Source organism: Tenggerimyces flavus, from assembly GCF_016907715.1.
Taxonomy (GTDB): domain Bacteria; phylum Actinomycetota; class Actinomycetes; order Propionibacteriales; family Actinopolymorphaceae; genus Tenggerimyces; species Tenggerimyces flavus.
This window is the reverse complement of the sequence record NZ_JAFBCM010000001.1, coordinates 899,701-1,128,095: the sequence shown is the minus strand read 5'-3', so window position 1 is coordinate 1,128,095 and position 228,395 is coordinate 899,701. Positions and strand designations below refer to the sequence as shown.

Genomic DNA, 228,395 nt, shown 5'->3' with positions numbered 1-228,395 from the left:
GTCGAACGTTCGGTCGGACTGGCCCCAGTAGTGAAGGCCAGCTAGACCAGCTAGACCAGCGAGGCCGTCCGCCAGACGATCAGCCCGATGGCGAGTAAGCCGACGCCGACGAAGCCGAGGATCTGGTAAAGGTCCCGCCGCTCGCGGGGTGCGTACGCCAACGCGGCGCCGAGCAAGAGCCCGCCGATGAAGCCACCCAGGTGCCCCTGCCAGGACAGGAACCGGGCGAACAGGACGTTGATCACCACGTTGATCGCCAGCGTCCCCAGGAACCAGCTCATGTCGGCCTTCATCTTGCGCGACAGCATCACGGTCGCGCCGAACAGACCGAACAGGGCGCCCGAGGCGCCGACCACGCCGACCCGCGGATCGGTGAACGCGTACGCCACCGCCGAGCCGGTCAGGCCCGCCACCAGGTACAGCGCGGTGAACCGGGCCCGGCCGAGCAGCCGCTCGAGCGGCGGACCGAGGATCCACAGCGTGAACATGTTCACCGCGAGGTGCCAGATCTGTACGTGCACGAACACCGAGGTGATCAGCCGCCAGACCTCGCCTCCTGCAACGCCGCCAGCGGCGCCGATCTGGTCGGCGAAGCCGATCCGGCCCACCAGCTGCATCCACTGGATCAGCGCCGGGCTCAGCATGCCCAGCACGAAGATCACGATGTTGATGCCGAGGATGACCTTCGTCACCACGCCGTCGTTGCCGCGGATGACGCCGCCGAAGCGGGTACGGGCGGCCGGCTGGTCGCGCTGGCCCTCCCGTACGCACTCCACGCACTGGAAGCCGACCGAGGCCTGCCGCTGGCAGTCCGGACAGATGTAACGATCACACCGCTGGCAGCGGATGTAGCTCTCGCGGTCCGGATGCCGGTAGCAGGTGGGTACGGCCTCGTCCGCGGGCACGCCAGCAGGATCGACGTTCGCGCCCTCGTCCGGGCGCCGTGACTCGTCGGTCATCGGTCCCCGTACCCCTCCCGGTGCGGCCTGGTCTTGCTAAGACTCTTTGCGCTCGATGTCGACCGACGTGACGATCACGGGCTCCTTGGGCCGGTCCATCTGGCCGGTCGAAACCTGGCTGATCTCGTCGACGACCTTCTGCCCGGCGGGGTCGACGACCTCGCCGAAGATCGAGTGCTTGTTGTTCAGGTGCGGCTGTGGGCCGACCGTGATGAAGAACTGCGAGCCGTTCGTGTTCGGCCCGGCGTTCGCCATCGCGAACAGGTACGGCCGGTCGAACCGCAGCTCGGGGTGGAACTCGTCCTCGAACCGGTACCCCGGACCGCCCGTGCCCGTACCGAGCGGGCAGCCACCCTGGATCATGAACCCAGAGATCACGCGGTGGAACGTCAAGCCGTCGTAGAACCGGCGGTTGGTCTTCTCCCCGGACTCCGGGTCGATCCACTCGCGCTTGCCCTCGGCCAGCTCGACGAAGTTGCGTACCGTCTTCGGCGCGTGGTTCGAGAACAGCTTCACCACAATGTCGCCGTGCGACGTACGGAACGTCGCGTAGGTTTCCTCGCTCACCAGGCTCCCTTCTCTCCGCCCGTGACTTGTCCACCCGTGAGTAAACACTGAAGACGCGATCCTTTCACGCGAACGAGCGGGGCGCCGCCGGGGTGCCCCGGCGGCGCCCCGGAGCCCGCTTCGGGCACGTCCGATCACGCTCGGTAGATGCGGTGAGATTCCCGTCAGGGCATGATCGGGCGCGAACGGGGAAGGCGAGAGGAAGAACCTGAACGGTTGCGCGTACCGTTTCTTCTCATCGGTGCGCAGCCGGTTCGAAGGACAGTGCACGAGGAGGCGCGTGAGATATGGGACGCCGAAGTAGGCGATCGGGTCTGGCGACGGTGGCGGAGAAGGTCCGGCCCTACGCGGAGTCCGCGCAGGAGAAGGCCACCCCCATCGTCGAAGAGGCATGGGATCGGTTGGAGCCAGCGGTGGAGAAGGCGTGGGAACGGCTCGAGCCAGCCGTCGACAAGGCCAAGGACAGGCTCGGACCCGCGGTCGACAAGGCCAGGGACCGGATCGGGCCCGCGGTCGAGGACGCCATGGACCGGCTCGTTCCGGCCGTGGAAGAGGCACTGGAACGCCTCGAGCCCGCGATCGATCGGGCTCGCGACCGGCTGCACGACGCGGTCGAGACGAGCGAGCCGTACCGCGAGGAAGCGATGCGCCGCGGCACGGCCGCGATCGCCGCGCTGAAGGGCGAGCTGGAGCAGGCACCGGCGAAGCCGCGCGGGCGCTGGCTCAAGCGACTGCTGGTCTTCGGTGCGCTGGCCGCCGGCGCGGTGGCCGCCTACCGGGCGCTGCGCAGCAGCCAGGACTCGCAGTGGCAGCCGATGCCCGCGACGACGCCGCCGCGGCCGGCCTACACGCCGCCGCCCAGCGCGACCGCGGTGACGGAGAGCAAGCCGGCCGACAAGGTCGAGGACAAGCCGGACGACTCCCAGCTCGTGATCGACGACGAGGCCGGCGCCTCGCCGGACGAGGCGGCCGCTGACAGTACGGACAAGCCACACAAGCCCACCACTCCGGACGCTCCGGCGGCCGAGGAGAAGGTGAGCGACGCCGACAAGCCGGCCGCGGCGAAGAAGACGTCGGCCGCCAAGTCGGCGAACAGCCGGCCGCGGACCACGCGTACGCGGACCGCGACCGACGACGGGACCTGAGCGCTCTTTCCCGCCTCAGCTGAAGCCAGCAGGGGCGGGGATCGGCCCTGAGAGCAGCGGGTCGTGCGTGTCCCGCTGCCATTGCTCCAAGCGCTGGCTGAGATCGTTCTCGATCTCAGCCAGTTCTGGCTTTCCGGCCACGTTCGTCCGCTCCACCGGGTCGTCGGCCAGGTCGTACAGCTCGACGTCCGGGCGCGGTGTGAGGTGCTCGTCGCCCATACCCGCGCGGGTCTGGCTCGCCTCGATGTCCAGCGGCAGCACAAGCCGGGGGCCGGGAACGTAGTTCCGGATGTACTTCCAGCGTCCCGTCCGCACGGCGCGCATCGGGTCGTACGCGTCGTGGAACGTCTTCTCCGCGAACACGTTCACCCGCGGGATCGCGAGGTCGGAGCCGCGCAGCCACTCCAGGTGGCTCAGCCCTGACACCTCGGCCGGGATCGAGGCGCCCGCGAGCGAGAGCAGCGTCGGCACGACGTCGACGTGCGCGGCGAGTCGGGAGGTCGCCGTTCCGCGCCGGTACGCCGCGCCGTCGGGCGGGCGCACGATCAGCGAGATCCGGATGCCCGGGTCGTACAGCGTCGACTTGCCGCCGGGGAACGCCATCCCATGGTCGGTCGTGAAGATCACCCAGGTGTTCTCGAGCAGGCGCTGCGTGCGCAACGTCTCCAGCAGCCGCCCGACCGCGGCGTCCGCGATCCGGATCGACCCCTGGAACCCGGCCAGGTCCGCCCGGGTCGACGCGTTGTCCGGCAGGAACGCCGGCACGGTCACGCCCGCCGGATCGTCCGGCGGGTAGATCTCCGGCGGGTACGGCCGGTGCACCTCGAAGAAGCCGACCACGGCGAGGAACGGCTCCTGCCGCCGCTCGGGCGCCGACAGCCACGCGGACGCCTCGTCCACCACGGTGTCCGCGCGCTGCCAGCCGGTCGTGGGGTCGCGCGCGTCGTAGACCTCGTCGTAGCCGAGCCGGGCGGGATCCGCCGACTCGTGCTGCATACCGAAGTTCGCGCTGCGATAGCCGGCCGTACGCAGCAGCATCGGCAGCGTCTGGACGTCGGGCGCGTACTCCCAGCCGTGGTGCTGCAGCCCGTTGATGCCGACGTCGTGCGGATAGCGGCCGGTCATCAGCGCGCTCCGCGCGGGCGTACACAACGGCGTCGCGCAGAACGCGCTGTCGAACCGCACCCCTTCGCCGGCGAGCCGGTCGACCTCCGGGCTGCTGACGCCGTCTGCGCCGTACGTGCCCAGGTGGGTGCCGAGATCGTGCCAGTGGACCATGACAACGTTCGGGCTGCTCATTCGTTCGACCTTAACGCGCGAGCCGGCCGATGAGCGCGGCCGCCGTCGTGATGCCCACCGCCGCGGCGACGGTCAGCACGACGAAGTCGAGCACGAGGTTGGACGGCGTGCCGATCAGCAGCCCGCGCAGCGCGTCGACCTCGTACGACAACGGGTTGATGTGGGCGAGCCAGCGGATCCAGCTCGGCATCAGCTCGGTCGGGTAGAGCGCGTTCGAGGCGAAGAACAACGGCATCGTGATTGCCTGCCCGATGCCCATCACGCGGTCGCGGCTGAGAACGAGGCCGGCGATCGTGAGCGAGAGGCAGGAGAAGAACGCGGCGCCGAGCACGAGCGCGAGCAGGGCGGCGAGGATCTTCAGCGGGTTGTACGTGAGCGCGACGCCGAGGATCACGGCGAGGATCATCACGACGACGGCCTGGACGGCCGCCCGTACGCCGGCCGCGAACGCCTTGCCGGCAACGAGAGCGACGCGCGGCGTCGGGGTGACGAGCAGCTTGGCGAGCACGCCGGCGTCGCGTTCCCAGATCACCTGGATGCCGTAGAAGATCGCGATGAACAGCGCCGACTGGGCGAGGATGCCGGGCGCGAGGAAGTCCATGTACGGGACGCCGCCCGTGGGGATCGCGCGGATCTGGCTGAACGTCGTACCGAAGATGATCAGCCAGAGCGCTGGCTGGACCATGCGGGTGATCATCTCGGTGCGGTCGTGGCGGAGTTTCTGCAACTCCAGCAGGCAGAGCGTGGCGACGCGGCTGGGGAAACGCCAGCCCGCCGAGGCCGTCCGCTCAGCCGAGTCGACGGGCGGTGCGACGGGTGCTGCGGACATCGCGGAGGCCACCTCCTTCGTCGGCGAACGAGTCGCCCGAGTGGTGTCGGAAGACGTCCTCGAGGGTGGCGTCCTCGCCGAGCTCGTCCTTGAGCGCCTGTGGGGCGCCGATCGCGCGGAGCTTGCCGAGGTGCATGAGCGCGATGCGGTCGCACATCTGGTCGGCCTCGTCCATGTAGTGCGTGGTGAGGAGAACGGTCATGCCGGTGTTGTCCTTGAGCTCGCTGACGCGTTCCCACACGTTGGATCTGGCGACGGGGTCGAGGCCGATGGTGGGCTCGTCGAGGACGAGCAGCCTTGGCCGGTTGATGAGCGCCTGGGCCATCTCGAGTCGGCGGATCATGCCGCCGGAGTAGGTGGAGGCGAGCCGGTCGGCGGCGTCTTCGATGCCCATGGCTTCGAGGGCGTTGTCGACTTGCTCCTTGCGGTCCTTGCGGGGAACGTCGAAGAGCCGGGCGAACAGCATCACGTTCTCGCGGCCGGTGAGCGCGGCGTCGGCGGAGAGCTGTTGGGGGACGTACCCGATCGCGCGTCGGACGGCCATCTTCTGCTTCTTGACGTCGAGGCCGAAGACCCGGACGTCGCCTTCCTGGATCGGCAGCAGCGTGGTGAGGCCGCGGATCGTCGTGGTCTTGCCGGCGCCGTTCGGGCCGAGCAGGCCGAAGACCTCGCCGGTGAAGACCTCGAGGTCGAGGTCGATGACGGCCTTGTGTTCCTTGAAGCTGTGCGAAAGGTGGCTGATCTCGACCGCTTTGGCGCGGCCGTTGGGTGGTGTCTCGTTCATGTGGTCTCCTCGTCGAGGAGCTTGGCGGTGAGCTGGTCGAGCGCGGGGATCGCGTTCTTGATGGCTTGCTGTTGGTGGGTGGGGAGCTGGCTGAGGGCTTGCGCGACGGTGTGGGCGCGTTTGTCCCGCCAGCTGCTGATGTGGTCGTGGGCCTCGTCGGTGAGCTGCAGCCTGGCGACGCGGCGGTCGTCCGGGTCGACGTCGCGGACGACGAGGCCGGCCTGGTTGAGCTGCTTGACCAGCGTGCTGACCGTGTTGGCGGCGACGCGGAGATCGGCGGCGGCTTGGGCGACGGAGATGCCGGGCTGCCGTCTGATCAGCCTCACGAGCTCCGCCTGGGCACCGGTGAGCGTGCCGAACGGCGACCCGGGGCCGGTCCCACGTCGGACGCCGCGCCGGAACGCGCCCAGCCCCTGCAGCAGCTGCTCCGCCAGCGCGAGCGTGTCCTCAGCCAGTTCCTCGGTGGTCACGCCTCTGATATTACCTCTGCCGCAGAGGTATCTGTCTAGGCGTCGGTGGCGCTTGGTTCCCAGCCGATGGTTTGCGCCCAGGCGTCTGCGCGCCGGATGAGGTCCCAGCTGAACGGGTTCTTTGCGTCGGTGTACGCGGCCCTGTCCTCGGCGTGCTCGATCGCGAGGCGCCGCTTGAGCTCGGCGTACGCGTCGGCTTCGTGCTGGTGTGCGCGGAGGTAGTCGCGGAACAGCAGAGCGAACTGCTCGGAGAAGCTGCCAGCGCGTCTCACGTGCACGTGCGTACGTGGGGTGCCGGGCGGCTCGCGGAAGTAGCGCTTCGTCCGCTCTCCGTTGTCGGCGCGATAGACGTACCCGAGCCCTTCGAGCGGCACGCGGAACGGGTCGACCGGCTCCAGCGCGGCGACGGAGATCTGGATGTCCACGATGGGCTTCGCCGCCAACCCGGGCACCGACGTCGACCCGATGTGGTCGATCCGCAGCGCCACCCCACCGAGCGCGCCCCGGAACGCCAACCCCAGCTCAGCGAACCGCACCGCCCAAGCTGGCGAGTACGGCGCGATCTCGATCCTCACAGGTCGAGGGGTGGGGGATCGAGGGTCTGCAGGACTCGCTCGCAGAGGTAGATCCGCCCGTAGCTGGCGCCCGTGACTTCCCTGAGAATGCCCAGCGACTCCAGCCGCTTCATGGCCGCCTTCGCCGGCGGATAGGTGACGGAGTACCCATGCTCCGCGGCACGCACCCGGACCTCACTCTGTGGCGATCTTGCTATGAATCTCGTTGTTGAATTCATAGGAAACCCCGAGTTCCTATGAATCTCAGCCGAAGATTCATGGCTTCCGCGAGATCCAGCTCCTCAGTCACAGGTCGATCGGCTCGGCGATCCCGAGGCGCCGGTGGTCGGCGCCGCCGAGGTCGCTGATCCAGCGGTCGGCGCTTTGGAGGCCGATCTCGCTCAGCATCGCGTCGTGGATCGGGTACGTGCGACGCGGGCGGATGGCGCGGACCCAGTCGACGGTTTCGCCGAGCTTGAGCCACGGTGCGCACGCGGGGACGAGGAGGTGGTGGACCTCGGCCTCGGGCACGGTGAAGCTGTCGCCCGGGTGGAAGACCGTCGTGCCGTCCTCCGGCGCTGTCACGAGGTAGCCGATGTTCTGCGGCGGCGGGACGTCGGCGTGGATGACGGCGTGCCGCTCGCCGAATGTACGGACCGCGAACTCGAAGGCCGAGAACGGGGAGCCCGGGCGGACGGCGGTCAGCGCTGGGCCGAGGTCCGACAGCTGGGCGGCCAGCTCGGTCGGCGCCCACACGCGGAGCGAAGGGTCGGCAGCCACGGCGGCGCGCAGGCGGTCGACGTCGACGTGGTCGAAGTGCTCATGTGTGATCAGCACCCCGTTCGCGCCATCCAGCGCGGCCGGCTCCGACCAGGCGCCGGGGTCGATCACCAGCACGCTGCTGGCCGCCTCGAGCCGCACACACGCGTGCGTGTACTTGATCAGCCGCATGAGAAGCCCTCCCTAGGAACGAGCGTCGAGCACGAGCCGCACGGCGAGCCCGCCGAAGATCGCCGCGGAGACCCGCTCCAGCCAGCGCTTGAACGAACGCCGCCGCAGGATCTGCTCCGACAGCGTCCCGGCGAGGAACCCCACTGTCGCGTCGACGCAGATGCCGATCCCGATGAACGTCGCGCCCAGCAGCAGGAACTGCGCCGTCACCGGCAGCATCCCCGCCCCCGGAGACAGGAACTGCGGGAAGAACGCGAGGAAGAAGATAATCACCTTCGGGTTCGCGAGGTTCGTGAGCGTTGCCATCAAGAAGACCTTGCGCAGCCGCATCGTCGGCGCGACCGCCACAGCGTCCGGCAGCGCCGACGCCTTCCGGCTCGCCAGCCAGGTCGACACCGCCAGGTACAGCAGGAATACCGCGCCGAAGATGCGGATGATGTCGAGCGCCATCGGCGCCGCCTGGATCAGCGCGCCGAGGCCGAACGCCGCCGCCACGGTGTGGATCGCGAGTCCGGTCGACATGCCGAACGCCGAGACGAGCCCCGCTCGCCGGCCACCCGCGAGCGCGTTCGCGACGATGTTCAGCATGTCCGGGCCGGGGACGACGCTGATCACGAAACAGGCGACGGCGAACGCCGCCAACAGGGTCAGGTCCATCAGCCAGGCCTCTTCCAGTCCGGGTGGGCCCAGCTGTCCTTGACCGCGAACGGCTTCGCCGTCTTCGAAGGATCGCGCTCAATGAGGTCGTCGCCGAGCACCTCGTCGATCCGTTCCAACACCGCCGGCTCCAGCTTCACTCCCGACGCGCCCGCGTTGTCCTTGATCTGCTCGGGACGAGAGGCGCCGATGATCGCGGCCGAGACGCCCGGGTTCTGCAGCACCCACGCGACGGCGAGCTGCGCCATCGTCAGCCCGGCGTCCGCGGCCACCGAGGCGAGCTGCGCGACACGTCCGGTGATCTCGTCCGAACGGACCCGGCCGATGAAGTTCGTTCCCCGGCCACCGGCGGCCGCCCGCGACCCCTCAGGCGGCGGCGATCCGGGCTGGTACTTCCCGGACAGCACGCCCTGCGCGAGCGGAGAGAACACGACCTGCCCGATGCCCTCGCGTTCACACAGCGGCAGCACCTCGGCCTCGATCACGCGCCACAGCAGGTTGTACTGCGGCTGGTTCGAGACGATCCGGCTGCGCAGCCCAAGGTCGCCCGCGATCCGGAGCGCGTCGGCGATCTGCGAGGCGGTCCATTCCGACACCCCGAGGTACAGCACCTTGCCCTGCCGGACGAGGTCGTCGAACGCGATCAGCGTCTCCTCCAGCGGCGCGTTCCCGTCGAACCGGTGCGCCTGGTAGAGGTCGACGTACTCGGTGTCGAGCCGCTTCAACGAGGCGTGGCACGCCTCCATCACGTGCTTGCGGGACAGGCCGCGGTTGTTCAGGCCGTCGCCCATCGCGCCGTGCACCTTCGTACAGATCTCGACCGATTCCCGCCGGACGCCGCGCAGCGAGCGGCCGAGCACCGTCTCGGCCTGGCCCTGCGCGTACACGTCCGCGGTGTCGAACGTGGTGATGCCGACGTCGAGCGCCGCGTGCACGCACGCCTCCGCCGCGTCCTGGTCGATTTGCTCTCCGTGGGTGAGCCAGTTCCCGTAGGCGATTTCGCTGACGTAGAGACCGCTGCTGCCGAGGTGGCGAAAGTCCATGTGCGTAAGCCTATGCTCGATGGCGATGAGCATCGACGTCCTCGCGTTGGCGCCGGACGCGCAGGTCGCGGCCAGTGCGCGCCCGCTCGCCGTGCCGAGCGCCTGGCGGTCGTACGGCGTCGACGACGACTTCCTCTGGGGACTGTTCGGGCTCGGCCAGAACCCGTACCAGGTACGCGTCGCGCTCGACGATCGCGCGGCGACCTGCTCCTGCCCGTCCCGCAAGGTCCCCTGCAAGCACGCGATCGCGCTGCAGCTCATGCACGCCGCCTCGCTCGTCCCGCCCGATCCCCGGCCCGAGTGGGTCAAGGACTGGCGCGGCGCCGGCAGGCAGCGCGAGCTCGACGACTCCCCGGAGGCGGTCGAACGCCGTGCGCAGCAGCGGGCGCGGACTGCCGAGGCGCGCGAGGACACCGTCCAGTCGGGCATCGCGGCGCTGCGCGAGTGGCTGGACGACCTCGTCCGCGCCGGCATAGCCGGGCTGCCAAGCCAGGGCCGCGAGTGGTGCGCGCCGGCGATCGTGCGGATGATCGACGCGCAGGCGCCCGGGCTGTCCGGCATGGTGATCGACCTCGCGTGGGTGGTCGCGTCCGGGCGGCCGACCTGGACCGAGGAGGCCGCCGAACGGATCGGCGCGCTCCACCTGCTGATCGAGCTCGCGTCGCACGCGTCGCGGACGGGCTCGGCGACCGCGCTGGAGGACGTGGTCCGGTCGCGGGTCGGGTTCCGGACGCGGCAAGGCGACGTCCGCGAGAACCCGCCGTGGGAGGACGACTGGGTCGTGCTTCTGCAGAACGCGATCGACGACGAGGACGGCCAGGTCAACACCGTGCAGCAGTGGGCCTGGGCGCGCGAGCGGCGGGAGTGGGTGATCGCGGTCGCGTACGCGGTGAACGCGCCGGCGACTCCGCTTCTGCCGCTGGGCGTGGAACTGCGCGGCACGATGCACCCCTACCCGGCGGGCTCGCCGCGCCGGGTGCTACCCGGCCTCGTCGACGTCACCGGCCCGCCGGCGCCGATCCCGTTGCCGTCGACGTGGGCCGAGGCGTTGGCCGGGCTCGAGCCGCTGCTGTCCAGCGACCCGTGGCAGCGGCAGTTTCCGCTGGGTTGCGAGGGCGTCCGGCCCGCGGCCGCCGGCGCATCGTGGGTGCTGCTCGACGAAGCGGGACACGGGTTGCCGGTACGCGACGACGACGGTCTCGACCGCGCGCTGGCGGTCAGCGGCGGCAAGCCGTTCGGCGCCATCTGCCTGTGGGACGGGAACGTGCTGCGGCTCGGCGTTGCGACGCCGTTCGACGGAACGCCGGAGCTGGTCGGATGAACGCGTCGCGTCAAGAGTGGGTTGACACCGTGCAGCAGCTCGTACTCGGCTCCGACCGCGCTGGGGTCGAATCGCATGCCCTGCTGGACAAACTGGCCGCCATGGGCGTCGCAAGACGGGGTGCGCAGCTGGCGCCGCGGTCGGATGCCACACCGATCGAGCCCGGACCCGCCCCGGGCGCTGTGGTGTCGGCTGACCTGGCCCGGCTACTGGACGAGATGCTGGCGACCGAGGACGCGGGGCTGCTGTACGAGTGGTGCACGGTCGTCCGCACCGCCGGGCTGGTGGCCGCGCCCCGGCACCTGCCGGACCTGCTGTCGGTGGGGAACGCGCGGCCGGCGTTCCGCGACGTGCTCGGCGCGGTCGTCGGCGAGCGTGGCGTGTGGCTGGCAAAGGTACGGCCGGTGTGGTCGTGGGCGGCGGTGCAGGCGGAGCTCGCGCTGATCCCGGACCGGGACCGGCTCGCCGAACAGTTCGCGGAGGAACGACGTTCGGCGGACCGCAAGGCGCTGTTGACGGCGCTGGAGCCGGTGACCAAGGAGGACGAGTCGTTTCTCGAGGACGCGTTGGACGACCGCGCGGTCGAGGTGCGCGGGGAGGCGTTCCGGCTGTTGCGGCAGCTGTCGGGGACGGCGTTGGAACGGCGGACAAGGCTCCGGCTGCGCGAGGGCCTGACCGTCATGGACGGCGCGCTCGAGGTGCTGCCGGGCGGCCCGTACGCGCGGCGCGAGACACCGAACGACGAGGCGCGCGACCTTGGCGGCCAACGTACGGCGGTCGGCAGCATCGCCACCCGCCTGCGCGGCGCCGCATCCTGCCTCGCGCCCGAGGCCTGGGCCAAGCTGCTGGACCGGTCCGACGACGAGGTGGTCCAGCTGGTGGGAGCCAGCCGCTGGTCGGTGCCGTTGGCGTCGGGCATGCTGCTCGGCCTCCCCAAGTCCGCCGAACCGGCCCGCTGGGCGACAGAGCTGGTCGGCGTCCTGCTCGACAGCGACGTCCTCGCCGCCCTGCGCTCCCTGCCGGCCGCCGCCGGCGCCCACGTTCTCGCTGCGCTCGCCGCCAACCCCGACCGCGGCGCGCTCGAGTCCGCCGCCGAGCTCGTCACCGGCCCGTGGTCCGAGGACACGACACTCGCCGTTCTCCGCCGCCTCTACGAGAGCCCCGACGCCCGCTGGCGGGCCAACCGGCCGCCGGACGTGCTGATCCGGCGCGGCTCGGTGGACCTGCTGACCCAGTACTGGCCGCACCTCGCCGAGCGCTGGCCCGAGCACGGCCGCCACGAGTACGTCCTCAACCTCCGCCGCACCCTCTACGGGTCGGTGGCCGTCACGCAGAATGGGGCCTATGAGTAGCGACACCGCCGGAGTGATGCGGCCGCCGGCCGAGGTGGAGCACGCGAAGGAGCTGGCCGCCCTCGCCGAGAACGACGTGCTGCCGCGGCCGCCGAACTGGCGCCTCTCGCCGCAGGCGGTTGTCCGTTATGTCCTCGGCGACACCCTCGACGACGGCACCGTGATCACGCCGAAGTACATCGGCGACCGGCGCATCGTCGAGGTCGCGGTCGGCACGCTCGCGACCGACCGCGCGCTGCTGCTCGTCGGCGTACCCGGCACCGCGAAGTCCTGGCTGTCCGAGCACATCGCGGCGGCCGTCAGCGGCGACTCGACGCTCGTCGTCCAGGGCACGGCGGGGACGTCGGAGGACTCGATCCGGTACGGCTGGAACTACGCGCGGCTGATCGCCGAGGGGCCAAGCGAGGCGGCGATGGTGGCCTCGCCGATCATGCGCGCGATGCAGACCGGCGCCGTGGCCCGCATCGAGGAGCTGACCCGGATGCCGGCCGAGGTGCAGGACTCGTTGATCACCGTGCTGTCGGAGAAGGCACTTCCCGTACCCGAGCTCAACCTGCAGATCCGCGCGATCCCCGGCTTCACGATCATCGGGACGGCGAACGACCGCGACCGCGGCGTCAACCAGATGTCGTCCGCACTGGCGCGCCGGTTCAACACCGTCGTGCTGCCGCCGCCCGCGACCGAGGACGCCGAGGTGGAGATCGTCGCTTCGCGGTCGGCGCAGATCGGTCAAGCGCTGCAGCTGCCCGCGGAACCGCCGGCGCTGGACGAGGTGCGGCGGGTCGTCCGCGTGTTCCGCGAGCTGCGGAACGGGACGACGTCGGACGGCCGTACGCAGCTGAAGAAGCCGAGCGGCTCGCTGTCCACGGCCGAGGCGATCTCGGTGATCACCTCCGGGATGGCGCTCGCGGCGCACTTCGGCGACGGTCAGCTCGGCGCGGACGAGGTGGCGGCCGGGCTGCTCGGCGCGATCGTCAAGGACCGGGTGTCGGACACGGCGGCGTGGCAGGAGTACCTCGAGACCGTGGTGAAGGAACGTTCGGAGTGGCGGGACCTCTACCGCGCCTGCCAGGAGCTCGACGTGGCTGGGTTCACGGTCGGCGGGGTCTGAGGTTCTCTCGTGGCGCGCAGCACTGCTCTGCCGGAGCGGGTCACGGTGCTGGGGATCCGGCACCACGGGCCGGGTTCGGCGCGGATGGTGCGTGCGGCGCTGGAGGCGGTCCGGCCGGAGCTGGTGCTGATCGAGGGGCCGCCGGACGCGGATCCGTTGGTGCCGCACGTTCCCGACCTCACGCCGCCGGTCGCGCTGTTGCTGCACGACGACGCGGATCCGTCGAAGTCGGCGTTCTGGCCGTTCGCGGGGTTCTCGCCGGAGTGGCAGGCGTTGTCGTGGGCCGCTGCCGCGGGGGTGCCGGCGCGGTTCGCGGACATGGCGGCGTCGGCGTTCATCGACCCGGTCGACCGGATCCTCCGGCCGCGACGGAAGCGGGTGCACCTCGACCCGCTGGGTCTGCTGGCCGAGGCGGCCGGGTTCGACGATCCGGAACGGTGGTGGGAGGACGTCGTCGAGCACTCCGCGGTCGCCGACCCGCTGACGCTCGCCGCGGCAGTCGGCGAGGCGATGGGGGCGCTGCGGGAGGAGTACGCGGACGAGATCGACGAGGAGACGCTGGTCCGTGAGGCCGCGATGCGGCAGCTCCTGCGGAAGGGTCTGAAGGAGTTCTCCGGCCCGATCGTCTTCGTCTGTGGGGCATGGCACGCGCCCGCCTTGGCGACGTTGCCGCCGGCGACGCATGACGCCGCTTTGCTGCGTGGGTTGAAGAAACGCAAGGTCTCCGGGTCCTGGGTGCCGTGGAGCTACGGGCGGCTGGCGGCGACGTCGGGGTACGGCGCGGGCGTCGACTCGCCGGGTTGGTACTCGCACCTGTTCTCGCGTGCGGGCCACGGTGACGTGGTGCCGCGATGGTTCGCGCGGACCTGCCAGGTGCTGCGGTCCGAAGGCTTGCCGGCCTCGACGGCGAGCGCGGTGGAGGCCGTACGGCTGGCCGACGCGTTGGCCGCGTTGCGCGGGCGGCCGTCGCCGGGTTTGTCGGAGGTGTCGGACGCGACGCTGGCGGTGTTGTGCGGCGGCGACTCCGTACCGCTGCGGCTCGTGCGCGACCGGCTGGTGATCGGCGAGCAGCTGGGCGCGGTGGGCGACGACGTTCCCCGGTCACCGCTGGCGCGGGACCTCGAACGGCTGCAGAAGCGGCTCCGGTTGCCGGTGTCGCCGGAGGAGAAGCTCGTCGCGCTGGATCTGCGGAAGGACGTGGGGCGGGAGCGGTCCCGGTTGTTCCGGCGGCTGTTGGTGCTGGACGTGGCGTGGGGCGAGCTCGAACCCGCGCGTGGGTTGGGGACGTTCGCCGAACGGTGGGTGCTGCGCTGGGACCCGTCGCTGGCAGTTGCCGTCGCGGCGGCGGCTCGGCACGGGACGACGGTCTCGGCGGCTGCCGAACGCGTGTTGCTGTCTCGTACGGTCGACGCCGAACGGGTCTCCGAGGCCGCCTCGCTGCTCGCTTCGGCGGTGGGATGTGAGCTGCCGGACGTGGTGACGTCCGCGCGCGAGGCGCTGGACCGGTGTGCGGCCGCGGCGACGGACGCGTTGGATCTGCTGGGTGCGTTGCCGGAGCTGTCGGACACGGCTCGGTACGGGTCGGTGCGCGGGACGGATCCGGAGCTGTTGCGGACGGCGCTGCATGGGCTGTTGTCGCGGGGTGCGGTGGGGTTGCCGTTGGCGTGCCGGGGGATCGACGACCGCACGGCGGAGCAGGCGGTGCGGGCGATCGACGGCGCACAGCAGGCGGTGCGGCGGATGGCGGACGACTCTCATGCCGAGCTGTGGGAGGCGTCCTTGGTGAAGCTGGTCGAGACCGACGACGCGCACGGGTTGCCGGCCGGGCGTTCAACACGACTGCTGTGGGAGTCTTCTGCCTTGTCTGCCGATGCGGTGGCGGTGCGGCTGCATCGGGCGGTGACTGCCTCGTCGGGGTCGACGGCTTTCGTGGCGGGCTTCTTGCGCGGGTCGGCGACGATGCTGGGAGCGGATCCGCGGCTGCTTGCGTTGGTCGACTCGTGGCTGGCGGGGTTGTCGGACTCGTCGTTCGAGGACGCTTTGCCCTTGCTGCGTAGGGCTGTTTCGGAGTTCAGCACTGCCGAGCGGCGGACGTTGGCGTCGCGGGTGTCGGGCGAGGCGGGGCCGGTGGTGGCTGCTGGGGACGAGTGGGATCCGACGCGGGCTGCGCGGTTGGTGTCGTACGTCGAGGGCTTGCTGGCGGAGGCTGCGCGATGAGCGACGACGAGCGCCGGCGGCGGTGGCGGATGTTGCTGGGGCCTTCGGCTGACGAGTTGAGCCAACTGGAGAAGGACGATCAGCGTCGGGACGAGGCACTGACCGTTCTGTACGGGCCGGGTGCGGACGGCTCGGAGGACGGCGAGTCGAGCGGGCGCCGTGGTGAGCGTCAAGGTGGGCTTGGCAGTAGCTCGCCGGCTCTGCATCGATGGTTGGGTGACATCCGCACGTACTTTCCTTCGTCCGTCGTGCAGGTGATGCAGCGCGACGCCGTTGAGCGGCTGGGGCTGACGAAGCTGTTGTTCGAGCCGGAGCTGTTGGCTCTGGCGCAGCCGGACATCCAGCTGGCGACGACGTTGATCTCGTTGTCGTCGGCGATTCCGGAACGTACGCGGGGGACGGCGCGTGCGGTGGTGCGGAAGGTGGTCGAGGATGTCCAGCGGCGGTTGACGGACCAGCTGTTGGCGTCGGTGAACGGGGCGTTGGACCGTTCCCGCCGTACGTCGCGGCCGTTGCTGGCGGACGTGGACTGGTCGACGACGATCCGCGCGAACCTGCGGCACTACCAGCCGTCGGAGAAGACCGTCGTGGTGGAGAAGCTGCTCGGGCACCATCGGCGCAGCCGTGCGTCGGCGTTGCGGGACGTGATCTTGCTGGTGGACCAGTCGGGCTCGATGGGCGAGTCGATGGTGTACTCGGCGATCTTCGGCGCGACGCTGGCCTCGTTGCGGTCGGTGGACACGCGGCTGGTGGTCTTCGACACCGAGGTGGCGGATCTGACAGAGTTGTTGACGGATCCGGTGGACCTGTTGTTCTCGACGCAGCTGGGTGGCGGGACGGACATCAACCGGGCGGTGTCGTACGCGCAGTCGCTGGTGCGCCGCCCGGCGGACACTGTGCTGGTGCTGATCTCGGATCTCTATGAGGGCGGCTCGGCTTCCGAGCTCGTGCGCCGCGTGCGGGACCTGGTCGCGTCGGGCGTGACGGTCGTCGTGCTGCTGGCGCTGTCGGACTCGGGGACGCCTTCGTACGACCACGAGCTCGCCGCCGCCCTGTCTGGGTTGGGAGCTCCGGCGTTCGCCTGCACGCCGGACCTCTTCCCGGAGCTGCTGGCCGTGGCCATCCGCCGCGAAGACGTGACCGCCTGGGCCGAACAAACCGGCCGCGCCGTCGGCCACTAGCCTTTCCTGATCTACCTATGTAGGTTAGGGCCATGGAGAGGCTCGAACGGATCGGCAAGGCCACCGTCGACGTCCTTGGTGTGCTCCTGGAGGCCAAGGATCCGCAGTGGGGGCTGGCGATCATCAAGGCCACGGGCCGGCCCTCGGGCAGTGTGTATCCGATGCTCGAGCGGCTGGAACGGGCTGGTTGGGTCACGTCCTCGTGGGAGGACGAGGGCACCCGCCGTGGCCCGCGACGGCGGCTTTATGCGCTGACCAAGGACGGCGCGGCCGAGGCGAGGAAGGTCCGCGCCGCCAAGGCCGCCTCTGCGGGCCACGCCGGTCGCCTTACCCGGCCAGTGGCCCCTTTACCTGGCGTCCACCCCACGTAGAGCGGCCGTTGATCATGTTTACATGATCATTGGCCCCCAGGGCCGGGGGCGGACCGGGCGAAACCACCGCTGGACGAAAGATCGAGGCTAGAGGTTGTGCTCGAGCGCGTATCTCGTTGCCTCGGAGCGGTTCCGTACGTTGATCTTCGCGAACGCGTTGTTGATGTGCGTCTTCACCGTCGTCTCACCGATATACAACTCTCCAGCGATCTCCGCGTTGCTCAATCCCCGCGCGAGCAGTGACAGGACCTCGACCTCGCGACCGGTGAGGCCGTCTGGATTCTCCTTGCGTACAACGGATTTCTGGCGCGATGTCAGCGCTGACACCAGGCGTTCGGACACCGTACGGTCGAACGTCGACTGACCCGCCGCGGCGGCGTGGAGGGCGGCGGCGATCTCGACGCGGCCGGCGTCCTTGGTCAGGTAGCCGCGGGCGCCGGCCTGGAGCGCTCCGGCGATGGAGTCGTCGTCGGCGTACGTCGTCAGCACCAACACCGCCACGGACGGGTGGTCCCGCGACAGCCGCCGCGTCGCCTCCACGCCGTCCAGCACCGGCATCCGCAGGTCCATCAGCACCACATCCGGCCGGGCCGAGGCCACCACCGCGAGAGCCTCGGAACCGTCTCCCGCCGAGCCCACGACCGAGATGTCGTCCAGCAACCCGAGCAACGCCACCAGCCCGTCGCGGACGATCTGCTGGTCGTCGACGACCACCACCCGTACGGTCACTCCGGCACCTCCGCCACGACTTCCCAACCCTCGCCCGACCGCCCAGCGGTCAACGTGCCGCCGGCTAAAGCGATGCGTTCGCGCATGCCGGTCAGGCCAAACCCACCCGACGGCTCGGCGACCACGGGACGCGAGGCCGCCTCGTTCCGCACAGCCAGTCGCACAGCCGACGGGGTGTACGTGAGCACCACGGACACCGGAGCGCCCGGCGCATGTCGCGAAGCGTTCGTCAGCGCCTCCCGCGCCGTCCGCAGCAAAGACACCGTCGCCGCGGACGACAACGCCCGGGACGCGCCGTCGGTACGCAGCCGCGCCTCCAGGTCGTGGTCCTCGATCAGCTCGGCGAGAGCCGCCTCCAACGACGGAACGTCCTGCCTCAAAGCGTTCACCGCGTCCCGAGCCTCGACCAAACCGGACGCCGCGAGCCGCCGCGCCCGACGTACGCGCTCCGAGGCCCCGGCAACGTCGCCCTTGTCCAGCTGCGCCTCCGCGACCTCGAGCTGTACCCCGAGCGCACCGAGCGAATGCGCCAGCACGTCGTGGATCTCGCGGGCGATCCGCGTCCGTTCGTCCAACGCCGCCGCGCGGGCGTGCTCCTGCTGCGCGAGCTGGGTCTGCCGGAGCAGTTCCTCGGTCTGCTGCGCCTGGACGCGGCCCTGCCGGCGGATCAGGCCGAGCATCAGCACGAGCGCCGCGGCGCCGAGGTTGCTGGCGAACCAACCGACGGGCTGGTCGTTCGTCCATCCGCTCGCGGTGAACGCGAGCGCGTCCAGCACGCCGATGCTGACGATCGCGACGACCGAGATCGACGAGCTCGAGGCACAGATGACCAGCGTGACCATCGCGACGATGGTGGTCTCGTTGCTCTGCGGCACGGCCGACAGCACGCAGGCGAGCAACGAGCAGCCGGCGAGCAGGGCGATCGCGAGCCGCGGCCGGCGGCGTTCGAGCACGATGAACGAGATCCACAGCGCCATGCAGAGCCCGTACCCGGTCCAGACGAACACCGCGATGTCGGGAGTCGGCCGCGCGGACGCCAGCGTGTAGACGAACAGGCAGGTGCCGAGCAGGTTGACGATCCACCAACCCACCCGTACCCGCTCGCCGCTGGGCGGCGGGACCAGCCGCCGCACCAGCTCGCCGACGTTCACCGTTCTCCTCTGCGTCTCAGGCGCGCGCCCGCTGCAGCGTGCTGGTGCTGACCCGGGAGGCCGTGACCAGCGACTGCGCGAGCAGGTTGGCGCCCAACGAAACCATGATCGACCCACCACCCGACGTGATCGTCGCCCCCATGGTGTGTCCCAGCATCGCGAGCGCGAACCTCGCGGCGACGTACCCGACAAGGACGAGCAGGCCGATCACCGGCATCCGGTACCAGACCTCGGTGCCGCGGGTCTGCAGCTCGACGGTCCGTCCCATCAACAGGCCAACGACCAGGCTCACGGCCAGTCCGGCGACGAGGAACCCGATGTCGGCGACCGTGAGGTGGTAGCCGCCGCCGAGCTTGTCCTTCATCTGCAGCAGACCGATGCCGATGAGGACGAGCGGCATCACCCAGACCTCGCGACCGGACTTGTTGAACTGCTGCCAGCTCATCCGCCGCGCGACCATGTAGATGACGACGGCGACGACGAGGGCTGCGTTGACGAGCGTGCTCAAAGTCATGACCACGACGCTAGGAATCGGCGACGATTTCGAGGACCACCGTCGGGTGGAGATCCGGGTGGAGGCTCAGGTGGAGCTGGCCGCGTCGTCCACCCCGACGACCGCGACCATCGCGTACCGCTCGTCGCGGATCGGGGCTCCCCAGAGGCCCTTGTTGGTGAGCGGCCGCGTCTGGGTGATCGTGGCGATGCCGTTCAGCAGGCGCTTCGTCCGCTGGGCGGTGAGGCCGCCGCCGGTCCACCAGCGGCCCTCGATGAGGACGAGCCGGCCGCCCGGCTTGAGCAGGTCTCGCCATCGTTCCAGCGCCGCGCGCGGGTCGGGCAGCGCCCAGAGCACGTGCCGGGCGAGGACGACGTCGAACGTGCCTGCCTCGAGCGGCGGCTTCGACGCGTCGGCGTGCTGGAACGGGACGTTCAGCCCGGCGGCTTTGGCCTTGCGTACGGCGAAGTCGATCATGTTCGGCGCCTGGTCGACGCCGACGACGTCGTAGCCCTCCTCGGCGAGCAGCACGGAGAGCGTGCCGGTCCCGCAGCCGAGATCGGCGAGCTTCGCGGGTGGCGTGGGAAGGAGCTCGGCGAGAAGGTCGCGCCAGGCCTGCCGGACGTCGGGGTCGCGCAGGCCGTGGTCGGCCTCGTCGTCGTACGTCGCGGCTTGTGCGTTCCAGAAGGCTCGGTGGTCGGAAATCACAGCGCACATCATGCGCCATCACCGGCATAGTGTCGCCGGTGAACGACGATTTGCTCGCGCGGCAGGAAGCTTTGCAGGCCGAAGGCGCCGAGGTCCTGGCCGAGTTGGAGGCGGCGTGGGCGTCGTTCGACCTGGGTTCGTTGCTGCCGACGGGGAGCTACGTGTCGGGGCTGATGTCGTGGCGCGACCTGGACGTGATGGTGTGCGCCGGCGCGTCGTTCACGCCGTCGGACGTCGTGGCGCTGCTGGCGAAGATCGTGCTGATCCCGGGCGTGGTGGGCTTCACGTACGCGGATGAGCGCGGCCCCCGCGCCCCGACGCCGGCGGTGCGGGACGAGCGCTACCACGTGCCGATCTCGCTGCGGCGCGGCGACGCGACGTGGACGATCGACCTGACGATCTGGCTGCACGACGTCCACCGCAACGTGACCGAGTGGCACGAGGCGCTGCGCGACCGCATCACACCCGCGCAGCGGCTGGCCGTGCTGCGCATCAAGGACGAGTGGCACCGGCTGCCGACGTACCCGTACGAGGTCGGCGGCCAGCAGATCTACCAGGCCGTCTTGGACGACGGCGTCGAGACCGGCGACGAGTTCGCCGCCTGGCTGACCGAACGAGGTTTCCCGAGCCGCTAGCGCATCAGCAGTCGGACCAGGTCGGCGATGACGTCGTCCGGCGTAAGCGGCTCGAGCATGTCGGGCAGCGTGAGGTGTTCGACGACGAGGCCGCTGATCGCGAGGTAGAGGAGCAGCACGGTCGTACGGTCGCCCGGCATCCCTGAGGCGGCGTGGCGGGCGACGTCCTGGGCGTGGTTGGCCCGGATCGTCGCGGACAGCAGCTCGCGCAGCTCCGGCTGCCGGGTCGCCTCCAGGCGCAGCTCGAGCAGCGCCTGGTAGCCCGTACGGTCGGCGACGATCCGCCCGAACAGCGCCTGCAGCTGGGCGGTCGCGACCTCCCTCGTCGGCGGCCCGGCCGCACCAGCGAGCTCCTCCTCCGGCGACGGCCCCATCCGGACGTGGATGCGCTGCGCCACCTGGCGGAACAGGTCCGTGCGGTTGGCGAAGTAGTTGGACGCCGTTCCAGCGGGTACGCCCGCCTCGGTGTCGACCGCGCGGAACGTCAGCCCGCGCGCCCCGTCCCTGGCGAGCACCTCGATCGCGCCGTCCACGAGGGCCGCACGCCGTTCGTCGTTCCGCCGAACCATCAGTCACTCCCTGGACATCCGCTGACCACTGTGTTTAGAGTACTACAACCACAGTGATTTGGGAGGGACCCATGCGAAAGCTCGTCTACCTGATCGCCTCGACCATCGACGGCTTCATCGCCGAGGCCGACCGCAGCGACCCGACCGGCAAGGTCTTCCTGCTCGAGGGCGACCACGGCCCGGTGCTCACCGCGGAGTATCCCGAGATGGTGCCGGGACACTGGCGCGAGGCAGCCGGCCTCGAAGGCGTCGAGAACAAGCACTTCGACACCGTGCTCGAGGGTCGCGTCTCGTACACGATGGCGCTCGCGGAAGGCGTCGAGAACGCGTACCCGCATATGCGGCATCTGGTGTTCTCGACCACGCTCGAGGAGGTGCCCGACAAGGCGATCGAGCTGGTCTCCACCGACCCGCTCGCCAAGGTACGGGAGCTCAAGAGCGAATCAGGCAAGGACATCTGGCTCTGCGGCGGCGGCGCTCTGGCAGCGTCGCTGCGCGAGGAGATCGACGAGATCCACCTCAAGCTCAACCCGGTGTCGATCGGTACGGGCGCGCCGATCTTCGACGGGCCGTTCCAGATCAACCGGTGGACCGTCGAGTCGACCCGGGCGTTCGACAGCGGAGTCGTGCTGATTCGCTATGTACGCGCGTAAGCTCGACCATCGTGCCGTTTCCCGATGAGCTCGTCCACGACGTGAAGGTGCACGACTACGACCCGACCTGGCCGGCCGAGTTCGCCAAGCTGGCAGCCGAGCTCCAGGCCACGCTCGGCCCGCTCGCTTTGGCGATCGAGCACATCGGCTCGACGTCGGTTCCCGGCCTCGCGGCGAAGGACTGCATCGACATCACCGTGCTGGTCGCCAGCGTCGACGAGCCGCTGCTCACCGAACGGCTCACCGCCGCCGGTTACCGGCTGCGGCCGGAGTCGTGGAACCGCGCCGAGGAGGCGAACGGCGTCGCGTACCCCAAGCTGGTGTTCGCGCCGCCCGTCGGCGCGCGGAGCCACAACGTGCACGTCCGGGAACGCAGTCCCGCCGCCAGGACAGCGCTGCTCTTCCGCGACTTCCTGCGTGCTGACGATGTAGCGCGCGACGGGTGGGGCGGGTTCAAGCAGCGGTTGGCGCAGAGCGTTCCGGACCTGTACGACTACGGGCAGATCAAGGCGCCGGCGTGGACGGTGTTGATGGGGGCAGCCGAACGATGGGCCGCCGAGACGAACTGGGAGGCATTCCGATGATCACGCGTGGCCGGACCGAGCATCTCGCCTGGGTGCGTACACGGGACGACGTGGACACCGTGTTCCTGCACGGGTTCAGCGACAACGCCGACGTGTGGCTGCCCTGGTTCGACCAGTTCCCGTCGCGCGGGTCGCTCGCGATCGACTCGCGCGGCCACGGCCAGTCCGGTCTGCCCGAGGACGAGGGCGGAGCGTCGGCGAACGCGGCCGATGTCGCGTTGGTCCTGGGTGCACAGGAGATTCCGGCTGCTGGCGTGGTGCTGATCGGTCACTCGATGGGCGCGGTCACGGCCGCCGCGACCGCCGGGCAGTTTCCGGAGCTCGTTCGCGCTGTGGTGCTGGAGGATCCGCCGTTCCCGACCCCGCCGGTGCCCGACGCGACCCAGCGCTCGGTGCCCGAATGGTTCCTCGCCGAACGCGCCCGGTCGTTGGAGGAACGGATCGAGAACGCTCGCGCCAGAAACCCGGCCTGGTCCGACGACGAGATCGAGCCGCAGGCCCGGTCGACCGGCGAGCTCGACCAGCGGATGTTCGAGCTGCCGGTGGAGGCACCGGTCGCGATGAGCGAACGGCTGACCCGCGTCACCTGCCCCGTCCTGGTGATCCACGGGGACGTCGCGCGCGGCTCGACGACCTCGCCTGAGCAGGCGGAGGCGTTGCGGAACGCCGCCGCCGGCGAGCTGACCATCGCCCACGTTCCGGACGCCGGGCACAACATTCGCCGCGACCAGCGCTCGGCGTACCTGGCCGTGGTGAACGCCTTCCTCGACGGTCTCTAGGCGTTGGCGAAGTCGACGACGAACGTCGGGTACTCCGGCTGCGGGCAGGGCTCGCCGCGGTAGCCGAGGCGCTTGTAGAACGGGGCGGACGTCGTGGCGCCTGCCTGCCACTCGAGGTAGCGGCCACGCTCGGCGGTCCACGCCTTCGCCGCGTCGAGCAGCGCCGTTCCGATGCCGCGGCGACGCTCGTCGGGCAGCACGTACAGATCGTGCATGCGGATGATCCGGTGCAGGCTGCCGATCCGCAGGTGCGGCCCGTAGTCCTGCAAGGACACGTAGCCGATCAGCCGCGACCCGTCGGACGCGACCAGCACGCCCCAGCGCGGATCGGCCAACAGCTCGACGTACCGCGGCCGCGCGACCTCCGCCGTGTCGTCCGAGCCCATGTCCTTGAGCATCGGCCAGAACTCCGCCCAGTCCTCCACCGTGGCGGAACGGACGTCGGTCATGACTGGCCGAACACGACGAGAGCCCAAGCCAGCAAGCCGAACGCGACCGTCGAGAGCACGACGCGGACGTTGTTCGAGCTCACCCAGCGCGCCTCGTTGAAGGCCTTGCGGGCGGCGGCGTTGTCGATCTGGTTCGGATCACCGGCGGCCTTCAGCGCGTCGTTCATCGGCACGTTGATGGCGATCGTCATCACGAACACGACCAGGTACAGAACGAACGCCACGACGACCCAGACGAACGCGGGCTGCCCGAGGAGCAGCAGGCCGGCGACCAGCGGGAAGGCGAGGGCGCCGACGAAGTTCGTCAGCAGGAACCAGGGGTTCATGATGCCGCGGTCGAGCGCCTGGAACGCACCGACGAACGTACGGTCGTCGGCCTTCGCGAGACCCGGCATGACCGCGTGCCAGTACAGGCCGAACACGCCCGCCACCAGACCCATCGACAGCGTCGCCGCCAGCAGGAACACGGCCCGCAAGACATCCATCGTGTTCTCCCTCACCCCAACGTCCGTGCCGACGCTGAATCCTAGCTACGGATGGGCGTTCTTCGTGCGAGTCCGCCGGCGGTGAACAAGCCCTGCACGATCTCCAAGGCGAACTCCCGATCGGCATCGTTCGGGTCGAGCGCCTGTTCTGACCAGCTGACCAGGTCGTCCAGCGCACGTACGCCGTGGTGGTAGGCGACTCGTCGCTCGTCGACATCGACCGGGCCGTAGCCCGCGAAGAACCACGCGCGTTCCTCCTCAGTGCTCGGGCCGAAGAACGAGACGCCGCTCAGCGCGAACATCAGGTCGCGCTCGCGGGGCGAGAACATCGCGTCGTCCCAGTCGATCAGCCAGGCCTGGTCGCCCGTCAACAGCACGTTGCCTCGGTGCGGATCGGCATGACACAGCACGAAGGGAACGGTTTCGGCAGCGAGCTCGCGGCCGAGGGCGTTGGTCTGGTCGACGATGACGCGGATGCGTTCGGCCTCGGTGCGCCATACGTCCGCGAGCCGTTGGACAAGGTGGTCGCCGACGAACTGTTCGGGGAGCTCGAGGGCGGCTCGGGTCCAGCGTCCGTGGTCGTACGTCTCCCGCGGCAGGTCCACTTCGACGCTGGCGGCGTGGACGGCGGCGAGCACCGCGCCGTACGAGTGCCACCGAGCCTCGGTCATCTCGGCGCCGAACGAGTGCTCGTCGGAGATCCACGGCACGACGGACAGCCTGCGGCCGTCGCGTTCAGTCGACAGTTCGCCTGACCCAGCCCGTACCGGGGCGGTGATGCCCCGCACGCCGGCGGAGGCCAACAGAGCGGGGACGAGCAGCCCGGCGGCCGAACCGCCGCCGCTCCACTTGACCGCGTACGCCCGCCCGTCCGCTGCCGTGCCTCGCCACACCGCCGCGGCCACGTCGGCGCCGTGCTCGATGCGTTCGAGCTTCTCCAGCTCGATCCCGAAGTCTTCCTGGACCCACGCGACGATGCTCGGCATTCGACGCAGCCTAGGAACTATCGGCCGACAGTGCCGCTGGTTTTCTCCCGCCGCAGCCCGAGAACGCCGATCGCCGCGACGACGATGAGGAGGAGCGCGCTGGTGAGGGCCGCGGTGGTCAGGCCGGTGGTGAGGCTCGATCGCACGACCAGGCTGGCGATCGTGCCGAGGATCGCGATGCCCAGGGAGGAGCCGAGGGACGTGCTGGTCTCGGCGATCCCGGACGCGGCGCCGGCCTGGGCGGGCGGCGCGGTGCTCAACACCAGCGAGGTGGCGATGGTCGTCGCGAGCCCGGAGCCCAGCGTCAACACGTTGTAGCCGGCGAGGAACGTGGCCAGCCCGGTCGTCGGCCGCAGCGAAGCGAGGACGGTCAGTCCGGCGGCCATCGTCACCAGGCCAACGCCAAGGAGCGGGGCGGCATGGACGCGGCCGGCCAGGTGGGATGCGAGGAACGCGCCGGCGAACACACCGACGAACGTCGGCACCGCCCAGAGCGCCGACTCCAGCGGGCTCAGCCCGTGCACGGACTGCAGGAATGGGAACGCGAGCGCACCAAGGCCCGACATCACCAACGAGACCGCGGTACTCGTCCCGATCGCCACCGAGAAGCCACGCGACCGGAACAGCCCCAGGTCGATCAACGGATGCGCGATCTGCCGCTGCCGCCGAAGGAACGCAGTGCCCGCGACGACGCCCACCAAGGCGGTCAGCAGCACGACGCCGCCCACTCCTGCCCGCGCGAGCTCCTTCATCGAGTACACCAGGCTGAGGATCGCCACCATCGACAAGCCAGCCCCGACGAGATCGAACGAGGACCGCTCCGGGCTCTTCGACTCCACGATCAACAGCGGCCCGACCACCAGCAACAGCACCATCACCGGCACGTTGATGAGGAACACCGAGCCCCACCAGAAGTACTCGAGCAACGCCCCGCCGAGGATCGGCCCCGCGATCGCCCCGCCCGCGAACGCGACGTTCCACGCGGCGACCGCCACGCTCCGATCGCGCGCGTCGGCGAACATCCCGCGGATCAACGAGAGGGTCGAAGGCGCCAGCGTCGCACCGCCGACCGCCATCAGCGCCCGAGCCGCGATCAGCAGCTCCGGGCTGGACGCGTACGCGAGCACAACCGACGACAGCCCGAACAACGCGGCCCCGATCAGCAGCACCTTCCGCCGCCCGATCCGGTCGCCGAGACTGCCCATCGCGATCAGCAGCCCCGCCATCACGAACCCGTAGACGTCCAATGCCCACAGCCACTCGGTCGGCGACGGCCGGAGCGCCGACGTGATCGCCGGGCCGGCGACGAACAGCACCGAGATGTCCATCGAGCTCAGCAGGGCGGCGAGCAGGAGAACGGCGAGGCCGGCCCAGGTGCGAGGAGTCGCGCGCATGTCGTCGATCGTACGTACGTACAAATCCACGCGTCAATATGTACGTACGTTCAAAACCCGCTAGCCTGCTGCCCATGAGTCAACGCGAGGACCTGCTAGCGGCGGCGAAGAAGCTGCTGGTCGACAAGGGGTACCACCGCACGACCGCCCGCGACATCGCGACCGCGTCCGGGTCGCATCTGGCGTCGATCGGCTACCACTACGGGTCGAAGGACGCGCTGATGACCGCCGCGGCGCTCGAGGCGCAGAACGAGTGGGGCGACGCGATCGACACCGCGATGGCCGCGGACGGAGCGGATGCCGCCGACCGGCTCAGCATCGCCGTCGACCGCCTGACCGCGTCGATGGCCGCCCAGCGTGAGGTGCTGGTCGCGAGCATTCAGACCTACGCCCAGGCCGCGTACGACGACGACATCCGCTCCACGCTCAGTGCCGCGACCGCCGGGGCACGGCGCAACCTCGCCGCCGGCATCCTCGGCACCGAGCCGGAGAACGTCGACGACGACACCACGAGGAGCCTCGGTTCGGTGGTGCACGCCCTGATCGCGGGCCTGTCGCTGCAGGCGTTCCTCGACCCGGCGACGCTCCCCACCGGCGCTCAGGTCGCGGCGGCGATGCGGGCGATCACGAAGGAGGAATAGGCGACCGCACAAGCATCCCGTCGGCGGACCGCACCGAGGTGGCCTTGCCGGCCTCGAACGTGTAGCGGAACGACTCGCCGTACGCGCCGTAGCCAGAGCCGCCCGTCACACGCAACGTGTCACCGTCGGGTTCGAGCGACGCGGCCTCGGCGGTGGGGTCCTCCTGGTCGGGGCTGAGCCAGTACAGCTGCCCGCCGAGCAACGCGATGTCGCCGATGCCGAAGATGTTCCCGAACCGGCCGGCGAAGCGGCCCAGGTCGGCAGACCCGCGTGACCGCGACGCGGCGAGGTCGAGCAGTTTGAACGGCTGCTGGACGTACCGCACCGGGTTGCCGTCCACCGCGTTGACCAGCACCGAGACGACCAGCTTCCGCTCGGGATCGACGAGCGTCCGGCTGGTGTGCCCGGGGTAGAGGCCGCCGTGCCCGAGCAGCTCGTGCTCGCCGATGCGGAGGACGTGCAGGCCCAGCGCGTACCGCTGGTCGTCGCCCCTGCCGGTCGCCCACAGCGGGTGGCCGAGCTGCCGCTTGGATGCCTCGGTGAGCAGCCGCTCGTCGCCGGGCAGGAGTGCGGCGAAGAACGTGGCGAGGTCGCGGGCGGTGCTGGAGACGCCGGTCGCGGCGGCGAGGGCGTCCGTTCCGACGTTGTCGAGCGGGACGCGGTCGCCGAACGCGAGCGCGGAGTACCCGGTGGCGTACTCGGCGCGGCGGGCTGTGTCGAGCTCGGCGGTCAGGTCGTTCAGGCCGAGCTTGCCGGCGATCTCGGTGCGGACGTGCTCGCCGAACGGGTTGCCGGTCGCCTCGAGGACGAGGCCGAGCAGCCCGTAGCCGATGTTGGAGTACTTGAACCGGACGTTGTCCTCGATCACGTTCGAGCTCGCGTCGGCGAGCCAGCCGAGCAGCAGGTCGCGGGAGGGGAACGGCGTCTCGAGCTGCCAGTAGTCGGCTTCGGGCCCGTTCCTGGTGAGGCCGCTGCCGTGCGAGAGCAGGTCGCGGAGGGTCAGCCGCCCGGCCGCGGTGCCGTCGAGCTCCTTCACGTGCGCGCCGGCCTGGTCGTCGAGGCGGAGGACGCCGCGTTCGACGAGCTGGAGAACGGCGACCGCGGTCACGGACTTGGAGTGCGAGGCGACGCGGAACAGATGCCGCTCGGTGAGCGGAGTGCCGTTCTCCACGTTCGCCTGGCCGAAGGCCGCCTCGTAGGCGATCCCGCCGTCGGCGTACACGGCGACCTGGACGCCGGGCTCGCGGAAGTACCGCTGCCCGAACGAGAGGAGGGTGTCGTAGTACGAGAGAACTTCGGCGAGCGTCTCAGCATCGGGCGCGGTCACCCGCTCGACGTTACTAGGCCGTACCTGGCAAATAGCGCCGGCGCGTGTCGTGGTCGCCTTACCCGGCCAGTGACCGCTCTACCTGGCGTCCACCCCACGTAAAGCGGCCAATGACCATGTAAACAGGCTCTTCTTAGCCAAGGGTGGTGGTGGGGCTGGTAGCAGACCTGTCGGCGTGTCTCCTCGTGAGGGGGGTCCTGTGCCGGTCAGTCTCGGTTGGTTGCGAATCAGCCGGGGCTGGAAGGAGCACAGGACCCGTGGATGACGTTACTGGGTGGACGGCCGCGTTGGGCCTTGAGGGGTTCGAGGTGACTCGGGCGGTGGAACTGCTCGGGGAGTGGAACCTGCTGATTCAGACCACGGCCGGGTCGCAGGCGTGTCGGGAGGCGTGTCGGGGGTGTGGGGCGGTCGCGTCGCCGCATGGTCGGCGGCCGGTGGTGGTGCGGGATCTGCCGATTGCGGGTAAGCCGGTGCTGCTGGTGTGGCATAAGCGGTTGTGGCGATGCCGCGAACCTCGTTGCCTGCAAGGAAGAACGACCACGGCGACGGCCACGGCCACGACGACGACGACGACCACGGCGACGGCGGTGACGTGGTCTGAGACGAGTGAGCTGATTCGGCCGCGGCGGTGTATGACCGAGCGGGCGGTGGCCGAGGCGGTGCGCCGGGTCGGTCAGGACCAGTCCGCGGTGGCGACGGTGGCCGCGGAGTTCGGTGTGTCGTGGGGCACGGTCAACACCGCCGTCGTGGCCGCCGCGAAGGCGCTGCGCCGGCCACCGGAGGCGCGTGCGGTGACCGCGGTCGGCGTCGATGAGCACGTGTTCGGGGCCCGTGGGCCGGTGCAGTGGATGCGGTTCTGCACCACCATCGTCGACGTCGGCCGCGGGAAGCTGCTCGATGTGCTGCCGGGCCGCACCGGCCGGATCGTGTCCGACTGGTTCGCCCACCGGGACCCGGCCTGGCGGGCCGGTATCCAGGCCGCGGTGTGTGATCCGCTGCGCTCCTACCGGTCCGGGCTACGGACCGGGCTGCCGCAGGCCAGCGTGGTGCTCGACGCCTTCCACCTGGTCAAACTCGGCACCGACACGACCGAACTGGTCCGCCGCCGGGTCCAGTTCGACCAACTCGGCCGCCGCGGCCGCAAGGGCGACCCCCTGCACGACACACTGCGGCTGCTGCGCAGCAAACCCGAGGCCTTCACCCCCGACGGACACCGCGCCACCCGACTGCGCACCGTCCTACTCGACCACGACCCCACCGGCCAGGTCGGCGCCACCTGGGAGATCGCCCACCGCCTCCGCCACCTCTACCAACGCGTCGACACCACGGCGAGGCAGCGTTTCCCCAACAAAACAAGGGTCACCGCACGCCTTGACCGGCTCATCGCCGACGCCCGCTACTACGCCCACCACGACGACATCCCCGAACTAGCGACCCTGGCGAACACCCTCACCGAGTGGCGCGACCCCATCCTCGCCCGAGCCGACCACCCCTACGCCAGCAACGGCCCCACCGAAGGCACCAACACCATCATCAAGAAGATCAAACGCATCGGCTTCGGCTTCCGCAGCTTCACCAACTACCGCGCCCGCATCCTCCTCGCCTGCGCCGACATAGACTGGCCACCCAAACCCGCAGCCACCCACATCAGACACCGCACACCACGCTTGGCTGCGTAGAGCCTGTAAACATGATCATTGGCTCCAAGGCGGGGCGGGGCCGGACCGGCGAACCCACCGCCGGACGAAAGACCGAGGCTAGGCCAAGGCTAGGCCGTGCCGACCGCTCAGTAGACGTCGGGGAGGTCGGCGCCGCACTCGGGGCAGGTGTCCGGCCGCGGCTCGGTGTCGGTGAGCCGGCCGCAGGCGGGGCAGACGTTCGGGAGGAAGCAGACCGGGCTGCCGCCCTCGTCGTCCTCGCTCATGGCTTCGACCGTACATCGATCAGGTTTCGAGAAGCGCCCGTGCTGGCGCGCTCCCTAACATCGAGATCGTTGGAAACCGAAGTCCTGCTGAAGGAGCCCGAGATGCCCGAGACCAACTTCACCGCCGAGGAACGAGCCGCCATGAAGGGACGCGCCAAGGAGCTGAGGACGGCCTCGAAGCGTGGCGCGGCCAGCAAGGCCGACGGAGAGTCGGACCTGCTCGCGGCGATCGACGAGATGCCGCCCGCGGACCGCGCGATGGCCGAGCGCATCCACGCACTCGTCCAGCAGAACGCGCCGGACCTCGTGCCGCGGACCTGGTACGGGCAGCCCGCGTGGGCCACCCAGGCGGGCAAGGTCGTCTGCTTCTTCCAGGCCACGGCGAAGTTCAAGACCAGGTACGCGACGTTCGGCTTCAACGAGCCGGCGAACCTCGACGACGGCACGATGTGGGCGACCTCGTTCGCGCTGCTGGACCTCTCGGCCGCCGACGAGAAGAAGCTCGGCGCGCTCATCAAGAAGGCCGCTGGCTAGCTGTCCGCCACATGGCGACGACGGTCAGGACGACGAGAGCCGCGGCCAGCCACAGGACGCCGCTGACGGCGATCGCGCCGACGACGGAGCTGGCGAGCAGCGCGCCGAGGGCGATGGCGAGGTTGAACATCGAGGTGTTCAGCCCGGTCGCCGCCTCGGTCGCGTTCGGTGCGGCCTTGAGGATCCAGGTCTGCACGCTCACGGGCAGGCCGCCGAACGCCATTCCCCACAGGACAAGAAGAATCGTGCCGTTCATCGGGCTCCCACCGACGACCGGGAAGAGCGCGAGAACGGCGGCGAGCAGGACGCTGACCGCGATGATCGTGCCGCGGGTGTTGCGGGCCGCGGCGGCACCGGCGAGGAAGTTGCCCGCGATGCCGGCGAGGCCGTACGCCAACAGCAGCGGGCCGATCGCCTTCGGGCCGACGCCGGAGATGTCCTGCAGGATCGGGCTGACGAACGTGAACGCCCCGTACGCGCCGCTGACCAGCAGGAACGTCGCGAGGACGCCGACCCTTACGGCCGGCACGCGGAGCTGATCGGCGAGCGTCCGCAGCCGGACGGGCTCGGTGGCCGGGAGCTTCGGCAGCAGGATCGCCAGCGCCACGAGGAGGACGAGCGCGAGGCCGGCGAGCGAGGCGAACGCGACGCGCCAGTGGGTGAGGCTGCCGAGCAGGGTGCCGGCGGGGACGCCGAGGACGTTCGCCGCCATCGCGCCGAAGAAGACCATCGAGAGTGCTCTTGGCACGGCGTGGCCGGGAACGAGGCGGACGCCGATACCGGCCGCGAGCGACCAGAAGCCGCCGATGCTGATGCCGACAAGGAAGCGCGCGCCGATCAGGACCGTGTAGTCGGGGGTGATCGCGACGACGACGTTCGCCAACGCCGCAAGGAGAATCAGGCCGAGCAGGACGAGCCTGCGGTCGACGCGCTTGATCGCGACGGGCAGGACCGCGGCGGTGACGGCGGCGACGAGGCCGGAGACCGTGACCATGAAGCCGACCTGTCCGTCGGTCACGTGCAGGCCGGCGCCGATGGCGGTGAGCAGGCCCATCGGCAGGTTCTCGACGGTGACGACGAGGAACGTGCCGAGCGTGACGGCGGTGACGGCGAGCCAGCTCTTGAGCGGGACGCGTTCGGTGTGCTGGGCGGGTGCTGCGGTGGCGGTCATCTCGGGTGCCCCTCGAGGTCTTGGTAGGATTTTGTTTAGCGCTAAGCAAATGTAGCTTAGTGCTAAGCGACTTGCCAAGAGGGGACGTGTCTGCGTTGGCGGATCATTTGGACTTCGTGCTCGATCAGTGGGCGCGGGAACGCCCTGACCTGGACGTTTCGGCGATGGGCGTGATCGGGCGGCTGTCCCGGCTGTCGCGGCTGGTGGGGACGGAGCTGGAGAAGGCGTTCAGCGCGCACGGGCTCGACCGGGGCGCGTTCGACATGCTCGCGACCCTGCGGCGGAGCGGTCCGCCGTTCGCGCTGACGCCGGCCGGCCTGATGCGGGCGTCGATGGTGACGTCGGGCGCGATCACCCAGCGGCTGGACCGCCTGGAGGCTCGGGGTTGGGTGACGCGTACGCCGAGCGACTCCGACGGCCGCGGCGTGGTAGTCGCGCTGACCGACGAGGGCCTTGCCCTGATCAACGCGGCGCTACCCGACCACGTGGCGAACGAGGAGCGGATCCTCGCCTCGTTGTCCACTGAGCAGCGTGCCCAGCTGGCGGAGACTCTGCGCCAGCTACTGGTGGCGCTAGGGGACTCGCCGGCCTGAGAGGAACAAGACAGCGGGTGTCCGGTTCGGCTGTTAGCGTCGCGGCGATGAGGATCGTCCCCGCCAACGAGGCCTCCGCCGACGATGTGCAGCTGGTCTTCGCCGGTGGCGATGCCGCGCGGTGTCAGTGCCAGTGGTTCAGGTCGACGCCGGCCGAGCATCGAGAGAGATCGCCCGCCCAGCGCGCCGACCTACTCCAGGGGCAAAGCCACTTCGGCGATCCCAAGGCAGCGGGAACGACAGGCCTCGTCGCCTACCTCGACGACGAGCCGGTCGGCTGGTGCGCGGTCGCGCCGCGCTCGACGTACGTCCGCCTGCTCAAGAGCCGGCTGGTCTGGGCCGACCGCCAGGAAGATCCCGACGACGAGGACGTCTGGACGGTCAGCTGCTTCGTCACCCGCCGCGGCTACCGGCGGCGTGGAGTGTCGTACGCCCTGGCGCGGGCGGCCGTCGAGTTCGCCAGGGAGCTCTGACTCAGCGCAGGCGGAGGCGGTGGGTGCTGCCTCCGGACGTTCCGGCGAAGAGGTACCTCCCGTCGCGATCCACCGCCAGGCTGGTGACGTTGGGGTTGTCCAAGCCGGCGGCGATCGACTTCCAGCTCGTCCCGCCGTTCGTACTCCGCAACACCCCGCGGCCGGAGTGCAGCAGGCCCATCGAGTCGTAGAACGCGCCCAGGCCGGCGTACACCCGCGACGGCACCTTCGGATCCACCACCAGGTCGGTCACCCACATGTCCAGCCCCGGCTGGATCGCCTCGCGCAGCGTCCGTCCACCATCGCGACTGACGTACAGCCCGCGACCCCCCACGACGAGTTGGTCGCCGTCGCGCGGGTTCACCGAGAGCGCCGTCACCGGTACCGAGGACAGCTGCCGGAACGAGAGCCCGCCGTCGTCCGACCGGTACAGCCCGGTCTCGTCGCCCGCCCAGAGCCGCTTCGGGTTCGTCGGGTGCCCAGCCAGCGCCCTGAAGGCATGCCCGTGGTCGACCTTCCGCCACGTCGCGCCGCCGTCCTTGCTCTCCACCAGCCCGAACCCGACGATGCTCCAGTACCCGACATAGATGTGCCGCGGATCGGCCGGATGCACGAGCAGCGACGTCGGCACCTCGGTCGGTCGCGTCAGCTCCTGCCAGGTCGCACCGCCATCCAGGCTTCGAGAAACGGCGAACGAAGGCCCGCCCGCCAGCACCTTGAAGACCACGTTCGGATCCGTCCGCGACACCCCCAGGAACCTGGCCTGCCGTCCGAGCGTCCCCTCCCCGCCCGACGACTCCCACTCCAGCCCCGACGCGGGAACAGGCGTCCGGAACGTGTCGCGGAACGTCCCCGCCACCAGCTTCGACCCGCTGACAGCCAGGTCGTACACGTTCGCCGCGGGCACACCTCGGCGCGCGTACGTCCCCGGCGCCGTCACCTCGAAGACGCCAGTCCCGGACGACGACACGTAGGCGGTGCCGTCAGCACGCCGGGTGAAGTCGTACTCCACCCCGTTCCGGTTCGGGTCGCCCCACGACGTCCAGCTCTTGCCGCGATCAGCGCCGACCCACAGGTGCGAACCGCCTTGCAGGGCGTAGATCTCGTCACCCACCAGCTCGACGTCCTGGAAGCTGATGCCGGTCTTCTGCAACACCTGTTGGAACGTCGCGCCACCATCGGTCGACGTGTACAGCCAGGGACTCGGGTAGCTCGCGACCACGATCGTCTGAGCATCACCCGCGACCCGCGCGACCCAGCCGAGCGGCGGCGGCTGGAACAGCTGCTTCGGCCCGTCCGGCGCGGTCGCCGCGTTGCGGATCACCTGCAGGCCTCGGTTCGTGCCGAGGTACAGGTCGGCGCCGATCCAGTGCAGGTCGTACAGGAGCGTCCAGTTCTTCGGCAGCTGGTTCCACGTCGTGCCCTGGTCGGTCGTCACGCGCACGCCAGCGGCGTCGGCGACCGCGAGCGCAGCACCGCCAGCGTCGAGCGCGATCGCGTCGATCTGCGCGTCGGGGCCGGGCAACGTCCGCCAGGTCGTACCGCCGTCGGGTGTCAACAGCACCTTGCCCTGGTACGTGAGATCGGCGGGTCGACCGTTCACCGCGACGTACAGCGCGTCGCCGTGTGCGGGGTCCGGCTCGACGCCGACGGTCGTCCCGCCGGCGACGGGCATCGTGCGAATCTCCCGCCAGGTACGCAGATCATCGGTGACGAACGTGCTCGTCGACCCAGTCGGCAGGACGGCCAGCCGGTTGCCGTTCGCGCCGAGCGCGAGGAAGCCCGCCTCCGCGTTGGGTCCGACGGGCTGCCAGCCGGAGTCGCCCGGCAGTGGCGTCTCCGCGACCTCGACCGCGTTCTCGCCGGTGATCGTCACCGACGAGGTCCGGCCGACGGTACGCAGCTCGCACACGCCGTCCGATCCCACCGGCACGTTCACCCGCCACGTGCGCGTGCCCGCGGGCTGGAGCACCGGCCGCTGCACCGGGCGCCCCGGGCACTCCACGGCAAGAGAAGGCGCGGCGGTCAGGTCCACCGGGCTGCGGACGAACACGTTCGTCGAAGCGCCCGCGGGTACGGCGTCGGGCGACGCGCTGACCTGCAGGTGCCGAACGGCAAGCAGGTAAGGGATCCGCAGATCCGTCGAACCGTCCCGGCCGACATCGACCAGAACCCAACCGCTGACCTCCCCGTCAGCGGAAGGCGTCGACAGGGACACCCGCAGCTGGGCTGACAGGCTGTCGCCGCGCGGGATCCTCGACTTGCCCGCCTCGACGGAGACCGAAGCGTCGAGGCCGCCCGATCGTTCGACCGACAGCTTCACAGGAACGTCCGCCCCGCTGACATTCGTCAACGACAGGTCGGAAGTACGCGTGATCCGCGCCTTCGACAGGTCCGCGAGCCCGAACGACACGGTCCGTACGTTGGCGACCACCCGAGCCGTCGCGGCCGCGAGCACATCGAGCCGGCCAGCACCCGCGAGCAGCGGATCCAGCGCGAGCCGATGCGCCGTACCTGCGAGCGCCGAGTCGACCTGCGCGACCGACCAGGTCGGATGCAGCTGGCGTACAAGGGCCGCCGCACCCGCGACGTGCGGCGCGGACATGCTCGTCCCACTTGCGCGACCGTAGGAGCCGTTCGGCAACGTGGACAGGATCTCCACGCCGGGAGCGACCAGCTCGGGCTTCGCGGCGAACCGCGGCGTCGGACCGCGCGAGCTGAAGTCCGCCAGCTCGTCGGTCGCGTCGACCGCCGTCAACTCCACCTTGACACTGCCGCCCGCGAGCTGGTGCGTCAGCGTCGCCGCGCTCGCACCGGGAAGCTGCATCGCGACGATCGAGTCGAGCCGACCGTCGTCGCGACCAGTCGTGAACGCGTGCTCCTGTGCCGCGGTCGCCTGCGGCACGCCCCACGAGTCCGGGATGAAGAAGAACATCGCCACCGCGCCCCGTTCCTGCGCGTACGTCGCCAGCTCGAGCTCCTGCGCGAACGGCACGTACGCATGGCACAGCAGCGCCTTGCCGGCAACCTCCTTGCCCGCGTAGTCCTCCGGCCGGCACTCGCCGATGTCCACGACCTCGGCGCGCACGGGAGCAGCCGAGGGGTTGGCCGAGTACGGACGCCGCACGCCGCGCAGGTCCTGCCGCGACGGCGAGACCATCGCCACCTCAGGCACCGTGATGCCGCTCGCGCTCGCCCCCACTGTGAGCACGCCGTCGGCGGAGGCGGGCGAGCTGACCGTCCCCGCGCCGGGGCCGGCGTTGCCGGACGACGCGACCACGACCACGCCCGCGGCGACCGCGCGGTTGGCGGCGACGGACATCGGGTCGGTGCCGTCGCCGGGACCGGACAGGCTGAGGTTCACCACGTCCGCGCGGTGCGGGTTGTCCGGTGCGACCGCCAGGTCGAGCGCGGCGATGATGTCGACGAGCTCCCCGTTGCCGTACTGGTCCATCGCCTTGTAGGCCACCAGGGTGGCGCCGGGCGCGACGCCGCGGACCTTGCCGTTCGCGGCGACGATCCCGGCCACGTGTGTGCCGTGCCCGTTGTCGTCCATCGGGTCCGGGTCGTCGTTGACGAAGTCGTACCCGCCGACCACGCGACCACCGAAGTCGGGATGCCGGTGGTCGATGCCGCTGTCGATGATCGCCACTGTCATGCCGGTGCCGTCTGCCTGCTTGCCGGCAGGGTCGGGGCGCTTCCACACGTCCGGCGCGCGCACGAGCGGGACGCTGTCGTCGAGGGTCAGCGCGTACGTCGTGTTCTCGTGCACCGCCTTCACACCAGAGACACCGCGTAGCGTGGCGAGCTCGGCACGCGGAACGGAGGCGACGAGACCGTTGTACGCGGCCGTGAGCCTCCGCGTGACATCGAGCTCGACACCAGCGGCGGAGGCGTCGGCGACCACCGCGTTCTGCTCGGCGCGGACGGCGTTCGTCGACGCCCGGGCAAGGGTCGGCGCGCCGTCGAGCTCGACGAGTACGCGGACCGTGTCCAGGTCGCTGGAATGGGCGGACGGCGTGAGGAGCACCGTGGCGGCGACCAGTACGGTCGCGAGAGCGGGGATGCGCACGCACTCAAGGTAGGCTCGCTTCGACCTCGATGGGTGGCGCAGATATGACAGTGACGCAAACTAGCCACACCCTCGCCGTGCTGGGGATCGGCGACCTGGCCGAGCAGGTGTACGGCGGGCTGCTCGACCGACCCGGCCAGTCCGCCGCCGAAGTGACCCGTGGCTCCGGGGCCAGCCAGGCCGCCGTCAAGGAGGCGCTGCGCGAGCTCGAGGACCGCGGCCTGGTGACCCGGTCCGCGAGCCGGCCGGTGCGGTACTTCGCGACGGCGCCGGAGCTCGCGCTCGGCATCCTGCTGCGGCAGCGCGCGGACGAGCTCGACCGCGTCCGGGCGGCGACGGCCGCGTACCAGGCGCGCTTCGCGCACGCGACCGGCTCGACCGACCCGCTCGACCTGGTGGAGGTGGTCGTCGGGCAGGACGCGGTCCTGCAACGGGTCACGCAGCTGCAGCGGGCCGCGCAGGACGAGATCCTGGTGCTCGACACGCCTCCGTACGCGGCCTCCCATCAGGTGACGGCCGCGGAGGTCGAGCACCTGGAACGCGGCGTACGGGCGCGGGTGATCTACGACCGCAGCGCGCTCGAGGTGCCCGGCCAGCTGGCCACGATCGGCCGGCTGCGCGAGCTGGGCGAGGAGGCGCGTGTCCGGGACGGGCTGCCGACGAAGCTGATGATCGCCGACCGCCGGCATGCGATCGTTCCGCTCGGCTTCACCCGGCCCGGCATCGACGGGATCGTGCTCGTGAACGCCTCGCCACTGCTCGACGCGCTGTGCGCGCTGTTCGAGTCGCTGTGGCAGGCGGCCACGCCGATGGCCGGGAGCGTGGACGCTCCGGACGACAGTGACCTGCTCACGCTGCTCGCGGCGGGGCTGAAGGACGACGCGCTGGCAAGGCAGCTGGGCGTCTCGCGGCGCACGGTCCAGCGCCGGATCCAACGGCTGATGCGTACGGTCGGCGCCGACAGCCGCGCGCAGGTCGTCCTCCAGGCCGCGCGCACCGGCCTGCTCCCGCTGTCGACGAGCGGGTAGCGGATGGCCTCGACGTTCCATCGCGACAGGTTCACCTGGGTCGCGTACGTGCTGCTCGCCTACTTCGCCTACCTGCAAGGAGCTCCCGGGCTCGTCCTCGCCTACCTGCGGGACGAGCTGGAGATCAGCTACGCGGTGGCGGGATTGCACCTTTCGGCGTTCTCGGCCTTCGCCATCGTCGCGGGCCTGCTCTCCGCCTGGCTCGAAAGTGTCCTCGGCCGGGTCCGGTTGCTCTGGTTCGCGGCCGTCCTGATGGGCGCGGGAGCCGTCGGGTTGACGGCCGGATCCGTCGCCGCGGTGACGATCGGGTCGGTCGGCGTGATGGGTTTCGGCGGTGGGCTGCTGCTCGCCACGGTCCAGGCCGGCCTCGCCGACCACCATGGCGCGCTGCGGGCGGTCGCCCTGGCCGAGGCGAACGTGGCCGCCAGCAGCTCCTATCTCGTCCTCATCGCGGTGCTGTCGGCGACGGCGGCGCTCACCATGAGCTGGCGCGTGGCCGTGCTGGCGGTGCTCGCGGTCCCCGCGCTGATGTGGTGGCGCAACCGTGGATTGACGGTCGAAGCGACGCACGCGCGGGTGGTACGCGGCCGGCTGCCGGGCGTGTTCTGGATCGCGGCGACGATGCTCTTCTGTGTGGTCGGGGCCGAGTGGTGCATCACAGCCTGGGGAGCGTCGTTCGTCGAGGCGGCCGTCGAGCTACCTGCCGACGTGGCGATCGCGGTGATGGCCGGCTACTTCGGTGGGGTCCTCGTCGGACGGATGGCGGGGAGCAGGTTGGCACACCGGCACGACCCGACCCGGTTGCTGGCGTACGCGCTCGTCGTCGCCGCGGTGGGGTTCGCGATCCTCTGGCCTTCGACGCAGCTCGTCCAGGCGCTGATCGGCCTTGTCCTGGTGGGGATCGGCATCGGAAACCTGTTCCCGATGGGCATGTCGTTGACCGTCGCGCTCGTGCCAGAGCGGGCCGTGCTCGCGAGCGGACGGGCCGTGTCCGCGGGCTCGTTCGCCGTTCTGATCGCGCCGCTCACGGTCGGAACGCTCGCGGACGCGACCTCGCTGAAGGCCGCGCTCGGCGTGATGCCGGCGTTCCTCGTCCTGGCCGCCGGGTGCCTCGTGCTGGTCCATCGAGCCAGGACGCGCACTGCGGCTTAGGATGCCGTCATGTTGCAGGTCACACCGAATGGCCCGTGGGGCAAGGACGTTCACCCCAATATGCCGCTGTCCCGGGACGAGCTGCTGACCGAGCTTCGGGCGTGCTTCGCGGCGGGTGCGGAGGGTGTGCACCTGCACGTACGCGACGCCGCCGGGGTGGAGACGCTGCTCCCCGCTGTGGTCAACGAGACCTGCCGCGACGTGCGGGCGGTCGCTGCCGAGGCCGGCGTCGCGATCGAGATCGGGCTGACAACCGGCGCGTGGATCGTCCCGGACGTCGCCGAACGCATCGCGATGATCCGTGAGTGGGAGGGCGTCGACTGCGCCACCGTCAACCTGTCCGAGGCGGGCTTCGAGCAGGTCATGGCGGCGATGCTCGAGGTCGGTGTCGGCATCGACGTCGGCCTGTGGGCGCCGGTCGAGCTGGACCGGCTGCTGGCGTCCGGGGTGTTGCCGAGCGCGCAACGGGTGAGCATCGAGCTCGACCCGGGGGAGCCGTACTTCCTGCAGGGCTCGCCCCTCGATGTCGCGAGCCAGCTCAACGACGCGCTCGACGCCGCCGGCTCCACCTGTCCTCGGTTGACGCACGGCATGAACGACTGGACCTGGCCGCTGGTCGAGGACGCGTTCCGGCGCGGCCACGACACCCGCGTCGGCTTCGAGGACTCCGTCCTGCTTCCCGATGGCAGCCGGGCCGACAACAACGCCCAGCTCGTGGAGGCAGCGGTCGCCCTGGCGACCCGGCTACGTTGAGGGGCATGTTCGAGCCCGTCACCCAGCACGGCATCAAGATCGCCGGCGAGAACCCGATGATCGTTCTGTATCGCCCCGGCAGCGACGACATGGTCGTGCTGGTGAGCATCTGGACCGCGCAGTGGTCGCCCGTCGGTACGGGGCGCGCGCTGCTGATCTGGGCCGATCCCGACGAGACCGGCCTCGGCTCCGAGGCGCCGATCGGGATCTACACCGACAACCCGGAGCTCGCCCAGTACGTCTGGGAGAACTTCTACCGCGACTACGACACGATCCGTGGCCGCGGCATCGAGACCGACCCGCCCGCCGCGGCCCGGTTCGTCGAGGTGTCCGGCGGCGACGCGTTCCACCGGATCACCTGCGTCGCCGCGGACACCACGATCGAGCTCGAGTGGCGGGACCTCCTCGACACCCGCCTGGTGACGACCCGGCTCACCGGCTTCGAGACCTCGGTCGTCGCGCGCCCGGCCGCCGCGGCCGAGGTCCGGGTGAACGGAGTCGCGGCGCGCGGCGAGGTCCACCAGCCGGAGGGCTGGTTCGGCAGCACCGCGATGCTGGCGTTCGCCGAGACCTGGCGCGAGATCTAGCTTCGAGGGGTCAGGCGCTTCGGCGGAGGTAGAGCACGGCGGGGGCGCCGGTGAACGGGGCGGTGAAGTCCACCGGGCCGGCTGCCGTGACCTCGATCGGGTCGGCAGTGTCAGCAGTGCGCTTGTCGACGTCGAACCACTCGACGGCGTACGTGCCCGGCTCGAGCGTGACCGTGAACGCCGCGCCGTCGCCAGTGGGCTCGAGCGTGAGGACCTCCTGCCCGGCGTTCGCGAGCGCGTACCGCGTCGAGGAGACGTCGAGGCTCGGCTCCAGGTCGATCAGCCCGACGCGCTCGGCGTACTTTCGGGTGTCGCCCATCGCGAACCTGGCCGGCTCGTAGAACCCGAACGGCGGCACGCCCTGCTCCGGACCGGCGTTGGGGTCGGGCTCGAACCCGCCGATCAGCCCGTAGTCCATGAGGATCGGGTGGTTGCCGCGGAGGAACGTCTTCCACGCCCACAGCGCGTCGCCGCCCTGGGTGTAGTGGTCGGTGTCGCTGACAACGATCTTCCGGCCTTTGTTGATGGGCGGGTCGACGAGCCAGTGGGACGGCTCGGAGCCGGGGGACATGGGGTGGCCGCCGTTCGCGAACCGCTCGTCGTCGAAGCCGGGCGCGATCCAGTCGGCCTCGCTGTTCAGGAGCGGTTCGTTCACGCGGGTCTGGTTGGCGACCGGGAACTGCATGGACATCCCGATCGGATGCGTGTCGTACCCCTGCGCCGCTTCGTGCGCCTTGACAGTGTCGATGACCCAGTACTGCCACTGGGTGGAGTCGCCGTAGACCGGCGCCTTGGCCATGCCGAGGAACGCGGCGAACTCCTCGGTGAGCTGGCCGTCGCCCGTCGACTCGTTCGCGACCTCCCACAGCACGTTCGGCAGGTCGTGGAGCGTGTCGACGACCTTCTTGATGAAGGCCTCCTCGAACTCGCGGATCTGGTCGCTCAGCGGCAGGACCTGCAGGTCGTCGATCGAGGCCGCGGCCACGCCGTTGACATTGTTCATGGCATGGAACGGATGGCCCTCGATGTGGTCGGGCGGCGGGCTCAGGTGCAGCGCCCAGCCGTCGAACAGCAGGACGCCGACGTAGATGCCCGCGTTGCCGGCCGCCTCGACACGGGTCCGCAGCCGGGTGAAGAACGCGTCGTCGAACTGGGTCAGGTCGAACTTCGGCTTGCCGTCCTTGGCCGAGCCGTCGCCCGTACGCGCCCAGGGCTGGGGCGACATGTCGAGGTGGTAGTTGCCGCCGGCGGCCTGGGACCGGAACTGCTCCCAGCGCCAGAGCCGGATGAAGTTGTGGCCGCGTTCGGTGAGGAACCTCAGGTATGCGTCGAAGTCGGAGCGCTCGGGCTCGTCGGGCGCCTCGGCGCCGGGGCCCATGCCGTCCTGGAAGTTGTTCCAGATGTGCGAGCCGGTGAGGTAGACGGCGCTTCCCGTGTCGTCGCTCTGGTGGGTGAAGTAGCGCGGGTTCTTGGTGGAGACGGTGAGCGGTCTGGTGGCGTTGGCAGACATTTCGTGGGACTCCTTGGTTGCTCGTCGGGGATGCTCCCAGCGTTCGCGAATCGCGCGAGCGGAACATCGGCCAGGTGGCCAACTCCCGCGGCTGGCACACTGAGCGCTCGATGAACCTGCCGGTCCAGCTCACCTCGTTCATCGGCCGGGCCTCGGATCTGGCCGCGGTCGACAAGCTCCTGGCGACCGCGCGCCTGGTGACGCTGACCGGGCCTGGCGGCGCGGGGAAGACCCGGCTGGCGCTCGAGGCCGCTTCCGCGCACACCGCTCTGTTTGCCGACGATGTGTGGTTTGTCGACCTTTCGCTACTGGCTCCGGACGATTCGGTCGCCGAGGCCGTGGGTGGCGCGGTCGGCGTCCCCGTTCAGCCTCTGGGTTCGCTGGTCGCCGGGCTCACTGGACGGCGCGTACTGCTCTGCCTCGACAACGCCGAGCATCTGATCGATGCCGTCGCTTCGCTCGCCGCTGAGCTGTTGCGCTCTTGTCCGGACCTCACGTTGCTCGTCACCAGCCGGGAGCCACTGCGCGTTCCGGGGGAGGTCGTCTGGCGGGTGCCGCCGCTGGAGGACGACGACGCCGTACAGCTGTTCGTCGATCGCGCGATGCACGTCCAGCCGTCGTTCGTTCTCGATCCGGACTCCGAGGCGGCTGTGCGGAAGATCGTCGTTCACCTCGATGGAATCCCGCTCGCGTTGGAGCTGGCCGCGGCGTGGCTGGGGAGCCTGACGCCGCAGCAGATCCTTTCCGGTCTGGATGATCGGTTCCGGCTGCTCGTGCGAGGTCCGCGCGGGGCCCAGCGGCGGCAGCAGACGCTCGCCGGGTCGATCGGGTGGAGTCACGCGCTGCTGGACGAGGGCGATCGGGTTCTGTTCCGGCGGCTGGCTGTGTTCGCGGGGTCGTTCGGGCTGGACGCGGTGGCCGAGCTGTCGCTGCCCGCGATCGGCCGGCTGGTCGACAAGTCGCTGGTGATGACCGAACGACACGGCGACGCCATCCGGTACCGGCTGCTCGAGACGATCCGTGCGTACGCCGCCGCCCGGCTGCTGGAGTCGGGGGAGGACGCGGCCGTACGCGACGCCCACGTGGCCTGGTGCGTGCGCTTCGCCGAGTCTGCGGAGGCCGTTCTCGAACAGGACCTCGACGCCTGGCAGGCGTTGATCCTGCCTGAGCACGCGAACCTGCGCGCGGCCCTCGAGTGGGGCCTCGCGGCGGCGGATCCCACGGACGGTCGCCGGCTCGCGGCGGCGCTGCCGTGGATGTGGCACCTGGACCGGCTCGGTCGCGAGGGCATCGGGTACCTGCGCCGGGCCGTTTCACGTGCGCCTGCTGACCATTCGCTCACGCAGGCTCGGCTGCTGACGGGGATCGCGTTGGTCGCGGACACGGCGGCGCCGCTGGACCTGGAGTACGACGCCGCCACGCGGGCGCTGGAGCTCGCCACCGAGCTCGGCGACGAGGGCTTGCGTGCTCTGTGCCTGACGCTTGCCGCGGTGGGCCGGTTCTACACCGACTTCGACGCGGCTTGGTCCCTGTGCGAGGTCGCCTCTGAGGCGGCCAAGGCTTCCGGCAACTCGTTCGTCCTCGGTGCTTCGCCTGCTCTGCAAGCGATCGTGCTCCACCTGCGGGACCGGCACGTCGAGGCGGCTTCGGTCACGGAGGCTGCACTGCCGATCCTGCTGCGCCGGCACCGCGGGGTGGCGTCGACCTTGTTGTCTTATCGGGCCCTGGGCAGTTTGTATGCGGGTTCCGTTGGTGATGCCCGCGACCTGGCGTTGTCGGCCCTTCGGCTCGCGGAGCCGCTCGGTGACTACCTGCGGATCGGCGGGGCGCGGTCGACGCTGGCGATGATCCAGGGCTTGACGGGAGATGTGGAGGGCGCGCTGGCGACGGTGGATCCGGACCTTCGGCTGGTCGACGAGTCCGGCGCGTCTCCCTGGGTACCTGGTCTCGCGCGCACGATGGGCGTACTCAGCCTGCTCGGCGGCGACCCGTTGGCGGCGGTGGGGTGGTTCTCGCGGGAGGCGGGCTCGACCGACGGCGGATCGCCGACCTGGCTGGCCGCCCACGCGCTACCGGGGCTGGCTGCCGCGCTGCTTGCTCTGGACCGGTTGGACGAGGCTGCGGCGACGGTCTCGCGCGCGTTGGAGCTCGCCGACCACTTCGACCTGCCGTTCGTCCGGGCGGCGGCGCTCGACGTCCGAGGCGCGCTAGTTGCTCGCTCTCCGGATCAGCTCGGCGTTGCTCTCGACCTGCATCACGCGGCGCTGGCCGAACGCGTCGACCACGGCCTCCGCGCGTTCCTGCCGGTCAGCCTGGAGGCGATCGCGTCGGTCGCGAGCGTTCTCCGACCGGCGCCTGACGACGTCCGTACGCTCGCGGCGGCCTCCGCCGCCTCGATGCTGCCGCGCCCGGCGTTTGCCCAGACAGCGTTCGACCAGACTTGCGCCCGGTTGCGCGCTGCCCTGGGCGACGAGGCGTACGAGGAGGCCTGGTCGGACGGCTCGACGATGTCGTTGGACGAAGCAGTCGCCCTCTGCCGCCGCACCCGCGGCACCCGGGGCCGCCCCACCAGCGGCTGGGCCAGCCTGACCCCGACCGAGCTCGACGTCGCCCGCCTGGTCGCTGAGGGCCTCAACAACCCAGCGATCGCGGCCCGATTGTTCATGAGCCGCGGCACCGTCAAGGCCCACCTGGCCCACATCTTCGCCAAGCTCGAGATCACCAACCGCACCGAACTCGCCACCCTCGCCACCCGCCGCCCCACCTAGAGGGCATGGTCGACCTGCTCACCCGAACCGGTACCTATTCAGGTCCGAGCAGCTCGACTTGGAGGAGCTCGCACAGCCACGCTTGATGCTGTGGCGGTGTCCAGCCGAGCTCGACGGTGAGAAGGTGATGCAGCTCAGGGCTGGCCAGGGCGCAGGCGCGTGCACTGGCTTGGGCCACGGTGAGCCCGGGACGCAGGGCGTCGCCGACGTACCTCTCGACCGACATGGTGATGTCAGCGAGGCGCTCCCGTAACAGTCGTTCACGCAGTTGCAGCGCGAAGGGTTCGCCGTCCGCGGCGCCTCGGATCAGGGCGTGGATCGGGCTGGTGTGGGCGAGGATCTGACAGACCAGCTCTGCCCAGGCGCGCAACCGTTCGCGTGCACTGCTGAGGCGATCGATCTCTGCCCATCGACTCGATCGATCGTGATCTGGGTCGTGGAGCGGTGCCAGGTAGGCGACGATCGTGGCGTCGATGACACCTTCCAGGAGTCCTCGTTTGCCCCCCAAGGTGGAGTAGATCGTTTCGGCCACGACGCCGGCTTCGGCCGCGACCGCGTTGACCGTCGTGCCGGCATAGCCGTTCGTCACGAACAGCCGGGTCGCGGCGTCCAGGATCCGCCGGCGGGTGAGCTGGGCCTGCTCGGTGCGGACGGTGGAGCGGTACTTGCGGGCGGTGGGGTTGACGGGACGTGCCATGTCGCTACAGTAGCACTCAGGTCAATTAAGTCTTGGTGGTACCAATTGAGGGGGGCGGCGTGATGAACGGCAATGCGGTAGTGCACCGGTTGGACGTCGGCGGGGAGAGGGTGGAGTTCGTCGAACGAGGTAAGGGCGAGCCGCTGCTGCTCGTCCATGCGGGGGTGTTCGATGCGTGGTTCGCTCCGCTGGCTGGCGACGCCACGGTCAGGGACTTCCGCGTGCTGGAGACGCGTCGGGTCGGGTACGACACGACAGCGCCACCGCCGGGTCAGCACCTGACGATCGCCGACCATGCGCGGCACTGCGCAGCCGTCCTCGACAGCCTGCAGATCCGGCGAGCCCACGTTCTCGGGCACTCCTCGGGATCGTTGATCTGCCTCCAGCTCGCGGCCGACCGCCCTGAGCTGGTGCAGAGCCTCGTGCTCGTCGAGCCGGCCATCGCGCCCGCCCTCGCGCCGCCTACTGAGGCTGCCGGCATCGGCGAGTCCTACCGAGCGATGGCGGCTCTGGCCCGGGAGAGTACCGATCTACGGCCTCTGTTCGACTCGTTCATGCGTCAGGTGTGTGCCGAGGATTATCGTGACGTGCTGCTCGCCGCCCTCGGTCCGGAGGGCCTCCAGCGCGCGGAGCGCGACTGCGGCTTCTTCTTCCGCGACGAGGTCCCCGCCGTTCAGCACTGGACGTTCGACCAAGCCGTCGGGTCGAGGGTCACCCAACCCGTGCTCTTCGTGCAGGGCGGCGACAGCCCACCCATGGTCCATGCGATCAGCGCCCACCTCGCCGCGATGCTGGCCGCCGACACCGAGACGACCACAGTCCCCGGCACCGATCACCTACTGCCACTCCGGGATCCCGCGACACTCGGCCGCCTTGCGGCCACCTTCATCAGCCGCCACCAGATCACCACCTCGGTCTGAAGACGGAGCAGGCGTACCAAGCGGCCAGGTGCCCGGGGACGCCGGCGGTGACGTTGATCGACTGATTACGTGACATCTGTTGCACGCAAGTAGGTCGAGGATGGTGGAGACGAGGGGACTCGAACCCCTAACCCCAGCCTTGCAAATGTGTGCCTGGTGCGCCGCGTAGTACGGCGTGCTCACTCGGATGCAGGTCCGTCGCCGTCGTCCTCGCAACTGCCAGCCCGTAGACAGTAGTGGAGGAGGTCAAGGGTCGAAGATCACGAAGTGACGCCGCAAGGCGCCCTTGACGCGTGAAGTGGACACCGAAGACTGGCGTGCGAGGAGGACGGCACCAGCAGGGGTCCGGGACGGCTAGCAGCACGCCTCGAATGCAAGGAGGCGGTCCTCGCCGCTCTGCCAGATCCTGGCGATATAGGTGAGGCCTTCGGCGTCGGGCTCCGGGCCGTGGGACGCCTCGCGTGACTCCAAGTGCTGACGGATCGACGTCCAGCATGCCTCGCAATGTTCTGGCGGAACCCAGATCATTGGCCGGCCGAAGCCCTGCACAACAATGCGTTTGCCTGTGCGCAAGACGTGCTCGATATCCCGCGCTGTCGCCCAGGCGGCCCTGGTGCAGGTCCAGACACGGCCCTGGTCGTCCCACAATCGGTCACCGTGCACACGGTTCCGTGATAAAGGCTTGGCCATTGTGCCAGGATGCCGCGCCTCTAGATTGGTGCGTCCCGACGCGGCCGATGAGGGGCCAAGCGCCCGCAAGACCGAGTCGTCGTCGCCGACTCCCTGAACGCTTCACATCGATCTTGCGGCCCTGGCCGAGCCGCGTGCGACCAAGTGAGATCTGGCACGGACTTGGCATGAGCGCCGATTTCCGCCTCGGAACGAGAGTGGCCCAGGCCGCCGGACAGCCGGTTGACCCGGGGCCTTAGTCGTGTGTGGAGACGAGGGGACTCGAACCCCTAACCCCTGCCTTGCAAAGGCAGTGCTCTGCCAGTTGAGCTACGCCCCCGGGAGGCGGCGCGGGGAGGTGGTGGGCGCCGCGGAGGTGGTGGTGGGGGTTAGTGGGAGGAGGGGGTGATGGGGTCTGTTGCCTCTGCCCACAGGTTTTCTTCGGCGCGGCCGGCCTGGAGTCGCTTGTACACGAACCAGCCCCCGGCGATGACGACCGCTGCGAGGATGACCTTCTTCATCACCTGACTCCTCACGCCAGAGAAATTGTGGGCCTAGGTGGACTTGAACCACCGACTTCTTCCTTATCAGGGAAGCACTCTAACCGAACTGAGCTATAGGCCCCTTGCTGCACCGAGCAGGCAGCGTACCGCAAGCCTACCGGGCGCAGAAAATGGGTTCTGAGCCGGCCTAGTCCTCCTCGGCCAACGTGACCTCGACGCCGCCGAGGAGGCTGGCGGAGAGGTTGTAGAGGAAGGCGCCCAGTGTGGCCAGGGCTGTGATCAAGACCACGTCCACGACGCACACCAGGGACGTGATTCCCAGCACCCGCTCGAGGCCGATGAAGTCCTTGAGGTTGAACGGCTCCGCGTTCGGGCTCGCCAGGACGCCATCGACGGTGCGGCTGATCGAGTCGTACACACCCGCCGCGTCGAGGACGTTCCAGATCACAAAGACCGCGACCATCGTCATGATGCCGAACGCGATTGACAGCAGGAACGCCGTCTTCATCACCGACCACGGGTCGAGCCGGACCGCACGCAGGCGGGCGCGGCGGACACGGCTGCGGGGCAGCTGCGGGCCGGGGGCGGCCGCCGGCGTAGGCGAGGCGGGTGGCTGGAACGTGGGGCGGTCGGTACGGACCTCGCCCAGTCCCGCATCCGGCCCCATCGGGGGCCGGGGGAACTGCCCCGTGTCCCCGGGCCGCAAGCCGCCCGGCTGGGGCGGAGTGGGCGCGGGGCGGACCTGGTCGGGTCGCCCGCGATCCATCCGCGGCTCGGGACGATTGGGATCGGGACGGTGCGAATCGGGGCGAAGCGGGTCGGGGCGCCCTTGACCCGGGCGGACCTGCTGGGCGGAACGCCCGTTCGGACCTGTCGCGGTCGGGATGACCTGCGCAATCGTGTCGTCATCCCTGCCGTTCAGCGTCACGTGCTGTCCTCCTGGCTGTCGGCCCCGGCGCCGTTTTCGGGGGCCTCGGTCTGGTCAACCGGCTGCTCACCGGCCGTCCCATCGGCGGACTCTGACTGCTCGTCCTCCGAGTCCTCTACGGCATCGTCCTCTGTGTTGCGCGCTATCGCAACGACGGCGTCGCCCTCCCGGACTCCCGCGAAGATGACTCCCATGGTGTCACGGCCCTTGGCCGCAACGTCCGCCACGGGCGAACGAGTGACCTGGCCACTCGCCTTCACGCACAGGACCTGATCACTGTCGGTGACCACGATCGCCCCCACCAGTGACCCCCGAGCGGACGTGATGCGCATCGCTCGGATGCCCAATCCGCCGCGTCCCTGGATCCGGTACTCGGTGATCGGCGTCCGCTTCGCGTACCCACCGTCGGTGACCGTGAACACGTACTGTCCAGCCTCCTCACCCGAACGGATGACGGCCATCGCCAGCAGCTCGTCGTCCGCGCGGAACCGCATGCCGGTCACCCCGGACGTCACCCGACCCATCGGCCGGAGCTGGTCGTCGGTCGCCGCGAAGCGCACGGCCTGCGCCTTCTTCGACACCAGCAGCAGCTCGTCGTCCGGACCGACCAGCTCGGCGCCGATCAGCTCGTCGTCCTCGTCCCGGAAGTTCAGCGCGATCACGCCGGCCTGCCGCGGAGAGTCGTAAGCGGTGAGGGCGGTCTTCTTGACCAGGCCCTTCTTGGTCGCGAGGGCCAGGTACTGCGCCTGCTCGTAGTTCTCGATCGCGAGCACCTGGGCGATCTTCTCGTCCGGCTGGAACGAGAGCAGCCCGGCGACGTGTCCGCCCTTGGCGTCGCGCGCGGACTCGGGGAGCTCGTACGCCTTCGCCCGGTAGACCCGGCCCCGGTTGGTGAAGAACAGGAGCCATTGGTGGTTACTTGTCGCGAACAGGTGCGCGACGACGTCGTCACCCTTGAGTGCCGCGCCCCGGACGCCCTTGCCGCCCCGCCGCTGCGAGCGGTAGAGGTCGGATCGGGTCCGCTTGGCATAGCCGTCGAGCGTGATCGTGACGACGACATCGTCGTTGGGGATCAGGTCAGCGGCGGTGAGGTCGCCGTCGGCCGGGATGATCTGGGTACGACGGTCGTCGCCGTACTTCTCGACGATCGCGGTGAGCTCCTCCGACACGATCGAACGCTGCCGTGCCGGGGAAGCGAGGATGTCCTGCAGGTCGGCGATGACGACCTCGAGCTCCTGGAGGTGCTCGACGATCTTCTGACGTTCGAGGGCGGCCAGGCGGCGTAGCTGCATGTCGAGGATCGCCATCGCCTGAACGTCGTCGATGGCGAGGAGCTCCATCAGACCATCCCGCGCGACGTCGGTCGTCTGGCTGCGTCGGATCAGCGCGATGACCTCGTCCAGAGCATCAAGTGCCTTGACCAAGCCACGGTAGATGTGGGCCTGCTCTTCGGCCTTGCGGAGCCGGAACCTCGTCCGCCGCTGGATCACCTCGATCTGGTGGTCGACCCAGTGCGAGACGAACAGGTCGAGCGACAACGTCCGGGGCACCCCGTCGACGAGCGCCAGCATGTTGGCGCCAAAGTTGTCCTGCAGCTGGGTGTGCTTGTAGAGGTTGTTGAGCACGACCTTGGCGATCGCGTCTCGCTTGAGCACAACCACCAGACGTTGACCTGTCCGCGACGACGAGTCGTCCTTGACGTCGGCGATACCGGTGACCTTGCCGGTGTCCGCCAGCTCGGCGATGCGGAAGGCAAGGTTGTCGGGGTTGACCTGGTAGGGCAGCTCGGTGACAACGAGACAGGTACGGCCCTTGCTGTCCTCCTCGACGTTCACGACAGCGCGCATCGTGATCGATCCACGCCCGGTGCGGTACGCGTCCTCGATGCCGCGCCGACCCACGATCAACGCATTGGTCGGAAAGTCCGGACCCTGAATCCGCTCCATCAACGCTTCGAGGAGCTCCTCGCGCGTCGCCTCGGGATTCTCCAACGCCCACAGGGCTCCGGCCGCCACCTCGCGCAAGTTGTGCGGCGGGATGTTCGTCGCCATGCCCACCGCGATGCCGGCAGAACCATTGACGAGGAGGTTCGGGAACCGAGCCGGCAGGACCTTCGGTTCCATCGTCTTGCCGTCGTAGTTGGGACGGAAGTCGACGGTGTCCTCATCGATGTCGCGGACCATCTCCATGGCCAGCGGTGCCATCCGGCACTCGGTGTACCGCATCGCCGCGGCCGGATCGTTGCCCGGTGAACCGAAGTTTCCCTGCCCCTGGACGAGCGGGTAGCGCATCGTCCACGACTGAGCGAGCCTTACCAACGTGTCGTAGATCGCGCTGTCGCCATGGGGGTGGTACTGACCCATGACGTCACCGACGATGCGTGAGCACTTGTTGAAGCCGCGATCCGGCCGGTAGCCGCCGTCGTACATCGCGTACAACACGCGTGTGTGGACCGGCTTCAGGCCGTCCCGAACGTCCGGCAGCGCGCGTCCGACGATCACGCTCATCGCGTAGTCGAGGTAGCTGCGCTGCATCTCGGTCTGCAGGTCGCGGGGCTCGATCCGCTGCGGCGGCATCTCGGTGGTGTCAGTCACTGGCTATTTTCCTTCAGGGCATACGACGGAAACTGGCAAGCCGTGCGGCGGTCTAGATGTCGAGGAACCGGACGTCCTTCGCGTTGCGCTGGATGAACGAACGGCGCTGCTCGACGTCCTCACCCATCAGGACCGTGAAGATCTCGTCGGCCTGTGCGGCGTCGTCGATGGTCACCTGCAGCAGGATCCTGTTGTCCGGATCCATCGTCGTGCTCCACAGGTCCTTGGCGTCCATCTCACCCAGTCCCTTGTAGCGCTGGATGGGATTGTTGTTCTCCTTCGGCAGCTTCTTGCCGTCATCTCGACCGGCCGCCAGGAGGGCGTCGCGTTCGCGGTCGGTGTAGGCCAACTCGTGCGGCGCGTTGGTCCACCGGATCCGGTAGAGCGGCGGTTGAGCCAGGTAGACGTGCCCGGCTTCGATCAGGGGCTTCATGAACCGGAAGAGAAGCGTCAGTAGCAAGGTCGTGATGTGCTGGCCGTCGACGTCGGCGTCGGCCATCAGCACGATCTTGTGGTAGCGCAGCTTCTCCAGATCGAAGTCCTCGGAGATGCCGGTGCCGAGCGCGGCGATGATCGCCTGCACCTCGTTGTTCTGCAGGACGCGGTCGATGCGCGCCTTCTCGACGTTCAGGATCTTGCCGCGAATCGGCAGGATGGCCTGGATCCTCGGATCGCGCCCGCCCTTGGCCGATCCGCCCGCCGAGTCACCCTCGACGACGAAGACCTCACACTCCGAGGGAACTGTCGATTGGCAGTCGGCCAACTTGCCCGGCAGGCCACCACCGCCGAGAATTCCCTTGCGGCGCGTAAGGTCGCGAGCCCTTCGGGCAGCGAGCCTGGCCGTCGCCGCGGCGATGCCCTTGCGGACCACGTCCTTACCCTCGCCGGGATTCTTCTCGAACCATTCCTGCAGCCGCTCGTAGACGACCTTCTGGACGAACCGCTTCGCCTCGGTGTTGCCGAGCTTGGTTTTGGTCTGGCCCTCGAACTGCGGCTCCTCGAGCTTCACCGACACGATCGCGGTCAGCCCCTCGCGGACGTCGTCACCCGACAGCCGGTCCTCGGGCTTCTTGATCATGCCGCTGTCCTCGCCGAACCTGTTGACGACGTTGGTCAAGGCCGATCGGAAGCCCTCTTCGTGGGCGCCGCCCTCACGGGTGTTGATCGTGTTGGCGAACGTGTGCACCGACTCGGTATAGGACAGGTTCCACTGCATCGCGACATCGAGCGCCAGGTGCGCGTTGTTGTCCTCAGCCTCGAACGAGATCACGCTGCGGTGCGCGGCGTCCTTGCTCGTGTTGAGGTGGTTGACGTAATCGATCAGCCCACCGTCGTAGCGGTACGTGACTTCGCGCGGCTGGCCGTCGGGCGTCAGCTCGACGCGCTCGTCGCGGATCGAGATCGTCAGGCCCTTGTTGAGGAACGCCATCTCGCGGAACCGCGTGGTCAGCGTCTCGTACGAGTACGTGGTGGTCTCGAAGATGTCCTCGCTGGCCCAGAACGTGATCGTCGTGCCAGTCCGCTCGGACGCCTCGTGCTGCTCGAGCGGAGCGCGCGGTACGCCGAGGTCGTACACCTGCGTCCAGCGGTAGCCGGCGTTCCACACCTCGACCTCGAGCCGGCTCGAGAGCGCGTTGACGACCGAGCTGCCGACGCCGTGCAGACCGCCGGAGACCTTGTAGCCGCCGCCGCCGAACTTGCCGCCCGCGTGCAGCTGGGTCAGGACGAGCTGGACGGCGGACACGCCCTCGGCGGGGTGGATGCCGGTGGGGATACCGCGGCCGTTGTCGACGACGCGGACGCCGTGGTCGGCGAGCAGCGTGACCTCGATCCGGTCGCAGTGGCCGGCGAGCGCCTCGTCCACCGCGTTGTCCACGATCTCGGTGACCAGCTGGTGGAGGCCGCGCTCACCGGTGGAGCCGATGTACATGCCCGGGCGTTTCCGGACCGCGTCCAGACCCTCGAGAACGGTGATCGCGGAGGCGTCGTACTCGAACTCCGCCACGGACTCCGCCACGGACTCGTCCACCGACTCTTCGGTGGGCACGTCCGCTGGCTCTTCCGTAGGCTGGGGATGTCCGTTCTGCTGCGCGTCCGGCTGGTCCGGCTGCTGGTCATCGGCAGTCGTCACGTGGGATTGACCTCCTGCTTCCACGAGGACACATCTGGACACACGTAGATCGCTCCGTGGGTGGTGTCTGGCGCCCGACGGAACGTGGCGCCCCACACGCGGAGCGACCCTTGTAGCGGTCTCCAGTGTACCTGGTCCGGCGGCTCAATCCCCCTCCGGGAGGGCCCCTGTGGGCAATCTGAGCGTCGCAGCAGCCGCGGATGTACCCCCCTTCATACGCCGGACCCGTTCAGGCGACGAGCGGGCCGTCTAGCCGTTCGCGGTCGCCCGCCCGGCGATGGCGGAGATCCCGGCGATATCCGACAGACGCGGCCGGGGGTTTGAACGGCGCGAAACTCGTGGGTAAGGGCCATCGCAACGAAGACGGTGGAAAGAGGGATGAGATGGGCCCGACCCGGAGAACATCACCCAAGACCGAACGACCGGGCACGCCCGGTCAACGTGTGGCCGAGGCGGTGACCGGCGTGTCGGCGTCGCCTGCGGGACGGCGGGCGCGGGTCGACTGGGTGGTGTTCGGGGTCGCGGCGGGCATCACGCTCGTGTTCGTGGTGTGGGGCATGATCTCCACCAAGTCGCTCGGCTCGATCTCCTCGACCGCGCTGGAGTGGGTCAAGCACAACGTCGGGTGGGCGTTCGTGCTCGCGGCGTCGGGCTTCGTCATCTACACCCTGTGGCTCGCGTTCGGTCGGTTCGGCCGCATCCCCCTGGGCCGCGACGACGAGCAGCCGGAGTTCCGCACGATCTCGTGGGTGGCGATGATGTTCAGCGCCGGCATGGGGATCGGGCTGATGTTCTTCGGCGTCGCCGAGCCGCTCAGTCACTTCACCGAACCACCGCCGGGAACGTCCGCGGCGGGTACGCCGGCGGCGGTGGACACCGCGATGGCAACGACGTTGTTCCACTGGACACTGCATCCATGGGCGATCTACGCGGTCGTCGGGTTGGCGCTCGCGTACGGAACGTTCCGCAAGGGCCGCAAGCAGCTGTTCAGCTCCGCGTTCGCTCCACTGTTGGGCGAGAAGCGGGCGAACGGCCCAGCAGGCAAGGTGATCGACATCCTCGCGATCTTCGCGACGCTGTTCGGCTCGGCCACGTCGCTCGGCCTCGGCGCGTTGCAGATCGGACGTGGCATGCACGAGGTCGGCTGGGTCGGCCAGTTCGGTAGCGGGCTGCTCGTCGCCGTGATCGCGGTGCTCACGTGCGCGTTCGTCGCCTCCGCGGTGTCCGGCATCGCGAAGGGCATCCAGTGGCTGTCGAACATCAACATGGTGCTCGCCGTCACCCTCGCGGTGTTCGTGTTCGTCGTCGGTCCGACGATCTTTCTGCTCAACCTCCTGCCGTCCGCGGTCGGCGACTACTTCCGGGACCTCGCCGCGATGGCCGCGCGCACCGAGGCGACCGGCGGCGACGCGATGGCGGAGTGGATGGCGGGCTGGACGGTCTTCTACTGGGCCTGGTGGATCTCGTGGACGCCGTTCGTCGGCCTGTTCATCGCGCGGATCAGCCGCGGCCGGACGATCCGGCAGTTCGTGGTCGGCGTGCTGCTCGTGCCGAGCCTGGTTTCCCTGCTGTGGTTCGTGATCTTCGGTGGTACGGCGATCGACCTGCAGCGCGGAGGCACGGACCTGGCGGGAGCGAGTACGCAGGAGGGCCAGCTGTTTGGACTGCTGGAGAACTTCCCGCTCGGCGCGGTGATGAGCGTGCTCGTGATGGTGCTCGTCGCGATCTTCTTCGTCTCCGGCGCGGACGCGGCGTCGATCGTGATGGGCACGTTGTCGCAGCGCGGGTCGATGATGCCGAGCAAGTGGGTGATCATCTTCTGGGGTGTGCTGACCGGAGCGGTCGCGGCGATCATGCTGCTGGTCGGTCACGGCGGAAACGAGGCGTTGACCGGGTTACAGAACTTCACGATCCTCGCGGGCTTCCCGTTCATGCTCGTGATGATCGGGTTGTGCGTCTCGCTGGCGCGCGATCTCAGCCAGGACCCGCTGATGCGGCGCGAGGAGAAGTGCACGGAGGTCGTCGAGGAGGCGGTCATGGCCGGCGAACGTGACTATGACGGCGACTTCAAGCTCGAGGTCAAGTCGACCAACGGCAACGGCGGCAAGCCGTCTGAGCCGACTCAACCGTAGCCCGCAAGAGCGTCGGCGGCGTCGTTGCTATCTCGGCTCCGCTTTGCATCGGCGACGCCCCATCCCAGAGCCCAAGCCGGGCCGGATACGTGGGCGTCGCCGGTGCCATCCGCCGAGATGGCGACGACTAGGGCCGCCGACCGGTGCGGGCTCATCCATACGTGTCGCGGGGGCCTCGTCCGTCGCGGACGGAACGGGGCCCCTTGCGCCAGCTCGGGCCGGTGGGTCCGACCACGATCACCCGGCGAACGGTGTCGTCGCCAAGCTCCTGGTTCAGCCGCTGCACGAGCGTCGGCGCGAGCAGCCGGACCTGGGTCGCCCAGGCGGTCGAGTCGGCGCGCACGGTGAGCTCGGCGTCGGCGTACCGCTCGGCCTTGCAGTGCGCCGCGACCTCCGGCCCGACGATGTGGTCCCAGCGCGCGATCGCGCCGGCGACGGCGACGTTCGTGGACCAGCCGTGCTCGGCGACCAGGCGGTCCATCGTCGCGTCGAGTACCTGCGGGTCGCGGTCGTCCGGGCTGGGGCCGGACACGATCGGCTCGTCGCCGTACCTGCGTCGCCCACCTGCCGAGGTCGACGGGCGCGGTCGGTTGCGGCGCGGCCTTCCCTTGCCCAGCGTGCCAAACGTCGCCACGACGGCACGCGCCAGCTCCAGGCCGGACGGGTTCCACTCCGGGTCGGCGGGCTTCTCCACCGGCTGCTCGAGCTCGTCGTCAGACACCGCGCACCTCCCCTTCGCTCACGTCGAACCGCGCACCGGCCAGCTGCTCGGGAACGTCGGCCGGCACGGCCGCGGTCACGAGCACCTGCTCGGCGCCCGAGACCAAGGTTGCCAGTCGGCTCCGACGTTGGGTGTCCAACTCCGCGAACACGTCGTCCAGAACGAGCACCGGCTCGCCGCCGTCCGCGCCGAGCAGGTCATACGCGGCGAGCCTCAACGCGAGCGCGTACGACCACGACTCGCCGTGGCTCGCGTACCCCTTCGCCGGGAACGGGCCGAGGTTCAGTACGAGGTCGTCACGGTGCGGGCCGATGAGGGAGACGCCGCGCTGCAGCTCGTCGGCGCGGCGTTCGACCACGGCGGCGAGGATCGCCTCGGCCAACACCGCGGGCGTCGGATCGTCGATCGGCAGCGCGGACTTGTAGTCGACCCGCGCTTCCTCCTGCCCGGGCGAGACGTTCGCGTACGCCTTCGCGACCAACGGCCGCAGCTCGGCGAGCGTCCGCAGCCGCGCCGAGAGCAGCTCCGACCCGATCCGTGCGAGGTGGGAGTCCCAGGTGTCGAGCGTACGAAGCGCACCCTCGCTCGACGAGCCGCCGCGGCGTGCGGGACCGGCGGTCTTCAGCAACGTGTTGCGCTGCCGCAGTACCCGGTCGTAGTCCGACCGGACGCCGGCGAGCCGCGGCGCGCGCTGGGTGATGAGGTCGTCGATGAACCGCCGCCGCGTGTCGGGATCGCCCTTGACCAGCGCGAGGTCCTCCGGCGCGAACAGCACTGTGCGCAGGATCCCGAGCACCTCGCGCGGCCGCGAGACCGGCGAACGGTTCAGTCGAGCTCGATTCGCCTTACCTGGCGTGATTTCCAGCTCGATCAGTGCGTGCCGGTTGTCACGTACGACATCGCCGCGTATGACCGCGCGCTCCGCGCCGAGGCGGACGAGCGGCGCGTCGGTCGCGACGCGATGCGAGCCGAGTGAGGCGAGGTAGCCGATCGCCTCGACCAGGTTGGTCTTTCCCTGGCCGTTCGGTCCGACGAACGCGGTGACCCCGGCCTCGAGCGGCAGCTCGACGGAGGGGTAGTTGCGGAAGTCGGCCAGCGACAGGTGCGCGACGTACACGCTGTTACGGGGCTTCGGTGTCGGGCCGCGCTTTGCTCGACTCCGGCTGCACGGCATGGCCGCCGAACTGGTTGCGCATCGCGGCGATCGCCTTCATCGCGGGCGAATCGTCTTGCCTGGAAGCGAATCTGGCGAACAGAGCGGCCGCGATCGCCGGCATCGGTACGGCGTTGTCGATCGCCGCCTCGACCGTCCACCGGCCCTCGCCGGAGTCGTCGGCGTAGCCCTTGATCGCCTCGAGGTGCTCGCCGTCCTGCTCCAGCGCGTTGACCAGGAGGTCGAGCAGCCAGGAACGGATGACCGTTCCCTCGCGCCACGAACGGAACACGTCGGTGACGTTGTCGACGATGTCGGTCGCCTCGAGCAGCTCGTAGCCCTCGGCGTAGGACTGCATGATCCCGTACTCGATGCCGTTGTGGACCATCTTCGCGAAGTGGCCGGCGCCGACCTTGCCGGCGTGCACGAAGCCGAACTCGCCCTCGGGCTTGAGCGCGTCGAACGCGGGCTGCACCTTCGCGACGTGCTCGGCGTCGCCGCCGCACATCAGCGCGTAGCCGTTCTCCTTGCCCCAGACGCCACCGGAGACGCCGCAGTCGACGAAGCCGATGCCCTTGTGCTGGAGCCATTCCGCGTGGTTCTGGTCGTCAGTCCAGCGCGAGTTGCCGCCGTCGACGATCACGTCGTCCTCCTGCAGCAGCTCGGCGAGCTCGCCGATCACCATGCGGGTGATGTCGCCGGCCGGCACCATGACCCAGACGACACGCGGCGCGGGGAGCTGGTCGACGAGCTCCTTGAGGCTGGCGACGTCGGTCACCTCGGCGTTGCGGTCGTACCCGACAACGGTGTGGCCCTTCTCGCGCAGCCGTTCGCGCATGTTGCCACCCATCTTGCCGAGGCCGACAAGACCGATCTCCATCCCCGACACCTTCCTGCGCGCGGACTGCTGAACGGCCCCAGCCTAGGGTGTGCCGCTGGAATCCCAAGCGGTCAGGATGCGCAGGGCCGCTTCGGACGGCGAGCCGGGCTCGGCTGTGTACGTCACCAGCAGCTGGTCGGGGTCGTCGCTCAGCCGCAGCGTCTCGTAGTCGACCGTGAGCTCGCCGACGAGAGGGTGGCGCAGGTGGTACGTCCCGTGCGACTTGTCCCGGACCGTACGACTGGCCCACAGCTGCCGGAACGCGTCGCTCTTCATCGACAGCTCGCCGATCAGCTCGGCCAGCTGTGGATCGTCGGGGTGCCGGCCGGCGTCCATGCGGAGGAAGCCGACGACGTCGCGGGACTTGCGCTTGAAGTCCGGGTACAGGCTGGCGACCGACTCGTCGAGGAAGAACAACCGCGCCATGTTCCGTTCCTTCGGCGGCAGCGCACCGAAGTCGGTGACCAGCGCGGCCATCGAGCGGTTCCAGGTGAGCACGTCGCAGCGCCGACCGAGGACGAACGAGGGCGCGTCGATCGCGTTCACCATCCGGCGGAACGAGTCGCGGACCCGCTGCGGACGAGCCGCCGGACGGCGACTGCGAACGGGGCGGGCGAGATCGTGCAGGTGGCGGAGCTCGTTGTCGTCGAGCCGCAGCGCCTGCGCGATCGCGTCGAGGATGGCGTCGGACGCGTTCAGCGCGCGGCCCTGCTCGAGCCGTACGTAGTAGTCCGCGCTGACGCCGGCGAGCTGGGCCAGCTCCTCGCGCCTGAGTCCCGGCACGCGACGGCGTCCCGCGTGCCGGATCCCGAGTTCGTCCGGTCGCAACAGCGCTCGCCGCGAACGGAGGAACTCGCCGAGCTCGGTGTGCTGGTTCACGATTCCCATTCTGCTGCGCACCGCCACCGCGAGCCTGGTCCCAGCAGACCTAGGAAGGCCCGAACGCTGGTTGGCCGCCGTTCGCGCTTCGACGATGACCTCGTGAAACGACAACGAATCCTTCGCCTGTTCGCCACCCTGCTGCTCGCCTGCGCGCTGGTGAGCACCTTCCCCGCGGCGGGTGCCTCAGCGACCCCCGCGCCGCGGGTCATCCACGCCTCGGCTCCCTCGCTGCACCCGGAGGGCGTGGCCTGGGACCCGACCCGGCACGCGTTCCTGGTCAGCTCCGTACGCCACGGCACGGTCTCGATCGTCGGCCTCGACGGGAAGGTGCGCCCGTTCCTCGCGCATCCCGCGATGCCGTCGACGTTCGGGCTCCACGTCGACGTACGCCGGCACCGGGTGCTGGTCACGTACGGCGACATCGGGTTGAGCGCTCGCTCCACGCCCGACACCATCGGCCACGTCTCCGGGCTCGCCGTGTTCGACCTCCACACCGGTCGGCTCGAACGACTCGTCGACCTCGCTACGACGCCCGGACGGCACGCGGCGAACGACCTCACCGTCGACCGGGCCGGAAACGCCTTTGTCAGCGACGTTTTCGCGCCCGAGCTCTACAAGGTCACAGCCGCCGGCCATGCCAGGGTGCTGGTCCGGGACGACCGGTTCGCCTCGACGGGCTTCGGCATGAACGGCATCGTCTGGCACCCGCGCGGCTACCTGCTGTCCGTGCGGTACGACAGCGGCACGCTGTTCCGGATCGACCTGCGCAACGCCCGCGTGAGCGAGGTCCGGCTGAACGAGCCGCTGGTCGGCGGCGACGGGATGCTGCTGCGCACCGACGGAACGCTCGACGTGGTGACGAACACGCTCGGCGGCTCGGGGATCGACGCCGTCCGCCGGGTTCGGGCCGTACCGGGCTGGTCCGCGGCTCGGGTTGCCGCGACGAACCCGATGCCGGAGCCGCAGACGACGATGACCGACAGCCCGTTCGGCTTGTTCAGCCTGGCCGGCCGGCTCGACGTTCTGCAGGCCGGTCAGACGACGGACACGTTCGTGCTGCGTCAGCCCTGGAGGCGGACCGGCATCAGCAGGTAGCGGTAGTCGAGGTTGGCCTCGGCGTCGATCGCGGGCGCACCGGTCAGGACGGCGGGGCGGTTGGCCTGGGTGAACGCCAGCTGCGCGACCGGGGTGTCGATCACGCCGAGGCCGTCGAGCAGGTACTGGGGGTTGAAGCCGATCGTCAGGCCTTCGCCCTCGATCTGCGCCTGCAACGACTCCGAGGCCTGCGCCTCGTCGCTGCTGCCCGCCTCGAGCCGGGCTTCGGAATCGCCGAGCGTGAGCCGGATCGGCGTGTTGCGTTCGGCGACGAGCGCGACGCGCTTGAGCGTCTCGACGAACGGCGCCGTCTCGATGCGCGCGATCGTCTGCTGCTCGGGCGGGAACAGCGTGCGGTATTTGGGGAACTCGCCGTCGAGCAGGCGGGTCGTCGTACGTCGCATGCCGCCGCCGGTCTGGCCGGCGAAGCCCACGAGGCCCTCGCCGCCGCCGGAGCCCGGGGTGGCGAGCGCGATCGTGACCTCCGAACCGGAGGTGAACGACTTCGCGGTGTCGGCGAGCACGCGGGCCGGGACGAGCGCGGTGGCGGAGACGTCCGGGCGCTCGGGCGACCAGCTGAGCTCGCGGACCGCGAGGCGGTAGCGGTCGGTGGCGGCGAGCGTGACCGAGGAGCCTTCGATCTCGATCCGTACGCCGGTGAGCACAGGAAGCATGTCGTCGCGGCCGGCGGCGATCGCGACCTGGGCGACCGCGGCGGCGAGAACGTCGCCCTTGACCGTGCCGGACGCCGTCGGCATCTCGGGCAGGTCGGGGTACTCGTCGACCGGAAGGGTCTGGATCGTGAAGCGCGCACTGCGGCAGGTGACGACGACCTTGCCGCCGTCGGCCTCGATGTCGACCGGCTGGGCCGGGAGGCTGCGGCTGATGTCGGCGAGCAGCCGGCCGGAGACGAGCACGCTGCCCTCGACCGCGATCTCGGCGGGGAGGCTGACGCGGGCCGAGGTCTCGTAGTCGAACCCGGACAGCACGAGCTCGCCGTCCTTCGCGTTCAGCAGCAGCCCGGCGAGCACAGGCACGGACGGTCGGGTGGGGAGGCTTCGCGCCACCCACGCCACGGCGTCGGCGAGGACGTCACGGTCGAGACGGAACTTCACCGCTCATCGCCTCCTCCAGGGTTTCTCCGCACGATCCGTGCGTTGCCACGAGTGAGCTGCCTCATCGAGGCCAGGGGCATGCCGCGTGGACACACGGCTCGACGGAGGCATGACGCTACACCGGCCAGGACGCGAAGGGACTGCTGGGGGTCGAAGCGGATGACAAGTTCTTGTCGTTCGACGCGAAGGTGTGACGACCAGAGCACGGGCGGTAGCCACAGGTTGTCCCCAGGGTCGGGGCGTGTGGACTTTCGTGAGCTTGTCATTCGGATAGATAGGTTGGAAGTCGTCTTCACTGCGGTGGATGGTGTGGACAACTTCGTGTCGTCGCAGGTCAGTGCGGATTTGGGGCCTGAAATGCCTGTGGGCGACGGTGTGAACGAATGACAAGAACTCGGGTCGACCAGGGGACAGTCGTTCGTCGTCCACGGAGGTTCCACAGTTCTTCCCACGCTCGACGGGAGAGATCCACAGGGTTGTCCCCAGCTGTGAGGGAGATGCCCCATCAGCGGAGAAAACAGTTAAATTCGGACATAACCGACGGCTTCGACGCTCGTTGACTACTGCCCACCACGCGCCTGCTGCTTGATCCGGTTGGTCAGCTCGGTCACCTGGTTGTAGACGCTGCGACGCTCGGCCATCAGCTGCCGGATCTTCCGGTCGGCGTGCATGACGGTCGTGTGGTCGCGGCCGCCGAACTGCTGGCCGATCTTTGGCAGCGACAGGTCGGTGAGCTCGCGGCACAGGTACATCGCGATCTGCCGAGCGGTCACCAGGACCCGGCTCCGGCTCGACCCGCACAGGTCGTCGAGTGACAGCCCGAAGTACGCCGAGGTCTGCGCCATGATCTGCGCCGCGGTGATCTCGGGCTCGCCGCCGGTGGGGATCAGGTCCTTGAGCACGATCTCGGCGAGCGCCAGGTCGACGGCCTGCCGGTTGAGACTGGCGAACGCGGTGACGCGGATCAGCGCACCTTCGAGCTCGCGGATGTTCGTCTGGATCTTGCTCGCGATGAACTCGAGTACCTCGGGCGGCGCGGACAGCCGTTCCTGCACGGCCTTCTTGCGCAGGATCGCGATCCGGGTCTCGAGGTCGGGCGGCTGGATGTCGGTGATCAGGCCCCACTCGAACCGGTTGCGGAGCCGGTCCTCCAGCGTCTCCAGGCGCTTCGGCGGCCGGTCGGAGGAGATCACGATCTGCTTGTTCGCGTTGTGGAGCGCGTTGAACGTGTGGAAGAACTCTTCCTGCGTACGTTCCTTGTTCTCCAAGAACTGGATGTCGTCCACCAGCAGCACGTCGACGTCGCGGTAGCGGCGCTGGAACGTCGCCGCCTTGTCGTCGCGGATCGAGTTGATGAAGTCGTTGGTGAACTCCTCCGACGACACGTACCGGATCCGCGCGTTCGCGTAGAGGTTGCGCACGTAGTGGCCGATCGCGTGCAGCAGGTGGGTCTTGCCGAGGCCGGACTCGCCGTAGATCAGCAGCGGGTTGTACGCCTTGCCGGGTGCCTCGGAGACCGCGACCGCCGCGGCGTGCGCGAACCGGTTGGACGAGCCGATCACGAACGTGTCGAACGTGTACTTGGGGTTGAGCCGCGGCGGCTCGCTCTCGCGGCGGCGCTCGGCGGCGGAGAGCGGCGCGAACGCCTCGTCCGGCGGACCTGGGTGCGCGAGGCCGGACCGGTGCGACTCGTCCAGGTCGAGAACGGGGGCCACCTGGTCGGCGCGGGGCAGGTCGCCGAGCGGCGGCTCGGTGTGCTGGGCCTCACCGTTCGCGGTCATCGGCCCGTTCGACGACGACGCCGGCGGCGCGGCCGGGGGCTCGTCGTTCAGCGTGAGGGAGGCGTCCACCGTCACCGCGAGCCGGATCGACTGACCGAGCACGTTCGACAGCGCGTCCTCCAGCCGGGGCCGGAGCTTGGTCTCGAGCTGGGTACGGGTGAAGTCGTCGCGCACCGCGATGATCGCGGTGTTGCCGTGCAGCGTGACGGGACGGCTCTGGTCGAGCCAGACGCGCTGGGTCTGTGGCAGTTCCTGGTCGAGCGTGTCCAGGACGTTTGCCCAGGTCGCCCCCAGGTCATTGGCGTCCGCGACCACGACTGACTCCCGTCTGCGACCGGGGAGAGGGGTTCGAGCTCCTCGGTCGCGTGTTGCTTGTTGCGTTTGAGTAACCGGTCCGTCCGTCTCCGCGACGGCTTCCACAGATGCTTCCACAGGCTGTGTACAGCGCCTGTGGAAGGCCGGGGGAAGACGCGCCGGCCGGACCGCGAGGCGATCCGGCCGGTCGGCCAAGCACATCGGGCCTGAGGCGGCACGGGTTGGGGTTCGGCCACGCCCAGTGGAAGGTGGACGGTAACAAGCCCGCGAGGGGCGTATCAACCGGTTGTCCACAGGTCATCGTGGAAAGCGGCGTGTCGTCGGCGTGTCTTACTCGACAGCTACACTTTGGATTGGCAAAGATATCGCGTTTGCGCCCCGGTCTCCGGCCCGTGGGCACGGTCAGCTACGGTCGGTTTGACCCAAGCGTCACCGGGCCCGTACCGTGGATCGGTCACGGTGCCGGTCTCTCGGCGATCGCCGTATGCTCACGCCAAGACTTCTGGCCGCCTCGCGGCGTGCCAGAGGACGGGCGCGGGTCGACGGTGGCGTCGAGGAATCCGGCCAACGCGACATTGCTCACCACCGATCGGGAGAGAACTCCTCATGAAGCGCACGTTCCAGCCGAACAACCGCAAGCGGCACAAGACCCACGGCTTCCGGCTGCGGATGCGCACGCGCGCGGGCCGGGCCATTCTCGCCGCGCGTCGGCGCAAGGGGCGCGCCCGTCTCGCCGCCTGACGCGGCGGCCAGGCTCCTTCAGGTCTCTTGATGCCGTGGTCCCGGCTCGCTTCCGGATGCGTCGGTCCGACGACTTCGCGACCGCGGTACGCCGTGGCCGCCGGGCCGGTCGTCCTACCCTCGTCGGCCACCTCGGCCGAACGTCGGAGGACGCTTCGGCGTTGGTCGGGTTCGTCGTGAACCGGGCGGTCGGCAACGCGGTGGTTCGGAACGCGGTCCGCCGCCGGCTACGTCATCTGCTTCGCGATCGGCTGTCGGCTCTCGAGCCTGGCAGCCGATTCGTCGTTCGTGCGTTGCCTGCCGCGGCGACCGCGACAACCGATCAGCTGGCTCGGGATCTTGACGCGGTACTCCACACGTTGGAAGGCCGGGGGCGCGATCGCGCCTCGGATCCGTCGCGTGTGACCTCGAAGGCCCGGTGCCAACCGTGAAGACCGTGCTCGTCCTGCTGCTCAAGGGCTACCGGACGTTCATCAGCCCGCTCTATGGGCAGGTCTGCCGGTACTACCCCTCCTGTTCGGCGTACGCGCTGGAGGCGGTCCAACGACACGGTGCGCTTCGCGGCAGCTGGCTCGCGCTTCGCCGCCTCGGTCGCTGCCATCCTTGGACTCCCGGTGGCTACGACCCCGTCCCTCCCGTCCGCTCTCATTCGCACGGTCCGCATACTGTGACGGCCGGCGTTTCTCACACCGACCGAGGTGCTTGACCCGTGATGGACACGTTCGACACGATCCTGTCCCCGCTCTACTTCGTGGTGTCGTGGATCATCCGGATCTTCCACACGGTGATCGCGCCGTTGTTCGGGACCGATTCGGGGTGGACCTGGGCGCTGTCGATCGTCGGTCTGGTGATCGTGATCCGGATCGTCCTGATCCCGCTGTTCGTGCGGCAGATCCGTGCCAGCCGCAGCATGATGACGATCCAGCCCAAGGTCAAAGAGCTGCAGAAGAAGTACGGCCACGACCGGGAGCGCATGGGCAAAGAGCTCATGAACCTCTACAAGGAGAGCGGCACCAACCCGTTCTCCTCCTGTCTGCCGATCCTGCTGCAGTCGCCGATCTTCATCGCGCTGTTCCGCGTTCTCGACGGTGCCTCGAACGGCATCGTCCGCGGTGACGGCCTGAACCAGCAGCTGGTCGACTCGCTCCGCGAGGCCACGATCTTCGGCGCCAAGATCTCGGACAAGTTCATCGGTGCCGACAACTGGCACGTGCAGGTCGTGACCGTCGTCCTGATCCTGTGCATGACCGCGACCACGTTCACCACCCAGCGCCAGCTGATGCGCAAGAACATGCCGCCGGAGGCGCTCACCGGTCAGTACGCCCAGCAGCAGAAGCTGCTGCTCTACGTGCTCCCGGTCGTCTTCGCCGTGGGTGGCATCAACTTCCCGGTCGGTGTGCTGATCTACTGGTTCACCACCAACCTGTGGACGATGGGCCAGCAGTTCTGGGTGATCCGACGCAACCCGGTCCCCGGCTCGGCGGCGTACACCGAGTGGGAGAAGCGGAAGAAGGACCGGGCAGGCAAGGGCGGCCTGCTGGGCGGACTCATCGGTGGTTCCAAGGCTGAGGCGAACGGTGCCGTCAACGGCAGCGTCGACGGCGCCGCGACCGAGGCCGTTCCGGCGCCCACCACGAAGCGGGTTCAGCCACAGCGCGTGCCGAGGAGCAAGCGCAAAGGACGTTGACCGGGTGCGGAAACCCGGGAGCCGGTGACGCCGGCTCACCGCGGAGCATCCGTGACATTTCAATCTGAAGGGGAGTTATTCGTGACCGAGGACCAGTCGAGCGTGGAAACGGTCGAGGACGAGGTCGAGCAGGTCGAGGCCGTCGACGAAGTCGACGCGGACGAGAGTGACGTCGCCGAGGGCGAGACCGAAGAGGTCGAGGACGACGACGCTGAGGATGAGGACGGCGAGTCCAAGCCGTCGGTCGCCCGTCTCGAGAACGAGGGTGACATCGCCGCGGACTACCTCGAGGAACTGCTCGACATCGCCGACCTGGATGGCGATATCGACCTGGACGTGGAGAGCGACCGCGCACTGGTCGCGGTCGTCGGCGGCGGGCTCGACCACCTGGTCGGCGCCGACGGCGAGGTGCTCGAAGCGCTGCAGGAGCTGACCCGGCTGGCCGTGTACCGGGAGACCGGGGAACGCAGCCGACTCATGCTCGACATCGCCGGCCACCGGGCCCAGCGCCGGAGCGACCTGATCACGCTCACCGAGAAGATCGTCGAAGAAGTGCGTTCGACCGGACAGGCCGTGAAGCTCGAGCCGATGTCTCCGTTCGAACGGAAGGTCGTCCACGACACCGTCGCGGCCAAGGGGCTGACGTCGGAGTCGGAGGGCGAAGAGCCCGAGCGCCGGGTCGTCGTTCAGCCGGCCTGACCCCGGTGTCTACTGGCCCGGGGCCCGATCGCTCAGCGAGTGACTCCGTTGAGTCGGTCGGGCCCGGCAAAGCAGCCTCACGATCGACCCCGCGCGAATTTTCACGTGAAACATCCCCGCCGCCGCCCCCGCCGGTAGCCGCTTCGGTCTTCGCCGAGCGGCTACCGATGGTGGAGCGCTTCGCTGTGCTGCTTGCCGGCCCGGGCGTCGAACGCGGCCTGATCGGACCTCGCGAGGTCGATCGGCTGTGGGACCGGCATCTCCTCAACTGTGGATTGTTGGCCGAGGCGATCGGCCCGGATCGGCTAGTCTGCGATCTCGGTTCGGGTGCTGGACTGCCCGGAATCGTGCTGGCCGCGATGCGGCCCGATCTGCGAGTGACCTTGTTGGAGCCGCTGCTGCGGCGGACCGAGTTCCTCGCCGAAGCCCTGGACGAGCTTGGATTGTCCAATGCTCGGGTAGTCCGTTCCCGAGCGGAGGATCATGAGGGTCGGTACGACACCGTGACCGCACGGGCGGTCGCGCCGTTGGACCGGTTGGCGGCTTGGGCGCTTCCGCTGTGTCGACCAGGGGGCGAAGTCCTGGCGATCAAGGGCGAACGAGCGGCCGCTGAGCTGGAGGCTGTGACGGGCCAGTTGCCGACGCTCGGTGCCTCCGAGGGGGAGATCCGTCAGTACGGCGTCGAGCTGGTGACGCCAGTGTTAACGGTAGTGCGGCTCGTCGCCGCTGAACGAGCGATGCGGCAAGCTGGAGCAGGTGCCTCATCCGTGCGTCGCCGCGGTCGCCGCGGGGAAGCGAGGTAGGGCAGTGAGGGGAGGACACGTGGTTCCCGGACTGGGCTGGCCCGAGGCTGTGGGAGATGTGGAGATGGCGTCGACCGAGAGTGCCGTTCCCACCGTTCAAGGTGGTGCCGCTCATCCCGACGCGCCCGCGCCCGGACGCCACCGTCGCGAGACCGGGCTCGGTTGGCCGGGCTCGAGGACCGCTGGTCCGGCCGATCCGGACGGTCCGCCTCCCGGTGTTTCACGTGAAACATCCGCCGACGTGCATGTCGGCGAAGCCGCTCCGTCGGAGTCGGGGACAGACTGGAGGGATCCGTCCACGACCGCTGGCGTGACCGAGGAACGTCCCACGCCTCGTCATCTCGGCGTACCGGGGGAGCAGAAGCCGTGGTCGGAGCCACCGACCCCGGTAGCCACAACGCCAGTCATTGAGGAGACCCCTGAGGTGACCTCCGCCTCCACGAACTCCAGCGGGACCGACGTGATGCCGCCGCCGGTCGATGCCGACGAGCTCGACCGCTCGCAGCTCGCGTCGGAGATCCGCGTCCCCTCGTTCGGTCCGCCGCTGCCGAAGCCGGACCGGACCCGCGTCCTCGTTGTCGCGAACCAGAAGGGCGGCGTGGGCAAGACCACCACGTCGGTGAACCTGGCCGCCGCCCTCGCCGCGTGCGGTGCGCGGGTGCTCGTGATCGACCTCGACCCGCAGGGCAACGCCTCGACTGCCCTGGGCGTCGAGCACCACCGCGGCATTCCGAGCATCTACGAGTCCGTGGTGGACGGCGAGCCGCTCGCCGAGTTCGTGCACCCCGTACCGGGCTTCCCCACGCTGTTCGCCGTTCCCGCGACCATCGACCTTGCTGGTGCTGAGCTCGAGCTCGCCAGCGTGGTCGCTCGGGAGTCGCGGTTGAAGGGCGTGCTCAACACCTACCTCGCCGAGACGACGGAGGCCGGTCAGCGCTTCGACTACGTGCTGATCGACTGCCCGCCCTCGCTCGGCCTGCTGACGATCAACGCGCTCGTCGCCGGCGAAGAGGTGCTCGTGCCGATCCAGTGCGAGTACTACGCGCTGGAAGGTGTGGGTGCGCTCATCCAGACCGTGGACCTGGTCCGGAGCCAGCTGAACCCTGGCCTCGACACCACCACCGTCCTGCTCACGATGTTCGACGCCCGCACCCGGCTCTCCGCGCAGGTGGCGGAGAACGCACGTGAGTTCCTCGGCGACAAGGTGCTGAAGACCGCGATCCCGCGCTCGGTGCGGATCTCGGAGGCGCCGAGCTTCGGGCAGACGGTGATGACGTGGGACCCGACCTCGTCCGGTGCGCTCTCGTACCTCGAGGCGGCTCGCGAGCTGGCGACACAGCCGCCGCGATCGCGCTCCGCGAGCGCTCTAAGCTCGTCGCAGTAGAACGTGAAGGAGTACAGGTGACCGTTCGTCGTGGGCTTGGCCGTGGTCTCGGCGCCCTCATCCCGCCGGCCGTGGAGAAGGCCGCCAGCGTCGACGCGGGGGTCGACGCTCAGCCCGCCACCATCGACGGGGCGTACTTCGCCGAAGTGCCCGTCGACTCGATCACCCCGAACGCCCGACAGCCACGCCAGACCTTCGACGAAGACGCGATGGGCGAGCTCGTCCACTCGCTGAAGGAAGTCGGGCTGCTGCAGCCGATCGTCGTTCGCAAGCTGGACGACGAACGGTACGAGCTGGTCATGGGCGAGCGCCGCTGGCGTGCCTCCCAGCTGGCCGGCCTCACGGTCATCCCGGCGATCGTGCGGGAGACGACTGACGACGCGATGCTCCGCGACGCGCTGCTGGAGAACCTGCACCGCGCTCAGCTGAACCCGCTCGAAGAGGCGGCCGCGTACGGGCAGTTGCTCGACGACTTCGGCTGCACCCACGACGAGCTCGCGCAGCGGATCGGTCGCTCGCGTCCGCAGATCACGAACACGCTCCGGCTGATGAAGCTGCCGGCGACCGTGCAGCGCCGCGTCGCCGCCGGCGTGCTGTCGGCGGGACATGCCCGCGCGTTGCTCGGGTTGACCGACCCGGACGAGCAGGAGCGGCTGGCACACCGGATCGTCGCCGAGGGCCTGTCGGTGCGGACGGTCGAGGAGATCGTGACGCTCGGCATGGGCGGCGGACCGCAGCGGAAGGCGAAGCCACCCAAGGGACCGAAGCCGGTGGCGCCGAAGCTCGCCGACCTGGAGGGCCGGCTGGCCGACCGGTTCGAGACGCGGGTGAAGGTCGACCTCGGCAAGTCCAAGGGCAAGATCACCGTCGAGTTCGCATCGCTCGACGACCTCGAGCGCATCGTGACGCTGATGGATCCGAAGACCTCTCGGTCGATCGCTTCCTAGTACTCAATCAAGAACGAAGGGCCCGTCCGGTTGGACGGGCCCTTCGTTGTTTCACGTGAAACATTGCTGGTGCGAACGTGCTGGTTTCACGTGAAACAACGGCCACCGAGTGCCCAATGTTTCACGTGAAACGTCAGGTGCGGTTGGCCGCCAACTGGAGCAGGTCGCGGCAGATGACGCCGAGGTCGAGGCCGGCCGACTCCACCGCGAGGGGCACCAGCGAGGTCTCGGTCATGCCGGGCGCGACGTTCACCTCGAGGAACCAGACCGCACCGTTCGCGTCCACGATCAGGTCGGAGCGGGACAGGTCGCGCAGCCCGAGGGCGCGGTGCGCGGCGAGCGCGATCTCCGCACACTGGGTCGCCACCGCGTCGTCCAACCGGGCCGGCGTGACGAACTCCGTCGCACCCGCGTTGTAGCGAGCCGCGTAGTCGTACACGCCGCCGTCCGGCACGATCTCCACCGCCGGGAGTGCGCGCGGCCCGTCCCCGGTGTCGACCACCGTGACCGTCACCTCGGTGCCGGCGACGAACCGTTCGAGCAGAGCGACCTCGCCGTACGCGAAGCAGCCCACCATCGCGGCCGGTAGCTCCTCCGGCTCGCGCACCACCGTGCACCCGAGAGCAGACCCACCGCGGGTCGGCTTCACGACCAACGGCAACCCGAGCCGGTCGAGGATCCGCTCCAACACGGCCTGGGCGCCGAGCTCGCGGAACGTCTCGTGGGGGAGCGCCACCGAGTCCGGCGTACGGATGCCCGCCGCCAACACCGTCGTCTTCGCGACCGGCTTGTCGAACGCGACCCGGCACGCCGCCGGACCAGAACCGACGTACGGCACCCCCAGCAGATCGAGCACCTCGCGTACGGCGCCGTCCTCACCGATCGACCCGTGCAGCAACGGGAACACCGCGGACGGGGGATCGTTCCGCAGCGACGGGATCAGCGCCGCGTCGACGTCGCGCTCGTCGACCTCGAGGCCGACCGAACGCAGCGCGTCGCTCACCCGTCGCCCGGACCGCAGCGACACCTCCCGCTCGTGCGAGAGGCCGCCGGCGAGAACGAGGACACGACCGAGGTCACTCATGGACTTCCCTTTCACTGACTCGCTAGCCCTATGGTCGCAGTCCGGCTTGCCCAGTTTCACTTCGCCGCCGCCTGAATGTTCGCCGGTGAATCGGCTCCGCTGCTTCGACAAGCCGGACTGCTCCGTGAACCGACGCGACTAGGTCAGGCCGGGACCGGGCGACTCGACGCCTCGGCCCGGACCGAGATGCATCGGCCCGAACGTCTCGCGTAGCTCCAGCTCCTGCTCCACCACCGCGGCGAGCCGTCGTACACCTTCCCGGATGCGCTCCGGTGGCGGGAAACAGTACGACAGCCGCAGACACTGGCTTCCGTACCCATCGGCATAGAACGCAGTCCCCGGCACGTACGCCACTCTCTCCGTGATCGCCCGCGGCGACATGGCCTTGGCGTCCAGACCTTCAGGCAGCGTTGCCCAGACGAAGAAGCCGCCCCCGGGCTTCGTCCACGTCATGCTCGCCGGCATGAAGTCGTCGAGCGCGTCCAGCATCGCGTCGCGCCGCTCCCGGTACATCTCGCGGAACGACTTGATCTGCCCGCGCCAGTCATGGCGTTCCAGGTACGACGACACCACGTGCTGGCTGAACGTCGGCGGACACAGCGTCGCCGACTCCTGGGCGAGCACGAGCTTGTCGCGGATCGCGTGCGGGGCGAGCGCCCAGCCGACCCGGAAGCCCGGGGCGAACGTCTTCGAGAACGAGCCGAGGTAGACCACCCGCGCCGGGTCGTCGGCGCGGAGCGCCCTGTTCGGTTCCCCGTCGAACCCGAGCAGACCGTACGGGTCGTCCTCGACCACCAGCACGTCGTGCTTGCGGCAGATCTCGAGGATCGCGTGCCGCCGCTCCTGCGGGAGCGAGACGCCGGTCGGGTTCTGGAAGTTGGGGATCGTGTAGAGGAACTTGACCCGCCGGCCGCTCGCGATGACCGACGCGATCGCCGTGTCGAGGTGGTCGGGGATGAGGCCGTCGTCGTCCATCGCGACGTGCACGACGTCGCACTGGTACGCGGCGAACACACCGAGCGCGCCGACGTAGCTCGGGGCTTCGGCGATCACCACGTCGCCGGGATCGCAGAAGATCCGCGTCACCAGGTCGAGCGCCTGCTGGCTGCCGACGGTGACGACGACGTCGTCCGCGTTCGCCTCGATCCCCACCGGCCGCATCACCTCGAGGATCTGCTCACGCAGCGGGGGATAGCCCTGGGCGACCGCGTAGTTCATCGCGGCCACGCCGCGGTCCAGGACGAGGTCGTTCAGCAGCGAGCCCACGACGTCGAGGGGGAGGCCGGAGATGTTCGGCGATCCGCCGGCGAGCGAGACGACCTCGGGCCGGTTCGCGACGGAGAACAGGGCGCGGATCTCGGAGGCCACCATCCCGCGAGCTCGTGCGGCGTACCGTGCGACGTCGGCGTCGAACCGAGTCTCGCGCGGGACGGGACGCTGCTCCGGGGTGCTCTCCATGATCGGGCACACTGCCTCTCTCGTCACAGGGGTGTGCCTACTACGATGCCCTATGAGACGCCTCGCGCGGGAGTCAGCGGCAGGGTGAGGTGTCGGAAGGGTCGGTCATGCGCTACATCCGGTTGGTCGTGCTGGGAGTTCTCGCCGGCCTGCTTCTCGGTTTCCTGGCTGGCTTGTTGCGGCGTCAGGCCGCCTCGATCCCGCATTCGGTCCGAGCCGATCCGCGCGCGTACGCGGGCGGTTACGTCGCGCCGAGGCCGTCGGAGGACCACACCGTCGCCCACCAACAGCGGGTGACTGGGACGGAATGAGTACGACCCGGCGGCTCGCGAACATCACCCTCGACAATCTCGACGATCTGCCGAAGCGGTGTAGGTCATGTGTGTTCTGGGAGCTCGACCCGGTCGCCGGTGAACGCGCCGAGGACGCCGGCGATCCCGGGCTCGAGAAGGAGGCGTGGGTCTCCGCGGCCCTACTCGAGTGGGGGTCGGTCGGGAAGGTCTGCTACGTCGACCAGTCTCCGGCGGGCTTCGTTCTGTACGCGCCGCCGATGTACGTTCCGCGCTCGGTCGCGTTCCCGACCTCGCCCGTGAGTAGTGACGCGGCGCTGCTGATGACCGCGCACATCGTGCCCGACTTCGCCGGCAGCGGGCTCGGCCGGATGCTCGTGCAGAGCGTCGCGAAGGACCTGGTGAAGCGGAACATCAAGGCGCTGGAGGCGTTCGGCGACGCTCGCTGGGACCGGCCGTCCTGCATGGTGCCGGCGGACTACTTCCTGGCCGTCGGCTTCAAGACCGTACGCCCGCACCACCGCTTCCCGCGGCTCCGCCTCGAGCTTCGCAATGCGATCTCGTGGAAGGAAGATGTCGAAGCGGCGTTGGAGAAACTGCTCGGCTCGATGACGCCTGAGGGTGCGTTCCGTCCGGTCTGACCTGGATCGAACTGGTGTGCGCTTCTAGCGGATGAGCTCGCCGAGCTTCAGCACGCCGGTCGGGGCGTCCATGTCCGGCGGCAGGTAGACGCGTTGGATCGCGACCACGATCGCCTCGGCCACCACGTCGCGGAAGCCGGGGTCGGCGATCCGTAGCGCGTCACCGTGGTTGGACACGTAGCCGAGCTCGACCCGGACGGCGGGCATCCGCGTGTACCGGAGCAGTTCCCACGTCTTCGGGTGCGTGCGGCAGTCGACCAGGTCCGTTCGTGCCACGATCTCGCGCTGCACCAGGCCGGCGAACCGTTCGCCGAGCGACGAGGAGCGCAGCGGGTCGGCCGCGGTGCCGTAGTAGTACGTGGCCACGCCGCTCGCGATCTCGTTCGGGTGCTCGTCCACGTGCAGCGAGACGACCACGTCGGCGTCGGTCTCGTTGGCGAAGCGCGCGCGGCTCACGTCGTCCGGGCAGGAGTCGCGGCCGCGGGTGAGGAACACGCGTACGCCGGTCGCCGCCAGCCGGCCCTCGATCCGCGAGGCGAGGTCGAACGCGACGTCCGCTTCGCACAGCCCGTTCGAGCAGCAGCCGCGGTCGGCGTCGCCGTGACCGGGGTCGATCACCACGATCTTGCCGGGCAGCCGCGGCCCTGCCTCGTGGACGCGCTCGGCGTCGCGCAGCGAGTCCGCGCGCCCACCCGTCACCTTCGGTGAGAGCCGGGTCAGCGACTTGAACGTCGCCGGACCACACGAGCCGTCCGCGGGGACGCCCACACTGCGCTGGAACTCGCGTACGGCCCGCTCCGTGCCCGGACCGTAGACGCCGTCCACGCGCCGGAGGTTGAAGCCCAGCTCGAGCAGCCGCCGCTGCAGCGCCAGCACGTCGTCGCCGGCGAGCAGGTGGCCCGCCTGGTACGACAGCAGCCGGTCGCCGAGCCGCCAGCGCGCCTCGTCGAGCGTGAGGTACGTCATGCGGTCGACGAGGCCGTTCGCGGTGAGCCCACGCTGCTGCTGGAAGTGCCGGACGGCCTGGTCAGTCGCCTCGTCGAACAGCGCGTCGGCGGGATCGTCGGGCAGTTCGGGTGCGAGGAGCACGCCGAGCTGAACGAGCTTCGCGCGGATCTCGGCCACAGCTGGTCCACGGTCGCCGAGACCGTACTGGTGCTCGTTCATGAGCTCCCTCGAAGGGTGGGGGCGGCGGTCTGAGCCATCGTAACCGCGCGCCCTAGGCTGATCGCCATGCGTCTACATCACGAGGTCGCCGGCTCAGGTCCCGATGTCGTTCTGCTGCATTCGTCGGTGGTGGATCTGCGCCAGTGGGATCCTCAGTGGGAGGCGCTCACCGAGCAGTTTCGCGTTGTGCGGTTGGACTTTCGGGGCCATGGGCAGTCGCCGATCGACCTGGAGGCGTACACCAACGCGGATGACGTGGTCGACGTGATGGAACAGGTCGGCATGGAGAACGCCCGGATCGTCGGCAGCTCGTTCGGTGGCCGTGTAGCGCTCGAGCTCGCGACGATGTTCCCTTCCAGAGTTGAACGTCTTGTCCTACTTTGCCCCGGTCCGGCGCAGCTGTTGCCGGTCAGCGAGGCGCTGCAGAAGTTCGACGACGAAGAGACCGCGTTCCTCGACGCCGACCAACTCGACCAGGCCGTGGCCCTGAACGTCGAGACCTGGTTGGGCCCCGACGCTTCCGCGGAGGTCCGGGAACGTGTCGCCGCGATGCAGCGGCACAACTTCGACGTCCAATTCGCGGCACCGGAAGAAGCCGGGCCGCAACCGGTGAAGATCGACCTCGCCGCCATCACCGCGCCGTCGTACGTTCTTGGTGGGGCTCACGACGTCGACCACTTCGTGAACGTGGCCAACCATCTGATCGAGACTTTGCCCAACGCACACGGGGAAATCCTCGACTGGGCCGGTCACCTGCCGAACCTGGAACGCCCACAGGAGGTCACCGAGCTTCTCCTGCGTGAGCTGGCATGACGAAGGGGCCCTGACGCTTGCCAGGGCCCCTATGCATGGCCGGTGTAGGGCGTTCACCGCGCTTCCCGACCGGCGGATGCTGCGGCCGGTGATCCCTATTTAGGCAGTGGCGAGCGAGGCGAGCTCGGCCTTGATCGCTGCCTTCGGGCGTGCGCCGACGAGGGACTTCACGACTTCACCGTTGTGGTACACGTTGAGGGTCGGGATGCCGGTCACGCGGTACTGCAGCGGTGTCTGCGGGTTCTCGTCCACGTTCAGCTTCAGGAACTCGATCTTGCCTTCGTACTCCTTGGCAAGCTCCTCGAGTACCGGCTGCACCTGGCGGCAGGGCCCGCACCACTCTGCCCAGAAGTCGACGACGACCGGGTTCGCGTTCTTCAGAACTGCGGTTTCGAACTCGGCATCGGTCACGGGCTGGATAGTGCCCACGGCGGTTCTCCTTTCTGCGGACCTGCTATTCAGGCATTCACATGTTCAGCTTGATCGAGGGCGGCGAGGTAGCGCTCGGCGTCGAGTGCTGCCGCGCAGCCCGTTCCGGCGGCCGTGACGGCCTGCCGGAACGTCTTGTCCACCAGATCGCCCGCCGCGAAGACGCCGGGCAGGTTCGTTCTGGTGTTGGGGTGATCGACGAGTACGTAGCCCTCGTCGTCGAGGTCGACCTGCCCCCGGACCAGCTCGCTGCGCGGGTCGTGACCGATCGCCTCGAAGAACCCGGTCACCGGCAGCGTCGACTTCTCGGCGGTCTTGACGTTCGCCAGCTTCAGTCCGCTGACCTTGCCGTCGCCGACGACCTCGTCGACCTCGGTGTCCCAGGTGAACCGGATCTTGTCGTTGGCGAACGCACGGTCCTGCATGATCTTCGACGCCCGCAGCTCGTCGCGCCGGTGCACCACGTTCACCGACTTCGCGAACCGGGTCAGGAACGTCGCCTCCTCCAGCGCCGAGTCACCGCCGCCGACGACCGCGATGTCCTGCTCGCGGAAGAAGAACCCGTCACACGTCGCACACCACGAGACTCCGTGGCCGGAGAGTTCTTCCTCGCCCGGGATGCCGAGCTTGCGGTAGCGCGACCCCATCGCCAAGATCACGGCGCGGGCCTTGTGCTCGGTACCGGCCGAGTCGGTGACGACCTTGATGTCGCCGGTCAGGTCGACCGAGACGATGTCGTCTGCGACGAGCTCGGCCTCGAACCGTTCGGCCTGCTTGCGGAACGAGTCCATCAACTCCGGACCCATGATGCCGTCGGCGAAGCCGGGGTAGTTCTCCACTTCGGTGGTGTTCATCAACGCACCACCGGACTCCACCGAACCCTCGAAGACCAGCGGGCGCAGGCGGGCACGCGCCGCGTACAACGCGGCCGTGTAGCCGGCCGGGCCGGACCCGATCACGATCAGTTCGCGGACGTCAGCAGACACCTAGACTCCTCAAGAGACTCCATACCCCGAATTCGGGGCGCACTGGAGTAACCGATCCTAGGTTGTCAACATTCCATCCGCCGGGCACGGCCCCGGCGGGCGTGTCAATGAGGCAGATCAGCCTGCGTCGCGACGGTGCCTTCGCCCGGGCAGCCAGTGATCACGTACGCGCGAACGAGGTCGCCGGACGGGTTGCTGATCGCGAGGTACGCCCCAGCCCCGTTGTACGAGATCGAGCGGAAGTCCCGCAGCTCGCCGTCCACAGCAGCGGCGACGCACTTGCCGGGGTTAGCCATGCCCTGCACGCTGTCGGGAGCGGGCTTGGGCTTGGTCGGAGTGAGCAGCTTGGTCGCCTCGGCGGCGAGGTTGGCCGCGGTGAACTCCGGGGCTTCGCCGCGGGCGAGGTACAGCGTCTTGGCCGGCGCAGCGACCGATGGCGACGACGTGTGGTCCTTGATCGCCGCGATCGGACCCCGGTTGTTGATCGAGTTCGCGACAACGCCGCCAGCGACGGCGAGGACGGCCACGCTGGCGGCGGCGATGAGGATTTGGGCGCCTCGGCGGGAGAGCTTGCGCTCCCTGGCCTGACCGAGGGACACCACCCCCGTGTCGTCCGCTCGGGAGGCCGACTCGACCGCGATGACCGCGGTCAGCCGTTCGGCGATGTCAGCCGGCATCGGAGGCGGCGGCGCCGAGCGAAGAACGTCTCGGACCCGAACGAGCCCGTCCGCGACCTCGGCGCACTCCGCGCAGGAGGCCAGGTGCGTCTCGGCGGCTACCCGGTCCGGCTCGCTGAGCAGACCCTCGAGGAGGTCCGAAACGACGTCGGTGGAAAGGTGCGAACCCACCGTCATCGCGTGTCACCTCCGGTCTGCACATCATCTGACGGGCGGCCGGGACGTCCCCCAGCCGGAGCCACCGACTGGTTGGACGGTGGTCCCTGCCCGGTCGACGACAGGCCTTGGACGCCGTCCTCGCCGGGATGGTTCCCATGACCTTGGGCGGCTTGTTGCTGGGCGTGTCGACCGCTCTGGGCATGCAGATGCCGCAGCAACGGCAGCAGCTTGGCCCGGCCGCGGGCACACCGGCTCTTGATCGTTCCCGGCGCGCAGTCGAGCAGCTGCGCCGCCTCTTCGACCGAGTACCCCTCCATGTCGACGAGTACGATCGCGGCCCGCTGGTCGGCGTTCAGCGCCTCCAGCGCGCGCATGATGTCCAGCCGGAGCTCGCGCGTCTCGGCCGGGTCCTCGAGCTGGATCGAGGCGAGCTCGAGCGCCCGGTCGTCCTCGGGCAGCGGGTCGGCCTGGCGTACGGCACGCCGCCGCACCCGGTCCAGGCAGGCGTTCACCACGACCCGGTGCAACCAGGTCGTGACCGCCGACTCGCCCCGGAACTGGGCCGCGTTGCGGAACGCCGAGATCAGCGCGTCCTGCAGCGCGTCCGCCGCCTCTTCGGGGTCGGACAGCGTACGCAGCGCGACCGCCCAGAGCCGGTCGCGGTGCCGCCGGAAGATCTCGGCGAACGCGTCCGGATCACCGGCGACGTGGCGGGCGATGAGCTCCTTGTCGGTGGGTGCGTCGGCAAGGAGACCGGTCGAAGGAGAGCTCGTCGTCATCGGCGTACGACGACCTCCGAAACCCCTCCGCGGAGGTTGTCCCCGTCGGGTGGCAGGACCGTCATCCAGATCAGCACGAACCGGGACCGAACGGGCTCCGCCGGCTCGATCGTCACCTTGCCGCCGGCGCCGCTCTCGGTGCCGAACGGGGCGCTCCAGCCGGAGAGCTCCGTCGGAGCCGCGGTCGCGTCCTCGGGGGCCGCCCGCAGCTCCAGCGTCGTGCCCTGGCCGAGCAGGCTGAGGTCGACCGAGCCGATGTCCTGCGCGCTGCCGAGGTCGATCCACATCCCCACGCCGGGCTTGGTGATGTCGAGCCGGGAGTCGCGGTACTCCTTGGTGAACCACGCGGTGTCGGTCTTGTTGTCGTACGCGTCCGGGACCTTGTCGGGGTTCTCGTCGCCGCTGCCCTTGGGCTGCGGGTCGAAGCTGCCGCCGCCCGCGATGGCGATCTTCGTACCCGCGCCCGGTGCCGATGCGGTCGCCGACGGGGTCGTGCTCGGGTCGTTGCCGTTGTCCCCGTTGCCGTTGCCTTCGTTCCCGGTCTCGAACGCGTTGCGCGCGAGCTGGTACGCGAACAGCACGACCGCGATGAGGAACACGGCGGCGACGAGGATGATCGCGATCCGCGTCCAACGCGGACCGGGACGGCGGTACGGCTGGGCTGGCGGCCGCTGCGGCGGGGCGTACCCGGGTGGCAGTCCGCCTCGGCCGGCTCCGTTCTGCCGCGGGTCGGCCTGCGTACGGTCCGCGCGAGCGACCTCGTTCGCCGCGCCGGCACTCGCGAGAGCGTTGTCGCGCCGGCCGTTGAACAGCGCCTGGGTCGAGTCGTCCGCGCCCATGGGCAGGCCGGCGACGGTCGCGTCGTCGACGCCGGCGTCGCGGGCTCCAGCCCCCGCGGGCGGGAGCACTCCGTCCGGCGGCGTGACGCCCACGGCGTCGGTCAGCGCGGCGGCAATCTCCTGCGGCGAGGTCAGCGGGGCGCCGTGCCGGGGGCGGTCGGTGAGGATGCGTTCGGTGATCTCGTCCAGCAGCTTGGGTACGCCGGCGCGGCACTGGCGCGGCGACATCAGCGACCCGTCCGCCGCGCGTGGTCCCGCGCCGAGGCCCGAACGGGGGCCACTCGGCCACCGGGCGGTGAGCGCGGCGTAGAGGAGCCGGCCGAGGCCGAGCGCGTCCTTGCGCGCCTTGTCGGTGTCCGGGCCGCCCTGGGACTCGGTCAGCGCGGCCTGCGTCGAGAGCCCGACGATCTTGATCGCGCCGGTGTCGGTGATCACCAGCGAGTCGGGGTCGAGGCGTCCGTGCGAGAGGCCCTGCTCATGCGCGTTCGCCAGCGCTTCGGCGGCCTCGCGGATCAGCAGACCGGCGTGCCGCGGCGGCAGCGGACCCTCGGCGAGCAGCGTCGCGAGGTTGCGTCCGTGCACCCATTCGCGCACGACGTACGCCACCCCGTCGTCCTGCGTCGCGTCGAGAACGCGGATGAACCGGACATCGGTCACCGTGGCAGCTCGCCGCGCGGCCTCGAGCAGCGGCGCGGTACGAGGGTCGTCGATCGCCAGCACATGGACGACCACGGATCGCGACAGCACCTCGTCGACGGCTCGCCACATGCGGGCAACGCCGTTGCTGCCCGGTGTTTCGGCGAGTAGTTCGACGACCCTGTAGCGACCGGCGAGCATGGCGCCCGGATCGACGTCGGTGGGCTGCACGACCCTCCTGCCCTGATGGGATGTACCGCGTGCGTACCCCATGTTAGGGCTTGACACACGGTCGCCGGGTCGTCACTTCCACGTCGTCCCCCGGTGCGTGAGAACAACGGCGTCGAGCACTCGCTGCAGGTCGAGCTCCGTCGGCTCGTGTGGGCTGGTTTCGAGGAGCGCCGCCATCGTGCGGAGCAACCGCCGGCGGAGCTCGGTCGGATCGCTCCCAGCAGCCTCGCCGAGGGACTGAGTCTCGGCGAGAAAGCGGGCCGACCGGCCGAACCGGCGGACCGCGGCAGGCACCTCTTCTACCGGTGCGTCCACCGCGCGCAGCGTGACGTCGAGGCGCAGCCCGAGCGCGCTCGCCCACGCCTGTAGTGCGGCGACGGTCGGATTGCCGCGGCCGTTCTCGAGGTTCGCGACGTACGGGACGGACAGGCCTGCTTCGGCGGCGACCGACGCGACAGTCCGTCCCGCCGCCGTCCGGCGGGCGCGCAGTTGACGGCCGAGCTCAGCGGTGTCCATCATGGAGTACCTATTCTCACAGAACAGCGATCCCTCGGAAGTCTTCCCAGAAGATAACACGTTCGAGGGGTCGCCTGATGTGGGACGTGCTGCGCGTGCGCGGCTTCCGGTTGCTCTGGGGCGCGGGACTGGCCTCCGAGATCGGCAGCTGGATGATGATCGTTGCCGTACCGGCGCTGGTGTACGACCTCACCGGCTCCACGACCGCCACTGCCGTCGCGGTGCTCGCCGAGACGGTGCCTGTGCTCGTTCTCGGACCGTTCGCCGGCGTTCTGGCCGACCGATGGGACCACCGGACCACGATGGTCGTCGTCGACCTGGTCCGCGCCGCCGCTGTGCTCGCGATCCTGTGCGTCCGCGACGCCTCGACGGTCTGGGTGGTCTTCGTCGCCATGACCGCGGAGTCGACGGCGGGGCTCTTGTTCGCACCGGCGCAGGCGGCCCTCGTTCCCAGGCTGGTCGGGCGCGGTCCGCGGCTCGACTCGGCGAACGCGGTCTCGTCGGTCACAGGTGGCGTCATCCGGCTCGTCGGCGGTCCGCTCGGTGGCGCGGCCTATGCGCTGTGGGGGATCGAGGCGGTCGTCCTCGCCGACGCGGCGAGCTACGTGGTGTCCGCGATGCTGCTCGTCTTCCTCCCTCGGTCGCGAGCCGTACGAGGTCGAGCCACCGTCCGCCTCCTGATCGACGAGCTCGTCGACGGCCTGCGCGCGGTGGTCCGGAGTCGGTTGCTGCGCGGGCTTGCGATCACCTCCGTCGTGTTCTTCGCGGCGAACGGAGCGGCCACCACCGTCCTCGCGCCGCTCGTCGCCGAACGCCTGGACGGTGGCGCCGGGACGTTGGGGCTGCTGATGGCGGCGCTCGGTATCGGCTACCTGCTCGGCGGCATGCTGTCCGCGAAGGTGTCTGCGGTCGGGTCGCTGACGATCGCGACCTGCGGGTTTCTCCTTCTGGCATTGGCATCCCACCCGATCATCGGCGCGGTGGCCTGCGCCGTGATCGGAGTAGGCGGATCGATCCTGCTCGTCGTGCTGAGGACGGCGACACAGCGCAGGGCTCCGGAAGGGTTCGTCGGCAGGGCGAGCGCGTCCCTCGCCACCGTCCAGACCGCAGCGACGGTGGCAGGTGCGGCGCTCGCGACGACGGCCAGCCTGACCGGCTTGCTGATCGCCGTCGTGCTCGGCGTCGCCCTCTCCACCGTGGTCGCAGCCGTCGCCGTGCCTCGCTAGCGGCGAAGCTTGCCTCGCACCATCCCGAGGATCTCCTGGACCTCGGCCACGCGCAGGAACTTGGCCACGACGAGATAGACCACGAGCATCACCGTTCCGCCGGTCGCGACGGCGGCGAGCGACGACCAGGCGGACGTGCCCAGCAGCGTGGTCGTGAGGCGGGCGACGCCGTACGCGACCATGCCGGCGAGGGCCGCCGCCGCGAACGTCCGGGCGTACGTCACCGCGAGCTTCCGACCCTCGATTCCGCCGAGGCGCCGCCGGATGACCTGCAGGCTGACCGAGTAGCCAATCCAGTAGCCGATCGCGTTGCCTGCCGCGGCACCAACAGTCACCCACTCCGGCGGCAGCACGATCGCCGCGACGACCGCCAGCGACGAGCTCGTCCCGATGATCACCACCTGCAGGAAGAGTGGCGTCTTGGTGTCCTCGTACGCGTAGAACCCGCGCAGCACCATGTGGTGGCTGGAGAACGCGACCAACCCGACCGCCATCGCGGTCAGCACGGTGCCGACGTACACCGCGCTCGGCCGGTTGATGTCGGCGTGGAAGTACATCGCGATCGTGATGTCGCGACCGAGCACGAACAACGCCACGGCCGCAGGTAGCACGGCGACCGCGACCAGCCGAAGCCCGTGCGACAGGCTCGCGGCTACCTCGCGCGGCTTCTCGTCGGCTGCGGCGTGGCTCATCCGCGGTAAGAGCGCGGCGACGATCGAGACCGTGACGACCGCGTGCGGGAGCTGTTGGAGCAGGAACGCGTTCAGGTACGGCGTGAGCCCGTACCCGACGTTGTCGCCCAGCTTCGCGGCCGCCTCGGCGCCGGCGCCCGTGGCGACGCGGGTGACGACGAGCGCCCAGACCTGGTTGACGAGAACGAGCGCGATCGTCCAGATCGCGAGCTTGCCCGACTTGCCCAGACCGGCGCCGCGGAAGTCGAAGCGCGGCCGCAGCCGGAAGCCGACCTTGTGCAGAACGGGGATCAGACACACCGCCTGGATCGCGATGCCGAGCGTGGAGCTGATGCCGAGCAGTGCGGTCTCCGAGCCGGTGATCATCGACGCCGACGACTGCTCGGTCACGTTCAGGTCGCTGACCCCGATGAACGTGAGCAGGACCCCGATCGACACGATGTTGTTGAGGATCGGCGCCCACATCATCGGGCCGAAGTTCCCACGGGCGTTGAGGATCTGGCCGAAGATCGTGTAGAGCCCGTAGAAGAACAGCTGCGGCAGGCAGTACCTCGCGAACGCGACCGCGAGCTCGAAGAACTCCTTGTTCGGACCGCTGAGCAGCTGATGTCCGGCGAACGCGCGGATCACCCACGGGGCCGCGAGCACCGCCAGAACGGACCCGACCGCGAGGATCATCGCGGCGAGCGTCAGCAGCCGTTGGCCGAACGCCTCGCCGTTGTCGTCGTCGTTCTTCATCGCGCGGACGAGCTGCGGTACGAACACCGCGTTCAACGCGCCGCCGGCGATCAGCACGTACAGCGTCGTCGGCACCATGTTCGCGAGGTTGAACGCGTCCGCGAACAGCACGGTGCCGATCGCCCACGCGAGCACCAGGTTGCGGGCGAAGCCGGTGATCCGCGAGACGATCGTGCCCACGGCCATCACCGCGCTGGCGCGCAGCAGCCCCGGCTCGTTCGGTTCGCTGCCTGGCTGACGGGCGTCCACGTCGGCCTGATCGCTCATAGGTGACTGTGCTCTCGTGGTCGTTCGGGCGTGGGCTCGGCCTCGCGGCGCCTCGTCGCACCCCGGATCCGGCGCACGATCTTGACGGCAGCGGCGATCATCAGCAAGCCCACGCCGAAGCCGATGACCAGCCAGCCGACCCGGCCGTAGTCCGTCACCCGGAGCGTGAGCGTCGCGGAGTCGCCGAACTTGATGCCCTGCTTCGTTCGCAGTCCGACCGTGAGCGACGCGATGCCACCGCGGGTGGCCTCGGCGTTCACCGTCACCGTGGCCTTGCGGCCGGGGTCGATGCGGACCGGCTCGATCGGCGCGACCTCGATCAACCCGCTGACGCTGGGCCGGACGTCGAGGCCGACGAGGACCGGGGAGTTGGACGTGTTCGCGATCGTGACCGGGAAGCGGCCGGTCCGGCTGGACAGCGTGACGAGCCGCGGGGGTACGACCACGACGTCGTCCAGCTGGTTGTCGAGCTGAGCGTCCATCGCTCGGAGGAGGTCGCTGGCGCCTTCGGGGTCGCGGCGCCATGCGGTCGAGGCGCCGCGCAGGAACGCCTGGTAGAGGCCGGCGCGCTGCTCCTCGGGAGCCACCAGCAGGTCGAGGAACGTGAACGAGTCCGTGGAGTACGTCCGCAGGTCGTCGACGACGTTGCTGTCGAGCTCCGCGCGCTGCGCCGTCTTCGGGTAGGTGAGCGTGTCGGTGTCGCCGTACGCCACGGGCGGGCTGTTCAGCAGGCTGCCGGCCGAGACCTGCTGCAGCCAGGGGGTCGTCTGGACCACCTCGAGCAGGTCGTCGGCGAACTTGTCCGGCTCGAAGTCGCGGGGGAGGGCGGCGACCAGGCGGCGCGGCGAGGCGTCGGCCGGGGTGCCCGCACCGCCGCTGTCCAGCGCGAGCATCGCGGTCTCGGCGAGCAACCGCTGGCGACGCAGCAGGCCGGGCTCCTCGCCCTTCGGTCCGCCTGCGAGCAGGCTCTGGTCGGTCACCAACGCGGTAACGGGCCCGTCGGGCGTCTCCAGCGAGACGACCGGCGCGGTGCCGTCGGCGGGCAGCTCGGGCAGCGAGCTCTGGGACAGGACCAGCCGCTTGCCGCCTGCCGCGGAGATCGCGTCGAGCTGTTTGGCGTTCACGTACCCGGTGCCGGGCCAGGCGATCGGCCCGCTCGCGTCGTACCTCTTCTGGATCCGGGTCGAGGCGTTGAACGCCTCGGTGAGCTGCGGGGTGAGCCCGGCGCGGAAGAGCGCGCTCAGATCCGGATCGGCGTACGGGAGCAGCATCGTGTCGTGGCTGGCGAACGTCTGCTTCGCCTCGGCGAGGAACGCCTGCGCGTCGGCCGTACTGCCCGCGTCCGGCTCGGTGCCGTCGACCTTCCGGTACGGGCGGGAGATCAGCTCCGCCTCGGTGAGCAGCTCGGGATCGACGAGGAAGCTCAGGTTGTTGCTGGCGCCGAACTCGAGCAGCTTGCGTAGCCGTCCGTCCGGCGCGAACTGCCGCGCCGCGCTGTCGTCGAGCAGCTGGTTGCCGCCGACCTGACCGGGGACGCCGGTCAGTGGCAGCGTGAACGCGACCTCCACCGGCTTCGCCTTCGCGGCCGCGGGGACGTACGGCAGGTACGTGCGCATGCTCCAGACGTGCTTCTCGCCGGTGTCCTGCGCGTAGCCGCTGATGTCGACGCCGATCGAGTAGACGCCCGCCTTGTCCAGGTGCAGCTGGCGGACCGGCACGTTCAGGCGGAACTCGGTGTTCGTCCCCGGCGCGAGCGACGAGACGATCTTGTGCACGTACGTCCAGGGCACGTCCAGCCGGTTGCCCTTGCGGTCGCCGGGCTTCTCCTGGCTGGCCGCGGCGACCTCGCCCCGGTCCGCGAGCGGCTCGTCGGTGTACCAGAGGTAGGCGTTCACCGAGGACAACGTGACGTCGCCGGTGTTGTAGACCCGGCCGGTGGCCTGGACGACGCCGTCCGGGTTCGTGACCGCCGACGTCATCGAGCTGAGCACGATCCGGAGGTTCGGAGTCGTCAGCGCCTGCGCCTGGGGAGCGGTCGACACCGCGGTGGCGCCCAGCAGCGTGAGCTGGAGGGCAACGACCAGCGCGGCGAAGATCGCACGGCGGGGCACGCACCTAGGTTAGAGCTGTCACCTGAAAGCCGGGCGGAGGTCCTCGGAACGTACGCTGTCCTCCCGTGTCTGATGTGCTTTCCGAGGCCCAACGCCGGGCGGTCCTGGACTTCGTCCGGATCGCCGGTGTGGTCGATGACCTCGCCCAGCGGTTCAAGTCCGCCGGCCATGAGCTCGCCCTGGTGGGTGGGCCCGTTCGCGATGCCCTGCTGGGCCGGCTCGGCAAGGACCTGGACTTCACCACCAGCGCGCGGCCGGAGCAGATCGAGCAGCTGCTCGCCGGCTGGGCGGACGCGGTGTGGGACATCGGACGCGCGTTCGGCACGATCGGCGCGCGCAAGGGCGACTGGGTCGTGGAGATCACCACGTACCGGGCGGACTCGTACGACCCGGACAGCCGCAAGCCCGCCGTCGCGTACGGCGACTCGCTCGAGGGCGATCTGCTGCGCCGCGACTTCGCGGTGAACGCGATGGCGCTGGTGCTGCCGGAGAAGAAGGTCGTGGATCCGTTCAGCGGTCTCGCCGACCTCACCGCGAAGGTGCTGCGGACGCCGGGGCTGCCGGCGGACTCGTTCTCCGACGACCCGCTGCGGATGATGCGCGCGGCGCGCTTCGCGTCCCAGCTCGGCTTCACAGTCGCGCCCGAGGTCGTCGCCGCGATGACCGACATGGCCGACCGGATCAAGATCGTCTCCGCCGAACGGGTCAAGGACGAGATCGTCAAGCTGGTCTGCGGCGCCCACCCGCGCGCCGGCCTGGAGCTGCTCGTCGACACCGGGCTCGCCGACCGGGTGTTGCCCGAGCTCCCCGCGCTGCGGCTGGAGGTCGACGAGCACCACCGGCACAAGGACGTCTACGAGCACAGCCTGATCGTGCTCGAGCAGGCGATCTCGATGGAGTCCCGGATCGGCGACGGGTCGCCGGACTTCGTGACGCGGTTCGCTTCGTTGATGCACGACGTCGGCAAGCCGGCGACGCGGCGGTTCGAGGGCGACGGGCGGGTGACGTTCCACCACCACGAGGTGGTCGGCGCGAAGCTGACCGCCAAGCGGATGAAGGCGCTGCGGTTCTCCGCCGAGGAGATCGACCAGGTGGCGCGGCTTGTCGAGCTGCACCTGCGCTTCCACGGCTACGGCACCGGGGAGTGGACCGACTCGGCCGTACGCCGCTACGTCCGCGACGCCGGGCCGCTGCTGGAGCGGCTGCACGTGCTGACCCGCGCGGACTGCACGACGCGCAACAAGCGCAAGGCAGCGGCGTTGCGGCGTACGTACGACCACCTCGAGGAACGCATCGAGCGGCTGTCCGAGGAGGAGGAGCTCGCCGCGATCCGGCCCGACCTGGACGGCAACCAGATCATGGAGATCCTCGGGATCAAGCCAGGCCGCGTGGTTGGACGGGCCTGGAACCACCTGCTGGAGTTCCGCCTCGACCAGGGCCCACAGGAACTGGAGGCCGCTCGGGCGGAGCTGCTGCGATGGTGGAGGGAACAACCCGAGTCAGCCGCCGGTACATGAGCGCGGTGGCGACGTACCAGACACCGCAGAGGATCAGCACGAGGTAGGACTTGCCGCTCGCCGGCAGCACCAGCGCGGCGAGCGTGGCCGAGCCGACCAGCACGACGTTGAACAGCACGTCGTAGAGGGAGAAGACCCGGCCGCGGTAGACGTCGTCGATGTTCTCCTGCACGAGCGTGTCGACGCAGATCTTGATGCCCTGCGCGCTGATGCCGAGCAGGAACGCGGCGATGCAGATGCCCACGGGCGTGAAGAACGCGGCGGGGCCGAACTGCGCGACCGCAGCGAGGACGAGCAGCGCGATGATCCATTGCTGCTTGCCGACTCTGCGGACGGCGATCGGGGTGAGGAACGCGGCTGTACCGAAGCCCGCGCCCGAGATCAGCACGACCGTCGCCATGCCGGCGAGTCCGGCCTCGATGTCGCCGTGGGAGAACGTGTTCCGGTACAGCAGGATCGTCGCCATCGTGGAGATGCCGTAGCTCAGCCGGTGCGCGCCGATCGCCGCGAGCCCGTACGCGGCGGGCTTGCGGGCCAGCACGTGCTTCGTCCCGTCGACCAGACCGGCGACGATGTGTCTCACTGCCTCCCGTACCTGCTGGCGGGCCTGCTCGAGGTCGGGCCCGAGGAGCCTGCGCGGCATCCGCAGCGCCAGGGCGGCGGCGCCGACGTACGTCACGGAGGCGATCGCGACCACGACCCAGTCGGAGCCGGTGGCCGTGGTGATGCCGGTGCCGGCGGCGAGGCCGAGCAGGTACGCAAGCGTGCCGCAGGTCGGCGAGACGGCGTTCGCCATCACCAGCTTGTCCTTGGGCACGACGTGCGGGAGCGCGGCCGACAGGGCGGCGAGCACGAACCGGTTGATGGAGAACGCGGCGAGCACGAGCCCGAAGAACAGCGGCCCATCGCCGCCCTGGGCGATGGCCAGCGCGACGAGCGCGACCAGGGCGAAGCGGGCCAGGTTGGTGTAGACGAGCAGCTGCCGGCGTGACCAGCGGTCGATGAGGACGCCGCAGAACGGACCGATCACCGAGAACGGCAGCAGCAGGATCGCGAAGCTCAGCGCGATGGCCAGCGCGTTCGGCTGCCGTTCGGGCGAGAACAGGACGTACGACGCGAGCGCGACCTGGAAGATGCCGTCCGCGAACTGGGAGACGAGGCGCACCGAGAACAGCCGCCGGAAGTACCGGAAGCTGAGGAGCGTGCGGACGTCCCTGGCGAACTGCATGTCTCGCAGGCTAGCCACGCGAGGTGAATCCGCCAGTGCCCCGACCACAGCGTGAACACGACGCGGCACGCTCCGTCCGCCATTGGCCTAGAGGACTGTGCCTAGGGCGAAAGTGGCTGGAGCGCCGGAGTGGCGTCCCGGCATGGCTGACGAGCAGGCTGCCGGGGGTACTCCTGGACGGCCCTCCAGTGGCTCCCAATCGACTCCCCGGTGACGGCAAATGATCATGTTTACATGATCATTTGCCGCTCTACGTGGCGTACACCCCGCGTAGAGCACCCACTCGCCAGGTAAAGCGGCATCGGTGCTCATCCGCCAGCACCGCCGACGTACGCAAGACGTCCTAGACGACCGCCGCCAGGTAACGCTTCCCGAGGGTCCGCAGGTGCTCCACCAACTCCGGCGGCTCCGTCACTGTGAAGTCCAACCCGAGCATCCCGATATAGACCGCGATGATCTCCAGGCTGTCCGCTCCCGTCACCAGCACACAGGTCGCCTCGTCCACCGCCTCGACCACGCCCACAGCCGCGTGGATTCTCGACAGGACCTCCTCCGCTGGAGCCGCGACGGTGATCCTCGCGTGTGCCTTCCAGCCGGAGATCGCCACGTCGCGCATCGCGAACTCCAGGTAGTCGCCGCCCGGCACCTCCTTCGGCTCGAAGCGGCGGCCGGTGGCCATGCGCAACGTCATCCAGTCGACCCGGTAGGTGTTCCAGGTGCCCGTCTCCGTGCCGCGCGCCACGAGGTACCAGTACCGCTGCCAGCTCACCAGCCGGTACGGCTCCACGAGTACCGGCCAGTCGCCGACCGGGGCGGACGCGTCGTTGCGCTGCTGCGTGACCGGCTCGCCCTCGGGTACGGCGTAGTCGAAGCGGAGCAGCTCGTGGTCGCGTACGCACGCGGCGATCGCCGTCAGCACGGCCGAGTCCACGATCGGGTCCGGAACGTTGCTCCCGGTGTTCGCAGGACCCTCCGTCATCGCGTCGTGCACCGCGGTCACCTGCCGCCGGAGCCGATGTGGCAGCACCTGTTCGAGCTTGGCCAGCGCCCGCGTACTGCTCTCCTCGATCCCGTGCACGCCCCTCCCGGCGCGCAGGCCGATCGCGACGGCGACCGCCTCCTCGTCGTCGAGCAGCAGCGGCGGCAGCTTTGCGCCGGCGCCGAGCTGGTAGTAACCAGTCGGCCCACGAACCGCCTCGACCGGGTAGCCGAGCTCACGCAGACGTTCGATGTCGTTGCGGATCGTGCGCGCGCTGACGCTCAACCGTTCCGCCAGCTCGGACCCTGTCCACGAGGGCCGAGACTGCAACAGGGCAAGCAAAGCGAGCAGTCGAGAAGAAGTTTCGAGCACGCGGAAAATCGTAGGGGTTAATAGGAACCGAGTCTTCCTATACGGCTTTTAGCGTTCCTGTCATGACGAACACGACGAACGCCAGCGACCTCCGCCCCTTCCGCGTCGAGATCTCCAAGGCCGACCTGGTCGACCTGAACGAGCGCCTCGCGCGGACCCGGCTCCCGCAGCCCGCCCCGACCGACGACTGGGCCTACGGAACGCCGAACAGCTACCTCGCGGAGACCGTCGAGTACTGGCGGAACTCCTTCGACTGGGCGGCGCAGGAAGCACGGATCAACGAGTTCCCGCACTTCCTCACCGAGATCGACGAGCAGACGATCCACTTCATCCACGTGCCGTCGAAGGAGGCGAATGCGACGCCGTTGCTGCTGCTGCACACCTACCCCGGCTCGTTCGTGGACTACCTGGACATGATCGGCCCGCTGACCGACCCGGTCGCGCACGGCGGCAAGGCGGAGGACGCGTTCTCGGTCGTGGTCCCGTCGATGCCCGGCTTCGGCTACAGCATGCCGCTCACCGGACGTGGCTGGACGATGAAGCGCGTGGCGGAGACGTACGACAAGCTGATGCGCAAGCTCGGGTACGAGTCGTACGGCGCGCACGGAAGCGACGGCGGCGCGATGGTCTCCCGCGAACTCGGCCTGCTGGAGCCGGAGGGCTTCCTCGGCCTGCACGTCCTGCACCTGTTCTCCTTCCCCTCCGGTGACCCGGCGGAGTTCGAGAAGCTCGAGCCCAAGGACTACGCGGCGCTGGAGCACATGAAGTGGTTCCAGTCCGTCGGCGGCTACAACCAGATGAACGGAACCCGCCCGCAGACCGTCGCCGCGGGCATCGCGGACTCGCCGGTCGGGCAGCTGGCGTACAGCGAGCTGTTCAACAACTTCGGCGACGGCACCAGCCTGGTGTCGCGGGACCAGATCCTCACCCAGGTCTCGCTCTACTGGTTCACGAACACCCAGGCGACGGCGGGCCGCTACCACTTCGAGGAGGGCAAGGCGGCCGCCGAGCGCGAGCCCGAGGTGAACAAGTCGCGGACCGGCGTCGCGGTCTTCCAGGACGACTTCAAGACCGTCCGGGTGTTCGCGGAGCGGGACAACTCCAACATCGTGCACTGGTCGGAGTTCCCCGACGGCGGCCACTTCGCCGCGATGGAGCGCCCCGACGTCCTGTCCGAGGACCTGCGGACGTTCTTCCGCTCCTGAACGTTTCGAATCAGGGCGTCCCTCTATCGATCTCTTCGATAGAGGGACGCCCTCATTCACATCCCCGCTAGCGCTCGACCTCGCCGCGGATGAACTTCTCCACCAGCTCGCGCGCCTCGTCGTCGGAGTACTGCTCCGGCGGGCTCTTCATGAAGGAGCTCGCCGCCGACGTGATCGGCCCGCCGATGCCGCGGTCCTTCGCGATCTTCGCGGCACGGATCGCGTCGATGATGATGCCGGCCGAGTTGGGCGAGTCCCAGACCTCGAGCTTGTACTCGAGCGAGAGCGGCACGTCGCCGAACGCGCGGCCTTCGAGCCGTACGTACGCCCACTTGCGGTCGTCCAGCCAGGCCACGTAGTCGCTCGGACCGACGTGGACGTTCCGCTTCTCCAGCTCGCGCGGGATCTGCGACGTCACCGACTGGGTCTTGGAGATCTTCTTCGACTCGAGCCGATCGCGCTCGAGCATGTTCATGAAGTCCATGTTGCCGCCGAAGTTCAACTGGTACGTACGTTCGACGACCACGCCGCGGTCCTCGAAGAGCTTCGACAGCACGCGGTGCGTGATCGTCGCACCGACCTGGCTCTTGATGTCGTCGCCGATGATCGGCACGCCGGCAGCCTCGAACTTCGCCGCCCACTGGGGATCCGTGGCGATGAACACCGGCAGCGCGTTGACGAACGCGACCCCGGCGTCGATCGCGGCTTGCGCGTAGAACTTGTCCGCGTCCTCCGACCCCACCGGCAGGTACGAGACCAGCACGTCCGCGCCGGTCTCGCGCAGCACCGACACGATGTCGACCGGCTGGTCGTCGGACTCGGTGATCGTCTCGCGGTAGTACTTGCCCAGCCCGTCCAGCGTCGGCCCACGCTGCACCGTGATGCCCAACGGCGGAACGTCGCAGATCTTGATCGTGTTGTTCTCACTCGCCCGCGTCGCGTCGGCGAGGTCGACGCCGACCTTCTTCGCGTCGACGTCGAACGCGGCGACGATCTCCACGTCGCGGACGTGATAGTCGCCGAACCGCACGTGCATCAGGCCCGGCACCTTCTGTGCCGGATCCGCATCTCGGTAGTAGTGGATTCCCTGGATCAACGACGTCGCACAGTTGCCGACGCCGACGATCGCAACCCGGATCGAACCCATGGGTTCTCCTTCATCTCTCGGCCGGGAACGGGCCGCACCAGTAGTACGCGGCCATGCGTCTTCCCCTGCGTTACTGAGCTGTTTTGTTCTTCTCGGTCCGGATCAGACCGTCTAGCCAGTTGACTTCGCGTTCGACGGACTCCAGGCCGTGGCGCTGGAGTTCGAGGCCGTACGCGTCCAACCGTTCCTGGGTGCGCTGCAGCTGGGCGCGCACCCGTTCGAGGCGATCCTCCAGTCGTCGTTTGCGGCCCTCCAGGACGCGGAGGCGGACCGTCTCGTCCGTCCGTGCGAAGAACGCGAAGTGCACGCCGAACCGTTCGTCGTCCAGCGCGGACGGACCGGCGTCGGCGAGTAGCTCGGCGAAGTGCGCGGTGCCGGCCTCGGTGAGCCGGTAGACGATCTTCGCCCGCCGGCTCAGCGTCGGCGTCGGTGGTTCCTCCTCGTCGAGGAACCCCTGCCGGGAGAGCGTCTTCAGGCACGGATAGAGCGAGCCGTACGAGAGCGAGTGACCCCAGCCGAGCACCTTGTCCAGGCGCTTGCGCAGCTCGTAGCCGTGCATCGGCTGCTCGTTCAGCAGCCCGAGGACGGCAAGCTCAAGCACCCCGGTCCGGCGCGGCATCGGTACCTCCGCTCGATGTATCGAGCCGATACATCGACTCGATAGAGCGACGGTACGCCGGCAAGAGCGTTGGCACAATGGCCGCTCGTGTCCCCTTCTGCCGCAACGATCGAGCGCCTGCTCGGCGTCCCCGTCGTGTCCGTCGAGCGGGTCGCGCCGTGGGAGGTCGCGCGGGCGACGCTGGCGGACGGCCGTACGGTGATCGTGAAGTGGGGCCGCGCCGAGGGCGTCGACCGGGCGGAGCCCGAACGGTTCCTCGCCGAACGGTCCGCGCTGGAGTTCGTTGCCGATCTCGGCCTCACGCCGAAGCTCCTCGCCGCCGGTGACGGCCTGCTCGTGATGGAGGACCTCGGTCCGCGGCCGTCGTTGCGCGAGCTGCTCCTGGACGGCGACGACACCGCGCTCGTCGACTTCGCCCGGACGCTGGGCCGCCTGCACGCGGCGACCGTCGGGCGCGCGGAGGAGTACTACGCCGGCCTCGGTGCCTGGGCGGATCCGAGCGCCGACCGCGGGGCGTTCCTCGCTCTGTGGCAGGACGGTGTCGACCACCTCGCGGACTTCGGAGTGCCGATGTCCACAGCTGCCGCGCACGAGCTGGCCGCCGTCATCGAGGAGATCCTCGAGCCGGGACCGTTCCTCGCGCTGTCCAACGGCGACGTCGGCCTGAACAACTACCTCGTCCTCGGTCCTGGCGACGGGCGGCTGATCGACTTCGAAGCGGCCGGCTTTCGGAGCGTGCTGGCGGAGATGACCGACATCTTCACGCCGGGACCGATGTGGGTCACCCTCGACGATCCGGCGCCGCTCGAGGCGGCCTATCGCGCCGAGTTCGACGTGGTGGACGACCGCACGTTCGGACGCGCGGTCGCCGGTGGCGTGTTCGTCTGGGCGGCTCGCCGGTTCGCGACGCTGCCCAAGATCGACGCCCGGCCCGCGGGGGAGTTGAGCCGGCCGCATCGGATCGCGACGCTCGAGGCGGCCGCGGCGACGGCCGAGCGGTTCGGCTGCCTGCCGGCACTGACCGGCTGGACGCTGGCCGGTGCGGCGATGCTCCGGAAGCGGTGGCCTGATGCCGACATCGACCTCGCCGCTCTGCCGCCCTACACGACCCGCACGTAGTACGGTCCGGGAAATGCGGATCCTGTTCGTCGGCAACAGCTTCACCGCGCGCAACAACTTGCCCGCTCTGCTGGCCCGCCTCGCCAAGGAACGCGGCATCGCGATCGAGCACAAGCTCGTCCAGGCGGGCGGCGCGTCCCTCCGCCAGCACCTCAACTCCGGTGCCGTCGCGGCCGCGCTCGAGGCCGACGCGTACGACGTCGTCGTACTCCAGGAACAGAGCACGCTGCCGGGCAAGAACGCCAAGCGCATGCACGAGAACGTCCGCGAAATGCACGACCTCATCACGGCGGCCGGCGCGAAGACCGCCTTGTACATGACCTGGGCGTGGCTGAACCGGCCCGACGGCCAGGCCGCGATCACCACCGCGTACGCGAGCATCGCCGCCGAGCTCGGCGCGACGCTCGTTCCCGTCGGCATGGTCTGGGAACGGTTCCTCCGCGAGCACGACCAGCCCGTCCTGCACGATGACGACGGCAGCCACCCCGCCCTCGCCGGCACGTACCTCGCCGCCTGCGTGTTCCTCATCGCGCTCCTGCAGGAGGACCCGGTCGGCCTCGAGGCGAAGCCCAAGGCGCTGTCGAACGAGGACGCCGCCCTGATCCGCTGCGAGACCTGGCGCCTCTGCGAAGACCTGGCGGCGGGACGGTAGAACGCATGGAAGGCGCCGAACGGGCTGGCGTTCTCGCTGTCTGGGCCGCGATGCCGGTGACGAGCTACGACACCGCCACGGTGCTCGCCACGGCGCTGGCGCGATCGTGGTCGGCACCGCGATCAGATCGTCAAGGAGCTGGCAACCAGAGCCCAGACAGACGAGGTGTTCGCCACCCACGTTCCCGGACCGGACCCGGACAGCGAGCTGGATGTCCTCCTCCGATCCCTCGTCAGAGCCGCGCAAGATGTCTGATATCCGTCTCGCCGGTGCCGGACGTTCACCGCGCTCTCCGTCTCGCGTGGGCTGAGCATGGAGTCTTTTCTGGAGAGCACGTACGATTTTGAGCCATGTGGTCCCAGCGGTCGGTCGTCGACTACAGCCTCCAACGGCGCGCGACCCTGCGCGCCCTGCGGGGCGGGCAGGCGACGGTCATGGAGGACGTCTGTGACGCCGACCCCTACCTGCTGCGGGCCGCGAAGTTCCACGGCGAGCCCACCGACCTGGACTGTCCGGTGTGCCGCCGTGAGCGGCTGACCCACGTGACGTACGTGTTCGGCGACGAGCTCGGTCAGTACTCCGGCAGGATCCGCACCATGCCGGAGCTGGAAGCGATGGCCAGGCAACACGGTGAGTTCTCGGTCTATGTTGTCGAGGTCTGCCAGGGGTGCTCCTGGAACTACCTCACGACGTCGTATGTTCTGGGCGACGGTGTGCCAAGGCGACCCCCGCGTCGGCAGCGCACCGCCGAGGACGAATACTGAGCAGACCCGGTCGTACGCACGTCACCGGTGCATTTCGGGCACTGGGGCGGGCTGCGGCTGTCACCGCTGTCTCCTAGCCACCGGGGAACCACGTGACGCGGACCGACTACTTCGACACCGACCAGTACGCGCCCGATCCTGACGACGGGCGTGGTGGTCGGCGTGGCGGAAATCGCAAGCGCAAGCGCAAGGGCCTGAGCGTCAAGAAGGTCCTCATCGGGATCGGGTTCACGATCGTGCTCGGCCTGGTCGGCGCCGCCGCTGCGTTCGCGATCGGGTACGCGATCACGCCGGTCCCCGACGCGAACAAGCTGGTCACGTCCAACACGTCGATCCTCTACTGGGGCGACGGCCAGAAGGTGCTCGGCACGTTCTCCGCCCAGAACCGCATCACGGTCCCGCTCGACCAGGTCCCGAAGCACGTGCAGGACGCGGTGCTCGCCGCGGAGAACCGCACGTTCTGGACCGACAAGGGCATCTCGCCCACCGGCATCGTCCGCGCCATGTGGGCCTACGCCCGCGGCCAGGAGATCCAGGGCGGCTCGACGATCACCCAGCAGTACGTGAAGAACTACTACCTCACCCAGGACCGCACCCTGGAACGCAAGGTGCGCGAGCTGTTCATCACGCTCAAGGTGCAGCGCAGCCTGTCCAAGCAGCAGATCCTGCAGGACTACCTCAACACGATCTACTTCGGCCGCGGCGCGTACGGCATCCAGGTCGCGTCCCGCGCGTACTTCGGCAAGGACGTCCAGAAGCTCACCCCGCAGGAGGGCGCGATCATCGCGTCGGTGATCCGGGCGCCCGCGCTGTACGACCCGTCGATCGACAGCGCGAACAAGACCCGGCTCGAGGGCCGGTTCCGGTATGTCCTGCGCGGCATGGCCACGATGGGCGACATCCCCGCCGCGACGGCCGAGAAGGTCGGCATGCCGCCGATCAAGACCTCCGCCCGCGACGAGCAGTACGACGGACCCGAGGGCTACCTGCTGGTCGCGGCTCGCAAGGAGCTGCTCTCGCTGGGCTTCACCGAGCGTGAGATCGAGGCGGGTGGCCTGCGGGTACGTACGACGTTCGACCCCAAGGCCCAGGCGGCCATGGTCAGCGCGTTCAGTAAGGAGTTCCCGGACGACGCCGCGCGCGTGCACGCCGGCGGCGCGTCGGTACGTCCGCACACCGGCGAGGTCGTCGCGATGTTCGGCGGCACGAACTATCTGCGCCGGCAGTTCAACGACGCCACCCAGGCGAAGATCCCGCCGGGCTCGTCGTTCAAGCCGTTCGCCCTCGCGGCCGCCCTGGAGAAGGGCGTCTCGCTGAAGAGCCGGTTCGCGGGCAACAGCCCGTTCGAGGCCGAGGGCGTGAAGGTCAACAACGAGGGCGACGAGGACTACGGCCGCTCGGTCGACCTGCTCAGGGCGACCGAGGACTCGATCAACACCGCGTACGTCGACCTGACCGTCAACGAGCTCGGCGCGGACAAGGTGGTCGACGCGGCGATCCGCGCGGGCGTACCGAAGGAGAGCCCGGGCCTGGAGGACAACCCGCAGGTGGCGCTCGGGTCCGCCTCGGTCAACACCGTCGACATGGCGAACTCGTACGCGACGTTCGCCGCCGGCGGCGAACGAGCCAAGGCCCACCTCATCGCGAAGGTCACGACGCGGACCGGCGAGGTCGCGTACGAGGCGCCGACCGAGGTCAAGCGCGAGTTCAAGGAGGACGTCGTACGCGACGTGACGTACGCGCTCTCCCAGGTCGTCGAGAAGGGGTCGGGCAAGCGGGCGCAGGACCTCGACCGGCCGGCCGCCGGGAAGACGGGAACGCACGAGGGCCTCACCGCCTGGTTCGTCGGCTTCACTCCGCAGCTCTCGACCGCTGTCGGTTTCTACCGGGAGGGCGACGGCGGCCTGGAGTCGCTCGACGGCGTGGGCGGCCTGGAGCAGTTCACGGGCGGCCGGTATCCGGCGCAGATCTGGACCACGTACATGAAGTCGGCGCTGGAGGGCCAGCCGATCCAGGAGTTCGACGAGCCGGCGTGGCTCGGCAAGTCCGTCAACCCCAAGCCGAAGCCCACGCGTACGGGACGGCCGGACGACAGCACGCCGAACCCGACACCGTCCCGCGAGCCGACGAAGGAACCCACCAAGGAGCCGACGCGGGAACCCGACCCGGACCCGTCGCCGTCGGACCCGCCGCCGACCAAGGAACCCGACCCCGATCCCGACCCGTCGGACCCGCCGCCGACCCAGGATCCGGACCCCGGTCCCGGCCCGTCCCGCCCGCCGCCCACGAAGGCGCCGAGCCCGCCGCCGGGCGATGACGGCAACCCGTCACCAGATGACGGCGCGCCGTAACGTTGCCGAGGGCCGTACGGCAGCATTGGTCCCTCGATCCGGGGGAGCAGGCTGATGGCTTGGGGGCGTGTGAGTGGGTAGTGAAGGGCGAACCGTGCTCAGCAAGCTGGGCACGGTCCTGAACACGAGCCAGTCGCGTGAGGACCCGATCGCCCGGATGGCGACGTCCTGGCTGGGCGGTCCGATCGGGGTGCACGCGCGGATCGGTGTCTCCCGCTGGTCGCCGATCGTGGTGATGTTCCTGGTCACCACCGCGATGTTCGTGATCGGCCTGGTGCAGAAGGCGCCCTGCCACGACGAGGGCTGGTCGCGTCAGTCGCAGGTGTCGTTCACCCATCTTTGCTACAGCGACATGGCGCACCTGTACCGCGAGCGCGGCTTCTCGCAGGGCAACATCGCCTACCTCGACCGCGGCAACTATCCGGTCCTCGAGTACCCGGTGCTCACCGGCGCGATCATGCAGCTCGGCGCGACCCTCACGCACTGGCTCGGGAGCGGTGACGCCGTACGCGACGGCGTGCTGTTCTTCGACGTGAACGTGGTCGTCATGTTCCTGCTCGGGCTGCTCACCGTGTGGGCGGTGAGCAAGGTGGTGCCGGACCGGCCGTACGACGGACTGTTCGTCGCCGCGGCGCCCGTCCTCGCGCTGTCCGCCACGATCAACTGGGACCTGGTCGCGATCGGGCTGACCGCGTTGGCGTTGCTCGCCTGGTCGCGCCGACATCCGATGCTCGCCGGCTGTCTGCTCGGGCTCGGCGTGGCGGCGAACTTCTTTCCCCTGCTGCTGTTCGGGCCGTTGTTGGTGCTCGCGGTGCGGTCCGGCCAGGTACGGATCTGGCTCGGTACCTTGCTGGCGGGGCTCGCGACCTGGTTGATCGTCAACCTGCCGATCATGCTGCTCGCCACCCAGAGCTGGCTGCACTACTGGTCGTTCACCCTGTCGCGCGGCGCCGACTACGGCTCGCTCTGGTACGTGTTCGCGCTGTCCGGCAACCGGATCTCGCACCTCAACGTGATCTCGTGGGTCCTGTTCGGCCTTGCCTGCTTGGGCATTGGCATCCTCGCGCTCCGGGCGCAGCGCCGGCCGCGGCTGGCGCAGCTCGCGTTCCTCACCGTCGTCGCGTTCCTGATCTTCGGCAAGGTGCTGGCGCCGCAGTACGCGTTGTGGCTGCTGCCTCTCCTCGCGCTCGCCAGGCCCCGCTGGCGCGACTGGCTGATCTGGCAGTCCGCTGAGGTCTTCTACTGGGCGGCGATCTGGCTGCACATCGGGCAGCAACTCGCGCCGGCCGCGCCGAACGCGCCGGATCGCCTGTACTGGCTCGCGGTTCTCGCCCGGCTCGGCGCCCTGGTGTACTTGGCCGTGATGGTGATCCGCGACATCCTGCACCCGGTCCACGACCCGCTCCGGCGTGACGGCGTCAGCGACGACCCCGGCGGCGGATCGTTCGACCACGCGCCGGACAAGGCCTGGGTGCGCCGGCTGAATCGGGCGCGGCAGGCCCGCGTACGAGAGGGCGCCGTCGCATGACGACCCGCCGGGTGGACGATCCCGCCGAGGACACGGTCGAGGCCGCGCCGCTGCCGCTCCTCGACCGGATCATCGTCGCCACCCGGCTCCGTCCCCTCGACGTCGAGGTGCTCGGCTGGTGGGTGCTGACTCGGCTCGGCGTGTTCGTGATCTCGGTGAGCGCGCCTTGGCTGTTCGCCGGCGACACCGCGCCGGCCGCCTGGCTGGACCGATGGCGGCAGTGGGACGTGCTGCACTTCGAGAGCATCGCGACCAAGGGCTACTTCGGTGGGGCGTCGCAGTTGGAGGCGTTTTTTCCTGGCCTGCCGATGGTCCTCGGCGCCGGGCACGCGATCGGGCTGCCGACGATGCTCGTCGGTCTGTTGGTGTCGTTGGTCGCCGGCGGAGTCGCGGCCGTGGCGCTGGCCCGGTTGGCCGAGTCGGAGTTCGGCGCCGGTGCGGGGCGGATGGCGGCGCTCGCGTGGATGATCGCGCCGCCGGCGATCTTCCTCGCCGCGCCGTACACGGAGGCTCTGTTCCTCGGCTTCGCGATCCCGGCCTGGTTGTGCGCGCGCCAGGGGCGCTGGCTCCCAGCCGCGTTGCTCGCGGCGGGCGCGTCGACCGTCCGGGTGTCGGGGATCTTCCTGATCATCGCGTTGGGCGTGGAGTTCCTCACGTCCGGCCGGCGTCGATCGTGGCTGCAGGGGTTGTGGCTGGCGCTCCCGACGATCCCCGTGCTGGCGTACATGGTCTATCTGAAGTCGGCGACGGGCGACTGGCTGGCCTGGTACCACGCGCAGTCGAAGGGTTGGTACCGCGGCTTCACCAATCCGATCGACTCGTTCGTCAACACCTGGAACGTCGCGATCGGCAAGACCCAGTTCGAGGTGCCGGGGTCGGTGCAGGCGAACTTCGAGTGGATGTACCGGGCCGAGCTCGTCGCGGTGCTGGTCGGCGTCGTGTTGACGATCGCGTTGCTGGCGTGGAAGCGGTGGGGCGAGGCGACCTGGGTCGGCATCCAGGTGGCGGCGTTCGCGACCTCGTACTGGTTCTTCTCCGTGCCGCGCGCGTTGCTGATCTGGTTCCCGTTGTGGATGTTGCTGGCCGCGATCTCGACCCGGCGGAAGTGGGTCTGGCGCGCGTACCTGGTGATCTCGTTGCCGTTATGCGGGTTGTGGGCGGCGGCGTACCTGACCGGAAAGTGGGCCGGGTAACCGCGCGGGTATCGTGACTGCCGCCGAGAGCTGTGAGGGAGCGGGATGTCGGACCAGGTGGCGAACGTGTACGAGGTGACGATCGACGAGACCGTCACCCGGGGCGGCCGCGACTACCAGCGAGTGCTCGCTCGTACGCCTTGGTTCGAGGGACCGACCGATCTCGCCTCGGTCTTCCGGCAGGCTTTGGGGTCGCGGTTGGAGTCAGGAGCCGGGACGGCGTTCGTCACCGAGAAGGTGGCGATCGTGGCGGCGGGTGCGACCGTCGACGCGTCGACGGTGAAGGTCGGCCGGATCGCGAAGGTCGCGGCGAAGTTCGTTCGCCCGCTGGGCGACGACGTCTCCCAGAACGTGCCAACCCGCTGGCAGTTCGTCGCGAACCGGATCGGCATGCCCCGCTTCCTGTTCGCCTGCGTGGCCGCTGGCGTGACGCGTCCGTTCGGCGTGCGCGGAACGTTCTACAAGATCGCCGGCCCCGAGGCACGCGACCTGGACGGGATGCACGGCCGCTACGCCCAGACCCTGCTGCCACGGTTGGCGGAGACGCAGGCCTTGGAGCTCGTGACCGAGCTGGAGTCCCAGCTCGGCACGCCGGTCGCGATCGTGGACGTCAACGACCGCAGCGGCAGCATCCGTGCCGTCTCCCGCGGCGGGTTGCCCGCCGCCGAGCTCCTGTCGGTGCTGTCGGACAACCCGATGGGCCAGCGCTACCAGAGCACCCCCGTGGGCTGGATCCGCCCGCTGTCGTGACGCCGGGCTGGCCGATCCTGCCGCGGCCGGCTCGGCGGTAGAGGTCGAGCCGCTCACGACCGTCGAGGGGTACCGGGCCTGGGCGCCGACGTACGACGCGCCGGGCAACCAGATGATCGACGTGGAACAGCCGGTGGTGCAGGAGATTCTCGGTGCGCTGCCGGCACGCGTCCTTCCTCGCCTCGGCCGGGCATCGGCTATGCATCAGGTGGCTGGGGTCGACTCGTCGCCGGAGATGCTCGAGGCAGTGCGGTCGCGGTCGCCGGCGCGTTTGCTCTTCCCTGACGAGCGATTCGACTCGGTCGTCTGCGCGTTGACCTTGGCGCAGGCGGTATTTCTGGAGTGCACCTGACCTCGTATGACCTGGCGGCACTCCCGCGGGATTCGCAGGTCCGGCGATGCGAGGGTCCTTGCGCGCCCGCTGTGCGAGCCGCTGCCGTGGCCGCGCGGGTTGCCGTATGGCGAGACGGTGAGCAGGGCGATCGCGGGGACGCCGGTTGTGGTGGTGTGGGAGTTCGAGCTGCTCTAGCCTCGATCTTTCATCTGGCGGTGGGTTCGCCCGGTCCGCGCTGGGCCCAACGATCATGTTTACATGATCATTGGCCGCTTTACGTGGGGTGGACGCCAGGTAAGGGGGCAGCTGGCCGGGTAAGGCGACCACGACGCTTCACCTACGGAGTGCCATCCCGCTCGGATCGCTTGAGACGTCGCACGCCCAGTCTCCCCAGCAGGACAGGCACTTCTGTCCTTCACAGGCCAGTTTCGCCCACCAACATCTGAGATCCCGAGGCTAGGCCGTGTCTGTCAAAGATCGCCTGGCGCGCGACACCCCACATCCCGCCTGGCCGCGGTGCACCTCGTCACCCATATAACCAATATGAATTCCTCCTGCACCACGCCCAGCCGGGCGCGGGGCGCCGCGCGCCATCGCGCTACGCGCGATGACCGGCGCTATTTGCCAGACACGACCTAACTGAACACGATCCGGTCGAATGTGGTCAGCGTCATGCCGACGTTCACGTCGAGCTCGTCTCCCACGGCCGGCACGGCGATGTTGCTGGGGACGAAGATCATGCTGACCTGCTGATGAGGCGGCTCGGCGAACCAGCGTCGGCGGCCGGCGATCGTGTATGGCGACAGGGCGCGGCCGGCGGCTTCGAGGCCGCTGGCGGCGAGGACCTTCGCGCGGGTGCGCAGGTCGGCGACGTGGCTGGGGGCTTCGAGCGCGATGCCGTTCGCCGTGCCGCCGGCCACGACGACGATCGATCCGTCGCCGGGCACGCGGCGCTGGCGGTAGCCGAAGCGATCGCCGCGCTTGACCGGGTGCACGTCGAGGACGTGGGCCTGCGCGCGGTACAGCTGGTCCTTCTTCAGCCACAGCGCGGTGCCGATGCGCGGCCGGATCGTCAGCTCGGGGTGCTTGGCAGACAGCGAGGCGAGCTCGGCGCTCGTCACATGCGAGACGAACAGCCGTTCCAACGGCAGTCCGGCGGCGCGCAGAAGCCCGATCCACCGCTCGACCTCCGCGCCGTGCGCACCCGCGGTGGTCAACGGCAGGTGCAACGCCCAACCGAGCGAATCCACACCATCGAGCAGCGGAGCGATCTGGTCGAGCTCCGCGGCGGGAATCCCGTGCCGGCGCATCGACGTGAGCAGCTCGATGATCACCCGCGGCTTCGGCCCAGTGGGCTCGGCGAGCGCCTCGAGGTCCGCCAAACGGCTGGCGGTGTGGATCACCGGATGCTTGTCCGCGATCTCGACGAACGGCCGCCACGGCGAGAGCACGAGGATCTCGCCGTCGAAGACCTCGGCCGCCGCGGGCACCTCCTCGTACGTGCCGACCGCGATCAGGTCCGCACCCAACGCCTGCGCCTCGGCCGCGAGCCGCGCGTTGCCGAACCCGTACCCGTTCCCCTTACACACAGGCACGATCCCCGGGAACGACGCGACGACCGAACGCTGATGCGCGCGCCACCTGTCGCCGTCGACGTACAACGTGAGCGGCACGGTCAGCCTCCCCGGCGGCGCATGTACAGGTCGAACGCGCCGTACAGCAGCTTCGAGATCGGCAGGTCCCACTCGCCGACGTACTCGATCGCCTCGCCGCCGGTGCCGAGCTTGAACTGGATCAGCCCCACGTGCGGGTCGGAATCGTCAAGCGTGTCGGTGATTCCGCGCAGGTCGTAGACGTCCGCGCCGTGCTCGAGCGCGTCGCTGATCATCCGCCACTGGATCGCGTTGGAGCCGCGGACGTCGCGCTTGGCGGTCGAGGAGGCGCCGTAGGAGTACCAGACGTGCCCGTTGACCTTCACCCACGTCGTCGCGGCGACCAGATCGCCTTCGTGGTAAGCGAGATAGAGGTGGATGCGGTCCGGATCCTCGGCGAGCAGCGAACGGAGCATCAGCTGGAAGTACGCGAGCGGGCGCGGCGTGAAGTGGTCGCGGCGCGCGGTCTCGACGTACAGCGCGTGGAACGCCGGCAGATCCTCGGGCGTGCCCTGGCGGACCTCGACACCAGACTTCGCGGCCTTCTTGATGTTGCGCCGCCAGAGCTGGTTCATGCCGGCGAGAATGTCGGCCTCGTCGCGATTCTTCAACGGGAGCTGGAAGACGTACCGCGGCTGGCCCGCCGCGAACCCGCCGGCTCGTTCCGCCGGCGCGCGCCAGCCGAGCGTACGCAGCTGCTCGACGACCTCCTGGCCGGTCTTGCCCTCCTCGGTCGGAGGGACGTCGCCGAGCCGCGTCGTGTCGCCGGTCGCCAGCGCCGCCTTGATCACCGGCGTCGACCAGCGCCGCGTGACGACAGGCGGGCCCATCCGGATGCCGAACGCGCCCTGCTTCGTGGCGTGCTCGGCGAGCGGGGTCAGCCAGCGGCCGAGATCAGGGTCGGACCAGTCGATCGCAGGGCCTTCCGGGAGGTACGCGAGCGAGCGGCGCATCTTGGGCAGCCGCCGGTACAGCACCAGCCCCGCACCGAGCAGTTCGTCAGCGTTCGCCTCGTCGAACCACCCCACCGACTCCGCGCGCCACTCCCGCTTGACCTCACCCCACGCAGGCGTCTGGAGGAAGCTGGCGGGCGAAGTCGCGAGAAACGCGAGATGCTCGTCGGCGGTAATCGTTCTGACCCGGAGTGCCACGCCCGCGAGGCTACCCGCACACGTGGATCAAGGCAGATCGGGTCTAGCCCCGGGAGGGACCATGGAGCCGGCGAAAGCCCGCACGGCGGGCTTCGAGAAGCGTGCCGCGACGTACGACCGGGATGCGTGGCATGTCCGCTATGCCGAGCGACTCGTCGAGGTCGCCGGCCTCGAGCCGGGGATGCGCGTACTCGACGCTGCCACCGGCACCGGGCACGCTGCCTTCGCGGCGGCTCGCGTCGTCGGGGACGCCGGGCGGATCGTCGGCGTCGACCTCTCTCCCGCGATGCTCACCCGAGCTCGAGCGGCGGGCGTGCCGAACGTCGAGTTCGTCGAGTCCGATACCAGCTCGCTCCCGGCGCTCGCCGACGGGTCGTTCGACCGCGTCCTGTGCTCGGCGGGGCTGCTCTATCTCCCCGTCGACACCGCCCTGCGCGAGTGGCACCGACTCCTGGCGCCGGCCGGAGTCGTCGCGTTCTCCACGATGCGGAGGGGTCACCCGTTCGCCGCTCGGCTGTTCCGAGACCTCGGACGTACGTACGGACTCGCGCTCCCTGATCCCGCCGAGCGACTGGGCACGGTCGAGCGCTGCGCCGACGCGCTGAGCGAGGCGGGCTTCGAGCCGCTCGAGCCCGTCGTCGAGACCGTCCGCTTCGATGCCTACGACCTCACCAGGGCCTGGGACGTGCACGTCGACGGCCCCCACCGGGACGCCATGGCGAGCCTCACCGACGCTCAGCGCACCACGTTCCAGCGCGACTACGGCAACGCGCTTGCCGACCACCTGGCCGGCAACGAAGCAGAGGTCCTCGACGCCGGTGTCATCTACGCACGCGGCACGCGTTAGAGCTGCTCCCGCAGCCAGGCCACGTCGGCGGTCTGGCCGGCGTTCTCGGCCGGCGTCTCCACGATCACCGGTGCGCCAGCCGCGCGGATCACCGCGATCAGGTCGGCGGGGTCGATCTCGCCCTTGCCGAGGTTCTGATGCCGGTCGCGCCCGGAGTCGAACGGGTCCATCGAGTCGTTCGCGTGCACCAGATCGATCCGCCCGGTGATCGCCTTCACCCGATCGACGACCGAGGCCAGCTCCTCGCCACCGGCGTGGAAGTGGCAGGTGTCCAGGCAGAACCCGATCGAGTCCCCACCCGAAGCCGCACCGATCGCGTCCCACAACCGCGCGATCCGATCCAGATGCCGCGCCATCGCGTGGTCGCCGCCCGCGGTGTTCTCGATCAGCACCAGCAGCTTCTGGTCGAGCTGGTCCACGGCCTTGCGCCAGTTGTCGAAACCCGTGTCGAGCTCGTCGTCGCCACCCACGTGCCCACCGTGCACGATCAAGGCGCGAGCGCCGATCGAAGCGGCACCGTTGACGTGCTGCTGCAACAGCTTGCGGGACGGGATGCGGATCTTGTTGTTCGTCGTCGCCACGTTGATGAGGTACGGCGCGTGCACGTACAGCCCTACCCCCGCCGCCGACGCGTCGGCCTTGAGCCCGTCCGCCCCACCCGCGTAGGCGAACTTCGGCCCCTTGTACCCCTGCGGATCGCCAAGGAAGAACTGCACGATGTCAGCGGATCGCTCCCGCGCCGCGGCGAGCGGATCTTCCTGGTCGACGTGTGCACCGAGGAGAAGGCTGGTCATGCCGGCGACTCTACGTCCCCGCACCGACAAGCAGTCACACACCCGGAGTAGCAATATGTGGGCCTTCGTGCACGAATTGTGATCTTTCCCCGGCGTTGCACGACAGCGAATCGGGACACACCGGGCAGAATCTGCATGGTGACCGCCAGAGAGCAGCTGCACCATCTCGTCGACCGGCTCGACGACGACCAAGCGGTGCGCGCCCTTGCCTTGCTAGAGCCGTTGGCCGAACTCGAGCTCGTTGTCGCCGGAGCCCGACGTTCCACTACTTCCCTGTACGACAGTCATTCCAGTCACGAGTTACTCAGCCACGAGTCGATGCTGGCTCACGAGGGCACCGACACGCTCCAGGTCACGCGCTGCAGCGGCCGTCATCGCCGCTGGTAACCGCAGCCCCAAACCGCTCCATCCACAAGGCGCCCACGGAGATCCGTGGGCGCCTGGTAATCTTGCGGCTGGCTTGGTCGAGCACTGGTGGTGTGAGCATCGTGTCGCCAAGCCTGAGTAACACAGAGCATCACTGAGCACGAATCCATCCGTACGCCCTCCTGTCACGCCGCAACGGCGTGGCCGCCGAGTCCATAGGAGGTGGACTTAACCCATGCGTCGGTACGAAGTCATGGTGATCCTCGACGCCGAGCTCGAGGAGCGCACCGTCGCCCCATCCCTGGACCAGTACCTCACTGTCGTCCGTCAGGGTGGCGGCGCGGTCGAGAAGGTCGATGTCTGGGGCCGTCGTCGGCTCGCTTACGACATCGCCAAGAAGTCCGAGGGGATCTACGCCATCGTCGACCTGACGTGCGAGCCCTCGGTCGTCCAGGAGCTGGACCGTCAGCTCAACCTGAACGAGTCGGTGCTGCGGACGAAGGTCATCCGCCCCGACGTCCGCTAGTACGACCGGAGCCCGTTCATGGCAGGCGACACAGTCATCACCCTCGTCGGCAACCTCGTCGACGACCCCGAGCTGCGCTTCACCCCTTCGGGGGCGGCCGTCGCGAACTTCCGGCTCGCGTCGACTCCGCGCACGTACGACCGTCAGTCCGGTGAGTGGAAGGACGGCGACACGCTGTTCCTCACTTGCAACGTCTGGCGCCAGGCGGCGGAGAACGTCGCCGAGTCGCTGCAGCGCGGCATGCGGGTGGTCGTTCAGGGCCGCCTCAAGCAGCGCTCGTACGAGACCCGCGAGGGCGAGAAGCGCACCGTGTTCGAAGTCGAGGTCGACGAGGTCGGCCCGAGCCTGCGCAGTGCGACCGCGAAGGTCACCAAGACCCAGCGTTCGCAGGGCGGGTACGGCGGCGGCGGGGACGACCCGTGGCAGACGCCCGCACCCCGGCAGCAGCAGTCCGCTCCGCAAGGCGGCGGGCAGCAGGACCCGTGGGGACAGCAGGCGCCCGCGCAGGACGAGCCCCCGTTCTAGCGTCGCGGTTCGGCTCGGCTAAGCAGCGAAGCCCGATCCACGCGACACGTGCGCGGCGCGGCGTAGCGAAACTTGCGAGCCGAGGCCGCGACCGTTCAATACAGCCACAGTAAGAAGTGACCATTCCCGCGCGAGCGGGGCTCTGAAAGGAGCACCACGATGGCCAAGCCACCGATTCGCAAGCCCAAGAAGAAGGTCTGCGTGTTCTGCAAGGAGAAGATCTCCTATGTGGACTACAAGGACACGACCCTGCTGCGGAAGTTCATCTCCGACCGCGGCAAGATCCGTGCCCGGCGCGTGACCGGTAACTGCACTCAGCACCAGCGGGACGTCGCCGTCGCGATCAAGAACGCGCGCGAGGTGGCCCTGCTGCCCTACACGAGCACCGCTCGCTAAGGGGGAGGACGAACATGAAGCTCATCCTCACCCAGGAAGTCGGCGGTCTCGGCGGACCGGGCGAAGTGGTCGAGGTCAAGGACGGCTACGGCCGTAACTACCTCGTGCCGCGTGGCTTCGCGATCCGTTGGACCAAGGGCGGCGAGAAGCAGGTCGCCTCGATCCGCAAGGCCCGCGACGTTCGGGAGATCCGTGACCTCGGCTACGCCAAGGAGGTCAAGGGTCAGCTCGAGTCGCTGAAGGTCAAGCTGCCGGCGCGTTCCGGCGAGTCCGGCCGGCTGTTCGGCTCGATCACCGTCACCGACATCGTCGACGCGGTGAAGAAGTCCGGCGGCCCGGACATCGACAAGCGGCGCATCGAGGTCGGTAACCCGATCAAGACGCTCGGCTCCCACCAGGTGTCGATCCGGCTCCACCCGGAGCTGTCGGCGACGCTGTCCGTCGAGGTCGTCTCAGCCTAAGTACGGTACGCAGAAGGGCTCGCTGGCTTACGCCGGCGGGCCCTTTCGCTTGTACAGCAGCACGAAACCGGCGAGCAGCGCGCCGATCAGCACGAAGCCGAGCACGGGCACGAGCACGGACGTCGCCGCCGGCGCGCGCGGCGCGAGCCCGACCACGACGAACGCGAGGACCGCGGTCGCCCCGATCATCGCGGCGGCGCGGAGCAGCCACCGCCCGAACACCGGCCACGGCACCACCGCGTCGTACGGCACCTGCGCGGCCAGCGCACAGGCGACGTGGTGCAGGTAGAGCGTTCCGGCGAGCAACGTCAACCCGCCGAACGTCACCGGCCGCGACAGCCCGACCGTGTACACGAACCAGCCGAGCACCGCGGCCAGCTCGAGGATCAGCACGTACCGCGACGCCGGGAACACCACGGCAGCCGCGGCGGCCACCGCCATCGCGGCCCAGCCGAGCCCAGACGACAGCTCGTCGAACACCCCGACCCACAACGCGCCCAGGCCGGCGACCAGCACGACGAGCCGGACGACCAGCGAGCTCGGCGTCACCCGCAACCACTGCGTGACCGAGGTCGTCAGCGCGTCCCAGTACCGCGCCACCTGCCGACCCACCAACGTGCTCATCGGGTAGCCGCCACTCGCGAGACGTCCCGCAGCACGTGGTCGAGACTCCCGGCGCCGGCCCACGTCACGGTCGGTACGCCGTGCTCGAGCAGCTGCCCGATCGTGTTCTGCCGTTCCATCCGCCACAGCCGGTACGCCGCGTCCGACCACCGCCCCGACATCGCCGGCCGCGCGTCCTCCGGCAGCGTGTCCACCGCGACGATCGACCGCCCGCCGCGCACCTGACGCGCCAACATGTCCACGCTCCGCGCATCCAGCAACGGCGTGAGCACGACGAGCAGCGCCGACGGCGGGATCCGGAACCGCCCGAACCCGCCCTCTGCCGGACCGTACGAACGCTCGCCCGACGTCGTCGCGAGCAACCACTCGAGCGTCGCCAGGTAGTGCCGGCGACCACTGCCCGGCCGCATCGCCCGGCCGCGGCCGCCGTACTCGATCACCATCAGCCGGTCGCCGCTGCCGAGATAGTGCTCGGCGATCCCGGCCGCCGCGCGCACCGTCGTGTCGAGCACACTCGCCGAGCCGTCGATGCCACCGGACGTGCCCGCCTCGTGCAGCACGTCCACCACCAACACCAGCTCGGCGTCCCGGTCCGAGAGCGTGTGGACGACGTGCAACTCCCTTGTGCGCAAGGACGTTCGCCAGTCGATGCGGCGCAACCGGTCGCCGGAGGAGAACCGGCGGATGCCGGCGAGCTCGCCGCCGTCGCCGTACCGGCGCGAACGGTGGCCGCCCACCAGCCCGGCCGCCTTCGGCATCGCGTCGTCGGCCTCGAACGGCGTAGTCCGCGGGAACACGTCCAACGACAGCGACTGCGACAGCATCGAGTCGCTCGCGACCAGGCCGTCGATGCCGATCGCGCGCACCTCGAACGGCCCGAACTGATGCCAGCCCCACCGTTCTGCCTTGCCCACCAGGACGAGCGTCGCCTCCTCCTCGGCGCCGACGCCGATGCCGACGGTCCGGTCGTGGTCGGTGAGCCCCAGCCACTCCGAGCCGGCGGGCTTGGCCAGCGCGAGGTCGTACGGCGCCGGGTCCTCGTTCGTCACCGTGACCTCGACCGTCACGTCCGCACCCTCGACCAGCCGCTCGCCGGTCCTCGCCACCCGGACGGTGAACGGACTCGACGGCCGCCGCAGCAGCGCCCAGGCCGTGCCGAGCACGAACGGCGCCGCGAGCACGGCGAAGTCAGCGCGCCCGCCCAGCACCGCGAGCCCGAGCAGCAGCGCGGCCACGACCACCGCGCGCCGAAGCGCGCGCGTCGGATGCCACATCAGGGCGTCTGGTAGCTCGGCAGCGCGCCGCTCGCCGGGACCGGCACGGGAGCGATCGCCTCGCGGACGACGTCGCCCGGCTCGACCCGTTGCAGCCACACCTCCGGCCGCAACGTGATCCGGTGCGCGAGCGCGGGAACGGCGACGTCCTTCACGTCCTCGGGTACGACGAAGTCGCGCCCGGCGAGCGCCGCCTTCGCCCGTGCCAGCAGCATCAGCGCCAATGAGCCGCGCGGCGAGGCGCCGACGAGAACGCGGCCCTCGTTGCGGGTCGCCGCGACGAGCTGAACGATGTAGCGGCCGATCGACTCCTCGACCACGACGTCCTCCAGCGCCTGCTGCATCGCGAGCAGGGTCGGCGCGTCCACGACTGCCGGGATCTCGGCCTCCTCCCGCTTGCGCGCCATCCGCCGGCGGAGAACGTCCAGCTCCTCGTCGGCCTCGGGGTAGCCGAACGAGACGCGGAGCAGGAAGCGGTCGAGCTGCGCCTCGGGAAGCGGGTAGGTCCCCTCGTACTCGATCGGGTTGGCGGTCGCGAGCACGTGGAAGGGCGCGGTGAGCTCGTACGTCGTGCCCTCGACCGAGACCTGTTTCTCCTGCATGGCTTCGAGAAGCGCGGCCTGGGTCTTCGGCGGCGTGCGGTTGATCTCGTCGGCGAGCAGCAGGTTGGTGAAGACGGGGCCGCGGCGGAACGTGAAGTCGTGGCTGCGCTGGTCGTACAGCAGGCTGCCGGTGACGTCGGCGGGCAGCAGGTCGGGCGTGAACTGGATCCGCCGGAACTCCACGCCGAGGGCCTGGGCGAACGTCCGCGCGGTGAGCGTCTTGCCGAGACCGGGCAGGTCCTCCAGCAGGATGTGCCCGCCGGCGAGGATGCCGGCGAGGACGAGCTCGAGCGAGTCGCGCTTTCCGACGATGACCTCGCCGACTGCGTTGAGGACGCGTTCGGCCAGCTGGCCCACCTCGGTTGTTGTCAACGCGGGGTTGCCCACAGCTTCTCCATCTCGTCGAGGACATTGTCGATCTCGGCTCTGGTGAGGGTGCGTTCGCGTTCCCAGAGATCGGCGAGAACGGGACCGATCACGGCGCGCGCTCGCTCGGGGTCCTTCGTACGGTCGATCCGGTGCGCGAGCCGGAGCCGTTCGTCCATCAGGCGGACGAGCTCGGGCCGTACGGTCTTGGCGAACAGCGCGGGCTCCTCGCGGGCGCCGTCGAGGAGGTACTCCCAGCGCCGCGCGCCGGCGAACGGGCGGTCCGGCAGCAGCCCGAGGATCGGCGGGTCGGAGTCCTCGCGGATCAACAGCGCTTGCTTCATGGGCGATCGCAGCCCCAGCAGGACCGCGCGACTGCCGACCACGGCCAAGACCAACGCGAGCAGCAGGACGAACGGGATCTTGACGCGGAACAACGCCGACGTCAGCACCCACAGCCCACCCGCGATGGCGACCGCGACCAACCCGGTCTTGAGCAGCTGCGACCTCACGAGACTCCCGCCAGCTCCGACCGTACCTGCCGCAGCGTGGCCAGCGCTTCGGCGCGCATGTCCTCCGACACCTCGGCCGGCGCGTACCTCGCTCGTCGATACAGCGCGGCGAGCCGTTCGAGGACCGCGCCGCTCACGTCGACGGCCACCAGCATGTGGGCGACCAGCTCGGCCGGGGTGTCGCCGGGCGCCCGCGCGGCGCCGGCCTTGGCGGCGAGCCGTTCCAGCCGTACCCAGCACGCGATCACCGCGCGCCGCGGATCGCCCTCGTCGGAGTCGAGCTCGTCGATGCCCTCCTGGATCGCGGAGTCGACCTCGTCGGGCTGGACCTCCCTCGCGGGTGCCGCCTTCACGGTGACGGGCGTGTGGCGTACGACGATCCGGCCGCGCTGGGCCTGGAGCAGGCGGCGTAGCAGGCGGACCAGGAACCAGATGACGAGTGCGGCGATGACGGCCGCGAGGACGATGACCGCGACGAGCAGGATCGTGCCGAGCGTCGAGCCGCCCTGGCCGCGTCCGCCGAGCCCGGGCCCGCTCGGGCCGAACGTCGGCGCCGGCGGGGGAGAGGGCGGCAGGAACGAGCCCTTCGGCAGGGGCAGACGGGTGACCTGGCCGCTGGTCAGCGCCGCGACCACGATGATGGCCGCCAGCAGTGCAACGACCCCGGCGATCATCCCGGCCCTGCGCACCATCTGGCCATCGTAGGGCCGCCACACAAGTGTCGGCGGCGCCGTTGCTTTCTCGGCCCCCGGTGCAGCGACGGCGCGCCTACCCCGAACCGCTACCTGGCGCGCCGCACGCGCCGTCGGTGCCACCCGCCGAGAAGGCGACGGCTTCTGCCGCCGACCGGTGCGGCCAATGGACACAGCCCTACTATCGGCTTGTGGCATTCCGTGGCTGGCCAGCCGAGGCGCTTGAGTTCTACGAGGGTCTCGAGGCCGACAACACCAAGGCGTACTGGACCGCGAACAAGCCGGTGTACGACGAGCAGGTGCACGCTCCGATGGTGGAGCTGCTCGCCGACCTGGAGAAGGAGTTCGGCGCGGGGAAGATCTTCCGCCCGTACCGCGACGTGCGGTTCAGCAAGGACAAGACGCCGTACAAGACGAACATCGGCGCGACCGTCGAGCACGGCGGCTACATCCAGCTGTCCGCCTCCGGCCTCGGCGCGGGCAGCGGCATGTACCGGATGGCGCCGGACCAGCTGACCCGCTTCCGTGAGGCGGTGGACGAGGAGATCAAGGGCACGGAGCTGGAACGCCTCATCGCCACCGCGGCGCGAGCGAAGATCGACATCACCGGGTACGACAAGCTGAAGTCGGCGCCGAAGGGCTACTCCAGAGACCACCCGCGCATCGAGCTGCTGCGCTGGAAGGGCCTCATCGCCTGGAAGGAGTGGCCGGTCGCCGCCTGGCTCGGCACCGCGGCGGCGAAGAAGCGGCTGGTCGAGTTCTTCCACGCGACCGACCCGCTGAACGCCTGGCTCGCCAACCACGTCGGCGACTCCGAGCTGCCGGACTACTGAGCGGGCTTGCCGAACCAGCGCTCGAGGTGGTCGGTCAGGTCCTGCTGGTCGTCGCCGATCCAGGCGACGTGGCCGTCGGGGCGGAGCAGGACGCACGCAGCGTCCAGTGCCGCGGTGGGATCGGCGAGGTAGTCGACCCGGTCTGCCCAGCCGCCTACAGCCAGGCGTTCGGTGCGATCCAGCAGCAGGCCGCGGCCTCGATGCAACTGGTCGTAGAGGTGGCCCTGTTTCAGGTCGAGGTCGGGTAGGCGGCGGCCGAGCAGGTCGGGGCCCGCGCCGAAGTCGTACCGGATGCCGATCGCGGTGATCTTCTCGATCAGTAGGCGGTTCACCTCGTCGAAGTCCATCAGTTCGGTGAGCAGCCTGCGTACGGCCTGCGGGCCAGGCTCGGGGGACAGCAGCTCCAGCTGGGCGCGGGTGTTGTCGAGCACGTCCGCGGCGACCGGATGACGTTCGGCCTGGTAGGTGTCCAGCAGCGTTTCGGGCGCCCAGCCGCGGATCTCGGCGGCAAGTTTCCAGCCAAGGTTGAAGGCGTCCTGTACGCCCAGGTTGAGGCCCTGCCCGCCGATGGGCGGATGGATGTGTGCCGCATCGCCGGCCAGCAGTACCCGCCCGACCCGATAGCGCTCGGCCAGCCGGGTGGCATCGCCGAAGCGGGACAACCAGCGCGGGGAGTGCACGCCGAAGTCGGTTCCGGCGATGGCGCGCAGCTGTCGTTGGAAGTCCTCGAGGGTTGGCGGCTCCGTGCGATCGCTGACCCCCGCGGCGGGGACGACGACGCGATAGACCCCTTCGCCGAAGTGCATGAAGCTGAAAGTCTTGGCGGTCTCCTGGATTTCGGCCACCTTGGCGGCGACCTCCTCCTGCGGCACACCCACTTGCAGCTCGCCCATCAGCGTGTCGTTCCGCGAGGGTTCGCCGGGGAAGCCGACGCCGAGAAGTTTGCGCACCGTACTGCGCGCGCCGTCACAGCCGACGAGATAACGCGTCCGCAGCCGTTCGCCGTTGGCCAGCTCGACGGTCACACCCTCGTCGTCCTGCTCGAAGCCGGCCACCGCGGCATCGCGCCGGATCTGCGCACCCTGCGCGATCGCATGGTCCTCCAGCAACTGAACGATGACCGGCTGCTGCATGCCCAGCAGATAGGCGTGCGCGGTGTCCAGGCCCTCGGGTGCGGGCTTGCTGATGGCGGCGAAGAATCCGGCGGCCGGACGCTGTCTTCCCTGTGCGCGAAGACGATCCAGCAGTCCGCGCATGGCCATCAGCTCGAGACTGCGAATGTGCAGACCGACGATGCGGACGAACGACGCGGGCTCGGTTTCCTTGTCCAGAACGAGAACCCGCACGTCGTGCAGCCGGAGCTCGGTGGCCAGCATCGCGCCAGTCGGCCCACAGCCGGCAATGATGACGTCGAACCTGAACGGCTCGGCGTTGCGTTGCGAAGAGTCCATGGGTGTTGTGTTGCCTTTCGGGAGTGCCTGGGTGGAGTGGCACTCCCGGCGACACCTACGTCAGTCGCCCAACCATGACGGGAAGAGGGAGCACCCACATCGCTACTGCGTTCATGGGTTTCACCTCCTTGGGCGTCGTCACGGTCGGCTGCAAGCTACAAGCCGGTCGATGATCCCGTCCAATCCTTTCCGGGCTCAGCAGGCCTTGACCCAGGAGCACTCGACGTCGGCCGGACCGGTCGAACGCTTCAGCGCCGGCACGCGCACCGAGGGCGGGGCGGTGCGGGAGAAGTTCGCCAGCCGGATCGCGATCTGGTCCTCGATCCCCTTCGCCGGCAGGCTCGCGTCGAAGTAGTTGAGGATGATCGAGAACGTCAGGCGCTCGCCGTCCTTGCTGGTCACGTACCCGCCGAGCGCCGTCACGCGGGTCAGCGAGCCGGTCTTGGCATGCACGTTCCCCGCGGCCTCCGTGTTGCACATCCGGGACCGCAGCGTGCCGCCCTCGAAGCGCGGGTTCTTGCACGCGATCGGCATCGACGCGTACCAGGTGTCGAACCAGGGCTGGGACTCCGCGCCGCGCAGCAGGTTCGTCACCTGCACCGGCGTGAGGAAGTCCTGCCGCGACAGACCCGAGCCGTCGACGATCCGGATCGTGCCCATGTTCACGCCCAGGCCCTCCAGCGCGGTGGTCATCGCCGCGAGACCGGCGTCCCACGAGCCCTCGCCGGAGACCTTGCGGCCCATCTCCTTCACCAGTACCTCGGCGTGCCCGTTGTTGGAGAGCTTCATGAACGGGACCAACAGCTCCCCAACCGTCATCGACTCGTGCCGCGCCAGCTCGCCGGCACCCGCGGGCGTCGCGGCGTACGTCGTGCCGCCCAGCACCTTCACGCCGTGCCGGGTGAGCGCGCGCCGGAACACGTCCGCCGCGTACCCCGTCGGCTCCCACACCGTCGCCCACTCCTGGTCGACCGATGCTCCGAGCGCGATCGAGCCCGTCACCTCGATGACGTTCGTGCCGTGCTGCCGCTCGACCGACATGCTGGTCGAGCCGCTCGCCTTCGTCGTCGCCTTGTTGACGAGCTTCACGTAGCTCGTCTCCGGAACGACCTTGAGCTGAGCCGGCGCGCCGACCGTGGCGCCGGGCCGCGTCTCGACGATCACGGTGCCCGCGTCGTAGTCGGTGTTCGGCGAGACGGTCAGCGCCGAGATCTGCATGTTGTAGTAGTACGGCTCGTCGTCCCAGCCCCAGGAGTTGCCGAGCCGGACCGCGTCGTACCAGGTGTCGTCGGCGACGAGATTGCCGCGGACCAGCTTGACGCCGGAAGCGGCGACCTTCGCGGCGAGGTCGTCGTAGTCCTTCGCGAGCAGCGTCGGGTCGCCCTGGCCGCGCAGATAGAGGTCGCCACGCAGCACCGAACCGCGGACCGACGCGGTCGAGAGCACGCTCGTCGGGAAGCGGTGGTCCGCGCCGAGCACCTCGAGTGCCGCGGTGGAGCTGAAGAGCTTGGCGTTCGAGGCGGGCAGCAGCCGTTCGGACGCTTCCTTCTCGTAGAGCACGCCGCCGTCCGCGCCGCGTACCAGCACCGACGCGTGCGCCTCGGGGACGCCGGGCTGGGACAGGATCGTGTTGAGGTCCTGCACCAGCGTGTCGACCGGGGTCGCCGCCTTCGGTGCGTCGAGCAGCTGCGGCAACGCGACGGACCCGCTCAGCAGGACGGCTGAGCTTCCGGCGACCAGAAGCTGGCGGAACGTACGACGCATGATGGTGCTCCCCTCGACGAAGGCTGCGGAGAATGCTGCCACCGATGGACGGGAAATGGCAGGTTTCCTTCGTCCTCAGTTGGTGAGCTGTGAGGCTCGGCCGAACGTAACCGGGCCAAGACACTACGCTTCGTGATCATCGCCACATCGGGAACGGAAACCGGTCAAAGGTGCGTCACTATGACGCCTGCGGCCACGACCGGCCGCGCGCCTTAGGAGGGAAAGGGCACCTATGACCATCACGGGGACGCGTAAGCGTGTGTTCGCCGGCCTGGCGGCCGCCGCGACCGCAGGCGCTGTCATGTTCGCTCCGATCGCGAGTGCCGCGACCACCACCGGCACGGCTGTGCCGGCGAACCAGTGGACGAACGGCCCGGCCGCGATCGCCATGGCCGACTCGCCCGCGGCGTACAACACCTGGCTGAAGCCCGGTCAGCTGCTCAAGTCCGGCAACTACGTCCGTTCGGCGAACGGCTACTACCGACTGCTCATGCAGCCCGACGGCAACCTCGTCGAGTACGTGAAGTCGGGCAAGAAGTGGGTCGCCAAGTGGTCGACGCAGACCCACGGCCAGAACGGCGCGTACGCGGCGATGCAGAAGGACGGCAACTTCGTCGTCTACAAGGGCAAGAAGGCCGTCTGGAGCACGCGCATCCAGAACTACAAGATCAAGGGCCTGGCCCTCCAGAACGACAGCAACCTCGTCACGTACTCGACGACGAACAAGCCGCTCTGGCACCGTTGGATCACGATCTCCACGCCGAACACGAGCGCCAAGATCTACAAGGGCTACTCGGTCGTCTCGGCCAACCGCGTGTTCAAGCTGATCATGCAGAGCGACGGCAACCTCGTTCTGTACAAGGGCAAGAAGGCCCTGTGGGGCAGCAAGTCGCGGGTCAAGGACTCGTACGCGGTGATGCAGGCCGACGGGAACTTCGTGGTCTACCGGAAGACGACCGCCACCTGGCACTCCAAGACCGGCGGCAACCGGGGCGCGTTCCTGTCCGTCCAGAACGACGGCAACGTCGTGATCTACAAGGGCAAGACGCCGATCTGGTCGACCGGTACGCGCGGCTGACCTCTTCTTCGACGATGCGGCGCCCCGCTCTGGGGCGCCGCTTCTGTCTTTTGGGTCAAGGCCGGCTGAGGGCTCCGGTCACCAGCCAGGTGCTGCTTCTGGCGCGGAGGCTGAGGGTGGTGAGGCGGGCGAGCTGGTACACGGCGTACGCCCACCAGAGCGCGACCAGGCCGGCGTCGGTGGCCCAGACGAGGGCGGCGAACGGGATGAACGCGATCACGTTCAGCACGCCGGTCCACGCGAGGTAGCGCCCATCGCCGGCGCCGATGAGCACGCCGTCGAGCACGAACACGACGCCGGCGACCGGCTGGAGGGCTGCGACGACGAGGATCGCCGCGCTGATGAGCGTGCGGACGTTCGGGTCCTCGGTGAACAGCGGGACGTAGAGCGGTCTCGCCACCGCGAGGAGGATGCCGGTGAGCACGCCGGCGGCGATGCCCCACTCGATCATGCGCCTGGTGGCCGCCCTCGTTCCCTCGACGTCGCCGGCGCCGAGGTACCGCCCGACGATGGCCTGCCCGGCGATCGCGACGGCATCGAGGGCGAGCGCGAGGGCGTTCCAGATCGTGAAGACGACCTGATGCGCGGCCAGCGGCGCGTCCCCGAACGACGTCGCCACGACGGTGGCGAGGAGGATGCCGACCCTGAGCGCGGCGGTGCGGACGATCAGCGGGACGCCCGCGCCGGCGGCGGACTTGATGCCGGCCCAGTCCGGTCTGACGTGCGCGCCATGCTTCTTGGCGCCCCTCAGCACGACGACGATCAGCGCCGCGGCGCCCGCGTACTGGGCGATGACCGTCCCCCACGCGCTCCCGGCGATGCCCCAGTGCAGGCCGTAGACGAGCGCGAGGTTGAGCACGATGTTCGCGAGGTAGGAGCCGACCGCGACGACGAGCGGAGTCTTCGTGTCCTGCAGGCCGCGGAGCACGCCCGTCCCAGCAAAGACCGCCAGCATCGCCGGCGTCCCCAGCGCAGCGATGCGCAGATAGATCGTCGCCTGCTCAGCTACGGCGTCGGAGGGGTTGAAGAGCTGCACCAGCGGCTCAGCGAAGATCGCCCCGGCTGCCGCGAGCGCTATGCCGACGCCCAGTGCGAGCCAGATCCCGTCGATCCCGTACTGGATCGCCTTCTTCGTGTCACCCGCGCCCAGCTGCCGCGCCACCGCCGCCGTGGTGGCGTACGCGAGGAAGATGCAAAGACTGACCCCCGTCTGCAATACCGTCCCCGCCAACCCGAGCCCCGCGAGCTGCGGCGTGCCCAGGTGGCCGACGACCGCGGAGTCGGTGAGCAGGAACATCGGCTCGGCCACCAACGCGAAGAACGCGGGTACGGCGAGCCGCCAAATCTCCTTGTCATGCGGATCCCGCAACCGCCGTGTCAGGGTCACTAGCCCATTGTGCCCCTTAACCCTCAGCGCGGCCCATCAGTTCCGAACTCGGCCAACCATGCCCGAGCAGCGCTGGCGAGAGGATCGCCGAAGGTCGTGGGGGCCCGCCATTTGCTTGATCCGACTGACAAACGTCAGGCAAAAGTGCGCTCTGCTGCGGCTCGTCCCTCCGCGATGGCGGCAAGCGTCTCGTCAACGCTGGAGGCGATGTGGACTCCTGCGCGGCGGGTGAGGGATTTGGCCCAGGCGGCTGAGCGCAGGACGAGGGTCGTCAGGATCAGCGGGCGGCTTTGGTCCAAGGCGTGGCGGGCCAACGTTCGGGTGCTGCTGGACTCGCCCGCCTCGGCGATCACGCAGGCGTCGGCGTAGCCGCACAGTACGGCGTTGCGGGTTACGAAGTTGTGTTCGCGCGGCGGGGTGTCTGGCCAGAACTGCGAGAGCAACAGTCCGCGGCGGGCGATTTCGGATTGGAGGTCGCGGTTGCTCGGCGGGTAGCAGCGGCCCACGCCGGTGCCCAGCACGGCGACTGTACGGCCGCCCGAGGCCAGGGCTGCGGCGTGCGCTGCGGTGTCGATGCCCGCCGCCAGGCCGGACACCACTGTCACGCCCAGGCCCACCAACGCCGTCGCAAGATCGGCGGCGAAGGACAGGCCCAACGAAGACGCATGTCGCGCACCCACGACGGCCACCGCGTGGTCGTCGGGCCGGACGATCCCGCGCGTGAACAGCACCGGCGGCAGCGACGGGACGTCGCGCAGCCGGTCCGGGTAGCTGTCGTCGAGCACCGTGTGCACCCCGAGACCCGCACACCGCCACGCTGCGAGGTCGCGGGCCGCCGCGGAGAGGTCGCCCGCAGAGTACGGGCGCGCCCGCTGCGACGCGATCAGCGCGACACGCTCCCCGTCGAAGCCGGAGGCGCCGACCCCCAAGCCCACACCCCGGCTCAGAACGGCCCGGGAGTACCGAGACCGACCGTGGCTCGCGTGAACGGGGATTGTGCGCACTTCGTTCCTCCGAGCTACCCCTGCGCCATGTCGACGAACCGCTGGTAGTGACCTTGGAACGCGACGGTGATGTTGGCGGTGGGGCCGTTACGGTGTTTGGCGACGATGAAGTCGGCCTCGCCAGGCCGGGTGGACTCCCGTTCGTACGCGTCTTCACGGTGCAGCAGGATCACCATGTCGGCGTCCTGCTCGATCGATCCGGACTCACGCAGGTCGGACAGCATCGGGCGCTTGTCCGTACGTTGCTCCGGACCACGGTTGAGCTGCGAGAGCGCCACGATCGGCACCTCGAGCTCCTTGGCCAACAGCTTCAGGTTTCGGGAGAACTCGGCGACCTCGACCTGCCTGCTCTCGACCCGTTTTCCGGAGGTCATCAACTGCAGGTAGTCGAGAATGATGAGCCGCAGCTCGTTGCGCTGCCGAAGCCGCCGTGCCTTCGCCCGGATCTCCATCAGCGTCATGTTCGGCGAGTCGTCGATGTACAGCGGCGCGCTCGACACCTCACCCATCCGGCGCGCGAGCCGGGCCCAGTCGTCGTCGCTCATCGTGCCCTGCCGCATGTGCCCGAGCGGCACCCGCGCCTCGGCCGACAGCAGGCGCATCGTGATCTCGGTGCGGTTCATCTCCAGCGAGAAGATCACCGAGGCGAGACCGTTCGCGATCGACGCCGCGCGGGCAAAGTTCAGCGCCAGGATCGACTTGCCGACACCGGGACGGGCGGCGACGATGATCAGCTGCCCGGGGTGCAGGCCGTTGGTCAGCCCGTCGAGGTCGGTGAACCCGGTCGGTACGCCGACCATCTGTCCGCCGCGCGAACCGATCGCCTCGATCTCGTCCAACGTCGGCTCGAGGATCGCCGACAGCGGCGCGTAGTCCTCGGTGCCGCGCTTGTCGGCGACCTGGTACACCTCGGCCTGCGCGCGGTCGACGATGTCCTCGACCTCGCCGTCGCCGGCATAGCCGAGCTGGGTGATCTTGGTGCCGGCGTCGACCAGCCGGCGCAGGATCCCCTTCTCCCGCACGATCGCCGCGTAGTAGCCGGCGTTGGCGGCCGATGGCACCGAGGCGATCAGCGTGTGAACGTACGGCGCACCGCCCACGCGGTTGAGCTCGCCCTTGCGCTGCAACTCGGCCGCGACCGTGACGGCGTCGGCCGGCTCGCCGCGGCCGTAGAGGTCGAGCACGACGTCGTACACGGTCTCGTGCGCCGGCCGGTAGAAGTCCGGTCCGCGCAGCACCTCGACGACGTCGGCGATCGCGTCCTTCGACAGCAACATGCTGCCGAGGACACACTGCTCCGCGGCGAGGTCTTGCGGAGGCAGCCGGTCGGGTGGGCCCTCGACCGGGTGCAACCCCGGAAACTCGGCAACGCTCACCGCTTGCGGACCCCCTGCCCTACCTCTGGCGACTGCTTGACCCGTGACGAACGCATGTTCGATTTTCTACCGTACGGGACCGACAAGTCGATTCCGTACGGCTGCGCGCGGACCTGCCTAGCTCGCCCCCGGGTAGCGCTGACCGTACGCGGCCGGGAGGGCTGGGAGAAGCTCGCCATGCACAGGGCCTGTGGGCGAGTTGTCGATCACTGGGGACAACCGTGCGCAACGGTGTGCACAGCCTGGGGACCGGCCTGTGGATGAACGCCAGATTCTGTGGTGATCACGCCTCTTTCCTGCGGTTTCAGCGTCCACGGCCTGTGGACGAAAAGTCTTGGACGGTGAATCTTGGTAGCTTCCCCGCACCGACGACTGAAGGGGAGGCAGATGGGTACGTACGTTCAGCTCGGCCCGGTGCGAACGTGGTACGACGAGCACGGCTCGGGCGAGCCGCTGGTGCTGCTGCACGGCGGCATGGTGGACGCGCGCTGGTTCGAACCGAACCTCGGCCCGCTGGCCGAGCGCTTCCACGTCTACACCCCGGATCTTCGCGGGCACGGCCACACGCCGGACCCCGAGGGCCCATACACGTTCCAGGCGATGACCGACGACGCGATCGCGTTCCTCGAGACGGTGATCGGCCGGCCAGCGCACCTGCTCGGGCACAGCGTGGGCGCGTTCGTGCTCATGCAGGTCGCGATGCAGCGGCCCGATCTGGTCGATCGGCTGGTCCTGATCAGCGGCGGGTTCAGCAAGGACGGCGACGCGGTGCAGGGCGGGGACGACGACTGGGACATCGACGCGATGCAACAGTTCCTCGGCCCGGCGTACGCCGAGGTCTCACCCGACGGCGCGGACCACTTCCGCGTGCTCGCGGCGAAGATCGGCGACCTGAGCAAGCGCGAGCCGTACCTCGAGGCCTCCGAGCTCGGCGCGATCCAGGCGCGGACGCTGGTGATGTTCGCCGACGACGACCTGTCGACGCTGAAGCACGTGGCCGACATGTACGACGCGATCCCGAACGCCGAGCTGGCGATCGTTCCTGGCACGTCGCACTTCCTGACCCAGGAGAAGCCGGAGCTCGTGAACAGGATCGTGCTCGACTTCCTCACCCAGGACCCCGTCCCCACCGTCGCCCCGATCCGGCGCGCGCCGGCTCAGCAGAGTTAGAGGAGTAACCATGGGTATCGACTTCAAGCTGGAACTGGTCGCTGTGCCGGTCTCGGACGTGGACCGAGCGAAGGCGTTCTACGTCGAGCAGGCGGGGTTCAACCTCGATCACGACCACAAGGTCAGCGACGAGGTGCGGTTCGTGCAGCTGACGCCGCAGGGATCGGGGTGCTCGATCGCGATCGGCCTCGGGGTGACCGAGGCCGCGCCCGGGTCCGTGCAGGGGCTGCAGCTCGTCGTGAACGACATCGAGACGGCGCACAAGGAGCTGACCGAACGAGGCTGCCCGGTCACCGACGTCCAGGACTTCCCGTGGGGACGGTTCGTGTTCTTCGCCGACCCCGATGGCAACAAGTGGGCGGTGCAGCAGATCGTCTACCCGGGTTAGCACAGGCAGAAATCTCCAAGCTGCGCGCGCGGCGCCGGCCGTACGGTCTCGGGCATGAGTAGTCCCGAGGTGACCGTGGTCGGCGCCGGCGTGATGGGCCTGACCACCGCGATCCGGCTCCAGGAGGCCGGCGCTTCCGTGCGCATCCTGACCGCGGAGCTGACCGCTTCGACCACGTCCGCGGCGGCGACCGGCATGTGCGGGCCGGTGTTCGCCGGCCCGAACGCTGAGTGGGAGCTGGCGACCGTCGCCGAGCTGCGGCGGCTCGAGCCGTCCCATGGCTGGGTACGGATGGAGACGGGCCTCGGCGCGGCGACCTCTTCGATCGGCGGGGCGCCACCGTTCGCGGACGAGTCGATGTACGTCCGCGAGGCGACGGCGTCGGAGGTGCCACCCGGCTATGCGAGCGGAACGTGGATGCGCGTGCCGCTGGTCGACCTGCCGCCCTATCTCGACTACCTCGTCGGTCGTTTCGTCAACGGTGGCGGCACGATCGAGCAGCGCGTGGTCGAGTCGCTGGCCGGGTTGGACGCCGAACTCGTCGCGAACTGCACCGGCGTCGGAGCCCGCCGGCTGGCCGGCGACGAGAGCGTGCGGCCGGTCAAGGGTCAGCACGTCGTGGTGGAGAACCCCGGCCTGGAAGGCTTCTTCCTCGGCGTGACGTTCGGTCCGGAGAACGCCAGCTGGCACCCGTACGGCAACCACGTCCTGCTCGGGGGAGTGCGCGTCGAGGACGACTGGGACCCGGCGCCGTCACCGGAGATTGCCCGCGGAATCCTGCAGCGCTGCATCGAGGTCGAGCCCCGGCTCGCGAACGCCAAGGTCCTCGCCCACCGAGCCGGCCTCCGCCCCAGCCGCCCGACAGTACGCCTGGAGGCCGAGATCCAGGGGAGCACCAAGATCGTCCACAACTACGGCCACGACGGCACCGGCGTCCTCCAATCCTGGGGCTGCGCCGCCCAAGCCACCGAGCTACTGCTCAGCTAGCGCACCCAAGGACAGCAGCAACTCTTCGGAGAAGTGCGGGCCGACGAGTTGGAGGGATGCCGGGAGGTGGCTGTCCGATCTCGGGATGGGGAGGGCGAGGGCGGGGTGGCCGGTGAAGTTGAGGGCCACGGTGAGGTACGTGAGGCCGGCTCTCTCCGCGACCTTCGGGGGCTCCACGGCCAGCGTGGGCAGGGCGAGCACGGTGTGGGTGGCGAGAAGGTCGTCCAACACCCGGCGGGCTTGCAGCTGCAGGCGGCGGATCTCGGTGACGCGCGACGCGGGGATGGTGGCGCCGTATTCGATGCTGGCTACGTGGCGGTCTTCGAGCAGGTCTGGTTGCTGAAGGAACGACGACATGGCGAAGTAGCCCTCCCAGGCCATCAGCGTGTCGGCCGCCGAGTTCCAGTCCGACCACGACGGCAGCTCCACGTCGGTGGTCGTGAAGCCAGCCGCCGACAACGCCCGATCCACCGCGGCGTCGATGCCAGGTTCCACGCCGGGGAGGCGGAGGCGGGCGGCTGTCAAGGGGGCGTTGACAGGCGCGACGACGAAGCCCGGCTCCATCAGAGACATGCCCAGCGCCACGTCGGCGACAGTCCTCCCCATCGGACCCACGGTGTCCAGCGTGCGGGAGAACTCGAAGACGCCCTGGGTGGGAACGCGACCCGCCGTCGTCTTCAGGCCCACCACGCCGCAGCACGCGGCCGGGACGCGGACCGAGCCGCCCGTGTCTGTTCCGTACGCCACGTCCGCCTCGCCCAACGCGACAACCACCGCCGAGCCGCTCGACGAGCCGCCCGGCAGCCGCGACGAGTCGAGCGGGTTCGCGGGCGTTCCGGCCCAGTGGTTCACCCCGTCCGCGTGGCGGCAGAGCTCGACCAGCTGGGTCTTGCCCACGATGCGGGCGCCAGCCGCGCGGGCCGTGGCCACCACCGGCGCGTCGGCAAGAGCGGGAGGGGCAGAGGCCAGAGCACGCGAGCCCACCACCGTCGGCACGCCGGCCACGTCGATGCAGTCCTTCACCGCCAGCCGCGGCCCCGTCCCAGCGGAGACAGGCAACCGCACGGCCCACACAGAGTCCATTCCGAAGATCCTGCCAGGCCCGTCCAACCCACCGTTTAGGGTGACCGGCAGGCCAGTGAGCAACGGAGGGGACATGACCGAGGGCTACCTTCGCTACCCGACGATCCACGGCGACACCGTCGTGTTCGTCAGCGAGGACGACCTCTGGACCGTCGACGCGCACGGCGGCCGCGCCTGGCGGCTCACGGCCGGCGTCGCCGAGGCCACGCACCCGCGCCTCTCGACAGACGGGACAAGCGTCGCGTTCGTCGGCCGCGAGGAAGGCCCCAGCGAGGTCTACGTCCTCCCGTGCGACGGCGGCACCGCCAGCAGACTCACCTACGAGGGCACCGGAGTGACCGTACGAGGCTGGCGCGACGACAAGATCGTCTACACGACCGCAGGCGGCCGCCCGTTCCGCAACGAGGACTGGCTGTACGAGGTCTCCAGCCAAGGCGGCGTCCCGCACCGACTCCCGCTCGGTCCAGCCACCGCGATCTCCGAAGGCCCCAACGGAGCCGTCGTCCTCGGCCGCCACACCAGCGACCCCGCCCGCTGGAAGCGCTACCGCGGCGGCACCGCCGGCAGCCTCTGGGTCGACCCGGACGGCGAAGGTACGTTCCAACCGCTCGTCGACCTCGTGGGCAACCTCGCCAACCCGTGCTGGGTCGGCGACCGCATCTACTTCCTCTCCGACCACGAGGGCGTCGGCAACGTCTACTCCTGCACCCCGCAAGGCGAGGACGTCCAACGCCACACCGACCACGACGACTACTACGCCCGCAACCTCAGCACCGACGGCTACCGCCTCGTCTACCACTGCGCCGCCGACCTCTACCTGCTCGAGCCGTCGAGCGACGCCCACAGAATCGACGTCCAGACAGGCTCGTCCAGAACGCAACGCAACCGCCGCTTCGTCGACCCCGCGACCTACCTCGACGGCGTCGCGCTCGGCCCGGACGGCAGCGACCTCGCGCTCACCACGCGCGGCAAGGCGTTCTCCCTCGCCCACTGGGAGGGCCCGGTCCGCCAGCACGGCGAGCCCGAGGGCGTCCGCTACCGCCACCTCAGCTGGCTGAACGACCACGAGCGCCTGATCGCCGCCGGCAGCGACGAGGGCGAGAACGAACGCCTCGTCATCCTCACCGCCGACGGTACGAAGCCGCCACGCTGGCTGGACGAGCTCGACGTCGGCCGCGTCGTCGAGCTCGAGGTCGCGCCACACTCCGACCAGGTCGCGATCGTCACTCACCGCGGCGAGCTGATGCTCACCAACCTCGCCGACGACCAGCCAAGCACCAGGAGCCTCGACCGCAGCGAAGCCGGTGCCATCGCCGGCGTGACGTGGTCGCCGGACGGTCGCTGGCTCGCGTACGCCAAGCCGCTCACCCGCCAAACCACAACCATCACCCTGTGCAAGGTCGAAACCGGCGAGACAAGCCAGGTCAGCAAACCCGTCCTCACCGACTGGGCGCCCGCGTTCGACCCCGACGGCAAGTACCTCTACTTCCTCGGCCAGCGCGACTTCAACCCCGTCCACGACGCGCTGCAGTTCGACCTCGGCTTCCCGCTCGGCACCCGCCCATACCTCGTGACGCTGCGCAAGGACCTCCCGAGCCCGTTCGTCCCCGAGCCGCGCCCGCTGGTGAGCGAAGCCGCTGCCACGCAGAAGAAGGCGGAGGAGGAGAAGAAGGCCGAGCAGGAGGCGGAGAGCGACCAGCCGGACCCGGTCGAGATCGACCTGGACGGCATCGAACGCCGCGTGCTCGCGTTCCCCGTACCCGAGGGCCGCTACCACCAGATCGCCGGCGTCGCGGGCAAGGTGCTGTTCTCCAGCAGTCCCGTGCAGGGCGACCACTCCGACGGGCACAAGCCGCGCGGCATGATCGAGTGCTTCGACTACGAGTCACAGAAGAAGGAGCTCATCGTCGACGGCGTGAGCGGGTTCGCGCTCGACCGGAGCGCCCAGACGCTGCTCTACAGGTCGGGCGAGCGCCTGCGCGTGCTCAAGGCGGGGGAGAAGCCGTCCGACGACGGCGACAGCGGCGACGAGCCCGGCCGCGCCAGCGGGTGGATCGACCTCGACCGCGTGAAGGTGTCCGTACGTCCGGGCGCGGAATGGCGGCAGATGTTCCGCGAGGCTTGGCGACTGCAGCGCGAGAACTTCTGGTCCGAGGACATGTCCGGCATCGCGTGGGACGAGGTCTACAAGCGCTACCTGCCGCTGGTCGACCGGGTCGCGACGCGCTCGGAGCTGTCGGACCTGTTCTGGGAGCTGCAGGGCGAGCTCGGGACGTCGCACGCGTACGAGGGCGGCGGCGAGTACCGGCCCGGCCCGCACTACCAGCAGGGTTTCCTCGGCGTGGACTGGGAGTTCGACGAGGAGAACGGCCAGTTCTGGGTCGGCCGGATCGTCGGTGGCGACGCCTGGGACCGCGAGGCGACCTCGCCGCTCAACCGGCCAGGCGTCGACGTTGCGGTTGGCGACGTGGTGCTCGCGATCAACGGGCAGCCGATCGGCCGGCGCGGCGACGTGCTCGTCCTGCCCGGTGAGCCGCTGGTCAACCAGGCCGACCAGGAGGTGCAGCTGACCGTCGTACGCGAGGACGGCGAGCCGCGTACGGTCAGCGTCCGGGCGATCGACAGCGAACGTGCCGGCCGCTACCGCGACTGGGTCGAGGCCAACCGCGCGTACGTGCACGAGGCGACCGGCGGGCGAATGGGGTACGTCCACATCCCCGACATGAGCGACCACGGGTACGCGGAGTTCCACCGCGCTTTCCTCGCCGAGTACGACCGCGAGGGTCTGGTCATCGACGTCCGCTACAACGGCGGCGGGTACGTTTCTCAACTCCTGTTGGAGAAACTCAGCCGCCGGCGGATCGGCTACGACTACGCGCGCTGGGAGCCACCGACCCCGTACCCCGACGAGTCACCCCGCGGACCCCTGGTGGCGTTGACGAACGAGCTCGCCGGCTCCGACGGCGACATGTTCTGCCACGCGTTCAAGCTGCTGAAGCTCGGCCCCCTCCTCGGCAAGCGCACCTGGGGCGGCGTGATCGGCATCTCCCCGCGGCACGCGCTCGCGGACGGAACGGTGACGACGCAACCGGAGTACTCGTTCGCGTTCGACGACGTCGGCTGGCAGGTCGAGAACCACGGCACCGACCCCGACGTCGAGGTCGACAACGCGCCGCAGGACTACGCGCTGGGCGTGGATACGCAACTGGACAAGGCGATCGAGGTCGCGCGCGAACTCCTGGCGACCCACCCGATCCACACCCCAACCCCCGGCGTCCGCCCCAACCTCACCCGCCAGCCACTTCCACCGCGCTCCTAACCGGGTCGGATCTCGTTGCTGGGTGGCGATTCCGGACCCGATCCGGCCAGGCTCCGAGCGGTGACGGTGAACGTGTACGGCTCGCCTGCGGTGAGGCCGGGCACGACGGCTGAGCGCTCGTCGGCCTCGACAACGACCGGGTCGAGGGCGCTGCCGTCGTGGTACGGCGTCACCACGTAGGCGATGACCGGAGCACCGCCGTTGAACGCCGGCGGCTGCCATGACACGGTCGCAGAGCCCACTCCGGCTTCGGCGGTGACCGAGCGCGGCGCCTGCGGGACAGACGGCACGGCGTACACCTCGAACTCGGACAGGCCGTTGTTCGGCCCCGTCCCGCCCTTCACCTGGAACCGCACCGAGTCGAACGTCTTCATCGGGAACGTCACCGTCTTCGCCTCGCCCGCCGGCGGGATGTCGCTGACCTCGAGCGAGCTGCCGTCGGAGAACGTCAACGTCCCGCCGTTCACGTCGTCGATGCCCGCCCGGTCGTACAGCACGATCCGATCGGTCCGCACGAGTGACGGCCACGACAGCGAGATCCATGGGTTCTGCTCGCCCTTCGACGCCCAGTCGCCCGCGTCGGGCTGGCCCACGATGCCGTCGAAGACCTTCTCCGCGACGTAGCCCGACGTGTACTCCGACGACGCCGAAGCCGTCACGCCCGGCCAGCGCGAGGCGTTCCCCCGCAGCAGCGCGGGATCGAGCGCGATCCGGACGAGCTTCCGCCAGACCACCCGGCCACTGTCGGCAGCCGTCGCGGTCACCAGCACGTCGCCGTCGCGGTGGTTGACGGTCAGCACGCCGCGGACGTCGATCGTCGCCTTGTCGGTGGGCGATCCGTCCGGCGCGCGCACCGACCAGAACACCTCCTTCAGCGTCGTGTCAGCAGGTACGAACGAGGCGTTGAAGTCCACCACGTCGTACGGCGTGGCGATCTGCTCCGGTCCCTCGACGACGACCGACCGAGCGAGCACCGGCGACTTGCCGGCCGACCGAGACTCCGAAGGCGGCAGCCGGTCGACACCCCAACGCTTGTTGGGCTTTGGCCCGAGCCAGAGCTCCAAGGTCCCACCGTCGGCGAGCTGGTCATGACGGAACCAAGCGTCCCGCAGTAGCCGGCCGTCCAGCTTCGCCCGCTGGATGTACGGACGCGAAGCCGAGTTGCCATGCGTGACGATCCGGAACTGCTTCCCCTTGTAGTACGAAGGATTCAGCTTGATCGTGACCTCGTCGAAGATCGGCGACGTGATGTCGTACACCGGCCGCGAAAGCCCACCACCGGTCACCTCGAACAACCCGATCGCCATCAGCGCGGACAGCGCGCCCATCTGCCCCTGGTCCTCGTCGTGGTGCCCGTAGCCGTCGTCGGGAGCGATCGAGCCGAACGTCTTCTCCCGCACCTGCCGCACCCAGTACTGCGACAGCCAGGGATAGCCGACGTAGTTGAACAGATGCGCCACCTCCAGCCCCGGCTGGTTGCCGTAGCTGACGAAACCCTGCCCGTACGGGCCGATGAACCGCACCGGCTCCGCGCTGACGAACGCGTAGTTGAGCTTGTCGGCGTACGCGGTCTCCCCGCCCAGCAGGTTCGCCAAGCCCATCACGTCGTGCGTGGTGAACCAGGTCGCCTGCCACGAGTTCGCCTCGACGAAGTCCCGCGGCGACAGAGGGTCGAACGGTGTCTGCCAGCTGCCGTCGGCGTTCCGCGGCCGGATGAAGCCGGTAGACTCGTCGTACAGCGTGCGCCAGTTGCGCGAACGATCCAGCAAATAGGAGTACGCGTTCGTGTCATCCCAGGCCTCGAGCTCGTTCAGCCCCACGTTGGCTCCCGAGCCGCCGGTCACGGTGAAGCGCACCGACGAGACCTTCCGCGGCGCGAACTTCACGACCTTGTCCGAGCCGTCAGCGGGGATGCCGGAGACCGCGACCGGACTGCCGTCGGAGAACGTCAGCGTTCCGCCGTTGGCGTTGCTGGCAGGGTCCGCGCGATCGCTGAGTACGACCTGCCGCAACGTCCGCGGCTGGGGCCAACGCAGCTCGACCCACGGGTTCCGCTCGCCCTTTGACCGCCACTCGACGTCCGTCGGCGCGCGCAGCGGCCGCCCATCGATGGCGCGCTCGGCGCCGTGCGCCGCATCCTGAGCCGACGACGCCACAACGGTCGCGTACTGCGAAGCGTTGATGCCGACCTTGCCCAGCTGCTTCGCCAGTTGCGAGAGCGCCCAGTCCTGGTGCGCGTACTCCAGTGTCTGGCCCGTCCCCTGCCCGTTGAACCCGGTCGGGACGTACCCCTTGTCGAGGTACTGCCGGATGCCGCCGGTACCGAAGTTCGTGTAGTCGAACCAAGCCTTGTCGAACAACCCGCCGACCGACTGGGCGTCGAGCATCGCCTTGTACGCAAGGTCGATGTCGTAGTCGCGGATGCCCTTGTTCCACGCGCCGGTGATGAACGAGGCAACCGGGTTGCCGGTCATCACGAGGGTGTCGTCGCCCGCTGCCGGCCCGCGGGGCAACAGTCCGCCGTCGCGGAACATCTGCAGCTGGGAACGGACGAAGCCGCTGTAGATCTCCGGATAGGCGAGACCGAGGATCGAGTTCACGTTCCACTGAGTCAGCCAGAGCGCGTCGTAGTTGTACATCGCGAACTCCGGCTTCCCGCGCTTGTCGAGCGGAAGCTGCTTGACCTGGTTGTGGTCCCAGGTGTCGTCGAGGTACTTGCCGTCCGCGTCACTCGCCATCCCGCGCCCGCAGAGCACGTGGAACAGGTCGGTGTAGAACTTCGTGCGCTGCTGCTGCGTGCCGCCCTTCACATCGATCCGCCCGAGCAGGGAGTTCCACCGCGCTCGTGACGCAGCCTCGACGGCGTCGAAGTTCCAACCAGGCAGCTCGAGCTGCCGGTTGCGCAGCGCGCCAGAGGCGCCGGTGAACGAGAGCGCCACCTTCATCTGCAGCTGCTCGCCAGCCTTGACGTTGTCGTACTTCACGTACACGCCGCTGTTCGGCCCGGACACCTTGTCGACGGGCGCGCCACCGTTCACCAGCGCACCGTTCGCCCAGCCGCGCAGCGAGTCGAACGGCCGGTCGAACGTGATGTTGAAGTGCACCTGGGTCTTCCCGCCGCGCTGGACGACGAACCCGGCCAGCTCACGGGAGCTCACCTTGGTCACGGTCGCGTTCTCCATGACGGCCTCGCCCAGCGGACCACCGAGGTTGACCAGGATCTCGCTCGGACCCGCCTTCGCGTACGTGTAGCGGTGCAGGCCGACCCGATCCGTGGCCGCCAGCTCGGCAGTGATGCCGTACCGGTCGAGCACCAGCCGGTGGTAGCCCGGCCGCGCGACCTCGCTCGCGTCATGGCGAACGGGTGACTCCCAGCCCGCGTCGCCTTCGAGCTTGGGCACGCTCGCGCCGGAGGTCGGCATCACCTGCACGCCGGAGATCGTCCACTCGTGCAGGTGGCTGAAGCCCTTCACGACCTTGGCGCTCTTGCCGTAGCCCACCGACCAGGCGCCGTCCGTTCGGGCGTCGGGCCGCAGCTTCACCAGCCCGAACGGGTTCGTGGCCGACTGGAAGAAGAAGAACCTCCCGAGGTCGGCCTCGACCCACGGGTTCACCTGGCTGACGTAGTCGGGCGGAGCGGACGTCGCCGGTGCGGCGACGAGGAGCCCGGCCACGACAGAGCCGGCGATCACGGACCACAGCTTGGACGGTCGCATTGCTGGACCTCCCCCGGTTCCGGCGGTGTCCACAAGGCTAGGGAGGGCCGGCTGGCTGAGCGGTCAGGGCGCCGGTCGCGGTCAGGACCGTCCGGGATCGGACGCCGCCTCGGTGAGCGCGTCCAGCACCGCGCCGATTGTTGGGCGGCGGGTGGTGCTGGCGCGCCAGACGGCGAAGACTCGGCGGGTCAGCGGGGGCGACGTAGGGACGATGCGTACGTCGGCGGGCACCGGCTCGCGGCCGAGGCGGGGGATGATCGCGACGCCCACGCCGGCGGCGACGAGGGCGAGCTGGGTCGAGTGCTCGGACGCGGTGTGGATCACGTCCGGACGTACGCCCTCCGAACGCAGCGAGTCCTCGATCCACGAGTTGCAGATCTGACCGCTCGTCCACATCACCCAGTCCGAACCCGCCAGGTCCGCGAGCCCGATCGACTCCTTGTCGGCCAGCGGATGCGACGACGGCAGCGCGGCGTCCAGCACGTCGGAGAGCAGGTCCCGCGTCGCGAGCCCGTCCGGTAGGTCGAGCGGCGCCTCGGCCCAGTCCTGCACGACCGCGACGTCCACCTCGCCGCGCAGCAGCAGCGGCAGCGCGTCGGTCGGCTCCAGCTCGGTCAGCCGTACGGTCAGCCGCGAGTACGTCGTGCGCAACGACCGCAGCGCCGACGGCAACAGCCCGCGCGCGGCCGTCGCGAAGGCGGCGACCGTCACCCGCCCGACCACCGCGCCTGCCCGTTCGGCGAGGTCGGCCTCGACTCGCTCGACCTCCGCCAGCAGCGAGGCGGCGTGCGCGGCGAGCACCACGCCCGCCTCGGTGAGCCGTACGCCCCGCCCCTGCCGCTCGACCAGCGGCTGCCCGACCTCGCGCTCCAGCCGGTCGATCTGCTGCGACACCGCGGACGTCGTGACGTGCAGCCACTCCGCCGCGCCGCGCACCGAGCCGGTCGAGGAGACAGCGTGCAGTACGCGAAGCCGTTCGAGGTTGAGCACGTAGCAATGCTAAGCAGAACCAGGGAGAAAGTCTCGCTTGTCTAAACGATCGACCGCCGCCAGGCTCGACCGCATGAACCTCGGCGACCTCACCGTCCACCGGCTCGGCTTCGGCGCACTCCGCCTCAAGCTGTCCGACCGCGAGACCTCGAAGCAGATCCTCCGTCGCGCCGTCGAGCTCGGGGTCACCTTCGTCGACACCGCGGACTCGTACCATCTCGGCCAGAACGAGGAACTGATCGCCGAAGCCCTGCACCCGTACGCGAAAGACCTGGTCATCGGCACCAAGGCCGGTCAGGCGCACCCCGGCGACGACTGGATCCCGCTCGGCCGTCCCGAGTACCTCCGGCAACAGGCCGAGCTCAGCCTCCGGCGGCTCAGGCTCGAGCGCATCGACCTGTTCCAGCTGCACCGCGTCGACCCGAAGGTCCCGTTCGAGGAACAGCTCGGCGCGCTCAAGCGGCTGCAGGACGAGGGCAAGGTCCGCCACGTCGGCCTGTCCGAGGTAGGCATCGACGAGATCGAGGCGGCGAACGCGATCACGCCGATCGTCAGCGTGCAGAACCTCTACAACCTCAGCCAGCGCCGGTCGGAGACCGTTCTCGACTACTGCGAGGCGAAGGGCATCGCGTTCCTGCCCTGGCTCCCGGTGCAGCCGAGCGCCCGCACGCCCGACGACGCGCTCGAGCAGGTCGCGAAGAAGCACGGCGTCTCGACCACCCGTGTCGCGCTCGCCTGGCTGCTGGCCCGGTCGCCGGTCATGCTGCCGATCCCGGGTACGTCGAAGCGCGAGCACCTCGAGGACAACCTCGCCGCCGTCGACCTGGAGCTGACCGACGAGGACCGCAAGCTACTCGGCGGAGTGACCGTCCACTCCTAGCGCTCGAGCAGCCAGCTGCGCCAGGTGAACGGGCTCGCGCAGTCCCGCCTGGCGCACCTGCGTACGGCAGCTGAAGCCGTCCGCCAACACCGCGACCGACTCCTCCGCGCCGCGCACGGCCGGCAGCAGCACCCGCTCCGCGCACGCCATCGACACGTCGTAGTGCCCCTGCTCGAAGCCGAAGTTGCCGGCCAGCCCACAGCAACCCGAGTCCAGCACCTCGGCCTCGACGCCGAGCTTCGCCAGCACGTCGCGATCGGCATTGAAGCCGAGCTCCGCGTGCTGGTGGCAGTGCACCTGGACCATCGCCTTCTGCCCGGAACGTTTCACGTGGAACTTTGCGGGATGCGCAGCGAGCACCTCGGCGAGCGTCTTCGTCTGCTCCTTCAGCCGCACGGCATCGGCGTCGCCGGGCAGCAGGTCGGTCAGCTCGCCGCGGAACAACGCCGTACAGCTCGGCTCCAGCCCGACCACCGGCACGCCCGCGGTGAGCCATGGCCGCAGCGTGCGGAGCGTACGACGGAGAACGCGTTTCGCCTTGCCCAGTTGGCCCGTCGACACCCACGTCAGCCCGCAGCAGACCGGACCGCGCGGCACGTCCACCCGGTAACCGAGGGACGTCAGCACCGCGTACGCGTCCTCGCCGAGCGCGGGGTCGAAGTAGTTCGTGAACGTGTCCGGCCACAGCAGCACCCGCGGCGCGTCGGGCGGCAGGTCCGGAGCGGGGCGGCCGCGCAGCCGGCGCACGAGCGAGCCGACGGCGAACCGCGGGATGGCCCGTTCCGCCGCGATCCCGCCGAGCCGTTTCGCCAGCCACGCCACCGGCCGCGCCGAGGTCAGCGCGTTCACCACCCGAGCGAACGGCGACCCGAGCCGCAGCCAGGTCGGCAGCCAGCCCATCGAGTAGTGCGACGCCGGCCGCACCCGACCTTCGTAGTGCTTGCTGAGGAACTCCGCCTTGTACGTCGCCATGTCCACGTTCACCGGGCAGTCGGTCTTGCAGCCCTTGCAGGACAGGCAGAGGTCGAGCGCGTCCCGTACCTCGGTCGAACGCCAGCCGTCCTCCACCAGCTGCCCGCTCGCCATCTCGAACAGCAGCCGAGCCCGGCCGCGCGTCGAGTGCTGCTCCTCGCGGGTCGCCCGGTACGACGGGCACATCACCCCGCCGTCGGACGCGACGCACTTGCCCACGCCGACGCAGCGCCGGGTCGCGCCGAAGAAGCCGTCCCGGTCGTGGGAGAACGCGAACGTCGTGTCCCCGTTGATCTTCGGCGTCCCGAGGAACACCCGCACGTCGTCGTCGAGCTTGGCGGGCTCCACGATCCGATGCGGGTTCATCAGCCCGCGCGGATCCCAGATCGCCTTGAACTCGCCGAAGGCCGCCAGCAGCTCCGGCGGGTACATCCGCGCGAGCAGCTCCGCCCGCGCCTGACCGTCGCCGTGCTCGCCCGAGAGCGACCCGCCGTGCGCGACCACGAGGTCCGCCGCGTCCTCCATGAACCGCCGGAACCCCTTGATCCCAGGCGCCGTGAGCAGGTCGAAGTCGATGCGAACGTGGATGCAGCCGTCGCCGAAGTGGCCGTAGTAGAGGCCCTGCCGTTTGTGCTCGCGCAGCAGGCCGTCGAAGCCGCGCAGGTACGAGCCGAGCCGCTCGGGCGGGACGGCCGCGTCCTCCCAACCCGGCCACGCCTCGCTGCCGTCGGGCAGCCGCGTCGCCGTACCCGCGCCCTCCTCGCGGACGCGCCAGATCGCCCGCATGACCGCGGGATCGGTGACGATCGCGTGCGTCGAGTCGACCGCCCGCGCGATCTCGCGCGCCTGGGCCTCTGCCTCGGCGAGCGTGTCGCCGCCGGTCTCGACGTACAGCCACGCGCCGCCCTGCGGGAGCCCGTCCAGCGCCGGGTTGGCCGGCGAACGACGCCGCGCGATCGCGACGATCGCCGCGTCGACACTCTCGATCGTGAGCGGCTTCAGGTCGAGGATAGGCAGCACGTGGTCGGCAGCGACGAACGCGTCCGGGAAGCCGAGGACGGCGAGCGCTCGCGCCTTCGGAGCATCGACGAGCGTGACCTCGGCCTCGAGGATCGTGACGCAGGTGCCCTCGGTGCCGACGATCGCCTTGGCCAGGTGGAAGCCGTTCTCGGGCAGCAGCTGGTCGAGGTTGTAGCCGGACACGCGGCGCGTGAGCTGGGGGAACGCGTCGCGGACCAGCGCGCCGTAGCGGTCGCCGAGCGCTCGCAGCTTGCGTACGACCTCGTGGTCAGGGGTCGAGGGTCCGAGCGTGAGGCGGGTGCCGTCGGCCAGCAGGACATCGAGCGACTCGACGTTGTCGACCGTCTTGCCCCACGCGACCGAATGCGAGCCGCAGGCGTTGTTGCCGATCATCCCGCCGAGCGTGCAGCGGCTGTGCGTGGACGGGTCAGGTCCGAACGTGAGCCCGTGCGGAGCTGCTGCCTTGCGCAGATCGTCGAGCACCGTACCCGGCTGCACCCGAGCGGTGCGCTTGCCGGGGTCGATGCTCAGGACTCGGTTGAGGTGGCGGGAGAAGTCGAGCACGACGGCCTCGTTGATCGCCTGCCCGCCGATGCTCGTACCAGCGCCGCGTGGCAACAGCGGCACGCCGAGCCGGTCGCACACATCGACCGCCGCGAGGACGTCGTCGACCTCACGCGGCTGCACGACGGCGAGGGGTACGTGGCGGTAGTTGGAGGCGTCGACCGCGAAGACCGCGCGAGTGGTGGTGTCGAAGCGCACCTGACCCTGGACGACTCGTTCGAGCTCCACCTGCAACGACACGCCTGTCACTATGCCAGGGTCGCTGTCATGACTGATGAGGTGCACGACAGCCCGATCCTGGACCCCACCGGATGACGTTGCTGCTGAACCGCACCGATCTGCTCGGCCTCCTCACGGTCGAAGCCGGGCTGGAGGCGATCCGCGCGGGCTTCGCCGCCGAGCCGACCGCGGTCGTGGCGCAGCGGGTGCGGACGGAATTGCCTGGGCCGGGGACCGCGACGGCGCTCATTCCCGGGCTCGTCGACGGCATCCCGGCGTACACGGTCAAGGCGAACGCGAAGTTCCCCGCTGCGCATCCGGCCCTACGCGGGGTCGTCTGCCTGCACGACCTCGGGACCGGCGAGCTGCTCGCCGTCCTCGACTCCGCCACCATCACGGCCTGGCGCACGGGTCTCGCAGCCGCCCTCGGCACGCACCTGCTCGCGCGACCAGACGCGGAGACGGTCGGCGTGATCGGCGCCGGCGCGCAGGCCGACCTGGTCGTACGTGGCCTCCGGCAGCTCCGCGAGTTCGACCTGATCGCGTACGACACCGACGCCGAACGAGCCCGCGCGTTCCACCAAGCGACCGTCGTCGACTCGTCGCGCGACCTCGCGGCACAAGCGGACGTCGTCGTGCTCGCCACCTGGTCCCGCGCGCCAATCCTCACCGCGCAAGACGTACGCGACAGCATGCACCTCACCAGCCTCGGCGCCGACGAGCCCGGCAAGGTCGAGCTCGCCGGCGACGTGTTCGCGACCAGCCGGGTGATCGTCGACGACGTGCAGCTCGCCGCGAACGTCGGCACGACGAACGCCGCTGCCACGCTGGCCGATGTCGTCAACGGACACGCCGAAGGCCGGCGCGACACCACCGAACGCACCGTCTACGCGCCCGTCGGGCTGCCCTGGCAGGACCTCGCGATGTCCTGGATCGCCTACCAGGCAGCCCAAACGACCGACACAGGCACGCGCTACGACTGGCTCGCCTGACCCGAGAGCACCAGCATCTCGTCCGCTCCACGCTGGAACTCGTACGGCACTCGCCGGATCTCCGAAGCCACGCCCTCGGCCTCCAGCGCGGAGAGCAGCGGCGCGAGGAACGGGATCGGTGCCGCGTCCGCCTGGTGCACCAAGGGGAACACCCGCACCTCGCGCGCCACCCGGGCCAGCTCGCGCAACGAGGAGAGGTGCCACGACTCGGGGAACTGGTTCGCCCAGGTGAACAGCAGATGCGAGCACAACGCCAGCTCGAATCGCCCGTCGGCGAACGGCAGCACGGGCAGCGAGCCCGCGACGTACCGCTCCGGATGCGACGCCAGGTCCTCGACGAACACCTCGGCGGCCTCCGCCCGCAGCTCGTCGCGGCGCGACCGGGAGCCGTACCACCCCCACACGAAGGCGTCCGCGTTGTCCGCGACCATCTGCGTGCCACCCGTGTTGCTCTTCCGCACGTGCGAGCCGAGCTCGGCCGGTGCCATCGCGTACGCGGGATCCAGCGCGACGGCGTCGACCCCGTGCGAAGCGGCGACCGCGGTGAAACCCGAGCCGCCGGCCGAACAGTCCAGGATCGAAGCGGGCAAGGGAGTTGGCAGGTCGAAGAACGCGGAGTACTCGGTGAACGACCGGGACGTGACCAGCATCGTGCTCATCGATCCACCGCCGCGAGCGAGCACTGGGTGAGCAGGTTCGCGATCAGCCGGTGTCCCGTTCCGCCGGACGCCGTGAGGATCGACTCGGGATGGAACTGCACGCCCCACTGCCGCCGCACCGGGTCCTCGATCGCCATCGCGACCTGGTCGAGCACCGCGGTGACCTCGTACCCCTTCACTTCGGCCGGCCTCGCGTGCAGCGAGTGGTAGCGCCCGGCCGTGAACTCCTCGCCGAGCCCGTCGAGCAGCGAGCCGCCCAGCACGCGGATGCGGCCCGGCTTCCCGTGCGCTGGCGTCTCCAGCTGCGACAGCGACGTACCGCGCGCCTCCAGCATCGCCTGCATGCCGAGGCAGACGCCGAACGTCGGCAGCCCCCGCTCGTCCAGCAACGCCATCAACCCCGCGCAGTCGAAGTCCGACGGCTGCCCCGGCCCGGGCGACAGCACGACGAGATCCGGCGACGACGACCGCAACGCCTCCAACGCCCGTCCATGTCGAAGCGTACGGACGCGCGCGCCCTGCTGCCGGAAGTAATCCCCAAGGGTGTGGACGAACGAGTCCTCCAGGTCGACGACCAGCACGTCCATGCCGGCGCCCGGCTGCTCCCGCAGCAGAGCGTGCGCCGAGACGGGAGCCGGCGGCGTCAGAGCGCCCAACAGCGCGCTCGCCTTCAGCTCGGTCTCCGCCTCCTCTGCCTCCGGATCGGAGTCGAACAGCAGCGTGGACCCGACGTGGATCGTCGCCACGCCGCCTTCGATGTGCGCGGTACGCAACGTGAGCCCGGTGTTCATCGAGCCGTCGAACCCGACGAACCCCACCGCGCCGCCGTACCAGCGCCGCGGCAGCGCCTCGTGCTCCTCGATGAACTGCATCGCCCACAGCTTCGGCGCGCCGGTCACCGTCACCGCCCACATGTGCGTGAGGAACGCGTCGAACGCGTCCAGCCCGGGCCGCAGCCGACCCTCGAGGTGGTCGACCGTGTGGATCAGCCTGCTGTACAGCTCGATCTGGCGACGGGCGAGGATGCGCACCGACCCCGGGACACAGACCCGCGCCTTGTCGTTGCGGTCGACGTCGGTGCACATGGTGAGCTCCGACTCGTCCTTCGTGGAGTTCAGCAATGTACGGATCTGCTCGGCGTCCTCCAGCGCGTCGGTGCCGCGCTTGATCGTGCCGGAGATCGGACAGGTCTCGATCCGCTGCGGTACGCCGGGCACGGACGGCGCGACGCGGACGTACATCTCCGGCGAGGCGCCGACGAGGAACTCGCCCGCGCCGAGGTTGAACAGGAACTCGTACGGCGCGGGGTTCTGCGTGCGCAGCCGTTCGTAGAACGCGGCCGGCCGGTCACACGTGCCGTACAGCTTGTGCCCGGGCACGACCTCGAACAGGTCACCGCGGCGGAAGTACTCCTTCGCGTCGCGGACCACCTGCGCGTACGTGCCGCGCGGCTGCCGCTCGGGAACAGCGCGTCGAGGCGCTGGCGGGCTGGGCTCGGTGCCGCGCGGCAGCCCGACGGTCGAGCGGTCGCCGACGGTGAAGTCGTACGTGTAGCGCATGCACGTCTCGCGGCGCCGGTCCCACACCAGCAGTTCGTCGGGCAGGTGCAGCACGAGGTCGCGATGCTCCGCGTCCCGCGCGTGCCTGAGCCGGACCGGGTCGAACTGGAACGCGAGGTCGTACCCGAACGCGCCGTACAACCCCAGGTGCTCATCCGACGGGCTCGCGAACGCGTCGACCACGGCCCGCAGCGCGGAGAAGACCGTCGGCTGCCGGCTCCGGTCCTCCTCCTCGAAGGCCTCGGTCCCTGGCGGGATGTAGAGCGTGAACGTCTTCTCGCACTCGGAGACGACCTCGCCGACCGGCCGCAGCACCTCGGCGAGCGCGGGCAGGAGCACCCGCCCGCGCGCGCTGTGGGTTCGCACCTCGACCGACCGGCCGCGCGCGACCAGCTCGAGCGGCGGGTCGACGTACCCGACGTGCCATCTGGTGTAGCGGCCCGGATACTCCACGCCGGAGCTGAGGATGGCGCCGCGGCGTTCGTCGAGCTCGACCGCGAGCTCGGCCAGCGTCGCGCCGTCCGCGGGGGTCGCGTGCCGGTGGACGGTGATGCCGCCGGCGGTCTCGTACTGGTGATCCATCTCGGAAAGGCCTCCTGTGAACAGGCCCTTGCCGGATGGGCACACACGAAAACGACCGCCGGCAAGGGCGGTCGCTGTCGTACGCGAAGGGGTTGGCACCCGCCCTAGAGGCGGCGCCACCACTGCTGCTGCATTCGCGTACCCATAGCGCCGCACTCTACTGGCTGTTGTCGTGAGACACCACGGTGATCTTGCGCGGCATGACGAACAGCAGCACGACAACGCCGAGGAGGGCGGCGACGGTGAGGCCGAGGTAGACGTTGTGGGTCGCCGCCTCGATCGCGGTCCGCAGGTACGTCATCGCCGGGCCGTTCGCGCCGTCGAGCACCTCCGAGATCCCGTTCAGGTCCTTCGGCAGCTCGCCACGCAGCCCGGCCGGCGCGTCGGCCAACGCGCGGACCAGCGTGGCGTTCGCGATCGCCCCGAACACCGCGGCGCCGATGCTCTGGCCGAGGAACCGGTTGAACATGATCGAGCTGGTCGCCACGCCGCGTTCGTTCCACTCCACGTGCGACTGGATGCCGACGAGCGTCGGCACCGACAGCAGGCCGCAGCCCGCGCCGAGCACGAGCGTGGACGCGACGACCGGCCACACCGACGGCGTGGCCGGCTGGAGGAGGAAGATCGCGATCGCCACCAGGCACAGGGCGACGCCGATCAGGCTGGTGTCGCGGAAGCCGATCCGCAGGTAGAGCTTGTTCGCCTGCGACGCCGCGATCGGCCAGGTCATGCTCATCGTCGCGAGCACGAGGCCGGCGACGATCGCGGAGAGTCCGAGGACGCCCTGGCCGTACGTCGGGAGGTACGCGCTCGGCCCGATCACCAGCAACCCGAGGCAGGCCATCGTGAGATTGCCGCCGAGCAACGTACGGCGCGACCACACCCAACCCGGGACGATCGGTTCGGCGGCACGACGTTCGACGATCACCGTCGCCGCGGCGGCGAGCGCGAAGCAGCCGAAGACTATGAAGCTCGGTGCGGACAGCCATGGCCACGCCGTTCCGCCTTGCAGCAAAGCGAAAACGAAGAGCCCGGCGGTCGTCATCACCAGCGCGGCGCCGAGATAGTCGACGCGATGTCGGGTGCGTTCCGGCACCTTCTCGTGCAGGTAGCGAACGATCAGCGCGAGCGCCGCGGCACCGACCGGCAGGTTGACGAGGAACACCCACCGCCAGCTCGCGTAGTCGGCGAACGCGCCGCCCATCGTCGGGCCGACGACCGCCGAGATGCCCCAGACGGACGCCATCCGCCCCTGCACCTTGCCGCGTTCGCTCAGGTTGTAGAGGTCCGCGACGATCGTCGTGACGACCGCCCCGATCGAGCCGGCGCCGATGCCCTGGATGCCGCGGAAGGCGATCAGCGCGACCATGTCCCAGGAGAGCGCGGACAGGCCGGAGCCGAGCAAGAAGATCAGCACGCCGACGATCAGCACCCGCTTGCGGCCGTACGTGTCGGCGAGCTTGCCGTAGATCGGGATCGTGACAGTCTGGGCGAGCAGGTAGACCGAGAACAGCCAGGAGAAGTACGCCAGCCCACCGAGGTCGCCGACCACCTGCGGGAGGGCGGTCGCGACGATCGTCGTGTCCATCGCCGCGAGCGCCATCGTCAGCATCAGCGCCGTGACGACCCGGCCCCTGCGGGTAGGGCTGGGCCCCGTCGTCTGCCGCGCCGAACCGTCCGTCACCTCGCCGACTTTAGTTCGCTGGGGGAACTTCTCCCTCCTGGCGTCAGTACTCGGCCTTGAACGACTCGCCCAGCCGTTCGCCCGTGCCGTAGTAGTGGCGGAAGACGTACAGCAGCGGCTCCCAGCGTGCGGTGTCCACGTGGTTCGTGCCGGGGATCGTCACGTCCTCGTGCGCGTGCACCCGACGTACCAGGGTCTCGACGATGGCGAACCCGCCCTCCTTGCCCGGTGTGATCGACGCGACCTCGGCCTCCAGCTGCAGCGGGCACTCGGCGATGCGCGGCGGGCGGACCACCTCCGAGGCGAGCGGGGTGAGGCCGGCGGCGCCGAACTTGTCCGGCTCGAACGTGTACCGCGCCTGCTTGTCCTCCGGAACGGGGTCGCGGCCGGTGAACGGCGCGATCCGTTCCACCTGCGTCCACAGTGCGGCCGAGGGGAGGTTGAGCACGCACTCGCCGAGGCGGGACAGGTTCGCGACGCACTGGCCGTCGTCGCCGAGCCCGAGGACGACGGTCGAGCCGAGCGCCCAGGCGGACGACATCGGCGAGATGTTGGCGGTGCCGTCCGGGTTCGTCGTCGTCACCAGAACGACCGGCGTACCAAAGTAGAGGATCGAAGGCGTGATCACCCGCGTCGCAGTCATGGTCTCGAAGCTAGGAGCGAGTCGCTTCGGTCCTGGCCGAAGCGTTCCGGACGTACGGTGAGCGGCATGATCGCCGACTCCGACCTCGCGGGTCTCGCGACCCTGCTCGCGGACGAGAGCCGGGCGCGGATGTGCATGCGTCTGATGGACGGGCGGGCCTGGACGTCCGGCGAGCTCGCCCGGGCCGCGGACATCGCGCCGTCGACGGCGAGCGAGCACCTCGGCCGGCTCGTCCAAGGTGGGCTGGCGGTGGTCGTTCCGCAGGGTCGGCACCGCTACTACCGGCTCGCCGGGCCCGAGGTCGCGTTCGCGCTCGAGGCGCTGCTGACGATCGCGCCTCCTCGGCCGGTACGGAACCTCCGCGAGGCCTCGCGCGGCCGAGCGACGGCGGCGGCTCGTACGTGCTACGACCACCTCGCCGGCCAGGCGGGCGTCGCGTTGACGTCCGCGTTCCACGTGCTCGGCTACCTCGACGAGGAGGCGCTGACGCCAGTCGGCGCGCGCGCGTTCACCGAGTTCGGCGTCGATGTCGAGGCGCTCCGGCAGCGGCGGCGGGTGCTGGTCCGGCACTGCGTCGACTGGACCGAACGTCGCCCGCACCTCGCCGGCGCCCTCGGTGCGGCGATCACGGCGGAGCTGTTCGACCGCGGCTGGCTGGTGCGCATCGGGACCGGCAGGGCCGTCCAGGTCACACCGCCGGGGCGGCAGGGCCTGTGGACAACCTTCGGGTGGGAGGCCCAAGTCGCCTAGGATCGGCCAAATGCGACTTATGCGCTTGGGGATCGCCGTTCTCGCACTGACCGCGTTCATCGCACCCGCCGTGCCCGCGCAGGCCGACGTGCCGCGACTGACTCCCGCTCAGACGGAGGCCAAGGTCACCGACCCGGTGCCGCTGGTCGAGCTGCGGACGGCCGACAACGGGTGGTTCTGGACGCTGTCGAGCTCCGAAGCTGCCGCCGCGGACAGCAAGTACGGCATGACGCCAGTGCGGAGCAAGCTCGGCTACCTGCGCCGGCAGCCGTTCACCGGCTCGCAGCCGCTGTTCCGGATGCGCCTGAAGGCGCGCTCGGCGTACCTGCTCACGCCGTCGACCAGCGAACGCGACGCGCTCGTCGCCAGCGGCAAGTACCTCAACGAGGGCGTGATCGGCCATCTCTGGGCGACCCAGGCGACCGGCACGGCAGCGCTGTGGCGGATGTCGAACGGCGTCGAATGGAGGGTCGTCCCCGAGGGCCAGCGCGCCGACTTCGCCGCGCGCGGCTACCGCACCGACGGGCGGCTGGGCTTCGCGCCGACAACGTACAACCGCGCCGGCGCGATCTACTTCGCGAACTGGGACGCCAAGGGCAACCAGTCGCTGCTGGACAACGCCGAGCGCGTGTACGGCCGCCGCGACTGGTGGGCGGGCCTGCGCGACTTCGCCGGCGTCGGCGTGGAGAAGCGCCCCTGGCACTGGGCGAACGAGGACTGGTCGGATCTCGAGCCGTCGATCGGCTACTACGACGACAGCCAGACCGCGACGTTGGAGAAGCAGATCAAGCAGGCCGCCGGCGCGGGCCTCGATCACTTCGCGTTCTACTGGTACTGGAACCCCGCGAACGGCGGCAACGAGAATTACGTTGAGGGCCTGAAGTCCTTCCTGCGCGCGGCGAACCGCGCTTCCATGGACTTCACGATCATGCCCTGCATCCACCCGTGGAAGGACGGCCCGGTCGGGCTGCAGCTGCCCGCGGAGCAGATCGACCGCGCGGCGCAGGTCATCGTCGACAGCTACCTCAGCCAGCCGAACTTCCTGCGTGCGAACGACGGACGCAAGGTGCTGACCGTGTGCGACACGCGTGGCATCGGCGCGGGCACGGCTCAGGGCAGCGACGTGCCGTCCGTTCGCCGGTTCAACGATGCGATCCGGGCGAAGGCGCGGGCGAAGTTCGGCGAGGAGATCCTCATCACCCACAACGCCGACCTCGGGATCGAGACGGCGGCGGCGGGGTTCGAGGGCCGGCAGTGTCAGGGGCAGTGGAGCCCGAGCCGTTCGTACCAGACGTACGTCGACAACCAGCGTGCGTTCTTCGCCTCCCGGCCGGGGGTGCTGATGCGGTGCATCACGTCGAACTTCGACGAGCGGCCGCGGATCGGGATCCAGATCCCGGACCCGAACCCGCCGACGCAGGCGAACCTGGAGAAGTCGTTCCGCTGGTACCCGGACCACACCATCGACCGGTTCCGCGCGCTGATCGCGAACGTCCAGGCGGACATGGACGCCTCGACGCGACCCGCGCTGGTGGACAACTTCGTGCTGGTCTACGCCTGGAACGAGTGGCACGAGGGTGGCTACGTCGAGCCGAACAAGCGCGACGGGTGCCTGTACCTGAACGCGGTCCGTTCGGGCTTCCAGCTCACCAACGGCGCGGGCTGCGTGGGCAACCCGAGCTAGCGACTGAGCCAGACCGCCAGCTCGGCAGCCGTGGGGATGGCGGAGCGGCCGTCGACGGCGCGGCAGGACAGGGCCGCGGCGGCGTTGGCGAAGCGCATCCCGTCAGCGAGCGAGTCGCCGCGGGAGATCGCGACGAGCAGGGCGCCGTGGAAGACGTCGCCCGCGCCGAGCGTGCTGCGTACGTCGACCGCGATGCCCGGCGCGACCACGAGCTCGCCGGGCGTCGCGGAGCCGTACGAGCCGTGCTCGCCGTCGGTCGCCACCACGCAGCGGGCGCCGTCGGCCAGCGCCAGCTCGACGAGCTCGCCGGGCGCCGTCGCCGCGGGGTAGCGCAGCCGCAGCGCCGCGAGCGTCGGCACGTACAGGTCCACCTGGTCCAGCACGAGATCCGGGATCGGGTTGCCCGCGTCGACCGAGATCCGCGCCGGCCCACCCAGGAACGGCACCACCGCCGGCCAGCCGTGGTGGTCGACGTGCACCCAGTCCGCGCCCGCGACGAGACCCGGCGGGATCGCGAACGGCACGAGCGGCCGTGTCGCAATCGCCCGCGAACCCGTCGTCTGGTCCACCAGGATCACGCTCGACCCGCCCTGACCAGCGGGAACGCGCAGCACGCCCGACACGTCGACGCCCTCGGCGTATAGCCCGGCGAGGATCCGTTCGCCCTCCTCGTCGTCGGCCACCGGCCCCACGAACGCCGCCGAAGCGCCGAGCCGCGCGGCCGCGACCGAGGCCGTCGCCGCGATCCCACCGCCGGCATGAACGACGGACAACGCCTCCAGCCGCTCGTCCGGCCCCGGCAACCGCGGCACGACCGCGATCGCGTCCATCGTCGCGAGCCCCAGGAAGACGAGCCGCGTCACGGCACAGCCGTCCACGGCCGGGCGTCCGCGGCGACCACGGTCGACAGCGACCGCAGGTACGGAACGGACTCCGCGGCCAGCGTCGCCCGTCGGTCGGCCGACGACAACGCGTTCGTCCACAACGCCCGCCCCGCGAGCATGCCCGACGCCCCACCGCGGCAGCACGCCTCCACAGCGGCGGCGAAGTCGGCGCGCTCCACGTGCGACGACAACACGACCCACGGACACCCGACCGCCGCCGACACAGCCGACGCGGCGTCGGTGATCCGCGCGGCCGGACCACGCCCGAAGTACGGCACCTCCGCCTTGTAGAGCGAAGGACCGAGAGCGCCCAACGCACGTGCGCACGAGACGAGCTCCGCCTCGCGGGTGGGAGAGGTGATCGGCCGGACCACGCCCTCCACGATGCTCACCAGCCCGGCTTCCCGGCACGCCTCGACGAAACGGGCCGCGTCCGCCACGCGCTCCGCCGTCCGGCCGTCGTCCCGCCACACCACGAGGAGCTTCGCCGCCGCGACGCCTGCCCGAGCGAAGCCAGACAGGTCGAGCGTGTCGTCGAACCGCGCGTCGGCGACGACTTCGGACTCGGTGCCCACCAGTGTGTCCGCGGCAACGATCAGCCCAGCCTTTCCATCGCCCGCGAGGATACGGCCTCCGTACGCCGGATCGACGAGGAATCCCGACGCCTCGGGCGCGAGAACGGCCGCGACGTCGGCCTTGAACGCGACCAACTCGTCGTCGCCGGCGCCGCCGAGCATCGCGCGGAGCGACTCGCGCTGATCCATCGCGACCATGAGGAACGTGCCGTCAGGTCGCGCGATCCGGGCGAGGTCACCAGCGGTCGAGATGGAGCACCTCGTCGACGGGTTGGCGCGGCGCGGGCTTGAACGTGGTGCCGAGCGTGTACGCGGTCGGGATCAGCGCCGCCGTACGGATGTCCGCCGGCAGCCCGAGGATCGCGTTGACCTCGTCCTCGTACGTGAGGTGCAGCGTCGTCCACGCCGTTCCGAGATCTCGCGCCCGAGCGGCGAGGCAGTAGCTCCACGCTGCCGGCAGGACCGAACCCCACGTTCCGGCCTGGTTGGACGCTGACAGCCGCTTGACCTGCAGACACGGGACCACGAGCACCGGAACGCGACCCATGACCTCGCCGAGGTACGCGACGCTCGAGCCGACACGGGTCTGGACCGGTGCGCGGGACGGATCGTCGGCGTACAGCCTGCCCGCCGCGCCGGGCGACGCGAGGTAGCCGCGGACCGCGCGCCCGTACACCTCGCCGAGCGCGGCCCGCTGGTCCGCGTCCGTCACGACCACGAAGTGCCAGGTCTGGCGGTTGCTGCCGGACGGCGCCTGCAGCGCGATCTCGATGCACTCGCGGACCAGCTCGAGCGGCACCGGTCGGTCGAGGTCCAGGCGTCGCCGGACCGCGCGGGTGGTGGTCAGAAGCTCGTCGGGAGACAGCACAACCGCACTTTAGGCCCAGCCGACCGCCGGCACACCCCTGCTCGATCGAGGCGCGGCAACCGCCCTGGGGCGAGGCAAGTCCATGTCCGTTTTCCGAACATCAGCGTCCGTCGAGGCTCTCTGGCTGGCAGCATGGGCTGCATACCGTCGAAGCGACGACATTCGCACCGACGTTGGAGGATCACATGGTCGACGAGGCGGCACTCGCGTCGTACCGAGACAACGGCTACCTGCTGGTGAAGGGACTCATCGGCAAGGACGAGGCGGCCACGTACCGGCAGGAGAGCCACGACCTGATCGGCCGGCTCAACCGCGACTGGGACCCGACCTGGGGGAGCGCGAAGGAGCTCACCATGGGTGCGGCGACCGAGCTCAAGCACTGCCACGACGTGCAGTTCTACTCCGCGGCGTTCGCGCGGCTGATCACCGATCCGCGCTTCACCGACGTGGCCGCGGCGATCATGGGAACGCCGAACGTGCAGCTGCACCACACGAAGATGTTCGTGAAACCGCCGGAGAAGGGCTCGCCGTTCCCGATGCACCAGGACCACCCCTTCTTCCCGCACACGAAGGACTCGGTGGGCGCGGCGATCTTCCACTTCGACGACGCGCCGGTCGAGAAGGGCTGCGTACGCGTCGTGCCCGGCTCGCACAAGAACGGCGCCCTGCAGCACGAGACCGAGGGCAGCTACCACCTGCCGTTCTCCGAATGGCCGTTGGAGAACTCGGTGCCGTGTGAGGCCGAGGCCGGCGACGTGCTGTTCTTCAGCTACCACACGGTGCACGGCTCGGGCACGAACACGACGGACGAGGCGCGGACCACGCTGCTGGTCCAGTACCGCGACCCCGAGGACGAGCCGATCGGCGACTCGCACTCGCAGTCGCTCGGCCAGGGCATGATGCTGCGCGGCATCGACCCGAGTTCGAGGGCGCTGGGCGATCGGTGACGCTTTCGTACGACGGCCGGCCGTTCGTCGACCTGTCCGCGGCGCGGATCGGGGTCGACGTGGCCGGCCATCGTGCGGAGTTCCTGAACTGGGGCTTCTTCGAGCCACAGCCGTGGCGGAACTTCTGGCACGCGCACTCGTTCTTCGAGATCTGCTACGCCTACACGGGTCGCGGGGTCTATCGAGTCGGTGACGTGTCGCATCCGGTACGAGCGGGCGACCTGTTCGTCGCGCGGCCGGGCGACGTGCACGAGATCGTCGCGGACGACGCCGATCCGCTCGGCATCCACTTCTGGTCGTACACGTTGGTGTTGCAGCCGCCGCGCCGCCGGGCCGCGCAGCCGTTGTCGGTACGCGACACCGCCGCGGACGAGCTGCTGCACGCGTTCGCCTCGTCCGGGTCGGCGGCGGTGACCGACGCCACCGGCTCGGTGCCGGCGCTGCTCGAGCTGCTCACCCGCGAGGCTGCCTCGCCGCTCCCCGCGTTCGAGGAGGCGGTCCGCTCGCTGTCGTCGACGCTGGTCATCGACACCGCCCGGGCCATCGTCGGCGCGACGCCGCTCCCACCGGCCGTGGATCCCGGCGGGCGCGACGAGCAGGTCGCGCGGACGATGGCGCAGTACCTCGAGGACAACTACGACCGGCCGGTCCACGTCCGGGACGTCGTCGCGCAGGTGCACCTGTCCGAACGGCATGCCAACCGGCTCTTCCGGTCGGTGCTGGGCACGACCATCCACGCCTACCTCGCGAGCTACCGGCTCGAGGTCGCGGCCCAGCTGCTGGTCGAGCCCGGCGAGGTGGCGATCAAGGAGGTCGCGCACAGCTGCGGCTACCCCGACGTTCGCCACTTCACCACCGCCTTCCGCCGGCGCTTCGGCCTCGCCCCGGCGGCCTTCCGGGCCCGCAACGGCACGACGTTCGTCTGAGATCTAGGGCGCCGTCCACTTCTGGTTGGCGCCGCCACCGCAGGTCCAGATCTGCAGTGGCGTGCTGTCGGCGGAGTTGTTGCCGGTGACGTCGAGGCACTTGTTCGAAGCGGGGTTGACGATGTCCCGCGCTCCGGTGATCGTCCACCGTTGCGCGCCCGAGCCGTTGCAGGTGTAGAGCTGCACCCTCGTTCCGTCCGCCGTACCCGCCGCGGCGACGTCGAGACACTTGCCCAGCGCGCGGATCGTGCCGTCGGAGCCGACCGTCCACTGCTGCGCGTTCGTCCCGTTGCAGGTGTAGAGCTGCACGGCCGTCCCGTCGGCCGAGCTCGCGGCGGCAACGTCGACGCACTTGTTCGCGAGGCCGGTGATCTGGCCCGTCCGGCCACCGGGGCTGCTCGTGTACGCGTACGCGCGCACCCAGTCGACCTGCAGCGTCTGCGGGAACACCGTGCTGCCGTCCGGCGAGCCCGGCCAGTTTCCGCCGACCGCGAGGTTCATCATCATGAAGAACGGGTGGTCGAACGGCCACGGGTCGCCGCCGACGTCCGCGCGGACGTGCCGCGAGTACTGGATGCCGTCGACGTACCAGGTGAACACGCCCGGCTCCCAGTCCACCGTGAACGTGTGGAAGTCGTCGGGGAACTGCTGCCCGCCCGGCAACGTGTACGTGCCGGTCAGCGGGTTGCCGCCGGAGTGGTTCGGGCTGTGCGTCGAGCCGTGCACGCGGGTCGGCTCGCGGCCGATGTTCTCCATGATGTCGATCTCGCCGCTGGCCGGCCAGCCGACGTCGCCGATGTTGTTGCCGAGCATCCAGAACGCGGGCCACATTCCCTGTCCACGTGGGAGTTTCATGCGCGCCTCGAAGCGTCCGTACGTCTGGGTGAACGTCGCCGACGTCGTGAGCTTGCCGGACGTGTACTCGCAGGTCCCGTACCAGCAGCCGAAGTTGGCCGGGTTGTTCCGGCGCGCGGTGATCACCAGCTGGCCGGCGCCGTTCTGGGCGACGTTGTCGGTGCGGTTCGTGTAGTACTGCAGCTCGTTGTTGCCCCAGCCGCTGCCGCCGATGTCGTGGCGCCACTTGCTCCCGTCTGGCGCGGCGCCGGCGGGACCGTTGAACTCGTCGGAGAACGTGAGCTGCCCGATGGCGGCCGCCGCGGGCTGGCTGGGCGCCGCGATCAGCGACACGGTCGCCACGGAGACCGTTGCGGCGAGCAGCAAGCGGAAGATCCTCATGGACACACCTCTATCCGTTGAACGATGGGTGCACCTTCGGTGAGGCGAACGCTATGAAGAGTTACGTCTAGCTGTCAATATAAGGCGTAATAGAAGCCGCATCCCCTTTGCAGAAAGGGAGAATCGACGTGCTTGACTTCAAGAAACGAACGATCCCGCTCGTTCTCGTCGCCCTGGTCGCGGTCGCCCTGCCCGGCACCGCGGACGCGGCCGGCGAGCAGGTGAACAGCTGGCTGACCACCACCTCCGACGCCGGAGGGCGCGTCGTCACACGAGGTCTGCAGCAGCAGGCGCCGGTCAACTTCGCGGCCAGCAGCCCGGGTGGCAGCCAGACGATCACGGTGAACGAGAACGTGACGTTCCAACCGTTCGAAGGCGGCGGGGCATCGTTCACCGACTCGACGGCGTGGCTGCTGCGCGGCAGCGGCATCGTCAGCGAGGCGACGCGGGACGACGTCACGCGGAAGCTGTTCGACCCGGTGAACGGCATCGGCCTCGCGTTCACACGCAACCCGATGGGCGCGTCGGACCTCGCGCGGTTCAACTACTCCTTTGACGACACGTGCTGCGACCTGAACGACTTCACGCTCGCCCCGGACAACGACGTGCTCGCGTTGACCAAGCAGGCCAAGCAGCTGAACCCGGCGCTGAAGGTGAAGGGAGCGCCGTGGAGCGCGCCCGGGTGGATGAAGGACAACGGCACGATGATCAACCAGGGTTGGCTGAAGTGGGAGTACGCGCCGATGTACGCGCAGTACTTCGTGAAGTACGTCCAGGGCTACGCGGCGCAGGGCGTCAAGATCGACTACGTGTCGGTGCAGAACGAGCCGACCTGCTGCGGCCCGGGCACGAACTACCCGTCGATGAACTGGAACGGCAGCGGGCTGCTGGAGTTCACGAAGAACAACCTGTTCCCCGCGTTCCGGGCGGCCGGCATCACCACGAAGGTGATGGTGCTCGACTACAACTGGGGCAACTACAACGACCTCGGCTCGGTGCCGTTGGCCGACGCCGCGTTGCGGAACGACCCGCTGTTCGGCGGGATCGCGTGGCACGGGTACGGCGGTGACGTGACGCTGCAGACCACGATCCACAACCAGTACCCGGCGATCAGCCACTACATGACCGAGCACTCCGGCGGGACGTGGATCGCCAACCAGCAGACCGAGGACATGCTCAACCTGGTCGACTACACGCGGAACTGGGACCGCAGCTGGGTCAAGTGGAGCCTCGCGGTCGACCAGAACCACAACCCGCACAACGGCGGCTGCGGCATCTGCACCGGGCTGATCACCGTTCAGAACGGCGGCGCGCGGCACGGACAGGTGGATCTCACCGTCGAGTACTACACGATGGGGCACCTGACGAAGTTCGTGAAGCCGGGCGCGCTCCGCATCGATTCGACGTCGAACAGCTCAGTGCCCAACGTGGCTTGGAAGAACCCAGATGGCTCGAAGGCACTGATCGCGTACAACAACACCGGCGGCACGCAGTCGGTGAAGGTCAACTGGGGCGGGCAGTCGTTCACGTACAGCCTGCCGACGAAGACCTCGGTGACGTGGACCTGGTCGGGTACGCAGAGCGGTGGCGGCGGACGTACGGGGCCGGTGACCGGGCTGGCGGGCAAATGCGTCGACGTGGCGGGCGCGAATCCCGCCGACGGGACCGCGGTGCAGCTGTACACGTGCAACGGCAGCGGCGCGCAGCAGTGGACGGTCGGCACCGACGGCACGATCCGCGCGCTGGGCAAGTGCCTGGACGTCGCGGCCGGGTCGACGGCGAACGGGGCGCGGGTGCAGCTCTACACCTGCAACGGCTCGGGCGCTCAGCAGTGGAACGTCACGGCGGGCCGGGACATCGTCAACCCGGCAGCGAACAAGTGCCTGGACGTGACCGGCAACACCTCCGCCGACGGCACTCCGTTGCAGCTCTGGTCCTGCACGGGTGCCGCCAACCAGAAGTGGACGGCGCCCTGAGGGCTTAGCTCTGGCGGTCAGCGCGGGACGCCGCCGTCGGCGAGGAGTTGGGCGACCGGAAGGGTGGCCGCTCCCAGGGCGACGGCGTCCGCGCCCAGCTCGCAGAGCTCGATGGTGGTGTGCTCGAACGGTCCTCGGAGCGCGTGCGAGCCCGTCGCCGTACGGATCTCCGGCAGGTAGCGCTCCCCGAGCGCGAGGCCGGCCCAGCCGCCGAGCACGATCCGTTCCGGGTTGAGCAGGTTGACGAAGGTGGCGAGGCCGGCGCCGAGGATGTCGAGGGTCTCCTCGAGCACCTTCGCCGCCGTACGCGACGACCCGGCCGAGGCGATCAGCGTGGCGAGCATCGGCTCCTCGCGCCCGCCGCCGACGGGCCGGCCCCTGTTCGCCTGCCGGTAGCGGTCCAAGATCGACTCGGCGCCGACGTACGCCTCCAGGCAACCCAGCGCGCCACACCGGCAGCGCCGGCCGCCGTGCACGATCGTCGTGTGCCCCCACTCGCCGGCGCTGCTGGTGGAGCCGCGGTAGACCGAGCCACTCGTGACGACCGCCGCGCCGACGCCGGAGCCGATCAGCGCGACGACGACGTCGCGGGCGCCTCGCCCGGCGCCGAACCACATCTCCGCCTGGCCGAGTGCCTTCGCGCCGTTGTCCACGCGTACGGGAATGGACGTGCCGGCGCGCAGCATTTCGCCCAGTGGAACGGAGTTCCAGCCCAAGCTCTGCGCGTCGACGACGCCTTCCTGCGGGTGCTGGACGACGCCGGAGACCGCAACTCCCATGCCCAGAACGCGATTCGGGTCGGCGTCGGCCTCCTTGATCACCTCGGAAAGGCCAGACAAGGTGTGGTTGACAACGGTCGCGGGCTTGGGCGACGCGGAGCGAAAAGCGTGATCCGCTTTGGCGATCTCGCGCATCGACAAATCGAATAGCTCAACCTGAACGCGCGTCTCGCCGATGTCCACGCCTACGACGTACGCGTAGGAGGGCGACACGCGCAACAACGTGCGGGGGCGGCCACCATCGGACTCGACCAAACCGGCGTCCTCGACCAGGCCGTCCGCGACGAGCTCGGCGACCATGTTGCTCACGCTGGCCTGGCTCAAAGCTGTTACCTCGGTGAGCTCCTGGCGTGACAACGGGCCTTCGCGGTAAAGCTTCGTCAGCACGACGGCGCGGTTCGCACGGCGCATGTCGCGCACCGTGGTTCGCCTGGCATCCACCGAAATCTCCGTCATATCTCGCGAGCTAGGTGTCGATTATGGGGCAGAGGTGTGTCAACACCGCCTATCCTTTCGTTCGACGTCTGAAGTGTTCCGGCAGGTGGCACATGGAGGAGGTCGAATGCGAAATGTCGGTGGTAACCGGTTGCTGGCTTACGGTGTGATGGCTCGACGGTCCGTTCTTGGCGTGCAAGAATCCGGTTCCGCACTTGGGTGACGGGTGTGGGGGGATCCGGTCAGAGGAGGTGTGGTGGCTCGCGCGATTCGGCGTACGACCAAGCAGACCCCAGGCCGGTCGACCCTGTCCGACGTTGCCGCCCGGGCGGGCGTGTCGCGTTCCACCGCTTCCCGCGCGCTGACCGGAAACGGCTATGCGGCGACCGATGTCAAGGAACGCGTGCTGGCCGCGGCGGAGGAGCTTGGCTACGTTCCGGACGCCAACGCGCGAAGCCTGAAAGCACGGCGTACACCGACGGTCGGGCTGCTCGTTTCGGACCTGCGCAACCCGTTCTACGCCGAAGTCGCCGCCGGGGCTGGCAATGTGCTTCGCGAACAGGGCTACACGATCGTGCTGGTCGACGACGCGGGTAGCGACCTGGAGGAGATGGCGGCGGCCCGTACGTTCCTCGCGATGCGCGTGGCGGGGGTCTTGCTGACGCCGGTGTCGGCGGCGGCGACCCAGTTCGTCATGCGGCAGGGCGTTCCGGTGATCGAGATCGACCGCCAGTTCTGTCGCGGCGAGTGCGACGCGGTGTTGATCGACAACGTCGCCGCGGCCCGCGACGTGACCCGGCGGCTGGCGTCGCTGGGACACCGGCGGATCACGTTGATCGTGGACGAGGCCACCTGGACGACGGGTGCCGGTCGGGTCAAGGGTTATCGACAAGCCTTGGCCGAAGCCGGACGCCCCGTAGGCGACGACGCCGTCGTGCAGTGCGGCTTCGACCGCGACGAGATCGCCGAGACGACGCGCAAGCTCCTTACCGGCAGCCGCCGCCCCACCGCGGTCTTCGCGGCGAACAACATGATCGCCGAAGTCGTCTGGCGCCAGGCGCACGATCTGGGGCTGAAGATCCCCGACGACCTGTCCTTCGCGGCCTTCGACGACGCGCCGTGGATGAGCATGGTCCAGCCGGGGATCACGACCGTGGCGCAGCCGGCGTACGAGCTGGGAGCCCGCTCCGCCCGGCTGCTGCTGTCGCGGATCGAGAAGACCGCCCGGCCCCGTACCGCGCTGCTGGAGACCACGCTCGTCGAACGCGGTTCGACGAGCCGCCGAGGCCGCACCCGCAAGAGCTAGCCGGCTACCGACCGGCGGCTGTGCCGCCAGCCTCGCAGCGTGCCGAGCCGGGTTGGGTCGGGGGCGCCCTGGTCCCATAGGTCTGGACGAGGGTGCCCCCGACCCAAGCTCAGGCAGCGTGGTGGCGGCGGATGTTTGCGCTGGTCAGAGCTCCTCGACCGAGGTCGCCACGTAGGCCGGCTGGGACACCGCCCCCTTGCCGCAGCTCACGGCTCGCGGGGGTTCGAGCACCCGCTGCTCGACCGACACCAGCCACCGCCGCGAGCCCACGGACACCTCGAGCGCCCCGTCCGGACCGGCAGACACCACCACGGCGTCCGCGTCCCGTTCGCCCAGCAGCTCCCGCACCGCCAGCTCCGCCACCTGGCCCGGCCCCGACCAGGTCGACCGCCCGCGGCAGCGGTCCAGCAGCATCGTGCCCTTGGCGGTGGCCGCAAGCACCGACTCCGCGAACGCCACGTCCAGCCGCCCGTACACGTACCCCGTCGGCAACGACACCGCCGTCGGCGCCAACCGATGCCCGCCCGTATGGGTCGACTCCCACACCGCGTCCGGATGCAGCGCGGACAGTTCCAGCGCCAACGGACGCCCGCGCACCGCGCAGCACACGTCGCGCCGGCCGTTCGTGCACACCAGCAGCACCGGCGACGAGTCGAGCACGCCAAACCGCGGCGCCACCCCCGCGGCCAGCTCGGCGAAATCCAGGGCGAGCAGGTCCGCAGGCGACGAGATCACCGCCCGCTCGCACCACGTCAGCCCCGGCCGCGTGTGCGCGATCAGGACCGTCCGCGGCGCGCCAGGAGCGTGGCGATCCGCATGCGGCCCCGGCCGCCGGATCAGCTGGATCCGCACCCCGCCCTTGGACGACCGCGCAGCCAGCGCCGAACCCACGTCAGCGTCGAAGTGGCTCTCCACCAGCGCTTCTCGCCCGTACGGCCCCGACTGCTCGATGCACAGATACGTCACCGCTGCCGCGGCGGTCCCGGCGAGCGGCTCACCCAACGCGGCCGAGAGCTCCGAGCACGCGGTCACCGATGTCATCCCCACCATCCTGCCATCAGCCTGTGTGGGAACGTTGCCAGTTGCCGCTCGAGAGACCGACGAACACGAGCAGCAACGCCATCAGCGCGGCGTTCGCGAGCAGCGGGACGGCCGGCGAGATGCCGTAGAGCGGAGTCGCGAGGAGCGGCCCGAGGATCGAGCCCGCGCCGTTCGCCGAGGTGAGGAAGCCGGCCAGCCTGCCCTGCTGGTCCGAGGCGACCGCGAACGTCGGCGCGGCGGTGTAGCCGGGGATCGCGAGGCCGTGCCCCAGCCCGAACAAACCGGTCGCCAAAACGACGACGGCCAGATTCGGCGCGACGGCGATCCCGACGAACGCGACCAGCGAGATCGGTACGCCAACGCGCACGAGCCGCATCGGCGGCCAAGCAAGCCAGCGGACGACGAACGCCTGCACCACCAGCGAGACCAAGCCGTACGCGACGAGGGCCAGTCCGGCACCGGAGGCACCGGCCTCGGCGGACAGGTGGAAGCGGTCCTGCACCAGGAAGCCCAGCAGCAGCGGCACCGGCGCCAGGACTGTGAACAACACGACGCCGAGCGCGAGGTACGGCCACACCTGCACCGCCCGCAACGCACCCCGCTCGCCCGCGGAAGCGACACCGTGGCCGTCGCCCAGCCACCGCCAGACCACCACAGCGACCACCGCGACCGGAAGAGCCGGAACGTACAACGCCCACAGCAGGCTCTGCGAAGCGAGGAAGCTGCCGAGCGCCGGCCCGAGGACCGTGCCCAGCCCGAGCGCGGCGCCGAACATGCCCAGCGCGCGGACCCGTTCGGCGCCCGCGGCGGTGTTCTGGGAGAGGTACGAGATCACCGCGACCGACGTCGCCGCGGCCGCCACGCCCTGGCCGAGCGCGCGGCAGGCTAGCAACAGCGGGAACGTCGCGGCGGACCGTCCGTCAGCGAGCGCCACCTGCGCGAGACCAGCGAAAGCGAGCTGGCAGACCGCGATGCCGACCATCGACAGCGTTGCCACCCGCCGAGCGCCAAAGCGAGTGACGACCCGTCCCCACAGCGGGCTGACGACCATCAGGGCCGCCGACGAGACCGTGACGAACAAGCCCGCCTGGAACTCGGTCAGCAGGAGCGTACGAGTCAGCGACGGAAGGACAGGAGCGAGAACGAGCTGTGCGCTGAACACAGTGGCCGTGGCGACGTACGCCACGGCCAGGGACCGGCCCCGCACCCCGGAACGGTGTCAGCCCACCGAAAGGGCGTCAATCGATATCGGCGGCGGACCCTCCGGTCGCGAGCCGCATCAGGTCCGAGTCGAGGTCGATCGACAACTCCGTACCGCCCGCGCTGCCGAACTCGTGCTGGTAGCTGCCCCACCCCTCCGCCCGTACCTGCGCGGCGAACCCGCTCACCATCAGCACCACGAGCTCCAGCGCCGCCCGCCGCACCCGGCCGTCCAAGGACGGGTCGCGCCAGTCCTCCGGCGCCGCGAACAACGACGTCGCCACCGGCATCGTCCGCAGGTACGCGAACAGCGTCCGCAGCTGGTCGTCGACGACCAGCGCGTGCCGCGCCGTCCCCGCCGTCGCGGCGAGGATGACCGGCTTCGCGATCAGCAGGTCGTTGTCGAGGATCTGGAAGAACGACGTGAACAATCCGCTCGCCCCCGCCGCGTACACCGGCGTGCTCGCGATCAGCCCATCGGCAGCTCCAAGCGCCGTGATCGCCGCGCGAAGCTTCGGGCCGACCAGCTGGGAGAGCATCGCGGTCGTGATCTCGGTGGCCAGCTCGCGCAGGTCGATCACGGACGTCGCGACCTCACGCCCGCGCGAGCCCGCCAGCTCCGCGACCCGCGAAGCGGCCCGGTCGGCCAGCATCCGCGTCGACGACGGGTCGCTCGTCCCCGCCGTGACGACGACAAGGCGTAGTGCATCGCTCATGGGCGAAGTGTCCCCTCTGATCCAGCAAGCTTCCAGGTGAGTACGGCGAGCTGGGCCAGCTCGTCCTGGCTCAGCGCGGACGTCACCGCGCGCGTCACCGAGCGCGCGTGCTGGCCACCGATCCGACGCTGCGTCTCCAACCCCAGCGAGGTCAGCGACAGGCTCACGCCCCGCTTGTCGGCAGGGGAAGGAACGCGCAGCACCAGCCCCCGCTCCACCAGCCGGTCCACCAGGCGCGACAGAGCCGGCTGGCTGAGTAGAACGTGCCGATGCAGCTCACCGATCCGCACCGGCCCAGAGCACTTCGACAGCGTGTAGAGCACGTCGTACTCCCGCATCGACACGTCGCCCCAAATCTCCTCGGCCGCGAACCCCTTCATCAGCCGGGCGTGCGCCGAGAGCAGCCCCTCCCAGGCGTGGTTCGCGAGCCGGTCACGGCCGGACATCAGGGCCTCGGGTACGTGGCCTGAACGGCGGGGTCGGTGTCCTGGTACGGCGACGCGCCGGTCACGTTGTCGCCGCGGTTGGCGTTCGGGCGCGGCTGCCGGGGAGCGGCGTCGCCGTACTTCGCGCGCACCAGGCTCGCGTGCGTCGGAGCGTCCGGCACGTCCGGGTCGCGCCGAGCCGACAGCTCCTTGCGCAGCGTCGGCAGGACCTCCTCGCCCAGCAGGTCGAGCTGGTCGAGCACGGTCTTCACCGGCAGGCCGGCGTGGTCGACGAGGAACAGCTGCCGCTGGTAGTCGCCGAAGTGCTCACGGAACGTCAGGGTCTTGTCGATGACCTCCTGCGGGCTGCCGACCGTCAGCGGCGTGCCCTCCACGAAGTCCTCGAGCGAGGGCCCGTTCCCGTACACCGGCGCCTCGTTGAAGTACGGCCGGAACTCCTTGATCGCGTCCTGGGAGTTGCGCGCGAGGTAGATGTGCCCGCCGAGGCCGACGATCGCCTGCTTCTCGGTGCCGTGGCCGTAGTGCGCGTAGCGCTGCCGGTAGAAGTTCACCAACCGCATGAAGTGCTCCTTCGGCCAGAAGATGTGGTTGGCGAAGAAGCCATCGCCGTAGTACGCGGCCTGCTCGGCGATCTCGGGCGTCCGGATCGAGCCGTGCCAGACGAACGGCGGGACGTCGTCGAGCGGGCGCGGCACCGAGGTGAAGCCCTGCAGTGCCGTACGGAACGTGCCCTCCCAGTCGATCACGTCCTCACGCCATAGCCGGTGCAGCAGGTTGTAGTTCTCCAGCGCCAGCGGCAGGCCCTGCCGGATGTCCTGGCCGAACCAGGGATAGACCGGCGCGGTGTTGCCGCGGCCCATCATCAGGTCGACGCGGCCCTTGGACAGGTGCTGGAGCATCGCGTACTCCTCCGCGATGCGCACCGGGTCGTTCGTCGTGATCAACGTCGTCGCCGTCGAGACGATCAGGCGCTCGGTGGTCGCCGCGATGTGCGCCAGCAAGGTGGTGGGGGAGGACGAGAAGAACGGCGGGTTGTGGTGCTCGCCGATCGCGAACACGTCCAGCCCGACCTCCTCGGCCTTCTGGGCGATCCGTACGACCGCGTCGATGCGCTCCGCCTCGCTCGGCGTCTGTCCCGACACGGGGTCTCGCGTGATGTCACTGACCGAGAACACCCCGAACTGCATGACCTGTCTCCTTCGTCCCTCATGGTCTATGCGTTTGCATATATTGATCCTAACTCGGCCTCCGAGCCGGCTATTCCCGCCTTGACCCTGCCCCGGCGGGGGATTACCGTCACCGAGTGTCTGGGATCGATTCCACATCCATCGCGTGTGAGGTGACCTGGGTGCACAAACGCGTGCTGGCATTGGACATCGGTGGTACGAAGCTCGCGGCGGGAGTGGTGGCCGAAGACGGTCGTGTGTGCTCGTTCCTGCAACGCCGTTCGCTTGCCGAACGCGGGCCGGACGACATGCTCGACAGACTGTTCGCGCTCGGACACGAAGCGCTCGCGGCGGCCGGTTCCGGCGGACTCCACGCGGTCGGCATCGGCTGCGGCGGACCGCTCGACACCGAACGAGGCCTCGTCCAGGGCCCGCCCAACCTGCCCGGCTGGGACGAGATCGCGGTCGCCGAGCGGGCCGAGCAGGCGTACGGCGTGCCGGCTCGGCTGGAGAACGACGGCGTCGCCGCGGCGATCGGCGAGTACCGGCACGGCGCGGGCCGCGGCGCGCGGTCGATGGTCTACCTGACGGTCTCGACCGGTGTCGGCGGCGGCGCGATCCTCGACGGCCGGCTGATGCGCGGACGCAGCGGCAACGGCGGCGAGATCGGACATATGGTCGTCGTCCACGACGGCAGGCCCTGTCCGTGCGGGTCGCGCGGCTGCATCGAGGCCTACTGCTCGGGGACGTCGATCGCCGCGCGAGCGCGCGAGCTGCTCGACGACGGCGCGGACTCCGCGCTCGCCCGGGTCGCGACCCTCACCGCCGCGGACGTCTCGCGCGCCGCCGCCGACGGAGACCCGATGGCCGCCGCGTTGTGGGACGACACGACCGAGATCCTCGGCACCGGAGTCGCGAGCCTGAGCAACCTGTTCGAGGCGGACGTGCTCGTCCTCGGCGGCGGCGTGACGCGGTCGGACGACCAGCTGCTGCTGCCGGTCCGCGAGCGCGTCGACGAGCTCGCGTTCGAGTTCGCCGGGGAACGGTGCAGGGTGGTGCTGTCCGAGCTCGGCGAGCAGGTGGGCGTGATCGGTGCCGCGGCGGCGGCGTTCGACACCTTCGGAAGATAGCTCCCAACACTTCGCGCGCTCGTCCGTCTTCCTTGATGCGACCCTGGGGTTCGAGGAGGACAAAGGGCATGAACGACCAACCGACAGTGATCGAGAACGTCGCGTTCCTCGATCTCTCCCAAGCGACGCCGGAGAACCTGGCGCGCCTGGAGGAGATCCGGGGCGTCGCCACCCTCGTGGTTCCGGCCGACGGGGGTGAGCTGCTCACCCGCGTCCGGCTGGTCGACGTCGCCCACGTGATCCCGGTGCCACGCGACGCGCATGTCCGCTTCCACACCGGCATGTTCACGCTGTCCGGCGAGGCGTTGGCCGACCCGGGTGGCGACAACGAGGTCCTTGTGGTCATCGGCGGCCTGGTCGTCACGACGCCGGTCGAACGTGTGGGCTATCGCGAGGTCGTCGTCATCGGCGCCGTGCTCGCCCCGCGCGGCAGCGAGACGGCCCTCGGCATCGGTCTGACCAGGGTCACCGGCGCGGTGAACTACTACACCTACGTCCAGGGGCAACGGTTCCAGCCGCTGAGCGGCGAGATCCGGATCAGCGGCGAGACCCTCGCGAACCATGGCGGCAATGCGGGCGACGTGCTCATGCTCGCCGGCGACGTCATCATCACCAGCCTGGCGCCGAGGGTCGGTTTCCAGGAGGTCTTCTGGGGCGGCAGACTCCTCGCCCCACGGTCGAGCGAGGGCGTGCTGGCGCCGCGGCTGGTCGGTGGCGGCGAGCTCATCTGGTACGGCGGCGAGCCACGGTTCTTCAAGGGTCAGGAGACGTTCGGGCGCGGGTTCTTCGACGCGCTGGACGGTCCGGTCGCGCTCGCGCTGGTCGGCGACTTCCGGATCGAGAGCGACGTACCCGCCGAACTGCTGCGCGCGAAGGTCTCCGAGGTCACGTTGGTCGGCAACCTGAGCGCGCGCAAGGAGCTCGTCTCCGCGCTCCAGGTGCTGACGACCGAGAAGTACGGCAACCTCGTCGTGTCCGACGGCCATGGTGATGCCTGATCCCGACGCCGCGGAGCGCGCGTTCACCGAGATCTTCGACGCGCACCGGCCGGGCGTCTACGGGTACCTGCTCGGGCGGGTGAGCGATCCCGACACCGCGCGCGACCTGCTCCAGGAGACGTTCCTGCGGGTGTGGCGGCGGCTCGACGAGGTCCGTGCGATCGCCCCGGAACGCCAACGGGCATGGATCTTCGCGGTCGCTCGCAACCTCGTCACCGACACGTACCGAGCCCGGGCGACGCGCGAGGCGATGGGGGAGGCACTGCAGGACGTCGTCCGTACGACGATCCCGGAGACCGACCAGCCGGACGCACGGGCGGCGACCGCCGAGCTGGTCTCCGAGGTCGGCGCGGCCGTACGCAACCTGCCCGAAGACCTGCGGGTGATCCTCGCCATGCACGCGGTCAGCGAGCTCACCAGCGCCCAGATCGGCGCCGCGCTGGAGCTGCCGGCCGGAACGGTCCGCTACAAGCTCAACCAGGCCCGCCGGGCACTCGCCCGCGACCTGGGACTGTCCGAACCAAGCCTCGAGGAGGCACGACGATGACCGAACCGAGCAGCCTCGACACCGTGCTGGCCGGCTGGGCGACGTCCGTTCGACTCGCCGCCGACGACGTCGAGAGCATGCGCCGTTCGATCGTGGCGCGACACGACCAGCCGTCCGGCCTCCCGCCTCAGTGGTGGCGCACGCAGGGCATGCAGCTGGCGAACGTCTTCGTCCAGGCGCACCGTCAACCTGTCCTTGCGGCGGCGGGATGGGCCGCATGACGAATCTCGCACCGGTGTCCGCCGACAGCGAGGTGGCCGCCGGGAACGCCATCGTCGCCGACGACCTGCGCCGTACGTTCCGCAAGCGCAAGGGCTGGTTCCGCTCGGGCGAGGTCGTGGAGGCCGTCCGCGGCATCAGCTTCGCCGTTCCGCGCGGCACGATCTTCGGCATCCTCGGCCCGAACGGCGCCGGCAAGACCACGACGATCAAGATGCTCTCCACGCTGCTCATCCCCACGGCCGGGACCGCCACGATCGACGGCTTCGACGTCGTCACCGACGAGTCCGCCGTACGCCGCCGGCTCGGGGTTCTGTTCGGCGGCGACAAGGGGCTCTACAACCAGCTGTCTGGTAAGGAGAATCTCCGCTACTTCGGTCGGCTCTACGGCCTGACCAAGGAGAGGATCGAACGCCGGTCCATCGAGCTGCTGGAACGGATGGACCTCACCACCCGCGCCGACGAACGCGTCGAGAGCTACTCGCGCGGCATGAAGCAGCGCCTGCACATCGCGAAGACGTTGCTGCACGAGCCGCAGGTCGCGATCCTCGACGAGCCGACGATCGGCCTGGACCCGAAGGCGGCGATCGAGGTCCGCCAGCTGATCGCGAGCCTCGTCCCCGAGCACACCGTTCTGCTCACCACGCACGACATGAACGAAGCGGACGTGCTCTGCCACGACCTCGCGATCGTCGACCGCGGCCTGATCGTCGCGCGTGGCACGCCGGCGGAGCTCAAGGCCGCCGCGGACGTGGCCTCGCTGGAGGAGGTCTTCCTCGCCGCGACCGGCCGGGAGTACGAAGAGGAGCAGCCGTGACCGGCACGCTCCGCGCGGACTGGCTGCTGATGTTCGCGACCGCGCGGGTGCTGCTGCTCCGGTTCGCGTCGAACCCGGTGATGATGCTCCGGATGCCGCTGTTCGGCGTCTTGCTGCTGCTCGGGTTCGTGCTGGCGTACCAGGTGTCGGGGCAGACCGCCGTTCCGGGCGAGGACGTGATCGGCTTCCTCGTGGTCGGCGTCATCGCGACGATGGCGTGGAACGCGACGGTCTGGGGCGCCGGCAACGCGCTGCAGTCGGAGATCTATGAGGGCACGCTGCCCGCCGTCGTCGCCGCGCCGACGCGGATCGGGCCGGTCATCCTCGGGTACGGGCTCGGCTGCATCTGCTACGACGTCTCCGGTCTGCTGCTGACGGTGCTGTTCGGGACCGTGCTGGGTGGGCGCTTCGACATCGCCGACCCGCTCGCCGCTCTGGTCTGCCTCCTCGCGCTGTACGTCGGCACGTTGTGCATCGGCCTGGGCTTCAGCGGGCTGTTCATCCTGTCCCGGCACTCGAACGCGCTGTCCAACTTCCTGCAGGGCCCGATCTATCTGCTGGCGGGCTTCTTCGTTCCGCGTTCGGTCCTGCCGGACTGGGTGCAGCCGCTGACCGACGTGATCCCGATTTCCCACGCGGTGGAGGCGTTGCGCGCCACGACGCTCTCTGGTGCGTCGTTGGCCGAGGTGAGTGGCGCCCTGCTCGCGACCGTGGCGAGCAGCGCGGTCTTCCTCGCGATCGGCGTCTGGTCGCTGCGCCGGATGGACAGCGCGCTCCGCCGTCGCGCGACCCTCGATCTGCTGTAGGAGTTGACTGATGTCGGCTGTGGTTCGGATCGTGTTCTCGACCGCGTTCGTGGTCGGACGGACGAAGATCCTCTTCGCCGGGCCGTTCTTCTACGCGTTGGTGTGGATGATGTACCCGGTCTTCAACCTGCTGCTGATCGGGCTCATCTACCGGGACAACGAGCAGCTGCGTGACTACGCGATCATCGGCGGCGCATGCATGGCGCTGCTGTTCGCGATGCTCTACAACGCGGGCGAGGTCCTCGACGGCGAGCGCAGGCGCGGCTCGCTCGGCAACCTGTTCCTGGCGCCGTGCTCGCGCTACGCGTGGCTCGGCGGATTCCAGCTGTTCGCGATCGTCGAGGCCCTCGCCACCGCGGCGATCACTATTGCGGTGGGCGCGATGGCGTTTGGCCTTACGGTGAAGGTGAATCTTCCCGCACTGTTGGTGACGTTCGCGCTGTTCGGCGCCTGCATGTGGGGCTTCAGCATGGTCGTCGGCGCGATCGGTGTGGCGATCCGGGATGCCAACCAAATCTCGAACCTGCTGTTCGGGCCGATCATGTTGCTGGCCGGGACGATGTACCCGATCGCGTTGATGCCGGACTGGATCCGCATCCCCGCGCGGTTCTTCCCGTTCGCGTACGGTGTCCAAGCCCTGGTCGATGCGTCCACGAAGGGCGCGAGCATCACCTCATTGTGGCGGGAGCTGATTCCCCTTGCGGGGTTCGCGATTCTCCTTCCCGTCCTCGGGATGCTCGCGTTCAACCGGGTCGAACGGCTTACCCGCCAGACGGGTTCGCTCGAGCTCACCTAGACGCGCTCGTACGCCTTCAGGGTCGCCAGCACACCGAGCGTCTGAATCGGCCGCCACTCCAGGTGCGTGCCCGGAGCCCACTGCTTCATCGTGACCGGCCAGCCGCCGTCCTCGCCCTGCTCGGCCTCCAGGTGGTCGAGCGCCTCGGCCAGCTCCGTGTCGGAGAACCACGCGCGGGCCAGGCTCGTCGGGCGCGGCGCGTAGTCATGGGCGTAGAAGACCTCGCCCGGCGCATACCCTTCGACCTCGTACTTCGAGGGATCGCTGTGGTCGAGCACGACCAGGTTGCCGTCCCGCACGATCCGGCCCAGCCGTTCGGCCGCACGCGCGGCGCGGTCGCGGTCGGGGACCTGGTCGAGGAACAGCATCGCGAAGATCGCCTCGTACGGATGGGTCTTCTCGATCGACTCGATCGCCGTCCAGAGGTAGTCGGTCGACTTCGCCATCCACGGACGCTCGACCCCACTGCGATACAGCGTGGCCATCATCAGCGCGGTCAGCAGCACCGAGCCGCCGCCGTCCGGATCGGGCACGATCCACGGGGCGTTCGGGAATCCCTCGTACCCCGGCACCAGCACCGGAGTGCTCCCGTCGGGCAGCACGACGGAGCCGAAGTAGTCGACCGCGGCCTGCGCCCGATCGGAGTCGATCGCCTTGACCTCTTCGAAGATCGAGACCGCCGAGATCGTCGCGTTCGGCTGGCTGTTCGGGCCGCGGTTGTCGGGCTCGAGCGCGTACGCGTAGCCGCCGTCGGGGTTCTCGTACGCCGACAGGGCGGTGAGCACCGCATCGGCCGAGCCATGGTGGAAGAGGTGTTCGTACCGTCGTTGCTCCAGGACGCGAGCCGTCAGCCAGATGAAGTCGCCGGCTCGGGTGAGCAGGTCGTTTGTCGGTTTCATATCGATGACGTTAAGCCCTTGTGGACAACTGGTTCTTGAACAGAACGGACGCCTATGCTGAAGTTCTCCAGCTGGGGGTGGTCGAGATGTACGGCCTGCTGTTGTTGCTCGCTCTGGTGGTCGTGGTGGTGGGGCTCAACCTGCTCGGCTCCGCGCCCGGGTGGCAGGAGCGCATCGGGACCACCGCGCGCTGGTTGGCGGTCGTGTCGTTCGGCGTGGCGACCGTGACCGCGCTCGCGATGCCACTGGCCATCGGCGGGCTGCCTGGTCCGGGGACGGTCGGCTGGCTCGCGGTGCCGGTGCTCGCTACGGGTGTCGCGCTGTTCGCGCCGTTTCACCAGCAGGCGAAGGTGATCGCGCTCTGGGCGGCGGCGTTCGTCGTGTGCGCGTTCGTGATGGTGGCCGGGCTCAGCATCGGCCTGTTCTTCGGCCCCGCCGCACTGCTCGCGGTCGGCGCGGCCGTCACAGCCAGCCAAGCCCGGTCCCGTACCCGCGTCGCCTAGCCTCGATCTTTCGTCCAGCAGTCGGTTCGCCCGGCCCGGCCCGGCCCCGCCCTGGGGCCAATGATCATGTTTACATGATCATTGGCCGCTTTACGTGGGGTGGGCGCCAGGTAGAGGGGCCATTGGCCGGGTAAGGCGAACCACGACGCCTCACCCAACGGAGTGCCATCCGCTCGGATCACTCGAGAGGTCGCCATCCCAAGTTCCCCAGCAGGACAGGCACTTCCGGCCTTCACAGGCCAAAGTCGCCCACCAACACCCGAAATCCCGAGGCTAGGCCTTCGCGATCCGGTCCAACGCGTCGGCCAGCTCGACGGGCTTGGAGAACATCGGCCAGTGCCCGGTCGGCACGTACTCGAACGTCCACTGCTTGCCCGCCATGCCGGCGAAGAAGCCCTGCTCCATGTACTCCTTGACCTGGTCGACCGTGAAGACGCACGACACCAACGTGTGCGGCAGCTTGTCCACCGCTGCCTGGTTCTCCGCGACCAGCGACGCCGTGATCGCGTCCGCCGGCTCGGGCACCGCGCGCGCCGCCATCCGCGCGCGCTCGGCGTCGCCGAGCCCCGCGATGAACATCTCGCCCGGCCCGCCGAGCCGCTCCCACGACGGCAGCGGGCAGAACCCGCCGTTCGCCTCGATGTCGGCGCGGACGTTCTCCTCCTCGGCCGGGTCGGACATGTCGAGCTGCGCGACGCCGTCCGGGAACGGGCCGCTCTCCACGTAGACCATCCGCGCGATCCGCTCGTACGCACGATCGGCCGCGCCGGTCGCCGGCACGCCTCCGCCGCTGTGCGCGACGAGCACGACGTCGCGCAGGTCCTGGTACTCGAGCACGTTCACGAGGTCCTGCACGTGGGTCTGCAGTGTGACGTCCGGCGAGGCCAGGTGCGCGCGGTCGCCGAGTCCGGTCAGCGTGACGGGATGGACGTCGTGGCCCTGCTCCCGCAGCCGCTTCGCGACGTCTTCCCATGCCCAACCGCCGAGCCAGAAGCCTGGTACGAGGACGAACGTTGCCATGCTCTTGATCCCTTCCCCTGGTGAACCGATGCCTCCAGGCTAGAGTCTTATGCGGACAGTTCCGGCCCGGATTTGTGGAGGAATTTCGATGCCACATCCGACCACCCGCACGCTCGCCCTGCTCGAGCTGCTGCAGGCGCGGCCGGGCCTGACCGGCGCGGAGATCGCGCGCCGGCTGGAGATCGACGAGCGGACCGTGCGCCGGTACGCGAGCCGGCTGGTCGACCTCGGCATCCCGGTCGTCGCCACGCGCGGCCGGTACGGCGGCTATCGGCTGCTGCCCGGATTCCGCTTGCCGCCGCTGATGCTGGACGACGACGAGGCGACCGCGGTCGTGCTCGGGTTGGTCGCCGGCCGGTCGCTGGGGCTCGCGACCACCACGACCGGCGTCGCTGCGGAGAGCGCGCTGGCGAAGCTCCAACGGGTGTTGCCCGCCGCGTTGCGGGAACGGGTCGCCGCGGTCGAGTCCTCGCTCGGCCTCACGCTGCCGCCGCGCGGCGGCCGGGCGCCGGAGACCGCGATCGTGCTGTCGTTGGCGGCGGCCGCGCATCAGCGGCGGCGGGTGCGGATCCGGTACGCGTCGTACCGCGGCGAGGCGTCCGAGCGCGACCTCGACCCGTACGGCCTGGTCGTGCACGGCGGCCGCTGGTACGTGACCGGGCAGGACCAGCTGCGCGGCGAGGTGCGGACGTTCCGGCTCGACCGGATCACCGGCGCCTCGCTGACCGACGAGCGGTTCTCGCCGCCGGACGACTTCGACCCGGTCCGTACGGTGACCGAGTCCCTGGCCCGGGTGCCGTACGCCCACGAGGTCTCGGTGGTGTTCACCGAGGTGACGCTGGCCGAGGTCCGCCGCCGGATCCCGCCGTCCGTCGGCGACCTGTCCGAGGTCGAGGGCGGCGGTGTGCTGTTGCGTACGCGGGCCCAACAGCTCGACGGGATGGCGAACATGCTCGCCGGCCTCGGCTGGCCGTTCGCCATCCAGAGGCCGGACGAGCTCCGCACCGCGGTCCGCGACCTCGCGCGGCGGCTGACCGCCAACGCCGACGCGACCTAGTTCAGCGCGTTCAACGGGACCGCGACGATCCGCAGCTGGTGCCACTGCATCTGGGCGGCGGTGTTGGAACTGGTGGCCTGGTCCTGGCACCCGACGGCGACGAGGCCGCTGCCGGTGGCCCAGCCAATCATCGACATCGTGCCGCCGCCTCGCGGCGAGCCGCCGAGGTAGTCGTTGTCACCCCAGACGCGACTCACGTCGAGGTCGGTCGTGCCGAACCTCAGCACGCACGACGCCGACAGCACCTCGTTGGCCGGGTCGTACTTCGTGGAGTACGCGTTCACCTTGGCGTGGATCAGCCAGGTGTCGGTCGGCAGGCTGAGCGTCCCGCCGACGGTCCCGAGGCCGGAGGAGAGGTCGCCGGGGCCGGCGTCAGCGCGGGCTCGTACCCGCGGGCCGACGTTGAGCGTCGCCTCGTTGATGTCGGCGCCGGTCAGGGAGTTCGTCGCGACCTCGGAGCTGCCGACACCGTTCGCCGCGATGTCCGCCGCACCCAGCGAGTTGTCCAGGACGTCGACGCCGCTGAGGCTGTTGTTCAGGACGTCCGCGCTCTTCAGCGTGTTGTCGGCGACCTCGGCGCTGTCGATCGCGTTCGGATCCAGGTCCGGGTACTTCACCTGCTTGTCGATGATGTCCGCCGACCCGACGGTGTTCGCCTGCAGGAGTCTCCCGCCCAGGCGACGCCGCTGGGAACGTGCTCGACCTGGTTCCCTCACGATCGGCGCGGCACCGCCGCCTGTCGTCCGTACCTGCTACGGAGCTGCGTGGTTGCATTGCGGTGTAACCATGTAATCGTGCTCGACGCGTACTCAGAGATCGTGACCCGCGTCGCTGACGAACTGATCCCTCGGGTCGCCAGCCTCCGGGTGGCTCGCCGTGGTGGCGAGAGTGGCGGATCGGCGGTCGTCTTCACCGAGGACGGCTACCTGCTCACCAACGGCCACGTCGTGGGTTCCGCGGGCGGCGGGGTCGCCGACTTCGCGGACGGTACGGAGGCCCCGTTCGACGTGGTCGGTCGCGACCCGCTGTCCGACCTCGCCGTCCTGCGCGTACGAAGGGACGTACCCGCGCCGGCCAGGCTCGGCGACGCGGACCTGCTGCGCGTCGGCCAGCTCGTCGTCGCGGTCGGCAACCCGCTCGGCCTCGCCGGCTCGGTGACCGCCGGGGTGGTCAGCGCGCTCGGCCGGTCGATGCCGGCCCGCGACGGGCGTACGGTCCGCATGATCGAGGACGTCATCCAGACCGACGCCGCGCTCAACCCGGGCAACTCCGGCGGTGCGCTCGCCACCTCCACCGGCGAAGTCGTCGGCATCAACACCGCGGTCGCCGGCGTCGGTGTCGGGCTCGCGGTCCCGCTGAACGGGACCACGCGGCGGATCATCGGCGAGCTGCTGCACGACGGGCGCGTGCGCCGCGCGTTCCTCGGCCTGGTCAGTACGCCGGCGCCAGTGCCGAGCGGTCTCGCCGAACGCGTCGGTCACCGCCGTGCGCTCCGCGTGGTCGAGGTCGTCAGCGGCAGCCCGGCCGAACAAGCCGGCCTGCACCCCGGCGACCTGCTGCTCGCCGCCGCCGGCCAGCCGATGCGCGGCGCGCAGGACCTGCAGAAGCTCATGTTCGCCGACGCGATCGGCCGTCCCGTCGAGCTGACCGTCCTCCGCAACGGCGCGATGGTCGACGTGATCGCCGTCCCCGCAGAGCTCTCACCGACGTCTGGGTAGACGCTCTACGCTGTCCCTCCGTGACCAATGACCTGGTGCGGGCGGGGATCCTGAACAAGGAGCGCCTCGTCCTCTTCTCCGACGCGGTCGTCGCGATCGCGATCACTCTGCTGGCCCTCGAGCTGCCCGTTCCGGAAGGTGCGACGAACGCGGAAGTGCTGCGTGCGTTCGGCGAGCACTGGCACGAGTACCTCGCGTTCCTGATCAGCTTCGCGGTGATCGCGACGCACTGGAACGTCCACCACCGCCTGTTCGCGCACGTGACCGCGCTCGGCGGGCGGCTCGGGCTGTGGAACCTGCTGTGGCTGTTCTCGATCATCGTCACCCCGTTCGCGACGCGGGTGCTGACGGCGGACGAGGCGTTCACGGTGCCGTTCGTCTTCTACGCCCTGGTGCAGGTCCTCGCCGGCTGCTGCCTGCTGCTGATGCAGCGCGAGATCCGACGCCACGGGTTGCGCCCCAAGGGACCGGACCTCGCGGCCGCGCAGGACGGGTACGCGCGGTCGCTCGCGTTCGTGGGCTGCTTCGTCCTCTCGATCCCCGTCGCGTTCCTGACCAGATGGGCCTATATCTGCTGGGCCCTGATGCCAGTCGTCTCGATCGTGGTCCGCCTAGTGCGTCGCCGGCGAGCCTCCGTCTAGCGCCCCTGTGTGACGGCAAATGATCATGTTTACATGATCATTTGCCGCTCTACGTGGGATACACCCCGCGTAGAGCACCCACTCGCCAGGTAAAGCGGCATCGGTGCCCCTCCGCCAGCACCCCCGACCTACGCAACAGGTCCTAGACCGCGGAGGACGACCGCGACGACGTCCTCGAGGGGCGGCGTTCGCGGTGGTCGGGCTTCGAGCAGGCCGGACAGCACGGTGTCGTGGCAGAGGCCGACGAGCATGGCGACCGCTGCCTCGATCGGCGCCTCGGGCGCGAGCCGGCCGCGTTCGCGTTCGGCCGCCAGGTAGTCGCGGAGGCTTGCCCGCCAGGCCTTCTGGTCGTGCAGCTCGGCGAACCTGGCCAGCACAGCCGGTTGTCCGACGAGTCCGGTGAACGCCGGCAGGATCGCGCGGTGCAGGGTGAGGCCGTACGCGAGGTGGGTGCGCAGGTTGAACTCGACCGTGCGGGAGCCGGGCTCGGGCAGGGTGCCGAGCCGCGCCTGCGTCGTCCGGACGTGCGCGTCGAGCGCCGCGGCGAGGAGCTCCTCCTTGTCCGCGAAGTGGTTGTACAGCACGCCGTCGGCGACGCCGGCCTCGCGCGCGATCGTGCGCACGCTCAGGCCGGCCGTCCCGCGCGTGGCGAGGAGTCGCTCCGCCGTCGCGACCAGATGCTCCCGCAGGCTCCGCCCCTCCGCGACGGCCGCCGCCCGTCGCGGCGACATCACGGCGCCGTCGCGGTGACGAGCCAGGCGGCGCCGCGGAGAACGACGGCGTCCGGTCGTGCGAACGGCTCGAGCGCCTTCGTCAACGCGGCGCTCGCGGCCTCGGCCTGCTCGGGCCTGACCCGGCCGAGGTTGAACTTCACCGGTCCCCAGCCGAGCATGAACTCCGCGGCGTCGGGCACGTCCTGGCCCCAGAGCTGGTCGGTCTCGACGCGTTCGCAGCCGAAGTCGACGAAGCCCGCGTCGGTGAGCACGGCCCTCGTCCGTTCCGGATCCGCGAACGACGTCGGCCCGGTGCCGTCGGCGCCGGTGGGCTGCTGCGGGAGGTACGGGCTGAGCGCGCCGAAGACCGTACCGAGGTCGGTGCCGGCGAACGGTGGCAGGCAGGCGAACGCCAGCTGCCCGCCGCTGCGCAACGCCCTGCGCACGTTGGCGAAAGCCGCGACGGGGTCGGCGAAGAACATCACGCCGAACCGGCTGAGCGCGGCGTCGAACGAGGCGTCCTCGAACGCGTGGACCTGGGCGTCGGCCTGGACGAAGTCCACGTTCGCGACGCCCTCCTCCTCCGCCCGCTCCCGGGCGCGAGTGAGCATCGGCTCGGACAGGTCGATCCCCGTCGCCCGACCAGTGCTGGCCCGCCGCGCGGCGTCCCTGGTCAGCTGGCCGTTCCCACAGCCGAGATCGAGCACGCGATCCGCGGTGCCGATGCCGGCGGCGTCGAGCAGCCGAGCGTTGTACCCGCCGTTGACCAGGTCGTACCGGTCGTAGTGGGCTGCCCAGTGCTCGCCCTCGTATCCGTTCCAGGCCTCTGCCTGCTCGGTGTTGACGATCGACCCCATCTGCGGCCTCCACGTTATGAACACTCGTTCACGAACAGGCGTTCATCATCACCCGAGAGGCCGGAACCGTCAACTACGAGGCCTGCTGGGACTCCGCGAGGACACCTGCGACCTTGGTCGCGATCGAGGGGTCGGCGAGGTCGGCGGCGCTGAGCACGTCGATGCCCAACGAGGCCGCCTCGCGGATCGCCAGCGGCGACACGGTCAGCAGACCGCCGGCGGCGCGAACGTCGTAGCCCCAGGCACGGACCCGTTCCACGCCGGCGTGCGCCCCGAGGGCGTCACCGGACGCGAAGATCACGCCGTCCAGCAGCAACCGGATCACCGGCGAGGCCAGCAGGCCCGCGGTCTCCTGCTGCAGGATCCCGTCCGCGATCTCCACCAGCACCACGTCTGCACCGCGCCGTGCGAGGCCGTCGACCAGGGCGGACGCGACGCGCTCGAGCTCGGGAATCGGGACCTGGTACGTCGTCGCGTACCCCGCGTCGGTGAAGTCGCAGACCCACTCCACGCCCGCGTCGGTGTACGACCACAGGTCCGGACCGGCGCCCGTCCCGGTGACCTTCGCCGCGCCCACCCGCAGTCCGGCGCGGGTGAGGCCGCGACCCAGCGCCGCGAGCGCGGTGGTCTTCCCGGAGTTCATCGACGTGCCGACCACCGCGATCGTGTGCCGCGGCCGGGTCATCGCCTCGATCTCGTCCGTCGGGAACGTCGCGAACCGGCGCAGGTCCAGCCGCTGCCCGTTCGCCGCGAGCAGCCCGAGCGGACGCAGCTTGGTCGGCACGTTCACCTTCGACGACTTCGCCACGCACTTGCCCGCGATGCCGCCGGCCGCGAGCAGGTCGCACGGGCCGAGGTCAGCCGGCACGACGCCCTCGAACTGGTCCGGCGCGTAGCGGGCGCCGTACGCGACCACGACCTCGTCGCCGACGTACAGCGTCGACCGGCGGCCGTCGGTGCGTTCGATCGACTTGTGCTGACCGAGGTCCGTCACCTCGGCCAGCACCAGATCCCCGGCATGGGGGCGCACGCCCTCGATCAACGACCAGGCGACCTGCTCCGGATGGCGCAGCGGATCGACGTTCCTGGTCGTGAAGGCGCCCTTCGCGCGACGCAGCCGAGCTGCGTCCAGCGAGGTGATGTGGCGGTCGACGACGACCACCGGAGGTGTGGCTGTCGCGTCAGACACGATGGCCTCCTGGGCGTGGGGATGGTGCGCAGGGCCCGACCCACACGCGGCACAGGCGTGTGCGTCGGAGGACGTCTGGTGTGGTGGTGCGAGGGGGTGGTCGTGCGAACTTTCGACTTTCTCAAGCAGATGCTGCTCCTCCATTTTGGGTACGGCAACCCCGGGCCCGACACCGGGTTGGCCGTTGGCGACTTGGCGGCCCGAGGGGCGCGGTGAATCTTCAACCAGGATTGGCGATTCGCTCGATCGAGGTCATGGAGAAGTCTTCGGGTCTTGTCACTATCACAAACTGTGTCTATCGTACACAGTGTCCGGTGGACGCAGTTTCCAAACACCGGAACGGTAACGAGGAGGCGAACAAATGGGTATCCGACGTGTCCACCGCTGGCTGGTCCCGCTGATCGGGATCGCCACGCTGTGGGGAGGGGTGGCGGTTCCTGCGGGAGCCGCCGTCGAGAAGGCGGAACGGACGGTGTCTCCGGTACGCGAGTGCGCGGAGCTGGTGCGCGCGTACGACCTGCCCGGCGCGCGTACGAAGGTCGAGCAGGCGGCGGTCGTACCGGCCGGCGCGCAAGGCCCCGAGCACTGCGACGTGCAGGGCGCGATCGAGCCGGCGATCAAGTTCCGGCTGAAGCTGCCGACGCAGACGTACTCCGGCCGTTACCTGCAGGTGGGCTGCGGCGCGTACTGCGGCGTGATCCCCGATCTCACGTTCCCCGACTGCGGCAAGCAGGCGCCGGGCGACGTGGCGGTCGCGGGGACGGACAACGGCCACGTGGGGACCGGCGAGCTGCCGTTCCTCGACACCGAGTGGGCGAAGGACAACCAGCAGGCCCGCGACGACTTCTTCTACCGCGCGCCGCACGTGCTCTCGCGCGCGTCGAAGGCGATCATCAAGACGTTCTACGGCCAGGGGCCGCGGGTGTCGTACTTCGACGGCTGCTCGATGGGCGGCCGCGAGGCGCTGCTGCTCGCGCAGCGCTACCCGTACGACTTCGACGGCATCATCTCCTCGGCGTCGGCGCACTACATGGGTCCGGGGCTCGGCTCGTACCTCGCCTGGCTCGCGCAGGCGAACCTGCGGCCGGACGGGACCGCGGTGCTCAGCGCCGTGAAGCTCCGCGTGGTCAACGCGGCCGCGATCGCGGCGTGCGACACGATCGACGGGCTCGAGGACGGCATCCTCGCCGACCCGCGTGCGTGCACGTGGGATCCGGTCGCGCTGCGCTGCCCGTCCGGCGCCGACCGCCCCGACTGCCTGACGGCGGCGCAGGTGACCGCGATGCGCAAGCTGTACACGCGTCCCGCCGACGCGCACGGCCGAGTGCTCTACCCGGCCTCGCTCCCGCGCGGCGGCGAGCTGGCGCTCATCGGGTACGGGACGCCGGACCCGGACAACGGCATCGACGTCCCGTTCATCATCCCGGACGCCAACGCGTACCTGGAGAACCTCGGCTACCCGATCGGCAAGCCGCACTCGTCGGTCTTCGACTACGAGTTCACCGCGCGCGACTTCCACCGGCTCACACCGGAAGGACGGAAGGGCAACGCGGCGAGCCTCGACCTGTCGAAGTTCAAGCGCGCCGGCGGCAAGCTGCTGCTCTGGAGCGGCTGGTCGGACATGGCGGTGCCCGCGGAGGCGACCGTCGACTACTACAGCCGGCTCGCTTCGCGGAACGGCGGCCTGGCGAAGACCCAGGAGTGGGCGCGGCTGTTCCTGATCCCGAGCGGACACCACTGCCTGATCGGCGGCGACCCGCAGGGGCTGAACGTGTTCCAGCCGTTCGACGAGCTCGTGTCGTGGGTGGAGCGCGGGAAGGCGCCGGAGCGGATCGTCGCGGCGGGCACGGACAATCCCTGGAACCCCGGCGGTCCGGTGGTGCGGACGCGGCCGGTGTTCCCGTACCCGCTGGTCGCGAAGTACGACGGGTCGGGCTCGATCGACGACGAGCGCAACTTCGTTGCGGGTAAGCCGATCGTGAACCCCAAGTACGACCAGATCGACTGGCTCGGGGAGTACTTGTCGTACGTTCCGGGACCCGTGGCACGCTGAGTCTTCGGTCTCGATCGAATCAGTAGGTCCTGCCCGTTCGCCTTCCTAGCCTGGCTGGATGAGCGAACGGACAAGTAGGCGGATGGTGTTGGCGGCGACCCTGGGGGTCGCCGCCGCGCCTTGGGGAGTGGTGGGGATGACGGCTTCGGAAGCCGCGGCCGACGCCGGGCTGGAACTTCCGGCGGCGACGGAGGCGGTGACGCCGTTCACGGTGCGGTATCCGGACAGCGCGCTGACCGACCTGCGCCGCCGGCTGGCGGCCACGCGGTGGCCGGAGCGGGAGACGGTACCCGACCAGACCCAGGGCGCGCCGTTGGAGCGCGTACGCAAGCTGGTGACGCACTGGGCCGGCAAGCACGACTGGCGCAGGGTCGAGAAGCGGCTGAACGGTTTCGGAAACTTCCGGACGAAGCTCGACGGTCTCGGGATCCACTTCCTGCACGTACGGTCCAAGCACAAGGACGCGCTGCCGTTGCTGTTGACGCACGGGTGGCCTGGCTCGGTGCTGGAGTTCGCGGACGTGATCGGCCCGCTGACCGATCCGCCGGCGTACGGCGGGAGTGCGAGCGACGCGTTCCATGTCGTCGTTCCGTCCTTGCCTGGTTACGGATTCTCCGACAAACCGACGGAGAACGGCTGGGCGCCGGGCCGTACGGCACGTGCCTGGACAACGCTGATGGCGCGGCTCGGCTACTCCCGGTGGGTCGCGCAGGGCGGTGACTGGGGCGGCGTGATCACGTCGGAACTGGGCAAGCTCGCGCCGGCCGGTCTGGCGGGCATCCACCTGAACTTCTGGGCCGAGTTCTCACCGCCCGACCTGCCCGACCCGACGCCGGAGGAGCAGGAGGCGCTCCGGAAGTTGCAGGAGTTCTCCGGTGATGGTTTCGGCTACTTCTCGCAACAGTCGACCCGGCCACAGACGCTGGGGTACGGGCTGCACGACTCCCCGGTCGGCCAGGCGGCGTGGATCTACGAGAAGTTCGCGGCCTGGTCCGACAGCGCCGGGGCGCCGGAGAACGTGCTGGGCCTGGACAAGATGCTCGACGACATCACCCTCTACTGGCTCACCGGCACGGCGACCTCGTCGGCCCGGTTCTACTGGCAGGCGACCCACCACGACACGGTCTCGCCGAACCCCTACAGCGTCCCGGTGGGCTTCACCACGTTCCCCGCCGAGATCGTCCCCCTGCCGCGGCGCTGGGCCGAGGCGACGTACGGCAACCAGCTGATCTCGTACACGCGCGCCGCCCGCGGCGGCCACTTCGCGGCCTTCGAGCAACCCGCGATCTTCACCACCGAACTCCGCACCTGGTCCCGCCTGCTCCGCTGACCGCCGTTTGACACGATCGAACATACGTTCGATCATTGGACCGTGGCGAGTTCGGTCGCGCGTCGGTTGACCGTGGTGCCGGCGGAGCGTCGGGACCAGGTCGTCGATGGGCTGCGCGCGGAGCTGGCGCAGAGTCGGCTGGCGCCGACGTTGCCGACGCGGGAGGCGTTCTCGGGGCTGCTCGACGGTGGGCTGCGGAAGGGCTGCAGCTACGTCGTCCAGGGCTCCAACGCGCTCACGTACGCCCTGCTCGCCGAGGCCTCCGCCGCCGGGTCGTGGACCGGGATGGTCGGCGTCCAGGACGCCGGGATCGAGGCGGCCGCACGTCTCGGGGTCGAGCTCGACAGGCTGGTGCTCGTCCCCGAGCCGGGTCCGCGCTGGCTCACCGTCGTCGGCACGCTCGTCGACGTCCTCGACCTCGTCGTCGTTCGCCCACCCACGCCGGCGTACGACGCCGAGACGCGCAGGCTCGCGGCCAGGCTGCGCGAACGCGGCGGAGTCCTGCTCGTGCACGGCGACTGGCCCGGCGCCGAGCAGCGGCTCGCTGTGACCGAGAGCCGCTGGTACGGCCTCGGCGACGGCCACGGTCACCTGTCCGCCCGCGAGGTCACGGTCACCGCCGACGGTCGCGGACCTCAACGGACGGCGAAGCTCTGGCTCCCCGGCGGCGACGGCGGCGTCCACCTCGCCGAAGCCGCGCCGGAGACCACCGACCTCACCCAATGGCGCCAGGTCAAGGCCGGCTGATGGACCCCGTCCGCTGCATCACCGTCTGGTGCCCCGACTGGCCCGTCGTCGCCGCGGCCCAGGAAGCCGGCTGCGCGAAGGACACGCCCGTCGCCGTCATCGTCAAGGGTCGCGTCTACGCCTGCAACGCCCCCGCCCGCGCCGACGGCGTCCGCCGCGACCTTCGGGTCAGAGAAGCCCAAGCCAGGTGCCCCGAGCTCGCCGTGCTCCCGTACGACCCGGCCGTCGACGCCCGCGCGTTCGAGCCCATCGTCGCCGCCGTCGAGGCGATCGCGCCCGGCGTCGAGGTCATCCGGCCCGGCATGTGCGCGGTACGAGCCCGCGGCCCTGCGCGCTACTTCGGCGGCGAGGAGGAGTTCGCCGAACGTCTCCGCGCCCACCTCGTCGAGCAGGCGAACGCGCACACCGTCATCGGTATCGCCGACGGCCCGTTCGCCGCCGAACAAGCCGCCCGCCAAGCCGAACGCCACAAGAACCACGTGCACGTCTTCCCACCAGGAGAGTCCGCCGAGCATCTCGCCGGCCTGAACATCAACCTGCTCGACCGCCCCGACCTCGTCGATCTCCTGCGCAGGCTCGGCATCCGCACCCTCGGCGCGTTCGCCGAGCTCCCCGCCGGCCGCGTACTCGAGCGCTTCGGCATCGACGGCGCCCTCGCCCACCGGCTCGCGGCAGGCCACGACGACCGCCCGTTCGCCTCGCGAAGGCCGCCGCCCGAGCTCGCCACCAGCGTCGAGTTCGAGCCCCCGCTCGACCGCGTCGACCAGGTCGCGTTCGCGATCAAGTCCGCCGCCGAACGCCTCGTCGACGCCCTCGCCGACCGCGACCTCGTCTGCACCTGCCTCCGCGTCGACGTCACCACCGAGCGCGGCGCCGACGCCGCCCAGGTCAAGTCGAGGCAGTGGCGGCATCCGCGCTGGTTCTCCGCGAACGACGTCGTCGACCGGGTCCGCTGGCAGCTGCAGGGGCTCTGGGGTTCGACCCAAGAGGAGGACAGCGAGGAAGCGACGTTCGGCGTGCTCAGGGTCCAGCTGTTCCCGGAGGACGCCGCCCCGACCGGCGCGTACCAGGACGGTCTGTGGGGCGACCAGGCCCCGGACGAACGGGTCCACCGCGCGCTCACCCGGGTGCAGAGCATGCTCGGCCACGAGGCCGTTCTCACCGCGATCCTCTCCGGCGGGCGCTCGCCGGCCGACCGCGTCACGTTCGTCCCATGGGGCGACGAACCCACCCCGGCACGCGTGCCCGACCAGCCCTGGCCCGGCCAGCTGCCCGACCCGCCGCCCAGCACCGTGCTCACCGCACCCACCCCGGTCGAGGTCCTCGGCGCCGACCAGCAACGCGTCGAGCTCACCGACCGCGGCCTGCTCACCGCCGACCCCGCCCGCTTCGACCAGCGCGAGATCTCCCACTGGGCTGGGCCGTGGCTGGTCGAGGAGCGTTGGTGGGACGCGGCGGCCGCTCGCCGGTACGCGCGCTTCCAGGTCGTCTGCGCCGACGGCGCCGGCTACGCGCTGCTGTACGAGCGCGGCCGCTGGTGGCTGGAGGCTTCCTATGACTGAGGTGGCCTGAAGGATGGGCTGGGACAACCCGCCGATCCCATGGTCGGAGCTCGAGCGCAAGCTCTCCGGCCGCCGGCCGACCAAGCGTCCGCTGGACGGCGACGGCGGCGACAGCCCGGCGTGGTCGCTGGTGCGGCCGCCGTACGACCCACCGCCCGACGAGCGACCCCAGCCGCCGGACCAGCCGACCGTCGAGTACGCCGAGCTGCACTGCCACTCGAACTTCAGCTTCCTCGACGGCGCGAGCCACCCCGAGGAGCTGGTCGAGGAGGCGTACCGGCTCGGCCTGTCCGCCCTCGCGCTCACCGACCACGACGGCTTCTACGGCGTCGTGCGGATGGCCGAGGCGGCGGAGAAGTACGACCTCGACACGATCTTCGGTGCCGAGCTGTCGCTGGAGCTGACCAAGCCGCAGAACGGGTTCGCCGACCCCGAGGGCAGCCACCTGCTCGTCCTGGCGCGCGGCGAGAACGGCTACCACGCGCTCGCCGGCGCCCTCACCGAGGCGCAGCTCGTCGGCGCGGAAAAGGGCAAGCCCAGTTACCACCTGGACGACCTGGTCGGCCGCGCGAACGACGACTGGCTCGTTCTTACGGGCTGCCGCAAGGGCACGGTCCGGCAGGCGCTCGAGGCCGAGGGGCGCGCCGGCGCGGCGCGCGAGCTCGACCTGCTGGTCGCCCAGTTCGGCCGCGACAACGTCGCCGTCGAGCTCACCGACCACGGCTATCCGCTCGACAGCGGGCGCAACGACGCCCTCGCGGCACTGGCCGAGGAACGTGTGCTGCCGATCGTGGCGACCGGCAACGTGCACTACGCCGCACCACCGCGCAGGCAGCTCGCCACCGCCCTCGCCGCCGTACGCGCGCGCCGCAGCCTCGACGAGCTGGACGGCTGGCTCCCCGCCGCCGGCACCGCCCACCTACGCTCCGGCGCCGAGATGGCCGCGCTCTTCCACCGCCACCCGGGCGCGGTCAACCGTACGATCGAGTTCGCCAAACAGCTCGCGTTTCCACTCAAACGAGCCAAGCCCAAGCTGCCACTGCAGAAGCTGCCCGACGGCCAGACCCCGATGGGCGAGCTGCGCAGGCTCGTTCTGGAAGGCGCGCACACCCGCTACGGCACCCGCGAGGACAAGCCGAACCACTACGCACGCCTGGACAAAGAGCTCGACGTCATCGAGAAGCTCGACTTCCCCGGCTACTTCCTCATCGTCAAGGACATCGTCGACTACGCCACGGAGCGCGGAATCCTCTGCCAGGGCAGGGGATCGGCCGCCAACTCCGCGGTCTGCTTCGTGCTCGGCATCACCGCGGTCGACGCGATCTACTACAACCTCCCGTTCGAACGCTTCCTCTCCAGCACACGCGAGGAGGAGCCCGACATCGACGTCGACTTCGACTCCGACCGGCGCGAAGAGGTCATCCAGCACGTCTACAACAAGTACGGCCGGCGCAACGCTGCCCAGGTCGCGAACGTGATCAGCTATCGCCCCAAGATGGCGGTCCGCGACATGGCGAAGGCGCTCGGGCACAGTCCTGGTCAGCAGGACGCGTGGTCCAAGCAGGTCGAGTCCTGGGGAAAGGTCGAATCCCAAGCGGACAACGACATTCCGCCGTCCGTCTCCGACCTCGCCGGCGAGCTGTTGACGTTCCCGCGGCATCTCGGCATCCACTCCGGTGGCATGGTGCTCACCGACCGGCCGGTGGGCGAGGTCTGTCCGATCGAGCCCGGTCGGATGAAGGATCGCACCGTTCTCCAATGGGACAAGGACGACTGTGCCTGGATGGGCCTTGTCAAGTTCGACTTGCTCGGGCTCGGGATGCTGGCCGCGTTGCAGTACACGATGGACGGAATCAAGCAGCACCTCGGCGAGGAGTGGAAGCTGCACTCGATCCCGAGGGAGGAGGCCGGCGTCTACGACATGCTCTGCCGCGCCGACTCCGTTGGTGTCTTCCAGGTCGAGAGCCGCGCGCAGATCTCCACCCTTCCGCGCTTGCAGCCAAGGCGATTCTACGATCTGGTCATCGAGATCGCGCTGATCCGCCCCGGGCCGATCCAGGGCGGCGCCGTGCACCCGTTCATCCGCCGCAAGCTCGGCATCGAGCGGCCCGACCCGCCGCATCTGTCGTTGACGTCGGCGCTCGAACGCACGCTAGGCGTGCCGCTGTTCCAAGAGCAACTGATGCAGATCGCGATGACGGTCGGCAACTGCACCGGCGACGACGCCGACCTGCTGCGGCGGGCGATGGGGTCCAAGCGCGGGCTGGAGAAGATCTCGTCGCTGAAGGAGAAACTGTTCGCTGGCATGGCGTCGAACGGGATCGTCGGCGACACCGCGCAGATGATCTACGAGAAGATCGAGGCGTTCGCGGACTTCGGTTTCGCCGAGAGCCACTCGATCAGCTTCGCGTTGCTCGTGTACTCCAGCTCGTGGTTCAAGCTGCACTACCCCGCGATGTTCCTCGCTGCCTTGCTCCGCGCGCAGCCGATGGGGTTCTACTCGCCGCAGAGCCTGGTGTCCGACGCGCGGCGGCACGGGGTGGAGGTGCGGCGGCCGGACCTGCACGTGTCGAACGTGCACGCCGACCTGGAGCTGGTGCGGCCGCTCCACGAGCACGAGTCGGTGACGACGGGGCGGTCGGAGTGCCTGTTCGACGACTCCGAGCACATCTCGGAGCCGAAGCCGTTCGTCCGGGACGCGCCGTTCGACTACGACGCGCATCGGCGGGACACGAGGTTCGCCGTCCGGCTCGGGCTGGCGGAGGTCCGTTCGATCGGCAAGGAGCTGGCCGAGCGGATCGTCGCCTCGCGTCTTGCCGAGGGCCCGTACGCCGACCAGGCCGACCTCGTCCGCCGCATCGGCCTCACCGCGGTGCAGATGGAGGCACTCGCGACAGCCGGCGCGTTCGACTGCTTCGAGCTGTCGCGCCGCGAAGCCCTCTGGATCGCCGGCTCGGCCGCGCAGGAACGCGCCGACCAGCTGGGTGCCTCGCTGCAGCCCGTCCAGCTGCCGCTGCTTCCCGAGCTCAGGCCCGCCGAGGCCGTGATGGCCGACCTGTGGGCGACGGGCATCTCACCCGACGACTACCCCACCCGCCACGTCCGCGCGGCCCTCGACGCCCGTGGCGTGCTCCCGGCCGCCCGACTGGCCACCACCGAGAACAACCGCAAGATCCTCGTCGCCGGCGTCGTCACCCACCGCCAGCGGCCCGCGACCGCCGGCGGGGTGACGTTCATGAACCTCGAGGACGAGACCGGGATGATCAACATCGTGGTCCCGTACGGAACCTGGAACCACTTCCGCCGCATCGCCCGCGACTCCGCCGCCCTCCTCATCCGCGGCCGCCTCGAAAGAGCCGAAGGCGTGACGAACGTGATCGCGGAGAAGTTCGAACAACTCCACCTCAACATCCGCACCATGTCCCGCGACTTCCACTGAGCGCTCAATTCCGAGGGGTTTCACGGATACGCCGGGACGCAAGCGGCGGGCACTCTTGAGGGGCCCTGAAGGAGGGCTGACAACTCCTAGGGAGGCGCTCACCCGCCGACCGACGGAGAGCAGGACGGGATCCGGCGTGCCCCCGGATCCCGTTTTGTTTGCCCTAGGATCCCTCTCATGCGCACGTTCCTCGGGTGGTGGGCCGCCGACTAAGGCGGTCCCTCCCGATACCCATGGCCGCCTCCCCGAGGCGGCCATCGGCATCTCCTCGGCGTGAGTCGTCCCCACGACCAAGAGGAGTCACAAATGCGAACGACCTGGGCCGACCTCCTCAGCACCCTGCTCAGCCGCAATGACCTCACGCCAGACCAGGCGAGCTGGGCGATGAACGAGATCGTCAACGGCGGCGCCACGCAAGCGCACATCGCCGGCTTCCTCGTAGCACTAAGAGCCAAGGGCGAGACCGCGAACGAGCTCCAAGCGATGTCCCAAGCCCTGCTCGACCAAGCCCCGCCCATCCACCTGGAAGGGCCAGTCATAGACCTCGCCGGCACCGGCGGCGACCGGACCGGAACGGTCAACCTCTCCACGCTCGCCGCCATCGTCGTCGCCGCCACCGGGGTCAAGGTCGTCAAGCACGGCGGCCGCGGCGCCACCTCCAAGGTTGGCTCGGCCGATCTGCTCGAAAGCCTCGGCCTCCAGATCGACCAAGGCCCAGCCGAGGTCGCCACGCAAGCGAACGAGATCGGCATCGCGTTCGCGTTCGCCCCGCGCTTTCACCCCGGCCTGAGACACGCCGCCCCGGTCAGGCGCGAGCTCGGCGTCCCGACCGCGATCAACCTGCTCGCTCCGCTCAGCAACCCAGCGAGGCCAACGAACCAGCTCGTCGGCGTCGCCGACCCCAGCAAGGCCCCGTTGATCGCCGAGGTCCTCGCCCACCGCAACGTCGACGCCCTGATCGCCAGCGGCGACGACGGACTCGACGAGCTCACCACCACGACCACAACCAGCATCTGGGAGGTCCGCGGCGGCGACGTACGCCAAACAACGCTCCACCCAGCAGATCTCGGCATCACCCCACCAAGCACCGAAGCACTGCAAGGCGGCACCGCCGAGCAGAACGCCGAAGCCGCCCAACGGCTGCTCGACGGCGAGCAAACTCCCGTCCGCGACGCCGTCCTCCTGAACGCGGCCGCCGCCCTCAGCACGTTCGACCAGACCGACGAACCACTGGCCGACAGGCTCCAACGACACCTCCACAAGGGCGCCGAAGCCATCGACAACGGAGCCGCAAAAGCCCTGATCACGGCGTGGCGTGTAACGAATCGGCGGGTTCAGGCAACTAGTAGGCAGGGGACAGTCGTCTAATCCCGTGATGAGCACCATTCCGGGGGAGGGTTCATGATCGCAACGGTAGCCACGGTGACATCGGTGACCGCGGAGGTTCGCGCCGACATCGACGCCGCCACGCTCGAGTTGAGCCCCTCCGACCAAGCCATCCTCGCCGTGGGCAACGGTGGCGGACTGGACGCCGCGCGGGCGCTGGGTTACTCACCGACCGAGTACGCCCAGCGCCTGCACGCCGCCCGCCGACGGCTGCGCCACGCCGTCGTCCGGCGCCGGCGCAAGCTCGCCTGGCGGGTGCCCGCAGCCGCCTGACCCGTGTAGATCGCATGGGTAAGTCGTGACACCGCGCGGGTACGGCCTGCGCGCGCACCGCCCCAGCCTGGGTGCATGGACACCACGACGCACACCGAAAAGCCGCGCAGCCTGATCAGAGCGATCGGAAGGCGCTGGCCCACCCTCGTCGCGCTGCCGGTCGGCGTGGACTCGTTCTTCGGCGAGATCACGCCCGACACGGTCAGCACCCTCGCCGACGCGATGCTGCTGCTTCCGATGATCTACGTGGTCGTCGAGGCACTGAAGCGCCGTTGGCTCACCTGGCCGATCCTGCTCGCGGCGCTGCCGGCGTTCGCCGGGCTGAAGCTGCAGAACGTCGTCGACCCCTCGATCGTCATCCTCGCGGTCACGCTGGCCGCAGCGATCTGGGGAAGCGCCCACGGCAGGCATCGCGAGGCCGACTTCCGGCTGCAGCTCGGCGGGATGGTGTTGTTCGGCGCGCTCGCGGTCGGCGGCCAGCTGGTCGACCCCGATCTCGCCCGCTACCTGGTCGCGCTCGGCTGGGTCGGCCACGGCGTCTGGGACATCGTCCACCTGATCCGAGACAAGGTGGTCGCGCGCTCGTTCGCCGAATGGTGCGCGGTCGTCGACTTCGCGATCGGCGGCAGCCTGATCCTCGTGCCCCTGTGGACCTAGGCCGTGTCTGCCAAAGATCGCCTGGCGCGCGACACCCCACATCCCGCCTGGCCGCGGTGCACCTCGTCACCCATATAACCAATATGAATTCCTCCTGCACCACGCCCAGCCGGGCGCGGGGCGCCGCGCGGTCATCGCGCTACGCGCGATGACCGGCGCTATTCGCCAGACACGACCTAGACCACGCCGGCGGCCTCGTCGGCTGCGAGCTCGGCGCGCTCCTCCTGGGCGGCCTCGACCTCGTCGAAGTCGTCCTCGGCCCGTCCGCGCCGCCAGTAGCCACAGAAGTAGATGTCGTACCGCGGGTACTGCCGGTCGTTCACGCAGTGCCGCCGCAACGCCTTGACCAGCCCGGCCTCGCCGCCCATCCAGACGTACGGCGAGCCCTCCGGCAACTCGGCGGCGCGGACGACGTCCACCAGCTCGACGCCCGCGCTCCGGTGCACCCAGGTCAGCGACACGTCGCCCGAAGTCGCGAGCGGGAGCTCGTCAGTGGGCGAGTCCACCTCGACGAACACCTTCGCCACCGTCCCAGCCGGCAGCTCCTCGAGGATCGCGCCGATCGCGGGCAGCGCGGTCGCGTCGCCGGCGATCAGCTGCCAGGTCGTGTTGGGCGTCGGCTCGTAGTCGGCGTACGGCCCCCAGATCAGCACCGCGTCGCCCAGCGCGGCCTGGTTGGCCCAGCGCGAGGCCGGGCCGAGGTCGCCGTGCAGCACGAAGTCGACGTCGACCTCGTTCCGCTCCGGGTAGTGCTTGCGGATCGTGTACGTCCGCATCGCGGGGCGCTTGTCCGCCGGCAGCTGGCGATAGACGGTGTACCAGTCGTCGCCGTACGTCGGCAGCTTCGGCTCGACCTCGCCCGGCGGCGGCAGGAAGACCTTGATCCGCTGGTCCGGCCCATCGCCGACGAACTCCGATAGCTCGGACCCGCCAAGCGTCACCCGGACGATGTTCGGGGTGACGCGGGTGACGGCGGTGACGTGGGTACGGAAGAACAGCAGCGCGTTCTCGGGGCGCGTACGGACCGGACGCGTCGGGGTCTTCGCCATGTAAGCAAGGCTAACCTAACTGGAGCCCGCGCTCACGAGAGCTGGTCGAAAGTGGCCGCGCACGTGACCGTTCCCGGCGCCACCTCGGTGAAGCCCGCGTCCCGGACGACGGCCGCCCGTACCTTCCGGTCGCCGAGCCGCTTCCATGCCTCCGCGTTCGACACCAGCCGCAACGCGAACCCGCCCGACGCCCACGCCCACACCAGGTCGCGGTCGAGCTCGATCAGCCCGAGCTGGGCCGCGTGCCCGACCTGCGCGCACGCCTTGCCGGTCGTCATCGCCAACCCCGGCGCGACCGCGATCGTCAGCACCGGACCTTCGGCGTCGACCGGCTCGACCGACAGCGCCAGCTCCGGATCCGCCTCGAGGTCGAGCCCCGCCACCTGCAGCTTCGACACCACGACCGGCGGCGCCGCGACCCGGTGGGGGAGCAGCGCCCGGACCTCCGCGGTGCCGACCGCGCAGGTCACGCCGGCCAGGTCCTGCACCTCCGGCCAGCGCACGCCCCGCGCCCGGCGTGTGACCTTGCGGATGAACCCGTCCGCCCAGCGCTGGATCGCCGGGTACCACGGGCCTTCCGGCTCAGCGCCCGGCGAGGACAGCATCGCGACGACCGAACGTGCCGCCGCGTACATCGCGTGCTGATGATCGGGCGGCGACGCCTTTTCCGCGCGTACGACCAGCGGCAACGACCACGGCTCGCCTACGTCGCGGTCCGCGCGCTCGACCCATTCGGCTGCCCGCCAGTGCGAGCGCCAGTGGTCGATCGCGGCGAGGCTGGCTTCTGTCACACGTTCAATCATTCCGGACTGCGATCATGTCGCGGCCGGCTCGCTCAGTTTCGACTCGGTGTGGCGGTCGTTGACCGCCCGACATTGGCCGCTTCTTCGACGAGCCGGCCGCGAATAAGGTTGCGACCCATGGAACAGATGCCGACCGACTGGGAGCGCGCGCTCGCCGTCGTCGCCCACCCTGACGACCTCGAGTACGGCGCCGCCGGCGCGATCGCCGCCTGGACCGCGGCCGGCAAGCACGTCGTGTACGTGCTCGCCACCCGCGGCGAAGCCGGCATCGACGGCATCCCGCCCGACGAGTGCGCGCCGCTGCGGGAAGCCGAGCAGCGCGCGAGCGCCGCGATCGTCGGCGTGGACGTGGTCGACTTCCTCGACCACCACGACGGCGTGATCGAGGAGGGCCTGCCGCTCCGTCGCGATCTGGTCGACGCGATCCGGCGCCACCGGCCGGAGCTCATCGTGACGCTCAACCACCGCGAGACGTGGGGGAACGGGGCCTGGAACACGCCCGACCACCGCGTGCTCGGCCGTGCGCTGCTGGACGCGACGACCTCCGCGGGCAACCGGTGGCTCTTCCCCGGCGACGACGAGCCGTGGGACGGCGTGCGCTGGACGGCGATCGCCGGCTCGCCCACTCCTACGCACGAGATCGACATCGCCGACACGTTCGAGGCTGCCGTCCACTCGTTGGCCGCCCACGCCGCGTACATCCGCGGGCTGAACGCGAGCGAGGACGTCGACCCGGTGGCCTACGCGCGCGAGTTCCTGACCCGCGTGTGCGTGGCGGAGGAAGGCGCGCGGCCGAAGATCAGCTTCGAGCTCTTGGCGCGCTGACGATCTCGCGCGCGGCGGCGCCTGCGCGGGCGCCGTACCCGCCGCCGAAGATCGTCGCGTGGACGAGCAGCGGGTGCAGCTGGTAGATCGGCAGCCGGTCGCGCCAGCCGTCCGCGAGCGGGAACGCGTCGTCGTACGCACTGACGATCCGGTCCAGCTGCGGTGCGCCGAACAGCGTCAACATCGCCAGGTCCTGTTCGCGGTGCCCGCCGTACGCGGCCGGATCCACCAAGCGGGGTTGGCCATCGGTCGCCCAGACGATGTTGCCCGACCACAGGTCGCCGTGCAGCCGCGCCGGTTTCTCAGGCGGGCCGGCCAGCTCGGCGAGCTGGTCCATCACCTGGACGATCGCCTTCGCGTCGCCGCCCTCGAGCGCGCCGCGGTTGAATGCCGAACGCAGGAACGGCTCGATTCGCCGCGCGGCGAAGAACTCCGGCCAGGTCTCCGCGGGCTCGTTCGGCAGCGCCAACGTTCCGGTGAACCCGTCCGCCGAGGCGCCGAACCCGTCCGCGCCGCTGCGATGCGTGGCTGCCAGCGCCCGGCCGAACCGTTCGGCGGCGTCCCGGCTCGGCTTCGCGGTCTCGATCCACTCCAGCACGAGGCACTCGGCGTCGTGCGCCAGGACCTTGGGCGTACGGACGGCGCCCTCGCCCGCCTCGGCCAGCCACTCCAGGCCGCGCGCCTCGGTGGCGAAGAAGCCCTCGGGTGCGCCGGCCTTGGATTTCACGAAGACGCTGCGGCCGCCGGTCAGCCGAACGCGGGTGGCGAGACAGATGTCTCCGCCGGCCAGCGGACTGGTCGAATGAACCTGCGTGCCGAGCAGCGCGGCCACATGGGCGGCGATGCCGGCGAGGCGTGCCATCGGGCGATCCTGCTCCTGTCGCGCTGGGGCGTCAAACCTTCAGCGCGGCGACCAGCTTGGCCGTGGCCGCTTCGATGAGGTCCAACGCCCGGTCGAACCCGCCGTCGTAGTACGGGTCTGGCACCTCCGGCTCGTCCGTCAGATACGACCCGAACAGCCGGATCCGCTCGTCGCCGGGCGCCTTCCGGCGCAGGGCGGCGAGGTTCGAACGGTCCATCGCGAGGATCAGATCGGCCTGCGCGAGGTGGTCGTCGTCGAACTGCCGGGCGCGGTGCGCTGTGCCGTCGTACCCGCGCTCCTTCAACGCCTGCCGCGCCCGGGGATCCATGAGCTCGCCGATGTGCCACGACCCGATGCCGGTGCTCTCCACCTCGACGTCGTCCCGACCGGCAGTAAGCAGCCGATGGCGGAGGACGACCTCCGCCATCGGCGACCTGCAGATGTTGCCCAAGCAGACGAGCTGGATACGCACCAGCAAGCACCCTCTCGCTCTCGTGAGGTGGCTGCCCCACCAGCCGCGGTTGGGTCGGGGGCACCCTCGTCCGAACCTATGGGACCAGGGTGCCCCTCACCCAAACAGCCGCCGCCGCCGTCGCCGCCGCCGCCGCCGTCGCCGCCGCCGTCGCCGCCGCCGTCGCCGTCGTCGCCGCCGGGAGTTGGGTCGGGGGCACCCCGGTCCGAACCTATGGGACCAGGGTGCCCCCGACCCAAAGCGGTCCGAGCTACGGCCGCAGCGCGCGGTTGGCGAGGCGGTTGACCAGGAAGTCCGACTCCGGGCTGGCGAGCTGGGTGCTCAGCGACAGCACCATCGACCGCCGACCGTCGGCCGTGATCCCGGACCGCGTCTTGAAGCCGAGCGTGTCACCGCCGTGGCCCCAGTAGCCGCCGCCGGACTCGAGCGGGACCCACATCAGGCCCAGCCCGTACCCCGCGCCCGGCCACACGTCCCAGAACTCCTCCGCCGGACGGGTCTTCTTCATCTCCGCCAGCTGAGCGGGCTTCAGCAGGCGGCCGCCGAGCAGGCCGTGCCAGAACTTCTCCACATCAGCCGCCGTCGTGAGGTGCGCGCCGGCCGCGTTCGCCCACGAGTGCGAGTAGACGGTGACGTCGACGAGCTTCCCGTTCTCCTCGTACTGCTGGTAGCCCCGCGCGTGCGTGCCCGGCAGGTACGGGTAGTCGCCCGGCGCGAACGTGTCACGCATGCCGAGCTTGTTGAGGATCCGGTTCTGCACCTCGGCGTCCCACGGGTTGCCGGTGACCTTCTCGATGATCATCCCGGCGAGGACGTAGCCGGTGTTGTTGTACGACCACCTGGTGCCCGGCGCGAAGTCCGGCCGGTGCTTCAGCGCGATCGCGATCAGGTCCTCGGAGTCGTAATGGTCGAACCGGTGCGCGTAGTAGTCCTGCTCGGAGTCGAGCGGCAGCTCGCTCGTGTAGCTGTGGATTCCACTGGTGTGCTGCAGGAGCTGCCGGACGGTGACCTTGCTGCCGTCGTTGCCGTTCCCCTTCACCACGCCCGGCAACCAGCGTTCGACGGTGTCCTCCAGGCCGACCTTGCCCTCGGCGACGAGCTGCAGCATGACGGTCGCGACCATCGGCTTCGTCACGCTGCCCAACCGGAAGTAGCCATCGGTGTCAACGCCACCACTTTCGCCAACGAGCGTGCGCTTTCCGGTGTCAACCCGACCTTGCACGCCGGTCACACCGAGGTCGTGGATCGCGTCGAGGTCGTTCTGGAACGCCGACCGCCCGTACTTCGGCGCCGGCGCCTCGCACAGCGCCCGGTCGATCGCCTTCAGCGTGAGCCGGTCCTGCTCCAGGTCGTCGAACCAGGTCGAGGCATACACGCCCGCGCTGCGCCCGTCGGACGTCGCGCCGACGCGGCTGCTGAAGCCGGGCAGGTCGCCGCCGTGGCCCCAGTACCCGCCGCCGCAGGTGAGCGGGTTCCAGGACAGGCCGAGCCCGTACCGGTAGCCGCCGACCGGCAGGAGGTCCTCGAACGCGTCGGCCTTGACGGTCTTCGTCATCTCCGTCCATTGCTGGGGCTTCAGCAGCTTGCCGCCGGCGAGCGCGGTGTAGAACGTGGTCAGGTCCTTCGTCGTCGAGACGAGGTCGCCCGCGCCCTTGCCGCCCGAGGAGTTGAACGCGGTGGTGTCGACCAGCGGGCCGTTCTCCGCGAACCTCGTGTAGCCGGTCGCGTGCGGCTTGGGTAGGTACGGGTTGTCGCGCGGCGCGAACGTGTCCTTCAGCCTGAGCGGCTCGAGGATCCGCCGGTCGAGCTCGGCGTACCAATCCCGGCCGGTGACCTTCTGCACGATCATCGTCGCGAGCGCGTAGTTCGTGTTGCTGTACTCCCACTTCGTGCCCGGCTCGAAGCTCGGCTCGTGCTTCATCGCCACCTCGACCACGTCGGCGAGGTCCCAGTGCTTGAAGCGGTCCCGTTGCCAGGTCGCGGCGTCGTGCGGGACGACGTCGCCGGCGTAGTCGGGGATGCCGGAGGTGTGCTGCAGGAGCTGGCGCACGGTGACCTTGCGGCCGTCGTTGCCGTTCCCCTTCACTACGCCGGGGAGCCAGCGTTCGACGGTGTCGTCCAGGCTGAGCCTGCCTTCGCCGACGAGCTGCAGGAGGATCGTCGCGGTGAACGTCTTGGTGTGGCTGGCGGCGCGGAAGTTGCCGTTCTCCGGCATCGCCTTGTGGGAGTCGACGTTCGCGACCCCCGCGGTCGCGACGATTGTGGAGTTGGGGCCGGAACGCACCTCGCCCTGCACACCGGTGACGCCCGCGGCGACGACCTTGCGCAAGTCGCCGGCGAGGTCGGTCTTGCCGTACGAGGACGTGGTCGCCGCTGCCGCCTGCGCGGTGGCCTTGGGCGCGTCGCACAGGGCAATGTCGAGCACCCTGAGCAGCTTGCGGTGCTGGTCGAGGGTGTTCAACGTGGTGGACGTGTAGAGCGTGGCGCGGCGGCCGTCCGGCGTGACTGCGGTGCGGCTGGTGAAGCCGGCGCCGTCGCCGCCGTGACCCCAGTACCCGCCGCCGCAGGTGAGCGGGTTCCAGGACAGGCCGAGCCCGTACCGGTAGCCGCCGACCGGCAGCAGTTCCTCGAACGCGTCGGCCTTGACCGTCTTCGTCATCTCCGCCCACTGCGCGGGCTTCAGCAGCTTGCTGCCCGCCAGCGCGGTGAAGAACGTGGTGAGGTCCTCGGTCGTCGTGATCAGGTCGCCGACGCCCTTGATGACCGAGAGGTTGAACGCGGACACGTCGACCAGCGGCTGGCCGTCCGCGAACCGCTCGTACGAGTGCGCCGAGGGCTTCGGAAGGTACGGGTAGTCGCGCGCGGGGAAGGTGTTCGCGAGGCCGAGGGGAGTGAGGATGCGGTCCTGCACCTCGGTGTACCAGTCGTTCCGGGTGACCTTCTCGACGACCATCGTGGCGAGGATGTAGTTCGTGTTGCTGTACTTCCACCGCTTGCCGTCGGGGTAGAAGTTCGGCGGCCGCTTCATCGCGGCAGCGGCGATGTCCGCCAGCTCGAAGTGGTCGAACCGATGCGCGAGGTAGTCCTTCTCCGACCGCAGCGCCAGGACGTCGTCGGAGAAGTCGGCAAGCCCGCTCGTCTGGCGCAGCAGATCGCGAACGGTGACGCGGCTGCCGTCGTTGCCGTTGCCCTGGACGACGCCGGGGAGCCAGCGTTCGACGGTGTCGTCGAGGCTCAACTTCCCCTCGCCGACCAGTTGCAGCACGATCGTCGCGGTGAACGTCTTGGTGTTGCTCGCCGCGCGGAAGTAGCCGTTCGCCGGCATCTTCTTCCTGGTCTCGCGGTCGGCCACGCCGGCGGTGGCGACGATGCGGCGATTGCCGACGCGTACCTCGCCCTGGGCGCCGATGGCACCGTCCCTGACGACGGACTCCAGGCCGCGGGCTAGCTGAGTTTGTCCTTGTGGAGTTGACTGTTCGGCGTGGGCGGTGGCGACCGTCGTACTCGCGATCGCGAGTGTCGCGAGGATCGCCGCGGCCGTACGCAAGCGGTGGCGTTTCATGTCTTCGACGCTAGGAGCGGAGGGGGTAGCGGAGACATCCTGCTGCCGGGCCGGTCTTGGTAGTGCCAGATACACCTTGGTTGGTACAGAGTGTGTTCCTGTGCTGATCAAACTCCCCGTGCTGCAGGGCATCGTGGCCGGCAAGGTCTCGCTCGCGTTCCGGCGCTGGGACCGGCCGCGCGTGGTGGTGGGTACTCGGTTGCGGACCCAGGTCGGTGTGCTCGAGGTGCTCGACGTACGCAAGGTCAAGCTCGAGGCTGTGTCGGACCGGGCGATCAAGCAGGCGGGGTTCGCCAGTCGCGAGGCGTTCCTGAAGCAGCAGGCGATCCACCCGGACCGGCCGCTGTGGAAGGTGAAGCTGCGCTACGCCGGCGACGATCCCCGGGCGGCGCTGCGGGAGAACTCCGAGCTGTCGGAGGACGAGGTGGGCGCGATCCTGGAACGGCTGGCGCGCATCGACAAGGCCAGCAGTAGAGGCCCGTGGACCGCCACGTACTTGCGACTCATTGCGTCGCAACCCGGTGTGCGGGCCCCGGACCTCGCTGCTGGCCTGGGGTTGGAGACCCTGGTCTTCAAGCGCGATGTGCGGAAGTTGAAGGAGCTGGGTCTTACCGAGAGCTTGCCGGTGGGGTACCGGATCTCGCCTCGAGGATCAGTGATCCTTACTCGGCTGTAGTGCCCTCGTTGGTCTCAGGGTCTTCCTCGCCGAGGATCCGGTAGATCTTCGAACGGGCTTCGCTGAGGGTCTGGACGATCCGCTTGAGCTGGTCCTCGTTCGCCGCGTGGGCTGCCTGCCCGGCGGCCGCGAGGAGGCCCATGGTGACGCGGAGCTGGTGGTACGGCGAGTTCGCCAGGTCGGCGAACTCCTCCCACGGCGCCGCGTTCGGCTCGTCGCCACCGATCGTCTCGCGACCGGAGTCGGTGAGCGAGTAGAGCTTCTTGCCGCTCTCCTCGTTCGCGGTGACCAGGCCCTCGTCCTCGAGGAGCTGGAGCGTGGGGTAGATCGACCCGGCACTCGGCTTCCAGACGCCGTTGCTGCGCTCTTGCAGCTCGCGGATCATCTCGTAGCCGTGCATCGGCCGGTCGGCGAGCAGGTGGAGGATCGCCGCCTTGATGTCCCCGCGCCTGGCCCGTGGGCCTCGGCCGGGGAAGTCGAACGGAGGCCCCCAACCACCGCGGCCGCCGCCCCAGGGTCCACGACCCCAACCGGGCCCGAACCCACCGCGATGGCCGTGGCCACCACCCCTGTGACCTCGTGGCCCCGGTGCGCCGGTGCCCGCGAAGGCACCGAACGCGGCGGCCAGATCGTTGAGAGGAGGGAATCTGCGTGTCATGATGTCTCCCGATATATCGAGTAGTGTTGTTGACGTTGAGGTAACGATATATCGGCAACGTGTCGTTAGGCAAGAGTGGCGATTGAAGTTTCGTGGCTCGCCCTGGGTCTGATGGCGCCGAAGAGGGCGTTGACCTGCAGAGACGTGGCTGGCGCGGTGGGGAAGATTCTCTGGACGAGTTAGGGCTCGGCCCGCACGAACCGACTATCGCTCACCACATCGCGACTGCCTCGAGCCACTCGGCTCCCTCACTCGAAGCCCCGGCCACCTGCCCGTGATCATGAACGTGATCATGAAAGCAGACCCGGCGTATATGACTGGTTCGGCTTCATGATCACTGCGGCGTTGAGGAGTGGACGGCGGGTGGGCCGGCCTTTGGGACCGGGGTGCCCCTCACCCAGCCGGACCTCGCCTCACCGGGACCGCGGGCCACCTCGCCACCTGGCCACCCCCGGCACCTGGCCACCCCCGGCACCTGGCCACCCCCGGCACCTGGCACTCCGGCACCTGGCACTCCGGCACCTGGCACTCCGGCACCTGGCACTCCGGCACCCGCCGCCCGCCGCCCGCCGCCCGCCGCCCGCCGCCCGCCGCCCGCCGCCCGCCGCCCGCCGCCCGCCGCCTGACACCCCGCTGCTGGCACCTGGCAACCGCCGCCTGGCACCCATCACTTGGCGCTGGCACTCGCCACTGGCGCCCCCGCCATCCCGCCACTGGCGCCCCGCCACCTGCCACCCGTCACACCAGCACCGTGGGCCACCTCGCCACCCGCCACGCTTTGAATGAAGGCACCTTCATTCGAAGCCGCCTCGGCGCTCTGCTGCCGTGTTGGTCGCGTCCCTGCCCGCCGGCGCTCGGCTGATCGTCCCGCATCGCGACTTTGCACACCAAGGGGGCATTCCCCGCCCCTTCGAGCGCTCCCGGAACGCCCTCTTCATGGGCAAAGTGACCTTCAACCAGGTCAGTCGTGACGGGCGCTCCGCTGGGTTTGGTGCTCTCGGGTCTGTGGCGGCGGTCGATGGTGGTGGCCGGTCCGGGGCGCGTCAAGGGCGTCGCGGCGGCTTCGCAGAGGGGCGACGTCGCTTCGCGACCGCGTAGCGGCCTTTGACTCGTCCCGGCCCGGCCACCAGTTTCAAACGCGCCGCCCCCGGCCCCCGGAACAGGTGTCCCGGGGGAGGTTCCTTCTTGCTGGGGTCTGCAGCCGTGCTGAGGTCGCTTGTGGGGGCTTCCCCGGTCTCTTGTGGTGTCGATGAAGCCGGGCGGGCAGGTGTCCCCACCCCACACTTTCGGCGCCCCTCCCGTCGCCAGAGGTCCGGAATCACCCGTGCGGCCTGATGCGGACACGTGGCACGCGGTGCCGCGTCCCGAGATGTGGTTGCCTCGGGAAATCGGTTGTCCTCACGGAATAAGCTTGTCTGGGCTCACTTGTTGCACCACAGGTGAGCCGTACTACTGGCCTGGAAAGGCCTTTCCAGCTCGATCAGGTGAGGAGTTGCCCGCCCGAAGATGCCTTCAGATAGCAGCGCGCCGCCCACAGACATGCCCGCCCCCGCCAAGTCACCAAGACTCCGCCCACAGTTGAACGGCCTCGACTCACTGTGGCGGCTGAAGTCGTACCTCCGGCCGTACGTCGGCCGCCTGGTCTTCATGTTCTCCGCAGCTCTCATCGGCACCGGCGCCAGCCTGGCGATCCCGCTGGTGACCAAGGAGATCATCGACGGCCCGATCGCCAACCGCGACAGCCAAGGACTTCTCCTCCTCGGCGGAGTCGCCGCGCTCCTCGGCTTCCTCGAGGCGTTCCTGATCTTCGTCCGCAGGTGGATCCAGTCTCGCGCGGTCCTCGGCCTGGAGACCGCGATCCGGGACGACCTGTACGCCCACCTGCAGCGACTCCCGATGGGCTTCCACGGCGGCTGGCAGAGCGGCCAGCTCCTCTCCCGCGCGACCACCGACCTGTCCGTGATCAGAAGGTTCCTCGGGTTCGGGATCCTGTTCCTGGTCACGAACATCATCCAGCTGGTCACCGTCACGATCCTGCTGCTCAACATGTACTGGCCGCTCGGCGTCCTCGTCGCCGCGATGGCCGTGCCGGTCGTGTTCCTCTCCCTCCGGTTCGAGAAGAAGTACATCCGCATCTCCCGCAAGGTCCAGGACGAGCAGGGCGACCTGGCGACGCTGATCGAGGAGGGTGCCACCGGCATTCGCGTGATCAAGGCGTTCGGGCGTCGGCATCACATGTTCGACACGTTCGACGACGGCGCGCGCAACCTGTACGGCACGTCGATGGAGAAGGTACGGCTGAGCTCGAGGTTCTGGACGTTCCTCGGCTTCATCCCGAACGTAGCCCTCGCGCTCGTCCTGCTGACCGGCGCGCTCGCGGTCGGGACGCAGGCCCTCTCGCTCGGCACGCTCGTCGCGTTCACCACCCTGATGCTCCAGCTGGTCTGGCCGATCGCCTCGCTCGGGCACATCCTCGCGATGGGCCAGGAGTCGATGACCGCGGCCGACCGGGTCCAGGAGGTGCTCGACACCGAGCCCTCGATCCAGGGTGGGACCGAGACCATCGACAACCCGCGTGGGAATCTGCGGTTCGAGGGCGTGGGCTTCCACTTCCCCGACAGCGATGTCGACGTTCTGCACGACGTCTGGCTCGAGGTCAAGCCAGGCGAGACCGTCGCGGTCGTAGGCGCGACGGGGATGGGCAAGACCACGTTGACGGCGCTCGTTCCTCGGCTGTACGACGTGACCGCCGGCCGCGTGACGATCGACGGGCACGACGTACGCGACCTCACGCTGCCCGCGCTGAGGTCGGTCGTGGCGACCGCATTCGAGGAGCCGACGCTGTTCTCCATGAGCGTGCGGGAGAACCTCACGCTCGGGCGGCAGGACGCCACCGATGAGGACATCCGGGAAGCACTGCAGGTCGCGCAGGCGATGTTCGTCTACGACCTGCCGTGGAAGCTGGACACGCGGATCGGCGAGCAGGGCATGTCGCTGTCCGGCGGTCAACGGCAGCGGCTCGCACTGGCCCGCGCGGTCCTGACCGAGCCGAAGATCCTGGTCCTCGACGACACGCTCTCGGCGCTCGACGTCGAGACCGAGGCGCTCGTCGAGGAGGCGCTCCGCCGGGTGCTCGAGCAGGCGACCGGCATCGTGGTCGCGCACCGCGCGTCGACCGTTCTGCTCGCCGACAAGGTGGCGCTCCTGCAACGCGGAACGATCACCCACGTCGGCACCCACCAGGAGCTCTTGGCGAAGGTGCCCGCCTACCGCGAGCTCCTCGCCCAGGATGCCGACGATCTCGATGCCGAGGGGGTGCTCTCATGACCGCGCAAGTCGACACCACTCCCCAGGACGGCGAGAAGGAGCCAGAGCCACAGAGCTGGCGCGGAGTCTCCGCCGAGAACCAGGACGACCTGACCGAGCAGACCTCACTGCTGCTGCGGGAACGGTCGCGCAAGCTGCTCGGCGACCTGATCCGCCCCCACAAGAAGGCGATCGCGCTGCTCATCGCGGTCGTCGTTATGGAGAACGCCGCACGGCTGGCGATCCCGTACCTGATCAAGGTCGGCATCGACCGCGGCATCCCGCCGATCGCGGCGGGCGAGGGCATCCGGGTCCTACTCACGGTCGTCGGCGTCGTGCTGTTCGCGACGATCGCGCAGGCGATCACGCGGCAGATCTTCCTGCAGATGTCCGGGCGGATCGGCCAGGACATCCTCCTGGAGCTGCGACGGCGGGTGTTCAACCACTTCCAGAAGCTGTCGCTGTCGTTCCACGAGAAGTACACGTCCGGACGGGTGATCTCGCGGCTGACCTCCGACATCGACGCGATCTACGAGCTACTCCAGTCCGGGTTCGACGGGCTGGTCTCCGCGGTGCTCACCCTGGTGGGTACGGCGGTGCTGCTGCTCGTCCTCGACGTCCACCTCGGCGTCGTGGCGCTGCTGCCGCTACCGATCCTGTGGCTGCTCACGCGCTGGTTCCGGCGGCAGTCGAACGTCGCATACAGGCGTACGCGGGAGACCGTCGCGCTGGTGATCATCCACTTCGTCGAGTCGATGGGCGGCATGCGCGCGGTGCAGGCGTTCCGCCGCGAGCCGCGCAACCAGGAGATCTTCGAGCACGTCAACGCCGACTACCGCGAAGCGAACATGTGGAGCATGCGGCTGGTCGCGCTCTTCATGCCGGGGATCAAGGCCATCGGCAACGTGACGATCGCCATCGTCCTGCTGTACGGCGGCTACCTGATCTTCCAGGACGCGGTGACCGTCGGCGTGCTCGCGGCGTTCCTGCTCTACCTGCGGCAGTTCTACGAGCCGATGCAGGAGATCTCGCAGTTCTACAACACGTTCCAGTCGGCCTCGGCCGCGCTGGAGAAGCTGTCCGGCGTGTTGGAGGAGGAGCCGGTCGTCGCCGAGCCGAAGGAGCCGGTCGCGCTCGCTCACCCGCGCGGCAAGGTGCACTTCGACGGCGTGGAGTTCGGGTACGTCGAGGGGCGGCCGATCCTGCCGCACCTGGACCTGAAGGTGCCAGCCGGCCAGACGGTGGCGCTCGTGGGCGCGACCGGTGCGGGCAAGACCACGTTGGCGAAGCTGCTGTCGCGGTTCTACGACCCGTCCTCGGGCGCGGTGACGCTGGACGGCGTCTCGCTGCGTGACCTGGACGAGCTGACGCTGCGGAAGGCCGTCGTGATGGTGACGCAGGAGAACTTCCTGTTCACCGGAACGGTCGCGGAGAACATCCGCTTCGGGCGTCCCGACGCCTCGATGGGTGAGGTGATCTCGGCGGCCCGAGCGATCGGCGCGCACGAGTTCATCTCCGCGCTGCCGGACGGGTACGAGACCCAGGTCGGCAAGCGAGGCGGGCGGTTGTCGGCCGGTCAGCGGCAGCTGGTCGCGTTCGCCCGGGCGTTCCTCGCCGACCCGGCGGTGCTGATCCTGGACGAGGCGACCTCGTCGCTGGACGTGCCGTCCGAACGGCTGGTCCAGCGGGCGCTGCGCACGATCCTCGCCGACCGTACGGCGTTGATCATCGCCCACCGGCTCTCGACGGTGGAGATCGCCGACCGGGTGCTGGTGATGCAGGACGGCCGGATCATCGAGGACGGTCCGCCGGACGAGCTGATCGGCCAGCACGGCCGGTTCGCCGACCTGCACCAGGCCTGGCTGGACAGTCTCAGCTAGCCCGAGCAACGAAGAACGCCGCCGGCGCCTCCCACCTGGGGCGTCGGCGGCGTTCTCGTCTCAGCCCTTCGCCATCCAGCGGGCGGCGACGTCGAGGAAGAGGTCGTTCGGCTCCGGCTCGGCCACCGTCACCCGGCACCCGTCGCCGGAGAACGCGCGGACGACGATCCCTTCGGCCTCGCAGGTCATCGCGAACTCGTCCGTCCGCTCGCCCAGCGACAGCCAGACGAAGTTCGCCTCGGTCGTCGGTACGTCCCAGCCTTGCCCGCGCAGCGCGTCGAGCACCCGGGACCGCTCCTTCACCAGCAGCTCGACCCGTTCGAACAGCGTCTCCTCCGCCGCCAGCGCCGCGAGCGCGGCGTCCTCGGCGACGGTCGACACGGCGAACGGCGGCGTGCACGCGCGGATCGCGGCCGCGACCGGCTCGTGCGCGATCGCGAAGCCGACACGGAGGTTCGCGAGCGAGTACGCCTTGGAGAACGTCCGCAGCACGCACACGTTCGGATGGTCCCGATACAACGCCAGACCGTCGGCCGCCTCGCGGTCGCGGATGAACTGCACGTACGCCTCGTCGATCACCACGAGCACGTCGGACGGCACCCGCGCGAGGAACGCGGAAAGCTCAGCGTGGCCGATGACCGGACCGGTCGGGTTGTTCGGCGTGCAGACGATGATCGCCCGCGTGTGCTCGGTGATCGCGTCCGCCATCGCGTCCAGGTCGTGCCGCGCGCCGGGCGCGAGCGGGACCTCGATGCGGGTGGCGCCGGCGACCTGAGCTGCTATCGGGTACGCCTCGAACGACCGCCAGGCGTAGATGACCTCGTCGCCGCGTTCGCAGGTGGCCTGCAGCAGATGGTAGAGCAGCGCGACCGAGCCGGTGCCGACCGCGAAGTTGTCGAACGGCACGTTGAACCGCGTGCTCAGCTCGGTGACCAGCCGCCGGCAGGCCAGGTCGGGATAGCGGTTCGTCCCGGCTGCCGCGCCGCGCACCGCCTCGACGAGCTCCTCCGGCGGGGCGTACGGATTCTCGTTGCTGGACAGCTTGTACGTCGGCTTGTCCGCGGCTGGCGTGGGCAGCCGGCCGGGCTTGTACGTGGGCACTCCGACCAACGCGGAGCGAGTACGTGGCGTACGCGGCGTGGCGGTCATGTCCGCACGATAGGACCGCGCGTACGGCCGCCGGAATCGCCGCTTCTGGGGGCCTACAAGTTGCCCAACTCAGCCGATGGACAAGCCGAAGACGCTGAGAAGTGTGTACAGCCCGAGCAGGCCGATCGCGGCGCTGCTCACCACCAGCAAGGTGTTGAAGGCCCGCCCGCCGTACACCCGCGGGTCGACCTCCTTCTGCCGCAGGTACCAGACCGCGACGACGACCGCGAGCAGGAAGATGCCGGTGGCGACACCGCCGATCTGCACCATGACGACCGGCGAGCTGATCAGCAGGTACGCCGTGCCCCAGAGCAGTGGCAGCACGATGATGAACCCGCGGATCCAGCGCTGCCGGGCCGCCGGGTCCTTCCAGTCCAGGACGCCGAGGGTGGCGAGGACGTTCGTGTACATCCGCGCCCAGCTGGGCAGGGCGGCCCAGAGCGTCGAGCCGAGCACAGCGATGGCGCCGAGGAGGAACGCGACGTTCGCCCACTCGCCGAGCGTGTCGGTGTACATCCGCGAGAGCGTCGTCAACATCTCGTTGCCCACCGGCACCAGGTTGCGCGGCTCGAGCACCGCCGCGCCCATGATGAAGAACGCCAGCGTGGCGAACGTGTAGATGACCCAGGACACGAACGCGTCCTTGTACATCACCTTGATCCAGCCGTTCGCCCGCGCCGCCCACTCCGGGCTGTCGTCGCGGGGACCGACCCACCGGGCGTAGCCCTTCTCCACGCACCAGTACGTGTAGAACGTGATCTCGTCCGCTCCGACCCCGGTGATGCCGAACATCGCGACCGCCGCGCCGAGGGCGCCCACCGGGATCTGGAACGCGAGCCCGCCGAGCAGATCGCTGCCGTCGTACGCGAACGGCGTGAACGGCAGCCCGATCGCGATCGCGACCGTCACGATCGAGAACACCACGACGAGGAAGAACGCGCCGCGCTCGATCAGCTTGTAGCGGTTCGAGATCAGCGACACGATCGCGGCGAACACCACGATCGCCGTCCAAATCGTGAGGGACAGCCGGCCGAGCGGGTCTCCGCCGAACGGCACCAGGATGCTGAACGCGACCGCGACGCCGCCCACGATGCCGCCGAGCTGGAGCAGTTTGGACAGCGCGAGCAGGATCCACAGCACGTTCACCAGGCCGATCCGGCCGAACCTCGGCGGCACGCGGTTGTAGCCCGTCAGCGCGGGCTCGCCGGTGGAGATCGTCCAGCGGGCGAGCTCGATCTGCACCGCGACCTTCACGGTCGTACTGACGATCACCATCCAGAGGATCGCGAACCCGGCCTCGGCGCCGAGCGCGGTCGTGGCGATGAGCTCGCCGGAGCCGACGATCGAGGCGCTGACGATCAGGCCCGGCCCGAGATAGCGGAGGCTGGGTCGCCAGCCCTTGGGCGGCTCTTTGATGCCGTCGGCCGTGAGGTGGTACGGATCCGCGGGACGAACTACGTCGGTGGCCATGGCTCACATCCCTCGTCTTGGGTGACCGGGAGAGCTGGAACATCAGACGACTTGTCTCGTTTGTAGCAGGTCGGCGCCCGGATCTGTAGGTCTTGTGGGTCTCGGTTGCCTGGTTAGGGCAGGCTTGGTTCCGTGCAGCTGCGGGAGGGGTCACCCCAGAGCTCCGCCTCGTCGGAGTCGTTGGGTGCGTTGCTCGGAGGTCGCAAGGCCGGCATCGACGCGACGCTGCCGCCGGTCGCGTTCGTGGTGACGTGGCTGCTGACGTCGCGCTCGGTCGGCTGGGGCGCGCTCGTTGCCGTCGTCGTGGGGCTCGGCGTGGCCGGCTATCGGGTCTCTCGAGGAGACAAGCCGCGGGCCGTGCTGGTGGGCCTGCTCGGGGTGGCGGTCGCGTCGATCGTCGTCGTACGTACGGGGCGCGCGGCCGACTTCTTCCTTGTCCAGTTGGCCGCGAACGCCGCGAGCACGCTGGCCTGGGCGGTGAGCATCGTGCTCCGCTGGCCGCTGCTCGGCGTCATCGTCGGCGCGCTGCTCGGGCAGAAGACGCGCTGGCGCAAGGACCGTTCGCTGGTGCGCGCGTACTCGATGGCCTCGTGGGTCTGGGTCGCCCAGTACGCGCTGCGCGTCCTCGTCTTCGGCGCGCTCTACCTCTACGACTACCTGTACGACAGCGAGGCCGCCGTCGTCGCGCTCGGCGTGGCCCGCGTCGCGATGAGCTGGCCGCTCGTCGCCGCCTGCGTCGCCGTCTCGGGCGTGGTGCTGATCCGTGCGCTGCCGAAGGGCCACCCCGGCTTCCGCCACCCCCATCCACCCGCGGACGCCCCTGCTCCCTAGGTCGCCGTGGCATGGAAGCTTGGCACCCAGCAAGTTCAAAGCCTTGATTCGTACGAATCAAGGCCCCATCGTTGAGTACGTGATCGTGCTGACGGTCGACCAGAGAGCCAGTCGCCGCGTGGGCGACCGGGTGGACGAGGTGCTCGCCAGCCTGGGCGACGAGCGGCTGGTCCGTACGTTCGAACGCACCGCCGGCGACGAGGTCCAGGCCTTGCTCGACGACTACGCCCAGGTCGTCCGGCTCGTGCTCGAGCTCGCGCGGGAGGACCGCTGGAACATCGGCGTCGGCCTCGGTCCCGTCCTGCAGCCGATCCCGGCCAGCGTCCGAGCCGCGAACGGGCCAGCGTTCCACCACGCCCGCGACGCCGTCGACCGCGCGAAGTCGGCGCCGCGCGGGGTCGCCGTCACCGGCCCGATGCGGGCGGAGGCTGGCGATGCGGAGGCACTCCTGGGACTCTTGGCCGCGGTGGTGCAGCGGCGCAGCCCCGAAGGCTGGGAGGTGGTCGACCTGATGGACGGCGAACGGACCCAACGCGACGTCGCGCGGCGGCTGGGGATCACTCCTCAGGCGGTGAGCCAACGGCTCCGCGCCGCGCTCTGGCACGAGGAACGCCGCGCCCGCCCGCTCGCCGAGCGACTGCTCGCCGAGGCGGACGCGTGATCGCGCTCACCGTCATCCTGCTCACGCTCCTCACCGCGGCGTGCGTGGTCAGCTGGCTGCCCCACCTCGGCGCCAGGATCGACGCGCTGCCCTGGTGGCTGGTCGCGATCGTTCCCGCCGTTGTCCTCGCGGTCGCGGCGATCTTCGCCGGAGCGAGCGACGAACCGCTCAACTCCGTCGGTGTCGGTGCCAGCTCCGCGCTGGCGATCGCGATCGCCGTCCTCGGTGGTGGCCCGGTGACGACCGCGGTCCTCCGCGGCGCCGAGCAGTCCGGCGTATCCGGCGTCAGCCGCCCGACCGAGACGCTCGACCCGGCCGAGCCTTCGCCGCCGACGCAGCGCGAGATCCTCGCCGGCGGCCTGTGGATCGGTGCGCTCGAACGCGCCGCGATCGCCGCCTGCATCCTGGTCGGCATGCCCGAGGGCATCGCGCTCGTGCTCGGCCTCAAGGGCGTCGGCCGGTACAACGAGCTGCGCGCACCTGGGGCGGCCGAACGGTTCATCATCGGCACGTTCACCAGCGTGCTCTGGGCCGCATCCTGCGCGGGTGTCGCGATACTGCTCCGATGAACCACCCCACGAAATCGTTCCGTGCGAGCCCACCCGTCGGTGATCAGTACAAGCCACGATTTCGCGGGGACCCCGGAAAAGCTAGTGGCCCTCTCTCCGGCGTGCGGGTGGTCGAGCTCGCGAGCCTCGCGCCCGGCCCGTTCGCCGCGACCATGCTCTCCGACCTCGGCGCGGAGGTGCTGCGGGTGGACCGCGTGGCGCATCTCCCGTCGACGCCGCCCGCTTCGCCGCCTCCCGACCCGCTGGGGCGGGGTCGCCGTTCGATCGCGGTCGACCTCAAGAACCCCGACGGCGTCGACGTCGTCCTCCGGCTGGCGGCGCGGGCCGACGTGCTGATCGAGGGCTTCCGGCCGGGCGTGACCGAACGCCTGGGCATCGGGCCGAACGACTGCTTCGCCGCCAACCCGCGGCTGATTTACGGGCGGATGACGGGATACGGGCAGAACGGGCCGCTCGCGCAGGCGGCAGGGCACGACATCGACTACCTCGCGATCGCCGGCGCGCTGGACCCGATCGGCCCTGCTGACGGTCCGCCCGCACCGCCGATCAACTACGTCGCCGACTTCGGCGGCGGCGGAATGCTGCTGGTGGTGGGGATCCTCGCCGCCCTGCACGAACGCTCGCAGTCGGGCCGCGGCCAGGTCGTCGACGCCTCGATGACCGAGGGCGCCGGCCTGTTGGCGGCGTTCGTCCGCGGCCTGCGGTCGTCGGGTGGCTGGCCCGGCCCGCGCGGCACGAACATCTTCGACGGCGGCGCCCCGTTCTACGGAACGTACGCCTGTTCCGACGGCCGCTTCGTCGCGGTGGGGGCGGTCGAGCCCCAGTTCTACGCCGAGCTCCTCCGCGGCCTCGGCCTCCGGGCGGACGACCTGCCGCCGCAGCACGACCGCGACCACTGGCCCGCGACGAAGGCGCGCTTCGCGGAGATCTTCGCGACCAAGAGCCGCGACGACTGGGCGAAGACGTTCCGCAACACCGACGCCTGCGTGACGCCCGTCCTGAGCCTCGAGGAAGCCCCGAAACACCCGCACCACAAGGTCCGCAAGTCCTTCGTCGACATCGCCGGCACACCCCAACCCGCCCCCGCCCCTCGCCTCTCCCGCACCCCCGGCGCCGTCCAGGGCCCCGCCCCGTACCCCGGCCAACACACCCGCGAAGCACTGGTCGACTGGGGCTTCCCGGAAGAGGAGATCGACGGCCTGATCGACATCAAGGCGATCGGGTAGTCGCAGTCCGGCTCGTCGAAGAAGCCCCAGAAGGCCACCGGACGTCGCGGAACAGACGGTGGCGTGCGGCGAAACTGAGCGAGCCGGGGCTGCGACCATAAGAACTAGTCGGACACCCGAAAGTCGGGCGTGCGACATTGTGTGGAACCAACACCACAAACCGGCTCGGTAACGGTGTGGCTTCGACATGGTGTCGGTTCCGGCACATGCTCGATGCTGGAGGGACGAGTCGGCGGTCCCAGGTGCGCTGACAGGACGCCGTGGGTACGTTATGGCCAGACGCTCCGTCCCTGTCACGCCTACAGGCGGTCGGCAGCACGGCGGCGCGCAACACGCTTCCCGCCAAGGGTGCGCGGTGATCCCGCGACACCGACGGCACGAAGGAGGGCCACACCTTGACGGCACCGTACGCGCGAAGCGACGAGCCCGAGCTCGTTCAGCTCCTCACCCCCGAGGGTGAGCGGCGCGAGCATCCCGATTACGCGTTCGATCTCGACGACGACGCGATCAAGGGCTTCTACCACGACCTCGTGATGACCCGCCGGATCGATACCGAGGCGTTCATGCTGCAACGCCAAGGCGAGCTCGGCATCTGGGCCTCGCTGCTCGGACAGGAAGCCGCCCAGATCGGCTCGGGACGAGCCCTCCGCAAGCAGGACTACGTGTTCCCCACGTACCGTGAGCACGGCGTCGCTTGGTGTCGCGGCGTCGACCCGCTCGCGCTGATCGGCCTGTTCCGCGGCGTCGACCACGGCAACTGGGATCCCGCCGAGTTCGGCTTCCACCTCTACACGATCGTCATCGGCGCCCAGACCCTGCACGCCACCGGCTACGCGATGGGCGTCCAGCGCGACGGCCTGGTCGGGACGAACGACGCCGAGCGCGACACCGCGGTCGTCGCCTATCTCGGCGACGGCGCCACCAGCCAGGGTGACGTGAACGAGGCGTTCATCTTCTCCACGGTCTTCAACGCCCCGGTCGTGTTCTTCATCCAGAACAACCAGTGGGCGATCTCCGAGCCGATCGAGAAGCAGTCGCGGATCCCCCTCTACCGGCGCGCCAGCGGCTTCGGCTTCCCCGGCGTACGCGTCGACGGCAACGACGTCCTCGCGACGTACGCCGTCACCAAGGCCGCGCTCCAGCAGGCCCGCGACGGCGGCGGCCCGGTGCTGGTCGAGGCGTTCACCTACCGCATGGGCGCCCACACCACCAACGACGACCCGACCAGATACCGCCTCACCGACGAGCTCGAGCACTGGAAGCTCAAGGACCCGCTCGCCCGCGTCAAGGCATACCTCGTGCGGAACGGACTCGCCGACGAGGCGTTCTTCGAGCAGGTCGAGGCCGACGCCGACACGCTGGCCGAGCATCTCCGCAGCAGCACCCGCGCGATGCCCGACCCCGATCCGGCGAAGATCTTCGATCTGGTCTACCAGGAGCAGACTCCGGAGCTCGTGGAGCAGAAGGAGTGGTTCGTCAAGTACCACGCGTCGTTCGCTGCGCAGGCGGAGGTGCACTGATGCCACAGTTCGTCTTGTCCAAGGCCATCAACGCCGCACTTCGCCGCGCGATGGAGGACGACCCCAAGGTGCTCGTCATGGGCGAGGACGTCGGCAAGCTCGGCGGCGTCTTCCGCGTCACCGACGGGCTGCAGAAGGACTTCGGCGAGGACCGCGTGATCGACACGCCGCTCGCGGAGTCCGGGATCATCGGTACGGCGGTCGGCCTCGCGCTGCGCGGCTACCGGCCCGTCTGCGAGATCCAGTTCGACGGCTTCGTCTACCCGGCGTACGACCAGATCGTCAGCCAGGTAGCGAAGATGAACTTCCGCTCCCGCGGCCGGCTGAAGATGCCGATCGTCATCCGCATCCCGTTCGGCGGTGGCATCGGCGCGGTCGAGCACCACTCGGAGTCGCCCGAGGGTTACTTCACCCACACCGCGGGGCTGAAGGTCGTCGCCGTCTCCAACCCCGAAGACGCGTACTGGATGCTGCAGCAGGCCATCGCGTCCGACGACCCGGTCATCTACTTCGAGCCGAAGCGGCGCTACTACGAGAAGGCCGAGATCGACACGTCCGCGACGCAGGCGCCGTTCCCGTTGCACGCCTCGCGCGTCGTACGGGAGGGCACCGACGTCACGCTGCTCTGCTACGGCCCGATGGTGAAGACCTGCCTCGAGGCCGCCGCGGCCGCTGAGGAGGAGGGCCGCAGCCTGGAGGTCATCGACCTGCGGACGTTGTCGCCGCTCGACCTCGGGCCGGTGTACGAGTCCGTACGCCGCACCGGCCGCGCGATCACCGTGCACGAGGCGCCGATGACGCTCGGCCTGGGCGCGGAGCTCGCGGCGCGGATCACCGAGCAGTGCTTCTTCTCGTTGGAGGCTCCGGTGCTGCGCGTCGGCGGGTTCGACACCCCGTACCCCGCCGCGAAGCTCGAGGAGGACTACCTGCCCGACCTGGACCGGGTGCTCGACGCCGTCGACCGGACGCTCGCGTTCTAGAAGGGAATCAGCTCAGTGAGTGAGGTACGCGAGTTCAAGCTGCCGGACGTCGGCGAGGGTCTCGTCGAAGCCGAGATCGTCACCTGGAAGGTCAAGCCGGGCGACACGGTGGCCGTCAACGACATCATCGTGGAGGTCGAGACCGCGAAGGCGCTCGTCGAGCTGCCGTCGCCCTGGGCAGGTACGGTCACCGACCTGCTGGTCGAGGAGGGCCAGACCGTTCCGGTCGGTACGCCGATCTTCCGCGTCGGGGACGAGTCCGTTCCACCGCCGCAGTCGCCGGAGGAGTTCGTCCCGACACCGCCCGCACCCAAGACCGAGGCGGACCAGGAGCGGCACGCGGTCCTCGTGGGGTATGGCCCGCGCGCCACCTCGGCGAAGCGCCGGGCCCGGACCACAGACGCGCCGGCGCCAGTCGCCGCCGCGCCCACGGCGCCTGCCGTGCCGGTGGCGACGAGCGGCCCCGTGCTGGCGAAGCCGCCCGTACGCAAGCTCGCCAAGGATCTCGGCGTCGACCTGCGCGTGGTGACGCCGAGCGGGCCGAACGGCACCATCAGCCGCGAGGACGTCCAGTCGCACGTCGCGCCACCCGCGGCGGCCGCCGCCGTCGTGGCAGCGCCGATCCCCATCGCCGCGGGCGAACGTGAGACGCGCGTCCCAATCCGTGGCGTCCGCAAGATGACGGCGCAAGCTGTCACCCAGAGCGCGTTCACCGCCCCGCACGTTACCGAGTGGATCACGACCGACGCCACGGCGACGATGGAGTTGGTCGCGAAACTCAAGCAGCACCGGGATTTCCGCGACCTCAAGGTCTCGCCATTGGTCGTCCTCGCGAAGGCGTGCTTGATCGCGCTGCGCCGCACGCAGGAGCTGAACTCGGTGTGGGACGAGGCCGCACAGGAGATCATCTTCAAGCAGTACGTCAATCTCGGCATCGCCGCGGCGACTCCGCGCGGGCTCGTCGTGCCGAACATCAAGGACGCCGACCGGTTGTCGATGTCCGAGCTCGCCCGTGCCCTCGGCGAGCTCACCGCGACCGCCCGCGAGGGCAAGACGCAGCCCGCGGAGATGGCTGGAACGACGTTCACGATCACCAACGTCGGCGTGTTCGGCATCGACGGCGGAACGCCGATCCTCAACCCTGGTGAGTCAGGCATCATCGCGTTCGGCGCGATCAAGAAGCAGCCGTGGGTCGTGGACGACGAGGTCGTGCCGCGGTGGGTAACCACGCTTTCGCTCTCGTTCGACCATCGTCTGGTCGACGGCGAGCAGGGATCCCGCTTCCTGGCCGACGTCGCGAGCATCATGAGCGACCCGTCGAACGCCCTGCTGCTGGCCTGAACCGGCCGCCAACCAACGGCAGCACGACGCCATAGCTTGAAGACAAGCGTCGTGCTGCCGTTTTGGTTGCGGTGGCATGACCAGGTGGCATTGCCCGTGAGTGATCGTCCCCAGTGAGAGTGGCACGGCAGCACACCGTCCGCCCATTCACAGGGGGTTTGCATGAACGTGCGCAAACGGTTGCTCGTTCTCCTCACTGCCGTCGTGGCCGCAGGGGTTGCGATCACGACGGCGGCTCTCGCGGCACCATCCCAGGGCAGCGGAGACCGTACGGCGTCAGGACGTACGTACTCCGACAGCGTCCGCGGGCTCGTCTACGCAGGACTCGTCAAGGACAGCAAGAACTGCGGTCCTGGCTATCGCATCGCGACGCTCGCGAACAACCGGACCGTCTGCTCGCACGGTCCCGATCCAGCGCCCGCCGGTACCTCGGTGAAGACCAGTGTCCAACCGGTGAAGGCGAAAGACGTCAAGACCGAAGCGGTCTGCGATGGCGACGGAACGAGTGGGTATCGCGTTCAGGTGTTGTACGTTCGCGCGTCCGACCGCGCGAGCCGCTTCGGCCAGTACGTGAACTCGATCCGTACGTGGGCGAACGAGGCCGACGACATCTACTACCAAAGCGCTGTGGAGACAGGCGGAAACCGTCGCATCCGCTTCGTCCACGACGCGAGCTGTGTGATCGACGTACGCGAAGCCGTCATCCAGCCGAACGGTGACGACGAGTTCGGTGCGACCACGAACCAGCTCGCGAACCTCGGCTACAACCGCACCGATCGCAAGTACATGTTGTTCGTCGACTCTAACGTGTACTGCGGAATCGGCGGGATCATGAACGACGATCGAAGCGCGGCCGGGAACGCCAACAACAACGGGCCGAGCTACGGACGTACGGACACGGGCTGCTGGGGCGGCCACACCGCGGCGCACGAGCTCAACCACAACCTGGGCGGCGTCCAACTCTCAGCGCCGAACACCAGCAACGGTTGGCACTGCACCGATGAGTACGACGTGATGTGCTACTCCGACTCGCCGGATTACCCGCCGATGCGTTACATCTGCGCCGACCAGGGGCATGAGTACCGACTGGACTGTCGGCACGACGACTACTACAGCACGAACCCCGCGGCCGGAAGCTACCTGGCGACGCACTGGAACAGCGCGAACAACAGGTTCCTCATTCGGCCGTAACCGCAAATGCGATAAACGGCCAAAACCGGTCGGCGGAAAGGAGGTCAGGGTCTTTCCGCCGACCGGGATCACGCCGTAATGTAAGCACTCGGTCACTCATTGTTCCCGAGTGTCAATTTCCAACGTTTTCAGGGCCTTTCGGCAATTCGCCGGCAAACTTAGGATTCGCTCATGGAGCTGGAGCTGCGGCACCTGCGGATTCTCTGCGCAGTGGCTGATACGGGGAGCGCCACCCGGGCGGCGGCGACCCTCGGCATGACCCAGCCCGCGCTCACCCGACAGGTGCAAAGAATCGAGCGCACGCTCGGCGGGCCGATGTTCGTCCGCGATCGAAGTGGCATGCATCCCACCAACCTCGGCGAGTACGTCCTCGCCCGAGCCCGCGCCGCATTGTCCACGGTGCGCGACCTCCAACCCACCCGGTCCGTCACCACCCGCGATCAGGCGACCACGCCCCGCATTCGGGTGGGCTCGAAGTCGGGCCTCATGCTCGCCGGCATCCTGGACGGGCTCGCCGAGCTCGTCCCGCACGCCGAGGTCACGTCGGAGTACGGCGCCAGCGCGCGCCGTCTCGCCGACCTGGTCGTGGCAGACCGGCTGGACCTCGCGCTGCTGACGGAGTTCTCCGGTCGGCCGGTCCGCTACGAGGCGGGGCTGGTCTGCCATCCGATCCTCAGCGAGCCGGTCTACGTCCTGCTCCCCGCGCTGCACCGGGCCGCGTCGTACGCGGAGGTGCCGCTCAGCGAGCTTGCCAAGGAGGACTGGGTCGTGTCACCCCCAGCCGACGACGGCGAGCTCGAGTGGTTCGTGGGGGCCTGCCTCACCGCGGGCTTCAGCCCCCGAGTGGCACACCGCCTCGATCCGTTGTCCGGCTTGGACGTCGTCCGCTCCGGCCGAGCAGTCCGCCTCTGCGCCCGTTCCCAACCCGTCCCACCCGGAGTCGTCACCCGCCCCCTCCTCGGCACCCCCCTCCGCCTCCACCGCCTCCTGGCCGTGGACCGTCAAGGCTGGCTTGCCCCTTACGCCCTGCCCTTGGTGGAGTACATCCGCGCCGCGTACGACGAAGCGCTCCCCAAGTCCACCCCGACCGCCGTCTCCTTCTAGCCAACCCACGGGACTCGTCACCCGCCCCCTCCTCGGCACCCCACTCCGCTTCCACTGCCTCCACCGCCTCCTGGCAGTGGACCGTCAAGGCTGGCTTGCCCCTTACGCGCTGCCCTTGGTGGAGTACATCCGCGCCGCGTACGACGAAGCGCTCCCCAAGTCCACCCCGACCGCCGTCTCCTTCTAGCCAACCCACGGGACTCGTCACCCGCCCCCTCCTCGGCACCCCACTCCGCTTCCACTGCCTCCACCGCCTCCTGGCGGTGGACCGTCAAGGCTGGCTTGCCCCTTACGCGCTGCCCTTGGTGGAGTACATCCGCGCCGCGTACGACGAAGCGCTCCCCAAGTCCACCCCGACCGCCGTCTCCTTCTAGCCAACCCACGGGACTCGTCACCCGCCCCCTCCTCGGCACCCCACTCCGCTTCCACTGCCTCCACCGCCTCCTGGCGGTGGACCGTCAAGGCTGGCTTGCCCCTTACGCGCTGCCCTTGGTGGAGTACATCCGCGCCGCGTACGACGAAGCGCTCCCCAAGTCCACCCCCACCGCCGTCTCCTTCTAGCGCCTGTGCCGAGAGTGGCTGGAGCGACGCAGTGGCGTCTCGACATGGTTGCCGGGGGTGCTCCTGGATGGCTCTGCGGTAGCCCCCCGTGACGGCAAATGATCATGTTTACATGATCATTTGCCGCTCTACGTGGGATACACCCCGCGTAAAGCACCCACTCGCCAGGTAAGGCGGCATCGGCGCCCATCCGCCAGCACCCCCGACACACCCAACACGGCCTAGCCACCCACCGCACGCCGGCTCGTCAGTGGCCGCGAACGGGATCGTCATCGAGCAGGCGCAGATCGTCACCACCCACAACCTGGCCGCGCTCGTTGCCCTCGGCCTGGGCGGCCGGCGGTTCCTGGGCTGGACCACCGACCGCCACTGGATTACTAGCGCCGCTCGGGTTTGAGCGTCTTGGAGAACAGGGCCGTGCCGTCCTGGTCGCGTAGGTGAACGGTGAGGTCCGCTGTCTCGCCGGAGATCTCTACCTCGCCGAAGTGCTGGAATCCCTCCAGTGGTGAGGCGTTCGGCGCCGGGGGAGCGTGGACGAAAACGGCTTCTGGTCCGAAAGTCGCGTCCAGCGCGTTCGGACCGAAAGCGCCGGCGTTCAGTGGGCCCGACACGAACTCCCAGAAAGGCAGGAAGTCGGTGAAAGTCGCACGCGACGGCGAATAGTGATGCGCAGCCGAGTAATGCACGTCTGCCGTCAGCCAGACGACGTTCCGCACGTTGTGCCGACGCAAGGCCGACAACACCGAGGCCACCTGCAATTCGCGGCCCAAGGGCGCCCCTGGATCGCCTTGCGCCAGCCCCTCCTGGGCCGCGGCGCCATCCGGCACCACCAAGCCCAGCGGCAGGTCGGCGGCCACGATCTTCCAACGAGCGTTGGACTTCAGCAGCGACGAGATCAACCAGCGCTGCTGCTCCAGGCCGAGCACGCCGCCGTCGGGAACGTTCGACGTATTCGCAGAGTTCGCGTTCTTGTACGTCCGCATATCCAGCACGAAAACGTCGAGCAAAGGCCCGTACGAGAGCTTCCGATAAACCCGACCAAGCGAATCATGCCGCTGCCGCCGAAGAGGCATCCACTCGAAGAAGGCCCGACGCGCCCGAGTGGCGAGAACATCCACCCGCTGCTCGGTATAACGCGGATCGTCCAACACCTCGCCCGGATACCAGTTGTTCGTCACCTCATGGTCATCCCACTGAACAATCTGCGGAACGGAGGCATAAAAGCGCCGAACGGCCGGATCGAGCAGGTTGTAAGCCCATTGACCGCGGTATTCCGACAACGTCTCCGCGACCTTCGTCTTCGGCGTGGTCACGACGTTCCGCCACACCCGGCCATCGGGCAGAGTCACCGAAGGCAGCAGCGGACCATCGGCATAGATCGTGTCGCCGGAGTTCAAGAAGAAGTCGGGCCGCCGCGCGAGCATCCGCGCGAAGATCGGGATCTCGTCCAGGTCGGGATTGCGACCCCAGCCCTGCCCGACCATGTCGCCGGACCACAGGAAGCGGATGTCCTGCCGACGCGACGGCGCGGTGACGAAGCTGCCCGACTGAGATGCACCATGCACGCCGTGGCGATCCGGGTCCTCCAGCCGCACCCGGTAGTAGACCCGCGAGCCGGACAGCAGGAACCGCACGTCGACCTGACCCGTGTAGTCGGACGCGCCGGTCACGACCGGCCCGCGCACGGTGACCGATCGGCGGAAGTCGGGCGTACGGCTCAACGACACCATCATCCGGGCCGTTCGGGACGAACGCGCCCACACCACAGCGCCGGACGAAGAGGGGTCGCCGGTCGCGATCCCGTGGGTGAGCTCGGGTCGGCCGGAGCGGACGAGGCCAGGTCCGGCCATCGCCGGCGAGGCAACGGAGGGAAGAAGGGCGGCGGCGCCAGTCACAAGACCGGCCCGTAGGACGGAACGGCGAGCGGGAAACGGCATGTCACCTTGTGTAGGCCTGGTCGGTGACACCCCCTCGAACACCGGGCGGCCGGTCGATGACCGGGAGTCGGCCGGGGGTCTCACCACCCATACCGCCGACGGCACTAACGGCCATGACGTGTCATCATGCCTGCCTGTAGGGGGCTGATTCTCAAGAACGTGGAGGTGTGCCCGTGCGTCGACTTCGGACCGCGCGCGTCTTCGTCGCGGGTGCCAGTCTCGTCCTGATCGGATGGGCGGCGCCGACGGCGGCAGTAGCGACGACTGGCGACCACTGCGTCGCCACGGTGGTGGCGAACACGTCGAAGGTCACCGACTACCGGTGCTTCGACACCTTCCCCGCGGCCATCTCGCACGCGACCAAGGGTCGGGTGAAGCTCCAGCCCGGCGCCAGGACCGTCAGCGACGCGCAGCTCGCGGCGGCCGGGGTCGGCCCCGCCGCGGAGGAAGCACCGGTACCGGCGGACTGGGTGCTCGGCACCGAGTACGACGGCACCAACTACGGCACCCCGTCGCTCACGATGGTCGGCCACGGCGGTTCGGGCTGCGCCGGCAGTACGTACGACTTCGACAACCTCAGCGCGTACGGCTGGAACAACCGGCCGTCCTCGGCGCTGGGCAACGGCGGCTGCTGGATCAACCACTACGACCAGACCAACCAGGGCGACCCGCACTACGTGTGTGACGGCACCTGCACGGGGCTGTCGTCGCTGAACAACCGCGCCTCGTCACTCAGGTTCTGGTAACCCTCAGCGGATCGCGCTCGGCAGGCCGAGCCGTTCGCAGGTCTTGGCGTCTCCGGGAAACACCCCGGCGACGCCCTCTTCGAGGGTGCAGGCGACCAGGTTCGGAACGGCGGCCGGGTCGTCGGCCCGCCGGGTGTCCTGGTTGACCCCGTTCGCCCCGGCGACGATCTTGCCCGTCCGCCACAGCGCGGAGCAGGTGCCGATCGGGTCCTTGCCGGCGATCCGGTCGGTGTGGGCAGGAGCCGCGGCCTTGGCCTTCTCACCGGCGGCCGGCTCCGGCTCGGCCACAGCGACCTGGTTGCCGCCGAAGCCGTCGAGTGCCTGAGGCGTCGCCGCGGAGAAGCAGACCACGCTCGCGAGGTCGGTCGGTGCCTTGAAAGCGACGTACGCCGACGCCGCTCCGCCGGCGAGCACGAGCGCCATTGCTCCGATGCTCACCGTGGCGGTACGCCGGGACCGGCGCCACCAGGGGCGCTGCGACCTGCGTACCTCCTCCTCGAGGAGGTCGCGGACGGCTTGTCGCCGGCCCCACTCCATCCCGCGCGGAGGCGGGAGACTGTCGATGTCACTCATCTTCTTGCTAGTCCCCGTTCTCGATCCGTCCCGGCGGCTGCGCCGACCAGATGACGGCCGGGCTCAGGGTGGGTGCGGGACCCCCCGTCCGTCCCGCACCCACCTCGAGCCCGGCAAGTCGTCGGAGGTGCTCTCGGGCACGCGAGAGCCGGGAGCGCACCGTGCCGACCGGGACCCCGAGGGCCACGGCGGCGTCGGTGTAGCTGAGTCCGGCCCAGACGCACAGCGCGAGCACGTCCTGTTCATCGGGCAGCAGGCGGGAGAAAACCTGAAGGACACGCCGCATGGCGCGTTCGTCGTCGACGCGCGAGACTGCCTCGTCGGCCGGGTCCGGTGCGACCACGGCAGGCGGGAGCTTCGCGAGCAGGCGGCGGTGTCGCCGCAGGCTGCGGTCCCGGTTGCGAACGACGTTGTTCGCCACCGCGAGCAGCCAGGGCAGGATCGATTCGCCACTGAGCGACACATCGCGCCGGCGCCGCCAGGCTTCCAAGAAGACGACGGAGGCGAGATCCTCGGCCGCTGACCACGATCCGGTACGGCGGAAACAGTGGTTGTAGACGGCGTCGGCGTGCCGCTCGAACAGCGACCCGAAGGCAGACGGATCGCCCTTGGCGGCCTTGCGCCAGAGCTCTCCATCGGTGCCTCCCGGCGATCCGAGCTGATCCACAACTCGTCTATGTCCAGTTGGCTCGGGGAGTTCCGAACTATTTTCTGAGGGGCGTCGAGGCATCCAGTCCCGCTCCTCCTGATCCGCCGGATGTGGGCGTATCTCGTCGCTTTCGGCTCGTCCTTCGTCACCCAGGGTCTCTCACCGGGCGCTTTGATCACCACTTGAGCTGCGAGAACGCGACGAACGGGGCTGTTTGTCCCGCTGACCGGGACTGCCAGGTGGCCGATTCCGGCCACCCGTCCGCGTGTCGTTGCCGCCTTACCCGGCCAGTGGCCGCTCTACCTGGCGTCCACCCCACGTAAAGGGGCCAATGATCATGTAAACATGATCATTGGCCCCAGGGCGGGTGGACCGGTCGAACCGACCGCCGGACGAAAGATCGAGGCTAGGTCTACCGGCGCGCGAGGGAGACCAGCGGGCGGCCGGCCCGGGCGGCCCTGATCAGCATCGGGCTCGGGCGGTAGCGGCCGGACGGGTACGCGCGGGCCAGCTCGGTGAGGACGTCGACCACGAGCCCGGCGCCGACCTCGTCGCCCCACGCGAGCGGTCCGCGCGGGTAGCCGGTGCCGAGCCGCATCGCGGTGTCCACGTCCGCCGCGGCTGCCTCGCCGCGGGCCACCAGGTCGACCGCCTCGTTGACGAGCATCGAGACCGTACGTGCCACGACGAGGCCGGGCACGTCGTCGATCACGGTGACCGCCAGGCTCGCGGCCTGGAACAGGCCGATCGCCTCGGCCAACGTGTTCGGCTCGCAGGCATCGCTCGGCGCCAGACACACGCGTGTCGCGTTCGCCGCGTCGCCGACCCAGTCCAGCGACACCGCGTCGCCGTCCATGCTCACCGGTTCGCCGGTGGTCTCGATGACGAGGCCGCCGCTGGGCAGCTCGACGCCGTACGCGATCTCGCTCGGGTCGAAGTCGTCCGATCCGTTCCGTGCCCCGGACGCCCCGGTGAGGTAGCGCTCGACGCTCACGCCGCCCGCCACGATGCGGTCCAACAACCCATAGCAGGTGGCGAATCCGCCGTGATAGACGACGCGTTCGGGCGCCGGCCGCGGCTGTTCGGTCGCGGGCTCGGGGCTTTCGTCGTCGTAGGTGTACCAACCGCGGCCCGACTTGCGGCCCATCCAGCCGGCGTCAACCAGCGCTTGCTGGCGCGTACTCGGTGCGTAGCGCGGGTCTCCGAACGTCTGTTCCCACACCGAACGTCCGACCGCCAGGTTGACGTCGTTGCCGACAAGGTCGGCGAGCTCGAACGAGCCCATCCGGAACCCGCCGGACTCGCGCAGCACCGCGTCGATCGTCGCGCAGTCGGCCGCGCCGTCCTCGAGGACCTGCAACGCCTCGCCGTAGAAGGGCCGCGCGACGCGGTTGACCACGAAGCCCGGAGTCGACGTGCACCGGACGGGCGTCTTGCCCCAGGCGGTCGCGGTGTCGAACACCTGCTCGGCCACGGCCTCCGACGTCGCCGCTCCCGCTGGGACCTCGACCAGTGCCATCAGCGGTGCGGGGTTGAAGAAGTGCATGCCCACAACGCGTTCCGGCCGTTGCAGGCCTGCCGCGATCGCGGTGATCGAGAACGTGGACGTGTTCGACGCCAGCACGGCGTCGTCTCCACACACCTTCTCCAGCTCGGTGAACAGCTCGCGCTTGACGGACAGTTCTTCCAACGCCGCCTCGATCACCAGGCCGCAGCCGGCGAGGTCCGCGAGTGCCTGAACGGGACGCAACCGCGCCTTGGCAGCGTCGCCGTCGGGCGCTGTCAACCTGTCCTTGGCAACCATCCGGTCGACATGTCCGTGGATCCGTTCGATGGCCGAGGCCGCGGCGCCGGGCAGCACGTCGTACAGGCGCACCTCGTGCCCGGCGACCGCGGCGACCTGGGCGATCCCCGAGCCCATGGTGCCGGCGCCGACGACGCCGATGGGAACGCTGGGGGCGAGCGCGTGTCCGGGCATGGTCACATCCTGTCGGATCGCCTGCCGGGAACGCGAGGACCTCCGGGCCAGACGGCTCGGAGGTCCTCGAGGTCAGACGGTGGTGGCGCTGGTCACCACATCTTGTGGCGCAGGTAGCCGAGCAGGCCCTCGCGCTTGGCGCCGGGCGCCTTCTCGCAGGCCGAGCTCGTCGACGCGTAGCGGTCGCCGTTGGTGAGAATGCACCGGTACAGCGGGGAGAACGTGCTGCCGGCCTTGTAGGTGTAGAGGTAGCCCTCGACCTTCACCTTGGTCTTGCCCTCGCAGTTGGACTGGCGAGACAGGAAGTGGTCGTACTTGCCGCCACCGTTGGACTTGCACGAGTACAGCGGAACGGTCCGGGCAAGCTTCACGTGCGGGAGGTACCAGGTGTACTCACGCTTGTAGCCCGCGGAGACCCCGTACGAGGTCTCCCAGTGGTCGGGGCCGTTGTTGAAGCGGGAGAACGTGACGTAGTTCGACGGGTAGAGCGCCCACCCGATCGTCCCCTCATACGTCCGGCCCTCGCAGTTCCGCTGGCCCGAGACGAAGTGACCCTTGCCCGGGACGAGGCAGCGGTAGAGCTGCACGGCGACCTGCGTGGGCTTCGACTTGAAGGTGTAGCCGAGCGTGGAGATCCGGCTCTTGCCCTCACAGTTGGACTTGAGCGAGACGAAGAAGTCGGCGGCGTTGTTGCGGCACTCGTAGAGCGGCTGGGTGTTGGCGACCTGCGTGGCGTACAGGCCCCACAGCCCGCCGCGCTCGGGCCACATGCCGGGGTAGGTGATCTTGGCGGTCGTCACCCGGTGCGTGCCCTTGTAGGAGACGTACCGGACGAGGTAGTTGACAGCGGTCGCGTTCGGGCTGTCCGCGCTCGGCGCCTGGTCGGCTACGGCGGTGGTTGCCGCGTCAGCCGGCAACCCGACGCTCATGAGCCCGGCTACCGCCAGCGCGACGCCGGCCAGCTTCCGTTTGAGCACAGTTCGTCACTCCCTGTGATGGTTTCGATCCATTCGAGGGGAATTTACAACCGAACGCTGGCGCGGCGCTGGCGCGGCATCATGCCCTGTGGACCGTCGAAATGTGACTGCCCGTGGCTACCACATCTTCCAGCGGACCCAGCCGAGCAGACCCTCGCGCTTCACGCCCTTGGCCTTCTCGCAGTCCGACTTCCCTGACTCGAAGCGGTCGCCGGTCGGGAGAATGCACCGATACAGCGGGGCGAACGTGCTGCCGGCCTTGTACGTGTAGAGGTAGCCCTCGTGCTTGATCTTGGTCTTGCCCTCGCAGTTGGAGTGGCGGGACAGGAAGTGGTCGTACTTGCCGCCACCGTGGGACTTGCACGAGTAGATCGGAACGGTCTTCGCCACCTTGTTGAGCGCGATGAACCAGCTGCCCTCGCGCTTGTACGACCCGGTGATCGGGAACGACGTGATCCAGTGGTCCGGACCGTTGTTGAACCTGTTCAGCGCGATGTAGTTCACGGGCCGCAGCGCGTACCCGAGCTGTCCCTCGGTCTTCTGCCCCTCGCAGTTCGCGAGAACGGAGACGAAGTGGTCGGCCTTGTTGCGCACGCTGCAGCGGTAGAGCAGGACCGACGCCTGGGTGGGCTTGCCCTTGAAGATGTAGCCCAACGTGGCCAACCGGCTGTGGCCTTCGCAGGTCTTGGTCAACGAGACGAAGTGGTCCGACGCCCCGGCGCGGCACTCGAACAGCGGCTTGGTGTTGGCGACCTGCTTGGCGTACAGGCCCCACAGGCCGCCGCGCTCGGGAAACACCCCCGGATAGGTGAGCGACGACGTGGTCACCCGGTGCCGGCTGCCGACCGTGGCGTAGCGGACGAGGTAGTTGATCGCAGTGGCGTCCGGGCTGTCAGCGCTCGGCGCCTGCGCCTGGTCAGCCGTCGGGATCGCTGTCGTGGCAGCCTGGGCCGGAAGCCCGACGCTCAGGAGTCCGGCGACCGCCAGGACTACACCTGCGAGCTTGCGTTTGAGCACAGTTCCTCCCCGTGTTGGATCAGATGGAGGGGAATGTACAGGGGTGGGCCGTTCTCGCGCACGGGCGGAATCGTGGCCTGTGGACAAGCGAATTGTCACTCCATGTCGTCGAGCGCCGAATGGCTCCGCGTAGCATTCCCCCGGCCCTGGAACCTGCCCGGAGGACGCCCCGCGCATGAGCAGCACCGACGATTCGCTCGCCCGGCACCAGTACCTGCTGGACCATGCGCTCGAGGCGATCCGCACGCGGGCGTACTACTCCGCGTACCCGGAGTCGCCCAGCCCCCGGTACTACGGCGACAACGCCGCGGCGGAGGGCAAGGCCGCGTACGAGGCGCTGCTCGACACCGACCTTCCCCTGCACGTGCCGGGCTCCGAAGCGCTCGTCCAGGACGAGGTGTCGCCGTTCGGGTTCGCGCTGAACGTCCGCTATCCCCAGGTCACCGAGGACGACCTCGACGAGTTGCTCTCCGCCGCGCAGGCAGGCATCCCGGCCTGGCGCGACGCGGGCGCTGAGGTGCGCGTGGACGTCTGCCTCACCGTTCTGGACCGCCTGCACCGGCGGGTGTTCGAGCTGGCGAACGCCGTCCGCGCGGTGACGGGGCAGGGCTTCGTGATGGCGTTCCAGGGCATGACGCACGCGCTCGACCGCGCGCTCGAGGCGATCGCGTACGCGTACGTCGAGATGACGCGGCACCCGTCGGTCGCCTCCTGGGTGAAGCCCGCGCGGGAGGGCGCGCTGCGGGTCGAGAAGACGTTCACCGTCGTGCCGCGCGGCGTCGCGTTGGTCGTGGGCTGCAGCACGTTCCCGACCTGGAACGGCTACCCCGGTCTCTTCGCCTCGCTGGTCACGGGCAACGCGGTGGTCGTGAAGCCGCACCCGCAGGCCGTCCTGCCGCTGGCGATCACGGTGCAGGTGTGTCAGGAGGTGCTCGCCTCCCTGGGGTACGACCCTGCGTTGGTGACGCTGGCCGCCGAGCACGCGGGCGACGACCTGGCGAAGGACCTCGCGACGCGGCCGGAGGTGCGGATCGTCGACTACACGGGGTCGACGGAGTTCGGCCTGTGGCTGGAGGAGCACGCGCGGCAGGCACGGGTGTACACGGAGAAGTCGGGCGTGAACGGGGTCGTCGTCGACTCGACCTCGTCGTTCGCCGGGATGTGCGCGAACCTCGCGTTCACGATCTCGCTGTACTCGGGGCAGATGTGCACCTCGGCGCAGAACCTCTACGTGCCTAGCGACGGGATCGACACGGACGAAGGGCACAAGTCGTTCGAGGACGTCATCGCCAGCCTGGCGGCGGCGCTGGACACGCTGTTGGGTGACGACGCGCGTGCGGCCGAGGTGCTCGGCGCGCTGGTGAACGAGGCGGTGATCAACCGCGTCGAGCTGGTGCAGGAGTACGGCGAGGTCGCGCTCGAGTCGCGGTCGATCGCGCACCCGGAGTTCCCCGACGCGGTCGTCCGGACGCCGGCATTGGTTGTCCTGGAGGGCGAGGACCTCGACGCGTTCAGCCGGGAGGTCTTCGGGCCGGTCGTGTTCGTGGTCCGGACCTCGTCCTCGCTGGAGTCGGCCGAGCTGGTGCGGAAGGTCGGCATGTCGGTCGGGTCGATGACGGCTGGCGTGTACTCGACCTCGCCCGAGGTGCTGGCGTCCGTCCGTTCGGCGGCGTTGGACGCGGGCGTCGCGCTGTCGGAGAACCCGACCGGCACGCTGTACCTCAACCAGGCTGCCGCGTTCAGCGACTACCACGGCACCGGCGCCAACCCCGCCGCCAACGCGTCCTTCACCGACGGAGCGTTCGTAGCTGGCCGCTTCCACGTGGTCCAATCCCGCCGCCCCGTGTCCTAACCGCCCCGACGGACGAGCTGTCCCGCTCCCGATCCGCGACGGCCCACCGCTCGGCACAGCCATGCACTCACTCGACCCGCCACCTCGCGCGCAGCGCTCGCTGAGCTCCCCTGTGTGCCCCCGATGTTTCGAATCAGGGCGTCCCTCTATCGAATAGTTGGCTACAGGGACGCCCTGATTCGAAACGACCCCTCCACTTTCGGCGCCCAACCCGCCGTCCCCGGACAACAACTCCGGGCGGCCCTGAAGCGGATACCTACGGTCCGTGACGGCCCACCGAGGTGGGTTTCCCGCCTCTCACCGGGTTGGGGTATCCCGCCCCCACCAATCCAACCGGGTACGCAAGTTGCGATGCCAAGATCCTTGCTGGTCAGCGCCCCGATCGCGAGAGACTGCCGCCACGCTGTGGACAAGGATCCGAAATCGCTGGCTGGGGACAGAAACCCGGTCAGTTGTAGATCTCCAACAAGACCTGCTGGAACGGGGTCAGCTCGTTCAGCATCCGCCGTACGCGCGGGCGGCCGCCGGTCGAGGGGGAGACGAGCTCGGTCTCGGTGATGCCCGCCAACGTCGACAGCAGCTCCTGGACGGACAGGTCCAGGCCGGCCTGGTGGGCCCGGTGCCGCATCAGGTGGGCGACGGTCACCGCCAGGACGCCGACAGCGTCGCGGGGCTCGGCGAACGTTCGCAGTGTCGACTCCAGGCGGAACCTGGCCCGGTACGCGGTCAGCACGTCCGCCACCGACCAGTCGGCGTGGTCGGTGATCAGCAGCTGCTTGCCGAAGACCTCGTCCGTCAGCCGCCTGCGGGCTGCCTCGTCGACCGACCAGGTGAGCGAGTCGCTCGTCAAGGCTGTCTTGACGACCCGATCCACCCATCGCACTCGGGTGATCCGGGCGATGTCGGTCGCGGCCTTCTCCCGACCGACGCGGATAGTGCCGGACTCCAGGAGCTCTGCCAGCCGCTCGAGTCGCCGCGCGACGACGGTCAGCTCGGCTTCGAGCGTCGCTGTCTGCGCGGCAGCCGCGTTGGCCGAATGCACCACGATCACGCGCCTGTCGACGCCCGCCACCAGCGCCCGCGTGTCGAACGCGGTCACCCCGGGGAAGCGAGTCGCGTCCACGACCGAGCGCTGACGAGGCCGTACGGCGAGCAGCTCCGGGTAGTCCGTGATCGGCAGCGCACCGACGAACGAGCGGGTCGGATGCCCGAGGGCTCCCGACTCCAGCAGGACGGTCCCGTCGACCCCCGAGACCGGCACCGCGCCGTCGAGGGTGACGCACAGGTCGTGCACGAACAGCGTCCGTCCGTCGCTCGACCCCAGAACGTCCCGCGCCCGCGAGCCCACCGCCGCCTCGACCGCCGCGCGAGGAAGGGCCGCCACCGCCCGAGCGAGCCGCGACGCCGGTGGGACAGCACGCAGCCGCAGGTGCCGCCGTACGGCCGCCTCCTCCCACCACGCCGCCACGGACTCGCCGGTCCGGGCGAGCAGCCGGTGCGCGACGGCGAGCTCCAGGCACTGCCCGACCGAGACCGCCGCGCGCTGCCGCCCGACGAGCGAGTCGACGACCCCGGCGACGTCGAGCGCCCGCAAGGTGCCGAACACCGCGACCAGGTCGCCGTACGGCCGTTGCCGCACCCGCGAGACGTCGCCCGAGGACCGCACTGCCTCGGCCACCGACTCGGCGTCGCCGAGGTACTCCTGCTCTACGATCCGCGGCCGCCCACCGACCCGTCCAGAGCGGGCGAGGTAGTAGTACGTCTGCCCGTTCACGCGCTTCCCGACGATCGACGCCATACTTTAGGTAATACAGGATCGGCGAGGATTTCACCAGGCCAGCAAGGCGATCGGGCGAGTGTGGAGCCAGGGCACGCTCCGTCATTGGCGGTCTCGGCGAGCCGAGTCGTAGCGTCCGACACCGTGGATCAAGTACGCCCCACGCCGTCCGCGATGCGCCGCGCGCTCGCGAGGGCCCGTGACGGCAAGACGTTGAACGCCGACGAGGTTGCCGTCCTGCTGCACGCGCGCGACGACGACCTCGACACCCTCGCCACGTACGCCAGTCGGGTCAGAGACGCCGGCCTCGAGGCGCTCGGCGAGCAGGGCGTGATCACGTACAGCAAGAACGCGTTCATCCCGCTGACGAGGCTGTGCCGCGACCGCTGCCATTACTGCACGTTCGTCACGGTCCCAGGAAGACTCCCAGCCCCGTACCTCAGCCCCGACGAGGTCCTCGACATCGCACGCAAGGCAGCCCAAGCCGGCTGCAAGGAGGCGCTGTTCACCCTCGGCGACCGCCCCGAGGACCGGTGGACCCAGGCGCGCGAGTGGCTCGACGAACGCGGGTACGACGACACGCTCTCCTACGTCCGCGCGATGGCGATCCTCGTCCTCGAGGAGACCGGGCTGCTTCCACACCTCAACCCCGGTGTGCTGTCCTGGCAGGACTTCCAGCGCCTCAAGCCCGTCGCCGCCTCCATGGGCATGATGCTCGAGACCACCGCGAAGCGCCTGTTCACCGAACGAGGCGGCCCCCACTACGGCTCGCCCGACAAGGACCCCGACGTACGGATGCGCGTGCTCGAGGACGCCGGACGGACATCGACCCCGTTCACCACCGGCATCCTCATCGGCATCGGCGAGACCCACGAGGAACGCGCCGACTCGATCTTCGCGATCCGCAAGGTGTCCCGCGAGTACGGCGGCATCCAGGAAGTCATCGTCCAGAACTTCCGTGCCAAGCCCGACACCAAGATGCGTGCGGTCCCCGACGTCGACGTCCAGGAGCTCGCCGCCACCATCGCCGCGTTCCGGCTCGTGCTCGGCCCGAAGGCCCGCATCCAGGCGCCGCCCAACCTGATCGGCGATGGCGACTACGACCTGATGCTGCGCGCCGGCATCGACGACTGGGGCGGCGTGTCACCCGTCACCGTCGACCACGTCAACCCCGAGCGCCCGTGGCCGCGGGTCGAGGAGCTCGAACGCCTCACCAACAAGGCCGGCTTCCAGCTCCGCGAGCGTCTCGCGATCTACCCCGAGTACGTGAGAACAGGTGAGCCCTGGATCGACCCGCGCATCGCCGGCCACATCGCCGCGCTCGCCGACCCCAAGACCGGCCTCGCCAACCCCGACGCCCTGGCCAAGCCCCGCCCGTGGCAGGAGCCCGACGGCGGTTTCCTCAACGCGGCAGGGCGAACGGACCTGCACGTAGAGGTCGACACGGACGGCCGTACCGACGATCGCCGCTCGGACTTCGACGCCGTCTACGGTGACTGGGCCGAGGTCGGCGCCCGCATCGAGAAGGCGCCGCAGCGCCTCGACGCCGACGTCAAGGACGCCTTGCGCCAGGCCGAGAAGGACCCGACCGGGCTCACCGACGACCAGGCCCTCGCGCTCATGCTCGCCGATGGTGAGGAGCTGGATGCCCTTGCCGGCTTGGCGAACGACGTCCGCCGCGAGGTCTCCGGCGACGACGTCACGTTCGTCGTCACGAGGAACATCAACTTCACCAACGTCTGTTATACCGGCTGCCGGTTCTGCGCTTTCGCGCAACGACGCACGGATGCCGACTCGTATACGCTGTCCATGCAGCAGGTCGGCGACCGCGTCGACGAGGCGTGGGAGGCCGGCGCGACCGAGATCTGTATGCAGGGCGGCATCCACCCCGACCTGCCGGGCACCGCGTACTTCGACCTCGCCCGCGAGGTGAAGAAGCGCCAGCCCGACATCCACCTGCACGCGTTCTCGCCGATGGAGGTCGTCAACGGCGCCTCGCGTACGAACCTCCCGATCCGCGCATGGCTCGACCAGGCTCGCGAAGCCGGCGTCGACTCGATGCCCGGCACCGCGGCGGAGATCCTCGACGACGACGTCCGCTGGGTGCTGACCAAGGGCAAGCTGCCCGCCGCGAGCTGGGTCGAGGTCATCTCGACCGCGCACTCGCTGGGCATCCCGACGACGTCGACGATGATGTACGGCCATGTCGACACCCCGAAGCACTGGGTCGGCCATCTCCGCGTCATCGCCGACCTGCAGAAGAAGTCGCTGGAGGAGAACGGGCAGCCCGGTTTCACCGAGTTCGTCCTGCTCCCGTTCGTCCACCAGAGCGCGCCGATCTACCTCGCCGGGCTCGCACGCCCCGGCCCGACGCCGCGCGACAACCGCGCGGTGCACGCGGTCTCGCGGCTGATGCTGCACGGGCTGATCGACAACATCCAGGCCTCGTGGGTGAAACTCGGCCCCGACCTGTGCAGCGCCGTGCTCGAAGGCGGCGTGAACGACATCGGCGGCACGCTGATGGAGGAGACGATCAGCCGGATGGCGGGCTCGGCAAACGGTTCCTACAAGACGATCAGCGACCTGGCCGAGCTCGTGGCACCGACCGGGCGGCCGCTCGTGCAGCGCACGACGACGTACGGTCGACCCGACGACGAGCGCATCGCCGCCGGTGCCGCGAGCGACGGCGTGGCGGCATCGGTCCGGCGCGGTCTGCCGATTCATATCGGGAGCTGATGACTGCGATCACGACTGTGACATAGGCCACTCCCGCAGTAGGTTGGGAGCCATGGAGAAGCGCAGACTCGGTCGGATCGGCCACGAAAGCACCGTGCTCATCTACGGCGCCGCCGCGCTCGGCAGCGTGACGCAGGACGTCGCTGACCAGTCCATCCAAGAGGCGTTGGATGCCGGCATCAACCACTTCGACACCGCGGCGAGCTACGGCGACGCCGAGCTGCGCCTCGGCCCGTGGATGCCGCGCATCCGTGACCAGATCTTCCTCGCCACCAAGACGGGCGAACGCGACAGCGAGCCCGCCTGGGCCCAGATCAACAAGTCGCTCGAACGGTTGCAAACCGACCAGGTCGACCTGATCCAGCTGCACGCGGTCGGCGACCTCTCCGAGCTGGACAAGCTCACCCGCCCCGGCGGCGGGCTCGAGGCCGCGGTGCGCGCGCAGGAGGAGGGGCTCGTCCGCTTCGTCGGCATCACCGGCCACGGCCACGAGGCCCCCGCGACCCACCGCGAGGCGCTCAACCGCTACCCGTTCGCCACCGTCCTCACGCCGTACAACTACGTGCTGTCGACGAACGAGCAGTACAAGGCCGACTTCGAGGAGCTCGTCGCCGAGACCCAGCGCCAGGACGTCGGCCTGAAGATCATCAAGTCGGCCGCACGGCGCAACTGGGTGACCGACGAGCACCAGTACTCGACCTGGTACGAGCCGTTCGACGAGCAAGAGCACGTCACCGCGGCGCTGAGCTTCGTCCTCTCCCACCCGGAGGTGACGGGCATCGCGACGCCGGGCGAGGTACGCCTGCTCCGCCTGCTGATCGAGGCCGAGAAGGCTCGCCTCAGCCGCGAGGACGCCCAGGCCGTCCTCAGCCGCGCGGACAACTACTCGTCCCCGTTCGAGAACGCCCCGATCTGACCGGCACGCCGCTGCCCGTCCTCTGGCTCTGCGGAGCTCCGGGGACGGGCAAGAGCACCATCGGCTTCGCGTTGCACCGACGGCTTCCGGGTAGCGCGTACGTCGACCTCGACCAGCTCGGCATCTGCTACCCCGAGCCGGCCGACGACCCCGGCCGGCACCGGCTCCAGCTCGAGAACTTGCGAGCCGTGGCCGAGAACTTCCGCGGCGCCTCCGCCCTGGTCGTGTCCGGCGTCGTGGATCCCCGCGGGCGGGTCGCACCGGACGTCGGGTTGCTGTGCCGCCTGCACGCCAGCCCGGACGACGTCCGTACCCGCCTGCTCGGCCGAGGCGACGGCGACCTGCCCGGCGCGCTGGCCGAGCTGGAGGCGCTGGAACGTCGGGGGATCGGCCTGCGCGTCGACACGACCGGGCTGACCGTTGCCGAGGTCGCCGACAGGGTGGCCGAGCGCACCGGCTGGCTGACCCACCCGCTCGGCGGGCTGGCGGATCCGCCCGTTCCGAGCGCCGAGGCGAACGACGTCGCCGTTCACCTGATCTGCGGCCCCACCGGCGTCGGCAAGTCGACCGTCGGCTGGCGCGTGTACGAACGACTGCTAGCGACCGGCGCCACCGCCGGGTACGTCGACCTCGAGCAGCTCGGCTTCTGCCCACCGAACGACCACCGCGCGAAGGCCGCCAACCTCGCCGTCCTCGCCACCGCGTACCGGAAGATCGGCGCCACCGCCCTGGTCGTCGTCGGCCCGGTCGACGAGCCAGCCCTCCAGGCGTACGCCCAGGCGCTCGGCACCACCCGCCTCCGCGTCCACGCCCTGTACACCGACCGCGACGAGCTGACCCGCCGCATCCTCAGCCGGCACGACCAGCCGAGCTGGGCGGCGCCTGGCGACAGGCTCAACCGCCAACCGCTGGAAGTCCTCCGCCGCATCGCCGCCGAGACCAGACCGAACGACCTCGGCCACCGCGTCGACACCACCGCGAAGACCGTTGACGAGGTCGCCGACGAGATCGTCGGCTAACGGGCCAGCCACGACTCGTACAGGTCCGCCACCACCTCGTCGATCGAGTCCCGGTGCGTCTCCACATCCAGCACCGGCACCAGCGACGACGCCTCGGCCAGCAGCCCGGCGATCGGCACCTGCGCGGCGTCGAACGCGTACTCGTGCTGCCCGTCCGTGCTCGACACCAGGTCGGCGCCTGGCAGCGTCGGGGCCGCGACGGCAGCGTCCGTCGTCAGCACCAGCCGCCGCCGGTCGCCCAACGTCGCGCGCAGCGCGGGGAACGCGCCGTCGAACGCGATCGCGCCGCGGTGCAGCATCACGACTCGCGACGCCAACTGTTCGAGGTCCGGCATGTCGTGACTCGTCACGATCACCGTCATCGCACGCGACGCGTTCAGATCGAGAATGCTCTGCAACATCCGCCGCTTCGCCAGCACGTCGAGCCCCAACGTCGGCTCGTCCAGCAGCAACAGCTCCGGCTCGTGCATCAACGCCAAGCCCAGGTCAGCCCGCATCCGCTGGCCCAGCGAGAGTTCTCGGGCCAAGGTCTGGAAGAACGCGTCCAGCCCGAGCAGCTCCTTCACGTACGCAAGCATCCGGTCGAACCGCTCGCGCGGGATCTCCCACACGACCCGCTTCCACTCGAACGTCGCCCCGACCGGGTGGTCCCACCACAGGTCGGTCCGCTGCCCGAACACCACGCCGATCCGGCGCACGTACGGCACGCGCTGCCGCACCGGGTCCATGCCGAACACCCGCACCGACCCGGCGTCGGGCGCGAGCAGCCCCGAGAGCAGCTTGATCGTCGTGCTCTTGCCCGCCCCGTTCGCGCCGGCGTACGCGAGGATCTCACCACGGCGCACCGACAGGTCGATGCCGTCCAACGCTGTGATCGTCGAGATCTTCG

Annotated in this window: 209 protein-coding genes, 2 tRNA genes and 2 pseudogenes (2 of these 213 only partly in view); 107 read left to right on the top strand and 106 right to left on the bottom strand. The window is 69.6% G+C overall.

What is annotated here, in order from left to right; all coding sequences use genetic code 11:
* Positions 1-45: the 3' end of an aminodeoxychorismate/anthranilate synthase component II gene (locus JOD67_RS05400; RefSeq protein WP_205115863.1), read on the top strand. It extends 582 nt beyond the left edge of the window; the window shows 45 of its 627 coding nt (coding positions 583-627); its start codon lies beyond the left edge, outside the window; it ends in the stop codon at positions 43-45.
* 5 nt (positions 46-50) lie between these two features.
* On the opposite strand, the gene JOD67_RS05395 is transcribed toward JOD67_RS05400, so the two are convergent.
* Positions 51-959, bottom strand: a complete 909-nt coding sequence (locus tag JOD67_RS05395) for a rhomboid family intramembrane serine protease (RefSeq protein ID WP_205115861.1) — start codon at positions 957-959, stop codon at positions 51-53.
* 36 nt (positions 960-995) lie between these two features.
* Positions 996-1,526: a peptidylprolyl isomerase gene (locus JOD67_RS39850; protein ID WP_307782286.1), complete on the bottom strand. Its 531-nt coding sequence runs from the start codon at positions 1,524-1,526 to the stop codon at positions 996-998.
* Positions 1,527-1,813: 287 nt separating this feature from the next.
* Here JOD67_RS39850 and JOD67_RS05385 point away from each other — a divergent pair, with 287 nt between their 5' ends.
* Positions 1,814-2,671: a DUF5324 family protein gene (locus tag JOD67_RS05385; protein WP_239553730.1), complete on the top strand. Its 858-nt coding sequence runs from the start codon at positions 1,814-1,816 to the stop codon at positions 2,669-2,671.
* A 15-nt stretch (positions 2,672-2,686) separates the two neighbouring features.
* Here the strand turns inward: JOD67_RS05385 and JOD67_RS05380 are convergent, their stop codons facing one another.
* The 9 genes from JOD67_RS05380 to JOD67_RS05340 all read right to left on the bottom strand — a co-directional run bounded on the left by JOD67_RS05380 (position 2,687) and on the right by JOD67_RS05340 (position 9,258).
* The gene (locus tag JOD67_RS05380) at positions 2,687-3,970 is read right to left on the bottom strand and encodes a sulfatase family protein (protein ID WP_205115846.1); all 1,284 of its coding nucleotides are present in this window, start codon (positions 3,968-3,970) and stop codon (positions 2,687-2,689) included.
* A 10-nt stretch (positions 3,971-3,980) separates the two neighbouring features.
* A complete protein-coding gene (locus JOD67_RS05375; protein ID WP_205115844.1) occupies positions 3,981-4,799 on the bottom strand; it encodes an ABC transporter permease in 819 nt (272 codons plus the stop codon).
* A complete protein-coding gene (locus tag JOD67_RS05370; RefSeq protein WP_205115839.1) occupies positions 4,759-5,583 on the bottom strand; it encodes an ABC transporter ATP-binding protein in 825 nt (274 codons plus the stop codon). The genes JOD67_RS05375 and JOD67_RS05370 overlap by 41 nt, the downstream gene beginning before the upstream one ends.
* Positions 5,580-6,053 carry a MarR family winged helix-turn-helix transcriptional regulator gene (locus JOD67_RS05365; protein ID WP_205115833.1) on the bottom strand — a complete coding sequence of 158 codons (474 nt, stop codon included), beginning with the start codon at positions 6,051-6,053 and terminating at the stop codon, positions 5,580-5,582. The genes JOD67_RS05370 and JOD67_RS05365 overlap by 4 nt, the downstream gene beginning before the upstream one ends.
* A gap of 35 nt (positions 6,054-6,088) precedes the next feature.
* Positions 6,089-6,628: a GrpB family protein gene (locus tag JOD67_RS05360; RefSeq protein WP_307782285.1), complete on the bottom strand. Its 540-nt coding sequence runs from the start codon at positions 6,626-6,628 to the stop codon at positions 6,089-6,091.
* Complete coding sequence (locus JOD67_RS05355) at positions 6,625-6,795, bottom strand: hypothetical protein (protein WP_205115832.1); 171 nt, start codon at positions 6,793-6,795, stop codon at positions 6,625-6,627. Before JOD67_RS05355 ends, JOD67_RS05360 begins: the two co-directional genes overlap by 4 nt.
* Positions 6,796-6,913: 118 nt before the next feature.
* Positions 6,914-7,558, bottom strand: a complete 645-nt coding sequence (locus tag JOD67_RS05350; RefSeq protein ID WP_205115831.1) for an MBL fold metallo-hydrolase — start codon at positions 7,556-7,558, stop codon at positions 6,914-6,916.
* Positions 7,559-7,570: 12 nt separating this feature from the next.
* Complete coding sequence (locus tag JOD67_RS05345; protein WP_205115830.1) at positions 7,571-8,215, bottom strand: LysE family translocator; 645 nt, start codon at positions 8,213-8,215, stop codon at positions 7,571-7,573.
* Complete coding sequence (locus JOD67_RS05340; RefSeq protein ID WP_205115829.1) at positions 8,215-9,258, bottom strand: aldo/keto reductase family protein; 1,044 nt, start codon at positions 9,256-9,258, stop codon at positions 8,215-8,217. Before JOD67_RS05340 ends, JOD67_RS05345 begins: the two co-directional genes overlap by 1 nt.
* A 25-nt stretch (positions 9,259-9,283) precedes the next feature.
* Between JOD67_RS05340 and JOD67_RS05335 the strand changes: the two genes are divergently transcribed.
* Genes JOD67_RS05335 through JOD67_RS05310 form a run of 6 tightly spaced genes read left to right on the top strand, consistent with a single transcriptional unit; the run spans position 9,284 to position 16,811 of the window.
* Positions 9,284-10,579, top strand: a complete 1,296-nt coding sequence (locus JOD67_RS05335) for an SWIM zinc finger family protein (RefSeq protein ID WP_205115828.1) — start codon at positions 9,284-9,286, stop codon at positions 10,577-10,579.
* Positions 10,576-11,931, top strand: a complete 1,356-nt coding sequence (locus JOD67_RS05330) for a DUF5691 domain-containing protein (RefSeq protein ID WP_443734243.1) — start codon at positions 10,576-10,578, stop codon at positions 11,929-11,931. The genes JOD67_RS05335 and JOD67_RS05330 overlap by 4 nt, the downstream gene beginning before the upstream one ends.
* Positions 11,924-13,042 (top strand): ATP-binding protein, encoded by a 1,119-nt coding sequence (locus JOD67_RS05325; RefSeq protein ID WP_205115825.1) that lies wholly within the window; start codon positions 11,924-11,926, stop codon positions 13,040-13,042. The genes JOD67_RS05330 and JOD67_RS05325 overlap by 8 nt, the downstream gene beginning before the upstream one ends.
* A gap of 9 nt (positions 13,043-13,051) precedes the next feature.
* Positions 13,052-15,259, top strand: coding sequence for a DUF5682 family protein (locus JOD67_RS05320; protein ID WP_205115823.1), 2,208 nt, complete (start codon positions 13,052-13,054; stop codon positions 15,257-15,259).
* Entirely contained in the window at positions 15,256-16,440 is a 1,185-nt protein-coding gene (locus JOD67_RS05315) for a VWA domain-containing protein (protein ID WP_205115821.1), read from the top strand. The genes JOD67_RS05320 and JOD67_RS05315 overlap by 4 nt, the downstream gene beginning before the upstream one ends.
* Before the next feature lie 32 nt (positions 16,441-16,472).
* Positions 16,473-16,811: a PadR family transcriptional regulator gene (locus tag JOD67_RS05310; protein ID WP_205115819.1), complete on the top strand. Its 339-nt coding sequence runs from the start codon at positions 16,473-16,475 to the stop codon at positions 16,809-16,811.
* A gap of 87 nt (positions 16,812-16,898) precedes the next feature.
* Here the strand turns inward: JOD67_RS05310 and JOD67_RS05305 are convergent, their stop codons facing one another.
* The 4 genes from JOD67_RS05305 to JOD67_RS05290 all read right to left on the bottom strand — a co-directional run bounded on the left by JOD67_RS05305 (position 16,899) and on the right by JOD67_RS05290 (position 19,892).
* A complete protein-coding gene (locus JOD67_RS05305) occupies positions 16,899-17,540 on the bottom strand; it encodes a response regulator (protein WP_205115817.1) in 642 nt (213 codons plus the stop codon).
* A complete protein-coding gene (locus JOD67_RS41705) occupies positions 17,537-18,691 on the bottom strand; it encodes a sensor histidine kinase (RefSeq protein WP_205115814.1) in 1,155 nt (384 codons plus the stop codon). The genes JOD67_RS05305 and JOD67_RS41705 overlap by 4 nt, the downstream gene beginning before the upstream one ends.
* A gap of 16 nt (positions 18,692-18,707) precedes the next feature.
* Positions 18,708-19,205 (bottom strand): hypothetical protein, encoded by a 498-nt coding sequence (locus JOD67_RS05295; RefSeq protein WP_205115811.1) that lies wholly within the window; start codon positions 19,203-19,205, stop codon positions 18,708-18,710.
* A 66-nt stretch (positions 19,206-19,271) separates the two neighbouring features.
* Complete coding sequence (locus JOD67_RS05290) at positions 19,272-19,892, bottom strand: class I SAM-dependent methyltransferase (RefSeq protein WP_205115809.1); 621 nt, start codon at positions 19,890-19,892, stop codon at positions 19,272-19,274.
* A 38-nt stretch (positions 19,893-19,930) separates the two neighbouring features.
* Between JOD67_RS05290 and JOD67_RS05285 the strand changes: the two genes are divergently transcribed.
* Entirely contained in the window at positions 19,931-20,527 is a 597-nt protein-coding gene (locus JOD67_RS05285) for a hypothetical protein (protein ID WP_205115807.1), read from the top strand.
* Here the strand turns inward: JOD67_RS05285 and JOD67_RS05280 are convergent.
* A complete protein-coding gene (locus JOD67_RS05280) occupies positions 20,524-21,096 on the bottom strand; it encodes a TetR/AcrR family transcriptional regulator (RefSeq protein ID WP_205115805.1) in 573 nt (190 codons plus the stop codon). The genes JOD67_RS05285 and JOD67_RS05280 overlap by 4 nt on opposite strands.
* Before the next feature lie 71 nt (positions 21,097-21,167).
* On the opposite strand from JOD67_RS05280, the gene JOD67_RS05275 reads away from it, so the two are divergent.
* Genes JOD67_RS05275 through JOD67_RS05265 form a run of 3 tightly spaced genes read left to right on the top strand, consistent with a single transcriptional unit; the run spans position 21,168 to position 23,112 of the window.
* A complete protein-coding gene (locus JOD67_RS05275; RefSeq protein WP_205115803.1) occupies positions 21,168-21,749 on the top strand; it encodes a dihydrofolate reductase family protein in 582 nt (193 codons plus the stop codon).
* 11 nt (positions 21,750-21,760) lie between these two features.
* Positions 21,761-22,333 carry a GrpB family protein gene (locus JOD67_RS05270; RefSeq protein ID WP_205115801.1) on the top strand — a complete coding sequence of 191 codons (573 nt, stop codon included), beginning with the start codon at positions 21,761-21,763 and terminating at the stop codon, positions 22,331-22,333.
* Positions 22,330-23,112 (top strand): alpha/beta fold hydrolase, encoded by a 783-nt coding sequence (locus tag JOD67_RS05265; protein ID WP_205115799.1) that lies wholly within the window; start codon positions 22,330-22,332, stop codon positions 23,110-23,112. Before JOD67_RS05270 ends, JOD67_RS05265 begins: the two co-directional genes overlap by 4 nt.
* On the opposite strand, the gene JOD67_RS05260 is transcribed toward JOD67_RS05265, so the two are convergent.
* Genes JOD67_RS05260 through JOD67_RS05245 form a run of 4 tightly spaced genes read right to left on the bottom strand, consistent with a single transcriptional unit; the run spans position 23,109 to position 26,426 of the window.
* Positions 23,109-23,561, bottom strand: coding sequence for a GNAT family N-acetyltransferase (locus tag JOD67_RS05260; RefSeq protein ID WP_205115797.1), 453 nt, complete (start codon positions 23,559-23,561; stop codon positions 23,109-23,111). The two genes, JOD67_RS05265 and JOD67_RS05260, sit on opposite strands and share 4 nt — an antisense overlap.
* Complete coding sequence (locus JOD67_RS05255; RefSeq protein ID WP_205115795.1) at positions 23,558-24,046, bottom strand: anthrone oxygenase family protein; 489 nt, start codon at positions 24,044-24,046, stop codon at positions 23,558-23,560. Before JOD67_RS05255 ends, JOD67_RS05260 begins: the two co-directional genes overlap by 4 nt.
* Before the next feature lie 41 nt (positions 24,047-24,087).
* Entirely contained in the window at positions 24,088-25,032 is a 945-nt protein-coding gene (locus tag JOD67_RS05250) for a phosphotransferase enzyme family protein (RefSeq protein WP_205115794.1), read from the bottom strand.
* A 17-nt stretch (positions 25,033-25,049) separates the two neighbouring features.
* Positions 25,050-26,426 (bottom strand): MFS transporter, encoded by a 1,377-nt coding sequence (locus JOD67_RS05245; protein ID WP_205115789.1) that lies wholly within the window; start codon positions 26,424-26,426, stop codon positions 25,050-25,052.
* A gap of 74 nt (positions 26,427-26,500) precedes the next feature.
* Between JOD67_RS05245 and JOD67_RS05240 the strand changes: the two genes are divergently transcribed.
* Positions 26,501-27,067, top strand: a complete 567-nt coding sequence (locus JOD67_RS05240; protein ID WP_205115787.1) for a TetR/AcrR family transcriptional regulator — start codon at positions 26,501-26,503, stop codon at positions 27,065-27,067.
* Here JOD67_RS05240 and JOD67_RS05235 read toward each other — a convergent pair.
* A complete protein-coding gene (locus tag JOD67_RS05235; protein WP_205115785.1) occupies positions 27,051-28,394 on the bottom strand; it encodes a serine hydrolase domain-containing protein in 1,344 nt (447 codons plus the stop codon). The genes JOD67_RS05240 and JOD67_RS05235 overlap by 17 nt on opposite strands.
* Positions 28,395-28,537: 143 nt before the next feature.
* Between JOD67_RS05235 and JOD67_RS41700 the strand changes: the two are divergent.
* Together JOD67_RS41700 and JOD67_RS05230 are read left to right on the top strand one after the other, a co-directional pair.
* A pseudogene (locus JOD67_RS41700) lies at positions 28,538-28,855 on the top strand (hypothetical protein); the annotation flags it as partial.
* Between the two features lie 126 nt (positions 28,856-28,981).
* Positions 28,982-30,073, top strand: a complete 1,092-nt coding sequence (locus JOD67_RS05230) for an ISL3 family transposase (protein ID WP_307782728.1) — start codon at positions 28,982-28,984, stop codon at positions 30,071-30,073.
* Positions 30,074-30,180: 107 nt separating this feature from the next.
* Here the strand turns inward: JOD67_RS05230 and JOD67_RS05225 are convergent, their stop codons facing one another.
* Positions 30,181-30,318 carry a hypothetical protein gene (locus tag JOD67_RS05225; RefSeq protein ID WP_205115781.1) on the bottom strand — a complete coding sequence of 46 codons (138 nt, stop codon included), beginning with the start codon at positions 30,316-30,318 and terminating at the stop codon, positions 30,181-30,183.
* Positions 30,319-30,387: 69 nt separating this feature from the next.
* Between JOD67_RS05225 and JOD67_RS05220 the strand changes: the two genes are divergently transcribed.
* On the top strand, positions 30,388-30,852 hold the full coding sequence (locus JOD67_RS05220; RefSeq protein WP_239553728.1) for an iron chaperone: 465 nt from the start codon (positions 30,388-30,390) through the stop codon (positions 30,850-30,852).
* Here JOD67_RS05220 and JOD67_RS05215 read toward each other — a convergent pair.
* Positions 30,833-32,023 carry an MFS transporter gene (locus tag JOD67_RS05215; protein WP_205115779.1) on the bottom strand — a complete coding sequence of 397 codons (1,191 nt, stop codon included), beginning with the start codon at positions 32,021-32,023 and terminating at the stop codon, positions 30,833-30,835. The two genes, JOD67_RS05220 and JOD67_RS05215, sit on opposite strands and share 20 nt — an antisense overlap.
* A gap of 95 nt (positions 32,024-32,118) precedes the next feature.
* Here JOD67_RS05215 and JOD67_RS05210 point away from each other — a divergent pair, with 95 nt between their 5' ends.
* Positions 32,119-32,616, top strand: coding sequence for a MarR family winged helix-turn-helix transcriptional regulator (locus JOD67_RS05210; RefSeq protein ID WP_205115777.1), 498 nt, complete (start codon positions 32,119-32,121; stop codon positions 32,614-32,616).
* Between the two features lie 47 nt (positions 32,617-32,663).
* Positions 32,664-33,089: a GNAT family N-acetyltransferase gene (locus JOD67_RS05205; protein ID WP_205115775.1), complete on the top strand. Its 426-nt coding sequence runs from the start codon at positions 32,664-32,666 to the stop codon at positions 33,087-33,089.
* Position 33,090: 1 nt separating this feature from the next.
* Here the strand turns inward: JOD67_RS05205 and JOD67_RS05200 are convergent, their stop codons facing one another.
* Complete coding sequence (locus tag JOD67_RS05200) at positions 33,091-37,161, bottom strand: S8 family serine peptidase (RefSeq protein WP_205115773.1); 4,071 nt, start codon at positions 37,159-37,161, stop codon at positions 33,091-33,093.
* 44 nt (positions 37,162-37,205) lie between these two features.
* Here JOD67_RS05200 and JOD67_RS05195 point away from each other — a divergent pair, with 44 nt between their 5' ends.
* The 4 genes from JOD67_RS05195 to JOD67_RS05180 are packed head-to-tail and all read left to right on the top strand — an operon-like array spanning position 37,206 to position 40,681.
* Entirely contained in the window at positions 37,206-38,189 is a 984-nt protein-coding gene (locus tag JOD67_RS05195; protein ID WP_205115771.1) for a helix-turn-helix domain-containing protein, read from the top strand.
* 3 nt (positions 38,190-38,192) lie between these two features.
* Entirely contained in the window at positions 38,193-39,341 is a 1,149-nt protein-coding gene (locus JOD67_RS05190; RefSeq protein ID WP_205115769.1) for an MFS transporter, read from the top strand.
* 9 nt (positions 39,342-39,350) lie between these two features.
* The gene (locus JOD67_RS05185) at positions 39,351-40,094 is read left to right on the top strand and encodes a 3-keto-5-aminohexanoate cleavage protein (RefSeq protein ID WP_205115767.1); all 744 of its coding nucleotides are present in this window, start codon (positions 39,351-39,353) and stop codon (positions 40,092-40,094) included.
* A gap of 5 nt (positions 40,095-40,099) precedes the next feature.
* A complete protein-coding gene (locus tag JOD67_RS05180) occupies positions 40,100-40,681 on the top strand; it encodes a hypothetical protein (RefSeq protein WP_205115765.1) in 582 nt (193 codons plus the stop codon).
* Positions 40,682-40,691: 10 nt separating this feature from the next.
* Here JOD67_RS05180 and JOD67_RS05175 read toward each other — a convergent pair whose 3' ends face one another.
* Positions 40,692-42,191, bottom strand: coding sequence for a hypothetical protein (locus JOD67_RS05175; RefSeq protein ID WP_205115763.1), 1,500 nt, complete (start codon positions 42,189-42,191; stop codon positions 40,692-40,694).
* 74 nt (positions 42,192-42,265) lie between these two features.
* Between JOD67_RS05175 and JOD67_RS41695 the strand changes: the two genes are divergently transcribed.
* Positions 42,266-44,959, top strand: a complete 2,694-nt coding sequence (locus JOD67_RS41695; protein ID WP_205115761.1) for a helix-turn-helix transcriptional regulator — start codon at positions 42,266-42,268, stop codon at positions 44,957-44,959.
* A gap of 34 nt (positions 44,960-44,993) precedes the next feature.
* Here JOD67_RS41695 and JOD67_RS05165 read toward each other — a convergent pair whose 3' ends face one another.
* Positions 44,994-45,656 carry a TetR/AcrR family transcriptional regulator gene (locus tag JOD67_RS05165; protein ID WP_205115759.1) on the bottom strand — a complete coding sequence of 221 codons (663 nt, stop codon included), beginning with the start codon at positions 45,654-45,656 and terminating at the stop codon, positions 44,994-44,996.
* A 62-nt stretch (positions 45,657-45,718) separates the two neighbouring features.
* Between JOD67_RS05165 and JOD67_RS05160 the strand changes: the two genes are divergently transcribed.
* Positions 45,719-46,576: an alpha/beta fold hydrolase gene (locus JOD67_RS05160; protein WP_205115757.1), complete on the top strand. Its 858-nt coding sequence runs from the start codon at positions 45,719-45,721 to the stop codon at positions 46,574-46,576.
* A gap of 936 nt (positions 46,577-47,512) precedes the next feature.
* Here JOD67_RS05160 and JOD67_RS05155 read toward each other — a convergent pair.
* The 6 genes from JOD67_RS05155 to gyrB form a co-directional block, all read right to left on the bottom strand.
* Positions 47,513-47,585 (bottom strand) — tRNA-Ala (locus JOD67_RS05155).
* 49 nt (positions 47,586-47,634) lie between these two features.
* Positions 47,635-47,766 (bottom strand): DLW-39 family protein, encoded by a 132-nt coding sequence (locus JOD67_RS39830; RefSeq protein ID WP_239553727.1) that lies wholly within the window; start codon positions 47,764-47,766, stop codon positions 47,635-47,637.
* A 28-nt stretch (positions 47,767-47,794) separates the two neighbouring features.
* A tRNA-Ile gene (locus tag JOD67_RS05150) sits at positions 47,795-47,869 on the bottom strand.
* 66 nt (positions 47,870-47,935) lie between these two features.
* On the bottom strand, positions 47,936-48,415 hold the full coding sequence (locus JOD67_RS05145) for a DUF3566 domain-containing protein (RefSeq protein ID WP_205115756.1): 480 nt from the start codon (positions 48,413-48,415) through the stop codon (positions 47,936-47,938).
* Positions 48,416-48,672: 257 nt separating this feature from the next.
* The gene (gene gyrA / locus JOD67_RS05140) at positions 48,673-51,252 is read right to left on the bottom strand and encodes a DNA gyrase subunit A (protein WP_205122870.1); all 2,580 of its coding nucleotides are present in this window, start codon (positions 51,250-51,252) and stop codon (positions 48,673-48,675) included.
* Positions 51,253-51,322: 70 nt separating this feature from the next.
* Positions 51,323-53,401 (bottom strand): DNA topoisomerase (ATP-hydrolyzing) subunit B, encoded by a 2,079-nt coding sequence (gene gyrB / locus JOD67_RS05135; protein WP_372442320.1) that lies wholly within the window; start codon positions 53,399-53,401, stop codon positions 51,323-51,325.
* 443 nt (positions 53,402-53,844) lie between these two features.
* Between gyrB and JOD67_RS05130 the strand changes: the two genes are divergently transcribed.
* A complete protein-coding gene (locus JOD67_RS05130) occupies positions 53,845-55,533 on the top strand; it encodes a BCCT family transporter (RefSeq protein ID WP_307782284.1) in 1,689 nt (562 codons plus the stop codon).
* Positions 55,534-55,684: 151 nt separating this feature from the next.
* Here the strand turns inward: JOD67_RS05130 and JOD67_RS05125 are convergent, their stop codons facing one another.
* From JOD67_RS05125 to JOD67_RS05110, 4 genes are read right to left on the bottom strand one after another with little or no spacing between them, the layout of a single operon-like run.
* On the bottom strand, positions 55,685-56,254 hold the full coding sequence (locus tag JOD67_RS05125) for a DciA family protein (protein ID WP_307782283.1): 570 nt from the start codon (positions 56,252-56,254) through the stop codon (positions 55,685-55,687).
* A complete protein-coding gene (recF, locus tag JOD67_RS05120) occupies positions 56,247-57,371 on the bottom strand; it encodes a DNA replication/repair protein RecF (RefSeq protein ID WP_205115752.1) in 1,125 nt (374 codons plus the stop codon). The genes JOD67_RS05125 and recF overlap by 8 nt, the downstream gene beginning before the upstream one ends.
* A 4-nt stretch (positions 57,372-57,375) precedes the next feature.
* Complete coding sequence (gene gnd, locus JOD67_RS05115) at positions 57,376-58,296, bottom strand: phosphogluconate dehydrogenase (NAD(+)-dependent, decarboxylating) (RefSeq protein WP_307782282.1); 921 nt, start codon at positions 58,294-58,296, stop codon at positions 57,376-57,378.
* A gap of 33 nt (positions 58,297-58,329) precedes the next feature.
* The gene (locus JOD67_RS05110) at positions 58,330-59,166 is read right to left on the bottom strand and encodes a helix-turn-helix transcriptional regulator (RefSeq protein WP_307782281.1); all 837 of its coding nucleotides are present in this window, start codon (positions 59,164-59,166) and stop codon (positions 58,330-58,332) included.
* Between the two features lie 102 nt (positions 59,167-59,268).
* On the opposite strand from JOD67_RS05110, the gene JOD67_RS05105 reads away from it, so the two are divergent.
* A complete protein-coding gene (locus JOD67_RS05105; protein WP_205115748.1) occupies positions 59,269-60,264 on the top strand; it encodes an SMP-30/gluconolactonase/LRE family protein in 996 nt (331 codons plus the stop codon).
* Here the strand turns inward: JOD67_RS05105 and dnaN are convergent.
* Complete coding sequence (dnaN, locus tag JOD67_RS05100) at positions 60,231-61,379, bottom strand: DNA polymerase III subunit beta (RefSeq protein WP_205115746.1); 1,149 nt, start codon at positions 61,377-61,379, stop codon at positions 60,231-60,233. The genes JOD67_RS05105 and dnaN overlap by 34 nt on opposite strands.
* Before the next feature lie 560 nt (positions 61,380-61,939).
* A complete protein-coding gene (dnaA, locus tag JOD67_RS05095) occupies positions 61,940-63,475 on the bottom strand; it encodes a chromosomal replication initiator protein DnaA (protein ID WP_372442319.1) in 1,536 nt (511 codons plus the stop codon).
* A gap of 606 nt (positions 63,476-64,081) precedes the next feature.
* Here dnaA and rpmH point away from each other — a divergent pair.
* The 8 genes from rpmH to JOD67_RS05055 all read left to right on the top strand — a co-directional run bounded on the left by rpmH (position 64,082) and on the right by JOD67_RS05055 (position 69,736).
* Complete coding sequence (gene rpmH / locus JOD67_RS05090; RefSeq protein ID WP_205115734.1) at positions 64,082-64,216, top strand: 50S ribosomal protein L34; 135 nt, start codon at positions 64,082-64,084, stop codon at positions 64,214-64,216.
* A gap of 56 nt (positions 64,217-64,272) precedes the next feature.
* Positions 64,273-64,647, top strand: coding sequence for a ribonuclease P protein component (rnpA, locus tag JOD67_RS05085; RefSeq protein ID WP_239554473.1), 375 nt, complete (start codon positions 64,273-64,275; stop codon positions 64,645-64,647).
* Positions 64,635-64,922 (top strand): membrane protein insertion efficiency factor YidD, encoded by a 288-nt coding sequence (gene yidD / locus JOD67_RS05080; RefSeq protein WP_443734242.1) that lies wholly within the window; start codon positions 64,635-64,637, stop codon positions 64,920-64,922. The genes rnpA and yidD overlap by 13 nt, the downstream gene beginning before the upstream one ends.
* Before the next feature lie 6 nt (positions 64,923-64,928).
* Positions 64,929-65,903: a membrane protein insertase YidC gene (yidC, locus tag JOD67_RS05075; RefSeq protein ID WP_205115726.1), complete on the top strand. Its 975-nt coding sequence runs from the start codon at positions 64,929-64,931 to the stop codon at positions 65,901-65,903.
* 81 nt (positions 65,904-65,984) lie between these two features.
* Positions 65,985-66,602, top strand: a complete 618-nt coding sequence (locus tag JOD67_RS05070; protein WP_205115723.1) for a Jag family protein — start codon at positions 65,985-65,987, stop codon at positions 66,600-66,602.
* 167 nt (positions 66,603-66,769) lie between these two features.
* Positions 66,770-67,405 (top strand): 16S rRNA (guanine(527)-N(7))-methyltransferase RsmG, encoded by a 636-nt coding sequence (gene rsmG, locus JOD67_RS05065; protein ID WP_205115721.1) that lies wholly within the window; start codon positions 66,770-66,772, stop codon positions 67,403-67,405.
* A gap of 424 nt (positions 67,406-67,829) precedes the next feature.
* Positions 67,830-68,789 carry a ParA family protein gene (locus JOD67_RS05060; RefSeq protein ID WP_307782280.1) on the top strand — a complete coding sequence of 320 codons (960 nt, stop codon included), beginning with the start codon at positions 67,830-67,832 and terminating at the stop codon, positions 68,787-68,789.
* Between the two features lie 17 nt (positions 68,790-68,806).
* Positions 68,807-69,736 carry a ParB/RepB/Spo0J family partition protein gene (locus JOD67_RS05055; protein WP_205115719.1) on the top strand — a complete coding sequence of 310 codons (930 nt, stop codon included), beginning with the start codon at positions 68,807-68,809 and terminating at the stop codon, positions 69,734-69,736.
* A 133-nt stretch (positions 69,737-69,869) separates the two neighbouring features.
* On the opposite strand, the gene JOD67_RS05050 is transcribed toward JOD67_RS05055, so the two are convergent.
* Both JOD67_RS05050 and JOD67_RS05045 read right to left on the bottom strand, forming a co-directional pair.
* The gene (locus JOD67_RS05050; protein WP_205115718.1) at positions 69,870-70,820 is read right to left on the bottom strand and encodes a D-alanine--D-alanine ligase family protein; all 951 of its coding nucleotides are present in this window, start codon (positions 70,818-70,820) and stop codon (positions 69,870-69,872) included.
* A gap of 138 nt (positions 70,821-70,958) precedes the next feature.
* The gene (locus tag JOD67_RS05045; RefSeq protein ID WP_205115716.1) at positions 70,959-72,278 is read right to left on the bottom strand and encodes an aminotransferase-like domain-containing protein; all 1,320 of its coding nucleotides are present in this window, start codon (positions 72,276-72,278) and stop codon (positions 70,959-70,961) included.
* Between the two features lie 107 nt (positions 72,279-72,385).
* Between JOD67_RS05045 and JOD67_RS05040 the strand changes: the two genes are divergently transcribed.
* Positions 72,386-72,589 (top strand): hypothetical protein, encoded by a 204-nt coding sequence (locus JOD67_RS05040; protein ID WP_205115714.1) that lies wholly within the window; start codon positions 72,386-72,388, stop codon positions 72,587-72,589.
* Entirely contained in the window at positions 72,586-73,209 is a 624-nt protein-coding gene (locus tag JOD67_RS05035) for a GNAT family N-acetyltransferase (RefSeq protein WP_205115712.1), read from the top strand. Before JOD67_RS05040 ends, JOD67_RS05035 begins: the two co-directional genes overlap by 4 nt.
* A 24-nt stretch (positions 73,210-73,233) precedes the next feature.
* Here the strand turns inward: JOD67_RS05035 and JOD67_RS05030 are convergent, their stop codons facing one another.
* Entirely contained in the window at positions 73,234-74,376 is a 1,143-nt protein-coding gene (locus JOD67_RS05030) for an N-acetylmuramoyl-L-alanine amidase (RefSeq protein ID WP_205115708.1), read from the bottom strand.
* Between the two features lie 66 nt (positions 74,377-74,442).
* On the opposite strand from JOD67_RS05030, the gene JOD67_RS05025 reads away from it, so the two are divergent.
* Positions 74,443-75,189, top strand: coding sequence for an alpha/beta fold hydrolase (locus JOD67_RS05025; protein WP_205115707.1), 747 nt, complete (start codon positions 74,443-74,445; stop codon positions 75,187-75,189).
* A gap of 99 nt (positions 75,190-75,288) precedes the next feature.
* On the opposite strand, the gene trxA is transcribed toward JOD67_RS05025, so the two are convergent.
* The 6 genes from trxA to JOD67_RS04995 all read right to left on the bottom strand — a co-directional run bounded on the left by trxA (position 75,289) and on the right by JOD67_RS04995 (position 80,441).
* Positions 75,289-75,618 (bottom strand): thioredoxin, encoded by a 330-nt coding sequence (trxA, locus tag JOD67_RS05020; RefSeq protein ID WP_205115705.1) that lies wholly within the window; start codon positions 75,616-75,618, stop codon positions 75,289-75,291.
* A gap of 29 nt (positions 75,619-75,647) precedes the next feature.
* Entirely contained in the window at positions 75,648-76,604 is a 957-nt protein-coding gene (trxB, locus tag JOD67_RS05015) for a thioredoxin-disulfide reductase (RefSeq protein ID WP_205115704.1), read from the bottom strand.
* Positions 76,605-76,708: 104 nt separating this feature from the next.
* Positions 76,709-77,458, bottom strand: coding sequence for an anti-sigma factor family protein (locus JOD67_RS05010; protein ID WP_205115703.1), 750 nt, complete (start codon positions 77,456-77,458; stop codon positions 76,709-76,711).
* Positions 77,455-78,219: an RNA polymerase sigma factor SigM gene (sigM, locus tag JOD67_RS05005; RefSeq protein WP_205115702.1), complete on the bottom strand. Its 765-nt coding sequence runs from the start codon at positions 78,217-78,219 to the stop codon at positions 77,455-77,457. Before sigM ends, JOD67_RS05010 begins: the two co-directional genes overlap by 4 nt.
* The gene (locus JOD67_RS05000; protein WP_205115701.1) at positions 78,216-79,925 is read right to left on the bottom strand and encodes a protein kinase family protein; all 1,710 of its coding nucleotides are present in this window, start codon (positions 79,923-79,925) and stop codon (positions 78,216-78,218) included. The genes sigM and JOD67_RS05000 overlap by 4 nt, the downstream gene beginning before the upstream one ends.
* A gap of 72 nt (positions 79,926-79,997) precedes the next feature.
* A complete protein-coding gene (locus JOD67_RS04995) occupies positions 79,998-80,441 on the bottom strand; it encodes a helix-turn-helix domain-containing protein (RefSeq protein ID WP_205115697.1) in 444 nt (147 codons plus the stop codon).
* 77 nt (positions 80,442-80,518) lie between these two features.
* Between JOD67_RS04995 and JOD67_RS04990 the strand changes: the two genes are divergently transcribed.
* Complete coding sequence (locus tag JOD67_RS04990; protein WP_205115696.1) at positions 80,519-81,667, top strand: MFS transporter; 1,149 nt, start codon at positions 80,519-80,521, stop codon at positions 81,665-81,667.
* Here JOD67_RS04990 and murJ read toward each other — a convergent pair.
* Both murJ and JOD67_RS04980 read right to left on the bottom strand, forming a co-directional pair.
* On the bottom strand, positions 81,664-83,364 hold the full coding sequence (gene murJ, locus JOD67_RS04985) for a murein biosynthesis integral membrane protein MurJ (RefSeq protein ID WP_205115695.1): 1,701 nt from the start codon (positions 83,362-83,364) through the stop codon (positions 81,664-81,666). The genes JOD67_RS04990 and murJ overlap by 4 nt on opposite strands.
* Positions 83,361-85,475, bottom strand: a complete 2,115-nt coding sequence (locus tag JOD67_RS04980) for a DUF6049 family protein (protein ID WP_205115694.1) — start codon at positions 85,473-85,475, stop codon at positions 83,361-83,363. The genes murJ and JOD67_RS04980 overlap by 4 nt, the downstream gene beginning before the upstream one ends.
* Positions 85,476-85,549: 74 nt before the next feature.
* Between JOD67_RS04980 and JOD67_RS04975 the strand changes: the two genes are divergently transcribed.
* Positions 85,550-86,992, top strand: coding sequence for a CCA tRNA nucleotidyltransferase (locus tag JOD67_RS04975; RefSeq protein ID WP_372442360.1), 1,443 nt, complete (start codon positions 85,550-85,552; stop codon positions 86,990-86,992).
* 112 nt (positions 86,993-87,104) lie between these two features.
* On the opposite strand, the pseudogene JOD67_RS04970 reads toward JOD67_RS04975, so the two are convergent.
* Positions 87,105-88,220 (bottom strand): annotated as a pseudogene (locus JOD67_RS04970) (MFS transporter); the annotation flags it as partial.
* A 343-nt stretch (positions 88,221-88,563) separates the two neighbouring features.
* Entirely contained in the window at positions 88,564-89,571 is a 1,008-nt protein-coding gene (locus tag JOD67_RS04965; RefSeq protein WP_205115691.1) for a helix-turn-helix transcriptional regulator, read from the bottom strand.
* A gap of 62 nt (positions 89,572-89,633) precedes the next feature.
* Between JOD67_RS04965 and JOD67_RS04960 the strand changes: the two genes are divergently transcribed.
* Positions 89,634-90,776, top strand: coding sequence for an epoxide hydrolase family protein (locus JOD67_RS04960; RefSeq protein WP_205115685.1), 1,143 nt, complete (start codon positions 89,634-89,636; stop codon positions 90,774-90,776).
* Positions 90,777-90,843: 67 nt separating this feature from the next.
* On the opposite strand, the gene JOD67_RS04955 is transcribed toward JOD67_RS04960, so the two are convergent.
* Positions 90,844-91,923, bottom strand: coding sequence for an inositol-3-phosphate synthase (locus JOD67_RS04955; protein WP_205115683.1), 1,080 nt, complete (start codon positions 91,921-91,923; stop codon positions 90,844-90,846).
* Between the two features lie 70 nt (positions 91,924-91,993).
* Positions 91,994-92,542: a PadR family transcriptional regulator gene (locus tag JOD67_RS04950; RefSeq protein WP_205115679.1), complete on the bottom strand. Its 549-nt coding sequence runs from the start codon at positions 92,540-92,542 to the stop codon at positions 91,994-91,996.
* 87 nt (positions 92,543-92,629) lie between these two features.
* Here JOD67_RS04950 and JOD67_RS04945 point away from each other — a divergent pair, with 87 nt between their 5' ends.
* The 9 genes from JOD67_RS04945 (at position 92,630) to JOD67_RS04905 (ending at position 101,428) form a co-directional block, all read left to right on the top strand.
* Entirely contained in the window at positions 92,630-93,661 is a 1,032-nt protein-coding gene (locus JOD67_RS04945; protein ID WP_205115677.1) for an aminoglycoside phosphotransferase family protein, read from the top strand.
* A gap of 13 nt (positions 93,662-93,674) precedes the next feature.
* Entirely contained in the window at positions 93,675-94,313 is a 639-nt protein-coding gene (locus tag JOD67_RS04940) for an SGNH/GDSL hydrolase family protein (protein ID WP_205115667.1), read from the top strand.
* A gap of 350 nt (positions 94,314-94,663) precedes the next feature.
* Complete coding sequence (locus tag JOD67_RS04935; protein ID WP_205115665.1) at positions 94,664-95,077, top strand: DUF5318 family protein; 414 nt, start codon at positions 94,664-94,666, stop codon at positions 95,075-95,077.
* 92 nt (positions 95,078-95,169) lie between these two features.
* Positions 95,170-97,428: a transglycosylase domain-containing protein gene (locus JOD67_RS04930; protein WP_205115663.1), complete on the top strand. Its 2,259-nt coding sequence runs from the start codon at positions 95,170-95,172 to the stop codon at positions 97,426-97,428.
* A gap of 94 nt (positions 97,429-97,522) precedes the next feature.
* On the top strand, positions 97,523-98,956 hold the full coding sequence (locus JOD67_RS04925; protein ID WP_307782279.1) for a glycosyltransferase family 87 protein: 1,434 nt from the start codon (positions 97,523-97,525) through the stop codon (positions 98,954-98,956).
* Positions 98,953-100,149 carry a mannosyltransferase family protein gene (locus tag JOD67_RS04920; protein WP_205115661.1) on the top strand — a complete coding sequence of 399 codons (1,197 nt, stop codon included), beginning with the start codon at positions 98,953-98,955 and terminating at the stop codon, positions 100,147-100,149. The genes JOD67_RS04925 and JOD67_RS04920 overlap by 4 nt, the downstream gene beginning before the upstream one ends.
* 45 nt (positions 100,150-100,194) lie before the next feature.
* A complete protein-coding gene (locus JOD67_RS04915) occupies positions 100,195-100,899 on the top strand; it encodes a hypothetical protein (protein WP_205115659.1) in 705 nt (234 codons plus the stop codon).
* Positions 100,900-101,011: 112 nt separating this feature from the next.
* Positions 101,012-101,251, top strand: coding sequence for a methyltransferase domain-containing protein (locus tag JOD67_RS04910; RefSeq protein ID WP_205115658.1), 240 nt, complete (start codon positions 101,012-101,014; stop codon positions 101,249-101,251).
* 6 nt (positions 101,252-101,257) lie between these two features.
* Positions 101,258-101,428 (top strand): hypothetical protein, encoded by a 171-nt coding sequence (locus JOD67_RS04905; protein ID WP_205115657.1) that lies wholly within the window; start codon positions 101,258-101,260, stop codon positions 101,426-101,428.
* Between the two features lie 440 nt (positions 101,429-101,868).
* Here JOD67_RS04905 and JOD67_RS04900 read toward each other — a convergent pair whose 3' ends face one another.
* Together JOD67_RS04900 and JOD67_RS04895 are read right to left on the bottom strand one after the other, a co-directional pair.
* Positions 101,869-102,906 (bottom strand): alanine racemase, encoded by a 1,038-nt coding sequence (locus JOD67_RS04900; protein ID WP_205115655.1) that lies wholly within the window; start codon positions 102,904-102,906, stop codon positions 101,869-101,871.
* A gap of 2 nt (positions 102,907-102,908) precedes the next feature.
* The gene (locus JOD67_RS04895) at positions 102,909-104,036 is read right to left on the bottom strand and encodes a lipid II:glycine glycyltransferase FemX (protein ID WP_205115653.1); all 1,128 of its coding nucleotides are present in this window, start codon (positions 104,034-104,036) and stop codon (positions 102,909-102,911) included.
* Between the two features lie 61 nt (positions 104,037-104,097).
* Here JOD67_RS04895 and JOD67_RS04890 point away from each other — a divergent pair, with 61 nt between their 5' ends.
* Positions 104,098-104,883 carry a class I SAM-dependent methyltransferase gene (locus JOD67_RS04890; RefSeq protein ID WP_205115645.1) on the top strand — a complete coding sequence of 262 codons (786 nt, stop codon included), beginning with the start codon at positions 104,098-104,100 and terminating at the stop codon, positions 104,881-104,883.
* Here JOD67_RS04890 and JOD67_RS04885 read toward each other — a convergent pair.
* Complete coding sequence (locus JOD67_RS04885; protein WP_205115643.1) at positions 104,880-105,677, bottom strand: deoxyribonuclease IV; 798 nt, start codon at positions 105,675-105,677, stop codon at positions 104,880-104,882. The two genes, JOD67_RS04890 and JOD67_RS04885, sit on opposite strands and share 4 nt — an antisense overlap.
* A 138-nt stretch (positions 105,678-105,815) precedes the next feature.
* Between JOD67_RS04885 and JOD67_RS04880 the strand changes: the two genes are divergently transcribed.
* The 5 genes from JOD67_RS04880 (at position 105,816) to rplI (ending at position 107,951) form a co-directional block, all read left to right on the top strand.
* Positions 105,816-106,064, top strand: coding sequence for a hypothetical protein (locus tag JOD67_RS04880; RefSeq protein ID WP_205115641.1), 249 nt, complete (start codon positions 105,816-105,818; stop codon positions 106,062-106,064).
* Between the two features lie 214 nt (positions 106,065-106,278).
* On the top strand, positions 106,279-106,569 hold the full coding sequence (rpsF, locus tag JOD67_RS04875) for a 30S ribosomal protein S6 (RefSeq protein WP_205115640.1): 291 nt from the start codon (positions 106,279-106,281) through the stop codon (positions 106,567-106,569).
* Between the two features lie 18 nt (positions 106,570-106,587).
* A complete protein-coding gene (locus JOD67_RS04870) occupies positions 106,588-107,094 on the top strand; it encodes a single-stranded DNA-binding protein (protein WP_205115638.1) in 507 nt (168 codons plus the stop codon).
* Between the two features lie 159 nt (positions 107,095-107,253).
* Positions 107,254-107,490 carry a 30S ribosomal protein S18 gene (rpsR, locus tag JOD67_RS04865; RefSeq protein ID WP_205115636.1) on the top strand — a complete coding sequence of 79 codons (237 nt, stop codon included), beginning with the start codon at positions 107,254-107,256 and terminating at the stop codon, positions 107,488-107,490.
* A gap of 14 nt (positions 107,491-107,504) precedes the next feature.
* The gene (rplI, locus tag JOD67_RS04860; RefSeq protein WP_205115629.1) at positions 107,505-107,951 is read left to right on the top strand and encodes a 50S ribosomal protein L9; all 447 of its coding nucleotides are present in this window, start codon (positions 107,505-107,507) and stop codon (positions 107,949-107,951) included.
* A 27-nt stretch (positions 107,952-107,978) separates the two neighbouring features.
* Here rplI and JOD67_RS04855 read toward each other — a convergent pair whose 3' ends face one another.
* From JOD67_RS04855 to JOD67_RS04835, 5 genes are read right to left on the bottom strand one after another with little or no spacing between them, the layout of a single operon-like run.
* Positions 107,979-108,575, bottom strand: a complete 597-nt coding sequence (locus tag JOD67_RS04855) for a hypothetical protein (RefSeq protein ID WP_205115627.1) — start codon at positions 108,573-108,575, stop codon at positions 107,979-107,981.
* A complete protein-coding gene (locus tag JOD67_RS04850) occupies positions 108,572-109,849 on the bottom strand; it encodes a DUF58 domain-containing protein (protein ID WP_205115626.1) in 1,278 nt (425 codons plus the stop codon). Before JOD67_RS04850 ends, JOD67_RS04855 begins: the two co-directional genes overlap by 4 nt.
* Positions 109,849-110,838 (bottom strand): AAA family ATPase, encoded by a 990-nt coding sequence (locus JOD67_RS04845; protein ID WP_205115625.1) that lies wholly within the window; start codon positions 110,836-110,838, stop codon positions 109,849-109,851. The genes JOD67_RS04850 and JOD67_RS04845 overlap by 1 nt, the downstream gene beginning before the upstream one ends.
* Positions 110,820-111,329, bottom strand: a complete 510-nt coding sequence (locus JOD67_RS04840; protein WP_205115624.1) for a hypothetical protein — start codon at positions 111,327-111,329, stop codon at positions 110,820-110,822. The genes JOD67_RS04845 and JOD67_RS04840 overlap by 19 nt, the downstream gene beginning before the upstream one ends.
* Positions 111,326-112,021 carry a DUF4129 domain-containing protein gene (locus JOD67_RS04835; protein WP_205115623.1) on the bottom strand — a complete coding sequence of 232 codons (696 nt, stop codon included), beginning with the start codon at positions 112,019-112,021 and terminating at the stop codon, positions 111,326-111,328. Before JOD67_RS04835 ends, JOD67_RS04840 begins: the two co-directional genes overlap by 4 nt.
* A gap of 191 nt (positions 112,022-112,212) precedes the next feature.
* Here JOD67_RS04835 and JOD67_RS04830 point away from each other — a divergent pair, with 191 nt between their 5' ends.
* Positions 112,213-112,854: a DUF2461 domain-containing protein gene (locus JOD67_RS04830; protein WP_205115621.1), complete on the top strand. Its 642-nt coding sequence runs from the start codon at positions 112,213-112,215 to the stop codon at positions 112,852-112,854.
* Here JOD67_RS04830 and rox read toward each other — a convergent pair.
* Together rox and dacB are read right to left on the bottom strand one after the other, a co-directional pair.
* The gene (gene rox / locus JOD67_RS04825) at positions 112,848-114,305 is read right to left on the bottom strand and encodes a rifampin monooxygenase (RefSeq protein ID WP_205115619.1); all 1,458 of its coding nucleotides are present in this window, start codon (positions 114,303-114,305) and stop codon (positions 112,848-112,850) included. The genes JOD67_RS04830 and rox overlap by 7 nt on opposite strands.
* A 195-nt stretch (positions 114,306-114,500) precedes the next feature.
* Positions 114,501-116,069 carry a D-alanyl-D-alanine carboxypeptidase/D-alanyl-D-alanine endopeptidase gene (gene dacB, locus JOD67_RS04820; protein ID WP_205115618.1) on the bottom strand — a complete coding sequence of 523 codons (1,569 nt, stop codon included), beginning with the start codon at positions 116,067-116,069 and terminating at the stop codon, positions 114,501-114,503.
* A 301-nt stretch (positions 116,070-116,370) separates the two neighbouring features.
* On the opposite strand from dacB, the gene JOD67_RS04815 reads away from it, so the two are divergent.
* On the top strand, positions 116,371-117,147 hold the full coding sequence (locus JOD67_RS04815; RefSeq protein WP_205115615.1) for a hypothetical protein: 777 nt from the start codon (positions 116,371-116,373) through the stop codon (positions 117,145-117,147).
* Positions 117,148-117,202: 55 nt separating this feature from the next.
* On the opposite strand, the gene JOD67_RS04810 is transcribed toward JOD67_RS04815, so the two are convergent.
* From JOD67_RS04810 to dnaB, 3 genes are all read right to left on the bottom strand, one after another.
* Entirely contained in the window at positions 117,203-118,534 is a 1,332-nt protein-coding gene (locus JOD67_RS04810; RefSeq protein WP_307782278.1) for an MATE family efflux transporter, read from the bottom strand.
* 134 nt (positions 118,535-118,668) lie between these two features.
* Positions 118,669-119,469: a DNA-processing protein DprA gene (locus JOD67_RS04805; protein WP_205115612.1), complete on the bottom strand. Its 801-nt coding sequence runs from the start codon at positions 119,467-119,469 to the stop codon at positions 118,669-118,671.
* An 83-nt stretch (positions 119,470-119,552) separates the two neighbouring features.
* A complete protein-coding gene (gene dnaB, locus JOD67_RS04800) occupies positions 119,553-120,914 on the bottom strand; it encodes a replicative DNA helicase (RefSeq protein ID WP_205115610.1) in 1,362 nt (453 codons plus the stop codon).
* 387 nt (positions 120,915-121,301) lie between these two features.
* Here dnaB and JOD67_RS04795 point away from each other — a divergent pair, with 387 nt between their 5' ends.
* Genes JOD67_RS04795 through JOD67_RS04785 form a run of 3 tightly spaced genes read left to right on the top strand, consistent with a single transcriptional unit; the run spans position 121,302 to position 123,459 of the window.
* The gene (locus tag JOD67_RS04795) at positions 121,302-122,084 is read left to right on the top strand and encodes an alpha/beta fold hydrolase (protein ID WP_205115609.1); all 783 of its coding nucleotides are present in this window, start codon (positions 121,302-121,304) and stop codon (positions 122,082-122,084) included.
* Positions 122,085-122,094: 10 nt separating this feature from the next.
* Positions 122,095-122,472, top strand: coding sequence for a glyoxalase superfamily protein (locus JOD67_RS04790; RefSeq protein WP_239553724.1), 378 nt, complete (start codon positions 122,095-122,097; stop codon positions 122,470-122,472).
* 54 nt (positions 122,473-122,526) lie between these two features.
* Positions 122,527-123,459, top strand: coding sequence for an FAD-dependent oxidoreductase (locus tag JOD67_RS04785; RefSeq protein WP_205115608.1), 933 nt, complete (start codon positions 122,527-122,529; stop codon positions 123,457-123,459).
* Here the strand turns inward: JOD67_RS04785 and JOD67_RS04780 are convergent.
* Positions 123,445-124,542 carry an amidase gene (locus JOD67_RS04780; RefSeq protein WP_205115605.1) on the bottom strand — a complete coding sequence of 366 codons (1,098 nt, stop codon included), beginning with the start codon at positions 124,540-124,542 and terminating at the stop codon, positions 123,445-123,447. The genes JOD67_RS04785 and JOD67_RS04780 overlap by 15 nt on opposite strands.
* A gap of 73 nt (positions 124,543-124,615) precedes the next feature.
* On the opposite strand from JOD67_RS04780, the gene JOD67_RS04775 reads away from it, so the two are divergent.
* Complete coding sequence (locus JOD67_RS04775; protein WP_205115604.1) at positions 124,616-127,861, top strand: S41 family peptidase; 3,246 nt, start codon at positions 124,616-124,618, stop codon at positions 127,859-127,861.
* Here the strand turns inward: JOD67_RS04775 and JOD67_RS04770 are convergent.
* On the bottom strand, positions 127,858-131,577 hold the full coding sequence (locus JOD67_RS04770) for a glycoside hydrolase domain-containing protein (protein WP_205115602.1): 3,720 nt from the start codon (positions 131,575-131,577) through the stop codon (positions 127,858-127,860). The genes JOD67_RS04775 and JOD67_RS04770 overlap by 4 nt on opposite strands.
* Before the next feature lie 81 nt (positions 131,578-131,658).
* Positions 131,659-132,567: a LysR family transcriptional regulator gene (locus JOD67_RS04765; RefSeq protein ID WP_205115598.1), complete on the bottom strand. Its 909-nt coding sequence runs from the start codon at positions 132,565-132,567 to the stop codon at positions 131,659-131,661.
* 73 nt (positions 132,568-132,640) lie between these two features.
* Between JOD67_RS04765 and JOD67_RS04760 the strand changes: the two genes are divergently transcribed.
* Complete coding sequence (locus JOD67_RS04760; RefSeq protein ID WP_205115596.1) at positions 132,641-133,447, top strand: aldo/keto reductase; 807 nt, start codon at positions 132,641-132,643, stop codon at positions 133,445-133,447.
* Here the strand turns inward: JOD67_RS04760 and JOD67_RS04755 are convergent.
* Positions 133,418-136,243 carry an FAD-binding and (Fe-S)-binding domain-containing protein gene (locus JOD67_RS04755; protein WP_307782277.1) on the bottom strand — a complete coding sequence of 942 codons (2,826 nt, stop codon included), beginning with the start codon at positions 136,241-136,243 and terminating at the stop codon, positions 133,418-133,420. The two genes, JOD67_RS04760 and JOD67_RS04755, sit on opposite strands and share 30 nt — an antisense overlap.
* 71 nt (positions 136,244-136,314) lie before the next feature.
* Here JOD67_RS04755 and JOD67_RS04750 point away from each other — a divergent pair, with 71 nt between their 5' ends.
* Positions 136,315-137,214: an ornithine cyclodeaminase family protein gene (locus tag JOD67_RS04750; RefSeq protein ID WP_205115595.1), complete on the top strand. Its 900-nt coding sequence runs from the start codon at positions 136,315-136,317 to the stop codon at positions 137,212-137,214.
* Here the strand turns inward: JOD67_RS04750 and JOD67_RS04745 are convergent.
* From JOD67_RS04745 to JOD67_RS04730, 4 genes are all read right to left on the bottom strand, one after another.
* Positions 137,196-137,873: a hypothetical protein gene (locus JOD67_RS04745; protein WP_239553723.1), complete on the bottom strand. Its 678-nt coding sequence runs from the start codon at positions 137,871-137,873 to the stop codon at positions 137,196-137,198. The two genes, JOD67_RS04750 and JOD67_RS04745, sit on opposite strands and share 19 nt — an antisense overlap.
* A complete protein-coding gene (locus JOD67_RS04740; protein WP_205115594.1) occupies positions 137,870-140,014 on the bottom strand; it encodes an anthranilate synthase component I in 2,145 nt (714 codons plus the stop codon). Before JOD67_RS04740 ends, JOD67_RS04745 begins: the two co-directional genes overlap by 4 nt.
* Positions 140,015-140,171: 157 nt before the next feature.
* The gene (locus JOD67_RS04735) at positions 140,172-141,698 is read right to left on the bottom strand and encodes an MDR family MFS transporter (protein ID WP_307782276.1); all 1,527 of its coding nucleotides are present in this window, start codon (positions 141,696-141,698) and stop codon (positions 140,172-140,174) included.
* Positions 141,699-141,741: 43 nt separating this feature from the next.
* On the bottom strand, positions 141,742-142,341 hold the full coding sequence (locus JOD67_RS04730; RefSeq protein ID WP_205115592.1) for a flavin reductase family protein: 600 nt from the start codon (positions 142,339-142,341) through the stop codon (positions 141,742-141,744).
* Between the two features lie 66 nt (positions 142,342-142,407).
* Here JOD67_RS04730 and JOD67_RS04725 point away from each other — a divergent pair, with 66 nt between their 5' ends.
* Both JOD67_RS04725 and JOD67_RS04720 read left to right on the top strand, forming a co-directional pair.
* Positions 142,408-143,091 carry an ArsR/SmtB family transcription factor gene (locus JOD67_RS04725; protein ID WP_205115591.1) on the top strand — a complete coding sequence of 228 codons (684 nt, stop codon included), beginning with the start codon at positions 142,408-142,410 and terminating at the stop codon, positions 143,089-143,091.
* A gap of 10 nt (positions 143,092-143,101) precedes the next feature.
* Positions 143,102-144,775: a glycoside hydrolase family 99-like domain-containing protein gene (locus JOD67_RS04720; RefSeq protein ID WP_205115590.1), complete on the top strand. Its 1,674-nt coding sequence runs from the start codon at positions 143,102-143,104 to the stop codon at positions 144,773-144,775.
* On the opposite strand, the gene JOD67_RS41690 is transcribed toward JOD67_RS04720, so the two are convergent.
* From JOD67_RS41690 to JOD67_RS04705, 3 genes are read right to left on the bottom strand one after another with little or no spacing between them, the layout of a single operon-like run.
* Positions 144,772-145,638 carry a PfkB family carbohydrate kinase gene (locus JOD67_RS41690; RefSeq protein ID WP_205115588.1) on the bottom strand — a complete coding sequence of 289 codons (867 nt, stop codon included), beginning with the start codon at positions 145,636-145,638 and terminating at the stop codon, positions 144,772-144,774. The two genes, JOD67_RS04720 and JOD67_RS41690, sit on opposite strands and share 4 nt — an antisense overlap.
* Positions 145,635-146,423 carry a hypothetical protein gene (locus JOD67_RS04710; protein WP_205115587.1) on the bottom strand — a complete coding sequence of 263 codons (789 nt, stop codon included), beginning with the start codon at positions 146,421-146,423 and terminating at the stop codon, positions 145,635-145,637. The genes JOD67_RS41690 and JOD67_RS04710 overlap by 4 nt, the downstream gene beginning before the upstream one ends.
* A gap of 46 nt (positions 146,424-146,469) precedes the next feature.
* Complete coding sequence (locus tag JOD67_RS04705) at positions 146,470-147,102, bottom strand: nitroreductase family protein (RefSeq protein WP_205115586.1); 633 nt, start codon at positions 147,100-147,102, stop codon at positions 146,470-146,472.
* 185 nt (positions 147,103-147,287) lie between these two features.
* Here JOD67_RS04705 and JOD67_RS04700 point away from each other — a divergent pair, with 185 nt between their 5' ends.
* Together JOD67_RS04700 and JOD67_RS04695 are read left to right on the top strand one after the other, a co-directional pair.
* Positions 147,288-148,049, top strand: coding sequence for a phytanoyl-CoA dioxygenase family protein (locus JOD67_RS04700; RefSeq protein ID WP_205115584.1), 762 nt, complete (start codon positions 147,288-147,290; stop codon positions 148,047-148,049).
* Complete coding sequence (locus tag JOD67_RS04695; RefSeq protein ID WP_205115582.1) at positions 148,046-148,975, top strand: AraC family transcriptional regulator; 930 nt, start codon at positions 148,046-148,048, stop codon at positions 148,973-148,975. Before JOD67_RS04700 ends, JOD67_RS04695 begins: the two co-directional genes overlap by 4 nt.
* A 3-nt stretch (positions 148,976-148,978) precedes the next feature.
* On the opposite strand, the gene JOD67_RS04690 is transcribed toward JOD67_RS04695, so the two are convergent.
* Positions 148,979-150,211 carry a glycoside hydrolase family 16 protein gene (locus JOD67_RS04690; protein WP_205115581.1) on the bottom strand — a complete coding sequence of 411 codons (1,233 nt, stop codon included), beginning with the start codon at positions 150,209-150,211 and terminating at the stop codon, positions 148,979-148,981.
* A 128-nt stretch (positions 150,212-150,339) separates the two neighbouring features.
* Between JOD67_RS04690 and JOD67_RS04685 the strand changes: the two genes are divergently transcribed.
* Entirely contained in the window at positions 150,340-152,187 is a 1,848-nt protein-coding gene (locus JOD67_RS04685) for a lectin (protein ID WP_307782275.1), read from the top strand.
* A 17-nt stretch (positions 152,188-152,204) separates the two neighbouring features.
* Here JOD67_RS04685 and JOD67_RS04680 read toward each other — a convergent pair whose 3' ends face one another.
* Positions 152,205-153,377: an ROK family transcriptional regulator gene (locus JOD67_RS04680; RefSeq protein ID WP_239553722.1), complete on the bottom strand. Its 1,173-nt coding sequence runs from the start codon at positions 153,375-153,377 to the stop codon at positions 152,205-152,207.
* A 280-nt stretch (positions 153,378-153,657) separates the two neighbouring features.
* Here JOD67_RS04680 and JOD67_RS04675 point away from each other — a divergent pair, with 280 nt between their 5' ends.
* Positions 153,658-154,707, top strand: a complete 1,050-nt coding sequence (locus JOD67_RS04675; RefSeq protein ID WP_205115576.1) for a LacI family DNA-binding transcriptional regulator — start codon at positions 153,658-153,660, stop codon at positions 154,705-154,707.
* 144 nt (positions 154,708-154,851) lie between these two features.
* Here JOD67_RS04675 and JOD67_RS04670 read toward each other — a convergent pair whose 3' ends face one another.
* From JOD67_RS04670 to JOD67_RS04650, 5 genes are read right to left on the bottom strand one after another with little or no spacing between them, the layout of a single operon-like run.
* The gene (locus JOD67_RS04670) at positions 154,852-155,748 is read right to left on the bottom strand and encodes a ferredoxin family protein (protein ID WP_239553721.1); all 897 of its coding nucleotides are present in this window, start codon (positions 155,746-155,748) and stop codon (positions 154,852-154,854) included.
* Between the two features lie 16 nt (positions 155,749-155,764).
* On the bottom strand, positions 155,765-156,955 hold the full coding sequence (locus JOD67_RS04665; RefSeq protein WP_205115572.1) for an MFS transporter: 1,191 nt from the start codon (positions 156,953-156,955) through the stop codon (positions 155,765-155,767).
* 31 nt (positions 156,956-156,986) lie between these two features.
* A complete protein-coding gene (locus JOD67_RS04660) occupies positions 156,987-157,664 on the bottom strand; it encodes a CE1759 family FMN reductase (protein ID WP_205115570.1) in 678 nt (225 codons plus the stop codon).
* Complete coding sequence (locus JOD67_RS04655) at positions 157,661-158,110, bottom strand: MarR family winged helix-turn-helix transcriptional regulator (protein WP_205115567.1); 450 nt, start codon at positions 158,108-158,110, stop codon at positions 157,661-157,663. Before JOD67_RS04655 ends, JOD67_RS04660 begins: the two co-directional genes overlap by 4 nt.
* Complete coding sequence (locus JOD67_RS04650; protein WP_205115563.1) at positions 158,110-159,297, bottom strand: LLM class flavin-dependent oxidoreductase; 1,188 nt, start codon at positions 159,295-159,297, stop codon at positions 158,110-158,112. Before JOD67_RS04650 ends, JOD67_RS04655 begins: the two co-directional genes overlap by 1 nt.
* A 116-nt stretch (positions 159,298-159,413) precedes the next feature.
* Between JOD67_RS04650 and JOD67_RS04645 the strand changes: the two genes are divergently transcribed.
* From JOD67_RS04645 to JOD67_RS04615, 7 genes are all read left to right on the top strand, one after another.
* A complete protein-coding gene (locus JOD67_RS04645) occupies positions 159,414-160,406 on the top strand; it encodes an ROK family protein (protein ID WP_307782274.1) in 993 nt (330 codons plus the stop codon).
* 68 nt (positions 160,407-160,474) lie between these two features.
* Complete coding sequence (locus JOD67_RS04640) at positions 160,475-161,404, top strand: hypothetical protein (protein ID WP_205115561.1); 930 nt, start codon at positions 160,475-160,477, stop codon at positions 161,402-161,404.
* Positions 161,397-161,951, top strand: coding sequence for an RNA polymerase sigma factor (locus JOD67_RS04635; protein WP_205115560.1), 555 nt, complete (start codon positions 161,397-161,399; stop codon positions 161,949-161,951). The genes JOD67_RS04640 and JOD67_RS04635 overlap by 8 nt, the downstream gene beginning before the upstream one ends.
* Positions 161,948-162,172 (top strand): hypothetical protein, encoded by a 225-nt coding sequence (locus JOD67_RS04630; protein WP_205115559.1) that lies wholly within the window; start codon positions 161,948-161,950, stop codon positions 162,170-162,172. The genes JOD67_RS04635 and JOD67_RS04630 overlap by 4 nt, the downstream gene beginning before the upstream one ends.
* Positions 162,169-162,987, top strand: a complete 819-nt coding sequence (locus JOD67_RS04625; protein ID WP_205115558.1) for an ABC transporter ATP-binding protein — start codon at positions 162,169-162,171, stop codon at positions 162,985-162,987. The genes JOD67_RS04630 and JOD67_RS04625 overlap by 4 nt, the downstream gene beginning before the upstream one ends.
* Positions 162,984-163,793, top strand: a complete 810-nt coding sequence (locus tag JOD67_RS04620; RefSeq protein ID WP_205115557.1) for an ABC transporter permease — start codon at positions 162,984-162,986, stop codon at positions 163,791-163,793. Before JOD67_RS04625 ends, JOD67_RS04620 begins: the two co-directional genes overlap by 4 nt.
* A gap of 10 nt (positions 163,794-163,803) precedes the next feature.
* A complete protein-coding gene (locus JOD67_RS04615) occupies positions 163,804-164,589 on the top strand; it encodes an ABC transporter permease (RefSeq protein ID WP_205115556.1) in 786 nt (261 codons plus the stop codon).
* Here the strand turns inward: JOD67_RS04615 and JOD67_RS04610 are convergent.
* Positions 164,586-165,488 (bottom strand): hypothetical protein, encoded by a 903-nt coding sequence (locus JOD67_RS04610; RefSeq protein ID WP_205115555.1) that lies wholly within the window; start codon positions 165,486-165,488, stop codon positions 164,586-164,588. The genes JOD67_RS04615 and JOD67_RS04610 overlap by 4 nt on opposite strands.
* Before the next feature lie 35 nt (positions 165,489-165,523).
* Here JOD67_RS04610 and JOD67_RS04605 point away from each other — a divergent pair, with 35 nt between their 5' ends.
* Entirely contained in the window at positions 165,524-165,991 is a 468-nt protein-coding gene (locus tag JOD67_RS04605) for a hypothetical protein (RefSeq protein WP_205115554.1), read from the top strand.
* A 273-nt stretch (positions 165,992-166,264) separates the two neighbouring features.
* On the opposite strand, the gene JOD67_RS04600 is transcribed toward JOD67_RS04605, so the two are convergent.
* Positions 166,265-167,011, bottom strand: coding sequence for an alpha/beta fold hydrolase (locus JOD67_RS04600; protein ID WP_205115552.1), 747 nt, complete (start codon positions 167,009-167,011; stop codon positions 166,265-166,267).
* 88 nt (positions 167,012-167,099) lie between these two features.
* On the opposite strand from JOD67_RS04600, the gene JOD67_RS04595 reads away from it, so the two are divergent.
* Entirely contained in the window at positions 167,100-168,068 is a 969-nt protein-coding gene (locus JOD67_RS04595; RefSeq protein WP_205115551.1) for a helix-turn-helix transcriptional regulator, read from the top strand.
* Here the strand turns inward: JOD67_RS04595 and JOD67_RS04590 are convergent.
* Positions 168,065-168,784 carry a hypothetical protein gene (locus JOD67_RS04590; protein ID WP_205115550.1) on the bottom strand — a complete coding sequence of 240 codons (720 nt, stop codon included), beginning with the start codon at positions 168,782-168,784 and terminating at the stop codon, positions 168,065-168,067. The genes JOD67_RS04595 and JOD67_RS04590 overlap by 4 nt on opposite strands.
* A gap of 78 nt (positions 168,785-168,862) precedes the next feature.
* Between JOD67_RS04590 and JOD67_RS04585 the strand changes: the two genes are divergently transcribed.
* The gene (locus JOD67_RS04585; RefSeq protein WP_205115549.1) at positions 168,863-169,786 is read left to right on the top strand and encodes a S1C family serine protease; all 924 of its coding nucleotides are present in this window, start codon (positions 168,863-168,865) and stop codon (positions 169,784-169,786) included.
* Between the two features lie 20 nt (positions 169,787-169,806).
* Positions 169,807-170,427: a TMEM175 family protein gene (locus tag JOD67_RS04580; RefSeq protein ID WP_205115548.1), complete on the top strand. Its 621-nt coding sequence runs from the start codon at positions 169,807-169,809 to the stop codon at positions 170,425-170,427.
* A gap of 128 nt (positions 170,428-170,555) precedes the next feature.
* Here JOD67_RS04580 and JOD67_RS04575 read toward each other — a convergent pair whose 3' ends face one another.
* From JOD67_RS04575 to JOD67_RS04565, 3 genes are all read right to left on the bottom strand, one after another.
* Positions 170,556-171,158 (bottom strand): TetR/AcrR family transcriptional regulator, encoded by a 603-nt coding sequence (locus JOD67_RS04575; RefSeq protein WP_205115547.1) that lies wholly within the window; start codon positions 171,156-171,158, stop codon positions 170,556-170,558.
* Positions 171,158-171,997 (bottom strand): class I SAM-dependent methyltransferase, encoded by an 840-nt coding sequence (locus JOD67_RS04570; RefSeq protein ID WP_205115546.1) that lies wholly within the window; start codon positions 171,995-171,997, stop codon positions 171,158-171,160. The genes JOD67_RS04575 and JOD67_RS04570 overlap by 1 nt, the downstream gene beginning before the upstream one ends.
* Before the next feature lie 73 nt (positions 171,998-172,070).
* Positions 172,071-173,186: a hypothetical protein gene (locus JOD67_RS04565; RefSeq protein ID WP_205115545.1), complete on the bottom strand. Its 1,116-nt coding sequence runs from the start codon at positions 173,184-173,186 to the stop codon at positions 172,071-172,073.
* Between the two features lie 361 nt (positions 173,187-173,547).
* On the opposite strand from JOD67_RS04565, the gene JOD67_RS04560 reads away from it, so the two are divergent.
* From JOD67_RS04560 to JOD67_RS04525, 8 genes are all read left to right on the top strand, one after another.
* A complete protein-coding gene (locus tag JOD67_RS04560; RefSeq protein ID WP_205115544.1) occupies positions 173,548-175,239 on the top strand; it encodes a tannase/feruloyl esterase family alpha/beta hydrolase in 1,692 nt (563 codons plus the stop codon).
* Positions 175,240-175,297: 58 nt separating this feature from the next.
* Entirely contained in the window at positions 175,298-176,569 is a 1,272-nt protein-coding gene (locus JOD67_RS04555) for an epoxide hydrolase family protein (protein ID WP_239553720.1), read from the top strand.
* 42 nt (positions 176,570-176,611) lie between these two features.
* On the top strand, positions 176,612-177,316 hold the full coding sequence (gene imuA' / locus JOD67_RS04550) for a DnaE2-dependent mutagenesis accessory factor ImuA' (RefSeq protein WP_205115541.1): 705 nt from the start codon (positions 176,612-176,614) through the stop codon (positions 177,314-177,316).
* Complete coding sequence (locus tag JOD67_RS04545) at positions 177,316-178,878, top strand: DNA polymerase Y family protein (protein WP_205115540.1); 1,563 nt, start codon at positions 177,316-177,318, stop codon at positions 178,876-178,878. The genes imuA' and JOD67_RS04545 overlap by 1 nt, the downstream gene beginning before the upstream one ends.
* A gap of 13 nt (positions 178,879-178,891) precedes the next feature.
* Positions 178,892-182,317: an error-prone DNA polymerase gene (locus tag JOD67_RS04540; RefSeq protein WP_205115539.1), complete on the top strand. Its 3,426-nt coding sequence runs from the start codon at positions 178,892-178,894 to the stop codon at positions 182,315-182,317.
* Between the two features lie 306 nt (positions 182,318-182,623).
* Positions 182,624-183,685 carry an anthranilate phosphoribosyltransferase gene (gene trpD / locus JOD67_RS04535; RefSeq protein ID WP_205115538.1) on the top strand — a complete coding sequence of 354 codons (1,062 nt, stop codon included), beginning with the start codon at positions 182,624-182,626 and terminating at the stop codon, positions 183,683-183,685.
* A gap of 33 nt (positions 183,686-183,718) precedes the next feature.
* Positions 183,719-183,976 carry a hypothetical protein gene (locus JOD67_RS04530; RefSeq protein WP_205115537.1) on the top strand — a complete coding sequence of 86 codons (258 nt, stop codon included), beginning with the start codon at positions 183,719-183,721 and terminating at the stop codon, positions 183,974-183,976.
* A 75-nt stretch (positions 183,977-184,051) separates the two neighbouring features.
* Positions 184,052-184,633 carry a hypothetical protein gene (locus JOD67_RS04525; protein WP_205115536.1) on the top strand — a complete coding sequence of 194 codons (582 nt, stop codon included), beginning with the start codon at positions 184,052-184,054 and terminating at the stop codon, positions 184,631-184,633.
* Positions 184,634-184,809: 176 nt separating this feature from the next.
* On the opposite strand, the gene JOD67_RS04520 is transcribed toward JOD67_RS04525, so the two are convergent.
* Together JOD67_RS04520 and JOD67_RS41035 are read right to left on the bottom strand one after the other, a co-directional pair.
* Positions 184,810-185,682 carry a siderophore-interacting protein gene (locus JOD67_RS04520; protein WP_205115535.1) on the bottom strand — a complete coding sequence of 291 codons (873 nt, stop codon included), beginning with the start codon at positions 185,680-185,682 and terminating at the stop codon, positions 184,810-184,812.
* Positions 185,683-185,714: 32 nt separating this feature from the next.
* Positions 185,715-186,473 (bottom strand): aminoacyl-tRNA hydrolase, encoded by a 759-nt coding sequence (locus tag JOD67_RS41035; protein ID WP_205115532.1) that lies wholly within the window; start codon positions 186,471-186,473, stop codon positions 185,715-185,717.
* 129 nt (positions 186,474-186,602) lie between these two features.
* Here JOD67_RS41035 and JOD67_RS04510 point away from each other — a divergent pair, with 129 nt between their 5' ends.
* Positions 186,603-187,310, top strand: a complete 708-nt coding sequence (locus tag JOD67_RS04510; RefSeq protein ID WP_205115531.1) for a PIG-L deacetylase family protein — start codon at positions 186,603-186,605, stop codon at positions 187,308-187,310.
* On the opposite strand, the gene JOD67_RS04505 is transcribed toward JOD67_RS04510, so the two are convergent.
* The 3 genes from JOD67_RS04505 to JOD67_RS04495 form a co-directional block, all read right to left on the bottom strand.
* Positions 187,285-188,172 (bottom strand): fructosamine kinase family protein, encoded by an 888-nt coding sequence (locus tag JOD67_RS04505; RefSeq protein ID WP_205115528.1) that lies wholly within the window; start codon positions 188,170-188,172, stop codon positions 187,285-187,287. The two genes, JOD67_RS04510 and JOD67_RS04505, sit on opposite strands and share 26 nt — an antisense overlap.
* 31 nt (positions 188,173-188,203) lie before the next feature.
* Positions 188,204-188,644 carry a low molecular weight protein-tyrosine-phosphatase gene (locus JOD67_RS04500; protein ID WP_307782273.1) on the bottom strand — a complete coding sequence of 147 codons (441 nt, stop codon included), beginning with the start codon at positions 188,642-188,644 and terminating at the stop codon, positions 188,204-188,206.
* A gap of 250 nt (positions 188,645-188,894) precedes the next feature.
* On the bottom strand, positions 188,895-192,206 hold the full coding sequence (locus tag JOD67_RS04495) for a serine hydrolase domain-containing protein (protein WP_205115527.1): 3,312 nt from the start codon (positions 192,204-192,206) through the stop codon (positions 188,895-188,897).
* A 100-nt stretch (positions 192,207-192,306) separates the two neighbouring features.
* Here JOD67_RS04495 and JOD67_RS04490 point away from each other — a divergent pair, with 100 nt between their 5' ends.
* Positions 192,307-192,882, top strand: coding sequence for an ASCH domain-containing protein (locus tag JOD67_RS04490; protein ID WP_205115525.1), 576 nt, complete (start codon positions 192,307-192,309; stop codon positions 192,880-192,882).
* Here JOD67_RS04490 and JOD67_RS04485 read toward each other — a convergent pair.
* Positions 192,869-193,540, bottom strand: coding sequence for a PadR family transcriptional regulator (locus JOD67_RS04485; RefSeq protein WP_205115524.1), 672 nt, complete (start codon positions 193,538-193,540; stop codon positions 192,869-192,871). The genes JOD67_RS04490 and JOD67_RS04485 overlap by 14 nt on opposite strands.
* Before the next feature lie 1,578 nt (positions 193,541-195,118).
* Here JOD67_RS04485 and JOD67_RS04480 point away from each other — a divergent pair.
* Complete coding sequence (locus tag JOD67_RS04480; protein ID WP_307782272.1) at positions 195,119-196,867, top strand: ABC transporter ATP-binding protein; 1,749 nt, start codon at positions 195,119-195,121, stop codon at positions 196,865-196,867.
* Positions 196,864-198,726 carry an ABC transporter ATP-binding protein gene (locus tag JOD67_RS04475; RefSeq protein WP_205115519.1) on the top strand — a complete coding sequence of 621 codons (1,863 nt, stop codon included), beginning with the start codon at positions 196,864-196,866 and terminating at the stop codon, positions 198,724-198,726. Before JOD67_RS04480 ends, JOD67_RS04475 begins: the two co-directional genes overlap by 4 nt.
* A 60-nt stretch (positions 198,727-198,786) precedes the next feature.
* On the opposite strand, the gene JOD67_RS04470 is transcribed toward JOD67_RS04475, so the two are convergent.
* Both JOD67_RS04470 and JOD67_RS04465 read right to left on the bottom strand, forming a co-directional pair.
* Positions 198,787-199,875, bottom strand: coding sequence for a histidinol-phosphate transaminase (locus JOD67_RS04470; RefSeq protein WP_205115518.1), 1,089 nt, complete (start codon positions 199,873-199,875; stop codon positions 198,787-198,789).
* Positions 199,876-199,944: 69 nt separating this feature from the next.
* The gene (locus JOD67_RS04465) at positions 199,945-201,345 is read right to left on the bottom strand and encodes an Nramp family divalent metal transporter (protein WP_205115517.1); all 1,401 of its coding nucleotides are present in this window, start codon (positions 201,343-201,345) and stop codon (positions 199,945-199,947) included.
* Positions 201,346-201,477: 132 nt separating this feature from the next.
* On the opposite strand from JOD67_RS04465, the gene JOD67_RS04460 reads away from it, so the two are divergent.
* The 10 genes from JOD67_RS04460 to JOD67_RS04415 all read left to right on the top strand — a co-directional run bounded on the left by JOD67_RS04460 (position 201,478) and on the right by JOD67_RS04415 (position 211,726).
* Positions 201,478-202,176 carry a DUF3159 domain-containing protein gene (locus JOD67_RS04460; RefSeq protein WP_307782271.1) on the top strand — a complete coding sequence of 233 codons (699 nt, stop codon included), beginning with the start codon at positions 201,478-201,480 and terminating at the stop codon, positions 202,174-202,176.
* A 79-nt stretch (positions 202,177-202,255) separates the two neighbouring features.
* Complete coding sequence (locus JOD67_RS04455; protein ID WP_205115512.1) at positions 202,256-202,837, top strand: SatD family protein; 582 nt, start codon at positions 202,256-202,258, stop codon at positions 202,835-202,837.
* Positions 202,834-203,406 (top strand): hypothetical protein, encoded by a 573-nt coding sequence (locus JOD67_RS39820; protein WP_239553718.1) that lies wholly within the window; start codon positions 202,834-202,836, stop codon positions 203,404-203,406. The genes JOD67_RS04455 and JOD67_RS39820 overlap by 4 nt, the downstream gene beginning before the upstream one ends.
* Before the next feature lie 101 nt (positions 203,407-203,507).
* Positions 203,508-204,632, top strand: coding sequence for a CaiB/BaiF CoA transferase family protein (locus tag JOD67_RS04445; protein ID WP_307782270.1), 1,125 nt, complete (start codon positions 203,508-203,510; stop codon positions 204,630-204,632).
* A gap of 395 nt (positions 204,633-205,027) precedes the next feature.
* Positions 205,028-206,152 carry a pyruvate dehydrogenase (acetyl-transferring) E1 component subunit alpha gene (pdhA, locus tag JOD67_RS04440; RefSeq protein WP_205115502.1) on the top strand — a complete coding sequence of 375 codons (1,125 nt, stop codon included), beginning with the start codon at positions 205,028-205,030 and terminating at the stop codon, positions 206,150-206,152.
* Entirely contained in the window at positions 206,152-207,132 is a 981-nt protein-coding gene (locus JOD67_RS04435) for an alpha-ketoacid dehydrogenase subunit beta (protein WP_205115500.1), read from the top strand. Before pdhA ends, JOD67_RS04435 begins: the two co-directional genes overlap by 1 nt.
* 15 nt (positions 207,133-207,147) lie before the next feature.
* Positions 207,148-208,473, top strand: a complete 1,326-nt coding sequence (locus JOD67_RS04430; RefSeq protein WP_205115498.1) for a dihydrolipoamide acetyltransferase family protein — start codon at positions 207,148-207,150, stop codon at positions 208,471-208,473.
* Between the two features lie 162 nt (positions 208,474-208,635).
* Positions 208,636-209,664 (top strand): hypothetical protein, encoded by a 1,029-nt coding sequence (locus JOD67_RS04425; RefSeq protein WP_205115496.1) that lies wholly within the window; start codon positions 208,636-208,638, stop codon positions 209,662-209,664.
* A 171-nt stretch (positions 209,665-209,835) separates the two neighbouring features.
* Complete coding sequence (locus tag JOD67_RS04420; RefSeq protein WP_205115495.1) at positions 209,836-210,768, top strand: LysR family transcriptional regulator; 933 nt, start codon at positions 209,836-209,838, stop codon at positions 210,766-210,768.
* A gap of 811 nt (positions 210,769-211,579) precedes the next feature.
* On the top strand, positions 211,580-211,726 hold the full coding sequence (locus JOD67_RS04415) for a hypothetical protein (protein ID WP_205115494.1): 147 nt from the start codon (positions 211,580-211,582) through the stop codon (positions 211,724-211,726).
* On the opposite strand, the gene JOD67_RS04410 is transcribed toward JOD67_RS04415, so the two are convergent.
* Complete coding sequence (locus JOD67_RS04410; RefSeq protein WP_205115493.1) at positions 211,707-213,266, bottom strand: alkaline phosphatase D family protein; 1,560 nt, start codon at positions 213,264-213,266, stop codon at positions 211,707-211,709. The two genes, JOD67_RS04415 and JOD67_RS04410, sit on opposite strands and share 20 nt — an antisense overlap.
* A gap of 173 nt (positions 213,267-213,439) precedes the next feature.
* Between JOD67_RS04410 and JOD67_RS04405 the strand changes: the two genes are divergently transcribed.
* Positions 213,440-214,012 (top strand): beta/gamma crystallin family protein, encoded by a 573-nt coding sequence (locus JOD67_RS04405; RefSeq protein WP_205115492.1) that lies wholly within the window; start codon positions 213,440-213,442, stop codon positions 214,010-214,012.
* A gap of 3 nt (positions 214,013-214,015) precedes the next feature.
* On the opposite strand, the gene JOD67_RS04400 is transcribed toward JOD67_RS04405, so the two are convergent.
* From JOD67_RS04400 to JOD67_RS04380, 5 genes are all read right to left on the bottom strand, one after another.
* Complete coding sequence (locus JOD67_RS04400) at positions 214,016-214,585, bottom strand: hypothetical protein (RefSeq protein WP_205115491.1); 570 nt, start codon at positions 214,583-214,585, stop codon at positions 214,016-214,018.
* 7 nt (positions 214,586-214,592) lie between these two features.
* Positions 214,593-215,252 (bottom strand): RNA polymerase sigma factor, encoded by a 660-nt coding sequence (locus JOD67_RS04395; protein WP_205115490.1) that lies wholly within the window; start codon positions 215,250-215,252, stop codon positions 214,593-214,595.
* A gap of 394 nt (positions 215,253-215,646) precedes the next feature.
* Positions 215,647-217,212 carry a 3-hydroxyacyl-CoA dehydrogenase gene (locus JOD67_RS04390; protein ID WP_205115488.1) on the bottom strand — a complete coding sequence of 522 codons (1,566 nt, stop codon included), beginning with the start codon at positions 217,210-217,212 and terminating at the stop codon, positions 215,647-215,649.
* A gap of 92 nt (positions 217,213-217,304) precedes the next feature.
* Positions 217,305-218,189, bottom strand: a complete 885-nt coding sequence (locus JOD67_RS04385; protein WP_205115486.1) for a hypothetical protein — start codon at positions 218,187-218,189, stop codon at positions 217,305-217,307.
* A 117-nt stretch (positions 218,190-218,306) separates the two neighbouring features.
* A complete protein-coding gene (locus JOD67_RS04380) occupies positions 218,307-219,206 on the bottom strand; it encodes a hypothetical protein (RefSeq protein ID WP_205115484.1) in 900 nt (299 codons plus the stop codon).
* Positions 219,207-219,381: 175 nt separating this feature from the next.
* On the opposite strand from JOD67_RS04380, the gene paaN reads away from it, so the two are divergent.
* Positions 219,382-221,058 (top strand): phenylacetic acid degradation protein PaaN, encoded by a 1,677-nt coding sequence (paaN, locus tag JOD67_RS04375; protein WP_205115482.1) that lies wholly within the window; start codon positions 219,382-219,384, stop codon positions 221,056-221,058.
* 448 nt (positions 221,059-221,506) lie between these two features.
* Here paaN and JOD67_RS04370 read toward each other — a convergent pair whose 3' ends face one another.
* Positions 221,507-222,856: a DNA ligase-like domain-containing protein gene (locus tag JOD67_RS04370; RefSeq protein WP_205115479.1), complete on the bottom strand. Its 1,350-nt coding sequence runs from the start codon at positions 222,854-222,856 to the stop codon at positions 221,507-221,509.
* Between the two features lie 123 nt (positions 222,857-222,979).
* Between JOD67_RS04370 and JOD67_RS04365 the strand changes: the two genes are divergently transcribed.
* The 3 genes from JOD67_RS04365 to JOD67_RS04355 are packed head-to-tail and all read left to right on the top strand — an operon-like array spanning position 222,980 to position 227,506.
* Positions 222,980-225,571 carry a bifunctional FO biosynthesis protein CofGH gene (locus JOD67_RS04365; protein WP_307782269.1) on the top strand — a complete coding sequence of 864 codons (2,592 nt, stop codon included), beginning with the start codon at positions 222,980-222,982 and terminating at the stop codon, positions 225,569-225,571.
* 52 nt (positions 225,572-225,623) lie between these two features.
* Positions 225,624-226,487 (top strand): aldo/keto reductase, encoded by an 864-nt coding sequence (locus JOD67_RS04360; RefSeq protein ID WP_205115471.1) that lies wholly within the window; start codon positions 225,624-225,626, stop codon positions 226,485-226,487.
* Complete coding sequence (locus JOD67_RS04355) at positions 226,484-227,506, top strand: AAA family ATPase (protein ID WP_205122852.1); 1,023 nt, start codon at positions 226,484-226,486, stop codon at positions 227,504-227,506. Before JOD67_RS04360 ends, JOD67_RS04355 begins: the two co-directional genes overlap by 4 nt.
* On the opposite strand, the gene JOD67_RS04350 is transcribed toward JOD67_RS04355, so the two are convergent.
* A protein-coding gene (locus JOD67_RS04350; RefSeq protein ID WP_205115469.1) for an ABC transporter ATP-binding protein crosses the window boundary here: on the bottom strand, positions 227,503-228,395 show its 3' portion. Its footprint extends 130 nt past the window's final position; the window shows 893 of its 1,023 coding nt (coding positions 131-1,023); its start codon lies off the right edge, out of view; it ends in the stop codon at positions 227,503-227,505. The genes JOD67_RS04355 and JOD67_RS04350 overlap by 4 nt on opposite strands.

What these genes read in the sequence shown, in the direction of transcription:
- JOD67_RS04940 (WP_205115667.1), top strand. Translation starts at nt 93,675, where the DNA reads ATGCGGATCCTGTTCGTCGGCAACAGCTTCACCGCGCGCAACAACTTG.
- JOD67_RS05215 (WP_205115779.1), bottom strand. Translation starts at nt 32,023, where the DNA reads ATGACCGCCACCGCAGCACCCGCCCAGCACACCGAACGCGTCCCGCTC.
- JOD67_RS04855 (WP_205115627.1), bottom strand. Translation starts at nt 108,575, where the DNA reads ATGAGCACGTTGGTGGGTCGGCAGGTGGCGCGGTACTGGGACGCGCTG.
- JOD67_RS05180 (WP_205115765.1), top strand. Translation starts at nt 40,100, where the DNA reads ATGTTCGAGCCCGTCACCCAGCACGGCATCAAGATCGCCGGCGAGAAC.
- paaN (WP_205115482.1), top strand. Translation starts at nt 219,382, where the DNA reads ATGAGCAGCACCGACGATTCGCTCGCCCGGCACCAGTACCTGCTGGAC.
- JOD67_RS04625 (WP_205115558.1), top strand. Translation starts at nt 162,169, where the DNA reads ATGACGAATCTCGCACCGGTGTCCGCCGACAGCGAGGTGGCCGCCGGG.
- trpD (WP_205115538.1), top strand. Translation starts at nt 182,624, where the DNA reads ATGCGAACGACCTGGGCCGACCTCCTCAGCACCCTGCTCAGCCGCAAT.
- JOD67_RS04650 (WP_205115563.1), bottom strand. Translation starts at nt 159,297, where the DNA reads ATGCAGTTCGGGGTGTTCTCGGTCAGTGACATCACGCGAGACCCCGTG.
- JOD67_RS04700 (WP_205115584.1), top strand. Translation starts at nt 147,288, where the DNA reads ATGGTCGACGAGGCGGCACTCGCGTCGTACCGAGACAACGGCTACCTG.
- JOD67_RS05190 (WP_205115769.1), top strand. Translation starts at nt 38,193, where the DNA reads ATGGCCTCGACGTTCCATCGCGACAGGTTCACCTGGGTCGCGTACGTG.
- JOD67_RS04990 (WP_205115696.1), top strand. Translation starts at nt 80,519, where the DNA reads ATGTGGGACGTGCTGCGCGTGCGCGGCTTCCGGTTGCTCTGGGGCGCG.
- JOD67_RS04505 (WP_205115528.1), bottom strand. Translation starts at nt 188,172, where the DNA reads ATGGCACGCCTCGCCGGCATCGCCGCCCATGTGGCCGCGCTGCTCGGC.
- JOD67_RS04795 (WP_205115609.1), top strand. Translation starts at nt 121,302, where the DNA reads ATGGGTACGTACGTTCAGCTCGGCCCGGTGCGAACGTGGTACGACGAG.
- JOD67_RS05370 (WP_205115839.1), bottom strand. Translation starts at nt 5,583, where the DNA reads ATGAACGAGACACCACCCAACGGCCGCGCCAAAGCGGTCGAGATCAGC.
- JOD67_RS04530 (WP_205115537.1), top strand. Translation starts at nt 183,719, where the DNA reads ATGATCGCAACGGTAGCCACGGTGACATCGGTGACCGCGGAGGTTCGC.
- JOD67_RS04850 (WP_205115626.1), bottom strand. Translation starts at nt 109,849, where the DNA reads ATGTGGCATCCGACGCGCGCGCTTCGGCGCGCGGTGGTCGTGGCCGCG.
- JOD67_RS04635 (WP_205115560.1), top strand. Translation starts at nt 161,397, where the DNA reads ATGCCTGATCCCGACGCCGCGGAGCGCGCGTTCACCGAGATCTTCGAC.
- JOD67_RS05245 (WP_205115789.1), bottom strand. Translation starts at nt 26,426, where the DNA reads ATGCGCGCGACTCCTCGCACCTGGGCCGGCCTCGCCGTTCTCCTGCTC.
- JOD67_RS05160 (WP_205115757.1), top strand. Translation starts at nt 45,719, where the DNA reads ATGAACGGCAATGCGGTAGTGCACCGGTTGGACGTCGGCGGGGAGAGG.
- JOD67_RS05145 (WP_205115756.1), bottom strand. Translation starts at nt 48,415, where the DNA reads ATGGGGCCGGATGCGGGACTGGGCGAGGTCCGTACCGACCGCCCCACG.
- JOD67_RS04770 (WP_205115602.1), bottom strand. Translation starts at nt 131,577, where the DNA reads ATGCGACCGTCCAAGCTGTGGTCCGTGATCGCCGGCTCTGTCGTGGCC.
- JOD67_RS05035 (WP_205115712.1), top strand. Translation starts at nt 72,586, where the DNA reads ATGAGTACGACCCGGCGGCTCGCGAACATCACCCTCGACAATCTCGAC.
- JOD67_RS04670 (WP_239553721.1), bottom strand. Translation starts at nt 155,748, where the DNA reads ATGACATCGGTGACCGCGTGCTCGGAGCTCTCGGCCGCGTTGGGTGAG.
- JOD67_RS05010 (WP_205115703.1), bottom strand. Translation starts at nt 77,458, where the DNA reads ATGACGGTGGGTTCGCACCTTTCCACCGACGTCGTTTCGGACCTCCTC.
- JOD67_RS05335 (WP_205115828.1), top strand. Translation starts at nt 9,284, where the DNA reads ATGAGCATCGACGTCCTCGCGTTGGCGCCGGACGCGCAGGTCGCGGCC.
- JOD67_RS04435 (WP_205115500.1), top strand. Translation starts at nt 206,152, where the DNA reads ATGCCACAGTTCGTCTTGTCCAAGGCCATCAACGCCGCACTTCGCCGC.
- JOD67_RS04710 (WP_205115587.1), bottom strand. Translation starts at nt 146,423, where the DNA reads ATGGATCAGCGCGAGTCGCTCCGCGCGATGCTCGGCGGCGCCGGCGAC.
- JOD67_RS04910 (WP_205115658.1), top strand. Translation starts at nt 101,012, where the DNA reads ATGATCGACGTGGAACAGCCGGTGGTGCAGGAGATTCTCGGTGCGCTG.
- JOD67_RS05325 (WP_205115825.1), top strand. Translation starts at nt 11,924, where the DNA reads ATGAGTAGCGACACCGCCGGAGTGATGCGGCCGCCGGCCGAGGTGGAG.
- JOD67_RS04510 (WP_205115531.1), top strand. Translation starts at nt 186,603, where the DNA reads ATGGAACAGATGCCGACCGACTGGGAGCGCGCGCTCGCCGTCGTCGCC.
- rpmH (WP_205115734.1), top strand. Translation starts at nt 64,082, where the DNA reads ATGAAGCGCACGTTCCAGCCGAACAACCGCAAGCGGCACAAGACCCAC.
- JOD67_RS04775 (WP_205115604.1), top strand. Translation starts at nt 124,616, where the DNA reads ATGACCGAGGGCTACCTTCGCTACCCGACGATCCACGGCGACACCGTC.
- JOD67_RS04870 (WP_205115638.1), top strand. Translation starts at nt 106,588, where the DNA reads ATGGCAGGCGACACAGTCATCACCCTCGTCGGCAACCTCGTCGACGAC.
- JOD67_RS04655 (WP_205115567.1), bottom strand. Translation starts at nt 158,110, where the DNA reads ATGTCCGGCCGTGACCGGCTCGCGAACCACGCCTGGGAGGGGCTGCTC.
- JOD67_RS04595 (WP_205115551.1), top strand. Translation starts at nt 167,100, where the DNA reads ATGCCACATCCGACCACCCGCACGCTCGCCCTGCTCGAGCTGCTGCAG.
- JOD67_RS04885 (WP_205115643.1), bottom strand. Translation starts at nt 105,677, where the DNA reads ATGACCAGCCTTCTCCTCGGTGCACACGTCGACCAGGAAGATCCGCTC.
- JOD67_RS04465 (WP_205115517.1), bottom strand. Translation starts at nt 201,345, where the DNA reads ATGGCCACCGACGTAGTTCGTCCCGCGGATCCGTACCACCTCACGGCC.
- JOD67_RS05185 (WP_205115767.1), top strand. Translation starts at nt 39,351, where the DNA reads ATGTTGCAGGTCACACCGAATGGCCCGTGGGGCAAGGACGTTCACCCC.
- JOD67_RS05165 (WP_205115759.1), bottom strand. Translation starts at nt 45,656, where the DNA reads ATGGCACGTCCCGTCAACCCCACCGCCCGCAAGTACCGCTCCACCGTC.
- JOD67_RS04995 (WP_205115697.1), bottom strand. Translation starts at nt 80,441, where the DNA reads ATGGACACCGCTGAGCTCGGCCGTCAACTGCGCGCCCGCCGGACGGCG.
- JOD67_RS04905 (WP_205115657.1), top strand. Translation starts at nt 101,258, where the DNA reads ATGACCTGGCGGCACTCCCGCGGGATTCGCAGGTCCGGCGATGCGAGG.
- JOD67_RS05030 (WP_205115708.1), bottom strand. Translation starts at nt 74,376, where the DNA reads ATGAACGAGCACCAGTACGGTCTCGGCGACCGTGGACCAGCTGTGGCC.
- JOD67_RS04660 (WP_205115570.1), bottom strand. Translation starts at nt 157,664, where the DNA reads ATGAGCGATGCACTACGCCTTGTCGTCGTCACGGCGGGGACGAGCGAC.
- rpsF (WP_205115640.1), top strand. Translation starts at nt 106,279, where the DNA reads ATGCGTCGGTACGAAGTCATGGTGATCCTCGACGCCGAGCTCGAGGAG.
- JOD67_RS04485 (WP_205115524.1), bottom strand. Translation starts at nt 193,540, where the DNA reads ATGACACGCAGATTCCCTCCTCTCAACGATCTGGCCGCCGCGTTCGGT.
- JOD67_RS04760 (WP_205115596.1), top strand. Translation starts at nt 132,641, where the DNA reads ATGAACCTCGGCGACCTCACCGTCCACCGGCTCGGCTTCGGCGCACTC.
- JOD67_RS04690 (WP_205115581.1), bottom strand. Translation starts at nt 150,211, where the DNA reads ATGAGGATCTTCCGCTTGCTGCTCGCCGCAACGGTCTCCGTGGCGACC.
- JOD67_RS04370 (WP_205115479.1), bottom strand. Translation starts at nt 222,856, where the DNA reads ATGGCGTCGATCGTCGGGAAGCGCGTGAACGGGCAGACGTACTACTAC.
- JOD67_RS05040 (WP_205115714.1), top strand. Translation starts at nt 72,386, where the DNA reads ATGCGCTACATCCGGTTGGTCGTGCTGGGAGTTCTCGCCGGCCTGCTT.
- JOD67_RS04890 (WP_205115645.1), top strand. Translation starts at nt 104,098, where the DNA reads ATGGAGCCGGCGAAAGCCCGCACGGCGGGCTTCGAGAAGCGTGCCGCG.
- JOD67_RS04420 (WP_205115495.1), top strand. Translation starts at nt 209,836, where the DNA reads ATGGAGCTGGAGCTGCGGCACCTGCGGATTCTCTGCGCAGTGGCTGAT.
- JOD67_RS04570 (WP_205115546.1), bottom strand. Translation starts at nt 171,997, where the DNA reads ATGGGGTCGATCGTCAACACCGAGCAGGCAGAGGCCTGGAACGGATAC.
- JOD67_RS05275 (WP_205115803.1), top strand. Translation starts at nt 21,168, where the DNA reads ATGCGAAAGCTCGTCTACCTGATCGCCTCGACCATCGACGGCTTCATC.
- JOD67_RS04475 (WP_205115519.1), top strand. Translation starts at nt 196,864, where the DNA reads ATGACCGCGCAAGTCGACACCACTCCCCAGGACGGCGAGAAGGAGCCA.
- JOD67_RS05050 (WP_205115718.1), bottom strand. Translation starts at nt 70,820, where the DNA reads ATGAGTGACCTCGGTCGTGTCCTCGTTCTCGCCGGCGGCCTCTCGCAC.
- JOD67_RS05295 (WP_205115811.1), bottom strand. Translation starts at nt 19,205, where the DNA reads ATGACTTTGAGCACGCTCGTCAACGCAGCCCTCGTCGTCGCCGTCGTC.
- JOD67_RS04400 (WP_205115491.1), bottom strand. Translation starts at nt 214,585, where the DNA reads ATGAGTGACATCGACAGTCTCCCGCCTCCGCGCGGGATGGAGTGGGGC.
- JOD67_RS04815 (WP_205115615.1), top strand. Translation starts at nt 116,371, where the DNA reads ATGTTCGCTCCGATCGCGAGTGCCGCGACCACCACCGGCACGGCTGTG.
- JOD67_RS04410 (WP_205115493.1), bottom strand. Translation starts at nt 213,266, where the DNA reads ATGCCGTTTCCCGCTCGCCGTTCCGTCCTACGGGCCGGTCTTGTGACT.
- JOD67_RS04790 (WP_239553724.1), top strand. Translation starts at nt 122,095, where the DNA reads ATGGGTATCGACTTCAAGCTGGAACTGGTCGCTGTGCCGGTCTCGGAC.
- JOD67_RS39830 (WP_239553727.1), bottom strand. Translation starts at nt 47,766, where the DNA reads ATGAAGAAGGTCATCCTCGCAGCGGTCGTCATCGCCGGGGGCTGGTTC.
- sigM (WP_205115702.1), bottom strand. Translation starts at nt 78,219, where the DNA reads ATGACGACGAGCTCTCCTTCGACCGGTCTCCTTGCCGACGCACCCACC.
- JOD67_RS05265 (WP_205115799.1), top strand. Translation starts at nt 22,330, where the DNA reads ATGATCACGCGTGGCCGGACCGAGCATCTCGCCTGGGTGCGTACACGG.
- JOD67_RS04935 (WP_205115665.1), top strand. Translation starts at nt 94,664, where the DNA reads ATGTGGTCCCAGCGGTCGGTCGTCGACTACAGCCTCCAACGGCGCGCG.
- JOD67_RS04920 (WP_205115661.1), top strand. Translation starts at nt 98,953, where the DNA reads ATGACGACCCGCCGGGTGGACGATCCCGCCGAGGACACGGTCGAGGCC.
- JOD67_RS04955 (WP_205115683.1), bottom strand. Translation starts at nt 91,923, where the DNA reads ATGGGTTCGATCCGGGTTGCGATCGTCGGCGTCGGCAACTGTGCGACG.
- yidC (WP_205115726.1), top strand. Translation starts at nt 64,929, where the DNA reads ATGGACACGTTCGACACGATCCTGTCCCCGCTCTACTTCGTGGTGTCG.
- JOD67_RS05395 (WP_205115861.1), bottom strand. Translation starts at nt 959, where the DNA reads ATGACCGACGAGTCACGGCGCCCGGACGAGGGCGCGAACGTCGATCCT.
- JOD67_RS04730 (WP_205115592.1), bottom strand. Translation starts at nt 142,341, where the DNA reads ATGACTGCGACGCGGGTGATCACGCCTTCGATCCTCTACTTTGGTACG.
- JOD67_RS04950 (WP_205115679.1), bottom strand. Translation starts at nt 92,542, where the DNA reads ATGCCGCGCCGGACCGGGGTGCTTGAGCTTGCCGTCCTCGGGCTGCTG.
- JOD67_RS05045 (WP_205115716.1), bottom strand. Translation starts at nt 72,278, where the DNA reads ATGGAGAGCACCCCGGAGCAGCGTCCCGTCCCGCGCGAGACTCGGTTC.
- JOD67_RS05225 (WP_205115781.1), bottom strand. Translation starts at nt 30,318, where the DNA reads ATGAGCGAGGACGACGAGGGCGGCAGCCCGGTCTGCTTCCTCCCGAAC.
- JOD67_RS05385 (WP_239553730.1), top strand. Translation starts at nt 1,814, where the DNA reads ATGGGACGCCGAAGTAGGCGATCGGGTCTGGCGACGGTGGCGGAGAAG.
- rplI (WP_205115629.1), top strand. Translation starts at nt 107,505, where the DNA reads ATGAAGCTCATCCTCACCCAGGAAGTCGGCGGTCTCGGCGGACCGGGC.
- rox (WP_205115619.1), bottom strand. Translation starts at nt 114,305, where the DNA reads ATGGACTCTTCGCAACGCAACGCCGAGCCGTTCAGGTTCGACGTCATC.
- JOD67_RS05260 (WP_205115797.1), bottom strand. Translation starts at nt 23,561, where the DNA reads ATGACCGACGTCCGTTCCGCCACGGTGGAGGACTGGGCGGAGTTCTGG.
- rsmG (WP_205115721.1), top strand. Translation starts at nt 66,770, where the DNA reads ATGGTGGAGCGCTTCGCTGTGCTGCTTGCCGGCCCGGGCGTCGAACGC.
- JOD67_RS04915 (WP_205115659.1), top strand. Translation starts at nt 100,195, where the DNA reads ATGTCGGACCAGGTGGCGAACGTGTACGAGGTGACGATCGACGAGACC.
- JOD67_RS05025 (WP_205115707.1), top strand. Translation starts at nt 74,443, where the DNA reads ATGCGTCTACATCACGAGGTCGCCGGCTCAGGTCCCGATGTCGTTCTG.
- JOD67_RS04495 (WP_205115527.1), bottom strand. Translation starts at nt 192,206, where the DNA reads ATGAAACGCCACCGCTTGCGTACGGCCGCGGCGATCCTCGCGACACTC.
- JOD67_RS04520 (WP_205115535.1), bottom strand. Translation starts at nt 185,682, where the DNA reads ATGGCGAAGACCCCGACGCGTCCGGTCCGTACGCGCCCCGAGAACGCG.
- JOD67_RS04425 (WP_205115496.1), top strand. Translation starts at nt 208,636, where the DNA reads ATGAACGTGCGCAAACGGTTGCTCGTTCTCCTCACTGCCGTCGTGGCC.
- JOD67_RS04750 (WP_205115595.1), top strand. Translation starts at nt 136,315, where the DNA reads ATGACGTTGCTGCTGAACCGCACCGATCTGCTCGGCCTCCTCACGGTC.
- JOD67_RS04630 (WP_205115559.1), top strand. Translation starts at nt 161,948, where the DNA reads ATGACCGAACCGAGCAGCCTCGACACCGTGCTGGCCGGCTGGGCGACG.
- JOD67_RS04575 (WP_205115547.1), bottom strand. Translation starts at nt 171,158, where the DNA reads ATGTCGCCGCGACGGGCGGCGGCCGTCGCGGAGGGGCGGAGCCTGCGG.
- JOD67_RS04610 (WP_205115555.1), bottom strand. Translation starts at nt 165,488, where the DNA reads ATGAAACCGACAAACGACCTGCTCACCCGAGCCGGCGACTTCATCTGG.
- JOD67_RS05315 (WP_205115821.1), top strand. Translation starts at nt 15,256, where the DNA reads ATGAGCGACGACGAGCGCCGGCGGCGGTGGCGGATGTTGCTGGGGCCT.
- JOD67_RS04640 (WP_205115561.1), top strand. Translation starts at nt 160,475, where the DNA reads ATGAACGACCAACCGACAGTGATCGAGAACGTCGCGTTCCTCGATCTC.
- JOD67_RS04615 (WP_205115556.1), top strand. Translation starts at nt 163,804, where the DNA reads ATGTCGGCTGTGGTTCGGATCGTGTTCTCGACCGCGTTCGTGGTCGGA.
- JOD67_RS05255 (WP_205115795.1), bottom strand. Translation starts at nt 24,046, where the DNA reads ATGGATGTCTTGCGGGCCGTGTTCCTGCTGGCGGCGACGCTGTCGATG.
- JOD67_RS04960 (WP_205115685.1), top strand. Translation starts at nt 89,634, where the DNA reads ATGACGAACACGACGAACGCCAGCGACCTCCGCCCCTTCCGCGTCGAG.
- JOD67_RS05310 (WP_205115819.1), top strand. Translation starts at nt 16,473, where the DNA reads ATGGAGAGGCTCGAACGGATCGGCAAGGCCACCGTCGACGTCCTTGGT.
- JOD67_RS04390 (WP_205115488.1), bottom strand. Translation starts at nt 217,212, where the DNA reads ATGCCCGGACACGCGCTCGCCCCCAGCGTTCCCATCGGCGTCGTCGGC.
- JOD67_RS04360 (WP_205115471.1), top strand. Translation starts at nt 225,624, where the DNA reads ATGGAGAAGCGCAGACTCGGTCGGATCGGCCACGAAAGCACCGTGCTC.
- JOD67_RS05330 (WP_443734243.1), top strand. Translation starts at nt 10,576, where the DNA reads ATGAACGCGTCGCGTCAAGAGTGGGTTGACACCGTGCAGCAGCTCGTA.
- JOD67_RS04560 (WP_205115544.1), top strand. Translation starts at nt 173,548, where the DNA reads ATGGGTATCCGACGTGTCCACCGCTGGCTGGTCCCGCTGATCGGGATC.
- JOD67_RS04725 (WP_205115591.1), top strand. Translation starts at nt 142,408, where the DNA reads ATGATCGCCGACTCCGACCTCGCGGGTCTCGCGACCCTGCTCGCGGAC.
- JOD67_RS04740 (WP_205115594.1), bottom strand. Translation starts at nt 140,014, where the DNA reads ATGGATCACCAGTACGAGACCGCCGGCGGCATCACCGTCCACCGGCAC.
- JOD67_RS05380 (WP_205115846.1), bottom strand. Translation starts at nt 3,970, where the DNA reads ATGAGCAGCCCGAACGTTGTCATGGTCCACTGGCACGATCTCGGCACC.
- JOD67_RS05350 (WP_205115831.1), bottom strand. Translation starts at nt 7,558, where the DNA reads ATGCGGCTGATCAAGTACACGCACGCGTGTGTGCGGCTCGAGGCGGCC.
- JOD67_RS05195 (WP_205115771.1), top strand. Translation starts at nt 37,206, where the DNA reads ATGACAGTGACGCAAACTAGCCACACCCTCGCCGTGCTGGGGATCGGC.
- JOD67_RS04525 (WP_205115536.1), top strand. Translation starts at nt 184,052, where the DNA reads ATGGACACCACGACGCACACCGAAAAGCCGCGCAGCCTGATCAGAGCG.
- JOD67_RS05175 (WP_205115763.1), bottom strand. Translation starts at nt 42,191, where the DNA reads ATGTCTGCCAACGCCACCAGACCGCTCACCGTCTCCACCAAGAACCCG.
- JOD67_RS04545 (WP_205115540.1), top strand. Translation starts at nt 177,316, where the DNA reads ATGGACCCCGTCCGCTGCATCACCGTCTGGTGCCCCGACTGGCCCGTC.
- JOD67_RS04600 (WP_205115552.1), bottom strand. Translation starts at nt 167,011, where the DNA reads ATGGCAACGTTCGTCCTCGTACCAGGCTTCTGGCTCGGCGGTTGGGCA.
- rnpA (WP_239554473.1), top strand. Translation starts at nt 64,273, where the DNA reads ATGCGTCGGTCCGACGACTTCGCGACCGCGGTACGCCGTGGCCGCCGG.
- JOD67_RS05340 (WP_205115829.1), bottom strand. Translation starts at nt 9,258, where the DNA reads ATGGACTTTCGCCACCTCGGCAGCAGCGGTCTCTACGTCAGCGAAATC.
- JOD67_RS04745 (WP_239553723.1), bottom strand. Translation starts at nt 137,873, where the DNA reads ATGAGCACGATGCTGGTCACGTCCCGGTCGTTCACCGAGTACTCCGCG.
- JOD67_RS04835 (WP_205115623.1), bottom strand. Translation starts at nt 112,021, where the DNA reads ATGGTGCGCAGGGCCGGGATGATCGCCGGGGTCGTTGCACTGCTGGCG.
- JOD67_RS04680 (WP_239553722.1), bottom strand. Translation starts at nt 153,377, where the DNA reads ATGCGCCGTGCGAACCGCGCCGTCGTGCTGACGAAGCTTTACCGCGAA.
- JOD67_RS05205 (WP_205115775.1), top strand. Translation starts at nt 32,664, where the DNA reads ATGAGGATCGTCCCCGCCAACGAGGCCTCCGCCGACGATGTGCAGCTG.
- JOD67_RS05375 (WP_205115844.1), bottom strand. Translation starts at nt 4,799, where the DNA reads ATGTCCGCAGCACCCGTCGCACCGCCCGTCGACTCGGCTGAGCGGACG.
- JOD67_RS04780 (WP_205115605.1), bottom strand. Translation starts at nt 124,542, where the DNA reads ATGGACTCTGTGTGGGCCGTGCGGTTGCCTGTCTCCGCTGGGACGGGG.
- JOD67_RS04720 (WP_205115590.1), top strand. Translation starts at nt 143,102, where the DNA reads ATGCGACTTATGCGCTTGGGGATCGCCGTTCTCGCACTGACCGCGTTC.
- JOD67_RS04785 (WP_205115608.1), top strand. Translation starts at nt 122,527, where the DNA reads ATGAGTAGTCCCGAGGTGACCGTGGTCGGCGCCGGCGTGATGGGCCTG.
- gyrA (WP_205122870.1), bottom strand. Translation starts at nt 51,252, where the DNA reads ATGCCGCCGCAGCGGATCGAGCCCCGCGACCTGCAGACCGAGATGCAG.
- murJ (WP_205115695.1), bottom strand. Translation starts at nt 83,364, where the DNA reads ATGAGCGATCAGGCCGACGTGGACGCCCGTCAGCCAGGCAGCGAACCG.
- JOD67_RS04540 (WP_205115539.1), top strand. Translation starts at nt 178,892, where the DNA reads ATGGGCTGGGACAACCCGCCGATCCCATGGTCGGAGCTCGAGCGCAAG.
- rpsR (WP_205115636.1), top strand. Translation starts at nt 107,254, where the DNA reads ATGGCCAAGCCACCGATTCGCAAGCCCAAGAAGAAGGTCTGCGTGTTC.
- JOD67_RS04470 (WP_205115518.1), bottom strand. Translation starts at nt 199,875, where the DNA reads ATGACCGCCACGCCGCGTACGCCACGTACTCGCTCCGCGTTGGTCGGA.
- JOD67_RS05280 (WP_205115805.1), bottom strand. Translation starts at nt 21,096, where the DNA reads ATGGTTCGGCGGAACGACGAACGGCGTGCGGCCCTCGTGGACGGCGCG.
- JOD67_RS05240 (WP_205115787.1), top strand. Translation starts at nt 26,501, where the DNA reads ATGAGTCAACGCGAGGACCTGCTAGCGGCGGCGAAGAAGCTGCTGGTC.
- JOD67_RS05345 (WP_205115830.1), bottom strand. Translation starts at nt 8,215, where the DNA reads ATGGACCTGACCCTGTTGGCGGCGTTCGCCGTCGCCTGTTTCGTGATC.
- JOD67_RS05250 (WP_205115794.1), bottom strand. Translation starts at nt 25,032, where the DNA reads ATGCCGAGCATCGTCGCGTGGGTCCAGGAAGACTTCGGGATCGAGCTG.
- JOD67_RS04555 (WP_239553720.1), top strand. Translation starts at nt 175,298, where the DNA reads ATGAGCGAACGGACAAGTAGGCGGATGGTGTTGGCGGCGACCCTGGGG.
- dacB (WP_205115618.1), bottom strand. Translation starts at nt 116,069, where the DNA reads ATGCGTCGTACGTTCCGCCAGCTTCTGGTCGCCGGAAGCTCAGCCGTC.